At 67.2% G+C, this 225,352-nt stretch carries 206 protein-coding genes and 7 tRNA genes (2 of these 213 running past the window's edge); 61 read left to right on the top strand and 152 right to left on the bottom strand.

Annotation, left to right across the window (positions count from 1 at the left end; genetic code table 11):
* The 7 genes from oxlT (AMK58_RS06945) to AMK58_RS06915 all read right to left on the bottom strand — a co-directional run.
* Positions 1-435, bottom strand: partial view of an oxalate/formate MFS antiporter gene (gene oxlT / locus AMK58_RS06945; RefSeq protein ID WP_082413732.1) — the 5' portion only. 828 nt of this gene lie to the left of the window's left edge; only the first 435 of its 1,263 coding nucleotides appear in the window; it begins with the start codon at positions 433-435; its stop codon lies beyond the left edge, outside the window.
* 453 nt (positions 436-888) lie between these two features.
* The gene (locus AMK58_RS06940; RefSeq protein WP_059398762.1) at positions 889-2,091 is read right to left on the bottom strand and encodes an MFS transporter; all 1,203 of its coding nucleotides are present in this window, start codon (positions 2,089-2,091) and stop codon (positions 889-891) included.
* Positions 2,092-2,477: 386 nt separating this feature from the next.
* A complete protein-coding gene (gene sucD / locus AMK58_RS06935) occupies positions 2,478-3,353 on the bottom strand; it encodes a succinate--CoA ligase subunit alpha (protein WP_014241630.1) in 876 nt (291 codons plus the stop codon).
* Between the two features lies 1 nt (position 3,354).
* Positions 3,355-4,551, bottom strand: a complete 1,197-nt coding sequence (gene sucC / locus AMK58_RS06930; protein ID WP_059398761.1) for an ADP-forming succinate--CoA ligase subunit beta — start codon at positions 4,549-4,551, stop codon at positions 3,355-3,357.
* Between the two features lie 234 nt (positions 4,552-4,785).
* On the bottom strand, positions 4,786-6,063 hold the full coding sequence (gene frc, locus AMK58_RS06925; RefSeq protein ID WP_038528124.1) for a formyl-CoA transferase: 1,278 nt from the start codon (positions 6,061-6,063) through the stop codon (positions 4,786-4,788).
* A gap of 112 nt (positions 6,064-6,175) precedes the next feature.
* On the bottom strand, positions 6,176-7,933 hold the full coding sequence (oxc, locus tag AMK58_RS06920; RefSeq protein WP_059398760.1) for an oxalyl-CoA decarboxylase: 1,758 nt from the start codon (positions 7,931-7,933) through the stop codon (positions 6,176-6,178).
* Positions 7,934-7,974: 41 nt separating this feature from the next.
* A complete protein-coding gene (locus tag AMK58_RS06915) occupies positions 7,975-8,664 on the bottom strand; it encodes a GntR family transcriptional regulator (protein WP_035673347.1) in 690 nt (229 codons plus the stop codon).
* 523 nt (positions 8,665-9,187) lie between these two features.
* Between AMK58_RS06915 and AMK58_RS06910 the strand changes: the two genes are divergently transcribed.
* On the top strand, positions 9,188-9,889 hold the full coding sequence (locus AMK58_RS06910; protein ID WP_059398759.1) for a CBS domain-containing protein: 702 nt from the start codon (positions 9,188-9,190) through the stop codon (positions 9,887-9,889).
* A 75-nt stretch (positions 9,890-9,964) separates the two neighbouring features.
* Here the strand turns inward: AMK58_RS06910 and AMK58_RS06905 are convergent, their stop codons facing one another.
* From AMK58_RS06905 to AMK58_RS06875, 7 genes are all read right to left on the bottom strand, one after another.
* Complete coding sequence (locus AMK58_RS06905) at positions 9,965-11,359, bottom strand: NAD(P)(+) transhydrogenase (Re/Si-specific) subunit beta (protein ID WP_059398758.1); 1,395 nt, start codon at positions 11,357-11,359, stop codon at positions 9,965-9,967.
* 2 nt (positions 11,360-11,361) lie between these two features.
* On the bottom strand, positions 11,362-11,796 hold the full coding sequence (locus tag AMK58_RS06900; RefSeq protein WP_014240278.1) for an NAD(P) transhydrogenase subunit alpha part 2: 435 nt from the start codon (positions 11,794-11,796) through the stop codon (positions 11,362-11,364).
* A gap of 13 nt (positions 11,797-11,809) precedes the next feature.
* Entirely contained in the window at positions 11,810-13,000 is a 1,191-nt protein-coding gene (locus AMK58_RS06895) for a Re/Si-specific NAD(P)(+) transhydrogenase subunit alpha (RefSeq protein ID WP_059398757.1), read from the bottom strand.
* Between the two features lie 261 nt (positions 13,001-13,261).
* On the bottom strand, positions 13,262-13,717 hold the full coding sequence (locus tag AMK58_RS06890) for a CBS domain-containing protein (protein WP_059398756.1): 456 nt from the start codon (positions 13,715-13,717) through the stop codon (positions 13,262-13,264).
* Positions 13,718-13,816: 99 nt separating this feature from the next.
* Complete coding sequence (locus tag AMK58_RS06885; protein ID WP_035673330.1) at positions 13,817-14,842, bottom strand: 2-dehydropantoate 2-reductase; 1,026 nt, start codon at positions 14,840-14,842, stop codon at positions 13,817-13,819.
* A 260-nt stretch (positions 14,843-15,102) separates the two neighbouring features.
* A complete protein-coding gene (locus AMK58_RS06880; protein ID WP_051140210.1) occupies positions 15,103-15,585 on the bottom strand; it encodes a GNAT family N-acetyltransferase in 483 nt (160 codons plus the stop codon).
* Between the two features lie 155 nt (positions 15,586-15,740).
* Complete coding sequence (locus tag AMK58_RS06875; protein ID WP_035673327.1) at positions 15,741-16,670, bottom strand: histone deacetylase family protein; 930 nt, start codon at positions 16,668-16,670, stop codon at positions 15,741-15,743.
* A 503-nt stretch (positions 16,671-17,173) separates the two neighbouring features.
* Here AMK58_RS06875 and oxlT (AMK58_RS06870) point away from each other — a divergent pair.
* The gene (gene oxlT / locus AMK58_RS06870; RefSeq protein ID WP_035673325.1) at positions 17,174-18,475 is read left to right on the top strand and encodes an oxalate/formate MFS antiporter; all 1,302 of its coding nucleotides are present in this window, start codon (positions 17,174-17,176) and stop codon (positions 18,473-18,475) included.
* Between the two features lie 91 nt (positions 18,476-18,566).
* Here the strand turns inward: oxlT (AMK58_RS06870) and AMK58_RS06865 are convergent, their stop codons facing one another.
* The 3 genes from AMK58_RS06865 to AMK58_RS30340 form a co-directional block, all read right to left on the bottom strand.
* On the bottom strand, positions 18,567-18,773 hold the full coding sequence (locus tag AMK58_RS06865; RefSeq protein WP_035673323.1) for a hypothetical protein: 207 nt from the start codon (positions 18,771-18,773) through the stop codon (positions 18,567-18,569).
* Between the two features lie 121 nt (positions 18,774-18,894).
* A complete protein-coding gene (locus tag AMK58_RS06860; protein ID WP_035673321.1) occupies positions 18,895-19,734 on the bottom strand; it encodes an aldo/keto reductase in 840 nt (279 codons plus the stop codon).
* Positions 19,735-19,968: 234 nt separating this feature from the next.
* A tRNA-Glu gene (locus AMK58_RS30340) sits at positions 19,969-20,076 on the bottom strand.
* Between the two features lie 76 nt (positions 20,077-20,152).
* On the opposite strand from AMK58_RS30340, the gene AMK58_RS06855 reads away from it, so the two are divergent.
* The 9 genes from AMK58_RS06855 to AMK58_RS30325 all read left to right on the top strand — a co-directional run bounded on the left by AMK58_RS06855 (position 20,153) and on the right by AMK58_RS30325 (position 30,993).
* Entirely contained in the window at positions 20,153-21,388 is a 1,236-nt protein-coding gene (locus AMK58_RS06855) for a tyrosine-type recombinase/integrase (protein ID WP_051140209.1), read from the top strand.
* 243 nt (positions 21,389-21,631) lie between these two features.
* Positions 21,632-22,837 carry an ABC-three component system protein gene (locus tag AMK58_RS30335; RefSeq protein ID WP_137165093.1) on the top strand — a complete coding sequence of 402 codons (1,206 nt, stop codon included), beginning with the start codon at positions 21,632-21,634 and terminating at the stop codon, positions 22,835-22,837.
* Positions 22,821-23,318, top strand: a complete 498-nt coding sequence (locus AMK58_RS30330; RefSeq protein WP_137165092.1) for a three component ABC system middle component — start codon at positions 22,821-22,823, stop codon at positions 23,316-23,318. The genes AMK58_RS30335 and AMK58_RS30330 overlap by 17 nt, the downstream gene beginning before the upstream one ends.
* A gap of 74 nt (positions 23,319-23,392) precedes the next feature.
* On the top strand, positions 23,393-25,243 hold the full coding sequence (locus AMK58_RS06845) for a DUF3732 domain-containing protein (protein WP_137165091.1): 1,851 nt from the start codon (positions 23,393-23,395) through the stop codon (positions 25,241-25,243).
* 154 nt (positions 25,244-25,397) lie between these two features.
* Positions 25,398-25,886, top strand: a complete 489-nt coding sequence (locus AMK58_RS06840) for a hypothetical protein (protein WP_035673316.1) — start codon at positions 25,398-25,400, stop codon at positions 25,884-25,886.
* A 1,977-nt stretch (positions 25,887-27,863) separates the two neighbouring features.
* Positions 27,864-28,355, top strand: coding sequence for a hypothetical protein (locus AMK58_RS06835; protein ID WP_035673315.1), 492 nt, complete (start codon positions 27,864-27,866; stop codon positions 28,353-28,355).
* Positions 28,348-28,578 (top strand): hypothetical protein, encoded by a 231-nt coding sequence (locus tag AMK58_RS06830; protein WP_035673313.1) that lies wholly within the window; start codon positions 28,348-28,350, stop codon positions 28,576-28,578. The genes AMK58_RS06835 and AMK58_RS06830 overlap by 8 nt, the downstream gene beginning before the upstream one ends.
* Positions 28,579-28,730: 152 nt before the next feature.
* Positions 28,731-29,462 carry a hypothetical protein gene (locus tag AMK58_RS06825; protein ID WP_035673310.1) on the top strand — a complete coding sequence of 244 codons (732 nt, stop codon included), beginning with the start codon at positions 28,731-28,733 and terminating at the stop codon, positions 29,460-29,462.
* A gap of 580 nt (positions 29,463-30,042) precedes the next feature.
* Positions 30,043-30,993 carry a hypothetical protein gene (locus AMK58_RS30325; RefSeq protein WP_137165089.1) on the top strand — a complete coding sequence of 317 codons (951 nt, stop codon included), beginning with the start codon at positions 30,043-30,045 and terminating at the stop codon, positions 30,991-30,993.
* Positions 30,994-31,191: 198 nt separating this feature from the next.
* Here the strand turns inward: AMK58_RS30325 and AMK58_RS06820 are convergent, their stop codons facing one another.
* The 6 genes from AMK58_RS06820 to recJ all read right to left on the bottom strand — a co-directional run bounded on the left by AMK58_RS06820 (position 31,192) and on the right by recJ (position 40,312).
* Positions 31,192-32,151, bottom strand: a complete 960-nt coding sequence (locus tag AMK58_RS06820; protein ID WP_035673307.1) for a hypothetical protein — start codon at positions 32,149-32,151, stop codon at positions 31,192-31,194.
* A gap of 125 nt (positions 32,152-32,276) precedes the next feature.
* On the bottom strand, positions 32,277-34,004 hold the full coding sequence (locus tag AMK58_RS29425) for a restriction endonuclease subunit S (RefSeq protein ID WP_035673304.1): 1,728 nt from the start codon (positions 34,002-34,004) through the stop codon (positions 32,277-32,279).
* Positions 34,001-35,458, bottom strand: a complete 1,458-nt coding sequence (locus AMK58_RS06810; protein ID WP_035673303.1) for a type I restriction-modification system subunit M — start codon at positions 35,456-35,458, stop codon at positions 34,001-34,003. The genes AMK58_RS29425 and AMK58_RS06810 overlap by 4 nt, the downstream gene beginning before the upstream one ends.
* A gap of 3 nt (positions 35,459-35,461) precedes the next feature.
* Complete coding sequence (gene hsdR, locus AMK58_RS06805; RefSeq protein ID WP_035673420.1) at positions 35,462-37,909, bottom strand: EcoAI/FtnUII family type I restriction enzme subunit R; 2,448 nt, start codon at positions 37,907-37,909, stop codon at positions 35,462-35,464.
* A 404-nt stretch (positions 37,910-38,313) separates the two neighbouring features.
* A tRNA-Glu gene (locus tag AMK58_RS06800) sits at positions 38,314-38,389 on the bottom strand.
* Between the two features lie 123 nt (positions 38,390-38,512).
* Positions 38,513-40,312, bottom strand: a complete 1,800-nt coding sequence (gene recJ / locus AMK58_RS06795) for a single-stranded-DNA-specific exonuclease RecJ (RefSeq protein ID WP_035673418.1) — start codon at positions 40,310-40,312, stop codon at positions 38,513-38,515.
* 224 nt (positions 40,313-40,536) lie between these two features.
* Between recJ and AMK58_RS06790 the strand changes: the two genes are divergently transcribed.
* Positions 40,537-41,628, top strand: coding sequence for a glycerol dehydrogenase (locus AMK58_RS06790; RefSeq protein WP_035673302.1), 1,092 nt, complete (start codon positions 40,537-40,539; stop codon positions 41,626-41,628).
* Positions 41,629-41,774: 146 nt separating this feature from the next.
* Here AMK58_RS06790 and glpX read toward each other — a convergent pair whose 3' ends face one another.
* Genes glpX through AMK58_RS06775 form a run of 3 tightly spaced genes read right to left on the bottom strand, consistent with a single transcriptional unit; the run spans position 41,775 to position 45,392 of the window.
* Positions 41,775-42,767, bottom strand: coding sequence for a class II fructose-bisphosphatase (gene glpX, locus AMK58_RS06785; protein ID WP_174437339.1), 993 nt, complete (start codon positions 42,765-42,767; stop codon positions 41,775-41,777).
* A 43-nt stretch (positions 42,768-42,810) separates the two neighbouring features.
* Positions 42,811-44,118, bottom strand: coding sequence for a homoserine dehydrogenase (locus tag AMK58_RS06780; RefSeq protein ID WP_059398752.1), 1,308 nt, complete (start codon positions 44,116-44,118; stop codon positions 42,811-42,813).
* Positions 44,118-45,392, bottom strand: a complete 1,275-nt coding sequence (locus tag AMK58_RS06775) for an LL-diaminopimelate aminotransferase (protein WP_035673297.1) — start codon at positions 45,390-45,392, stop codon at positions 44,118-44,120. Before AMK58_RS06775 ends, AMK58_RS06780 begins: the two co-directional genes overlap by 1 nt.
* A gap of 344 nt (positions 45,393-45,736) precedes the next feature.
* Here AMK58_RS06775 and AMK58_RS06770 point away from each other — a divergent pair, with 344 nt between their 5' ends.
* On the top strand, positions 45,737-46,366 hold the full coding sequence (locus AMK58_RS06770) for a hypothetical protein (RefSeq protein WP_143265640.1): 630 nt from the start codon (positions 45,737-45,739) through the stop codon (positions 46,364-46,366).
* Here AMK58_RS06770 and AMK58_RS06765 read toward each other — a convergent pair.
* The 3 genes from AMK58_RS06765 to AMK58_RS06755 all read right to left on the bottom strand — a co-directional run bounded on the left by AMK58_RS06765 (position 46,342) and on the right by AMK58_RS06755 (position 48,956).
* Positions 46,342-47,736, bottom strand: coding sequence for a multidrug effflux MFS transporter (locus AMK58_RS06765; protein WP_051140206.1), 1,395 nt, complete (start codon positions 47,734-47,736; stop codon positions 46,342-46,344). The two genes, AMK58_RS06770 and AMK58_RS06765, sit on opposite strands and share 25 nt — an antisense overlap.
* Entirely contained in the window at positions 47,733-48,185 is a 453-nt protein-coding gene (locus tag AMK58_RS06760) for a MarR family winged helix-turn-helix transcriptional regulator (protein ID WP_035673293.1), read from the bottom strand. The genes AMK58_RS06765 and AMK58_RS06760 overlap by 4 nt, the downstream gene beginning before the upstream one ends.
* 375 nt (positions 48,186-48,560) lie before the next feature.
* Positions 48,561-48,956, bottom strand: a complete 396-nt coding sequence (locus AMK58_RS06755) for a hypothetical protein (RefSeq protein WP_035673287.1) — start codon at positions 48,954-48,956, stop codon at positions 48,561-48,563.
* Positions 48,957-49,189: 233 nt separating this feature from the next.
* Between AMK58_RS06755 and AMK58_RS06750 the strand changes: the two genes are divergently transcribed.
* Positions 49,190-50,989 (top strand): PHA/PHB synthase family protein, encoded by a 1,800-nt coding sequence (locus tag AMK58_RS06750; RefSeq protein ID WP_035673285.1) that lies wholly within the window; start codon positions 49,190-49,192, stop codon positions 50,987-50,989.
* A gap of 182 nt (positions 50,990-51,171) precedes the next feature.
* On the opposite strand, the gene AMK58_RS06745 is transcribed toward AMK58_RS06750, so the two are convergent.
* From AMK58_RS06745 to AMK58_RS06720, 6 genes are all read right to left on the bottom strand, one after another.
* Positions 51,172-51,759, bottom strand: coding sequence for an OmpA family protein (locus AMK58_RS06745; protein WP_035673278.1), 588 nt, complete (start codon positions 51,757-51,759; stop codon positions 51,172-51,174).
* Positions 51,760-51,972: 213 nt separating this feature from the next.
* Positions 51,973-52,491, bottom strand: coding sequence for a gamma carbonic anhydrase family protein (locus AMK58_RS06740; protein WP_051140204.1), 519 nt, complete (start codon positions 52,489-52,491; stop codon positions 51,973-51,975).
* 35 nt (positions 52,492-52,526) lie between these two features.
* The gene (gene argC / locus AMK58_RS06735) at positions 52,527-53,579 is read right to left on the bottom strand and encodes an N-acetyl-gamma-glutamyl-phosphate reductase (protein ID WP_035673268.1); all 1,053 of its coding nucleotides are present in this window, start codon (positions 53,577-53,579) and stop codon (positions 52,527-52,529) included.
* A gap of 130 nt (positions 53,580-53,709) precedes the next feature.
* The gene (rpsI, locus tag AMK58_RS06730) at positions 53,710-54,192 is read right to left on the bottom strand and encodes a 30S ribosomal protein S9 (RefSeq protein WP_051140203.1); all 483 of its coding nucleotides are present in this window, start codon (positions 54,190-54,192) and stop codon (positions 53,710-53,712) included.
* Positions 54,193-54,196: 4 nt separating this feature from the next.
* Positions 54,197-54,661, bottom strand: a complete 465-nt coding sequence (gene rplM / locus AMK58_RS06725) for a 50S ribosomal protein L13 (protein ID WP_014240247.1) — start codon at positions 54,659-54,661, stop codon at positions 54,197-54,199.
* Positions 54,662-54,857: 196 nt separating this feature from the next.
* Positions 54,858-55,328, bottom strand: coding sequence for a PaaI family thioesterase (locus tag AMK58_RS06720; RefSeq protein WP_035673266.1), 471 nt, complete (start codon positions 55,326-55,328; stop codon positions 54,858-54,860).
* 259 nt (positions 55,329-55,587) lie between these two features.
* On the opposite strand from AMK58_RS06720, the gene AMK58_RS06715 reads away from it, so the two are divergent.
* From AMK58_RS06715 to AMK58_RS06700, 4 genes are all read left to right on the top strand, one after another.
* Positions 55,588-56,394 carry an enoyl-CoA hydratase gene (locus AMK58_RS06715; protein ID WP_035673260.1) on the top strand — a complete coding sequence of 269 codons (807 nt, stop codon included), beginning with the start codon at positions 55,588-55,590 and terminating at the stop codon, positions 56,392-56,394.
* Positions 56,391-56,909: a CoA-binding protein gene (locus AMK58_RS31285; protein ID WP_035673258.1), complete on the top strand. Its 519-nt coding sequence runs from the start codon at positions 56,391-56,393 to the stop codon at positions 56,907-56,909. The genes AMK58_RS06715 and AMK58_RS31285 overlap by 4 nt, the downstream gene beginning before the upstream one ends.
* A gap of 18 nt (positions 56,910-56,927) precedes the next feature.
* On the top strand, positions 56,928-58,217 hold the full coding sequence (locus tag AMK58_RS06705; RefSeq protein WP_035673256.1) for an O-acetylhomoserine aminocarboxypropyltransferase: 1,290 nt from the start codon (positions 56,928-56,930) through the stop codon (positions 58,215-58,217).
* Between the two features lie 172 nt (positions 58,218-58,389).
* On the top strand, positions 58,390-59,052 hold the full coding sequence (locus AMK58_RS06700; RefSeq protein WP_107685980.1) for an SPOR domain-containing protein: 663 nt from the start codon (positions 58,390-58,392) through the stop codon (positions 59,050-59,052).
* A gap of 4 nt (positions 59,053-59,056) precedes the next feature.
* Here AMK58_RS06700 and AMK58_RS06695 read toward each other — a convergent pair whose 3' ends face one another.
* Together AMK58_RS06695 and cutA are read right to left on the bottom strand one after the other, a co-directional pair.
* The gene (locus AMK58_RS06695; RefSeq protein WP_079285007.1) at positions 59,057-60,271 is read right to left on the bottom strand and encodes an MFS transporter; all 1,215 of its coding nucleotides are present in this window, start codon (positions 60,269-60,271) and stop codon (positions 59,057-59,059) included.
* 121 nt (positions 60,272-60,392) lie between these two features.
* Positions 60,393-60,707, bottom strand: coding sequence for a divalent-cation tolerance protein CutA (gene cutA, locus AMK58_RS06690; RefSeq protein ID WP_035673250.1), 315 nt, complete (start codon positions 60,705-60,707; stop codon positions 60,393-60,395).
* A gap of 92 nt (positions 60,708-60,799) precedes the next feature.
* On the opposite strand from cutA, the gene AMK58_RS06685 reads away from it, so the two are divergent.
* Complete coding sequence (locus AMK58_RS06685) at positions 60,800-61,084, top strand: hypothetical protein (protein WP_035673248.1); 285 nt, start codon at positions 60,800-60,802, stop codon at positions 61,082-61,084.
* A 120-nt stretch (positions 61,085-61,204) separates the two neighbouring features.
* Positions 61,205-61,732, top strand: coding sequence for an isopentenyl transferase family protein (locus AMK58_RS06680; protein WP_035673246.1), 528 nt, complete (start codon positions 61,205-61,207; stop codon positions 61,730-61,732).
* Between the two features lie 15 nt (positions 61,733-61,747).
* Here the strand turns inward: AMK58_RS06680 and AMK58_RS29420 are convergent, their stop codons facing one another.
* Together AMK58_RS29420 and AMK58_RS06670 are read right to left on the bottom strand one after the other, a co-directional pair.
* A complete protein-coding gene (locus AMK58_RS29420; protein WP_079292108.1) occupies positions 61,748-65,083 on the bottom strand; it encodes a PAS domain-containing protein in 3,336 nt (1,111 codons plus the stop codon).
* 58 nt (positions 65,084-65,141) lie between these two features.
* Entirely contained in the window at positions 65,142-65,471 is a 330-nt protein-coding gene (locus tag AMK58_RS06670) for a hypothetical protein (RefSeq protein ID WP_035673243.1), read from the bottom strand.
* 220 nt (positions 65,472-65,691) lie between these two features.
* Between AMK58_RS06670 and AMK58_RS06665 the strand changes: the two genes are divergently transcribed.
* Complete coding sequence (locus tag AMK58_RS06665) at positions 65,692-67,143, top strand: FAD/NAD(P)-binding protein (protein ID WP_059398749.1); 1,452 nt, start codon at positions 65,692-65,694, stop codon at positions 67,141-67,143.
* 33 nt (positions 67,144-67,176) lie between these two features.
* Here the strand turns inward: AMK58_RS06665 and AMK58_RS06660 are convergent, their stop codons facing one another.
* A complete protein-coding gene (locus AMK58_RS06660) occupies positions 67,177-67,671 on the bottom strand; it encodes a cupin domain-containing protein (RefSeq protein ID WP_236778193.1) in 495 nt (164 codons plus the stop codon).
* Positions 67,672-67,825: 154 nt separating this feature from the next.
* Between AMK58_RS06660 and AMK58_RS06655 the strand changes: the two genes are divergently transcribed.
* Positions 67,826-68,470 carry a dienelactone hydrolase family protein gene (locus AMK58_RS06655; RefSeq protein ID WP_035673238.1) on the top strand — a complete coding sequence of 215 codons (645 nt, stop codon included), beginning with the start codon at positions 67,826-67,828 and terminating at the stop codon, positions 68,468-68,470.
* A 77-nt stretch (positions 68,471-68,547) separates the two neighbouring features.
* The gene (locus AMK58_RS06650; protein ID WP_035673234.1) at positions 68,548-69,396 is read left to right on the top strand and encodes an alpha/beta hydrolase; all 849 of its coding nucleotides are present in this window, start codon (positions 68,548-68,550) and stop codon (positions 69,394-69,396) included.
* 25 nt (positions 69,397-69,421) lie between these two features.
* Here AMK58_RS06650 and AMK58_RS06645 read toward each other — a convergent pair whose 3' ends face one another.
* The 10 genes from AMK58_RS06645 to AMK58_RS06600 form a co-directional block, all read right to left on the bottom strand.
* Complete coding sequence (locus AMK58_RS06645) at positions 69,422-71,107, bottom strand: methyl-accepting chemotaxis protein (protein ID WP_059398748.1); 1,686 nt, start codon at positions 71,105-71,107, stop codon at positions 69,422-69,424.
* 232 nt (positions 71,108-71,339) lie between these two features.
* A complete protein-coding gene (locus tag AMK58_RS06640) occupies positions 71,340-73,229 on the bottom strand; it encodes a response regulator (protein WP_051140202.1) in 1,890 nt (629 codons plus the stop codon).
* Positions 73,230-73,243: 14 nt separating this feature from the next.
* Entirely contained in the window at positions 73,244-75,859 is a 2,616-nt protein-coding gene (locus AMK58_RS06635) for a hybrid sensor histidine kinase/response regulator (RefSeq protein ID WP_236778192.1), read from the bottom strand.
* 145 nt (positions 75,860-76,004) lie between these two features.
* The gene (locus AMK58_RS06630) at positions 76,005-77,957 is read right to left on the bottom strand and encodes a response regulator (protein WP_051140200.1); all 1,953 of its coding nucleotides are present in this window, start codon (positions 77,955-77,957) and stop codon (positions 76,005-76,007) included.
* A 13-nt stretch (positions 77,958-77,970) separates the two neighbouring features.
* Positions 77,971-80,052 carry a hybrid sensor histidine kinase/response regulator gene (locus AMK58_RS06625; protein ID WP_051140199.1) on the bottom strand — a complete coding sequence of 694 codons (2,082 nt, stop codon included), beginning with the start codon at positions 80,050-80,052 and terminating at the stop codon, positions 77,971-77,973.
* Between the two features lie 51 nt (positions 80,053-80,103).
* Positions 80,104-80,535, bottom strand: a complete 432-nt coding sequence (locus AMK58_RS06620; protein ID WP_035673230.1) for an ArsC/Spx/MgsR family protein — start codon at positions 80,533-80,535, stop codon at positions 80,104-80,106.
* Between the two features lie 121 nt (positions 80,536-80,656).
* Complete coding sequence (locus tag AMK58_RS06615; protein ID WP_014240226.1) at positions 80,657-81,676, bottom strand: ABC transporter substrate-binding protein; 1,020 nt, start codon at positions 81,674-81,676, stop codon at positions 80,657-80,659.
* 35 nt (positions 81,677-81,711) lie between these two features.
* The gene (locus AMK58_RS06610; RefSeq protein WP_014240225.1) at positions 81,712-82,521 is read right to left on the bottom strand and encodes an ABC transporter permease; all 810 of its coding nucleotides are present in this window, start codon (positions 82,519-82,521) and stop codon (positions 81,712-81,714) included.
* Between the two features lie 24 nt (positions 82,522-82,545).
* On the bottom strand, positions 82,546-83,400 hold the full coding sequence (locus AMK58_RS06605; protein WP_051140198.1) for an ABC transporter ATP-binding protein: 855 nt from the start codon (positions 83,398-83,400) through the stop codon (positions 82,546-82,548).
* A 102-nt stretch (positions 83,401-83,502) separates the two neighbouring features.
* A complete protein-coding gene (locus AMK58_RS06600; RefSeq protein WP_143265643.1) occupies positions 83,503-84,228 on the bottom strand; it encodes a CE1 family esterase in 726 nt (241 codons plus the stop codon).
* A gap of 281 nt (positions 84,229-84,509) precedes the next feature.
* Between AMK58_RS06600 and AMK58_RS06595 the strand changes: the two genes are divergently transcribed.
* Positions 84,510-85,175: an ATP-dependent Clp protease proteolytic subunit gene (locus AMK58_RS06595; protein ID WP_035673226.1), complete on the top strand. Its 666-nt coding sequence runs from the start codon at positions 84,510-84,512 to the stop codon at positions 85,173-85,175.
* Positions 85,176-85,184: 9 nt separating this feature from the next.
* Here AMK58_RS06595 and AMK58_RS06590 read toward each other — a convergent pair whose 3' ends face one another.
* Both AMK58_RS06590 and AMK58_RS06585 read right to left on the bottom strand, forming a co-directional pair.
* Complete coding sequence (locus AMK58_RS06590) at positions 85,185-86,366, bottom strand: aminotransferase (RefSeq protein WP_035673223.1); 1,182 nt, start codon at positions 86,364-86,366, stop codon at positions 85,185-85,187.
* 102 nt (positions 86,367-86,468) lie between these two features.
* On the bottom strand, positions 86,469-87,701 hold the full coding sequence (locus tag AMK58_RS06585; protein WP_059398746.1) for a diaminopropionate ammonia-lyase: 1,233 nt from the start codon (positions 87,699-87,701) through the stop codon (positions 86,469-86,471).
* A gap of 186 nt (positions 87,702-87,887) precedes the next feature.
* Between AMK58_RS06585 and AMK58_RS06580 the strand changes: the two genes are divergently transcribed.
* Positions 87,888-88,169 carry a DUF2312 domain-containing protein gene (locus AMK58_RS06580; RefSeq protein ID WP_035673213.1) on the top strand — a complete coding sequence of 94 codons (282 nt, stop codon included), beginning with the start codon at positions 87,888-87,890 and terminating at the stop codon, positions 88,167-88,169.
* A gap of 107 nt (positions 88,170-88,276) precedes the next feature.
* On the opposite strand, the gene fliN is transcribed toward AMK58_RS06580, so the two are convergent.
* Positions 88,277-88,579 carry a flagellar motor switch protein FliN gene (gene fliN, locus AMK58_RS06575; protein WP_014240218.1) on the bottom strand — a complete coding sequence of 101 codons (303 nt, stop codon included), beginning with the start codon at positions 88,577-88,579 and terminating at the stop codon, positions 88,277-88,279.
* Between the two features lie 196 nt (positions 88,580-88,775).
* Here fliN and AMK58_RS06570 point away from each other — a divergent pair, with 196 nt between their 5' ends.
* Complete coding sequence (locus AMK58_RS06570) at positions 88,776-89,618, top strand: sulfurtransferase (protein ID WP_035673210.1); 843 nt, start codon at positions 88,776-88,778, stop codon at positions 89,616-89,618.
* Between the two features lie 3 nt (positions 89,619-89,621).
* Here AMK58_RS06570 and murJ read toward each other — a convergent pair whose 3' ends face one another.
* Complete coding sequence (murJ, locus tag AMK58_RS06565; RefSeq protein WP_059398745.1) at positions 89,622-91,172, bottom strand: murein biosynthesis integral membrane protein MurJ; 1,551 nt, start codon at positions 91,170-91,172, stop codon at positions 89,622-89,624.
* A 172-nt stretch (positions 91,173-91,344) separates the two neighbouring features.
* Between murJ and AMK58_RS06560 the strand changes: the two genes are divergently transcribed.
* Positions 91,345-92,124: an alpha/beta fold hydrolase gene (locus AMK58_RS06560; protein ID WP_035682641.1), complete on the top strand. Its 780-nt coding sequence runs from the start codon at positions 91,345-91,347 to the stop codon at positions 92,122-92,124.
* Between the two features lie 117 nt (positions 92,125-92,241).
* Here AMK58_RS06560 and AMK58_RS06555 read toward each other — a convergent pair whose 3' ends face one another.
* Positions 92,242-93,654, bottom strand: coding sequence for a hypothetical protein (locus tag AMK58_RS06555; protein WP_035682638.1), 1,413 nt, complete (start codon positions 93,652-93,654; stop codon positions 92,242-92,244).
* Positions 93,655-93,864: 210 nt separating this feature from the next.
* Here AMK58_RS06555 and AMK58_RS06550 point away from each other — a divergent pair, with 210 nt between their 5' ends.
* Both AMK58_RS06550 and AMK58_RS06545 read left to right on the top strand, forming a co-directional pair.
* Positions 93,865-94,593, top strand: a complete 729-nt coding sequence (locus AMK58_RS06550; RefSeq protein WP_137165087.1) for a hypothetical protein — start codon at positions 93,865-93,867, stop codon at positions 94,591-94,593.
* Between the two features lie 171 nt (positions 94,594-94,764).
* Positions 94,765-95,289: a response regulator gene (locus AMK58_RS06545; protein WP_051140098.1), complete on the top strand. Its 525-nt coding sequence runs from the start codon at positions 94,765-94,767 to the stop codon at positions 95,287-95,289.
* Between the two features lie 105 nt (positions 95,290-95,394).
* On the opposite strand, the gene AMK58_RS06540 is transcribed toward AMK58_RS06545, so the two are convergent.
* Both AMK58_RS06540 and AMK58_RS06535 read right to left on the bottom strand, forming a co-directional pair.
* Positions 95,395-96,756 (bottom strand): HlyD family type I secretion periplasmic adaptor subunit, encoded by a 1,362-nt coding sequence (locus tag AMK58_RS06540; RefSeq protein WP_035671530.1) that lies wholly within the window; start codon positions 96,754-96,756, stop codon positions 95,395-95,397.
* Between the two features lie 55 nt (positions 96,757-96,811).
* Positions 96,812-98,503, bottom strand: coding sequence for a type I secretion system permease/ATPase (locus AMK58_RS06535; RefSeq protein WP_035671533.1), 1,692 nt, complete (start codon positions 98,501-98,503; stop codon positions 96,812-96,814).
* 258 nt (positions 98,504-98,761) lie between these two features.
* Between AMK58_RS06535 and hutH the strand changes: the two genes are divergently transcribed.
* Positions 98,762-100,288: a histidine ammonia-lyase gene (gene hutH, locus AMK58_RS06530; RefSeq protein WP_059398743.1), complete on the top strand. Its 1,527-nt coding sequence runs from the start codon at positions 98,762-98,764 to the stop codon at positions 100,286-100,288.
* 120 nt (positions 100,289-100,408) lie between these two features.
* The gene (locus tag AMK58_RS06525) at positions 100,409-100,939 is read left to right on the top strand and encodes a peroxiredoxin (RefSeq protein WP_035673199.1); all 531 of its coding nucleotides are present in this window, start codon (positions 100,409-100,411) and stop codon (positions 100,937-100,939) included.
* A 57-nt stretch (positions 100,940-100,996) separates the two neighbouring features.
* On the opposite strand, the gene AMK58_RS06520 is transcribed toward AMK58_RS06525, so the two are convergent.
* From AMK58_RS06520 to eno, 6 genes are all read right to left on the bottom strand, one after another.
* Complete coding sequence (locus AMK58_RS06520; RefSeq protein ID WP_035673196.1) at positions 100,997-101,221, bottom strand: DUF2061 domain-containing protein; 225 nt, start codon at positions 101,219-101,221, stop codon at positions 100,997-100,999.
* Between the two features lie 107 nt (positions 101,222-101,328).
* Positions 101,329-102,120 (bottom strand): rhomboid family intramembrane serine protease, encoded by a 792-nt coding sequence (locus AMK58_RS06515; RefSeq protein ID WP_236778190.1) that lies wholly within the window; start codon positions 102,118-102,120, stop codon positions 101,329-101,331.
* 187 nt (positions 102,121-102,307) lie between these two features.
* A complete protein-coding gene (gene ftsH / locus AMK58_RS06510) occupies positions 102,308-104,245 on the bottom strand; it encodes an ATP-dependent zinc metalloprotease FtsH (protein WP_035673193.1) in 1,938 nt (645 codons plus the stop codon).
* Positions 104,246-104,329: 84 nt separating this feature from the next.
* Positions 104,330-105,676, bottom strand: coding sequence for a tRNA lysidine(34) synthetase TilS (gene tilS, locus AMK58_RS06505; RefSeq protein WP_236778189.1), 1,347 nt, complete (start codon positions 105,674-105,676; stop codon positions 104,330-104,332).
* 8 nt (positions 105,677-105,684) lie between these two features.
* Positions 105,685-106,590, bottom strand: a complete 906-nt coding sequence (ybgF, locus tag AMK58_RS06500) for a tol-pal system protein YbgF (RefSeq protein ID WP_059398741.1) — start codon at positions 106,588-106,590, stop codon at positions 105,685-105,687.
* 223 nt (positions 106,591-106,813) lie between these two features.
* On the bottom strand, positions 106,814-108,091 hold the full coding sequence (gene eno, locus AMK58_RS06495; RefSeq protein ID WP_059398740.1) for a phosphopyruvate hydratase: 1,278 nt from the start codon (positions 108,089-108,091) through the stop codon (positions 106,814-106,816).
* A 312-nt stretch (positions 108,092-108,403) separates the two neighbouring features.
* Here eno and pqqA point away from each other — a divergent pair, with 312 nt between their 5' ends.
* From pqqA to pqqE, 5 genes are all read left to right on the top strand, one after another.
* Positions 108,404-108,484, top strand: a complete 81-nt coding sequence (pqqA, locus tag AMK58_RS31920) for a pyrroloquinoline quinone precursor peptide PqqA (protein ID WP_014240199.1) — start codon at positions 108,404-108,406, stop codon at positions 108,482-108,484.
* 68 nt (positions 108,485-108,552) lie between these two features.
* Positions 108,553-109,482, top strand: a complete 930-nt coding sequence (gene pqqB, locus AMK58_RS06485) for a pyrroloquinoline quinone biosynthesis protein PqqB (RefSeq protein ID WP_059398739.1) — start codon at positions 108,553-108,555, stop codon at positions 109,480-109,482.
* Complete coding sequence (gene pqqC, locus AMK58_RS06480) at positions 109,479-110,255, top strand: pyrroloquinoline-quinone synthase PqqC (RefSeq protein ID WP_035673171.1); 777 nt, start codon at positions 109,479-109,481, stop codon at positions 110,253-110,255. Before pqqB ends, pqqC begins: the two co-directional genes overlap by 4 nt.
* Positions 110,252-110,539 (top strand): pyrroloquinoline quinone biosynthesis peptide chaperone PqqD, encoded by a 288-nt coding sequence (gene pqqD, locus AMK58_RS06475; RefSeq protein WP_059398738.1) that lies wholly within the window; start codon positions 110,252-110,254, stop codon positions 110,537-110,539. Before pqqC ends, pqqD begins: the two co-directional genes overlap by 4 nt.
* A complete protein-coding gene (pqqE, locus tag AMK58_RS06470) occupies positions 110,536-111,642 on the top strand; it encodes a pyrroloquinoline quinone biosynthesis protein PqqE (protein ID WP_059398737.1) in 1,107 nt (368 codons plus the stop codon). The genes pqqD and pqqE overlap by 4 nt, the downstream gene beginning before the upstream one ends.
* Before the next feature lie 145 nt (positions 111,643-111,787).
* Here the strand turns inward: pqqE and AMK58_RS06465 are convergent, their stop codons facing one another.
* From AMK58_RS06465 to tpiA, 6 genes are all read right to left on the bottom strand, one after another.
* Positions 111,788-112,225 carry a ComEA family DNA-binding protein gene (locus AMK58_RS06465; RefSeq protein ID WP_051140194.1) on the bottom strand — a complete coding sequence of 146 codons (438 nt, stop codon included), beginning with the start codon at positions 112,223-112,225 and terminating at the stop codon, positions 111,788-111,790.
* Between the two features lie 106 nt (positions 112,226-112,331).
* A complete protein-coding gene (gene kdsA / locus AMK58_RS06460; protein WP_035673168.1) occupies positions 112,332-113,159 on the bottom strand; it encodes a 3-deoxy-8-phosphooctulonate synthase in 828 nt (275 codons plus the stop codon).
* A gap of 103 nt (positions 113,160-113,262) precedes the next feature.
* Positions 113,263-113,961 (bottom strand): dienelactone hydrolase family protein, encoded by a 699-nt coding sequence (locus AMK58_RS06455; protein WP_035673166.1) that lies wholly within the window; start codon positions 113,959-113,961, stop codon positions 113,263-113,265.
* 142 nt (positions 113,962-114,103) lie between these two features.
* Positions 114,104-115,732 (bottom strand): CTP synthase, encoded by a 1,629-nt coding sequence (locus AMK58_RS06450; RefSeq protein ID WP_035673163.1) that lies wholly within the window; start codon positions 115,730-115,732, stop codon positions 114,104-114,106.
* 160 nt (positions 115,733-115,892) lie between these two features.
* Positions 115,893-116,225 (bottom strand): preprotein translocase subunit SecG, encoded by a 333-nt coding sequence (gene secG, locus AMK58_RS06445; RefSeq protein WP_059398736.1) that lies wholly within the window; start codon positions 116,223-116,225, stop codon positions 115,893-115,895.
* Between the two features lie 128 nt (positions 116,226-116,353).
* Positions 116,354-117,109: a triose-phosphate isomerase gene (gene tpiA / locus AMK58_RS06440; RefSeq protein ID WP_035673175.1), complete on the bottom strand. Its 756-nt coding sequence runs from the start codon at positions 117,107-117,109 to the stop codon at positions 116,354-116,356.
* 228 nt (positions 117,110-117,337) lie between these two features.
* On the opposite strand from tpiA, the gene AMK58_RS06435 reads away from it, so the two are divergent.
* From AMK58_RS06435 to AMK58_RS06425, 3 genes are read left to right on the top strand one after another with little or no spacing between them, the layout of a single operon-like run.
* Positions 117,338-119,224 carry a SurA N-terminal domain-containing protein gene (locus AMK58_RS06435; protein ID WP_059398735.1) on the top strand — a complete coding sequence of 629 codons (1,887 nt, stop codon included), beginning with the start codon at positions 117,338-117,340 and terminating at the stop codon, positions 119,222-119,224.
* A 37-nt stretch (positions 119,225-119,261) separates the two neighbouring features.
* The gene (trpE, locus tag AMK58_RS06430; RefSeq protein WP_035673159.1) at positions 119,262-120,773 is read left to right on the top strand and encodes an anthranilate synthase component I; all 1,512 of its coding nucleotides are present in this window, start codon (positions 119,262-119,264) and stop codon (positions 120,771-120,773) included.
* Positions 120,774-120,780: 7 nt separating this feature from the next.
* Positions 120,781-121,578, top strand: coding sequence for a hypothetical protein (locus AMK58_RS06425; RefSeq protein WP_035673156.1), 798 nt, complete (start codon positions 120,781-120,783; stop codon positions 121,576-121,578).
* A gap of 7 nt (positions 121,579-121,585) precedes the next feature.
* Here AMK58_RS06425 and AMK58_RS06420 read toward each other — a convergent pair whose 3' ends face one another.
* Together AMK58_RS06420 and AMK58_RS06415 are read right to left on the bottom strand one after the other, a co-directional pair.
* Entirely contained in the window at positions 121,586-121,792 is a 207-nt protein-coding gene (locus AMK58_RS06420; RefSeq protein ID WP_059398734.1) for a heavy-metal-associated domain-containing protein, read from the bottom strand.
* Between the two features lie 27 nt (positions 121,793-121,819).
* Complete coding sequence (locus tag AMK58_RS06415) at positions 121,820-123,010, bottom strand: divergent polysaccharide deacetylase family protein (protein WP_059398733.1); 1,191 nt, start codon at positions 123,008-123,010, stop codon at positions 121,820-121,822.
* Between the two features lie 119 nt (positions 123,011-123,129).
* Between AMK58_RS06415 and AMK58_RS06410 the strand changes: the two genes are divergently transcribed.
* The 8 genes from AMK58_RS06410 to lexA all read left to right on the top strand — a co-directional run bounded on the left by AMK58_RS06410 (position 123,130) and on the right by lexA (position 129,257).
* Positions 123,130-123,582: an STY0301 family protein gene (locus tag AMK58_RS06410; RefSeq protein WP_059398732.1), complete on the top strand. Its 453-nt coding sequence runs from the start codon at positions 123,130-123,132 to the stop codon at positions 123,580-123,582.
* A gap of 169 nt (positions 123,583-123,751) precedes the next feature.
* Positions 123,752-124,342: an anthranilate synthase component II gene (locus AMK58_RS06405; RefSeq protein WP_035673146.1), complete on the top strand. Its 591-nt coding sequence runs from the start codon at positions 123,752-123,754 to the stop codon at positions 124,340-124,342.
* The gene (gene trpD / locus AMK58_RS06400) at positions 124,339-125,412 is read left to right on the top strand and encodes an anthranilate phosphoribosyltransferase (protein WP_035673144.1); all 1,074 of its coding nucleotides are present in this window, start codon (positions 124,339-124,341) and stop codon (positions 125,410-125,412) included. The genes AMK58_RS06405 and trpD overlap by 4 nt, the downstream gene beginning before the upstream one ends.
* Positions 125,409-126,197 carry an indole-3-glycerol phosphate synthase TrpC gene (gene trpC / locus AMK58_RS06395; RefSeq protein ID WP_035673142.1) on the top strand — a complete coding sequence of 263 codons (789 nt, stop codon included), beginning with the start codon at positions 125,409-125,411 and terminating at the stop codon, positions 126,195-126,197. Before trpD ends, trpC begins: the two co-directional genes overlap by 4 nt.
* Before the next feature lie 35 nt (positions 126,198-126,232).
* Positions 126,233-126,694 carry a GNAT family N-acetyltransferase gene (locus AMK58_RS06390; RefSeq protein WP_079285013.1) on the top strand — a complete coding sequence of 154 codons (462 nt, stop codon included), beginning with the start codon at positions 126,233-126,235 and terminating at the stop codon, positions 126,692-126,694.
* On the top strand, positions 126,691-127,185 hold the full coding sequence (gene moaC, locus AMK58_RS06385; RefSeq protein ID WP_035673139.1) for a cyclic pyranopterin monophosphate synthase MoaC: 495 nt from the start codon (positions 126,691-126,693) through the stop codon (positions 127,183-127,185). Before AMK58_RS06390 ends, moaC begins: the two co-directional genes overlap by 4 nt.
* Positions 127,185-128,402 (top strand): molybdopterin molybdotransferase MoeA, encoded by a 1,218-nt coding sequence (locus AMK58_RS06380; protein WP_059399042.1) that lies wholly within the window; start codon positions 127,185-127,187, stop codon positions 128,400-128,402. Before moaC ends, AMK58_RS06380 begins: the two co-directional genes overlap by 1 nt.
* A gap of 156 nt (positions 128,403-128,558) precedes the next feature.
* On the top strand, positions 128,559-129,257 hold the full coding sequence (gene lexA / locus AMK58_RS06375) for a transcriptional repressor LexA (protein WP_035680784.1): 699 nt from the start codon (positions 128,559-128,561) through the stop codon (positions 129,255-129,257).
* Between the two features lie 25 nt (positions 129,258-129,282).
* Here the strand turns inward: lexA and AMK58_RS06370 are convergent, their stop codons facing one another.
* Positions 129,283-131,475, bottom strand: coding sequence for a ComEC/Rec2 family competence protein (locus AMK58_RS06370; protein WP_079285014.1), 2,193 nt, complete (start codon positions 131,473-131,475; stop codon positions 129,283-129,285).
* A 164-nt stretch (positions 131,476-131,639) separates the two neighbouring features.
* Between AMK58_RS06370 and gltX the strand changes: the two genes are divergently transcribed.
* The 3 genes from gltX (at position 131,640) to AMK58_RS06355 (ending at position 134,659) form a co-directional block, all read left to right on the top strand.
* Positions 131,640-133,052, top strand: coding sequence for a glutamate--tRNA ligase (gene gltX / locus AMK58_RS06365; protein ID WP_035680787.1), 1,413 nt, complete (start codon positions 131,640-131,642; stop codon positions 133,050-133,052).
* A gap of 94 nt (positions 133,053-133,146) precedes the next feature.
* Entirely contained in the window at positions 133,147-134,460 is a 1,314-nt protein-coding gene (gene gltA, locus AMK58_RS06360; RefSeq protein ID WP_059398731.1) for a citrate synthase, read from the top strand.
* Complete coding sequence (locus AMK58_RS06355; protein ID WP_014240168.1) at positions 134,453-134,659, top strand: hypothetical protein; 207 nt, start codon at positions 134,453-134,455, stop codon at positions 134,657-134,659. The genes gltA and AMK58_RS06355 overlap by 8 nt, the downstream gene beginning before the upstream one ends.
* 4 nt (positions 134,660-134,663) lie before the next feature.
* Here the strand turns inward: AMK58_RS06355 and AMK58_RS06350 are convergent, their stop codons facing one another.
* Positions 134,664-135,272, bottom strand: coding sequence for a glutathione S-transferase family protein (locus AMK58_RS06350; protein ID WP_035680793.1), 609 nt, complete (start codon positions 135,270-135,272; stop codon positions 134,664-134,666).
* A gap of 56 nt (positions 135,273-135,328) precedes the next feature.
* A complete protein-coding gene (locus AMK58_RS06345) occupies positions 135,329-136,249 on the bottom strand; it encodes a LysR substrate-binding domain-containing protein (protein ID WP_059398730.1) in 921 nt (306 codons plus the stop codon).
* A gap of 121 nt (positions 136,250-136,370) precedes the next feature.
* Between AMK58_RS06345 and AMK58_RS06340 the strand changes: the two genes are divergently transcribed.
* On the top strand, positions 136,371-136,898 hold the full coding sequence (locus AMK58_RS06340) for a GNAT family N-acetyltransferase (protein ID WP_035673130.1): 528 nt from the start codon (positions 136,371-136,373) through the stop codon (positions 136,896-136,898).
* A gap of 6 nt (positions 136,899-136,904) precedes the next feature.
* Here the strand turns inward: AMK58_RS06340 and gloA are convergent, their stop codons facing one another.
* The 16 genes from gloA to dnaE all read right to left on the bottom strand — a co-directional run bounded on the left by gloA (position 136,905) and on the right by dnaE (position 154,703).
* Positions 136,905-137,300, bottom strand: a complete 396-nt coding sequence (gene gloA, locus AMK58_RS06335; RefSeq protein WP_014240164.1) for a lactoylglutathione lyase — start codon at positions 137,298-137,300, stop codon at positions 136,905-136,907.
* The gene (gene lpxB / locus AMK58_RS06330; protein WP_059398729.1) at positions 137,297-138,517 is read right to left on the bottom strand and encodes a lipid-A-disaccharide synthase; all 1,221 of its coding nucleotides are present in this window, start codon (positions 138,515-138,517) and stop codon (positions 137,297-137,299) included. Before lpxB ends, gloA begins: the two co-directional genes overlap by 4 nt.
* Complete coding sequence (locus AMK58_RS06325; protein WP_059398728.1) at positions 138,514-139,356, bottom strand: LpxI family protein; 843 nt, start codon at positions 139,354-139,356, stop codon at positions 138,514-138,516. Before AMK58_RS06325 ends, lpxB begins: the two co-directional genes overlap by 4 nt.
* 52 nt (positions 139,357-139,408) lie before the next feature.
* On the bottom strand, positions 139,409-140,197 hold the full coding sequence (gene lpxA / locus AMK58_RS06320; RefSeq protein ID WP_035673114.1) for an acyl-ACP--UDP-N-acetylglucosamine O-acyltransferase: 789 nt from the start codon (positions 140,195-140,197) through the stop codon (positions 139,409-139,411).
* Entirely contained in the window at positions 140,194-140,664 is a 471-nt protein-coding gene (fabZ, locus tag AMK58_RS06315; RefSeq protein ID WP_035673111.1) for a 3-hydroxyacyl-ACP dehydratase FabZ, read from the bottom strand. Before fabZ ends, lpxA begins: the two co-directional genes overlap by 4 nt.
* A 214-nt stretch (positions 140,665-140,878) precedes the next feature.
* A complete protein-coding gene (locus AMK58_RS06310) occupies positions 140,879-141,457 on the bottom strand; it encodes an OmpH/Skp family outer membrane protein (protein WP_035673109.1) in 579 nt (192 codons plus the stop codon).
* Between the two features lies 1 nt (position 141,458).
* The gene (bamA, locus tag AMK58_RS06305; RefSeq protein WP_051140192.1) at positions 141,459-143,825 is read right to left on the bottom strand and encodes an outer membrane protein assembly factor BamA; all 2,367 of its coding nucleotides are present in this window, start codon (positions 143,823-143,825) and stop codon (positions 141,459-141,461) included.
* Between the two features lie 29 nt (positions 143,826-143,854).
* Complete coding sequence (rseP, locus tag AMK58_RS06300; RefSeq protein ID WP_035673108.1) at positions 143,855-144,988, bottom strand: RIP metalloprotease RseP; 1,134 nt, start codon at positions 144,986-144,988, stop codon at positions 143,855-143,857.
* A 54-nt stretch (positions 144,989-145,042) separates the two neighbouring features.
* Positions 145,043-146,233 carry a 1-deoxy-D-xylulose-5-phosphate reductoisomerase gene (locus AMK58_RS06295; RefSeq protein WP_035673106.1) on the bottom strand — a complete coding sequence of 397 codons (1,191 nt, stop codon included), beginning with the start codon at positions 146,231-146,233 and terminating at the stop codon, positions 145,043-145,045.
* A gap of 7 nt (positions 146,234-146,240) precedes the next feature.
* Positions 146,241-147,089: a phosphatidate cytidylyltransferase gene (locus AMK58_RS06290; protein ID WP_035673104.1), complete on the bottom strand. Its 849-nt coding sequence runs from the start codon at positions 147,087-147,089 to the stop codon at positions 146,241-146,243.
* Positions 147,034-147,771 (bottom strand): isoprenyl transferase, encoded by a 738-nt coding sequence (locus tag AMK58_RS06285; RefSeq protein WP_059398727.1) that lies wholly within the window; start codon positions 147,769-147,771, stop codon positions 147,034-147,036. Before AMK58_RS06285 ends, AMK58_RS06290 begins: the two co-directional genes overlap by 56 nt.
* A gap of 4 nt (positions 147,772-147,775) precedes the next feature.
* Positions 147,776-148,345 (bottom strand): ribosome recycling factor, encoded by a 570-nt coding sequence (gene frr / locus AMK58_RS06280; protein WP_035673102.1) that lies wholly within the window; start codon positions 148,343-148,345, stop codon positions 147,776-147,778.
* 3 nt (positions 148,346-148,348) lie between these two features.
* Complete coding sequence (gene pyrH, locus AMK58_RS06275) at positions 148,349-149,104, bottom strand: UMP kinase (protein ID WP_035673100.1); 756 nt, start codon at positions 149,102-149,104, stop codon at positions 148,349-148,351.
* 54 nt (positions 149,105-149,158) lie between these two features.
* Positions 149,159-150,088: a translation elongation factor Ts gene (gene tsf / locus AMK58_RS06270; RefSeq protein ID WP_035673097.1), complete on the bottom strand. Its 930-nt coding sequence runs from the start codon at positions 150,086-150,088 to the stop codon at positions 149,159-149,161.
* 115 nt (positions 150,089-150,203) lie between these two features.
* Positions 150,204-150,998, bottom strand: coding sequence for a 30S ribosomal protein S2 (gene rpsB, locus AMK58_RS06265; protein ID WP_035673095.1), 795 nt, complete (start codon positions 150,996-150,998; stop codon positions 150,204-150,206).
* Between the two features lie 222 nt (positions 150,999-151,220).
* Complete coding sequence (gene dnaE / locus AMK58_RS06260) at positions 151,221-154,703, bottom strand: DNA polymerase III subunit alpha (protein ID WP_035673092.1); 3,483 nt, start codon at positions 154,701-154,703, stop codon at positions 151,221-151,223.
* Between the two features lie 192 nt (positions 154,704-154,895).
* On the opposite strand from dnaE, the gene AMK58_RS06255 reads away from it, so the two are divergent.
* On the top strand, positions 154,896-155,498 hold the full coding sequence (locus AMK58_RS06255) for a hypothetical protein (RefSeq protein ID WP_059398726.1): 603 nt from the start codon (positions 154,896-154,898) through the stop codon (positions 155,496-155,498).
* 81 nt (positions 155,499-155,579) lie between these two features.
* Positions 155,580-156,467: an EamA family transporter gene (locus AMK58_RS06250; protein ID WP_035673086.1), complete on the top strand. Its 888-nt coding sequence runs from the start codon at positions 155,580-155,582 to the stop codon at positions 156,465-156,467.
* Positions 156,468-156,482: 15 nt separating this feature from the next.
* Here AMK58_RS06250 and AMK58_RS06245 read toward each other — a convergent pair whose 3' ends face one another.
* The 38 genes from AMK58_RS06245 to AMK58_RS06060 form a co-directional block, all read right to left on the bottom strand.
* Positions 156,483-157,340, bottom strand: a complete 858-nt coding sequence (locus AMK58_RS06245) for a dienelactone hydrolase family protein (protein WP_035673084.1) — start codon at positions 157,338-157,340, stop codon at positions 156,483-156,485.
* 126 nt (positions 157,341-157,466) lie between these two features.
* Positions 157,467-158,156, bottom strand: coding sequence for an ABC transporter ATP-binding protein (locus AMK58_RS06240; protein ID WP_059398725.1), 690 nt, complete (start codon positions 158,154-158,156; stop codon positions 157,467-157,469).
* Positions 158,149-159,396 (bottom strand): lipoprotein-releasing ABC transporter permease subunit, encoded by a 1,248-nt coding sequence (locus AMK58_RS06235; protein ID WP_035673069.1) that lies wholly within the window; start codon positions 159,394-159,396, stop codon positions 158,149-158,151. Before AMK58_RS06235 ends, AMK58_RS06240 begins: the two co-directional genes overlap by 8 nt.
* A 333-nt stretch (positions 159,397-159,729) precedes the next feature.
* On the bottom strand, positions 159,730-161,043 hold the full coding sequence (gene proS / locus AMK58_RS06230) for a proline--tRNA ligase (RefSeq protein WP_035673040.1): 1,314 nt from the start codon (positions 161,041-161,043) through the stop codon (positions 159,730-159,732).
* A gap of 124 nt (positions 161,044-161,167) precedes the next feature.
* Positions 161,168-161,566 carry a hypothetical protein gene (locus AMK58_RS06225; protein WP_035673037.1) on the bottom strand — a complete coding sequence of 133 codons (399 nt, stop codon included), beginning with the start codon at positions 161,564-161,566 and terminating at the stop codon, positions 161,168-161,170.
* Between the two features lie 8 nt (positions 161,567-161,574).
* Entirely contained in the window at positions 161,575-162,459 is an 885-nt protein-coding gene (locus tag AMK58_RS06220; RefSeq protein WP_035673066.1) for a hypothetical protein, read from the bottom strand.
* Positions 162,460-162,873: 414 nt separating this feature from the next.
* Complete coding sequence (locus AMK58_RS06215) at positions 162,874-163,473, bottom strand: DNA-3-methyladenine glycosylase I (RefSeq protein ID WP_035673034.1); 600 nt, start codon at positions 163,471-163,473, stop codon at positions 162,874-162,876.
* Positions 163,474-163,498: 25 nt separating this feature from the next.
* On the bottom strand, positions 163,499-163,747 hold the full coding sequence (locus tag AMK58_RS06210) for a DUF1467 family protein (RefSeq protein ID WP_014240138.1): 249 nt from the start codon (positions 163,745-163,747) through the stop codon (positions 163,499-163,501).
* Between the two features lie 17 nt (positions 163,748-163,764).
* Entirely contained in the window at positions 163,765-164,169 is a 405-nt protein-coding gene (gene mce / locus AMK58_RS06205) for a methylmalonyl-CoA epimerase (protein WP_035673031.1), read from the bottom strand.
* Positions 164,170-164,202: 33 nt separating this feature from the next.
* Positions 164,203-165,921 carry a ribonuclease J gene (locus tag AMK58_RS06200; protein WP_175424460.1) on the bottom strand — a complete coding sequence of 573 codons (1,719 nt, stop codon included), beginning with the start codon at positions 165,919-165,921 and terminating at the stop codon, positions 164,203-164,205.
* Positions 165,918-166,691 carry a type III pantothenate kinase gene (locus tag AMK58_RS06195; protein ID WP_035673029.1) on the bottom strand — a complete coding sequence of 258 codons (774 nt, stop codon included), beginning with the start codon at positions 166,689-166,691 and terminating at the stop codon, positions 165,918-165,920. Before AMK58_RS06195 ends, AMK58_RS06200 begins: the two co-directional genes overlap by 4 nt.
* Positions 166,692-166,694: 3 nt before the next feature.
* Positions 166,695-167,489, bottom strand: coding sequence for a biotin--[acetyl-CoA-carboxylase] ligase (locus tag AMK58_RS06190; RefSeq protein WP_035673027.1), 795 nt, complete (start codon positions 167,487-167,489; stop codon positions 166,695-166,697).
* Entirely contained in the window at positions 167,486-168,934 is a 1,449-nt protein-coding gene (nuoN, locus tag AMK58_RS06185; RefSeq protein WP_035673025.1) for an NADH-quinone oxidoreductase subunit NuoN, read from the bottom strand. The genes AMK58_RS06190 and nuoN overlap by 4 nt, the downstream gene beginning before the upstream one ends.
* A gap of 10 nt (positions 168,935-168,944) precedes the next feature.
* The gene (locus tag AMK58_RS06180) at positions 168,945-170,471 is read right to left on the bottom strand and encodes an NADH-quinone oxidoreductase subunit M (RefSeq protein ID WP_014240132.1); all 1,527 of its coding nucleotides are present in this window, start codon (positions 170,469-170,471) and stop codon (positions 168,945-168,947) included.
* A 24-nt stretch (positions 170,472-170,495) separates the two neighbouring features.
* Entirely contained in the window at positions 170,496-172,583 is a 2,088-nt protein-coding gene (nuoL, locus tag AMK58_RS06175) for an NADH-quinone oxidoreductase subunit L (protein WP_035673022.1), read from the bottom strand.
* Positions 172,584-172,592: 9 nt separating this feature from the next.
* The gene (nuoK, locus tag AMK58_RS06170; protein ID WP_014240130.1) at positions 172,593-172,901 is read right to left on the bottom strand and encodes an NADH-quinone oxidoreductase subunit NuoK; all 309 of its coding nucleotides are present in this window, start codon (positions 172,899-172,901) and stop codon (positions 172,593-172,595) included.
* 2 nt (positions 172,902-172,903) lie between these two features.
* Positions 172,904-173,518 carry an NADH-quinone oxidoreductase subunit J gene (locus AMK58_RS06165; protein ID WP_035673018.1) on the bottom strand — a complete coding sequence of 205 codons (615 nt, stop codon included), beginning with the start codon at positions 173,516-173,518 and terminating at the stop codon, positions 172,904-172,906.
* 36 nt (positions 173,519-173,554) lie between these two features.
* Entirely contained in the window at positions 173,555-174,043 is a 489-nt protein-coding gene (nuoI, locus tag AMK58_RS06160; RefSeq protein ID WP_014240128.1) for an NADH-quinone oxidoreductase subunit NuoI, read from the bottom strand.
* Positions 174,044-174,137: 94 nt separating this feature from the next.
* Positions 174,138-175,148: an NADH-quinone oxidoreductase subunit NuoH gene (gene nuoH, locus AMK58_RS06155; protein WP_014240127.1), complete on the bottom strand. Its 1,011-nt coding sequence runs from the start codon at positions 175,146-175,148 to the stop codon at positions 174,138-174,140.
* Positions 175,141-177,225 carry an NADH-quinone oxidoreductase subunit NuoG gene (gene nuoG / locus AMK58_RS06150; RefSeq protein WP_035673015.1) on the bottom strand — a complete coding sequence of 695 codons (2,085 nt, stop codon included), beginning with the start codon at positions 177,223-177,225 and terminating at the stop codon, positions 175,141-175,143. Before nuoG ends, nuoH begins: the two co-directional genes overlap by 8 nt.
* A gap of 15 nt (positions 177,226-177,240) precedes the next feature.
* The gene (gene nuoF / locus AMK58_RS06145) at positions 177,241-178,533 is read right to left on the bottom strand and encodes an NADH-quinone oxidoreductase subunit NuoF (RefSeq protein WP_014240125.1); all 1,293 of its coding nucleotides are present in this window, start codon (positions 178,531-178,533) and stop codon (positions 177,241-177,243) included.
* A 10-nt stretch (positions 178,534-178,543) separates the two neighbouring features.
* Positions 178,544-179,161 (bottom strand): NADH-quinone oxidoreductase subunit NuoE, encoded by a 618-nt coding sequence (gene nuoE / locus AMK58_RS06140; RefSeq protein WP_035673012.1) that lies wholly within the window; start codon positions 179,159-179,161, stop codon positions 178,544-178,546.
* The gene (locus AMK58_RS06135) at positions 179,158-180,306 is read right to left on the bottom strand and encodes an NADH-quinone oxidoreductase subunit D (protein WP_035673062.1); all 1,149 of its coding nucleotides are present in this window, start codon (positions 180,304-180,306) and stop codon (positions 179,158-179,160) included. The genes nuoE and AMK58_RS06135 overlap by 4 nt, the downstream gene beginning before the upstream one ends.
* Positions 180,307-180,374: 68 nt before the next feature.
* A complete protein-coding gene (locus tag AMK58_RS06130; protein ID WP_014240122.1) occupies positions 180,375-181,004 on the bottom strand; it encodes an NADH-quinone oxidoreductase subunit C in 630 nt (209 codons plus the stop codon).
* 24 nt (positions 181,005-181,028) lie between these two features.
* Positions 181,029-181,571, bottom strand: a complete 543-nt coding sequence (locus AMK58_RS06125; RefSeq protein WP_014240121.1) for a NuoB/complex I 20 kDa subunit family protein — start codon at positions 181,569-181,571, stop codon at positions 181,029-181,031.
* Complete coding sequence (locus tag AMK58_RS06120) at positions 181,562-181,930, bottom strand: NADH-quinone oxidoreductase subunit A (RefSeq protein WP_035673004.1); 369 nt, start codon at positions 181,928-181,930, stop codon at positions 181,562-181,564. Before AMK58_RS06120 ends, AMK58_RS06125 begins: the two co-directional genes overlap by 10 nt.
* 344 nt (positions 181,931-182,274) lie before the next feature.
* A tRNA-Asp gene (locus tag AMK58_RS06115) sits at positions 182,275-182,351 on the bottom strand.
* Between the two features lie 165 nt (positions 182,352-182,516).
* Positions 182,517-182,591: transfer RNA gene (locus AMK58_RS06110), tRNA-Val, on the bottom strand.
* 106 nt (positions 182,592-182,697) lie between these two features.
* Positions 182,698-182,970: an HU family DNA-binding protein gene (locus AMK58_RS06105; RefSeq protein WP_035673001.1), complete on the bottom strand. Its 273-nt coding sequence runs from the start codon at positions 182,968-182,970 to the stop codon at positions 182,698-182,700.
* A gap of 164 nt (positions 182,971-183,134) precedes the next feature.
* Entirely contained in the window at positions 183,135-185,549 is a 2,415-nt protein-coding gene (lon, locus tag AMK58_RS06100; RefSeq protein ID WP_035672998.1) for an endopeptidase La, read from the bottom strand.
* Positions 185,550-185,834: 285 nt separating this feature from the next.
* On the bottom strand, positions 185,835-187,103 hold the full coding sequence (gene clpX, locus AMK58_RS06095; protein ID WP_035672995.1) for an ATP-dependent Clp protease ATP-binding subunit ClpX: 1,269 nt from the start codon (positions 187,101-187,103) through the stop codon (positions 185,835-185,837).
* A 212-nt stretch (positions 187,104-187,315) separates the two neighbouring features.
* Entirely contained in the window at positions 187,316-187,948 is a 633-nt protein-coding gene (clpP, locus tag AMK58_RS06090; RefSeq protein WP_035672992.1) for an ATP-dependent Clp endopeptidase proteolytic subunit ClpP, read from the bottom strand.
* A 101-nt stretch (positions 187,949-188,049) separates the two neighbouring features.
* A complete protein-coding gene (gene tig, locus AMK58_RS06085; protein WP_035672989.1) occupies positions 188,050-189,384 on the bottom strand; it encodes a trigger factor in 1,335 nt (444 codons plus the stop codon).
* A 91-nt stretch (positions 189,385-189,475) separates the two neighbouring features.
* A tRNA-Leu gene (locus tag AMK58_RS06080) sits at positions 189,476-189,560 on the bottom strand.
* A 173-nt stretch (positions 189,561-189,733) separates the two neighbouring features.
* Positions 189,734-191,284: a malonyl-CoA decarboxylase gene (locus tag AMK58_RS06075; RefSeq protein ID WP_035673059.1), complete on the bottom strand. Its 1,551-nt coding sequence runs from the start codon at positions 191,282-191,284 to the stop codon at positions 189,734-189,736.
* Positions 191,285-191,390: 106 nt separating this feature from the next.
* Complete coding sequence (locus tag AMK58_RS06070; protein WP_059398724.1) at positions 191,391-192,857, bottom strand: bifunctional ADP-dependent NAD(P)H-hydrate dehydratase/NAD(P)H-hydrate epimerase; 1,467 nt, start codon at positions 192,855-192,857, stop codon at positions 191,391-191,393.
* Positions 192,858-192,986: 129 nt separating this feature from the next.
* A tRNA-His gene (locus AMK58_RS06065) sits at positions 192,987-193,062 on the bottom strand.
* A gap of 108 nt (positions 193,063-193,170) precedes the next feature.
* Positions 193,171-193,246, bottom strand: a tRNA-His gene (locus AMK58_RS06060).
* A gap of 338 nt (positions 193,247-193,584) precedes the next feature.
* Between AMK58_RS06060 and AMK58_RS06055 the strand changes: the two genes are divergently transcribed.
* Positions 193,585-193,923 carry a P-II family nitrogen regulator gene (locus AMK58_RS06055; RefSeq protein WP_014240107.1) on the top strand — a complete coding sequence of 113 codons (339 nt, stop codon included), beginning with the start codon at positions 193,585-193,587 and terminating at the stop codon, positions 193,921-193,923.
* Positions 193,924-194,195: 272 nt separating this feature from the next.
* Positions 194,196-195,605 (top strand): type I glutamate--ammonia ligase, encoded by a 1,410-nt coding sequence (gene glnA / locus AMK58_RS06050; protein WP_014240105.1) that lies wholly within the window; start codon positions 194,196-194,198, stop codon positions 195,603-195,605.
* Between the two features lie 156 nt (positions 195,606-195,761).
* Here glnA and AMK58_RS06045 read toward each other — a convergent pair whose 3' ends face one another.
* The 7 genes from AMK58_RS06045 to AMK58_RS06015 all read right to left on the bottom strand — a co-directional run bounded on the left by AMK58_RS06045 (position 195,762) and on the right by AMK58_RS06015 (position 201,492).
* The gene (locus AMK58_RS06045) at positions 195,762-197,042 is read right to left on the bottom strand and encodes an Hsp70 family protein (protein ID WP_035672987.1); all 1,281 of its coding nucleotides are present in this window, start codon (positions 197,040-197,042) and stop codon (positions 195,762-195,764) included.
* Between the two features lie 90 nt (positions 197,043-197,132).
* The gene (locus AMK58_RS06040; protein ID WP_035672984.1) at positions 197,133-197,588 is read right to left on the bottom strand and encodes a MaoC family dehydratase; all 456 of its coding nucleotides are present in this window, start codon (positions 197,586-197,588) and stop codon (positions 197,133-197,135) included.
* A gap of 42 nt (positions 197,589-197,630) precedes the next feature.
* A complete protein-coding gene (locus tag AMK58_RS06035) occupies positions 197,631-198,425 on the bottom strand; it encodes a PhzF family phenazine biosynthesis protein (RefSeq protein WP_035672982.1) in 795 nt (264 codons plus the stop codon).
* Between the two features lie 9 nt (positions 198,426-198,434).
* Positions 198,435-198,851 (bottom strand): GNAT family N-acetyltransferase, encoded by a 417-nt coding sequence (locus AMK58_RS06030; protein WP_035672980.1) that lies wholly within the window; start codon positions 198,849-198,851, stop codon positions 198,435-198,437.
* Positions 198,852-198,855: 4 nt separating this feature from the next.
* Positions 198,856-199,104 (bottom strand): DUF1127 domain-containing protein, encoded by a 249-nt coding sequence (locus tag AMK58_RS06025; RefSeq protein ID WP_035672978.1) that lies wholly within the window; start codon positions 199,102-199,104, stop codon positions 198,856-198,858.
* Positions 199,105-199,282: 178 nt separating this feature from the next.
* The gene (locus AMK58_RS06020; RefSeq protein WP_035672975.1) at positions 199,283-200,575 is read right to left on the bottom strand and encodes a DUF2254 domain-containing protein; all 1,293 of its coding nucleotides are present in this window, start codon (positions 200,573-200,575) and stop codon (positions 199,283-199,285) included.
* A 191-nt stretch (positions 200,576-200,766) separates the two neighbouring features.
* Entirely contained in the window at positions 200,767-201,492 is a 726-nt protein-coding gene (locus AMK58_RS06015) for a Bax inhibitor-1/YccA family protein (protein WP_059398723.1), read from the bottom strand.
* 416 nt (positions 201,493-201,908) lie between these two features.
* On the opposite strand from AMK58_RS06015, the gene AMK58_RS06010 reads away from it, so the two are divergent.
* Complete coding sequence (locus AMK58_RS06010; RefSeq protein ID WP_035673054.1) at positions 201,909-202,232, top strand: hypothetical protein; 324 nt, start codon at positions 201,909-201,911, stop codon at positions 202,230-202,232.
* A gap of 30 nt (positions 202,233-202,262) precedes the next feature.
* Here AMK58_RS06010 and AMK58_RS06005 read toward each other — a convergent pair whose 3' ends face one another.
* Positions 202,263-202,589: a YgaP family membrane protein gene (locus tag AMK58_RS06005; RefSeq protein WP_035672967.1), complete on the bottom strand. Its 327-nt coding sequence runs from the start codon at positions 202,587-202,589 to the stop codon at positions 202,263-202,265.
* A gap of 180 nt (positions 202,590-202,769) precedes the next feature.
* On the opposite strand from AMK58_RS06005, the gene ehuR reads away from it, so the two are divergent.
* Positions 202,770-204,164, top strand: coding sequence for a MocR-like ectoine utilization transcription factor EhuR (ehuR, locus tag AMK58_RS06000; RefSeq protein ID WP_035672964.1), 1,395 nt, complete (start codon positions 202,770-202,772; stop codon positions 204,162-204,164).
* 21 nt (positions 204,165-204,185) lie between these two features.
* Here ehuR and thiD read toward each other — a convergent pair whose 3' ends face one another.
* From thiD to egtB, 6 genes are all read right to left on the bottom strand, one after another.
* Complete coding sequence (gene thiD, locus AMK58_RS05995; RefSeq protein WP_174444478.1) at positions 204,186-205,001, bottom strand: bifunctional hydroxymethylpyrimidine kinase/phosphomethylpyrimidine kinase; 816 nt, start codon at positions 204,999-205,001, stop codon at positions 204,186-204,188.
* Between the two features lie 41 nt (positions 205,002-205,042).
* Complete coding sequence (glmM, locus tag AMK58_RS05990; protein ID WP_035672961.1) at positions 205,043-206,410, bottom strand: phosphoglucosamine mutase; 1,368 nt, start codon at positions 206,408-206,410, stop codon at positions 205,043-205,045.
* 129 nt (positions 206,411-206,539) lie between these two features.
* Positions 206,540-207,700 (bottom strand): dihydropteroate synthase, encoded by a 1,161-nt coding sequence (gene folP, locus AMK58_RS05985; RefSeq protein ID WP_035672958.1) that lies wholly within the window; start codon positions 207,698-207,700, stop codon positions 206,540-206,542.
* Positions 207,701-207,808: 108 nt separating this feature from the next.
* Complete coding sequence (locus AMK58_RS05980; RefSeq protein WP_014240091.1) at positions 207,809-208,267, bottom strand: hemerythrin domain-containing protein; 459 nt, start codon at positions 208,265-208,267, stop codon at positions 207,809-207,811.
* Positions 208,268-208,345: 78 nt separating this feature from the next.
* Positions 208,346-209,320, bottom strand: coding sequence for an L-histidine N(alpha)-methyltransferase (gene egtD / locus AMK58_RS05975; RefSeq protein WP_051140187.1), 975 nt, complete (start codon positions 209,318-209,320; stop codon positions 208,346-208,348).
* Complete coding sequence (gene egtB / locus AMK58_RS05970) at positions 209,320-210,585, bottom strand: ergothioneine biosynthesis protein EgtB (RefSeq protein ID WP_035672955.1); 1,266 nt, start codon at positions 210,583-210,585, stop codon at positions 209,320-209,322. The genes egtD and egtB overlap by 1 nt, the downstream gene beginning before the upstream one ends.
* A gap of 181 nt (positions 210,586-210,766) precedes the next feature.
* Here egtB and AMK58_RS05965 point away from each other — a divergent pair, with 181 nt between their 5' ends.
* Positions 210,767-211,936, top strand: coding sequence for an SDR family oxidoreductase (locus AMK58_RS05965; RefSeq protein WP_035672953.1), 1,170 nt, complete (start codon positions 210,767-210,769; stop codon positions 211,934-211,936).
* A gap of 6 nt (positions 211,937-211,942) precedes the next feature.
* Here the strand turns inward: AMK58_RS05965 and AMK58_RS05960 are convergent, their stop codons facing one another.
* The 4 genes from AMK58_RS05960 to AMK58_RS05945 all read right to left on the bottom strand — a co-directional run bounded on the left by AMK58_RS05960 (position 211,943) and on the right by AMK58_RS05945 (position 218,082).
* On the bottom strand, positions 211,943-214,642 hold the full coding sequence (locus tag AMK58_RS05960; RefSeq protein ID WP_236778187.1) for a bifunctional diguanylate cyclase/phosphodiesterase: 2,700 nt from the start codon (positions 214,640-214,642) through the stop codon (positions 211,943-211,945).
* Positions 214,643-214,910: 268 nt separating this feature from the next.
* A complete protein-coding gene (locus AMK58_RS05955) occupies positions 214,911-215,417 on the bottom strand; it encodes a hypothetical protein (RefSeq protein WP_014240086.1) in 507 nt (168 codons plus the stop codon).
* 86 nt (positions 215,418-215,503) lie between these two features.
* Positions 215,504-217,111, bottom strand: coding sequence for an MBL fold metallo-hydrolase (locus tag AMK58_RS05950; protein WP_035672947.1), 1,608 nt, complete (start codon positions 217,109-217,111; stop codon positions 215,504-215,506).
* 77 nt (positions 217,112-217,188) lie between these two features.
* The gene (locus AMK58_RS05945) at positions 217,189-218,082 is read right to left on the bottom strand and encodes a ribose-phosphate diphosphokinase (protein WP_035672944.1); all 894 of its coding nucleotides are present in this window, start codon (positions 218,080-218,082) and stop codon (positions 217,189-217,191) included.
* Between the two features lie 204 nt (positions 218,083-218,286).
* Between AMK58_RS05945 and AMK58_RS05940 the strand changes: the two genes are divergently transcribed.
* Positions 218,287-219,171, top strand: a complete 885-nt coding sequence (locus tag AMK58_RS05940; RefSeq protein ID WP_035672942.1) for a GGDEF domain-containing protein — start codon at positions 218,287-218,289, stop codon at positions 219,169-219,171.
* A 69-nt stretch (positions 219,172-219,240) separates the two neighbouring features.
* Entirely contained in the window at positions 219,241-219,792 is a 552-nt protein-coding gene (locus AMK58_RS05935) for an NUDIX domain-containing protein (RefSeq protein ID WP_035672940.1), read from the top strand.
* A gap of 16 nt (positions 219,793-219,808) precedes the next feature.
* On the opposite strand, the gene AMK58_RS05930 is transcribed toward AMK58_RS05935, so the two are convergent.
* Complete coding sequence (locus AMK58_RS05930) at positions 219,809-220,405, bottom strand: hypothetical protein (RefSeq protein ID WP_035672937.1); 597 nt, start codon at positions 220,403-220,405, stop codon at positions 219,809-219,811.
* A gap of 69 nt (positions 220,406-220,474) precedes the next feature.
* On the bottom strand, positions 220,475-220,954 hold the full coding sequence (locus AMK58_RS05925; RefSeq protein ID WP_104675404.1) for a hypothetical protein: 480 nt from the start codon (positions 220,952-220,954) through the stop codon (positions 220,475-220,477).
* A gap of 279 nt (positions 220,955-221,233) precedes the next feature.
* Between AMK58_RS05925 and AMK58_RS05920 the strand changes: the two genes are divergently transcribed.
* Entirely contained in the window at positions 221,234-221,644 is a 411-nt protein-coding gene (locus tag AMK58_RS05920) for a hypothetical protein (protein WP_035672931.1), read from the top strand.
* An 80-nt stretch (positions 221,645-221,724) separates the two neighbouring features.
* On the opposite strand, the gene AMK58_RS05915 is transcribed toward AMK58_RS05920, so the two are convergent.
* From AMK58_RS05915 to AMK58_RS05900, 4 genes are all read right to left on the bottom strand, one after another.
* Positions 221,725-222,801 carry a BMP family ABC transporter substrate-binding protein gene (locus AMK58_RS05915; protein WP_059398722.1) on the bottom strand — a complete coding sequence of 359 codons (1,077 nt, stop codon included), beginning with the start codon at positions 222,799-222,801 and terminating at the stop codon, positions 221,725-221,727.
* Between the two features lie 94 nt (positions 222,802-222,895).
* Positions 222,896-223,828: an ABC transporter permease gene (locus tag AMK58_RS05910; protein WP_059398721.1), complete on the bottom strand. Its 933-nt coding sequence runs from the start codon at positions 223,826-223,828 to the stop codon at positions 222,896-222,898.
* Complete coding sequence (locus AMK58_RS05905; protein WP_059398720.1) at positions 223,825-224,916, bottom strand: ABC transporter permease; 1,092 nt, start codon at positions 224,914-224,916, stop codon at positions 223,825-223,827. The genes AMK58_RS05910 and AMK58_RS05905 overlap by 4 nt, the downstream gene beginning before the upstream one ends.
* A gap of 129 nt (positions 224,917-225,045) precedes the next feature.
* Positions 225,046-225,352 carry the 3' end of an ABC transporter ATP-binding protein gene (locus AMK58_RS05900; RefSeq protein ID WP_079285334.1) on the bottom strand. Its footprint extends 1,241 nt past the window's final position, so only the last 307 of its 1,548 coding nucleotides appear in the window; the start codon falls outside the window, past its right edge; it ends in the stop codon at positions 225,046-225,048.

The raw sequence follows: 225,352 nt of genomic DNA, 5'->3' as shown, positions 1-225,352 counted from the left end.
GGCGATCGGCAGGATGGTCACGGCCGAACCGGCGCCGTAGCCGCCCGCGGTCAGGCCGACGGCGAGGCCGCGCTTGTCCGGGAACCACTTCAGGGCGCTGTTGACGCAGGTGGCGTAGACGCAGCCGACGCCGATGCCACCGATGGCCGAACCGACATAGAGCATGCCGAGCGAGCCGGCGTAGCTGTCGACGATCCAGGAGAGGCCGGTCATCACGCCGCCGAAGGCGACGATGGCCCGGGGGCCGTAACGGTCGATGAAGTAGCCTTCGATGGGGGTCAGCCAGGTCTGGACGACGACGAAGACGGTGAAGGCGGTCTGGATCGAGGCGCGGGTCCAGCCATGGGTGGCCTGGATTTCCGGCACGAACAGCGTCCAGGCATACTGGATGTTGGCCGCGGCGACCATGCAGACGATGCCGACGACGATCTGCATCCAACGCGCGCCGTCGGAGATGGGCGCCTGCGAGCCGCCGGAACTGTTAAAAGCTGGCCTCTGGGATTCTGTCGATCCAACCATCATTCCCTCCCGTGGGATTGCGACGCTTTGATACCGGGCATGAGGGTCCCCTTGAGCCGGCGAGGCGGTGTCCGAACGAGCGTCCGCATCGCCGCGTCATGGGCGGCCTTGTTCCGTGCCGATGTGAGTCATGGTTCAATGATGAGCTGGAGAGCCGGTCTCGCCGTCCCTGCGTTCGTGGCGCTCCAGATACGGCATATGGTATGCCAGAGCCATGATTGTTGGCAACACGAACTTTTGGCGTGTTGCACTTTTCATCCGGAAATTTTTGGGGCTTTCGAAATCTGCGCAGCCGGGAGGCTCAGCCCTGCCCTACGGCCGGGACTCCCTACTCTTCTCGCGATTGGATGAGCGAGGCGCCGACTGGCGTCAGACGGTCGCGGAGGCGGCGCGGGAGGAAGCCGAGACGGCGAGCGCCGCGATGGCCGCCGCCAGTGGCACGAAGGACACCCACAGCACCGAATCCCAGCCGAAGGCGGCCAACAGCCCGCCCGACGCGAAGGACCCCACCGCCATCGTGCCGAACACGATGAAGTCGTTGAGCGACTGCACCTGGGTCTTCTCCTCCGGTCGATGGCACTCCAGGACAAGCGCGGAGGCTCCGAGAAAGCCGAAGTTCCAACCGACTCCCAACAGGATCAGGCTGACCCAGAAATGCGCCACATCGACGCCCCCCAGCCCCACCGCGGCGGAGGCGGCGATCAGTCCCAGGCCGGCGAACACGATGCGGGGCGCGCCGAAGCGCTCGACCAGCCGCCCGGTGACGAAGCTCGGGGCGTACATGGCGATCACATGCCATTGCAGGCCGAGGTTGGACGCCTCCTGCGACAGGCCGCACAGGCGCATCGCCAACGGGGCCGCCGTCATGATGAAGTTCATCAGAAGATAGGAGACGACCCCGCACAGCACGGCGGTGACGAATCGCGGCTGGCGCGCGATGACGCCGAGCGGCCGGCCGCCGGCGGACTCCGCCGCGGTCGGCATCGGCAGCCGCACCCCGACCAGCACCAGGGCGGAAACCGCGGCCACGGCGGCCTGGGCCAGGAAGGTCGCCAGGAACAGGTGCGGCGGCCAGACGTCCATCGTAAGGGTGACGAGCTGCGGCCCGATGACCCCGGCGAACACCCCGCCCGCCATCACCGCGGACATGGCCCGCGGCCGCCGCTCCGGTTCGACGCAATCGGTCGCCGCGAAGCGGAAGGACAGAACCACGGCGGCGTAGGCGCCGCCGGGGATCATCGCCGCGCAGAACAGCCAGAAGGACCCCAGAAGCACCGCCAGGGCGGAGAGCAGACCGACCAGCACGCCGCAGCCGGTCCCCGCCAGGAAGGCGGCGCGCCGCCCGTGCCGCCGTGCGATGGCCCCGGCGGGAATGGTGCAGACCGCCATCCCCACCACGAAGATGGAGAGTGGCAGCGTGGCAAGTGCCGGGCTCGGCGCCAGCGTGTTCCCGACGATGGCCCCCGTCGCGTAGACGACCACCGCGTTGGCGCCGGCCAGCGCCTGCGCGGTCGCCAGCCGCAGAACGTTCGCCGTCCCGTGAGCGTAAGGGGTGGTGTCGGCGGCAGGCATGGACATCCTTGGGCATGGCGGGGTGACGGTCGCGGCACCACGCTTACCGAGTGTCGATCAGGAACGGAAACGATATGTTTTCGCCGCAGTGTGCCCGGCCGGCCGGCGCGGAGCGGCGGAACAAAAAAATGGCCGTGCTGTTTCCAGCACGGCCAGTGATTTCGAGAGGCTCGCATAAATGCAGAGCAACAACCCGCCCGATACAAAGGGTGAAGCACCCTGTGCAAGACCAAGATGACTGGTCAGACCACTCACCGCAACGCTTCTCTAACGGCTTTCCACATTGCGGAAACGGCCCCTTCCCTTCTGAATACACAACAAAGAAGACCGCGCCGTTGCCGGCGCGGTCAGTCACTTCGGGGAAACACCACTGCGACGAAAACGGATCAGCCCTTGAAGACCTTCAGCATGGTGGAACCCAGGCTGGCGGGGCTGTCGGCGACGGCGATGCCGACGGACTTCATGAATTCGATCTTGAAGTCCGCGGTGTCGTTGCCGCCGGAGATCACCGCGCCGGCGTGGCCCATGCGGCGGCCCGGAGGCGCGGTGCGCCCGGCGATGAAGCCGACGACCGGCTTCTTGGTCCCGGAGTCGCGGATGAACTCCGCGCCCTTGACCTCGGCGTCGCCGCCGATCTCGCCGATCATGATGATGCCCTCGGTCTCCGGGTCCTTCAGGAACAGCTCAAGGCTGTCCACGAAGTTCGTCCCGTTGACCGGGTCGCCGCCGATGCCGATGCAGGTCGTCTGGCCCAGCCCCGCCGCGGTGGTCTGCGCCACCGCCTCGTAGGTCAGCGTGCCCGAGCGCGAGACGATGCCGATCTTGCCGCGCTTGTGGATGTGGCCGGGCATGATGCCGATCTTGCACTCGTCGGGCGTGATGATGCCCGGGCAGTTCGGTCCGATCAGACGGGTCTTGGAGTTGCCCAGGGCGCGCTTGACGCGCACCATGTCGAGCACCGGGATGCCCTCGGTGATGCAGACCACCAGCGGGATCTCGGCGTCGATCGCCTCCAGGATCGCGTCGGCGGCAAACGGCGGCGGCACGTAGATGACGCTGGCGTTGGCGCCGGTCTTCTCGACCGCGTCGGCCACCGTGTCGAAGACCGGCAGGTCGAGGTGCTTGGTGCCGCCCTTGCCCGGGGTGACGCCGCCGACCATCTTGGTGCCGTAGGCGATCGCCTGCTCGGAATGGAAGGTGCCCTGGGCTCCGGTGAAGCCCTGGCAGATCACCTTCGTGTTCTTATCGACGAGAACAGCCATCTTACGCGGCCTCCTTCACGGCCTTGACCACCTTGTCGGCGGCGTCGGCGAGGTTGTCGGCCGACAGGATCGGCAGACCGGACTCGCTGAGGATCTTCTTGCCCAACTCGACGTTCGTGCCTTCCAGACGCACGACCAGAGGCACGTGCAGCTTCACGTCGCGGGCCGCCGTGACGACGCCTTCGGCGATCACGTCGCAGCGCATGATGCCGCCGAAGATGTTGACCAGGATGCCGCTCACATTGGGATCGGAGAGGATCAGCTTGAAGGCCGCGGTGACGCGCTCCTTCGTGGCGCCGCCGCCGACATCGAGGAAGTTGGCCGGCTCGCCGCCGTACAGCTTGATGATGTCCATTGTGCCCATCGCCAGGCCGGCGCCGTTGACCATGCAGCCGATGTTGCCGTCCAGCTTGACGTAGTTCAGGTCGTGCTTGGCGGCCTCGACCTCGGCCGGATCCTCTTCCGCAACGTCGCGCAGCTCGGCCACATTCTTGTGGCGGAACAGGGCGTTGTCGTCGAAGGCCATCTTGGCGTCGAGCGCCAGGATCTCGCCCGAGCCGGTGACGATCAGCGGGTTGATCTCGACGATCGCGCAGTCCAGCTCGGTGAAGGCACGGTACATGGCGGTCAGGAACTTCGCCGCCGCCCCGACCTGCTTGCCTTCGAGGCCGAGGGCGAAGGCGACCTTGCGGGTGTGGTAGCCCTGGATGCCGGTGGCCGGGTCGACGGCGACCTTGACGATCTTCTCCGGCGTGTTGTGGGCGACCTCCTCGATCTCCATGCCGCCCTCGGTGGACGCCATGATGGTGACGCGGCCGGTGGCGCGGTCGACCAGCATGCCGAGATACAGCTCGCGCTTGATGTCGGCGCCTTCCTCGACGTACAGGCGCTTGACCTCGCGGCCGTCCGCACCGGTCTGCTTGGTGACCAGCACATGGTTCAGCATTTCGGCGGCGTTCTTGCCGACCTCCTCGACGGATTTGACGACGCGGACGCCGCCTTTGCCCTCGGGGTTGTCCTTGAAGCGCCCGGCGCCGCGGCCACCCGCGTGGATCTGCGACTTCACGACCCACACCGGGCCGCCCAGCTCGCGGGCGACGGTCTCGGCCTCCTCGGGAGAGAACGCGACGCCGCCGCGGGGCACCGCGACGCCGTACGTCTTCAGCAGGCCCTTGGCCTGATACTCATGGATGTTCATGGCTGTCTTCGGGTGTTTAAAATGGAAGGGTGCGGGGCGCAGGCCGGCATCGGCGCTGACGCTTTCCGCGCCGGCACCCTGCGTCCTGTGCTGAATCCGTGGAAGAATAACGGTGTGAGCCTGCGGCTCACCGGATGTGTGCGTCGACGCCCCCGCTCTTCGGGACTGCGTGCGCCTGTTATCCGTGCTGCATGGAGCGGGCGTCCCGTCGGGACGCCCCTGCCACGGCTGTCTTTACTCGGCGGCCATGCGGGGAACGACCAGCCCCAGCGCGCCGCTGTCGCGAACCTCGCCGATGCGGCGTTCGTCGAAGCCGAGCACTTCGCGCAGGATCTCGTCGGTGTGTTCGCCCAGCAGCGGGGAGCGGGTGACCTCGGTCGGGCTGTCCGACAGCTTGATCGGGTTGCCGACCGTCAGGTACTTGCCGCGCGTCGGGTGATCGACCTCAACGATGGTGCCGGTCTCGCGCAGCGACTGATCCTCCGCCAGCTCCTTCATCGACAGGATGGGGCCGCAGGGGATGTCGTACTTGTTCAGGATCTCCATGACCTCGAACTTCGTCTTGGTCATGGTCCACTCTTCGACGGTCGCGAAGATGTCCTTCAGGCGCGGCAGGCGCGCGGCGGGCGTCGCGTAGTCCGGATCGGTGACCCATTCCGGCTTGCCGATGACGTCGCAGATCTTCGCCCAGACCGGCGCCTGGGTGATGAAGTAGATGTAGGCGTTGGGGTCGGTCTCCCAACCCTTGCACTTCAGGATCCAGCCCGGCTGGCCGCCGCCCGAGGCGTTGCCGGCGCGCGGCACGGTGTCGCCGAACTCGCCGTTCGGGTACTGCGGGTATTCCTTGAGCGGGCCGCGCTCCAGCCGCTGCTGGTCGCGCAGCTTGACACGGCAGAGGTTGAGCACGGCGTCCTGCATGGCCGCCAGCACCTTCTGGCCGCGCCCGGTCTGGGTGCGCTGGTAGAGCGCCGTCACGATGCCCAGCGCCAGATGCAGGCCGGTGCCGCTGTCGCCGATCTGGGCGCCGGTGACCATCGGCGGGCCGTCGTCGAAGCCGGTCGTCGAGGCCGAGCCGCCGGCGCACTGCGCGACGTTCTCATAGACCTTGCAGTCCTCGTAGGGACCGGGGCCGAAGCCCTTGACCGAAGCGACGATGATGCGGGGGTTCAGCTCCTGGATGCGCTCCCAGGTCAGGCCCATGCGGTCGAGAACGCCGGGGGCGAAATTCTCGACCATCACGTCGCAGATGCGCACCAGATCCTCCAGGACGCGCTTGCCGTCCGGGTTCTTGGTGTCCAGCGTGATGGACCGCTTGTTGTGGTTCAGCATGGTGAAGTAGAGGCTGTCGGCCTCGGGCACGTCGCGCAGCTGGCCGCGCGTGATGTCGCCCTCGCCCGGACGCTCGACCTTGATGACGTCGGCGCCGAACCACGCCAGAAGCTGGGTGCAGGTCGGACCCGACTGAACGTGGGTAAAGTCCAGAACCCGCACGCCTTCAAGAGCTTTTCCCATCGTCGTTCCTCCCGGTGGTGCTCTGTGTCTGAAAAGGGCGGCCCCACCCCTCGCTGGCAGGGCCGCCCGGCCTGGAACCGGAGAACCGGCGTCCTTGGTTACCGCTCGATCGTCAGGTCTTTGGACCCTTGCGGACGGCGCTGGTGGGGTTGAGGCTGCCGATGTTGCCGCTCTCCGACCCGGCGTTGGGGTCGATCACCGCGTTGATCAGCGTCGGCCGGCCGCTGTCCATCGCCGCGCTGACCGCGCGGTACAGCTCGTCCGGCGTCGTCACGTTGACGCCCGCGCCGCCGAAGGCTTCCATCATCTTGTCGTAGCGCGAGTCCGGAACGAAGACCATCGGCGACGGGTCCGACCCGCCCGTCGGGTTCACGTCCGTCCCCTTGTAGATGCCGTTGTTGTTGAACACCACGATGCACACCGGCAGGTTGTAGCGGCAGATCGTCTCCACCTCCATGCCCGAGAAGCCGAAGGCGCTGTCGCCCTCAACCGCCAGCACCGGCTTGCCCGACTCCACAGCCGCCGCCACCGCGAAGCCCATGCCGATGCCCATCACGCCCCAGGTCCCGACGTCCAGGCGCTTGCGCGGCTGGTGCATGTCGATGATCCCGCGCGCCAGGTCCAGCGTGTTGGCCCCCTCGTTGACCAGCAGCGCGTCCGGCCGCTCCTGCACCACCCGGCGCAGCGCGCCCAGCGCGCCGTGGAAGTTCATCGGCGAGGCGTTGCTCATCAGCTTGGGCGCCATCTTGGCGATGTTCGCCTCCTTGCGCGCCGACACCGCTCCCGTCCATTCCGCCGGCGGCGGCGTCCAGCCCTTGGCCATGCCGGCGGTCAGCGCCGAGACGCAGGACCCGATGTCGCCGACCAGCGGCGCCACGATCGCCACGTTGCTGTCCATCTCGCGCGGCTCGATGTCGATCTGGATGAAGGTCTTCGACCCCGGCTCGCCCCAGGTCTTGCCCTTGCCGTGCGACAACAGCCAGTTCAGCCGCGCGCCGACCAGGACCACCACGTCGGCGTCCTTCAGAACCATCGAGCGCGCCGCCCCCGCCGACTGCGGGTGGGTGTCGGGCAGCAGGCCCTTGGCCATGCTCATCGGCAGGAACGGGATGCCGCTCTTCTCGACCAGCTCGCGCACCGCCTCGTCGGCCTGGGCGTAGGCGGCGCCCTTGCCGAGGATGATCAGCGGCCGCTTGGCGCCCTTCAGCACCTCCAGCGCGCGCGCCACCGAGTCCGGCGAGGGCAGCTGCGCCGGGGCGGCGTCGACCACCTTGACCAGCGAGCGGGCACCCTCGGCGGCGTCCATCACCTGCGAGAACAGCTTGGCCGGCAGGTCGAGGTAGACGCCGCCCGGACGGCCCGACACCGCGGCGCGGATCGCGCGGGCCACGGCGATGCCGATGTCCTGGGCGTGCAGCACGCGGAAGGCCGCCTTGCACAGCGGCTTGGCGATGGCCAGCTGGTCCATCTCCTCGTAGTCGCCCTGCTGGAGGTCGACGATCTCGCGCTCCGACGAGCCGGAGATCAGGATCATCGGGAAGCAGTTGGTGGTGGCGTTGGCCAGCGCGGTCAGGCCGTTGAGGAAGCCCGGCGCCGAGACGGTCATGCACACGCCCGGCTTCTTGGTCAGGAAGCCGGCGATCGCCGCGGCGTTGCCGGCGTTCTGCTCGTGGCGGAAGGAGATGACCCGCAGCCCCTCGCCCTGGGCCATGCGCAGCAGGTCGGAAATCGGGATGCCCGGCACGACGTAGAGGTTCTCGATGCCGTTGAGCTTGAGGGCATCGATGACGAGCTGGAAACCATCCGTCAGCGCCGGTTCCGCATCGGTGGCGGCCGTGGCTTGGTTGTTGAGGACTGTGACGGCTGACATAAGGGTTACTCCTCCCCGACTCTTATTCGGTTCACGATCGGTCAATCGAGAAAATCGCAGTGCTGTTCGACATGGCGGGCCAGCCCCAGCGTGTGCTCGCGCACCCGCCGCTCGGCCAGGTCGGCGTCGCGCCGGGTCAGGGCGTCGATGATGTCGCGGTGCTCGACGATGGACGTCTCGGCCCGGCCGCCGCGGCGCATGGTGACGCGGCGGATGGCCCGCATGTGGATGAAGAAGCGGTCGGTCAGGTCGGCGATGAGCGTGCAGCCCGAGGCCTGGATGATCGACTGGTGAAAGGCGACGTTGGCGTCGGAATACTCCAGCACGTGGTCGGCCAGCTCGCCTTCGGCGAAGCGGTCGAAGGTCTCGTGCAGGTCGGCCATGCCGCGCTCGTCGGCGCGTTCGACGAAGAGGCGGGCGGCCATGCCTTCGAGCGCGGCGCAGACGGTGATCATCTCGATGATCTCCGCCTTGGTCTTGCGCACGACGAAGATGCCGCGCCGGGGCATGGAGCGGATGAAGCCCTCCTGCTCAAGCAGCGCCATGGCCTCGCGCACCGGGGTGCGGCTGACGCCCAGCGCCTCGCAGAGCTGGCGCTCGTCGAGGCGGATCTCGCTCGGCCCGCCGTAGATGTCCATCTGGGTGATGGCCTGGCGCAGCGACTGGTAGGCCTTGGCCTTGAAGCTCATCCCCTGGTCCAGCGGGGCGACCGAGAAACTCATCGTCTGCATTGGCGTTCCCGTCCCTCTCTCTCCGCCCCCGGAATGATCCGGGGCTTCCCCGGTTGACGGGGTTTGGGCCGCACTTTCATTGCCCCGGAGAGGGAAGCGGCTTGGATTGGAGATACGGTATACCAGATGCCAGTTCATGACAAGCGGATATGTTCGGATCGCGGACTGTTTCTTCGATGAACGACGGGGCACCAATTTCCGCGCCCCAGCCCGGCAATACTGCGCTCTCAGAGCTCTTTTGGCATACTGTATACGGTATCCACATGCCGCATGACTGGTATACCGAATCCACTGTGGTTGAGGCGGATCGCTGGGTGTACAAACGTCCTTGGAACTACACGCATTCCTCCCTGTAGATTCCCCCACCTGACGGCTCCGCGGCTTCCTGCCAGCGGAGCCTTCTTTTTTCCGCCCGCCACATCGGCCTGCGGCAAATTGGTATACCGTACACCAGACAGTTTCACCGCACTTCCCGTGTGTGTATGTTGGCTTGGTCAACGAATCAGGCAAACGGAGGAAAGCCATGAAAGCTGCGGACATCATGACCCGTCAGGTGGTCACCATCGGTCCCGACGCCACGGTGACCGAAGCCGCGAAGCGCATGCTGGAGAACCGGATCAGCGGCCTGCCCGTCTGCGATTCGAATGGGCGCCTGCTCGGCGTCATCAGCGAGGGCGACCTGCTGCGCCGGACGGAAACCGGCACGGTGCGGCGGGCGTCCTGGTGGCTCGCCATGTTCGCGGGCGCGCCGAATCAGGCCGCCGACTACACCAAGTCCCATGGCCGCCACGTCCGCGACGCGATGACGGAGTCGCTGATCTCCGTCACCGAGGAGACCCCGCTCGACGAGGTGGTCCGCCTGATGGAGGGCAACCGGATCAAGCGCGTTCCGGTGCTGAACAACGGCACGCTGGTCGGCATCGTCAGCCGCGCCAACCTGCTGCACGTCCTGGCCAGCATCGCGCCGGACGTCTCCCCCGCCGCCGCGGACGACCGCGTCGTGCGCGACCGGCTTCTGGAAACCCTGCGGGCGCAGCCCTGGGCGCCCGAGATCAGCGAAAACATCGTGGTGCGCAACGGCGTCGTGCATCTTTGGGGCAGCGTCCGCACCGAGGCGCAGCTTGACGCCATTCGCGTCGCCGCGGAGAACACCCCCGGCGTCACCCGCGTGGAAAATCACCTGATCATCGTGGATCATGTCGCCGAAGGCGCTGTCGGCTTCTGATCCTTTCGCCGATACGGCAACAAAAAAGCCCCTTCCCGGTTCGTCCGGGAAGGGGCTTTTCCTTTCGGCAGGCTTTTACTCGGTGGCCTTCACGACCTCTTCGGTGACCTTCTTGGCGTCACCGAACAGCATCATGGTGTTGGGGCGGAAGAACAGCTCGTTCTCGACGCCGGCGTAGCCGGCGGCCATGCCGCGCTTGATGAAGAACACCGTCTTGGCCTTCTCCACGTCGAGGATCGGCATGCCGTAGATCGGCGACTGCGGGTCGGTCTTGGCCGCCGGGTTGGTCACGTCGTTGGCGCCGATCACGAAGGCCACGTCCGCCGTGCCGAAGTCGCGGTTGATGTCCTCCAGCTCGAACACCTCGTCGTAGGGCACGTTGGCCTCGGCCAGCAGCACGTTCATGTGCCCGGGCATGCGCCCCGCCACCGGGTGGATGGCGTACTTGACCTCGACGCCTTCCTTCTTCAGCAGGTCGGCCATCTCGCGCAGCGCGTGCTGGGCCTGGGCCACCGCCATGCCGTAGCCGGGGACGATGATCACCGACTGGGCGTTCTTCATGATGTAGGCCGCGTCCTCCGGCGAGCCGGCCTTGACCGTGCCGCGCTCACCGCCGCCGGCCGCCGCCGACGACGCCCCGCTGTCGCCGCCGAAGCCGCCCAGGATGACGTTGAAGATCGAGCGGTTCATGCCCTTGCACATGATGTAGGACAGGATGGCGCCCGACGAGCCGACCAGCGCGCCTGTGACGATCAGCAGGTTGTTCTGCAGCGTGAAGCCGATGCCCGCCGCCGCCCAGCCGGAGTAGCTGTTCAGCATCGAGATCACCACCGGCATGTCGGCGCCGCCGATCGGCAGGATCAGCAGCAGGCCGAGCGCCAGCGACACGGCGACGATCAGCCACATCGGAGCGTCGGCGTTGCTCTGCACCAGCCAGACGATGAGGAGGATGGTGAGGATGCCGAGGCCGGCGTTGAGATGGTGCTGGAAGGGGAAGACCAGCGGCTTGCCGGTGACCAGGCCCTGCAGCTTGGCGAAGGCGACGATCGAGCCGGTGAAGGTGATCGCGCCGATGGCGGTGCCCAGCGCCATCTCGACCAGCGAGCCCTTGGCGATGGCGCCGGGCACGCCGATGCCGTAGGCCTCGGGCGAGTAGAAGGCCGACAGCGCCACGAACACCGCGGCCAGACCGACCAGCGAGTGGAAGGCGGCGACGAGCTGCGGCAGGGCGGTCATCTCGATCTTCTTGGCGATGACGTAGCCGATGCCGCCGCCGATGGCGATGCCGAGCACGATCATCCAGTAGGACTGGACGATGGGCAGGGCCAGCGTGGTCAGCACGGCGATGGTCATGCCGGCCATGCCGAAGAAGTTGCCCTGGCGGGAGGTCTCCGGGCTGGACAGGCCGCGCAGGGCCATGATGAAGCAGACCGAGGCGACCAGATAGAGAAGGGCGGACAGGGTTTCCATGGTTACTTGCCCTTCTTCTTGAACATCGACAGCATGCGCTGGGTGACCAGGAAGCCGCCGAAGATGTTGACGCTGGCCAGGATGACGGCGAGGAAGCCCATGATCTTGGAGAAGCCGAACCCCGCGGGGCCGGCGGCGATCAGGGCGCCGACGATGATCACCGAGGACACCGCGTTGGTCACCGCCATCAGCGGCGAGTGCAGCGCCGGCGTCACCCGCCACACCACGTAGTAGCCGACGAAGCAGGCCAGCACGAACACCGTCAGGCCGGTGATGAAGAAGTTGCCGTGGCTCGCCGCGTCCAGGACGGGCGCCGGGATCGGCATCGCGTGGGTCATCTGGGCAACCTGGACCTGAAGCTCCGCCGTCTGGTTGGTCAGTGTGAGGAGCGAGTGGCGGAAGGCCTCAATCTGGCTCGCGGGATCGGGATGTTCCATGGAAGCCGCCTCCTCAGACGGTCTGGACTTCGCGGACCGCGTCCGCGAAGGCGGGATGGACGACCTGCCCATCGCGGGTGAGCGCGATGGCCTTCACGATCTCGTCGTCCCAGTTGAGCGTGACGCGACCCATTTTGCTGTCCTCGGGGTCCTTGTCGTGCAGCGACTGCAGCAGCGCGAGCAGGTTCTTGGCGTAGAGCAGCGAGGCGCTCTCGGCGATGCGGCTGGGGTAGTTGGCGTGGCCGACGATCTTCACCCCGTTGTCGGTGACGACCACCTTGCCCAGTTCCGAGCCCTCGACGTTGCCGCCCTGCTCCACCGCCAGATCGATCAGCACCGAGCCCGGCTTCATCGACGCCACATGCTCGCGCGTCACCAGGATCGGCGCCTTGCGGCCCGGGATCAGCGCGGTGGTGATGACGATGTCCTGCTTCTTGATGTGCTCGGCCACCAGCGCCGCCTGCTGGCGCTTGTAGTCGTCCGACATCTCCTTGGCGTAGCCGCCCGCCGTCTCGGCCTGTTTGAACTCGTCGTTCTCGACCGCGACGAAGCTGCCGCCCAGCGACTGCACCTGCTCCTTGACCGCCGGACGCACGTCGGTCGCCGAGACGATGGCGCCCAGCCGCTTGGCCGTGGCGATGGCCTGCAGACCGGCGACGCCGACGCCCATGATGAAGGCGCGCGCCGGCGGCACCGTGCCCGCCGCGGTCATCATCATCGGGTAGGCGCGGCCGTACTCGCTGGCGGCGTCGACCACCGCCTTGTAGCCGGCGAGGTTGGCCTGCGAGGACAGCACGTCCATGACCTGGGCGCGGGTGATGCGCGGCATGAACTCCATGGCGAAGGCGTTCACCCCGGCCGCCGCGTAGGCCGCCACGTGGTCACGGCTGTTGTAGGGGTTGAGGATGGCGAACAGCAGCGCGCCGCGCTTGATCAGCGCCAGCTCGTCGAGGTCCCCCTCCCCGGCCAGCAGCGGGCGCTGCACCTTCAGCACGATGTCGGCGTCGGCCAGCGCCGACGCGGCGTCCGGCGCGATCTCCGCGCCGGCGTCCTGGTAGACCCGGTCCGGCAGGTTCGAGCCCAGACCGGCGCCGGTCTCGACCACGACGTCGAGGCCGAGAGCCTTGATCTTCTTGACGGTTTCCGGAGACGCCGCGACGCGATTCTCGCCCGCGCGCCGTTCCCTGGGTATGGCGATTTTCATGGTTGTTGATTGCCTCCCAAAGCAATCGGCAGGACGAGGCGTCAGCGCTCCGGCCTCGACGGCGGGCGGCCTCGGCGGGCGGCCCGCCGGTCAAATTCTCGAATGATGTCGGTGCCGGCCCGCGACGGGGCGTGGTCCGGCGTCAGTCCCGCAGGGCGGCGGAGCGGTCACCCGGGATGGATGCGAGTCACCGCCTCCGGACCGCCGCCGCCGTCATGGGAAGGTTGCCCCAGGCACGACAGCCCGGGGCACCGTCGTCCGTCACTGGGCCGCGGCGACGGGATAGCTGACGACCTCGGCCGTCTCGGCGTCTGGCGGGGCGGCGTCGAGCTGCGCCTTGATGAGATCGCGCACGCTGACCACGCCGACCAGCGAGGCGCCGTCCAGAACGGGAATGTGGCGGATGGTGTGCTCGTCCATCAGCTGGAGCACGTGACGGACGGAATCGCCCGGCGTGCAGCAGACGGGATGATGGCTCATCACCGCCGTGACCGGCAGGGACAGGATGCCCGGCCCGCGGTCGGTCAGGCTGCGCACGATGTCACGTTCGGAAATCACCCCGACGACCGTGTTGCCCTCGGTCCGGCAGACGTCCTTGACCACCAGCGCGCCGGTGTTTTCGGCCTTCAGAAGACGCAACGCCGTTTCCACGGTTTCGTTGATGCGCACCGTGCCGATGCGCGTCCCCTTTCGGCGGAGAATGTCTTCAACCCTCATGACGCTCCTCCTGTGAAGCGATTGTCCGGCCCCTCGGCGTTGCTTCGCTGCGTCGTTGGGGGCGTTGGTTTCTGTGTGCGGGGCCGGACGGTGTCCGCCCTACTGGGCGGCGACCGCGGGTGCGGCCTCGGACGATGCCCGCTGCGGGCGGGTGTAGCAGTCGGCGATCTCGCCGCGCTGGCGGACGAGCGCCAGGACCACATCGATGGTCGGGGTCGCCACGCCGACCATGCGGCCCATCTCCTGGACCACCGACAGCAGGGCGTCGATCTCCATCGGGCGGCCGCGCTCCAGATCCTGGAGCATGGAGGTCTTGTGCGCACCGACCGCGCCGGCGCCGTTGATGCGGCGCTCCACATCCACCCGGAAATGCACGCCCAGACGGTCGCCGATCTCCTTGGCCTCCAGCATCATCGCCTTGGCGACGGCGCGGGTCTCCGGATCGGAGCAGATGACGTCCAGAGTGGCGTGGGTGAGCGCGCTGATCGGGTTGAAGCAGAGGTTTCCCCACAGCTTCAGCCAGATCTCGTCGCGGATGCGGTCGAGCACCGGGGCGCGCAGGCCGCCGGCCTCCATCGCCGCGCTGAGCTTCTTCACGCGGTCGGACTGGCTGCCGTCCGGCTCGCCGAGCGAGAACTTGTCGCCGTAGATGTGCTGAATGACGCCGGGTTCGACGACTTCGGTCGCGGGGTAGACGACGCAGCCGATGGCGCGCTCCGGGCTCAGGCCGTTCCACTGGATGCCGCCCGGATCGACGGTGTCGAGCACGCGGCCTTCGAACTCGCCGCCGTTCTTGTAGAAGTACCAGTAGGGGATGCCGTTGACCGCGGTGACCACAGCGGTGTCCTTGCCGAGCAGCGGCTGGATGGCGTCGACGACGCTGGGAACGGAGTGGGCCTTCAGACCGATGATGACGTAGTCCTGCGGGCCGAGTTCCGCCGCGTTGTCGGTGCAGCGGGGGTGGACGACCGTTTCTTCCTCACCGACGATCAGCTTCACGCCGTTCTCACGCATGGCCGTGAGATGGGCGCCGCGCGCCACGAGGCTGACATCCGCGCCGGCCTGATGGAGACGCACACCCAGATACCCGCCGATGGCCCCGGACCCAAAGATGCAGATCTTCATAACCCGTTTCCTCTCCCCCAATTATCGGCCACGCGCCGCGCAGCCTTTGCAGTAACCCCAATCAATCAGCACACCGAACAAATACGGAGTTTGGTATACCAGATACCAGATGTCAACTGGCAAAATAGACCCTGTCGAGGGAGGGGCATGATCCGGAATCGGGCGAGAATCCTGGGTTTTCCGACGAAAATTCGCGCATGGAAAACCGGACGCCCGGCCCGTCCGGACGCCCGGTTCGCGGGTCCATCCGGTGCGCTGGATCAGGTGAGCGGCAGGACGAGCTGGAACGCCTTAACCGTCATGCGCTTGCGGTGATAGAAGCGGTGGGCGTCGCCGCGCTGGACGCCGGAGATGATCTCCATCTGGGCGCAGCCCTTTTCGCGGGCCTGACCGGCCAGCCAATCGAACAGCTTGTCGCCCAGACCGAAGGAACGGTGCTTCGGCGAGGTGACGAGATCCTCAACATACATATAGCGGCCGCGCGACAGCGTCTCGTGAACGCGGAAGCCGCCGCAGCCGGCCACCTCGCCGTCAATGCGCAGGAGGGCCATGTTGTAGCCGTCCTCCATCTGGCGACGGATCTGGGCGGCGTAGGCGTCGGCGTCGGTCATGTGGGTGCGTAACTCCTTCACCACCGCGTAGCTGTCGGCGATGTCGGCGTCGGTCTTCGCCAGGGTGATCTCGATGGTGTGCTGGTCGGCAGCCTTCTGAGCGGCGTTCTGTTCGGCGATCCGCTGGTCCATCGTGCGTAACTCCCGTTTTTTTGTGTGTTCGAGGGACTCCGTTCGTCTCTCTGGTATTTGGTATACCAGATAATCCGTGCAGGAAGCAACCGACCTTATGGTGCAGCTGCCCAAAGTCCCTCGAAATCACCCGGGATTCGCCGTTCGGGGCCCGGTCAGGCGCGCATCAGGGCCTGGAGATGGGCGGCGCAGCCCTCGGCGAGCCCCACCATGTCGTAGCCGCCCTCCAGCACCGTCACGACGCGGCCACCGCACAGACGGTCCGCCGCCTCGACCAGCTTGCGCGTCGCCCATTCGAAATCCGGGCCGGTGAAGTTGAGCGACGCCAGCGGGTCGCGGGCGTGGGCGTCGAATCCGGCGGAGATCAGGATCAGTTCCGGCCGGAACTCCTCCAACGCGGGGAGGATGCGGCGCTCCATGGCTTGGCGGAACTCCACCGTCCCGGAGTGGGGCGGCAGCGGCGCGTTGACGATGTTGTCGGCGACTCCAGTCTCGCTCATCGAACCGGTGCCGGGATAAAGCGGCGACTGGTGGGTCGAGGCGAAGAACAGGTCGGCGTCGTCCCAGAACATCGCCTGGGTGCCATTGCCGTGGTGCACGTCGTAATCGACCACGGCCACACGGGTGAGGCCGCGCCGCTTGCGGGCGTGCTCGGCGCCGACCGCCACATTGTTGAAGACGCAAAAGCCCATGGCGCGGGCCGGCTCGGCGTGGTGGCCACAGGGGCGGACGGCGCAGAAGGCGTTCTTCGCCGTTCCGTCCAGCACGGCGTCCACCGCGGCGCACACCGCTCCGGCGGCGCGCAGGATCGCCGAGCGCGAGGTCGGTGACAGCACGGTGTCGGAGTCGAGCCGGACGTGGCCGCTGTCCGGGACCGCGTTTAGAACGGCGTCCACATAGGCCGGGTCATGCACCCAGCGCAGTTGCTCGACCTCCGCCTCCGGGGCCTCGAAGCGGGGCAGATCGCGGAACTCGTCGCGATCCAGAACCTCCCAGACCACGGCGATTCGCTCGGGACGCTCCGGGTGCCCCGGGCCGGTGTCGTGCGCCAGGAAGTCCTGGTGGGTGAAAATGGCGGTGGTCATCGAGTCGTCTCCTCCCCTGGGCCAATGATTCAAAACCGGGCGACTGCGCGACGGCGCCGGAGCGACCCGCGCAGCGGCCGGCATGCCCAGCAGGCCGGCGCGTGCCCTTGCTCTATATGTATACCAGATACCAAGATGGGCCAAATCGCTTTGCCGACGAACCGTCAGCGATACCCACCGCCGTCTGTCCGGAATCCCCAATTGTGCAAGGGTTATCGACACTTCCGGAGGTGGTAGACGGACGCTCCCGCCCGGGTCTGTTTGTTACGCTGACAAACAGCTTGCGCCGGAAACTGTATCTGGCATACCATATCTCTAATGCCAAAAACGCTCACCCCGCGAGCTTAAACCGCCCACACCAAGCGGTCGGTTCGACGGTCAAGCCAAGGCGATGGAGACGACCCGGCACACCACGGGGACGCCTCCGGTCAAAGAACAAAAACAACCCGACTCAAAAAAGCAAAAGACCGCTTCGCAAAGAGATCGCTTCTAGGAGGAGAGAAATGCACCAAGCCCTCACGGAGGCCCCGAAGGGGCCCCTCGGTGGCCGCTGGTTCCAGCTCGTCATCGGCGTCATCTGCATGTCGATGATCGCGAACCTGCAGTATGGCTGGACTCTGTTCGTCGAGCCCATCGACCAGAAGCATGGCTGGGGCCGTGCGGCCATCCAGGTGGCCTTCACCATCTTCGTCGTCATGGAAACCTGGCTGGTTCCCGTCGAAGGCTGGTTCGTCGACAAGTTCGGCCCGCGCATCGTCGTCCTGATCGGCGGCGTGTTCTGCGCCGCGGCCTGGGCGGTTAACTCGGTGGCCGACTCGCTCGCCATGCTCTATCTCGGCGCGGCGCTGGGCGGCATCGGTGCCGGCGGCGTCTATGGCACCTGCGTCGGCAACGCGCTGAAGTGGTTCCCCGACCGCCGCGGTCTCGCCGCCGGCCTGACCGCCGCCGGTTTCGGCGCCGGCTCGGCCCTCACGGTCGTTCCCATCGCCAACATGATCCACTCCTCGGGCTATGAAGCCACCTTCATGACCTTCGGCATCGGCCAGGGCGCGGTGATCCTCGCGCTGGCGTGGTTCCTGGCGGCGCCCAAGAAGGGGCAGGTCCCGGAGGTCTCCCGCTCGTCGGTCTCGCAGACCCGCGAGAGCTACACTCCGGTCCAGATGCTGAAGACCCCGGTCTTCTGGGTCATGTACGCCATGTTCGTGATGGTGGCGGCGGGCGGCCTGATGGCGACCGCGCAGCTCGGCCCGATCGCCAAGGATTTCCACCTGGACGGCGTGCCGGTCAGCATCATGGGCCTGACCCTGCCGGCGCTGACCTTCGCCCTGTCGATCGACCGCGTGCTGAACGGCGTTACCCGTCCCTTCTTCGGCTGGGTGTCGGATCACATCGGCCGCGAGAACACGATGTTCATCGCATTCTCCCTGGAGTGCGTCGGCATCCTGGCGCTGAACCAGTGGGGCCACAACCCCGTCGCGTTCGTGATCCTGACGGGTCTGGTGTTCTTTGCCTGGGGTGAGATCTACAGCCTGTTCCCGGCGCTGTGCGGCGACTCCTTCGGCTCGAAGTTCGCCACCACCAACGCCGGCCTGCTGTACACCGCCAAGGGCACCGCGTCGCTGGTCGTTCCCTTCGCCAACGTGGCGGTCGCCTCGACAGGCAGCTGGCAGGCGGTGTTCTTCTTCGCCGCCGCGGTCAACGGCATCGCCGCCCTGCTGGCCATCTTCGTCCTGAAGCCGATGCGCGCCCGCCAGATCAACGAGAGCCTGCCGGCCGCGAAGCTGGCGGCGGAGCCGGCCCAGTAAGGCACCGGACGCACCATCAGCACCCGAACGCAATCGGGCCGGGAGATTTCCCGGCCCGATTTGCTTTTGGGGAAAAGGTTTGGAAAAAAAGTCAAAGCCCGCGCGGGAACGACGCCCAGGACGGGCCGCCCTCAATCTCCTCCTGCGCCTTGCGCGCCTTCTTCACCCGGCGGAGATGCCGGGACGACCAGGGATCGCGGACCGGCATGCCGGCGGTGGCGATCTCGGCGGTCAGAATCCGCGCCACGACGATGGCGAAGCCCGACAGCAGCATGGACAGAAGAACGATGGCGAGCATACTTCGATTCCCGGATGAGCCACACGCGGACCCAGGCATGCCTGATTCCGCAATGCAGCATACATAGGCCGTTCGGCCAGGGAAATCGAGTCCGCCACCGCAAGCGCGGCGCTTCGCCGCGCTACAGCATCTCCAGCGGGCGCGGCCCACGGGGCGGTGGGAAGGCCCGGTCGAGGTCCGCGAGATCCTGCTCGTCGAGCCGCAGGTCGGCGGCGGACCGGTTGTCGCGGACATGGGCGGGGTCCGACGCCTTGGGGATGGCGATCACCCCATCCTGGCGCAGCAGCCACGCCAGCCCCACCTGGGCCGGCGTCGCGCCATGCCGGTCAGCGACGCGGCGAAGGTCCGGATGACGCAGCATCCGCCCCTGCTCGATCGGCGAATAGGCCATGATCGGGATGCCCCGCCCACGGCACCAGGGCTGCAGGTCGTACTCGATGCCGCGCCGCGTCAGGTTGTAGAGGAGCTGGTTGGTCTGCACCCCCTCCCCGCCCGGCGTGCCGACCAACTCCTCCATGTCCTGGAGATCCAGGTTGCTGACGCCCCACTGGCCGATCTTGCCGTCGCGCATCAGCGTGTCGAAGGCCGCGATCGTTTCGGAGAAATCGTGGCTGCCGCGCCAATGCAGCAGATAGAGGTCGATGCGGTCGGTGCGCAGACGCTTCAGGCTGCGTTCGCAGGCTGCGATGGTGCCGCGTCGGCTGGCGTTCATGGGCAACACCTTGCTGACCAGGAACACCTCGTCGCGGCGCCCGGCGATGGCCTCGCCGACCACCTCCTCCGCCCCGCCGTCGGCGTACATCTCCGCCGTGTCGATCAACGTCATGCCGAGGTCGAGGCCGAGCCGCAGCGCCGCCGCCTCCCGCGCGCGGTCGCGGCTGTCCTCGCCCATGTACCAAGTGCCCTGGCCGAGCACCGGAACGGCGGTTCCCGAAGGAAGGCGTGTCGTCGGAATGGTCATGGATGTCTCCCGTACCCGTAGCCTCTTTGAAGGGCGTGAGGAACGTTAGTCCACGGAGGTCCCCCTGGAAACCGCCCCTTGGCGCTATTTCGGCGGGCGGGAGAAACCGGCGCACGCGGCGCGGCAAACAGGTCGCTTGCCAGACCGGCAAAGGCGCCGGACAGATGACGCCTGAAATGACAAAAGCTCAGCCAAGGGCTGAGCTTTCGAAACCGGTGCCAACCTGTGAGAAGGTGGCGTCCCCAAGGGGATTCGAACCCCTGTCGCCGCCGTGAAAGGGCGCAACATCGGTCACGTTGGAACGCCTATGAACACAGTAGACGTCTGATTCGACTGGGTTATTTCCACAAATGCGTCCTTGCGCGTTCCACCGCGTTCACCCACATTTTTGTAGGAAAGCTGTGGGAAGGATGCATCGATGGCCCGCACGGTTCGAAACGCGAAGCTCGACACCCGGTCGGCACGGAGCAAGTTGGCAGTCAGCAAGACCCCCCACTGGGTCGCCATCGACCGTGGACGAGCCATCGGCTACCGGAAAGGCTCAAAGGGAGGTGTCTGGCTGGCCAAGCTGGTTCGCCCTGGACTCCGAAAGGAGACAAAACTCGGCAGCTCTGACGACGTTCTCGATCCCGATGGCGACACCATCCTCAGCTACAGTCAAGCCCAGGAAAAGGCTCGCGCGTGGTTCCAGCAAACCGAAGCCGCTGCCAACGGCGTCTCCCTCCCCCATTTGCCCGTCATCACCGTTGCTGAGGCGTGTCGCCGCTACATCGCGTACCTGAAGGCCGAAGCGAAAACGGCGAAGGATGCCGAGCAGCGCCTGAACAAGCATGTCGTCCCGAGTCTTGGCGTCCGTCCGGTTGCCGAACTGACGCTCACCGAGTTGGAGACGTGGCGCAACAGCCTCGTCCGCCTCGACGACGACGATCCCGACTGCGAGCGGCGGAGCAAAGACACCGCCAACCGGCTGCTGAACTATTTGAAGGCCGCGCTGAACCGGCTGATGCTGGATCAGAAGAATGGCATCGCCGACGACCGGGCTTGGCGGTTTCTGAAGCCCTTCGACGCAGTCGGTCAGGCTCGGCAGGTGCATCTCGACCAGGAACAGATCACGCGCATTCTCAACGCCACCAGCGGCGGGTTCCGCAACCTTGTGATCGGCGCGTTGCTGACGGGGTGCCGAGCCGGAGAGTTGAAGGCCATGCGCGTTTCCGATTTCCACAACGTTAGCGGCACGCTGCACGTTCCTGGCGGCAAGACCGGCGAACGTGACGTCGTGTTGACGAGCGAAGGCATTGCGTTTCTCCAGACGCTAACCGCAGGCCGCCCAACTGACGCCCGTCTGTTCGTCCGCGACGATGGCTCCATTTGGAACAAGGATGATCATCAGCGCCCAATGAGTTCCGCCGTCAGGGCCGCCAAATTGCCGACCGATACCGTTTTCTATTCGCTGCGCCACACTTACGCGTCGCAAGCCTTGATGGCTGGCATGAATGTGCAGCTGTTAGCAGAAAACCTCGGCACCAGCGTCGGCATGATTGAAAAGCACTACGGCAAATTTACCAAGCTCGCCCGACGCCAGCAGATTGAGGCGGCAGCACCTAAACTTGGCCTGACCGCCACGTCCAACGTGCTCCTCCTAAAAAAGCGATGACCGTCGCAGCCATCTCGTCCCAGTTCGCTCATCCATGGTGACTGAAGCCCATAATGCTCACTTCAGGCTCCTATCTCCAGTGTCATCAGAGGCGGGTGCAGCGCACGGCCTAGGCTTATGCTTCCCTAAGGCACATCTTCACCACTCAAAAATCGTACCGCGCGATTTTTTTCCAGTCTTGCAATTTCGGCGGAATTACCGCAACGTTCCGCCGTCATATCAATAGAAAATGGCACGTTCGGCATGGTGGCTCATACGGCAGCTGATTCCGCTAGCGGCTATCTGTATCAATGCCGCTACGCCCTCTTTGCAGCCCTTGAGAGGTCAGCCCGTGAGCCGGGCCTCATGGTTCGGGTGGAAGTGTTCGACGACGTCTCGTTTGATGTGGACGGAACACCGCGCGAGCTCATCCAGACAAAACACTCCCGTAAAGCCTCGCCAATGACCGACCTGTCACCACAGGTTTGGAATACGATTGGCATTTGGACAAAGCGGGTCATCGATCATCCCGAGGAGCTTGGCCGAACCGCGTTGACCCTGGTGTCCACAGCCAGTGTTCCGAACGAGTCTGGTCTCGCCTTCCTGCGCCCCCCAGGCATGGGCCGTGACGCTGACAAAGCCCACGGTTTTCTGCTGCAAGCCGCAGCCACATCGAAAAACAAAGACGTTGCATGGGCGACCACGTTGTTCCTGGATCAGGGTCCAGAGGTGCAATTACAAATCCTCGAAATGATTACTGTTCTTGACGCGTCGCCGAACATCGTGGATGTGGCTGACCGCATCCGGGAGCGCCTCCGGTACACTACTCGCGATAACTTGGGTGCACTGATTGAACGCCTGGAAGGGTGGTGGTTCAACCGCCTAGCGGGTTCATTGAAGACAGGAAAAGGAGCTACCGTAGCGGTCACTGACATTGATGCCAAAGTCCATTCTCTTCAGGAGTCCTTCCAACCCACGCGGCTGCCAATCGACCATGCTACCGAGCTTCCCATGGGAGAGGTTACTGCCAAGTTGGAGAGACGCCCATTCGTTGAGCAACTGAGATTGATTGCAATCGGACCCACGGGAATTGAAGCAGCGGTGATCGACTACTTCCGCGCCGGAAGACAACGTTCACGTTGGATGCGGGAGCACCTGCTCGACAGAGAAGAACTCTCAAACTTTAGAGATAAGCTGCTAGAGAGGTGGCGGCGAAAATGGGGGATTGTCGAGTCCAAGCTGGTTCGCAAACCGTCAGAAGACGAGATGATCGGTCTGGGGCAAGACCTTTATGAAAAGATTTGCGATGAATGCGTTCCGATCCGTGAGGTCTCAGAACCATTTCTGACGCAAGGCTCCTATCACATTCTCGCCGATAGCGGTAAGATTGGGTGGCACCCGACATACAAGAAAAAGATGCAAGAGGCTCGCCGCACAGCAAAGGACGATACCGATGCTGCCCTGGGGTGACCGTCCATTAGAAGAGGCAAGCCTTTTCAACCCGGTGTTTTGCGCACTTCTTCTCCGAGCAACTGTGAAGGAACACAGGGCTGCCGCTAAGACCCCTTTGTCCTTTCCTTTAGCCTTTCTTGTGCTGCCGTTTGCCCTCCACGAAAAGACACGCCTGGCCTTACCTGCCTCTGCTCGCACAATGATGACAAGTTGGTTGGTTGATCACCCGGAACTTGTTGCCGGGTTTGGCGAGCGAGCGCGGCGCATGGCGGACACTACACGGGAGGCCATCCAGTTTGGCTGCCACTACAGCCTTTTGCGGATAGAAGGCGCTGGCCTCGACGTCGGCAAGCGCACGGTAAAGCCTGAACCTGCGAATTTAGCGGAAAATACCGAGGAAGCGCGTGCCTGTTATGCCGCGGCCCGCCTCCTTGGAAAGTGGCTTGCGTCCGGGGGCACAGTGCCCACCGTCATGTCTTTGTGGGGAGTTTCACCTTGAGCTTGCGGATCAGTGAAGTCGTCATATACGCACATGATGGCAGAAAAAGGACCGTGCGCTTCAAGGAGCAGGGCTTGAGCATCGTCACCGGCGCTTCGAAAACGGGAAAGTCGTCTCTCATTGACATCATCGACTTCTGCATGGGCGGAAGCGAATGCCACGTCGCGGACGGGGTGATACGCCGCTTTGTTTCATGGTACGGCGTTTTGTTTGACCGTGGGGACACCGGTATTTTTGTGGCGCGACGAAACCCACCACCGGGCCAATCCCGCAGCCCAGACATCTACCTTGAAACAGGGGACAAGTTGGCGTCTCCGGACTTCGACAAGCTGACCAAAAACATTACCGTTGACGCACTTGAAGCTTTCCTGACGTCGGCCTTGGGGATCTCCGAAAACCTGCATTCCGTGCCGGAGGGGCAGACCCGCCAGCCGCTGTCGGCAAATGTACGGCATGCCCTACTTTTTTCGTTGCAAGACCAGGACGAAATAGACAGCCGCCGCGTTCTCTTTCATCGGCAGAGCGAGCCGTTCATGCCGCAGGCTATCAAGGACGTGCTGCCTTACTTCCTGGGAGCAATCGACGAAGAGAGGCTCAGGAGGCAGTCTGAACTCGACAACGCGAGGCGCGAACTCCGAAAACTGGAAAAGCGCGAGGCACAGCGCGACGCGGTGGAGAGCCTTTCTCTTTCCCGGACGAATGACATTTACCGCGAGGCTCAAGCCGCAGGGTTGGTGGGATCGGGTCCGGTTCCGCCAATCGAGCAGGCCCTGGCCGTTCTACGCGCAGTTGGTCCCGCGGTTGATGAGGGCATCTCCGAGCCCGATGTTCAGCAACCCCTTGGGCAGTTGCGTGCTGAACGGCGCCGAATCAGGGCGCAGCTTGCCCAGGTGAGGGAGGAGATTCGGCAAGCACGAGAGATAGAAGAAGCTGCCGGTGGCTTTATGGATGAGGTCCATGAGCAAGCTGCGCGACTGCTACCAATCGGCCTTCTTCCCAACAGCCCTAGCGAACCCCATTCCTGTGCACTGTGCGGATCTGAACTTCACGAATCCATCCCGAGTGCCGAGGAGATCAGATCAACTCTTGAAGAAGTCGGGGGTCAACTTGAGAAAGTAAGGCGAGAAGTTCCACGTTTACAGAACCTTCAAGTTGACTTGATCCAGAGACAGGCGGCAATTGAGGCGGCGCTACGCGAGAACCAACGTCAAATTGACGACCTCGTTGCTAAGGAGGGGCAGTTCCGCTCTGAGCAGGATGCCCGCCTGCGGCGCGCTCGTACCGCTGGTCGCATCGCATATTTCCTTGAAACGCTGCCCGCCAATGAGGACGACACGAACCGCGACGGTGCGTTGGACGCGTTGCGGAAGAAGATCGGGGCGCTTGCCGAACTCCTCGACCCTGACGAGGTTCGTGACAGGCTCGCATCCATCGTGAACGTGATTGGCGCATACATGAGTGAGTATTCCGACCGCCTTGACCTTGAGCACAGCGGAAGCAACTTGCGGCTGGATATCCGTACGCTGGCAGTGGTGGCAGACACCATCGACGGCCCAGTACCACTGAATCGGATGGGAAGCGGCGAAAATTGGGTTGGCTACCATGTGCTCGCCCATCTCTCACTGCACAAGTGGTTTCGACAAAAGCGGCGCCCGGTTCCCGCATTCCTCATTTTCGACCAGCCGTCTCAGGCGCACTACCCACCAGAACGGGATTCCAATGGCGACGTGAGCATACTCCAGGATGCGGATCGCGAAGCGGTGTACAAGCTTTTCAAGCTCATTGCCGATGTGGCAGCCGAACTGTCCCCCGGCTTTCAGATCATTGTGATTGACCACGCTGATCTCAAGGACCCGTGGTTCTCAGGCGCTGTGGTGGAGAGATGGCGTGGAGAGGCGCTGGTTCCGCCTGCTTGGATCAGCTAATGGAGCGCACCAGACGGATCTTCGCATGTGTAAAACAACTCGACCTGTCAGGTTCAACTCACGAGAGCGTGCAGGAGCCCTTCCCGCCACTTTTGGCGTGCATCTGAGGCAAATGCTATCATTGCAAGGCGTTGGGGAAAGTAGGAGGTAACGAATGCCACGTGATCATGACAACGAATTGGCAACTTTCCTCCGGGGTGGCGAGCGACACCTCGCCGACTTCCTAATGCTCGGCTTTGTGAGGTGTGGCACGGTCACCAGCGAAGATGGCCGCCAGATCAAAATGGAAATCGCTGAAGCGTATGCAGCTAGGACCCGCACAGTATACGGCGTGTTCTTTGATGAAAGGGTGGCTCGGATCGGCGCGAGAAAGCACGACCTGCGCGGCCGATTTATCAGCTTTCAGAGCAGTGTGAATGACCGGTTGATAAATGAGACTGGGTGTGCCGACACGCCGACATGGGAAGCAAAAGCATGGATGACGCTGCTCGATACGTACGGCATGGGAGTTATCTGCTTTTGGGAACCGGACTTGGTGAAGGTCGGTGGCGGTGGAGGCTTGTTGGTCAGCCCTTACTTGACCATTGAAAACGCTCTGCTGGAACGGCATCACCCGATCCTGAACCGACAGTGGTTCCGATGATGGAAAGCTCTCTTACCTAAAACGATGCCGCCCGTATCGACATTTGGTTGACCACTATGGCTGCTAGTGGCGTGCTCCAGACGGAGCTTTATGTATGTAGAACAAAATGATCCGTCTGGTTCGGGCCACTAGGGCCAAAAGGTGATGCGCCAATCACAGGGATGGGATACCCGCAGATGACTTCCCTCCGTACGCACTTTCTTAACTCCGGAAACATTACTGCCATTATCGCAGCCTTCGACGAGACGGCGGAGTGCTTTCCGCGTCGATGTTTCCTCGCCAAGTGTGCAAGCATTGACGATGATGTCATGCTCCCCCTGCCGCCAATACGACCCTAGCCGACGTTCAAAGTCGTGCCGCACCACCTGATGATTCCACATGGATCGGAACACCGCATTCCGGTAACATTTTGGCTTTACTCCGAGGGAGCACGGGAATCGCACAGCGTTCATTAAAATGAGTGCATACCTCTGCTTAAATTGAAGCAGATTCCGCCCAATCAGCACGCCGACGAGGTGATCTCTTATGTTCTCCCCCGTCTTGCCATTGGCGGGGCGCGGCCTGCCTGCCTCCGCATACTCGTCCTTGTGCGGTGACTCTAGAATTAGAATAACCCGACGGCGCGTCGTTTCAGCTCCTTCTTGTCGAAGGAATTTTTCTACATTCTTGCGTCGAGGGAAGCAGGCATCACCCGAAGCGTCCCGCTGACCCGGCAGGAAACCAGTTTGTCCCTCGTAAACACCTATGTCGCCGACATATTGGTCTGGGCACCGCTTGACCGATCCGAGCAGTATTGGCGCACCGCAGCCTTCTTCGGCGGAGGGGTGCGCATCTTGAGCTCTGCTAATTTCTTGGAAAAGGTACCCGCATCTAATGCTGGTGCTGGCTAACGTTCCCGCCATCGTGTTGCTCTGCGCCCCTACGTCCGAACCTCCAGCGTACGTGGTGTCGCTCCAAGATGGTAGAAGCACAATGCCGCTAGCATCGTCGGTCACCCCGCCTTTTCCGAAGGCGGGTGGTATTCCTGGACTCCCCGGGACCCCGGAGGCGAGCATGTCCGACGCAGCAGGTCCATTCTCCGTCCACGTCGGTGACAAGCGCATCCCCGTGTTCGTCTTCGATGCCCAGAAGGTCTTCGCCGCCGCGACGGTCCACCTGCGCAACGCGGCGGGGTCGGGATGGGGACCGGCGAAAGCCCTTTTGGACGGCATCCACCAGCGCGGGGCGATCTCACTTCCGCGACAGCGTATTCGTTTTCCCCAAGGCCCGAGGGGCGGCTATCGACGTGACGGTGTTCGGCGCCGAGGTGATCCAGGTCCTCGCGCACCGCAAGCTCGGGCGCGCGGCCAGCGATGCCGAGTGCTAGTGGCCCGAACCAGACGGATCATCTCGTTTGTACGTTTGCAGATTCAGAGCATTCTGCGGCCCACATGAAGCTACATACATAATGGTCCGTCTGAATAGCACCACCAGAGTGACCCAGGGGTGCCAGTTCGTGGGTCGAACCAGACAGATTGTATCGTTTGTAGCTCGGTAAAAGCGCGGCGCCCTGCCGTCCGAACTGAGCGACATACGTGATGATCCGTCCCACGAGCATCGTTAGCGGCGCCCACACACGCCATCCGTTGGGTGCGCCGCGTGCGGTGATTCCAAATCGGTGAAACAGCTGAGGTGGCCGTAGGGCGAGAGTCCGCGGGAGTACGGCTCTGGACGAATGCTGGCTATCGGTGTCGGGGCGGGCCGCAGGGCGAACATTCCATCCTCAATCTCAAGCCCTTTGTTGATCTTGGCATCAGTGGGCATGGGGCTGTGAGAAAGCTGAACCGCTCGAAGGTCGAAGGCACGGCAAGCCAAGCCCGTGCCTTTTGGAGTACTTCTTATGCTACGCCCCCGCGACCGGTGACAGCACGCAAGCCGATCCTAGATGTTCCATTGGAACCACTTCGGTTCCAATGGAACGTCACAAGGAATTTTGCCATGCCCCCCGCCGCCCCCCACCGCCGAAACGAAGCCGTCGTCGAATTGCCGAACGTCGCTCGTCGCGACCTCTTGCTCACCGTCAACCGCATGGCTATTGAGCGGGTCCAGAAGTTGATTGGCACGAGCGCCAGCACCCCGACGTACATTCTGTGCAGCACCTCCCTGGCACCGGCGGAATTGCTGCCGACGTGCGTCAAGATCAGCTGTGACCGCGCGAGGAAGAAGTGGTCGAACGTCCGGGCGCTCGCTCGCTTGCACGGCGTGCCGTTCATCTTCACCATTGATGGCGAGGACGCTGCCGTCTTTTATCGGCATCCCGATTATCGAGACGACATGGTGCGGTCCTGGCTGGAGGAGTACCACAAAAAGGTGCGCATGGCGCAAATCGAACGCGAGCAGCACACCACCACGGACTCGACGATGGTCCAGCGCGTTGCCGAACTTGAACGTCGTGTCATTGCGTTGGAGGAGGGGCGCCACAATGGCTGAGACAAAAACCTCCATCAAGCGCGCGCCCAAGCGCCCCATGAGGAAGACGTTCCGGCTGGCTTACAGCGTCGAAGAACTCGCCATGGCGACCAGCATGAGCCGCACCAAAATTTTCGACGCGTTGCGCACGGGTGCTTTGAAGGGAAAGAAGCTGAAAACGCGGACCATCATCCTGCGCCGGGATGCCCTTTCCTGGTTGAAGGGCCTCCCCGACTGGGCCTGATGCACGGCGCACAAACCCCGTCACCGGCTTCATCCAAGCCGACAGCGACTCATCCGCGTGTTACCGGTCATTCATTCCACCTACGGCGGAGACCGTCCCCCCGGAGCGAACTCCGCCGCCGTTCTCATCCCGTTCATTGAAGGATGTTTCTCATGTCGTACGGACACGATCCAGCGGTGGTCGTCGCCGCTGAAAAGGCAGGCGCCGCCGTTGATGCTGCCACCATCCATACGCCGGTGTTCCAAACTGGCTCGTTTCCCGCTTCCGAAGCGATGCTGCGCGAGGAAATGTTCCACCGGCATCGCTGTGACGGTGGATTCGAGGAGGCGGTGAGGCTTTGGGACAACGCGGTGGAACGCCGCTGCAGCTCGGACACCCAGGTGTATTGCGCGACGTACCAGTTGTTCCTCGACATGCCGGGTGATCCGGAGACTGCTCGGGAGGAAATTCGTCGGCGTTGTGAACATCACGACCCGAAGATCCCCTACCGGTGTGACAGCGATGACATGATTTTGCTGGTCAAACTCAGCATCGACCAAAACCCGAAGCGGGCGAGCAAGATTGCGTGTGCCTTGCGCTACGCATTGCGTATGAGAACCGCACCGCACGACCTTGAAGCGTTTTTGAAGGAACATGGGGGCATCAAGGGGTGCGCGACAAAGTATGCGCAGATGGCTGGTGTACCGGAAAAGGGGCAAGCTGAGGCGGGTCAGAAGATCGGCAGCGTGAAGTCGATGCATTCCATCGTGTGTAATGCGGACAAGATCGAAACCATCAAGTCGCATGTCGATCAAGCGACGAAGCAGGTCCGCTTCATGACCACGTATGAAGAAGCGGCGGACGGCCGACTAATCATTGCGAACGTCGAGTTTCTGCACGACTGACCGGGATTGAGCATTCTTATGCGGACTTTTCCCGCGTAATCAGTACAAACGATATCGCCGGGTGACGAAATCTCATGAAAAAATCAACGCAGCCGATCAGCACACTAGAAACATTATAATTTTCAGGCATATCGTATGCAATGAACATTGAAATTCCTCCAGACATTTCTTCAGTCTATATCGTTACGATGAATTGCAGCATTTACCAGAGCGGAACTCGTGACAGCGCACAGAACCTTATTTTAAAAAGTACGCGGAAAATACCTATATTTTAACTATCCTTTTTTACAACGACACCGTGTAAACAGTTGTTGCCAACATGAGTGACAGTGCTATAGCCCTCTCTATATGAGTACGATGTATTACACTACACCATAAGAATGATACCTGTGCTCATAGAGCCCACCTGACCTTACATAAGACTACACAGCCCCCTATGAGGTTACACAGCCCCCTATGAGGTTACACAGCCCCTTAGGCTTACATAGCCCCAGACGCTTTTAAAGGGGGGCGCTCCGAGGCCCCTAGAAAAAGCCGAAATTTTTAACCGTTTCCGCATTCCCCGCAGAGCACACACCCCATGCACACCAACCTTGCCGAAGCCTACCCAGGTTTCATCGGACCAGACGCTGCCGAGAGGGAAACGCGCACTCGTTCTCGGAACCTTCTTACCGACACCGCTCCACATCTGCAGTCCAAGCGCGGCCGGAAACGCGAAAGGAGAAGGGCGGCCGAGAAGCTGAATGCCTGCCTTGACGGCAGCACCTCCTGCAAATCACCCTCCTGTCTCAAGTGCACACGCCAACTCCAAGTGACAGCGTACGACCGCCTTTCTGCTCAGTTCGCGGACCATCCGCCACTTCATCATGTGACCCTCGTCCACGACAGGTACATGGTCGAGGCTGGCGAGCTCGACGGGGCGAGGCCGCAACGGGTGATCAACACCGTTCGACAGCAGTTCAAGCGAGCGGCCTTGCTACACGGAAAGGCTGTTGGATCATATGAAGTCGAGTTCCGCACCGACTTGAGATGTTGGGTACCGCATACCCACCTCATCGTCGCCGGTCTCAACAGGAAGGAAATCGAACGGCTGCGGCGCTGGTATGCTGGTCAGACAACGTCTGGCAGCCATCGGATGGTCGTTCAGGAAATCGAGAACACCCCCGAGGATTTCGCAAAGGCGTTCACCTATCCGTTCAAATGGCGCACCTATGGCCGGGATGTCGTTTTGCTGCCTGACGGGTCGAAAACTCGTGGGCGAGCCTACCGGCTCCCCAAACCCATTGAGGACGAACTTCTCCTCTTCCTGAACGCGCACAAATTCGAGAACCTGATCTACACCATCAATTTCGGATCACGCGGAGCGTTTTGGAAAGCCAGCGAACATTCTCAAATGAGCGGAAAGGCCGAAGTTCCACCATCCACCGGCTGGTCCACCTACACACCAGTTGGCGTTGGCACGGCAGCGGAAGATCAACCACAGGCCCCCGAAGTTTGGACTGCCGAAACCGAAACGCATCTCAAGATTTGATCAAAGCCTCTAGGCAGCTCCGAATACAGAGATTTGCTTACTTCGCGACGGAGCATGACTGCTCCAAAGATTTGCAACGGATGACACACGAATTGGCACTGTTACGCCCTGTCTGGGTCGGGCTCTTAGCAACCAAAACCAATTTGCTGGGGCGCTGTACAGCCAAACTGATGCCCGCTGTTCCGGACCGTTGCGCCTTTATTCATCGCTCACCCTGAAGCGTTTTATTGCATCCAGAACGAACGGGCTGAGAATCGTCACCACAACACCAATTACCGCAGTGATGAGTCCGAACAAATAACCTTCAACCCGCGTGATCGAAGCGCGAACCTCGGAGGTGATGACTTCTTGACGGGAGCGGAATTCGGTGATGTCCTTGTCTATACTCTTAATGGAATCGGAAAGCCTCACGACACGCAGTGTTTCCTCCGGTTCGCGATCACCAAGGATCTCGCGGAGACGTTCGATATCGCCTTTCGTCTTCTCAGTGGCGCTCTTTAGCTCAGCAATTTGAAGGGACATGGTCGCATCTGGAAGCGACTTGATGACCTCGATATCGGAGAGCAATTTTGCAACACGGTCGCCACTTTCGTTGGCCTTTCTGACGGCTTCTTGAACATCCATTTCAAGTCGTGCAATACGTTGAGTTGCCAAGTCAGCAAAAGCCACTTCGGGATCACTCTTGGAACTTAGAGAATCCAAGGTAATGTTAAGTGTCAATGCGGCAATGATTGACGCGAATCCGCCGATTGCGAGCGGCAAAAACTTTTCGGCGAACGCCTTTTTCGTTTTTCGGAAAAATTCTTCTCGCTGCTCCTTGCGGATTATGAACTCTTGTTCCTCTAGCTCCGGTTCTCCTCTGTAGAGGTGCTGCACAGCTTGTTGTAGCTGCTCTTCAGGAGAAAGGTTATGATCAATCTTGTAGACCTTGTACACCGACCGCATTAAAGAAGTAATTTCAGCGACAACTCTCAATAGGTGATCGAAGTTCCTTCTCTTTACCGGTTCACCATTAGCAAGCTTCGTGATTATGCTGAGACTAAGCGTGTTCCATCCCGCTGCGCTATTGTGCTTATTGATGAAATACCGCAGTTGGTCCTTTTGGTACTCGGTCAAAAATTTGCCGCTCTCAACCACAATCATTTCATCGGCAGCCATAGCGTCCAGAGCCTTCTATGTATCACGAGAGGACGGGCGACCTGACCCGGCGCTCCCAACCATTATCGGAGGTGGTGAAGGTACATCGGCTGATGTGCGCGTGAACACTCGCGTGGTCGCCGAGATCATTCCGCGGCCTGCATCTCCCGACCCTTCACAGGCGCCAGCGCCTCGACGAGCAGCGCGTCGAGAAGACGGCGACGGGTGTCGTCACCCTTGGCAAGGCTTTCCTCCAGCTGATCGCACAGCATCATCAAGTCATTCACCCTGGCAAAAATCCGATGTTGCTCATCCAAGGGGGGGATCGGAAGCGGTAGCGAAACCAAGGTCGTCTGGTTGATCTTGGGCATGGTCGCCTGCGCCCCTGACGCATTCTCTGACAGAAACGCGCGAGCCGGAGGTGAGATTGCTGCCAGATGAACGTACCTGAGATTCACATGCTCAGAGAGCCGCACCCTCATCATCAAATCAGGGAACAGGAATGTTGTTGGTGGCCCTTCGTAGATCGCGGCGATGCCTACATATTCACGTGTATTGCCCCGTTGGAAAAGAAGGTCACCTTGTTGAAGCCAAAGATCCGAGCTGCTTGGGATCGTTGCCTCAACTCGCTTGAAATGATTCGGGTTAAAGACGCCAGATGTTGTTGCCGTTAAGGTTATTGCCCTCGGCGCATCAGTGCGGGTCGTCGGCTTTGGCGAGATACCATTCTGCGGCCCGCTTGTGATTAACTCGTCGAGGGCAGCCCATTTCCATGAAATGGGAATGGGAAATGGTATGGCGTCACTTCCAACCATCACAGTCGAACCGCGTGAGCGCCTCTTCTCGGCAGAAATCCGCTTAAGCAACTCCGACGCCGGTTCATCGTTAGGGTCCTGCGGCACGAGCTTGCCCCGCACTGCGAGGTTCAGGATCGTCTGGCGGAGTTTCTTAATCTGGTCGGGACGCGTGGTAAGCGCAGTCAGGGCGCCCAGCGCGAACTTCGCATCTTCGTGAAACGTTTCCGGATCGGGATCATTCAGGCGAGCAAGAGTTGCTGCGACAAATTGGTCGCGCGTAGCTTCGCGTAGCTCTCTCGCCTTCTCCAACTGGTCGCATAGCGCCATCAACTCATCGACCTTGGCAACGATGCGGCGCTGTTCTTCTGCTGGAGGAACGGGAGTAGGCATTTTATTCAAAATAGAATGGTTCAAGTTCGTCATGGTTGTGCCAACCGACTGATTGGCTAGGTATAGACGAACCTGTTGAGAGCGCAGGAGGATCATAATGAACTCGCGACACACGTCGTCGCTGAACCTTACACGAAAGCTTCCAGTACCGCAGATGTAGCCGTTAGCTTCATCTCTCACTAGAGCAGCCCGCCCCACCTCACCTCTTCTTGCCATTACAACATCGCCAGCCTGGAGGCGATACGATGACAATTCTTGAGCTTTTCGGGAAGATACAGCGACGCGTTGGTCAGCGACAATCTCGCCGTTAACCATGTGCGATGGATTAATGACCGGAGTTCCGCCAACAACATATTCATGTTGATGAAGCATTGAGCCAAAAGGACCAGTCGCTACTTCCAAGGCTAAATCTCCATAGCGCGACCATTCCCACCCCTTGGGGGTTTCAAATGCCTCTTCTTTCTGCACGCCCATTGGCTTGTCAGCTGCAATCTTCCCAGCAGCAGCCAGTCGCGACTTCTCGATCAAGATGCGCTTCAGCAGCTCCGACGCAGGCTCATCATTCGGGTTCTGCGGCACGAGCTTGCCGCGAACTGCCAGATCAAGGATGAAGCGACGCAGACGTGAAACCGCATCGGGCGCGTCGGCGGTGCGCTCGTACAGGGCAAGGAGACGCTCAGCGTTCATCGGGCCACCGCTTCCGCGAGGATGGCCCTCAGCTGGTCGCGCAAGCTGGACGCCCGCGCCTCGGCTGCGTTCAGATCAGCCAACAACGTTTCCGGGTTGCCGTGATCGTCGGCCACCGTGTGCGGATTCTTGATGTCGAGATTGTACCCGCGCGCCTTCACGTCATCGGCCGAGACCTTCCAGGCTCGCGTTGTCTCCTGGCGTCCCTGGCGTTCCGCCCCCCCCCACCAGTCGATGCATTCCTTGAGATGCTCGAACCGGATCGGCTTGGTCATCGAGTAGGCTTTCTGGCCCTCCGGAACACGATGTTCCCAGAACCAGACGTCCTTGGTCGGCTCCCCCTTCTCAAAGAACAGCAGGTTGGTGCCAATCGAGGCGTACGGCTTGAACACGGAGTTGGGCAAGCGGACGATGGTGTGGAGGTTGCACTCCTCCATCAGATGCTCCTTCAGGCGCGTCTTCACGCCCTCGCCGAACAGGGTGCCGTCAGGCAGCACCACGGCGGCACGCCCACCGGGTTTCAGCAGACGGATGATGAGGGCGAGGAACAGGTCGGCCGTCTCGCGCGTGCGAAAGTGCTGCGGAAAGTTGGACTCGATGCCGTCCTCTTCACGCCCGCCGAACGGCGGGTTGGTCAGCACGATCTCGACCCGCTCCTTCTGCTCCCAGCTGATGTAGGGACGCGCCAGCGTGTTGTCGTGGCGAACGAAGCTGGCGTCCTCGATGCCGTGCAGGAGCATGTTGGTGACGCAGAGCATGTGCGGCAGCTGCTTCTTCTCGACTGCCCGCAACGCGCCTTGCATGGTCTGCTCGTCCTCGGGCCGCTTCACGTAGCGGTCCCGCATGTGGCGGATCGCGCAGGTCAGAAAGCCGCCAGTACCACACGCCGGATCGAACAGCGTCTCGCCGGGTCTCGGATCGATCCGGTCCACCATGAACGCGGTGACAGCGCGCGGCGTGTAGTATTCACCCGCGTTTCCGGCGGATTGAAGGTCGTTGAGGATCTGTTCATAGATGTCGCCGAAGTGCTGGCGGTCGGCGAGGTTGTTGAAATCAACGCCACTGATCTTGTTGATGACCTGACGGATCAACTGACCGGACTTCATGTAGTTGTAGGCATCTTCGAACACGTCGCTGACGATGCGACGACGATCCTTCGTCCCGCCGATGGGAATCAGGTTCTTCAGGGACGGGAACAGCTCGTCGTTGACGAACGCCAACAGCTCATCCCCCGTCATGCCCTCCGGGTCTGCCGCCCAGTTCCGCCACTGGAACCGTGGGGGGATCGGTGACTGGTACTTCGCGTCGAGAAGCTCCAACTCCTGATCCTGGTCGTCGATGATCTTGAGGAAGAACATCCAGCACAGCTGGCTGATACGCTGGGCATCACCATCCACGCCGGTGTCCTTGCGCATGATATCCTGGATCGACTTGACGAGAGAACGGACAGACATGGTCTAGGCGGTTTCCTGATAAAGAGCCGCTTGCAGTTCGTGCACGGCCTGTTCAAAGCCGTTCTTACCACCGAACGCCTTCAGAAGCTGCACCGTCGTGCCGAGCCCTGTGAACGGTGGAATACGCAGCACGTTAGCGTCGTCGAGGTTGAGCACGCCTTCATCAGCGTACTTGGCGAGCAGCGCATCGAGCACGGCACGCGCTTGCGGGCCGTACTTCGTGAACACGTCGCGCTTTTTGACGTTCTCTGCCCGTTCCCGACGGGTCAGCGGCTTGCGGTCGAAAGCGATATGACAGATCAGGTCGAAGGGATCGAGGTCGGCACCAAGTTCCTCCGCGACAACAGAAAGCGACAGCCCCTCGGCTTCCAGCTCATCGAGGATCGCCTGCTTGCGATCCGCCTTGTTCCAGCGGTTCAGGAAGCCGTCGAGGCTGGCGAAGCTCTTCCGCAGCGCCTTTTTCGTGAAGTCGCGCAGTGACTCGGTGACAAGCTTGCCGTGCTCGTCAAGGTATTCGATCCGCTCGCCCAGGATGCTGACGGCAACGCCATCCACGTACACCTTGCGCCGCCTGCCTCCTGGTGGCGGATCGGCGTCGGGCAGGCCGTCAACAATGATCTCGTCCTCACCCGGCGTTTCCGGCAGCGACTCGCCTTCCTCATCATTCGGGGGCACGTCATCAGGCGGCACCACTGGGTCATCGTCATGGGGCTCGTAAATCTGCACCGGCTCGCCATCGAACTGCGGATCGGCGAAGTGGTTGGTAGCCCCACGGAAGTCCATCAGCGTGAAATAGAACTTGCGGGTGTCCTCATGCACGCGGGTGCCGCGCCCGACGATCTGCTTGAACTCCGTCATCGAACCGACCTCGCGGTCGAGCACGATCAGGCGGCAGGTCTGCGCATCGACTCCTGTTGACAGGAGGCGCGAGGTCGTCACCAGGACGGGGTACTTTGACTCGGGGTCGATGAAGTTGCCGAGCTGGGCTTGCCCCTCGGCGTCGCCCCCCGTGATCCGCAATACATAGCGGTGGTTCTCAGCGCATAGGTCGGCGTTCTCGTTCACCAGAGCCTGCCGCATGCGCGCCGCGTGCTCCTGATCGACGCAGAAGACGATGGTCTTCTGGAAGCGGTCGCCGCTCTCCTTCAGGAAACGCGTGACCCGCTTGGCAACCAACTTGGTGCGGTCGTCGAGCACCAGGGTGCGGTCGAAATCCTTCACGTTGTAAATGCGGTCCTCAACCTCGTCACCGTCGCGGTCGCGCTGTCCCTTTTCTGGCCGGTAGCCTTGCACATCCCGGTCAATGTGGATTTTCACGACTTTGTAAGGCGCGAGGAAGCCGTCGCGGATGCCCTGCTTGAGCGAGTAGGAGTAAACCGGATCACCGAAGTAGGCGATGTTGGAGACGTACTCGGTCTCCTTCGGGGTTGCGGTGAGGCCGATCTGCGTGGCGGAGCTGAAATACTCCAGGATTTCCCGCCACGCCGAATCCTCGGCGGCGCTGCCACGGTGGCACTCGTCGATGACGATCAAATCGAAGAAGCCGGGTGAGAACTCGCGGAAGAGTTTCTGACGCTCGTCCGGTCCGGTGATCGCTTGGTAAAGCCCGAGGTAGACCTCGTACGCGGTGTCGATGCGGCGCTTTTTGTCGATGGCCGTGGGAAGCGTCAGGTCCGAGCCGTCGTCGCGTTCGATGGTCTTGGAATTCGTCGAGAGTTTTGCCATGGACGCGCCGAACGGCCTGAAGTCGTTCACCATCGTCTGGTCAACGAGGACATTCCGGTCAGCCAGGAACAGGATACGCTTCTTCCGGCCCGCCTTCCAGAGCCGCCAGATGATCTGGAAGGCGGTGTAGGTCTTGCCGGTGCCGGTCGCCATGACGAGCAGGACTCGCTGCTGGCCCTTGGCGATGGCTTCGACCGCCGCATTGATCGCGTTGACTTGATAATAGCGCGGAGCCTTGCCGCTGCCGTCGTCGTAATAGTCCTGGAGGACGGTCTGTTCGGCCTCAGGCGTCAGCCCTTTCCAGGCCCGGAAACGCGCCCACAGGTCGTCTGGTGACGGGAAGGCATCGAGCGACAGCGTGGTCTCGGTCGCGCCCCCAGCCCTGGTGCGGTCGTGGAATACGAAGCCGTCACCGTTCGAGGAAAACACGAACAGGATGTTCAGCGTGGCGGCGTACTCAAGCCCCTGCTGCATCCCGTCGCCGATGCTGTGCGAATTGTCCTTGGCCTCGATCAGGGCCAATGGGATGTTCGGTTTGTAGTAGAGGACGTAGTCGGCGCGCTTGCCCTGACCACGGCTAACCAGCTTGCCGCGCACGATGATGCGGCCTTTGGTGAAGCTGACCTCGCGACGAATCTGGAGGGCTTCGTCCCACCCTGCACGCACGACAGCCGGTGTGATGAATTTTGCGCAGATGTCGCTTTCGCTGAGACCCGTCTTGTCCATGGCGTTCAAACGACTCCTGCGGGGTGGACGCCGATCCTGCGCTGAGAAAACGGGTTTTTCTTTCCCATCGACGCCCCAGTGCCTGTGCGGTCTACGGAATATCGCGCACTTCACACCGCCCGCACAACCGCAATCAACTTCTAGGGGCATCCGCGCGGATGCAGCCTCCGCAAGCAACCGACTTACAGAAGCGAGTCGGAAGAAAATGAAGGTTCCGGACGAAGGTCGTTCGTAGCAAGACGGCGTTGACGCCGCCAAACTCGTCCATCGCTTGCGTGACGGGGAAAACGTTAGAGGCGGCATCACGTGGTCGCCACGGTTGACCACCCGCACACACCGCGCACAGCTTCGTGGGAAATTTGTGGGAAGCCGCCACCTTCCTCTTGCCAACCCATTGAAAAGGTTGGCGTCCCCAAGGGGATTCGAACCCCTGTCGCCGCCGTGAAAGGGCGGTGTCCTAGGCCTCTAGACGATGGGGACGTCGTTGGCGTGGCGGGATTACTAATGGGATGACGGGCCGAGCGCAAGCGTTTTTTCCAACTCCTTTCTACCCCGTTCGCGTATGCCCCCCATGCACTCTCTCCGCGCCGAATTTGTTTGCATTCACATGGTTTGCGCGGGTGCCGCGTCGTCGATCAGAAGCTGGACTCCCTCCGCCCCGTTCCAACGGTCAATGCGCAGGACACCGGCGAGATGGAAGGGCGATCCGCGGCCCATCAGCAGGGCTTTTCCCATCTCACTGTCCAACGCACGGAAGGCGATGGCCTTCAACCGGGCGCCGTCGCCGCCCTGGAGAATGCAGCGGACGTGATTCGCCCCGACCACATCGGCCCGCACCACGCGGGCGTCGGTGACGGCGAAGCGCGGCTCCGCGTTGCCGGTGCCGAACGGGCCGAGCTGGTTCAACCGGTCCACCAAGGCGGCGTTCGCGGCCCCAACCGACAACGCGCCGTCCAATTCCAGAGTCGGCACCAGCGGCGCCGCGGACACCTGTTCGGCAACGCGGCCGGTCAGGAAGGCCTGCAGGTCGGCCAGCTTGTTCCCGGCCACGGTGAAGCCGGCCGCCATGCGGTGCCCGCCGCCGGCCATCAGCAGCCCTTCCTGCCGCGCCGCGATCACCGCCGCCCCAAGATCGACCCCGCGCACCGAACGGCCCGAGGCCTTGCCGATCACCGTGCCGTCCGCCCCCTGCTCCAGCGCGATGACGCAGGCGGGGCGGCTGTAGCGCTCCTTCAGGCGGCTGGCGACGATGCCGATCACACCCGGATGCCAGCCCTCCCCCGCCACGAAGACCAGCTCGGCCAACTCCTCGGCGTGCTCTTCCAGCCGGGCCATGGCGTCGGCGAGCACGCCCTGCTCCACCGCGCGGCGTTCGGCGTTGTGGGCCTCCAGCTTCTGGGCCAGCTCCATCGCCTCCATGGGGTCGTCGGTGGAGAGCAGCCGCGCCCCGAGGTCCGAGGCGCCGACGCGCCCACCAGCGTTGACCCGCGGACCGAGCACGAAGCCGGCGTGGTAGGCGTCCGGCTTCTCCTTGACCCCGGCGACGTCGGACAGGGCGGACAGGCCGGGGTTGGCGCGCCGCGCCATGACTTTCAGCCCCTGCGCCACCAGCGCCCGGTTCAGCCCGGTCAGCGGCACCACGTCGCACACCGTGCCCAGCGCCACAAGGTCCAGCCACTCCATCAGATTCGGCTCGTTGCGGCCCGCGTAGAATCCGGCGCCGCGCAGCGCCCGATTCACCGCCACCACGGCCAGGAAGGTGACCCCGGCCGCGCACAGCGTGCGGTAGGCGCCGTCCTCGTCCAGCCGGTTCGGGTTGACCAGGGCGACGGCCGGCGGCAGGCGCGGTTCGGCCGCGTGATGGTCGAGGACCACCACATCCAGCCCAGCCTCCGCCGCCGCTTCCAGCGCCGCGAAGGCGGAGATTCCGCAATCCACCGTCACCACCAGCCGCACGCCCTCGGCCTTCAGCCGCAGCAACGCCGGGCCGTTGGGGCCGTAGCCCTCCTTCATGCGGTCGGGCACGTAGATCCGCAGGTCGGCCCCCACCGCCCGGAAGAAGCGCCGCAGAAGCGCGGAGGAGGTGGCGCCGTCCACGTCGTAGTCGCCGAAGACGGCCACCGGCTCGCCGTCCATGATCGCGCGGGCGATGCGCTCCGCCGCGACGTCCATGTCCTTGAAGCGGGAGGGGTCGGGAAGCAGCGCCTTCAGCGTCGGGTTCAGGAAGCCGTCGCAGGCCTCCTCGGTCACCCCGCGGGCGGCGAGCACCCGCCCGACGATCTCCGGCAGCCCCCGCCCCTGGGCCAGCCCCCAGGCCAGCCGCTCGTCGTAGGGCCGCGCCTGCCAGCGCTTGCCGGACAGGGAATGGGCGACGTTCAGGAAGGGGGGAACGGTGTCGGTCATGCTGCCCAGGATGCCACGGATCGGAAAGGCCGAAGCCATAGCAGATGGGGGACATGCGGGCCAGCGGATGGGGCTCTCCCGGTGGATTCCCAGCGGGTCTGGCGCCGCCGCGCCTGTACGCAAAGGTGGCAGGCGGCCTTGCCGCACCGCAACTTGAGGCAGGTCATTGCGGATGGAGAGGCGTCCTGCTCCACTGCGGTCAACACCACGCGGAGGAGGGAACCATGATCACCACGGCGATCTTTCCGGCCCGCTACGTCCAGGGCAACGGCGCCCTCGACAGCCTGGGCGAGGACTTGGCCCGGCTGGGCAAGTCGGTTCTGGCCGTCACCGACAGCTTCGTCCTGAAGACGCTGAAGGGCCGGCTGGTCGACGCCGCCGCCGGGCGCGTCGAGCTGAACATCCAGGAATTCCGAGGCGAATGCTCCGACGAGGAGATCGAGCGGCTGACCGCCCTCGCCCGCGCCATGGGCGCTGACACCGTAGTCGGCATCGGCGGCGGCAAGGCACTCGACACCGCCAAGGCGGTCGCCCACGCGCTGGACGCGCGCACCGCCATCGTCCCGACGCTCGCCTCCACCGACGCGCCGTGCAGCGCGCTGTCGGTGATCTACACGCCGGAGGGGGCGTTCAAGCGCTACCTCGTCCTGCCGCGCAACCCGGATCTCGTGCTGGTCGACACCGGCGTGGTGGCAAACGCGCCGGTGCGCTTCCTCGTCTCGGGAATGGGCGACGCCCTGTCCACCTGGTTCGAGGCGGAGGATTGCCGCATCAAGCGCGGCGGCAACATGACCGGGCGCGTCGGCCCGATGACCGCCTTCGCGCTGGCCCGGCTGTGCTACGACACGCTGCTGGAGTATGGCGTGCTCGCCAAGTCGGCCTGCGAGCAAGGCGTGGTCACCCCGGCGCTGGAGCGCATCGTGGAGGCCAACACGCTGCTGAGCGGGCTGGGCTTCGAGAGCGGCGGGCTGGCGGCGGCGCACGCCGTCCACAACGGCCTGACCGCGCTGGAGGAAACGCACCATTACTGGCACGGCGAGAAGGTCGCCTTCGGCACGCTGACGCTGCTGATCCTGACCGACCGGCCGCCGGCGGTGCTGGACGAGGTCTACGGCTTCTGCAAGGCGGTGGGGCTGCCGACGACGCTGGCCGAGATCGGCCTTGCCGGCGTGTCGGACGAGCGGCTGCTGCTGGCGGCGGATCGGGCCTGCGCGGAGGGCGAGACCATCCACAACGAGCCGTACGAGATCACCCCGCAGCGCGTGCTGGCCGCCATGAAGGCCGCCGACGCCGAGGGACGGCGGCGGAAGGGTTAAAAGCCCTCGCCCCCCTGGGGAGAGGGTTGGGTGAGGGGGCGCCCGAAGGGCGTTTACGCACGACGATGAGCCTGCGTTTCCGGCCTTCGGCCGCCCCCTCATCCTGACCTTCTCCCCGGAGGGGAGAAGGAACAGGGGTAGCAGCCTTACGCCATGGCCGGCTTGCGCTGCAGGTTGTGGTGCGCCTCGACGTAGCGCACGGTGCCCGACTTGGAGCGCATGATCACCGAGTGGGTGGTCGCGCCGCCGGGGAAGCGGCGGACGCCGCGCAGCATGGCGCCGTCGGTCACGCCGGTCGCGGCGAACATGACGTTGCCGCTGGCCAGCTCGGTCAGGCTGTACTTCTTGTTCAGGTCCTTGACGCCCCAGCGGGCGGCGCGGGCCTTCTCGTCGTCGTTGCGGAACAGCAGACGGCCCTGGAACTGGCCGCCGATGCAGCGCAGCGCCGCCGCGGCCAGAACGCCTTCCGGGGCGCCGCCGGAGCCGACATACATGTCGACGCCGGTGCCGGCCTGGCTGGTGGCGATCACGCCCGAGACGTCGCCGTCGTTGATCAGCATGATGCGCGCGCCGGCCTCGCGGACGCGGGCGATCAGTTCGGCGTGGCGCGGACGGTTCAGGATGCAGACCAGCAGTTCCTGCACCTCGGTGCCCTTGGCCTTGGCCAGCGCCTTGAGGTTGTTGGCCGGCGTCTCATCGAGATCGACCACGCCTTCCGGCAGGCCGGAGCCGACGGCGATCTTGTCCATGTAGACGTCGGGCGCGTTCAGGAAGCCGCCCTCGTCCGCCATGGCGATGACGGCCAGCGAGTTCGGGCCGCCGGTGGCGCAGATGGTGGTGCCTTCCAGCGGGTCGAGCGCGATGTCGACCTTCGGCCCACGGCCGATGCCGGCGCCGACCTTCTCGCCGATGTAAAGCATGGGCGCCTCGTCGCGCTCGCCCTCGCCGATCACGACGGTGCCGTCGATGTAGAGGGTGTTGAGCGCCTGGCGCATGGCGTCGACCGCGGCCTGGTCGGCAAGCTTCTCGTCACCGCGGCCCATCAGCAGCGACGCGGACAGCGCGGCGGCCTCGGTGACGCGGACGGCTTCCAGAGCCAGGTTCCGGTCCATACCGGACAGGTCGACATGAACGGACATGGTGTTCTCCCCCGAATCGATGCTCGGTTCTTCTATGGTTCGGTCAAAACTGTTCGATGCGGATCATGCGCGGCGGCTCGACCACCGACTCCTTGGCGGCGATGGTGGCAAGCGCGCGCTGCATGGCCGCCTCTTCGGTGTCATGGGTGGTCAGGACCACCGGCACCGCTTCGCCGGGGGCGCGCCCGCGCTGCAGGAACTGCTCCATGGAGACGTTCTGGTCGCGCATCGCCGCCGCAACATCCGCTATCACGCCGGGACGGTCCACGACCATCAGGCGTACGTAGTACGACCCCCGGCGGGCCTCCATCGGGGACGGCTGCGCCTCGGAAAGCTGGGCCGCCGGCACGCCGAAGGTGGGAGTGGAGCGCCCGCGGGCGATGTCGATCAGGTCGGCGACCACGGCCGAGGCCGTCGGCCCCTCGCCGGCGCCGCGGCCGACGAACAGCACCCGGTCCACGAAGTCGCCCTGGGCGATCACGGCGTTGAACACGCCGTCCACCGCCGCGATGGGCGCCGCCTTCGGCACCATGCAGGGGTGCACGCGCTGCTCGATCCCGTGATCGGTGCGCCGGGCGATGCCCAGCAGCTTGATCCGGTAGCCGAGCGCGTCGGCGTAGTCGAAGTCCACCGCCGCGACGTGGCGGATGCCCTCGACATGGACGCTCTTGAAGTCCACCGGCGTGCCAAAGGCCACCGAGGTCAGGATCGCCAGCTTGTGCGCCGCGTCCACGCCGTCGATGTCGAAGCTCGGGTCGGCTTCCGCGTAGCCCAGCTTCTGCGCGTCGGCCAGCACGTCCGCGAAATCGCGGCCGGTGGTGCGCATCTCCGTGAGGATGTAGTTGCAGGTGCCGTTGAGGATGCCGTGCACCTCCGACACCCGGTTGCCCGCCAGCCCTTCGCGCAGCCCCTTGATGATCGGGATGCCGCCGGCCACCGCCGCCTCGAAGCCGATGGCGAGGCCGGCGGCCTCCGCCTTGGCCGCGAGCGCGGTGCCGTGATGGGCGAGCAGCGCCTTGTTGGCGGTGACGACGTGGCGTCCCCGCTCCAGCGCCAGCTCGACGGTCTCCTTCGCCGGCCCCTCGGACCCGCCGATCAGCTCGACCACCACATCCACGCCGGGATGGGCGGCGAGCGCCACCGGGTCGTCGTACCATTCGGCCGTCGACAGGTCGACGCCGCGGTCCTTGCCGCGCGAGCGGGCGCTGACCGCCACCACCTCGATGCGGCGGCCGCAGCGCTGCTCGATCAGGGCGGCCTGCCGCTCCAGTAGCTTCAGAACGCCCGCGCCGACCGTGCCCAGGCCCGCGACGGCGATTTTCAGGGGGCCTGTTTTGTGGGAGTCGGACATCAGACTTTCGCTTTCTCCGGGTCGAGGAGGGCGGCGCGCGCCGCCGGATCCTTGCTCGCCGCCGCACCGGCGGCGTTGGAGCGGAAGAACTCCTTGATGTTGCGGGTCGCCTGACGGATGCGGTGGACGTTCTCCACCAGCGCCAGACGGACATGGCCGTCGCCGTACTCGCCGAAGCCGATGCCCGGCGCCACGGCCACCTTGGCCTCCTGCAGCAGCAGCTTGGAGAATTCCAGCGAGCCGAGATGGGCGAAGGGCTCCGGGATGGGCGCCCAGGCGAACATCGAGGCCGATGGGCTCGGCACCGTCCAACCGGCCGAGGCCAGACCCTCGATCATCACGTCGCGGCGCTGGCGGTACATGGTGCGCACCTGCTCCACGCACTCCTGCGGGCCGTTCAGCGCGGCGGTCGCGGCGACCTGGATCGGCGTGAAGGCGCCGTAGTCCAGGTACGACTTGATGCGGGCCAGCGCGGTGATGAGCTTCTTGTTGCCGGTGGCGAAGCCGATGCGCCAGCCGGCCATCGAATAGGTCTTCGACATCGAGGTGAACTCGACGGCCACCTCGCGCGCCTCCGGGATCTCAAGGATCGAGGGCGGCGGGTCACCGTCGAAGAAGACCTCGGCGTAGGCCAGATCCGACAGGATGTAGATGCCGTGCTTGCGGCAGAACTCGACAATCGGGCGGTAGAAGTCGAGCCCCACCACCTCCGCCGTCGGGTTGGACGGGTAGTTCAGCACCAGCGCCAGCGGCTTCGGCACGCTGTGGCGCACGGCGCGCTCCAGCATGTTCATGAAGCTGTCGATGTCGGTGGAGGTGCCGTTGGCCTGCCCCACCGGCAGATGGCGCACCGAGGCGCCGGCCAGGATGAAGCCGAAGGGATGGATCGGGTAGCTGGGGTTCGGCACCAGGATGATGTCGCCGGGGCTGGTGATCGCCTGGGCAAGGTTGGCCAAGCCTTCCTTCGAGCCGATGGTGACGATGCACTCCGACTCCGGATCGACGTCCACGTTGAAGCGGCGCTTGTAATAGGCCGCGTGCGCCTTGCGCAGGCCGGGGATGCCGCGGGAGTTCGAGTAGCGGTGCGTCTTGGGATCGCGCACGGCCTCGATCAGCTTATCGACGATGTGCTGGGGCGTCGGCTGGTCCGGGTTGCCCATGCCGAGGTCGATGATGTCCTCGCCGGCAGCTCGGGCTCGCGCCTTCATGGCGTTCACTTCGGCGAAGACGTAGGGCGGAAGCCGCTTGATCCGGTGGAATTCTGAATCGCTCATGGACGCTCCGAAGCCTGTCCGGCCGCGCCACGAACCCATATTTGCGGACCGGGACCACTTATCTACCGCCCCGCATCTTCAGAAGCGAGGTAAAATTCGCGTCGCCTGATGATTGCCGGATAGGCGCGCGCGCCGCGATCCCCGATCCCTCCCGAATGACCGTGCGCATCGCAGGCGTGCGCGGCATTGCGGAAAAGCCTTGGTTTTTCGATGGGAATGCTCCCAGGATGGAGCGTTCGAAATAACTTCCACCCCTGATAATCGTTACGCGACCATACGCGCCCCTTGCGTGGGATCGACGAGAGGATTTCGCCATGTTTAGGAGAGTTCTTCAGGCTTCTGTATTGGCCAGCGTGTTGGCCCTGAGCCTTGCCGGCTGCAACGAAAGACGGCCAACGACAACCATTGACGAGCCTGCCGCGGTGGCGCCGGCAAAAATCAACTTTGCGGAGATCAAGGTCAAGGGACCGTTCAATCCCGAAGAGGTCGTGCTGTTTGACAACGGGCAGCAGCGGTCCATGCGTTACCTGACGCCTCAGATGCGTACCGCCGTTCGCGCCCTGGGGTTTGGCGGGGTAGGACAGTACGCCGTCCTGCGCGGCACGCGCGCCACGCTGCGGGTCGCCGGAGGGCAGCCGGTGTTTCTGTTCGCCGTCCCCAGCAACGCCCAACCCGAAAGCTATTTCACGCTCGCGAACTTTGCCACGCGAGACAATGGAACGCGCGAGGTCATCGTTGGCGGGGGCTACATGAGCTATTCGACGGGTGTGAACAAGGACCGCGTTGTTCCGACCACCGTCGCCATGTTGCCCGATCAGTCGAAGGCACCGAAGAACTACACGCTCTACGCCGCAACCGTGAATGCACCCCTCAAGGCGGGAGAATATGCCATAATTTTCTACAGCTCCCAGGTCCGCGGAGCGGCCTTTGCGCAAGTCAACGGCGACAGTTACTTCGACTTCGGGATCGATTGACCGTCTCGGGTAAGCGGGCTGGGCTTAAGCCCGGCCCGCGGCCGCTTTGCACGCTGGTGCAGCGCTTCCTCGATCTCCTCGCCGCCGGCACCAACCAGAGCGACCGGGTCCACGGCGACCTCCAGATCCTCCGGGCGGGCAGGCTTGGCCGGGTGGCCGCGCCGGGACGCCGGCACGCGCAGCAGCGCGTAGGACAGCAGCGACAGCGCGGCGAAGCCCGGCATGATGGCCGTCGTCGCGGTGTAGGGATCGGCGAACAGCGCTGCCACAGCCGTGCCGGCCAGCCCGCCGCCGATCTGCATGAAGCCGATCAGCGCCGAGGCCGCCCCGGCCATGCGGGGGAATCCGGCCAGGGCGTCGCTGGTCGCCCCGGGCATGACCAGGGCGATGCCGAAGGCCCAAACGGCGGTCGGCCCCATCACGCTGGCCACGGTCGGCTCGCCGGTCAGGGGCGCCAGCGCGAAGCCGAGCCCGCCCACCGCCACGCAGGCCAGCCCGTAGGGGATCAGCCGCATCGCGTCCACCCGGCGCAGCAGCCGCCCGGCCAGGGTCGCCCCCAGCGTGTAGGAGCCGGTCTGCAGCAGCATGGCGAAGCCGAAGACGGTCGGGCTCAGCCCCACCCGCTCGATCATCACGAAGGGCAGCAGCGCCGCCATGGTGTAGAGACCGCCCAGCGTCGTGCCGAGCACCAGCCCCGCCCGCATGAAGCGCCGGTCGGTCAGCAGCGTCCGGTAGTTGCGGATCACCGGGCCGGGCCGCGCCGCCGAGCGGTCGCGCGTCCGGTTGGTCTCCGCCGTGCCCATCGCAAAGACCGTCAGCACGGCGAGGCCGTAGAGCGTCATCACCACAAAGATGGCGTGCCAGCCCACCGTGCCGAGGATTACCCCGCCCAGCGTCGGCGCCACCGCCGGCACGATGGCCAGCATCAGCCCGATCAGGTTCAGGATGCGCGCCGACCGCTGGCCGGTGAACTGGTCGCGCACGATGGCGCGGGAAATGGCGATGCCCGCCGCCGCCCCGATGCCCTGCAGGGCCCGGCCGACCAGAAGCCATTCGATGCTGCCCGACAGCGCCGCTACGACACTGCCCAGGACATAGGTGACAAAGAAGCCCAGGGCGACCGGCCGCCGCCCGTAGGCGTCGGACAGCGGCCCGCAGGCGAGCTGGGAAAAGGCAAAGCCGAAGAAATAGACGGAAAGCGTCAGCTTCAGCGCCGCCGGGGTGGTCTGAAACGCCTCCACCAGCATCGGCAGGGCCGGCGTGTAGAGCGCGAGGCTGAGCGGCCCCAGCGTGACGATCAGCGTTCCGATGACGGCCGTCCGCGTCTCCGTCATGACGGGCGCGTCGGTCTGCACGGGTGGACGGCTCATTGGCCGGCCCCGCCGCGGTCGTCGGCGATCATGCGGTTGCGCAGGCGGCCCAGCATGTCCTTGAGCAGGACGATCTCCTCCGCCGAAAGGTCGGCCATGGCCGACTCGCGCTCATTGCGGAAGGCCTCCAGAACCTGGAGCGCCAGCGGCTCGGCCTGCGGGGTCGGCTGGACGATCTTGGCGCGGCGGTCCGCCGGGTCCGGCTCGCGGACCACCAGCCCGCGCGCCTCCAGCCGGTCGAGGAAGCCGACCAGGGTCATCGGTTCCACCCACATGTGGGTCGCCAACACCGACTGGCGCGAGCCGGGGTGACGGCAGACATAGACCAGCGCCCGCGCCTCCCCCGCCGTGAGGCCGAGCCGCGCGTCGTCCAGGGCACGGTCGAACCGCGCGCGCAGAAGCCGCGCGCAGTCGATCAGGATCATTCCGAAGGGGGATTCATCAAGCATCCCTTATTGTAAGGGCGCCTTATAATTTCCAGCAACCACGGGCGGCGCAGGGCGGTCATGCCGCGGCGCCATGGCCGCCCGATATCGATCCGCCCGACGTGAAACTCCCCCGAGCTGAAGCGAAGCCGACGCGCCAAATAGTCGCAGCATGAAAATCTATTGCGGACCCGCCGCCGCAAGACGTAGTTTTTCCACCTTGGCAGCAGCAATGGGTGCTCCGTGGTCCGCGCCACCGCCATCGGAACTGCGCATCGACCGGATGAAGACCGGCGCGTCCTCCTCCTTCAAAGGAACGCCATCAGAGACCGCAGGACGCTCCGCATAGGTATACTTACGGATTACTGGCAGCATCCGCCTTTTGCTACACCCCTGCCCTCAATTGGGCTTTCCGGGGGCGGGCTTCCCGGCGCTTGGCTGTCCAGGCGTGATGTCCGGCGGCGGGGGAGCGTCCATGGGGGTCGGCAACAATGTCTTGGCGGCCTCGCGGTCCTGGGCCAGACGGTCCAGATCCTGCTGGCGCTGTGCTTCCGTCCGCAAATCGGTGGGGCGCGGCGGAACGGTGCCGAGATTGGGGTATTCGCGGTTCTGGCCGGACATGCCGCGCACCGGCGACTCCTGGCTGGGCACGTCGCGGCCGGTCACGGCGCCGACCAGCCCGGTGTCGAGCACGCGGTCGCTGCAGGCCGGCAGAGCGAGAACAACCAGGACGGACAGCGCCGGACCCAGCCGGCCCGTCTTCGCAACCACGCCGCGTCGGATACCCGTTTCCATTCTGCGAACCTCACATCCAAACCCATCCGGCCGCTTGAACGGTGGTGGGCGAAATGAAATCTTCATACGAGAGGTGTATGACGGACCCCGGCTCGAACGGACATGGCATAAGCTGTCCGGGATGCCAGGACCGGAACGCACTCCGACCGAACAGACTTCCGGCAGGCACTGTATAAACCGCACAACGTCCCTCCTGAAGCCTAAAACTCGCCTAAAGAAGAAGGACCGCACCAATGGCCGAAAACCAGGCCCCTGACGTCAAGCTTCCCGACCCGGTGGAGATGTCGCGGGCGATGACCCGCATCGCCGAGCAGAGCCAGCGGCTGGTCACCGAATTCCTGTCCCGTCAGGCCTCGGACGGCGTCGGCGCGAAGAACCCCGACCCGATGGGCGTCGGCCATGCGTTCCTGGAGATGACCACGCGCATGATGGCCGATCCGGCCAAGCTGATGAAGGCGCAGATGACGCTGTGGCAGGATTACCTGACCCTGTGGCAGCGCACGACCCAGCGCTTCTTCGGCCAGGACGCCCAGCCGGTGATCGCCCCGGCGAAGGACGACCGCCGCTTCAAGGATTCGGCCTGGGACGAGAACACCCTGTTCGACTTCATCAAGCAGTCCTACCTGCTGTCGGCCCGGTGGATGCAGTCCACGGTCAACGAGGTGGACGGGCTGGACGACCACACGGCCAAGAAGGTCGACTTCTACACCCGCCAGTTCGTCGACGCGATGGCGCCCTCCAACTTCGTCATGACGAACCCGGAGGTGCTGCGCACGACCATCGAGACGGGCGGCGAGAACCTCGTCAAGGGCCTGGAGCACCTGCTGAAGGACCTGGAGCGCGGCAAGGGCGAGCTGCGCATCTCCATGACCGACTACGACGCCTTCCAGGTCGGCAAGAACATCGCCGTCACCCCGGGCAAGGTCGTCTTCCAAACCGATCTGATGCAGCTCATCCAGTACACCCCGACCACGCCGGAGGTGAACAAGCGGCCGCTGATGATCGTGCCGCCCTGGATCAACAAGTATTACATCCTGGATCTGCGCGAGAAGAACAGCTTCATCAAGTGGGCGGTGGACCAGGGCCACAGCGTCTTCGTCCTGTCCTGGGTGAACCCGGACGAGAAGCTGGCCCAGAAGGGCTTCGAAGACTACATGTTCGAAGGCGTGCTGGCCGCGCTGGACGCCATCGAGAAGGTGACCGGCGAGAAGGACGTGAACGCCATCGGCTACTGCCTGGGCGGCACGCTGCTGGCCTCCACCCTGTCCTACATGGCCGCCAAGAAGGACGACCGCATCAAGTCGGCCACCTTCTTCACCACCATGCTCGACTTCACCGAAGCCGGCGAGCTGTCAGTCTTCATCGACGAGGAGCAGCTCACCATGATCGAGAGCCAGATGGCCCAACAGGGCTACCTGGACGGCTCGAAGATGGCGACCACCTTCAACATGCTGCGCGCCAACGATCTCATCTGGTCGTTCGTCGTGAACAACTACCTGCTCGGCAAGGATCCGTTCCCGTTCGACCTGCTCTACTGGAACAGCGATTCGACCCGCATGCCGGCGGCGATGCACAGCTTCTACCTGCGCAACATGTACCAGAAGAACCTTCTGGCGCAGCCGGGTGCGGTGACGCTGGGCGGCGTGCCGATCGACCTGCGCAAGGTGAAGACCCCGTCCTTCTTCCTGTCGGCCCGCGAGGACCACATCGCGCCGTGGAAGTCCACCTACATGGGCGCCCACCTGTTCTCCGGCCCGGTGAAGTTCGTGCTGGCGGCCTCCGGCCACATCGCCGGCGTGGTGAACCCGCCCGCCGCCGGCAAGTACTGCTACTGGACCAACGCCAAGCTGCCGAAGGCTTCGGACGATTGGCTGGCCTCGTCGGAGCAGACCCCCGGCTCCTGGTGGCCGGAGTGGAACAACTGGGTCTCCACCTTCTCCGAAGGCAAGGTCCCGGCGCGCAATCCGGAAAAGGGCGGCCTGCCCGTTCTGGAAGACGCCCCCGGCTCCTACGCCAAGGTGCGCATCGTCTGATGTCCGAAATCCGGAGGGCGGTCCGCCGCCCTCCGGAGGCCCGGAGCCATTGGCATGCCGGACCGAATGAGACGGCCCGAACAAGAAAAAGGCCCCGGATCGAAATCCGGGGCCTTTTTCTTTGTCGGCGAAAACCCCGGACCGAGGTCCGGGGTTCCGTGTCCCGAAAGGGAACCTGCGCCTTACGACGACGGGGCGTTCGCACCGCGCGGCAGGATCTGCGCACGACGGTTGGACGGCTCGCGGACGTTCGGGCCGGTCTGCACCAGGAGCTGGCTCTCGCCCTTGCCCTCGGTGGTGATGGCGCCGGCGGCGATGCCCTTGGAGACGAGGGCCTGCTTCACCGCCTCGGCGCGACGCACCGACAGACGCTGGTTGTAGGCCGGCGAACCCGAGGTGTCGGTGTGGCCGACGACATGGACGCGGGCGTTGGCGCCCTTGCCGATGGCGGCAGCCGCATCACCGATCACGCGATCGGCGGCCGGGGTGACGTTGGCCTTATCCCAGTCGAAGAACACGAGGTATTCGGTCTGGGCGCGGGCGGCCGGGGCCGGGGCAACCGCCGGAGCGGCGGCCGGCGGGCACTTGTAGCTGCCCTGGTGGGTGGCGTAGCCGCCATCCGCCGTGCGGACCGGGGTATCGTTCCAGCCGATGACCGGGTTGCACCACTCGGCGGTGTCGGCGCTCTGGGCCTGAGCCCCGGCGGTCAGGCCGAAAGCGACGACGGCGGCCGGCACGACGGCCATGGTAGCGCGGAAGAAGCTGTTCATTTCTCCACTCCCTTAGAGACACACTCCCTACCGCTTGGTTCGCGGAGGACGAATCGCACAAACGATAGGACATATCGCGTGCATGTAACGTGACAAAACGCGAAACATGTGGGGTTTGTCCACGTACAAACATACCCTCCGGAAGTCCTACACGTTTCGTGCCGGTGTCACTGTTGCTAGTATGCCACAGTGCTGCGACGCACTAAAGAGGTATTAGCCCTGTCTGTAGATTTGAGCAAGCCGCACGTAGTTCCGGATGTTTACCGGGAAGAAAGATGTGTCCTTTTCCGTAAGTGCACGCACGGGTCTTGCTGGACTTCCGGCCCAAAGTTGCCCGGCGGCAACACGCTTCCCGGGGGTCACCAGGGCTCCGGCGGCCACCATGGCCCCCGACTCGACATAGGCACCGTCCATGACGCAGGCCTGCATGCCGATGAAGCAGCCGCTCTCCAGCGTGCAGGCGTGCAACAGGGCCATGTGGCCGATCGACACGTCGTCGCCGATGTAGGTCCCCTGCCCCGCCGAGGCGACGTGAATCACGGTACCGTCCTGGATGTTGGTGCGCGCACCGATTCGGATCTCGTTCACGTCGCCGCGGATGGTGCAGCCGAACCAGACACTGCTGCCCGGCCCGATCTCCACGTCGCCGATGACCGAGGCCGTCGGCGCCACATAGACGCTCGGGTCGATCTTCGGGTGCGTGCCCTGGAAGGGCAATATCAGGCCGGACATCGCAGGCAATTTTTCCTCGGGCTGTTTCTCTTCGGTCACGGGAACAGCGGGGCCTGTTCCAGGCCGGTCGTCTCGCCCAGCCCGAACATGACGTTCATGTTCTGGATGGCCTGGCCGGAGGCGCCCTTCACCAGATTGTCGATGACCGAGACGATGATGGCGCCACGCGGGGTGCGGTCGGGAAAGACGCCGATCAGCGCCTGGTTGGAGGCGCGGACGTGGCGGGTCGCCGGGGCGATGCCCGCCGCCGTGACGTTCACGAAGGGCTCCGATTCGTAGCGCGCGGTCAGCGTGGCGCGCAGGTCGTCGGCGGTGACCCCGTCGGCCATGCGGACATAGATCGTCGCCATCATGCCGCGGTTCATCGGGACGAGGTGCGGGGTGAAGCTGACCGTCACCGGACGCCCGGCGGCCAGCCGCAGCTCCTGCTCGATTTCCGGCATGTGGCGGTGGTGGCCGACGCCATAGGCGTTGAAGCCCTCCGACACCTCGGTGAAGAGGTTCTGCTGCTTGGCGTCGCGCCCGGCGCCGGAGACGCCCGACTTGGCGTCGATCACGATGCCGCCCGGCTCGATCATCTCCTCCATCAGCAGCGGCAGCAGGGCCAGCAGCGAGCAGGTCGGGTAGCAGCCGGGGTTGGCGACCACGCGCGCCTTGCGCACGCCCTGCCGGTTGAACTCGGTCAGCCCGTAGGCGACCTCCTTCTGCAGCTCCACGGCGCGGTGCTCATGCCCGTACCAGGTGGCGTATTCGGCGGGATCGGACAGGCGGAAGTCGGCGGACAGGTCCACCACCTTGATGTGGCGCGGCAGGCCGGCGATGACCTCCTGCGTGGTGCCGTGCGGCAGAGCGCAGAAGACGGCGTCCAGCTTGTCCCAGGCGACCTCCTCGATCTTCACGAGGCCGGGCAGGTTGAACTGGCCCAGATGCGGGAACACCTCTGCCATGGGCTTCCCCGCCTGTCGCTCGGCCGTCAGCGCGCAGATCTCCACGCCGGGATGGCGGAGAAGCATGCGCACCAGCTCGGCGCCGGTGTAACCGGACGCACCGAGAATGCCGACGCGGATGGGGGAAGTGCTGTTGGCCATGGACGCTGTTCCTTTTGACGCACGGGGATGGGCACGGAACGGTGACGACGAGTGAAACAGAAACAAGAAAGGGGCGCCCCGTCGGGACGCCCCTCGCTTGTACAGCAGTAACGCGGGTCCGCGGTAGGCTTTAGCGCTTCGAGAACTGGAAGCTGCGGCGGGCCTTGGCCTTGCCGTACTTCTTACGCTCGACGACGCGGGCGTCGCGGGTCAGGAAGCCGGCGGCCTTCAGCGGCGGACGGAGCGCCGGCTCGAAGTAGGTCAGCGCCTTGGAGATGCCGTGACGGACCGCGCCGGCCTGACCGGACAGACCACCGCCGGCCACCGTGACCATGACGTCGAACTGGTCGGCGCGGTCGGTGATGCCGAAGGGCTGGGCGATCATCATGCGCAGCACCGGGCGGGCGAAGTAGACTTCCTGGTCGCGGCCGTTGACGACGATCTTGCCGGAGCCCGGCTTGATCCACACGCGGGCGACGGCGTCCTTGCGCTTGCCGGTGGCGTAGGCGCGGCCCTGGGCGTCCAGCTTCGGGGCGACCACTTCGGCGGAGGCGGCGGCCGGAGCGGCAGCGATGTCCTTCAGGCCGGAAAGGGTGGTGGTAACCTGAGCCATTGGATTACGCGCTCCGCTTATTCTTCGGGTTCATGGCCGCAACGTCGAGAGCGACCGGCTGCTGCGCCTCGTGCGGGTGGGCGGCGCCCTTGTAGACCTTCAGGTGGGTCATCACCTTGCGGCCGAGCGGGCCGCGCGGAACCATGCGCTCCACGGCCTTCTCGATCACGCGCTCCGGGTACTTGCCGTCCAGGATCTGGCCCTTGGAACGGCCCTTGATGCCGCCCGGATAACCGGTGTGCCAGTAGAAGATGTCGTCCTGGCGCTTGTTGCCGGTCAGCTTGACCTTCTCCGCGTTGATCACGACGACGTGGTCGCCGCAATCCATGTGCGGGGTGAAGGTCGGCTTGTTCTTGCCGCGCAGGATGTTCGCCAGGATGCTGGCAAGCCGGCCGAGAACGAGGCCGTCGGCATCGACGACGTACCACTTCTTCTCGATGTCGGTCGGCTTCAGATTGAAGGTCTTCATCGCCACACTCGTTGACTAAACGTGGATCGGCGGGCCACCGAAACTGGACGTTCAATCCCCGGGGCGCCGAAGCGGCCGGTGTTGTACGCAGCGCACGGGGGGCCTGTCAACGGAAAAATATCCGTTTCATATCAACACTCTACACGCACGGTATCATTTTACCGCGAGAGCAAAGCCATTGATATCATTGGATTTTTCAGGACATCTCCGGATCGTGGTATCCTGATACCGCGAGCGTCACCGGGTCGTGCGGCGGAATCGAATAGGTGCCGGTGGCGTGGGCGACGGGCTCCGGATCGCCCTCGGAGAACAGCAGAACCTCGCCGTAGGCCAGCCGCTTGCCCATCTTCAGGATCCGGCAATCGGCGGTGATGGCGACCGGCGCCGGGCGGCGCAGGAAGTTGATGGTCATGCTGGTGGTCACCGCCAGCTCCACCCGCCCGATCAGGCTGAGCACGGCGGCGTAGAGCGCCACGTCGGCCAGCCCGAACATCGCCGGCCCCGTCACCGTGCCTCCGGGACGGACGAAGCTGTCGTTGTAGGGCAGCTTCATGCGCACGGTCCCGGCGCCAAGCTGCTCGATGGTGATCCCGTAATTGCCGACCAGCGGCACGCCCTCACGAATCAGGGCTTCCAGTTCCTCGGCGGACACGACCGGCGCGCTCATTCCCTCACCCATGGCTTTTCTTATGGAGACCCGATCATGGCGAACATCGCCCGGCCCGCCAAGCGCATCGCGTCGAAACCCATTTCACACATTCTTTTGCTATCGTCTGTCAATAAATCTACAAATTCAATCAACAAATATGTTGAGTTGTCCGCCACGGCATCGTTAGATGATCGGACCACACGCCCGGTTCCGTGGCGGGAGCGGTCGGGGTACTGTTCCCGCCAACGATCAAAACATCCGGGAGGATTGGACAGCGATGAACGACACCCCGCCCCTCATCAGCGATGACGCGCCGCTGGTTCTCCGCAAGGACCGCGACGGCGTTGCCACCCTGACGCTGAACCGCCCGCAGGCGCGCAACGCCCTGTCCGTCGGGCTGATGGGCGCGCTGCAGGCGGAACTGGAGGCCATCCACCAGGACTCCACGGTCCGCGCCGTGGTGCTGTCCGGGGCCGGGCCGGCCTTCTGCGCCGGGCACGACCTCAAAGAGATGCGCGCCAATCCGGACCGCACCGCCTATGAGTCGCTGTTCGTCCAGTGCTCCAAACTGATGCTGACGGTCAGCCGCATCCGCCAGCCGGTGATCGCCAAGGTCCACGGCATCGCCACGGCGGCGGGTTGCCAGCTCGTCGCCACCTGCGACCTCGCCTATTGCGCCGACACGGCGCGATTCGCCACGCCGGGCGTGAACATTGGCCTGTTCTGCTCCACCCCCATGGTGGCGCTGAGCCGCGCCGTGGGGCGCAAGGCGGCCATGGAGATGCTGCTGCTCGGCGACCTGATCGGCGCCGAGGAGGCTGAGCGCATCGGCCTCGTCAACCGCGCGGTGCCGGCCGACCGGCTCGACGCCGTGGTGGCGGAGGCCGCCGGCAAGATCGCCGCGAAGTCGCCGCTGACCCTCGCCATCGGCAAGGAGGCCTTTTACCGCCAGATCGAACTGGACGTGGAGGAGGCCTACGCCTACGCCGCCCGCGTGATGACCGAGAACATGCTGGCCCGCGACGCCGAGGAGGGCATCGACGCCTTCCTGCAGAAGCGCGCCCCGGTGTGGTGCGGCCAATGAGCGGCCCCGCCCCCTCGCACGACGGCTACAGCGACGAGTTCATCCGCCAAGTCCTGGACCGGGTGAAGACCATCGCCCTGGTCGGCGCGTCGAACGACCCGGTGAAGGCCAGCTTCATCGTGCTGAAGTACCTGCGCGACAAGGGCTACCGCGTCATCCCCGTCAACCCGAAGCTGGCCGGCCAGACCATCCTCGGCGAGCGGGTCTACGCCAGCCTGTCGGAGCTGCCGGAGCCGCCGGACATGGTGGACGTCTTCCGCAACGCCGCCGCCGCCGGAGGCGTGACCGACGAGGCCATCGCCGCCGGCGCCAAGGTGGTGTGGATGCAGCTCGGCGTGCGCAACGACGAGGCGGCGGCGCGGGCCGAGGCGGCGGGGCTGACCGTGGTCATGAACCGCTGTCCCAAGATCGAACTTCAGCGCCTGTTCCACGAGATCGGGCGCATCGGCGTCAACTCCAACATCCTGACGTCCAAGAAGGCCGCACCGGCCAAATCCTTCAAAAAACTGATGTAAAAAGCAGAGGAAGCCATCATGAGCGAGCAGAAGTCCTTCGGTTTCGAAACCCGCGCCATCCACGCCGGCGCCGCCCCCGACCCCGCCACCGGGGCGCGCCAGACGCCGATCTACCAGACCACCAGCTTCGTCTTCGACGACGTGGACGACGCGGCCTCGCTGTTCAACCTCCAGAAGGTCGGCTTCATCTACTCCCGCCTGACCAACCCGACCGTGTCGGTGCTGGAGGAGCGGCTCGCCAACCTGGAAGGCGGCGCCGGGGCCACGGCCACCTCCTCCGGCCACGCGGCCCAGCTGCTCGCCCTGTTCCCGCTGATGGAGCCGGGCGACGAGATCGTCGCCTCGCGCAAGCTCTACGGCGGCACGCTCAACCAGCTCGGCACCAGCTTCCCGCGCGCCTTTGGCTGGAAGTCCGTCTTCGTGGACACCGACCAGCCGGAGAACGTCCGCGCCGCCATCACCGCGAAGACCAAGGCCATCTTCGTGGAAAGCCTCGCCAACCCCGGCGGCGTGGTCACCGATCTGGAGGCCATCGCCAAGATCGCCGACGAGGCCGGCATTCCGCTGATCGTCGACAACACTCTGGCGACGCCGTACCTGATAAACCCGATCCAGTGGGGCGCCACGCTGGTCGTGCATTCGACCACGAAGTTCCTGTCGGGCAACGGCACCTCGGTCGGCGGCGTGGTCATCGACAGCGGCACCTTCGACTGGGGCAAGTCCGGCAAGTTCCCCGCCCTGTCGGAGCCGGACGCCGGCTATCACGGGCTGAAGTTCCAGGAGACCTTCGGCCATCTGGCCTTCACCATCCACGGCCACGCCGTCGGCCTGCGCGACCTCGGGCCGAGCCAGGCGCCGCTGAACGCCTTCCTGACGCTGAACGGCATCGAGACGCTGCCGCTGCGCATGCAGCGCCACAGCGACAGCGCCCTGAAAGTCGCGCAGTTCCTGGAGAGCCATCCGGCGGTGGGCTGGGTCAGCTACGCCGGGCTGGAATCGTCCAAGTACCACGCGCTGGCCAAGAAGTACCTGCCCAAGGGGGCCGGCGCCGTGCTGACCTTCGGCGTCAAGGGCGGCTTCGACGTCGGCGTGAAGGTGGTGGAGAACGTCCAGCTCCTCAGCCACCTCGCCAACATCGGCGACAGCCGGTCGCTGATCATCCACCCCTCCTCGACCACGCACCGCCAGTTGTCGCCGGAAGGTCAGGCCCAGGCGGGCGCCGGTCCGGACGTGCTGCGCCTGTCGATCGGGCTGGAGAGCGTCGAGGACATCATCGCCGACCTCGACCGTGCCCTATCGGCCGCCTGATTGGCCGCCGCCTGATGCCGGTTCCCCTCCGTCCGCCGCGGCGTCCGGCCCGGCGGGCGGGGGATACCCCGCAAGAGGTAGGCATGACGCGAAGGGCTAAGCGCTGGCCGTTCCATTGACCTCCGCAGGTCATAGCACCGACCCTAAGGCGAACAGGGCGGGGAAGCGGGGCATGAGCGGACGGCTCAGGCGGGGAGTGACGGCGGTCGCGTTGCTGGGGCTGGGCGGTTGCGCGGGCGCACCGGTGGCGATGACCGCCGCGTCCTTCGCCGTGGACGGGATGCTGTATGTCGGCACCAGCAAGAGCAGCACCGATCACATGCTGTCGGCGATGCTGCAGCAGGACTGCGCGACCTTCCGCGTCATCAGCCAAGGCTATGTCTGCAAGCCGGTGATCGTGCCGGTGGTCCGCAGCGCCGAGGGCGCGCCGGTCCCCCTTCCGGAAACGGAACCCTCACCCGCCCCTGTTCCGCCCCCGCCCGCGCCGCTTCCCGTGACGGCGGAGGTGGAGATCGCCGCGCTGCCGCCGATGCCGCGCCCTGCAGAACGGCGCTTCCTCGTGGTGGCGGGCAGCTTTTCCAAGCGTGGGCAGGCCGAAGCCCAGCGCGCGCGGCTGGGCCATCCGGAGGCCGGCATCGTGGCCGCCGACGTGCGGGGCCGCCGCATCCACCGCCTCGTCCTGCCGCCGGAGGACCGACCGACCGCCTTGCGCCGCTTGGCCGAGATCCGCGCCGCCGGGGTCGGCGACGCGTGGCTCCTGACCTGGACCGGACGGACAGTGGTGGCCGATCTGCCCGGCGACGCGCCCTACCCCAGCCTGCCGGACAAGCTGTGACCCGTTACTCCGCCGCCGCCATCGGGGCTGCGGCGGGCTTGGCCGGAGCGTCGCGGTCGCGCGGCAGCAGCAGCGCCGCCGCGAAGGCGACCAGCGCCAGCACCGACAGCGTGGCGTAGAGCATGACGAACTCGCCCGTCCGCTCATAGACCAGGGCGACAAGCTGCACGGCCAGCGGACCGGCGCCGAAGGACAGGATGAACTTGGCGCCATAGGCCAGCCCGCGGTGCCTCTCCGGCGTGTAGCGGGCGAGCAGGAGGTTCTCCGCCGGAATCTGCACCTGGGAGGCGACGACGACCAGCGCCGCAGCACCGACCAGCGGCAGGTCGGCCAGGACCGCCACCGCCGCCATCATCGGCACCTGGACCAGCAGGCACAGGGTGTAGATGCGCTTCAGCGGGTACTTGTCGGCCAGATGCCCGCCGATGAGCTGCGGCAGGGCGGCGAACAGATAGACCGCCGTCACCACGCCGCCGACGCCCAGCGTGCTGCCGCCCAGCAGGTCGCTCAGCCGCGCTTCGAACAGCTTGGGCAGCACAACCTGCATGGCGTTGAACATCAGGCCGGCGCAGACCATCGTCACCGACAGAACGACGAAGGCGCGGATCACGTCGCCGCGCGACGCCTTGGGGATCGGCTTCACGTCGCCCTGGCGGTCCTCGACCTTGCCCAGCGCGATCAGCAGGGCCAGCGCCACGCCCAGCCCCAGGCAGATTGCGCCCGGAATCAGGAAGGCCGAGCGCCAGCCCAGCCATTCCGTCAGGCCGCCGGCCACCACCGCCGCCGAGGCGATGCCGACGGTGCCGAAAATGCCCTGGTAGCCGAGCGCCTTGCCGCGGTTGGTGGCGTTCTTGACCATCCAGGCCATGCCCACCGGGTGGTAGATCGAGGCGCCGAGCCCGAGCACCGCCAGCGCCCAGAGCAGCGCCTCCGGACCGTCGGTCAGGCCGCAGGCGATGGTCCCCGCCCCGGTCAGCAGGAAGAAGACCGCCATCATCCGGCATTCGCTCCAGCGGTCGCCCAGCCAGCCGGCCAGCGGCGCGCCGACGCCGATCATCAGCGCGCCCAGCGTCCACAGCCGGATCAGTTCGTCGTAGGGCAGCTTCCATTCCCGTTCCAACACCAGGACGACCGTCAGGAACAGCGCCGTCACGATGTGCATCAGCGCGTGGCCGACCCAGGAAAAGCCGATCGACAGCCGCGCCGATGTGTCAGTCATGGAAATTCTCCGCATCCGGATGATTTGCGCTTGAAAGCAACCTTCGCGAAGGTGGCACGCGGGTCGGAGGCGGTCCAATGCGCCACCGTCATGGCCGGCATGCGGCGGCCGGCATCGGGGCTCAGGCGGTTTCGTTGCGCAGCCAGTCCAGATAGGCCGGGTTGCCGCGCCCCACCCTCAGCTCGACCACGCAGGGCACCTCGTAGCTGTGCAACTCCCGCACCCGCGCGGCCAGCCGGTCGAACAGCTCCGCCCGCGTCTTGGCGATCAGCACCGTTTCCGTGGCTTCCTCGATGGCGTCCTGCCAGCGGTAGATGGAGGTCATGCCGTCGAAGATGTTGGCGCAGGCGGCCAGCCGCTCCTCGACCAGCATACGGCCGATGCGCCGGGCCTCGTCCCGCGATCCGGCGGTGATGTAGGCGAAGACGAATTCCATGGCCGAACCCTTTCGATGTAGAGTGCCCGAATCTTGCCACAGGCCGCCAGAGCGCGACAGCCGGGCCGCAACATCTTCCGAGGCGACGAACCATGGCCGCACCCCGACGCACCACGTCCCGACGCCGCCCCACCGAGGCACAGGCGGCGTGGCTGCGCAACGGCCTGGACCAGCCCGGCGGCAAGCTGCCCCTGTTCGACACCGACGGCCAGCGCGTCAAGCGCCAGACCATCGAAAGCTGCCTGAAGTCCGGCTGGGCGGAGCGCTGGTTCCACAATCCGCTGAAGCCCGATTGGCTGGTCTGCCGCCTGACCGACAACGGCCGCGCCGCCCTCGCCCCCCGCCCCGCCGCGAAGGAACTTGCCCAGGCGGAGTGACCACCGGACGACACCGACGGCGTACCGCATGGGTGGGGTGTCGCGGCGCGCCGACGCCCGCTAGGATCGCCGCGATTTTTGCGGCCCGACCGGGCTTTGTTTCGTAACGGTATCAACCTCATGCAGCTTTCCGACCTCGGGCAACGCATTTGCATCCTCGGGCCGTCCAACAGCGGGAAATCCACGCTTGCCGAAGCGATCGCGCGACAGCGCGGCTTTCCGGTCGTCCACCTCGACCGGCTGTACCACGCCCCCAACACGGATTGGCAGCCACGGCCGACCGAGGAGTTCATTGCCTTGCACGACGCGGCCATCGCCGGCGCGTGCTGGATCATGGAGGGAAACTACTCACGCTGCATTCCGCAGCGCTTCCAGCGGGCGACGGGACTGATCTACCTGGACGTGCCCATGCCGCTCAGCCTGCTGCGCTACTTTCGCCGGACGCTGTTCGAGCGGGAACGGCGGGGCGCGCTGGAGGGCCGCCGGGACAGCATCAAATGGGAGATGATCCGCCACATCGCCGTCGCCACCCCGAGAAACCGGGCAAGAAACCTGCGCACCTTCGATCAGGCCGACCTGCCGAAGCTCCGGATCGATTCCGCGCGCGACCTGAACGCTTGGTACCGGCGCTGGGGCCTCACGCGCTAACGGCCGGACGCCGGTTCACGCCGGCACGGCCTTCAATTGCTGGTCCACTGCCGCCGCCAATTCACGGGGGGTGACCGGTTTGTGGATCACGGTCAGCCCATGGGCGGTGGCGTCCAGAAGACAGTCCGGCCCCGTCTCGCCGGTCAGGATCACCCCCGGCACTCCGGCCCCGTAGCGCTCGCGCACGCGCAGGATCACCTCGGTCCCGATCCGCCCCTCGCGCAGCCGGTAATCGGCGATCACGATGTCGGGAACGCGGGTCTGGGCGGACAGCCGCTCCATCGCCTGATCGGCGCTTCCCGCCGCCAGCACGGTGTAGCCCCATTCCGTCAGGATCAGTTGAAGCCCCATCAGCACGATGGCGTCGTCATCCACCAGCACGGCAAGACGGCCCTGCCCCATCCCCGGCCCCTCACTTCCCGCAACCGCCGCGGCGGCCATCACCGGTTCACCCGTCGGCACCAGCACCCGGAAGGCCGAGCCCTTGCCCACCGCGGAACGCACCTGCACCGGGTGTTCGAGCAGCCGCGACAGGCGCCGCACGATGGCGAGGCCGAGGCCGAGACCCTGGTTGCGGTCCCGCTCCGGGTTGCCGACCTGATGGAACTCCTCGAAGATCCGCTCCAGATGGTCGTCGGGAATGCCCATGCCGGTGTCCTGGACGACAATGGACAGGAAGCGCCCGTCCGGCCGGCACTGCACCCGCACAAGCCCGCTGTCGGTGTAGCGGATGGCGTTCTCGACCAGATTGCGCAGCAGCCGGCCAAGCAGCGTGCGGTCGCTGCGCACCCGCCCGGCGGCGACCTCCACCTGCCAGCCGATGCCCTTGCCCGCGGCGACCGGCGCGTAGGCGGCCCGGATCGGGTCCAGCACCTCCGCCACGTCGAATTCCTCGAACACCGGCGTCACCACCCCGGCGTCGAGCCGCGACACGTCGAGCAGGCTGTCCAGCAGCCCCTTCAGCGCGTCCAGCCCCTGCTCCAGATGGGTCAGGATCTTGGCGCCCGCGGCAGACCCGACATGGGCCGACAGGGCGGCGGCGAAGAAGAACAGCGATTGGAGCGGCTGACGCAGGTCGTGGCTGGCCGCCGCCAGGAACTTCGACTTGGCGAGGTTGGCGCGCTCCGCCTCGTCGCGGGCGGATCGCAACTCGGCCTCCATCGCCTTGCGCTCGGTGATGTCCTCGGCCACGGTGATGCGGTAGGCTGGCTCCGTACCGGTGATCCGGGCGAGCGACGAGGTCACCCGCACCCACACCGCCCCGCCGTCCTTGCGGCGGTAGCGCTTCTCCAGGGCGTAGCTGGACAGTTCGCCGGACAGCAGCCGCTCGATCAACCCCTCCTCGGCCGGCAGATCGGCCGGGTCGGTGATGTCGCGGTAGGTCCGCTTCAGCAACTCCTCGCGCGGGTAGCCGACGATGTCGCAGATCTTGGCGTTGACGTCGAGGAGGCGGCCGTCCAAGCCCACCCGTTCGATTCCCACCGCCGCCAGTTCGAAGACCGAGCGGAAGCGTTCATCGCTCTGGCGGCGCGCCGTCTCCGCCCGGCGCAGGTCGGTGACCTCCATCACGACGGCACCGACCGCCGCGACCTCCATCCCTTCATGCACGGGGAACAGGGCGATCAGCCAATGGCGCGTCACGCCCGGCTCCCTGGGCGTCTCGCCCATCACCTCCCGGTAGGGGATCGGCTCGCCGGTGTCGAACACCCGGTCGATCAGCGGCTCGACACTGGCGCCCACGACGGGAATCAGGTCCGCCAGAGTGCGGCCCATGTGGGCCTCCGCCAGGATGCCGTTGCAATCGGCCAACTGCTCGTTGATGCGGATGTAACGGCGCTCGCGGTCGAAGAAGGCGAAGCCGACCGGCGCGTTCTGCAGCAGGCTGTTCAACTGGGCGAGCAGCGCGTTCTTTTCCCGGTTGGCGGAAACCAGGGCCGCCTCCCCCCACTTGCGGGCGGTGGTGTCCTGGAAGAAGACGGCCAGCCCGTCCGGCGACGGGAAGGCCCGCACGGCGAACCAGGATTCGAAGGCCGTACAATAGTCCTCGAACTCGACGGGCGCCTGGTCCCGCATGGCGCGGCGGTAATTCTCCCCGAACGCGCTGGCGGAGACCTCCGGGAAAACGTCCCACAGATCCTGGCCGATCAGGTCGCGTCCCGCGGCGATCAGCGTCCGGGCGCGCTCGTTGATGAAGGTGATGCGCCAATTGCGATCCACCTCGAACACGCCGTCGGTGGTGCTGCCCAAAACAGCGGCCATCTTGTGGACCCGCGCGTTGGCTTGCTCCCGGGTTTTCTGCTGATGGGCCAACTCTTCGGCCATGCTGTCGAAGGCGCGGGCCAGAGTGCCAAGTTCGGACGACTGGTCCGCCACACCGCTGCGCGCCGTCAGGTCGCCGCGTTTCCACTGCTCTGCCGTCGCGACCAGCGCCGCCACGGGCCGCCGCAGGAACCGGCTGCCCCCCCACCAGACGGCGAGCAGCGTCAGCAGCAGCACGGTGGCAATGCCCGTCATCGCCTGAAGCATTGCGCCGCGGATCGGTCCCAGCGCCTCGCCCTTGTCCAGGCTGACCAGAACGCCGATGCCGTCCAGACTCCGCCCGGTCGGCTGGTAGGCGACGATGCGTGGCCGTCCGTCCGATCCGGACACCTCGGTGACACCGGGGACGTCACGGGACAGCAGCGCGATGACGGATGGTGGCAGCGCGCCATTGCCATCCGCTTGGTTCGGCGGGAGCGGCACCTGGGCGACCACCCGGTCGCGGCGATCCACCAACGTGACCCGCACGTTGTCGGACAGCGGCCGCATGGACAGGAAATCGGCGATCCAGGACATATCGATCATCGCCGTCACCACGCCGGCGGCACGGCCCTCCGCGTCATTGAAGGCCAGCGCGACGGGCATGGCGGAGCGCCCGTCCGTCCGGCGGAAGACATGCTCGCCCGGCGTCATGCGACCGTTGTCCAGCGCGTCGCGGAAATAGTCGCGGTCGGCAATGGACATCCCCAGCGAGACGCGATCGGTCCCGCAACGGACCACCCCGTCCAGCCCGGCGATCACGATGCCGAGATGGCCGGGATACGACGCGCGCAGTTCGTCCATCAGCGCCTGACAGGCCGGAGAGCCGGGCGCGCGTGCCGGATCGGCCTTCACCAGCGTGCTCAGAACCTGCCGAAGCCCGTCGATCATGCGGTGCTGCTCCGCCTCGAACAACGCGGCGAGGTGCAGGGCGTCCCGCCCCGCCTCCGCCTCGCGCGCGGCGCGCAGAGCCAGCTCGCTCTTCACCTCGATGGCGGCCGCCGGAATCATCGCCACGAGGACGAGCAGCAACAGGCGGTGAAGAAGGCTCATGCAGGACGGCTTTCGGAAAATGATGCCGTGAGACCGTGCGGGATACGGGATGCCCCCGTCAACGGGCGCGGGTGGGAGTGCGGTTGGCCTTCCACACGCCGGAGCGTTCGGCACCGGCGGCGATCCGGCGGTCGGCGATCTCCGACTCCTCCACCTCGGCGATTCCGGCGTGCTTCAGGGCGCGCAGAAGGACGCTGCGGACGGTCGTCCCCTCCTCTTCCGCACGGCGGCGCACGGCGCGCTTGACGCTCTGCGGCACCATGGCGGCCAACTGCACGTCGGGTTCGCGCGCGGCGGACGAAGCATGGTCGGCTTCGCACGGCGCGGCGTTGGGCGAAATGGGATTGGGCGAAATGGCATGGGCGGGTCGGAAAGGGTGGTCGCGCATCGGTCCTGCCGTACATGGTTCGAACGTACGAAACCCTCCCCGTTTATAGTTAATTTCTTGTTAACCATGACTTCACCGACGGTGCCAGGAGGGAGATGATACACCGGAATAGCGGTTGACCTGTACAATCCTGCACCGAACAGTGGCCGGCCGGGCCTCCCGGCGCCACGGCGCCGGATCACCGCCCCCTCCGTACGGCCAGAGCAGAGGAGCGACGACGTTGTCAGCACGCCCTTCGAAACGCCGCATCGCCATCATCGGGGCCGGCTTTACCGGCAGCGTCCTCGCCGCACACCTGATGCGCCACGCCGATGAGCCGACCAGCCTGCACTTGATCGAACGCACGCCCAGCGTCGGCGCCGGGCTTGCTTATTCCACGCCCAACGCCGCCCATCTGTTGAACGTGCGCGCTTACAACATGAGCGCCTATCCGGATGACCCGCGGCATTTCCTGCGCTGGCTGTGGGCGCAGGATGACGGGGCCGGAGCGGTGCCGCCCAGCGGCCATGCCTTCGTCTCGCGCGCCCGCTACGGCGCCTACATCCAGGACGTCCTGCGGGAGGCCGTGACAGCCGCCCCATCCCACGTCTCGCTCACCGTGTCGCAGGCGGAGGCGGTGGACATCGCGTCGGACGCGCGGGGCACCCGGCTGCGGCTGGGCAACGGGACCAGCCTGTCGGTGGACACCGCGGTTCTCTGCGTCGGCAACTTCGCCCCCTCGCCGCCACCGGTTTCGGCGCCGGAAGTCTACGCCTCAAGCCGCTACGTGGCTTCACCTTGGGACTGGCCGGCACTGGCCACGATCGCCCCCGACGCGCCCGTGCTGATCCTGGGAACCGGGCTGACCATGGTGGACACTGTCCTATCCCTGGAGGACCAGGGGCATCGTGGCCCGATTGTCGCCCTGTCGCGCCGTGGCCTGCTGCCCCAGACGCACGAGGAGACGCGGCCCTTCAAGAGTTTCATCCACCCTCAGGTGATGCCGCGCACCGTGCTGGACGTGATGATCGCCCTGAAGGCCGACGTCCGCCGCGCGCGGGAAGCGGGGTTCGACTGGCGGTCGGCCTTCGACGCGCTGCGTCCCTACCATCACCTGATCTGGAGCCGCCTGCCGACGGAGGAGCGGCGGCGCTTCCTGCGCCATGTCCGCCCTTATTGGGAGATCCATCGCCATCGCATCGCGCCCGAGGTGGCGGCCCGCATCGCCGCCCTCTGCGCCAATGGGCGGCTGGCCATCCGCGCCGGCCGCCTGCAGACGCTGAGCCTCGCTCCGAACGGGGTGGAGGCGACCGTCCGTGCCCGTGGGGCGGAGGGAACCGTCTGGACCCGGACGGTGGGGGCCATCGTCAACGCCACCGGCACCGAGTGCGATTTCAGCCGGATCGGCCACCCGCTGGTCAAGGCGCTGCTGACGCGCGGTCTGGCGCGGCCCGACCCGTTGCGGCTGGGATTGGACGTCACCGTGGACGGTGCCCTGATCGGTGAGGACGGTCGGGCATCGGACCGGCTGTTCGCGCTCGGCCCGATCAGTCGCCCGCCCTTCTGGGAGATGACCGCGGTTCCCGAGTTGCGCACCCAGTGCGCCCAGGCCGCCCGGCACATCGCGGAGCTGCGGCGGTCCGTCTATCCTCCGGGAGAGCCGGCGCTGCTGCGCGCGCGGGCGGTGCCTTGACGGAGGGGATACCGGACCGCATCCCCGCTCCGCTCACCAAGGGGTACCGTCGCGGTGCGTGAAGAGATCCGTCGCGCTGTCGTAGCGCAGGTCCTCGTCCGGGTAATGCGCCTCGTCCCCGGCGGTGCGGTCGCCGACCTCCAGGTAGGCCGCCGGCTCGTCGGAGCGGTTGACGAGCTGGTGCCCGTCGGGCTTTCCGGCCGGGAAGCCGGCACACATGCCGGGGCGCAGGATCGTCTCGCCGGCGTCGGTGACCAGGGTCAGCTCGCCGTCCAGCACATAGACGAACTCGTCCTGGCGGGTGTGCCAGTGCCGTAGGGCGGAGGCGGCGCCCGGCTCCAGCCGGGTCAGGTTCACGCCGAAGTTGGTGATCCCCAGCGGGTTGCCCAGCCGCTTGCGCAGGCGCCCGGCGACCGCGGCACGGAACGGCTCCGGGTAGCCGGTGGCGCCGAGCTTCGCCCCGACGGCGGCGGGGTCGAGCACCGGAGGCATTGGGGGAATGACGGGGGCGGTGGGGTTGTCTGACAAAGGTGGGTCTCCCTTCACCGGGGATCGATACCGATCTCTGGAATTGATCCGGGAACGTCACTGTAGGCCATCGGGCACGGACGGACCATCCGGCCTGTTAAGCCACCGGCCGGAAACCTCGTCGAGGCAAGGCCCAACGGAAGGGGGAAAGCGCATGGAGACGACGCTGTACATTCCACCGCTCGGCCTTGCGGGACAATTCGGAGCACCCGCCGGCTTCGCGGCTGCGGTGATCTTCGCCCACGGCACCTCCAGCGGACGGACGAGCCCGCGCAACGTCCGCGTCGCCGCGCGTTTGCGGGACGCGGGATTTGCGACGCTGCTGATGGATCTGCAGACGGAGGAGGAGAAGGCCGACCCGGCCAACCAGTTCGACGTCCACCGCCAGTCCGAGCGCCTGCTGCTGGCCGTCCGCCACCTGCGCGCGACCACCGCGGTGGAGCGCAAGCCCATCGGCTTCTTCGGCGCCGGGTCCGGGGCGGCGTCGGCGCTGATCGCGGCAGGGCGCGCCGCGGAGCATGACGGCATCGGCGCCGTGGTCTGCCGCGGCGGGCGCCCCGATCTCGCGGGGGAGTGGCTGAACGCCGTCGCCGCCCCCACCCTGTTGATGGTCGGCGGCAAGGACGCGCCGGCGCTGGACCTCAACAACGACGCGCTTGCCCGGCTTCACTGCGTCAAGGCGCTGGAGATCGTGCCGGGGGCCGGCCGTCTGTTCGAAGAAACCGGAAAACTGGATCAGGTGGCCGATTCCGCGCGCTCCTGGTTCACCACCCATCTGCTCAAGGCTGCCAACGGCTGAGCGCGGGTCGACAGCGGGAGCGATGCGGGCTACCTCTGGTTTCCCTGCCGCATCGCGGCACCCGGATCGGACCGCCCATGCCCCAGCTCGAAATTCTCAGCCACCGCCCCGCCGGACCGGCCAAGCCGGTGCCCCTGCTGTTCGTCCATGGCGCCTTCTGCGGCGCCTGGATCTGGGACGAGCATTTCCTGCCCTGGTTCGCCGAACAGGGGTGGGAGGCGCACGCCGTTTCCCTGCGCGGCCACGGCGCCAGCGAGGGGCGGGAGCGATTGAACAGTTTCGGCATCGCCGATTACATCGAGGATGTTCTGACCGCCGCGGACGCCTGCTCCGCCCCGCCGGTGCTGATCGGCCACTCCATGGGCGGCATGGTGGTCCAGCGGGCCCTGATCCGCCGCCGCTTCCCGGGCGCGGTCCTGATGGCCTCCGCCCCGCCGCACGGCCTGCTGGAATCGACGATGCGGCTGGCGTGGAGCGATCCCTACGTGTTCCAACAGATGGGCATGCTGATGACCTTCTCCAACGGCATCGAAGCGGAGGCAGTGCGCCGCGCCATGTTCTCCGACCAGGTGCCGCTGGAGATGGCCAAGCGCTACGAACCGCTGATGCAGGAGGAGTCGCAGCGCGTGCTTCTCGACATCGGCGGCTGGATTCCCTTCCCGCTCCTGCCAGCCCGCGGTGTTGCAGTGGCGGTGCTGGGCGCGGAGAAGGACCGGCTGATTCCCAAGGATCAGGTCGAGGCCACCGCCCGCGCGTTTCGGACGGAGCCGGTCTTCTTCCCCGCGATGGGGCACAGCATGATGCTCGAACCCGGTTGGGAATCGGTTGCCGGCCACATCGCGGACTGGGTGGAGACGGCAGTGCTGAAGAAACCGGCGCCGCAGAGAAGGACTCCGGATACGGGCGTCCGCGCCGCCGCCGACTGACCGGCGCGGCGCGGCGCGTCACCGCTCACTGCGTACGCAGGGTCCGCAGGAAGCCGCCGATCTCGCCGTTCAGGGTTTCCGACTGCTGGGCCAGTTGCCGGGACGCCTCCAGCACGGCGTAGGCCATTTTCCCGCACTGCCCGGCGGCGGCGGTCACGCCGGAGATGTCGCGCGCCACCTCGCGCGTGACTTCGGCGGCCTGCTGGACGTTGCGGCTGATCGCCTGGGTCGCCGCACCCTGCTGCTCCACCGCTGAGGCGATGATCGTGGCGATCCCGTTCACCTGCTCGATTACCCGCGCCACCCCGCCGATCTCCGCCACGGCTTCGCCGGTCGCAGACTGGACGCCGGACACCTGGGCAGCGATCTCCTCGGTAGCGCGGGCGGTCTGGCTTGCGAGACTCTTCACCTCGCCGGCGACCACCGCGAAGCCCTTGCCGGCCTCGCCCGCGCGGGCCGCTTCGATGGTGGCGTTGAGCGCCAGCAGGTTGGTCTGCGCCGCAATGTCGTTGATCAGGCTGACCACGGTGCCGATCCGTCCGACCGCCTCGGCCAACCCGGTCACCTTGCCGGTGGCGCGCTCAGACGCGGTGGCGGCCTCCCGCGCGATGCGCGAGGCATCGGCGACCCGGCGGCTGATCTCGCCCACCGACCCGGACAACTGCTCCGTCGCCACGGCGACCGTCTGCACGTTGACCGAAGTCTGTTCCGTCGCCGCCGTCACAGCGCCTGCCAGCCGGTCGGTCTGCCCGGCGGCCCGTGTCATTTCCTGGGCTTCGCGCTCCATCTCCTCGGTTTCAAGCGACACCGACTTCATCACCTCGCCGACGCTCCGCTCGAACCGCTCGGCGAGACCGGCGAGGGTGCGGCGCTTGTCGTCCTCCGAGCGGCGGAGAGCGGCGGCCTGATCGGCCTCCAGGCGCTTCTTTTCTTCGGCGTTGCCCAGGAACACACGGGCGGCGCTGGCCATGGCGCCAATCTCGTCGCGTCGGCTCGCCTCGGGAAAGGCGACGGCGAGGTCACCCTCCGCCAGGGCGTGCATGCGGGTGCTGAGGCTGCGGATCGTGGCGCTGAGCCGCACCCCGACCAGCGCAATCAGGCAGACCGCCGGCACCGCCAGAAGGCCCGCCACCGCCAGAACCGTCCACAGCGTGTTTAGGAAGGCGCCGCGGATGTCATCGATGAAGACCCCCGTCCCAATGTAGATGCCCCAGGGCTGGAAGAGCTTGATGTAGGACAGCTTCGCTGCCGTCTCGTTGCTGTTCGGGGCGACGTTCCAGAAATAGCCGTAGGTTCCCTCCCCCGTCGTCTTGGCGATCCGCGCCATGTCCATCAGGATCGGCGCACCTTTGGTGTCCTTCACGCCGGACACGTCCTGTCCCATCAGCTTCGGGCTGGGGTGGGCGAAGCCGAAGCCATCCAGCGTGATCGCGAACAGATACTCCTGCCCGCCGTAGCGCATGCCGAGAAGCGACCGCTTGAAGCGCGCCTGCGCCTCCTCCCGCGTGATCTGGCCGGCGGTGGCCTCCGCCTCGTAAGCGGCGGCCATGCTGTGGGCGGCCTCCACCATGAAGCGCAGGGATTGAACGCGGTCCGCGTGCATGCGCTGGTAATTCAGCCAGAGGCCGGCACCGACGATGGCGGCCGACGCGATGCTCGCCAGAGCCACCAATCCCCATAACTTCGAACGGATGGACAAATTATCGAACATGACAACCCTTCCGACAAATGCGCGCCAATGACCGATTGCGCGCCGGCCGTTCATTTGCCGGAATGCTATAAGAGAAATTATGACTCATTCATTAATGGTTTTACTTCGTTAGGCTCAACGCGCAACCAATCAACATAGAACTTCCGTTACGAATTTTTTATTTGATCTGTCGAAAAATTGATAACTCTCGCTTGGTTTGAAAGTTACCAAGTCTGGATCTGTTCTGTCCCGTTCAGGCGCCTGGGGCTGATTTTTGCGTCAGGACAAGGAAGACCTTCTCCTCGAGCTGCTCCGGGGTGAAGGGTTTGGCGATGTAGGCGCTGACATTGTGGGCCAGCGCCCGCTCCACCGCCTTCAGGGTGGCGAGCGCCGTCACCATCAGGAAGGGCAGATCGCGCCGCACCTCGCGCACCCGGCGCAGAACGTCCAGGCCGCTGGCCTTCGGCATCATCCAATCGCAGACGATCAGGTCGTACGCCCCGTCCCCGGCCAGCCGGAGCAGCGCCTCCTGGCCGTCCGCCGCCGTCTCGATGTGGCCGATGCCGAGGTCGCGCAGCACCGATTCGACGAAGTGCCGCGGCCCGTCCTCGTCGTCGACGACCAGAACACGGATGGCGCCGAGGTCGATGAAAGGCACACCGATCACCCCCAGCGCCCCGCGCATCCAGGAGGCCCGGGCCGAGCGCTCCTTGCCTCCCGTGGCGCCCAGCAGGAAGGAGCGCACGAAGCGCGGCCGGTGCACCTGCCGGTACAGCGCCTTGGCGACCGCCGCCCGGCTCTTGCCGCGGCAGAAGGCACCGTCACCGGCCAGCCGCACCATCTCCAGCACGGTATCGGGGTTCGGCTCGTCCTTGCCCTGAAGGGGGCTCAGCAGGCGCTGGGTGCGGATGAAGGCGTTCTGGATCTCGTCGATCTGCCCGGCCATATGCTCACGGGCATCCTCCGCGAAGGCGCTGTCGAGCACGAGCTTCTGGACCTCCGACAGCCCCTTCAGCTTCTCGGTCCTCTCCTTCCAGCAATCGAGCAGGCGCCCAGCGAAATCCCGCCCGTCGAAGAACTGGGTCAGGTAGCCGTTCACCGCCCGCTCGGCGCTCGGCGACAGGGGCATCTTCTGCAGGACGAACAAGATGCGGAGCTTCTGCATCAGCGTCCGCCCCTTGGTGATCTCGGGCAGCGTGTCCTCGTTGACCAGAAGCGCGCTGCGCCGCTGGAGCGCCGCCTCCGTCCGGGCGCCACCGAAATAGCCCTCCCCCGTGCGCAGCCGCTGGGACACCTGACTCAGCGCCATGATTTCCCGCTGGACCGCCTCGACGCCGAACAGATCGCCGGCGCTGGTGATGGTGAAGCGGTCGGGCTTCGACAACTCCCGGCGCAGCGCGACGATCAGGCTGTCGCTCAGCACCGGCATGGCCGTGCGGCGCACCAGCGTCTCCAGCCCCCTGAAGACCGGTGGCGCCTCGTCGGACAGCGGCTTGTCCCCGGCGATCAGCGACACGATCATGTCCACCCGGTCCACGAAGGGCGTGTCCAGGGAGCAGGAGGCGGTGCCGGTGTCGCTGCGCAGGATCTCGCCGAGCAGCCGGTCGAGCGGCGCCAGCGCGTCGGCGTCCTCCAGCCCGTCCGCCAGCTCCAGCAGGAGCCGCGCCTTCTCGGCGAAGCTGCGGCCCTGGTACAGGTGCGTGGTCAGCGCCGCATCGACCATGAAGCGCCCGGTGAAGGCGTCGCGGGCGGCGATCAGCCGTTCCGCCGTGGCGGCGTAGGTGGCCGGCGTCAGGTCCGGCGGCTGGGCGTCCTTCAGCCGCTCGCGGGTCAGCCGGGCGACCTCGTTGACCAGAGCGGTCAGCGCGCCCTTGCGGTCCATCGCCCGTTCCGCCTGCTGCAGGATGGCGACGAAGGTCGGGATGTTCGACAGGCTCTGCTGGTGGCGGGGGGAATGCAGAAGCTCGGTCGGCGTCAGCGCGTTCTCGTCGAAATAGCGCTGGCAGTGCCGGCCGATGCTGTCGCGGCCCTGCGGAGTGTAGAAATCGTCTGGGATCCGGCAGACGGCGGTGTCGCTCCCGCCATCCGTGTCCAGGTCACGACCGCTGTCCCGGCCGTCCGCGATGCTCTGGTCCGATGCCATGCCCTAACCCCGTCTCATTCGGCCAGCAGCCCGCGCACCGCCTCGATCAGGCGGTCCGGGGCCACTGGCTTCATGACGATCCGGCGGCCCGGCTGTGCCGTCATGTCCGCCGCCGTTTCATGGGACGCGTAGCCGGTCAGGAAGAGGATGCGCAGGTCGGGGTTGCGCTCCGCCAGGGCGCGGCTCAATTCCAGCCCGTTCATGCGGGGCATCGACATGTCGGACACCACGGCGTCGAACAGCCCGCCGCATTCGTCCCAGCGCTCCAGCGCGTCCAGCCCGTCCACCGCCTCCGTCACCGTGCAGCCGGCCTCCTCCAGCGCCAAACGGACGTAGGTGCGCACGGAGTCTTCGTCGTCCACCAGCAGGATGGCGGCCCCCTCGTCCTCGCCCAGCCCCAGCCCGTCCGCCAGCGAACCGGCCTGAACGGGAGCGGGAACGGCGGGCAGATGAATGGAGAAGACGCTGCCGCGCCCGTCCGGCCCGGCCTCCATCTCCACCGCGCCGCCGGCCTGCTGGGCAGTGCCGTAGACCATCCACAGGCCGAGGCCGGTGCCCTTGCCCGGCTCCTTGGTGGTGAAGAAGGGCTCCCAGATGCGGTCGCGCACCGCCTCCGGCACGCCGCAGCCCTCGTCGATGACGCGGATCACGGCGTAGCGGCCGTGCGCCAGCGCGCCGTGCCGCCCGAAGAAGCCGGCATCCGGCAGGGCGCTGTCCAGCGCGATGGTCAGGCGCCCGCCGTCCGGCATGGCGTCGCGCGCGTTGAGGGCGAGGTTCAGGATGGCCTGGTTCAGCATCACCGGGTTGGCGACGGCGTGCGCCTCCCCGTCGCCGATACGGATGTCCAGGTCGATGCCGGCGCTCATCAGCGGCTTCAGGAAGACCTTGAGATCGCGCACCAGCGGCGCCAGCGCCACCACCTCCGTCTCGTCCGACGGACGGCGGCGCGAGAAGTCGAGAAGCTGCGCGGTCAGCGCGGCGGCCCGGTCGGACGCCTTGGCGATCTCCCGCACGCAGGTGGTGACGCGCCCCGGATCGTCCGGCGCCCGCTCGGCCAGCCGGGCGAATCCGCCGATGGCGGTCAGCATGTTGTTGAACTCGTGGGCGATGCCGCCGGCCATGCGGCCCACCGCCTCCATCTTCTGCGACTTCTGGAGCTCCGCCTCGGCGCGGCGGCGTTCGGTCACGTCGTTCAGAACCAGGAGAACCGCCGGCTCCCGCTGATAGACCGCTGGGAAGGCGCCGATCTCCACATGGCGCTGCTCGCCAGACGGGCGGGCGATCGCGCATTCCACGCGCTGGTGTTCGCCTTCCGCGCCCAGCCCCAGCCGCGTCGTCACGGTCTCCGCCTCGACGATAAAGCGGTTGAGGTCCACCCCCTCCAACCTGCCGCTGCCGCCCACGCCCAGGATGGACGCCGCCGCGGCGTTGCCGAAGCGGATGGCCCGGCGGTCCCAGATGACGATGCCGTAGGGGGCCAGCTCGACCAGCTGGCGGTAGCGCTTCTCGCTCTCGCTGAGCGCGCTGACGGTGGCCTCCAGCCGCTCCGTCTGGCCGGCGAGCTGCTCCTCGCGCCGCTTCAGCTCGGTGATGTCCATCAGGATCTTCACGATGCCGCCGGAGCCGGTGGCGTGCTCGCTGATGCGGTACCAGCGCCCGTCGGACAGGCGGCCGTCCACCGGATCGGTGTGCAGCAGATGGCGCTTCATCCGCTCGGCGATCCAGTCGGCCATCTCGCGGTCGTCGCCCTCGTACCCGCCGCGCTCGGCGGCGGCGCGCAGGATGTCCTTGAAGGCGGTGCCGGGCACCAGCACGTCGGCAAGATTCGGATAGGCGCTGCGGTAACGCTCGTTGCAGAATATCAGCCGGTCGTCCGGGCTGAACAGCACGAATCCCTCGGAGATGCTGGACAGCGCATCGTGCACCACCGACTGCATGAAGCGGGCCTCGACCAGGGCCAGCGTCTCCGCGGTCGTCTCGATGCCGGTGCCGCGGTAGCCGGCGAACCGCCCGTCTGCGTCGGTGAAGGGCTGGGCGCTGATGCGGAAGACGCGGGTGTCGCCCGCCCCGTCGCGCAGCGTCACCTCCAGGTCGCGGAAGGCCCGCCCTGCCTCGATGTCGGCCAGATGGTCCAGCCAGGTGTCGGTGTCCTCGACCAGCGCGCCGAGGTCGAGCAGGGAATCGCCGAACACCGGCGCCGGATCGCCGCCGAGAATCTCCGACAGCCGTTCGGACACGTAGGTGTAGCGGTGGTCGGGAGCGCTTTCCCAGAACCAGTCGGACGCGGCCTCGGCGAAGTCCCGGAATCGCTGGCGGCTGGCGGCCAGCTCCTCGTTGGCGGCGCGCAGCAGGCGGGCGGAGCGGTCCAGGGCGGCCGCCGCGGCGCGGGCGCGGCGCACCGACAGCACGGCCAGCGCCGCCATCGCCAGCGTCATCACGCCGAGCGGCAGCATCAACCGGTCGCGCCCCTCTTCCGGCATCATCACGGCCAGCAGGCCGGCGGCGCCGAGCATGAGGAACAGCAGGTCGGTCAGCCCGCCCAGCCCGCGGCGTGGCGCCGGTTCCCCGCTCGGCCGGGCGGCACGGTCGGTGTCGGTGAGGGGCAGTCCGCCCCGGCCGGAAAGATCCACGGAGCCCCGCTCCATCGTCATGGGTGTACCGCCGCGCAAGGCGCGATCTGCATAGACCCGTAATAGGAGGGGAGCCGTTAACAGCCCGTTTCGCTGTTCGCCTTCGTACGGTCGGATTCTACCGTGAGCATACGATTTCCACCGCTCAGCGCCGGTTCACCAGAACCAGAATCTTCTCTTCGAGCTGTTCGGGAGAAAAGGGTTTGGCGATGTAGGCGGTGACGTCGTGGGCCATGGCCTCCTCGACCGCGATGATGGTGGCGAGCGCGGTGACCATCAGGAAGGGCATGTCGGGACGCACCGCGCGGACCAGCTTCAGGAACTCCAGCCCCGACAGGCGCGGCATCTTCCAGTCGCAGACGATGAGGTCGAAGGCGCCCTGCCGCTCCTCGAATCGGGTCAGCGCCTCGCGCCCGTCCTGGGCGATGGTCAGGTCGGTGATGCCGAGGTCGCGCAGGATCATCTCGACATAGCCGCGCGCGGCCGGCTCGTCGTCGGCCAGCAGGACGCGCAGCGTGTTCATGGCGCGCATCGGCAGGCCGGCGCCGGCCAGCGTGGCGAAGAACTGGGCGAAGCGGTCGGCCCGCTGCTCCGTCGCGTCCTTGCAGCGGGCGAGGTAGCCGCGCAGGAAGGCGGTGGAGCGGACATGGTGCCCGACCAGCTCGCGCGCCGCCGCCACGCATTTCCCCTCGGTGAAGGCGCCCTCGGCGAGCAGGCTGGCGAACTCCATGACCTCGTCGACGTGGGGCGGCCGGTCCTTGGCGATCCGGGCGAAGACCTTGTTGGTGCGCAGGAAGGTGTTCTGGATCTCGTCAAGCATGCGGACGTAGCGCTCGCGCAGGCCGTCCGGCAGGGTGGAACGCGCCACGCGCCGCTGCAGGTCGGCCAGCGCCTTGATGCGGGCGCGCGGCGTGCGGGCCGTCTCGAACAGGCGCTGGGTGAAGTCGCGGGCCTCGAGATGGCGGCGCAGGTGGGCGACGATCATGCGCCGGCTGCGCTCCCCCGACACCGCCCCCTCGAAGGCCAGCAGATCGACGATGCGGGCGTAGTGGCTCTTGGCGTGCAGCACCGCCTCCAGCCGCGCGCCGGACAGCAGCAGCGCCACCCGCCGGTCGATCAGCCGTGTCGTGCGCTCCCCGCCGATCACCCCGCCCTTCACGGTCAGGCGCGAGGCGAGAAGGCTGATCGCCGACAGCTCGTCCAGCACCGCCGCCACGCTGTTCGGCTCCGCCTTGGTGCCGGACAGCGGCGCGTCGCCGAGCAGGGCGTGGTGAACCCCGGCCTCCAGCCCCAGCCGGGCGGCGCGCGCCTGATGGCGGGCGACGAAGGCGGACAGCCGGTGCAGGACCGCCGGGGCGTCGGGGTGCGACGGCGCCTCGCCCCGCCAGACCATCGCCATGGCGTCGAGCACGCCGCGCAGCCCGTCCGCCCAGCCGAACAGCGCCTCGACCACCAGCCCGTTGGCCAGCATCTCGCCGACGATCTGGTCGAGGATGGCGATGCCCTCGCCGGACAGCCCGTCCCCGTCGAGCGAGAGGATTCGCACCAGCCGAAGCTCGTGGTTGCGCCCTTCCCCCAGCCAGGCGGACAGCCAGCAATCGATGGTATGGCGTCCGGGGAATCCCGGTGTCCGCGCCATGGTCTGGGCCACGGTGGCGGCGAACTGCTTGGCGTCGATGGACAGGGAGGTGCCGCTGTGGGCGCGCCGGGCGGTGACGGCCAGCACTTCCTGCTCCAGCCGCTTCAGCTCCTCCAGCCGCATGGCGGGGGAGCGGCGTCCGGGGCGGGCCTGCCGCTGCGCCACCCGCTCCAGCACCAGGGCGCGGCGCGGCCAGTCGAGGAAGGAGCGCTGCGGCTCCACCTTGTGCAGGAATTCGGTGGGGGTGATGCCGCGCGCCTCCAGGAACTCCGCCAGCTCCTCCGCGATCAGGAATCGCGCGGCAGGGGCGAAGACCTCCTCGACCCGGACGCAGACGGCGGATTCCGGCGACTCCTCCGGCGCGTCGCCGCTCAGCTCGCCGAGGAGCGCGTCGACGTCGTAGGCGCCGATGGGAATGCCGTCGGTTGGGAGAGAGGAAGGCGGCGGCACGGCGCTCATCGATGCCCAGCCATCAGATCAGCAGCGCGTGGATCGTGTCGGCCAACTCGTCCGGGTTGATCGGCTTGCGCAGGAAGACGATGCGGCGCCCGCCTGATTTCGGGTCGGCCAGCAGGTCGTCCAGGCTTTCCGTTTCCGGCGGGTAGCCGGACATCAGGACGGCCGGCAGGTCCGGATTCTCCCGGCGCAGGGCACGGGCCACCGACGCCCCGCCGACCTGCGGCATCACCAGGTCGGTCACCAGCAGGTCGAAGGCCCCGCCATGGTCGGCGTAGGCGCGCAGGGCCTCGGTGCCGTCGGCGGCGCAGACCACCCGCATGCCCATGTCCTCCAGCGTCAGGCGGATGAAGTCGCGCACCTGCGCCTCGTCCTCGGCCAGCAGGACGGTGGCGGCCATCGACAGACCCTCCATTTCGTCGTCCTCCGCGTCGAGGAAGAACGCGTCGTCCAAGCCCGGGACGTCCGTGTCCTCCGGCTCCGCGACGTCCTCCACCGGGAAGCGGAGCGTAAAGACGGTGCCGCGCCCCAGCTCCGTGTCCACCTCCACCGCGCCGCCCGCCCGCGCGACCGTGGAATAGACCAGCGCCAACCCCAGACCGGTTCCGGCCCCCGGCTCCTTGGTGGTGAAGAAGGGTTCGAAGATGCGGTCGATCACCGCCGGGTCGATGCCGCAACCGGTGTCGCCAACGGTGATGGTGACTCCCAGATCGTCCGTCCGCTCCACCGCGATGGTGATCGGCCCGCCGTCGGGCATGGCATCGCGGGCGTTGAGCACGAGGTTGAGCAGTGACTGGTGCAGCAGGGCGGGGTCGATGGTCACCACCGCCCCTCCCCCGGCACCCTTGATCCGCAGCGGGTGGCGCTCGCCCAGCGTGGGGCCGAGGAAGCGGCGCAGATCGTCGATCACCGCGCCGACGCGCACGGGCCGCGCCGCGTCCGTCTGGCCGGGCCGCCCGAAGCTGAGAAGCTGGGCGGTCAGGCCGGAGGCGCGGTCGGTCGCCTTGACGATCTCGGTCAGGCACTGCTCGACCCGCGGGCGGTCCTGCGGAGCGCGGCGGGCCATCTGGGCGAAGCCGCCGATGGCCGTCAGCATGTTGTTGAACTCGTGGGCAATGCCGCCGGCCAGCTGGCCGATGGCCTGCATCTTCTGCGCCTGCTGGATGGCCCGCTCCGCCTGCTTGCGTCCGGTGATGTCAATGAGCACGAGGAACCACGCCGCCTCGCCCTCGACCGCGAAGGGATGGATGCCGACCTCCAGCTCGCGCAGGGCGCCCTGGGCGGTGACGAAGCGGGCCTCGACCGGCGGCGGGGCTTCCAGGCCGCTGCCGGGCGGGGGCAGCCAGTCGAACAGGCGCTGCACCCCTTCGAACTCCGTCGCCTCGACCAGCGGGATGCGCAGCATGGCCTCGGGATCACCGCTGCCCAAAATCAGCGCGGCGGAGCGGTTGGCGAAGCGCAGCCGCAGCCCGTCCCAGATCAGGATGCCGTAGGGCGCCATCTCGACCAGCCGGCGGTAGCGCGCCTCGCTGTCGGCCAGCGCCTCCTCGTGGCGTTTCAGCTCGGTGATGTCGGTGAGGATCTTGACCACACCGCCGAAGCGCGTGGCGTGCTCGCTGATGCGGTACCAGCGCCCGTCGCCGAGCTGGTGGTCGGTCGGCGGCCCGCTGCGGGTGTGGCGGTTCAGCCGCTCGGCGATCCAGTCGGACGGGTCGCCGAGATCGTCGCCGGCCGCCCCCCGCTCCACCGCGACCCGCAGCAGGTCGGCAAAACGGACGCCGGGAGCCAGATGGTCGGACAGCAGCGGATAGGCGGCGCGGTAGCGGTCGTTGCACAGCACCAGCCGCCCGTCGGCGCCGAACAGCACGAAGCCTTCGGACACGCAGCCGATGGCGTCGGACAGCAGGGCACGGAAATGCGCCTCGCCCACGCCTTCGCCCAGATGAGGGTTCACCGGGGCCTCTACGACGGCGTCGAGCTGATTCCGCAGCGCCCGTAACGGCTCCCGCAGATGAGCCAGCGCGCCGGGCGGCGCGGCGGACAGCCGCGCGCCCAGGGTGTCGAGGAGTTCCGCAAGCTCTTGGTCAGGCCGGTCCATAGCCCGGCATTCAACCATTCCCCCCGGTCCCCCCGCCAGTTGATTCCGCGCTCAGCCCTGCTTCGGGAAATGGTGATGGCCGTGGTCGCAGACGCCGCGCGAATGCTTGTCGTCGCAGCTTTCGCCGGACGCGGTCAGGCCGATCCAGGCGTGCAGCGTGTTGGGGTCGAATCCGGCCTTGCGGTCCGCCCCGACCTGGAGCAGCGGGCGGCGGATCAGGTCGCGGTCGGCCAGCAGGGCGGCCAGCGCCGACTCCTCGTCCAGTTCGTCGGGCTTCACGGCGCCGGTCTTCACGGCGGCGGCGCGGCGGTTGAACCAGTCCTCGACCGGACGGTCCTCGAAGAAGGGGCGCAGGGTTTCAGCGGTGAGGGGCTCGGCGGCCAGATCGCGCTCCACCAGCGTGTGGCCGGCGGCCTGGAGTTGAAGCTTCTGCTTGGCGTTCGCCGTGCAGCCCGACAGACCGTAAAAGATGACTTCCGTCATGGGGTTGGTGCTCCGCATCGAAACAGGACGAATTAGGTCCAGTCTACCGGCGCGGGAACCGGGGGTGCCGGTGACGGAATGTCGCACCCCCGGATTGTCGAGCGGATCGGCTGTTCGCCAATCACTTGATGCGCTTCAGCGAGTCCTCGACGTAGGCGTTGGTGTAAGTCTTGGACAGGTCGATGTCCGTCGCGGCAACGGCCTTGTCGAAAGCCTTCAGCACCTTGTAGGCGGCCTCCGCCCCTTCCTGGGAGAAGCGGCCGTCGGGCGAGTAGGTCGGCTTCGAATGCTCGAAGGCCTGGGCGTAGAGCGTCTGGTTGCCGAGGAAGTATTCCGGCGGCAGGACCTTCAGCACATCCTCGGTCTTGGCCTGATCCAGCCACTTCAGCGTCCGCACGAAGACGTCGACCAGCGCCTGGGTGGTCTTCGGATTCTCCTTGATGAAGGCCGGCGTGGTGTAGAGCACCGCCGCCGGGTACGGCCCGCCGTAGGTGTCCAGCGTGCCCTTCTCCGTCCGGGTGTCGGCGATGGTGGTGACGTCGCCGTCGGCCTCCAACTGGCTGATCACCGGGTCGAGGTTGGCGATGGCGTCGATCTCGCCGCGCTTCACCGCGGCCACCGCGCTGGGGCCGCCGCCGACGCCGATGAAGGACACATCCTCCGGCGTCATGCCGTGCTGGGTCAGCAGATAGTTGACCATGAAGTTGGTCGAGGAGCCGGGGGCGGTCACGCCGATCTTCTTGCCCTTCAGCTCCTTAATCGACGTGATCGTGCCGGCCTTGTTCACCGCGGCCAGAACGATGCCCGGATAGCGGCCCAGCAGGGCGACGGCGGTGATCGGCTGGCCCTTGGCCTGCATCTGCACCGTATGGTCGAAGGCGCCCGTCACAATGTCCGCCGAGCCGCCGACCAGCGCCTGGAGGCTCTTGGCGCCGCCGCCGAAGTCGTTGATCTCGACGTTCAGCCCGGCCTCCTTGAAGTAGCCGAGCCGCTCGGCCACCGTCAGCGGCAGGTAATAGAGCAGCGGCTTGCCGCCGACCGCCAGTTTCAGGTCCTTCTTCTCGACCTGCTGGGCGTTCGCCCCGCCGATGCCGAAGGCCAGGACCACCGCCGCGGCGGCGATCACGCTTTTCATACGCATGGCTTCCCTCCCAAGTTTCTTTCTATATGGCGCGGTCATCCCTGCGCGTTGGTCGTCTGCGCCTCCTGCGGGCGCCAGTGCAGAAGGCGTTTCTCGATGACGGTCACCACGGCGTCGATCACCACGACGAAGATCGTCAGCACCAGCATGCCGGAGAAGACGCCGACCGTGTCGAACACCCCCTCCGCCTGATGGATGCGGTAGCCGAGGCCGGCGGCGGAGCCGAGATACTCGCCCACCACCGCGCCGACCATGGCGAAGCCGACCGCGGTGTGCAGGCTGGAGAAGACCCAGGACAGGGCGGACGGCAGATAGACGTGCCGGAACAGGTGCCGGTTGCTCGCCCCCAGCATCTTCGCGTTGGCCAGCACGACCGGGCTGACCTCCTTCACGCCCTGGTAGACGTTGAAGAAGACGATGAAGAAGACCAGTGTCACCCCCAGCGCCACCTTCGACCAGATGCCGAGGCCCAGCCACAGCGCGAAGATCGGCGCCAGCACCACGCGGGGCAGCGCGTTGACCGCCTTGATGTAGGGGTCGAAGACGATGGAGACCAAAGGCGCGCGGGCGAACCAGAAACCGAAGGCGATGCCCGCCACCGTGCCGATGACGAAGGCCAGCGCCGTCTCCAGAAGGGTGATGCCCAGGTGGTACCAGATCACCCCGGACGCGAAGTCGCTCCAGGTGCGCTCCAGCACCGCCAGCGGCGTGCCGAAGAAGAAGGGACTCAGGATCTTCGTCGCGGTCAGGACGTGCCAGATCAGGAAGAAGCCGATCAGCACGGCGACCTGCAGCAGCAGGATCACCGGGCGGCTCGGCAGGCGTTTCACACGGGCCACGGCCATGGGGTCCTCACGTCGGCTTGGACGTCATTTCAGTTTGGTTTGGGCATAGCCCTTCAGCACTTCCTCGCGCAGCTGCCCCCAGATCTCCCGGTGCAGGTCGAGGAAGCGCGGCGTCATGCGGATCTCCGCCACGTCGCGTGGGCGCTCCAGATCCACCCGGTACTCGCCGATCAGCCGGGCGCCGGGGCCGGCGGACAGAACCAGCACCCGGTCGGACATGGAGATGGCCTCCTCCAGGTCGTGGGTGATGAAGACCACCGACTTGCGGTCCGCCGACCACAGGTCGAGCAGCTCGTTCTCCATCAGCTGCCGCGTCTGGATGTCGAGTGCCGAGAAGGGCTCGTCCATCAGCACGATCTTGGGATCGACGATCAGCGTCTGGGCCAGCGCCACCCGCTTGCGCATGCCGCCGGAGAGCTGGTGGGGGTAGCGGTCGCCGAAACGGTCCAGCCCGACGCGGGCCAGCCAAGGGCGCGCCCGCTCCTCCGCCTCGCGCCGCGGCACGCCGCGGAACTCCAGCCCGGCGGCGACATTCTCAAGCGCCGACTTCCAGGGCATCAGCGCGTCCGCCTGGAACATGTAGCCGGCGTGCGGATTGATCCCATCGACCGGCTCCCCAAAGGTCTGGGCGCGCCCGGCGCTGGGGGCGAGAAGCCCCGCCGCCACGTTCAGGATCGTCGATTTGCCGCTGCCGGTCGGCCCGACGATGGACACGAACTCCCCCGCGGCCACCGACAGGGTCACGCCCTGAACCGCCGTGTAGGTCTGCCCGCGTCCGTCGGGCGATGGAAAGGTGCAGGTCACGCCGTCCAGGCGGAGCGCGGCCTTGTCCGCCCCCTCCGTCCGCAGGGCGGCCGCCACGGCGGCGCTGTCTGACATCAATACGTTCCGTCCCTGATGGTCGTTTTCACGGCATCTTGGCGGAATGAGGCGGTTGCGGCAATGGGTGGCGCAAACAATTGTTTCCGATGACGATGGGAGTCACTCCAGTCTGGCGAAGAACCCCATGATCGCCGCACCCACCCCTTGTGGCCATTGGTGCGGGTAAAAGCGCCCGTTGCGCGTCCGGTCGTCGGCCAGCGGGCACCACAGAACCAAGTTCGTCTCGCCCTCGGCGCCGTAACGGCGGCAATTGAAACGGCGCGGTTCGTCCGGTTCGCTTCCCGTCGGCAACCCGTCCTGGGCCAGCAACGCACGGCGCAGGCGCAGGGCTTCGGACAACGGCACCTGCTCGTCGCGCGGGTTGTGCAGGACCATGGCAGCGACCGGCCCGCCGCAGTCCTTGGGCCTTGCCGACCCGCCGCCGAGGCTGGCCAGCCCGCGGATCACCCCGCCTCGCGCGCAGGCGAGACTGTTTGCGAAGGACCCGCCCAGCGAATGGCCGACCACGAACACCCGGCCCAGGTCCAGGCAGTAGGCCGCCGCCATGCTCTCCAGGACGGCGTCGAACAGCCGGAAATCGCGCAGCCGGTCCGGCGGGTCGCCGGGATCGGACCAGACGTTCAGCCCGCGGGCGTCCTTCAGGCTGGCGGGATAGACGATGATCGCCGGTTCCTCCCCTGCCCCTTCCAGGCCGAAGTAGCGCCGCACCTCGGCGTTGCTGTTGGTCCGTCCGTGGAAGGCGACGACGAGGCTGTGCGGACGGTCGGGGCGATAAGCTTCCGGAACGGCCACGATCATGCCGCGCGCCGCACCGTCCAGTGACACATGGTCGGGCACTGTTGCCGGGGCTGGCGCTTCACAGCCGCGCGATAATTGCTGCGGCGCCACATTATTAACCAATTCCGCCGATAAGCCCTGGAAGGCCCACAGAATCAGCATGGTCGCGGCGCAAAATGCGCAAAATTGTTTCACCATTCACAGCCCGATTGACCGACTTCCTCCATAAACAGCCTGTGGCAAAGGACGTTGCACGTTCGGACAGGCTCCGCGTTAACCAACACGCAAGCATTTCCCGGCACCCTCCTTCCCAGAGCAAGGAGGTTTCGATGCCGGTTCGCGCGACTGCACGCATGATGGTTCTGGGGCTGCTGCTGGCCGTCGGCTCGTCGGGCGCCGCGACCGCCGACAGCCTGTCGGTGAACCGTCCAAACCCGGCGCCGGCGCCCGTCGCCTCCGACTTCCCCGACGCCACCTTGGTCCGTGTCGATCAGATGGACTCCACGACGCTGCGGCTCGACGGCATCATCACGCCGGCCGTGGAGCAGCGCTTCTCCGACGCGCTGCGCAGCGTGCCGGTCGGCCAGCCGGTGGTGGTCGAACTGTCGAGCCCCGGCGGTTTCACCACCGCGGGCTACCGCATGATCGACCTGATGCTGGCGGAACGGCAGGCGGGGCGTGCCGTCGCCACCCGCGTGGCCGGCGGCCAGTCCTGCGAGAGCATGTGCGTCGGCCTCTATCTGGCCGGTTACCCGCGCTACGCCGCGCCGACCGCGGAGTTCATGGTGCACGCCCCGCGTCTGGCCGAGAACGGCCGCATGACGCTGCGCTCCACCGACCAGATGGTGAAGCGTCTGGTCGCGCTGGGCGCCGCCCCGGCCTGGATCGAGCGGGTGCGGGCCGCCGGCGGCTTCTCCGGCAGCCTCGACTACCGCGACAACGCCGACCATCTGGCGGCGGTGGGCGCCAACATCGTCACCCACCTGATCCGCTGACCGGCTGTTTTACCGTTCACTCTCGACGAGACGCCGGGCGATCTCCGGCATGACCGCCGCGTCGACGTTGGCGAAGGCGAAGCGCAGGTAATCGTCCTGGCCGGGACCGAACATGGAACCGGGCAGGCACAGGATGTTGTGATCGCGGGCCAGTCCCTCGGCCACGTCGTGGGCGCGTTTGCCGGCGAAGGGATGCCGGACATAGGCGAAATAGGCGCCGATGCTGGCGATGCGGTACCCGGTGCCGCTGGCCTCCATCGCCGATTGGAAGGCGTGGACGCGGGCCAGGATGTCGCCGCGCTTCTCCGCCACCCAGCCGTCGAGATTCTCCAGCCCGTACAGCGCCGCCTTCTGCCCGACATGCGGGGCGCAGATGGCGAGGCAATCCATCACCTTGCGCGCCTGGGACAGCAGGCCGGCGTCGGCGATGACCGCGCCGACCCGGTAGCCGGCGAGGCTGTAGACCTTGGAAAAGCTGTAGAGCTGGACCAGGGTCCGCTGCCAGCCCGGTCGCTGGAACAGCCCGTGCGGCGCCCGCCCCTCCCAATCCGGAAAGTCGCGGTAGGTCTCGTCGAGCAGCAGCTTCACACCGCGCCGCTCGCACAGCTCGTAAAGCGCCGCGATGGCGTCGGGCGGGGCGATGGCGCCGGTCGGGTTGTTGGGGGAGATCAGCACCAGCGCGCGGGTGCCGGCGTCGATCAGCCGCTCGGCCTCCGCCGGGTCGGGGATCAGCCCGTTCTCCTCGCGCAGCGCCAGCGGCCGGGCCTCGATGCCCAGCATGTCCAGCGTCATCTTGTGATTGAAGTACCAGGGGGCGGGCAGGATGACGTTGTCGCCGGCCCGCGCCAGCCCCATCACCGCCACCGCGAAGGCCTGGTTGCAGCCGGCGGTGATGAGCACCTCGCCCGCCGTCACCTCGCCGCCATAAAGCGATCCGGTACGCCGGGCCAGCGCGGCGGTCAGAGGCGGGATGCCGTCGATGGCGGTGTAGCGCGCCGTGTCCGGCGCCCGCACCTGCTCGGCCAGATGGGCGGTCAGCGCGTCGGCCGGCGGATAGCCGGGCACCGCCTGACAGAGGTCGATCAGCGGCTTGTCCGCCGGAAAGCTGCGGCCCTCGACCCAGCGCCACGCCTCGGCGATGGGCGGGGCCTCGGTGGCGGCGACGAGCGGGTTGACGTCTCTGCGGTCCATTCCCTGATGTCCAGTCTGCGGGGTCCGATTTTTATGGGGCGCATGGTGGACCGCCCCGCCGGGCTCGCGCAAGGGACCAGAACAGGAGAACGCGCAAGACGGTCAGGCGCTGCCCAGCACCGCGTCCGGCTTGCGGCCCACCAGGGACTCATAGACCTCGGGGTCGGTGGCCCCTTCCGATCCGAAGACCAGCACGCGGGCGTCCGGGGCGAGGCCCAGGCTGGCGCGGGTCGCCGGGTCCGCCGCGGCGCAGAGCAGGCCGGCCAGACCCGCCACGCCGGACTCCCCGCCCACGATGGGCCGCCCGCCGTGCCGCCCCTCGGCCAGCAGACGCATGGTCGCCACCGCCGCGTCGTCGGGGATGGTCAGGAAATCGTCGGCCCCGCGCTCCAGGATCGCCCAGGCCAGCAGGGACACCTCCCCGCAGGCCAGCCCGGCCATCAGCGTCTCCAGGTCGCCCTTGGACGGCGTCGGACGGCCGTTGACGGCGCTCTGGTACAGGCAGTCGGCGGCGTGCGGCTCCACCACCACGAAGCGCGGGCGCTGGCGGCCCCAGCTTTCCCACAGATGGCCGCAGACGGCGGCGGGCAAGGCCCCCACCCCGCCCTGCACGAAGACGTGGGTCGGGCGCTCGCTGGCCGGAAGCTGGCCGATCGCCTCCTCCACCATCACGGTGTAGCCCTGCATGACGTCGCGCGGGATGTCCATGTAGCCGGTGTAGGAGGTGTCGGAGACGACGTGCCGGCCATGCTCCCGCGCGTCCGCCGCGGCCTGCCGCACCGCGTCGTCGTAGTTGCCGGCGACGCGGACGACGCGGGCGTCGAAGGTTTCGATTGCCTGCTGCCGCCCTTGCGAGCAGTTGCCGGGAATGTAGATGACGCAGCCGCAGCCGAACACCTGCGCGCCCCAGGCGACGGAGCGGCCGTGGTTGCCATCGGTTGCCGTGGTCACCGTGATGCCGCGGGTCACCTTGGCGTAGCGCCCGACCACCAGATCGAGCGCGGTCACCGGCACGCCGGGCACGCGGGCCTGCACCTCGCGCACCAGAAGACGCAGCACGGCGTAGGCGCCGCCCAGCGCCTTGAAGCTGTGCAGGTTGAAGCGGCTGCTCTCGTCCTTGTACCAGATGCGGTCGATGCCGGCGGCGCGAGCCAGCCCGCTCAGCGAGCGCAGCGGGGTCGGGGCGTAGCCCGGCCAAGCGCCGATCTCGCTCATCGCGTCCTGGAAGGCGGCGCGGCTCAGGATCGCCCGTTCCGCGGGCCCGTAGGGCCGGTCCGTGTCGGCGCGCGGATTCGAGAAGAGACGCGGGGCGCCAAGCGGCGGCAGGTCGGACATTGTGTTCGCTCTCCAGCGCCGCAAGGACGGCCGCCGCCACGAAAGCATTGCCGGCCACGCCGCGTCAAGCCACGCGCGTTGTCCCCGGACAAAGCGCCGCGAGCTGTGCTAACAGCGCCTCCCCCGCGGTCCGGTCAGGAAGCCGAAGGCGGCGGGGTCCCCGTTCCTCAAGGAGATGGTTCCGTCGTGACGACCGGTTTCAACATCACCGCCGCCGACCAATTGAAGCAGTTCGCCGACCGCATGGAGCGGTTGATGGACGAGATCGACGGCCTGAAGGCCGACCTGAAGGACCTGCGCAGCGAGGTCAAATCCGCCGGCTTCAACATCAAGGCGCTCGACAAGCTGGTCGCCATCCGCCGCAAGGACGCCGGCGAGCAGGAAGCCGAACTGCTGAACGACCTGATGCTCTACGCCCACGCCACCGGCACACCGCTGGACATCGTGGTTCCCGAGCCGGCCGAGTGACGCCGTAAGGATCGTTGCGAAGCCGCATCATGAATGTTCCGGGAGCGCAACATGTCGTTTCGCTTCCGGAACATGTCATTGCGCAAGCGCATCGAAGCGCTGAAACCTTAGCGCTTCCACTCGCGGCTGGATTTCACGAAGTCGGTCAGGGTGACACCGATCTTGTCGTCCACGATGACCACCTCGCCGCGGGCGACGAGGACGCCCTCCACATAGACGTCGGTCGGGTCCTTCAGGTGCCGGTCCAATTCCACGACGGCGCCGCGGCCGAGCTTCAGAAGGTCGCGGACGCGCAGCATGGCCGTGCCGATGACCACCTTGATCTCGACCGGCGCGTCGCCGATGGCGAAGGCGTCGCTGCTCATGTCGTCGGACGAGCCGGCGCCCAGCAGATCGTCGATGTTGGCCATGCCGCACTCCTTCACCCCGGGTCACCGGACCCTTCCAACCGACTAGAGTTACCGCACCAGGCGCGCCGGGGCAACGGCGACCGTCGCGACACCCTGCGACAAGGATGGGAAACAACAGCGCAGATTTGGTTTTCCCGCGCCGCTATGTGTTGATACCCTGCCTGCCAAACGTGAAACCAGCCGCGAAGGCAGAGCCATGACGACCGATTCCCAACGCCCGCTGGTGGACAGCGCCTGGCTGAAGGGCGCCCTCGACCGCCCCGACCTCGTGGTTCTGGACGTGCGCACGCCGCCGTCGGGCGGCTTCATCCCCGGCTCGATCCATTCCGACTACGCCAAGGCCGGCTGGCGGGCGACGGTGGACGGGGTGCCGGGCCTGCTGCCCGAGACCGCCGTTCTGGAAGGTCTGATCGGTAGGCTGGGAATCGGCAACGGGGACCACGTCGTTCTGGTCGCCAGTGGTCTCAGCGCCGCCGACATGGGAAACGCGACGCGCGTCTATTGGACCTTCAAGACGCTGGGCCATGACCGCGTGTCGGTGCTGGACGGCGGCTTCGTCGCCTGGAGCGACGCCGGCCATCCCGTCGTCACGGCTGCCGCGACCCGCCCCGCCACCACTTTCACCGCAGCCCCCCGCGAGGACTTGCGCGCGCCCCTGCCCGTGGTCGTGGCGGCGGTGACCGGCGGCTCCGTCCCGCTTCTGGATTCTCGCTCCGCCGAGCAGTTCGAGGGCAAGGCCAAGAGCCCGCAAGCCCGCGTTCCGGGCACGCTGCCGGGGGCGGTGCTGATCGAGAACGGCGCCTTCTACTCCGCCGCCGAGAAGCGCTTCCTCCCCGCCGACGCGGTGAAGGCGCTGGCGGATCAGGCCGGGACGGGCGACGCGACGATCACCTTCTGCAACACCGGCCACCTCGCCTCGGTGTCCTGGTTCGCGCTGAGCGAGGTGGCGGGGATCGATGGGGTCCGCCTCTATGACGGGTCGATGTCGGAATGGACCGCCGACCCGGCCCGCCCGGTCAAGAACGGGCCGGCGGCTTAAGCGTTAAACGCTCTTGCGGCGCCGGCGGAACCGCCCGAGGTCCGACCGGCGCAGCAGGCCCAGCGCGACCGCCAGCACCGCGTAGACCAGCAGGCCGGCAAGGCCCAGCAACACCAGCCCGCCCAGACGCTCGAACAGCCCATGGGCGGTCAGCCAGGGCGAGAGCTGGGTTTGCACCAGCCACAGCGTGCCGCCCATGGCGAGCGCCGCGATGGCCATGCGCGGCAGGTTGCGCAGCAGCCGGGCATCGGCCTTGAACAGCCCGCGGCGGGTCAGCAGCCACGCCAGCAGCCCGGCGTTGACCCAGGCGGCGACGGAGGTCGCCACCGCCAGCCCGACCTGGGCCAGCGGTCCCATCAGGGCCAGCTTCAGCGCCACGTTGACCGCCGTCGCGGCCAGCGCCACCCGCACCGGGGTCGCCGTGTCGTGCCGGGCGTAGAAGCCGTTGACGAGGCTGCGGATCACCACGAAGGCCGGCAGCCCCAGCGCGTAGGCCTGCAGCGTGGCGGCGGACTGCGCCGCGTCGGTCGGGCCGAAGGCGCCGTGCTGGAACAGCACCGACACGATGGGCAGGCCGGCGACCAGGAAGGCGGCGGCGGCCGGCAGGGTCAGCACCAGCGACAGTTCCACCGCCCGGTTCTGGCTCTCCACCGCGCCCGGCTCGTCGCCGCCCTTGATGCGCCGTGCCATTTCCGGAAGCAGAACGGTCCCGACCGCGATCCCGATGACGCCCAGCGGCAGTTGGTTCAGCCGGTCCGCGTAGTAGAGGTAGGACACCGCCCCGGTCGGCAGCAGCGAGGCGATCAGCGTGTCGACGAACAGGTTGATCTGCGTCAGGCCGGATCCCAGCGCCGCCGGGCCCAGCACGGTCAGGAACCGCTTCACGTCCGGCGTCAGGCGCGGCAGTGGCAGCCGCAGCCCCATCCCGGCCCGGCTCGCCTCCCAATACAGGTACAGGAACTGCGCCAGCCCGGCGGCGAAGACGCCCCAGGACAGGGCGTGGCCGACCGTGGGCATCAGCGGCGCGGCCAGCACCATCGCCGCGATCAGGCACAGGTTCAGCAGGATCGGCGCCGCCGCCGCCGCCCCGAACCGCCCCATGCTGTTGAGCACGCCGGCGAGCAGCGATTCCAGCGAGATGAACAGCAGGTACGGGAAGGTGATGCTGGTGAACAGGACGGCCAGCCGGAACTTCTCCGGCTCGTCCGAGAAGCCCGGCGCGAAGACCGTCATGAACTGCGGCATGATCGCCAGGATGCCGGCCAGGAACAGCAGCTGCACCGCCAGCAGCAGGCTCATCACCTCCTCGGCGAAGCGCTTGGCGGCGGTCTGCCCGTCCTGCACCAGCTTGGCGGAGAACAGCGGCACGAAGGCCGAGTTGAAGGCCCCCTCGGCGAACAAGGCGCGGAAATGGTTGGGCAGGCGGAACGCCACGAAGAAGGCGTCGGCCACCGGCCCGGCGCCGAGCAGCGCGGCGGTCAGAACGTCGCGCAGGAAGCCAAGGACGCGGCTGACCAGCGTCAGCCCGCCGACGGACAGGATGTTGCGGAGCACGGTGGTACGGGTCCTCTGATGGGCGGCGCCATCCTAGCGTTTTCCCCGCCGGCGTCACGCCTTTCGGCATGCCAGACCGTGTGGAATTTGAAGGCGGCGGGCGGAAACGGTCTGCTAGGATCGCCGCCCACCCATTGTCCTCTCCACCCACCTTCAGACAAGCGGAACGTCCATGGCCCAGGGTCTTCCCCTCACCTATCTGGAAGCCGGCGAAGCGAACGGCGGCACCCCCCTGCTGGTCCTGCACGGCCTGTTCGGGTCGGCGCGCAACTGGCAGACCCTGGCGAAACGCTTCGCGGAGCGGCACCGGGTCTACGCGCTGGACCTGCGCAACCACGGCGGCGCCCCCTGGTCGGACGAGATGACCTACCCGGCGATGGCCGCGGACGTGCTGCGCTTCCTCGACGACCGCGGCTTCGCACGGGCGTCGGTGGTCGGCCACTCCATGGGCGGCAAGGTGGCGATGACGCTGGCGCTGACCCATCCCGACCGGGTGGAGCGTCTCGCCGTGGCCGACATCGCGCCGGTCGCCTATACCCACACCCACGCCCCCTTCGTGGCGGCGATGAAGCAGGCCAAGCTGGACGGCTGCACCCGCCGCTCCGAGGTCGAGGCGCAGCTTGTGGACGCGGTGCCGGAAGCCCCCCTGCGTTCCTTCCTGCTGCAGAATCTCGTTCTGGAGCAAGGGTCGTTTCACTGGCGGATCAACCTCGACGCCATCGGCGCCCGCATGAGCGACCTGATCGGCTTCCCGGATCTCGGCGACGCCCGGTACGACGGCCCCACCCTGTTCATCGGCGGAACCCGGTCCGACTACATCGTGCCGGAGAACCACGCCGCCATTCGCCGCCACTTCCCCAAGGCCGCGATCGAGATGATCGAGGGCGCCGGCCACTGGCTGCACGCCGAACGCCCGCAGGAGTTCGCCGCGCTGGTCGAAGCCTTCGCGTAACGTCTTCGTTAGGCAAAAAGAAACGGGGGGCAAAAAGAAACGGGGGCCGCGAAGGCCCCCGTTTCCGCATGCTGGCGATGCGCGGTCCGCTCAGAGTGCGCCCTGACGGCGATTTTCTCAGAGCGCGCCCTGACGGGCGCCGGTCTTGGCGGCCGGCCCGGAGGACTGGTTGAAGGCGTCGCGCAAGTAGGGCGACAGCGCCTGCCGCATCGTGCGCAGCCACTCGTGGATGATGATCAGCGAGCGCGAGGCGACCGGCGGGGTCATGCCCAGCTTCACAAGATCCTCGCGGGTCATCTGCGCCACCTCGTCGATGCGGTGGCCGGTCAGGCGCGCCCAGGCCGGGGCCGTGCAGGGGGCCATGGAGATGACCTCCACGCCCTCGCGCTCCACCATCTCCGCCTTGCGGCGGGCGTACTGGCTGTCGTCGAGCTGCGAGAAGGGACCGGAAAAGCCGTTCTCGACCAGGACGCGCTTGGCCTTCGGAGCGATGGTGGCGATGCGCTCCAGCGTGTTCATGCCGGTGGACAGCGAGGCCAGATCGACGGTGACCGGCACCATGAAGGTCAGCCGCTCGCCCTCGCCGACATAGTAGTCGAAGCCCGACACCTCGGCCCAGTTGAAGAACCACTGGGAGATGTTGCCGCCGAAGTCGTAGAGGCGGCCGCCGCGCTGCAGCTCCGGACCGATCTGGTCCCAGAACTCGTAGAAGCCATCGCCCGAACCCATCATGTTCATGAAGTCCTGGGTGATGCGGCGGTGCTCCACCACCTCCGGACCGAACAGGCGGTTCAGGCGCTCGTTCACCTCATATTCGACGACCTTGAGCTGAAGGCCTTCGAGCATGGCGGTCGCCATCAGGTGGTGAGACAGCAGCGTCTTGCCGACGCCACCGCGGTCGTTGAGAACGAAGATGGTGCCCAGCATGCGATCGCCTTTCCAGGGTGTGTTCGTTGTCGAATCTTGAGGTGTTGAAACGCGAAGGATCGGTTCCTGGGGAATTGGAGCCGGCTCGTCCAGAGATTTGGCGGGCTCCGCGAGGGGCGTCACCGGCAGCGCCGGAGCGGGAGCGGGGTCCGGCGAAACTTCTTCGGGAGCCGGTTCCGGATCGGCATCCGGTTCAGGCTCCAAAGCGGGGACGAGTTCCGCTTCCGGATCAGCGGCCGCATCCTCGGTGTCGTCCGGCTCGACGGCATCAGGCTGTCCGGCGGCAAGAGCGGCGCGGTGCACCGCGTCCAGAGTCTCGCGCGGGGTCGTCTCACGCTCCTCCTCCCCGTCCGCGCCGCCGTCGCGCCCTTCGTTCCCCACGAGGAAGAAGGCGGAGCGCAGGGTAACGGGCGAGATCGGCTGGTTGTCGCGGGCGGTGACGCCCAGCTTCGCCAGCACGTCGGAAATCTCGGCCCAGGACAGGCCGCGCTCGCGCATCAGGCCGATGTCGGCGTAGCTTTCGCGGACGGCCTGCATGGCCGAGCGGTTTCCAGTCGGACGATCGGCAAGAAGCCGTTCCAGTTCCGCGCGATCAATCGACACCGTGAGTACCCGGCATGCGTGGTTCTGGGGAGGGGTGGGTAGGATTTGTGATACCGCAGGATTCCGTTCCCCCCGGTGCGGAAAAAATAGTACAAGCGATTGGGGTGCGCAAACGGTTTCCAACCATGTTCAACCGCATTAAACCTGTGACACGGCAACCTTCCTTGGTCTCCATCAGGATTGCAGGATAGGGCCCGGCGTTTGGCGAAGATGCCCTATGATTTCCGATCGCAGGATCAGCGGACCGCCGACTCCGGGCGGACGCCGGGGACTCCCATCGGCTTCCACGAGTTGCGCCAAGCCTGCGAGATTTCGGCCCTTCGGGAGGATCTGGAGCGCGTCCTCCAGGACACCAGCGCCCTGCGCGACAGCATCGAGGACGCGGTGGAGCAGGTGCGCCAGCGCTTCTCCGCCCTGACGGCGGAGGAGTTGGCGAACTCCGAGACGATGGCGCCGCTGCTCCAGTTCGCGGTGTCCACTCTGCTGTCCATCCGCGACGAAGCCCGGCGCATCAACACCCAGACCGGCCCGGTGGACGATGACGACCGCCCCACGCGGGCCGTCGCCGAACCCCGCGCCCAGACGTCCGCCCAGCCATCCGCCGCAGCTCCGGCGGTGCCGCCCCCCGCACCGCAGACGGCCCCGCAGACCTACGCGCCGCCCCCATCCGACGAGCCGGCCCCTTTCTTTGCCGAGCCGCCGCGCGACGATCCGCCCGCGCCCTCAACGCCTCCGTCACCGGCGCCCGTTCTGTCGCCCTTCGTCCCGCGCGCACCCGCCCCGGCGGCGCCGCGCCCGGCGGCGCCGGACTCCGTCCCCGATGCGGCTCCGGCTCCCTCGTGGCTTTCGCCCTTGTCCGGACGCAAAGGCGGTTCGGGGGTCGATGGCGCCGCTCCCCGCAGCGGGAATGTGGACTGGCTGAGCCGCCCCAAGCGCTGACCTGCGCACCCCTGATTTTATTGAGCCACATTGTTGCGGGAAGGTCGCACCTCGTCCGAACGCACCCGCGTCACACCGATTTTCCTTGAACTCCGAAAGGGGTGTGGCTACCACTTTATTTGGTAAATGAATCCTTACCAATAACACCTGCGGCGACGCATGGGGGTGGTCATGGCACGGGATGATGTGGACACGCTGGCACGACCGGCGTCCGGGGCACGACCGTCGTCCCGCCTGGAATGGCGGCACCGCTGCGGTCCGGCCGTCCAGGCTGACCGGAACGACTCAACCCGGCGTGATGCCCCGGCGGCGATCCGTCCGCTGCGGTTGCTGATCGTGGAGGACGAGTCCCTGGCCGCCGAGGCGGTGGGGATGGCCGCCATGGACCTCGGCCATATCGTCTGCGGCACCGCCCGCACCGAAGAGGAGGCGGTGGCCATCGCCGGCCGCGAGCGTCCCGACGTGGCGCTGATGGATGTGCGGCTGGCCGGCGGCGACGGGATCGAGGCGGCGCGGCGCCTGCGCGCCAATTACGGCATCCGCTCGATCTTCCTGTCCGGCTACGCCAACCACGCGATCATGGCCCGCATCACCGAGACCTACCCGCTGGGCGTGGTCAACAAACCCTATTCGCTCGCCCAGCTGAAGCTGGCGCTGGACCTCGCGGCACGGCGCCTGCACGGCCCGCGCGGCTGATACCATCCCGCTTCACCAAACAAGGAAGGGCGGCCTCCCCTGTGGGAAGCCGCCCTTTCCTTTTCCGAACCATCGCGGAGCGTGACGCCCCTTACGCTTGGCCCCTTACTCCTGAATGAACGCCTTCACGTAGGAGTGCGACAGCGGCTGCACCAGATAGTCGAGCGGGGTGCGGGCAGACAGCAGGATGCGCGCCTCCACCGGCATGCCCGGCTTGATGGTCAGGTTGTGGACCTGATGGGAGTCGCTGTCCTTCAGCTTGATCCGCGCGATGTAGGATTCCTGCCGGGTGATCGGGTCCATCACGCGGTCGGCCGAGACGTAGGTCACCGTGCCGTCCAGCGAGCCGACGACGCGGCTGTCATAGGCGGTCAACTGCACCTTCACCGGCAGATCGACGGTCAGCGACTTGATGTCCTTCGGCTGGACCTTCACCTCGGCCAGCAGGGCGCGGTCGTCCGGGATGATGTCCAGGATCGGCTCGTTGGCGGTGATCGTGCCGCCGGCGGCCCAATGGCTGTGCATCACGACAGTCCCGGCGTCCGGAGCCTTGATCGCGCGGGTTTCCAGCCGGTTGGCGGCGTCGCGGATCTGCTCGGCGAGACGGATGACGTCGCCGCGGGACTTCTCCAGGTCGACCAGCACCTTTTCGCGGAAGTCGTTGCGGCGGCGCAGAAGGTCGCCCTCGGCGTCCACGGCAGCCTGGTTGGCCTGGGCGATGCGGGCCTCAAGCTCGCGGTCGCGGCCCTTGAGCTGCGCCTCTTCCTTCTGCTGCTCGACCAGCTTGGTGCGGGTGGCGTTGCCGCGCGACAGCAGACCCTGGGTGATGCGCAGATCGTCCTCGATGAGCTGGATCTCACGGGCCAGGAACTTGCGCTGCTCCTGAAGGCTCTTGCCTTCCTCGCGCAGCGTGGCGACGCGCTCCTTGGTCAGCTTGGCCTCGGTGTCGAGCTGGTTGCGGCGGACCTGGAACAGGGTTTCCTGGTTGCCCATCAGCTTTTCCACCGTGCGGTCGCTGCCGCGGCGACGGATCAGCTCCTCCGGCCACTCGATGGCCGGCTGCTCGAACAGCTCGGCGGTCAGCCGCGCCTCCAGCGCCTGGGTTTCCAGCCAGGAGGTGCTCAGCACCTGGAGCCGGGTCGCCGCCTCCGTGCTGTCCAGCCGCATCAGGACCTGACCGGCCTTCACCGTGTCGCCTTCCTTGACGAGGATCTCCTCGATCTGGGCGGTCTCGGTGTGCTTCACGATCTTGCGGCCGGTCTCCGGGGCGAGCGCGCCGGAGGCCATGACGGCGCTGTGAAGCGGGGCGAGCGCGGCCCAGGCGGTCATCCCGCCGAAGCCCACCGCCAGCACCATGAAGCCGCCGGCCAGAAGCCCGCTGACCCGGGTGTCGGGAACCAGCGCGCGCAGCGCGCCGATCGACGTCATGGTCTTCGTCTTGTAGGTGTTCATGGTGGTGTCGGTCATAACAATCGGTCCTTGATCGCCGGAAATGCTGGGTGCTGGTCTGGAGGTTCCGGCGTCAGCCGGCGGCGCTCTGCACCGGCGCCGGGCCGATGTTGCGCAGGCGGCTCCAGTTCGGCCCCTGCTGCTCCTGCTGGCGTTGCGGCAGCTCGACCGCCATGCCGTTCTTCAGAACGAAGGTCTTGTCGGAAATGTCGACGAAGGCCGGGGAATGGGTCAGCACGATGGTGGTGACGCCGCTGGTCTTGGCCTCGACGATGAACTCGCGCACCGCCTTGTGGCCGATCTCGTCCATGCCGGCCGAGGGCTCGTCGAGAACCATCAGCGACGGACGGCCGTAGCCGGCGCGGGCCAGGGCGATCAGGCGGGCCGAGGCGCCGGTGATCGGGAACAGCGGGTCGGTCACCTCGGTCTCATAGCCGCCGGGCAGGCTCTCGACCCAGGCGTGGATGCCGGCGCGCTTGGCGGCGTCCTCGACCTTCTCCCGCGTCGTCTCGGTGAAGCGGGCGATGTTCTCGGCGATGGTGCCGGGCAGCAGGTCGGCGCCCTGGGCCATGTAGCCGATGCCCTGCTCCGGGGTTTCCGGGTTCAGCGAGGCGACGGCCAGACCGCCCAGCCGCACGGTGCCCGCCGACGGCATCGCCACGCCGGCCAGCAGACGGGCCAGCACCGACTTGCCGGAGCGGTTGGGACCGGCGATGCACACCGTCTGGCCCGGCTCCACCGCCAGCGTGACGCTGCGCAGGATCGGCTTCTGATCGCGGGGGGAGACGAACAGCAGGTTCTCGACGGTCAGGCGCTCGCGCTCCACCGGGATGATCGGACGCTCCGGCTCCAGGGACAGGCGCTTCAGCAGCGGGAACAGGCGGCGGAAGGCCTGATAGGACTTCTGGATCTGCGCCCAGGCGCCAGCGCTCTGCTCCACCGGGGCGAGGGCGCGGCCGACCAGCATGGAGGTGGCGATCATGCCGCCGAAGGACAGGTGCTGCTCGATCACCAGCAGGGCGCCGACACCGGTCACCGCGATCTGGATGACCATACGGACCCACTTGGTGAAGGCGCCGATGGCGGCGGCGCGCTCGGTCGAGCGGCCCTGCAGGGCAGAGGTGGTCATGGCGTCGCGGGCCACGGTGTCCAGGGCGCTCGGCCCCATGCGCAGGCCCCGCACCGTCTCCGACCGCGACAGCAGGGAGTCGAACAGGCGCTGCGAACGGCTGGCCGGGGCCTTGCTGTCCTCGGCGAAGTGGCGGACCGCCCAGTTGCTCAGATAGCCCAGCGCCGTCATGATGACCATCGCGGCGACCAGGATCACGGCGAGCAGCGGGTGGATCAGGTAGATGCCGATGACGTACAGGGGCACCCAGGGCAGGTCCATCAGGGCCGGCAGCGACGGGCGGCTCATCGCGCCCTTGACCTCCATGAGGTCGCTGACCGGGGCGGTGTCCGGACGGCCGCGGCCCGAGGCGTCCAGCACGTCGGCGGTCAGCCGGCGGCGCCAGGTGACCTCCAGCGCGTTGCCCGCGCGGGCCAGGATGCGCGCCCGCACCGTTTCCATGGCGGCGCTGAGCGTCAGGGCCATGACGACGATGACGGTCAGCATGACCAGCGTATCGATGTTGCCGGACGGAATGGCCCGGCTAAAGACCTGAAGGGAATAAAGTGGCATCGCCAACATCAGGAGATTGATGGTGGCGCTGAAGACAAATGCACCAACGAGTACCCGGGTGAAGTAACGTCCCCCGTGAGCCATATCTTTATTGGTCTTTTCAGACCCGCGAGAAAACAGGCGAGGCATTTACAGCCCTCCAATTGTCACCGTTTGCGGCAGTGCCCACTGGATGCAGGCGAGGTCAGTTGGCGCGTTTTTGGTAAATGAAATCTGAAGATTGAGGGACATCACAGGAATGCCACTGAAAACCACCCCCTTTGCGCAAACGACAACGGCGCCTCATGTGAAGGACTGCTCTGTTCGCCCCGTTTCACGCCGGCCCGCTTGAAGGAACGCCGCATGACCGACACGCTGACCATCGCCCCCGGCCATCTCGCCCTGCCCGACCTGCGCCGCATCCTGCGCGACCCGCCCGTCCTGGCCCTGGCGCCCGGCTGCCGCGCCGCCATCGACGCCTCGGCCCGCACGGTGGCGGATGCGGCGGGTGGGGAGCGCGCGGTCTACGGCGTCAACACCGGCTTCGGCCTGCTGGCGAAGAAGCGCATCCCCCCGGATCAGGTGCGCGAGTTGCAACGGCGGCTGGTCCTGTCGCACAGCGCCGGCACCGGGCCGGACCTGCCGCCGGGCGTGGTGCGGCTGATCCTGGCGCTGAAGGTCAACGCGCTGGCGCGCGGCCATTCCGGCGTGCGCATGGTGGTGATCGAGGCGCTGCTGGCGCTCTACAACCGCGGCGTCCTGCCGGTGGTGCCGGCCAAGGGCTCGGTGGGAGCCTCCGGCGATCTGGCGCCGCTGGCCCACCTGACCGGCGTGCTGATCGGCGAGGGCGAGGCCGACGTGGACGGCGAGCGGTTGCCCGCCGCCGAGGCGCTGGCCCGCGCCGGGCTGGCGCCGCTGGCGCTGGAGGCCAAGGAAGGCCTGGCCCTGCTGAACGGCACGCAGGTGTCCACCGCGCTCGGTCTGGCCGGGCTGGTCGCGGCCGAAGACGGCTTCGCGGCCGCTCTGGTCGCCGGCGCGCTCAGCGTCGATGCCGCGCTGGGCAGCGACGGCCCGTTCGACGCGCGCATCCACGACCTGCGCGGCCAGCCCGGCCAGCGCGACGTCGCCGCCGTCTACCGCATCCTCCTCCAGGGCAGCGGCATCCGCGACTCCCACCGCGAGGGGCACGAGACGGTGCAGGACCCCTACAGCCTGCGCTGCCAGCCGCAGGTGATGGGCGCGGTGCTCGACCATCTGCGCTTCGCCGCCGGCGTTCTGGAACGCGAGGCCAACGCGGTGTCCGACAACCCGCTGGTCTTCCCGGACAGCGGCGACATCCTGTCGGGCGGCAACTTCCACGCCGAGCCGGTGGCGATGGCCGCCGACGTGCTGGCCCTGTCCATCGCGGAGACGGGAGCGCTGTCGGAACGGCGGATCGCGCTGCTGATGGACACCCACCTGTCGGGTCTGCCGCCCTTCCTGGTGGCCGACGGCGGTCTGAACAGCGGCTTCATGATCGCCCAGGTCACCGCGGCGGCGCTGGCCAGCGAGAACAAGCAGATGGCCCACCCGGCCAGCGTGGACAGCCTGCCCACCTCCGCCAACCAGGAGGATCATGTGAGCATGGCGACCCACGCCGCCCGCCGCCTGACGGACATGGCCGACAATCTGGCGGGGATCGTCGCGGTGGAGCTGCTGGCGGCCGCCCAGGGCATCGACCTGCGGGCGCCGCTGGCCTCCTCCCCCGCGCTGGAGCGCGCGCGGGGACTGCTGCGCGCCCGGGTGGCGGTGTGGACGGAGGATCGGGCGATGGCCCCGGACATCGCGGCGGCGAAGCGGTTGGTGACCGAAGGTGCCTTCCGCCCCTTCGCGGAGAGCCTCCTGCCCTGATCCGACGACCGGCTGAGACAAGACCGCGCAGGCGGCTCCGGCCGGTTTTCGTCAATCCGTTGAAGGGCTAAGGTTCGGATCATCCCGCGTCAACCGCTTCACTTCGATCCGGAGACCATCATGGAAGGACGCAAAGTCCCCTCGGTCGTGTTCAAGACCCGCGTGCGCGACGAAAGCGTCGGCGGCCCCAACCCGTTCCGCTGGCAGGACGTCAGCAGCGACGATCTGTTCGCCGGCAAGCGCGTCGTCGTCTTTTCCCTGCCCGGCGCCTTCACCCCGACCTGCTCCAACCAGCAGGTGCCGACCTATGACGCGCTCTATCCGGAGTTCCGCGATCTGGGCGTCGACGAGGTCTATTGTCTCAGCGTCAACGACGCCTTCGTGATGTTCCAGTGGGGCAAGCATCTGGGCGTGAAGAACGTCAAGCTGATCCCGGACGGCTCGGGCCACTTCACCCGCCGCATGGGCATGCTCATCAACAAGGACCATGTCGGCTTCGGCATGCGCAGCTGGCGCTACGCCATGGTGGTGACCGACGGCGTGATCGAGAAGCTTTTCGAGGAGCCGGGCATCAACGATGCCGGTGAGGGTGGCGACCCCTACGGCGAATCCGCTCCGGAAGCGGTGCTGGCCTACCTGCGGTCGCGCTGAGCCGCTCCCGTTGGCCCTCTCCTGTCATCCTGCAGGAGAGGGTTTTTACTGCTCCCTTCAGGCCGGAACGGCGGTCCCCTCCGCCGGCTCCGCCTTGGCAGCCTGCGCCTTGCGGCGTTCATGGGCCACCCAGGCCCTCTCGTGCAGGTGATAGGCCACCGTGTTGCACAGCGGTTCCACCAGCGCCAACGCGCCGCCCACCGCGATGCTGCCGGTCATCAGATAGCCGACGGTGAAGGCCACCGTGAAGTGGATGCAGGCAAAGCTGAAGGTCTTGGTCATCGCCGAACTCCCGAACACCGCCGTTCCTGTTCAGCTTCAGCATGCGCGTCGGGCGACGACAGGTCCAATCGAATGATCCAACCAGACCAATAGGTAATATCTATCATTCATCGAAAGGGACGGCGGCGATCGCCCGCCTCCGGCACACTGCCACGGCGCAACCGAGTGCCCGGCGGAACGACTTCGAAGGGGCGGCTGTGCGCCGGCTCCAGCAACCGCACCTCAGGCCGCTTGAAGAACGGGATCAGCGCGGCGCCCATGAGAAACCCGCCGACATGCGCCCAGAAGGCCACCCCGCCGCTGTCGTCGGAGGTCGGGGTGGTGACCCCGCTCAGGATCTGCCCGACGAACCAGAAGCCCAGCACCAGCACCGCCGGAACGCTGATGACGCGCACGATGATGATGAACCAGAAGAAGACGCCGACATTCGCCCGTGGGTGCAGAACCAGATAAGCGCCGAGCACCCCGCCGATGGCCCCGCTCGCCCCCACCATCGGGACTTCGGACGTTGGGGCGGCGAAGCTCTGGGCCAGTGCCGCCGCCGTTCCGCACAGCAGGTAGAAGACCACGAAGCGGCCCCGCCCCATGCTGTCCTCGACGTTGTTGCCGAAGATCCAGAGGTACAGCATGTTGCCGGCAAGGTGCAGGAAGCCGCCATGCATGAACATGGAGGTGATGATGGACATCCAGGGCGGAACGACCCGCAACGGCTCCGGCAGCTCGGCGTGGCCGAACAGCACCGCCGGAACGAGGCCGAAGGAATAGACGGCGAGATTCCCGGCCCTCGCGCCCAGTGAGAGCTGCCACAGGAACACCATCACGCACAGCGCGATCAGCGCCATGGTGACGACCGGCGTCCGCCGCGTCGGGTTGTCGTCGTAGATGGGCAGGAACAGCATCGGCGGCGCTTTCGGTAGAGGCGACCCTGTTCAGTACGATGGTCCCGCCCCTTGGTTCCGCCAAGACGTACGGGAGACGCGTACAGCTGGAGGGCACCAGGAAAATGGTCGGCAAAGAAAAACCGGCGCCCCTTGCGGAGCGCCGGTTTCGCTGACTTAAGCTGCGGTGTGGATCAGGTGCAAACCATCAGGTGCCCTGAGGCTCCGGGTCCATTCCGCCGCTTTCCTTGGTGGTCGGCACCGACGGGCGACGGCCCGAGGTCGGGGTCGGCTGCTTCGGCGGGGCCGGGGAGAAGCCTTCACGCTCGTCGTTGCGGATCAGTGGCTCGCCGCGCAGCAGGCGGGCGATGTCCTCACCGCTCAGGGTCTCGTACTCCAGCAGGCCCTTGGCGATGGTGTGCAGCTGGTCGATGTTCTCCGTCAGGATGCGGCGGGCCTCGCCGTACGCCTCGTCGACGATCCGCCGGATTTCCTCGTCCACCGTGCGGGCCGTGGCGTCGGACATGTTCTTGTGCTGGGTGACGGAGTGGCCGAGGAAGACCTCCTGCGTCGGCTCGCCGTAGAGCAGCGGGCCCAGCTTGTCGCTCATGCCCCATTCAGTGACCATGCGGCGCGACATGTCGGTCGCCATCTTGATGTCGCCCGACGCGCCGGTGGTCACGCGGTCCTTGCCGAAGATCAGCTCTTCCGCGATGCGGCCGCCCATGGCGACGCGCAGGTCGGCGTGCAGCTTGGCCTGGGACAGCGAGATGCGGTCGCCTTCCGGCAGGCGCATCACCATGCCGAGCGCGCGGCCGCGCGGGATGATGGTGGCCTTGTGCACCGGATCGCTGTCCGGCTGGTGGATGGCGACGATGGCGTGACCGGCCTCGTGATAGGCGGTCAGCTTCTTCTCATCCTCGGTCATGACCATGGAGCGGCGTTCCGCGCCCATCATGACCTTGTCCTTGGCGGCCTCGAACTCGGCCATGCCGACGACGCGCTTGCCGATGCGGGCGGCGAGCAGCGCGGCCTCGTTGACGAGGTTGGCGAGGTCGGCGCCCGAGAAGCCCGGGGTGCCGCGCGCGATGACCTTGGCGTCAACGTCCGGGGACAGCGGCACCTTGCGCATGTGGACCTTGAGGATCTTCTCGCGGCCCAGCACGTCGGGGTTCGGAACGACGACCTGACGGTCGAAGCGGCCCGGTCGCAGCAGCGCGGGGTCGAGCACGTCCGGACGGTTGGTCGCGGCGATGAGGATGACGCCCTCGTTCGCCTCGAAACCGTCCATCTCGACCAGCAGCTGGTTCAGGGTCTGCTCGCGTTCGTCGTTGCCGCCACCCAGGCCGGCGCCACGATGACGGCCCACGGCGTCGATTTCGTCGATGAAGATGATGCAGGGGGCGTTCTTCTTGCCCTGCTCGAACATGTCGCGGACGCGGCTGGCGCCGACACCCACGAACATCTCGACGAAGTCGGAGCCGGAGATGGTGAAGAAGGGCACGTTGGCTTCACCCGCCACGGCGCGCGCGGTCAGGGTCTTACCGGTGCCCGGCGGGCCGACGAGCAGCACGCCCTTCGGGATCTTGCCGCCCAGACGCTGGAACTTCTGCGGGTCCTTCAGGAACTCGACGATTTCGGCCAGCTCCTGCTTGGCCTCGTCGATGCCGGCGACGTCGTCGAAGGTGACCCGGCCGACCTTCTCCGTCAGCAGGCGCGCGCGGGACTTGCCAAAGCCCATGGCCTTGCCGCCGCCCGACTGCATCTGACGCATGAAGAAGATCCAGACGCCGATCAGCAGCAGCATCGGGAACCAGGACAGCAGGACGGAGAACAGCGACGGCACGTTGCTGTCGTCCGGAACGGCGCTGATGCGCACGTTCTTCTGCGTCAGCCGCTCGACCAGCCCGGCTTCGGGCGGGACGAAGGTGCTGAAGGACCGGCCATCGGTGAAATGGCCGGACACCTGGCTACCTTTGATGGTGACGTCGGCCACTTGGCCGCGGTCCACTTCGGCGAGAAGCTCGCTGAACGGAACCGTCGTCTGCGGGCTGCGCGTGGAAGAGCTCTGGAACAGATTGAACAGGGCCACCAGCAGCAGCCCGATGATGATCCAGAGCGCGAGATTCTTGCCGAAATTGTTCACGTCGAAAGCCTTTCTGCGAACCCTGCGCGGAAAGGTAGGCCGATGCGGAGCCACCCCTCCCGGGCTTACGGGCACGTTCCCAGATTAAATAATGCCGACACGGTCCGAAACAACCTGAAAAGCTGGACCGGCCAACACCACCCCGGGTGCGTGCAGAGCGACCGCCGAAAGGGGGAATCCGGGCCGCGAAAAGCCCAGATGCGGCACCGCCGCCAGCCCGTTTCCGTCCCACAGCGCCGGCAGCGTCTCACGGACCGGTTCAGGCAGGCCGATGCGGCCCGAATCCGGGCCTGCGGACCGCACCATTTGCCACCCTTCCCGCCCCAATGTTGCCACGCTCACCGCCCCGCCAGCTCCCGCCGCCAGCCGAACGGCGAATCGGCGATCCCACCAGACCTCTCCGCCGGGGGTAAGGCTCAGCCGTTCGGTGACCCCAACCGGCTCCCGCGCGATCACCAAATGCCCCTTCCGCGGCAGGATGCGGCAGCCGCCCAGCGTGCGTCCCCGGAAGCGTTCCCCCGCGATCTCGGCGAACAGGCGCTCCACCGCCTCGTCCTTCGGCGGGTAGGCGGCGCCCCCCGTCGCGGCGATGCAGCGGGCCAGCGCGCGCAGGCCAAGTTCCTCTGGCGCCTCCAGCAACGGCTTCGGGTCCAGCCGCAGCCAGCCCTCCGGATGGACTTCCACGGCCTCGGCCAGCAGGGAGGCGGTTCCTGCTTCCAGCGCGTTGCGGGCGCGGGCGGCCCGGCGGGCGAGGTCGGCCAGACGCGGCGCGTCCAAGCCCTCGGCGGCCAGTGCTTCCTCCGCCGCGCGCAGGCGGGCGCGGGCGAAGCGCGGGTTGCGGTTGGAGGGGTCCTCGATCCACTCCTGGCCGAAGGCGCGGCAGGTCACCACCAGCCGGCCATGCGGGAGGTCCAGCAGCGGCCGGATCACCCTCACGGCGCCGCCCGCGCGCACCGGCGCCATGGCGGCCAGCCCGTCGACGCCGGAACCGCGGGCGAAGCGCAGCAGCACCGTCTCAGCCTGATCGTCGCGGTGGTGGGCGAGCGCCAGATGGAGGATGCCCTCCTCCCGGCAGCGCTCAGCCAGCAGGCGGTGGCGCGCCGCGCGGGCCGCCTCCTGGATGCCGGTTGGCGGTTTCTCGCCGTCCCAGCGCAGAACGGCGTGGGCAATGCCGCGGGCCTGGAGCCAACCGCCCACCCGGGCGGCCTCCGCCGCCGACTCCGCGCGCAGGCCATGGTCCACGACCAGGGCGAGGACATCCCCGGCCCGCTCCGCCGCCCAGCGCTGGACGAGCAAGGCCAGCCCGAGGCTGTCCGCCCCACCGGACACACCGACAGCCACGCGCGGTTTCGCCTCGAAGCCGCCCAGCCGGTCCATGCGGGCGGCGAACTCATCCGCGGAAATCGGCCCCGCCGGGTCGGATACGTTCACCGCACCCGTCAGGCGCAGTTCAGACGACGGCGCTCGGTGTCGGCGCGGCGCTTCACGCTGGCCGACGCCTCCGGGAACTTGGTGATCAGCTGGTTGAAGGCGGTGCAGGCGTCCTTCTTCTGGTTGAGCTGCTGCAGCGACATGCCGAGCTTCAGCAGATTGTCCGCCGCCTTGTTGTTCTTCGGGTACTTCTGCACGCCCTCGGCGAAGGCAACGGCGGCGTCCTGGAACTTGTTGCGGACATAATAGGTCTCGCCCAGCCAGTACTGGGCGTTGCCGGCGAGCTGGTGGGACTTGTTCTTCGCCAGAAAGTCGCTGAAGGCCTTTTCGGCCTTGTCATAGTCCGACTGGCGCAGCAGCTCGAAGGCGTGTTCGTACTGCTTCTCCGGGGTCGAGTTGGCGGGCAGCGGCGCCACGGCGGCGGTCTGCTTCTCCGCCGGCTTGTCCGCCACCTTCTCGGTGGCCTTGGCGCCGCCGGGGGCCGCGGCCGGAGCCGCCGCGCTGGGCTTGGCCGGGCCGCCGAACGGGTCGCTGGCCGCCCCGCCGCCCTTGCTCTCCAGCTCCTTCAGGCGGAAGTCGATGTCGCTGTTGACCCGCTCCAGCCGGTCCTTCATCTGCGAGATCTGATAGGTCGCCTCTTCATAGCGCCCGGTCAGTTCCGATAGGGCGCGCTCCAGCTTCTGCAGCCGCACCTCGAAATCCGCGGCCAGCGAGGGCTGGATCTCGGCCGTCTGCCCCCGCGTGTAGGCGTTGCCCGGATAGGCCTGCGCCACCTCGACGCGCCCGCCCAGTGCCTCCACCCCCGACTCCAGCCGGTCCAGACGGTCCTGCATCGAAACCGTCTGCGCGAAGACGGAACCGCTGCACAGCAGGCCGCCAAGCAGCAGGGCGGCGAAAGAAGTGGTCTTGGTCATGCGTCGAGGGTCCTGTCCGGGCGGGGAATGCCGTCGTGGGAGGGTGGCGGCCCAAGCGGGCGAAACTATGGCGGCTGTTTACCAGAAGCGCGTACGCCTTGCACGGTGGTGATTTGGGAATCTCCCGCGCGACGGGCGCAACCCCGAAAGAGACCACAGAAAAAAGCCCCTTCCCGGTGTCCCGGAAAGGGGCCTTTTCCCTCAGGAGGTCCTTAAGAGCGTCTTACGCCTTGAGGATGCCGCGCCCGGCGAAGCGGGCGGCGGTGCCGAGCATCTCCTCGATGCGGATCAGCTGGTTGTACTTGGCCAGACGGTCGGAGCGCGACAGCGAGCCGGTCTTGATCTGGCCGCAGTTGGTGGCGACCGCCAGGTCGGCGATGGTGCTGTCCTCGGTCTCGCCCGAGCGGTGCGAGAGGACCGCCGTGTAGCCGGCCTTGTGCGCCATGTCGACGGCCTCCAGCGTCTCCGACAGCGTGCCGATCTGGTTGACCTTGACCAGGATCGAGTTGCCCACGCCCTTCTTGATGCCGTCCGCCAGACGCGCCGGGTTGGTCACGAACAGGTCGTCGCCGACCAGCTGCACCTTGTTGCCGATGGCGTCGGTCAGCGCCTTCCAGCCCTCCCAGTCGTCCTCGGCCATGCCGTCCTCGATCGAGATGATCGGGTAGCGGCCGACCAGATCGGTCCAGTAGGAGACCATCTGCTCCGGCGCCAGCGACTTGCCCTCGCCGGCCAGCTCGTACTTGCCGTTCTTGAAGAACTCGGTCGAGGCGGCGTCGATGGCCAGCATGACGTCGTCGCCCGGCTTGTAGCCGGCGGCCTCGATGGCCTTCATCACGAAGCCCAGCGCGTCCTCGGTCGAAGCGAGGTTGGGGGCGAAGCCGCCCTCGTCGCCGACGTTGGTGTTGTGGCCGGCGTCCTTGAGCTTCTTCTTCAGCGCCTGGAAGATCTCCGAGCCCATGCGGATGGCCTCGGCGCCGCTCTCGGCGCCGACCGGCATGACCATGAACTCCTGGATGTCGATCGGGTTGTCGGCGTGGGCGCCGCCGTTGATGATGTTCATCATCGGCACCGGCAGCAGATTGGCAAAGGCGCCGCCGACGTAGCGGAACAGCGGCAGCGCGGCCTCTTCCGCCGCGGCCTTGGCGACGGCGAGCGAGACGCCGAGGATGGCGTTGGCGCCGAGGCGGCCCTTGTTGGGGGTGCCGTCCAGCTCGATCATGGCGAGGTCGAGGGCACGCTGGTTGGAGCCGTCAAGGCCGGCGATGGCGTCGAAGATCTCGCCGTTGACCGATTCCACGGCCTTCAGCACGCCCTTGCCGCCGTAGCGGCCCTTGTCGCCGTCGCGCAGCTCCACCGCCTCGTGCGCGCCGGTCGAGGCGCCCGACGGAACGGCGGCGCGGCCAAACGCGCCGGATTCGAGCAGGACGTCCACCTCGACGGTCGGGTTCCCACGGCTGTCGAGGATCTCGCGGGCGTGGATTTCGGTAATGGCGCTCATGTTTGTCCTTCCTCCGCGTTGCGCGCGTCCACTGGATGATCTTTCCAGGTGGATGATCTTTCCAGGCGAAAAAGAAGCGCGCGGGCTTGATAGCCCTGCGTGCGGGGGGATGCAAGGCCGCTGGGGCGCAAAGGCTCGCGGAAGGACGCCCGGACGGTGGAGCACCCCTATCCGGTTGTGCAGCGCACCTGCTTCCAAAGTCGCATAGACCATCTTGTCCCGCACCCGTAGCGTTCTAACGTTCGCTAGTGGGGACCGCCCGCGGCGGGCGGAACACACCCCAAAACCAATCCAAGCGCGGAGGACCCATCCATGAAGACCTGGCGCAAGCCCCAGATCGTCGAAATCGCCGTCGGCACCGAAATCAACGCCTACGCCTGCGCTCGCCTCTGAGCGCTGGGCGGTTCCCATGCGTGACGACCGCCGCCTGATTCGGGCCGCCTGACTAGGAAAGGCACCCCATGCTGACGATCCTCGTCCTTGGCTCCGCCGCGGGCGGCGGTTTTCCCCAGTGGAACTGCAACTGCGCGGGCTGCCGCCGCGCCCGCTCCGGCGACCCGGCGGCCCGCCCGCGCACCCAATCGTCGCTCGCCGTCAGCGGCGGCGACGGGCGCTGGCTGCTGCTGAACGCCTCGCCGGACATCGGCCGGCAGATCCTCGCCAACCCGGCGCTGCATCCGCAGACCGCCGTGCGCCACAGCCCCATCGCCGCGGCGGTGCTGACCAACGCCGACATCGACCATGTGGCGGGCCTGCTGACGCTGCGCGAATCCCAGCCGCTGGCCGTCTACGCCACCGACCGGGTGCACCGCGTGCTGGACGCGAACGCCGTCTTCCGCGTGGTCAACCCGGAGCTGGCGCCGCGCCGCCCCATGGCGCTGGACCGGCCCTGGGTTCCCGCCGACGCCGCCGGAAACCCCTTCCCCTTCGAGATCGAAGCCTTCGCCGTGCCCGGCAAGGTCGCGCTCTATCTGGAGGACCCGTCCGCCGCCGGCTTCGGCTCGGTGGCGGAGGACACGGTGGCTCTACGCATCCGCGACCGCAACGGCGACGGGGAGTTCTTCTACATCCCCGGCTGCTCGGCCATGCCGGGCTGGCTGGCCGACCGGCTGCGCGGGGCGCCGCTGGTGCTGTTCGACGGCACCACCTGGACCGACGACGAGATGATCCGCGCCGGCACCGGCAGCAAGACCGGCCAGCGCATGGGCCACATGGCGATGTCCGGCCCGGACGGCTCCATCGCCGCCTTCGCGGGGCTGGGCGTGCGGCGCAAGGTCTTTGTCCACATCAACAACACCAACCCGGCCCTGCTGGACGACTCGCCCGAACGGGCCGCCGCCGCCGCCGAAGGTTGGGAAATCGCCCACGACGGGATGGAGTTCACGCTATGACGTCAGCGCTGTCGCGCGAGGAGTTGGAACGCGAGTTGCGCGCCATCGGCGAGCGCCAGTACCACGACCTCCACCCCTTCCACAAACTGCTGCACGGCGGGAAGCTGAAGCGCGGGCAGGTCCAGGCCTGGGCGCTGAACCGCTTCTATTATCAGGTCTGCATCCCCAAGAAGGATCTGGCACTGATGGCGCGGATGGACGATCCGGCGCTGCGCCGCATCTGGATTCAGCGCGTGCTCGACCATGACGGCTTCGGCGAAAGCCGGGAGCGCGAGGAGGGCAAGGTCGGCGGGATCGAGCGCTGGCTGCGTCTGACCGACGGGCTGGGGCTGGACCGTGACTATGTCACCTCCCTGCGGGGCATCCTGCCGGCGACCCGCTACGCCGTCGATTCCTACGTCAATTTCGTGTCGAGCAAGTCGACGCTGGAGGCCGTCGCCTCGTCCCTGACCGAGCTGTTCGCCCCGGCCATCCACCGCGAGCGCATCGCCGGGTTCGAGGCCTATTACGCCTTCGCCAACGACGCCACCCTGTCCTATTTCCGCAAGAGGCTGGACGAGGCGCCGCGCGACGTCGAGTTCGGGCTCGACTACGTGCTCGACAACGCCCGGACGCCGGAGCAGCAGCAGCAGGTGATCGCCGCGCTGCGCCACAAGGCGGAGCTGCTGTGGGCGCAGTTGGACGCGCTGCACCACGCCTATGTGTCGCCCGGCCTGATTCCGCCCGGCGCCTTCGTGCCGGAGGACATGGAACCGACGGTCTACCGGCGATGACGGACGGCGTACGCGAGGAGGACCGGGTCCGGCTGGCTCCCGGCGTCATGCTCCGCCAGGACCGGGTGCGCGGCCACTGGCAGCTTCTGGGGCCGGAGCGCGTGCTGATCCTGGACGAGGTGGCGCTGGAGGTGGTGCGGGCCGTCACCGCGCAGCCTCCGGCAACGGTGGGTACGGCCATCACCGCGCTGGCCGCGCAATTCGACGCGCCGCGGGACGAGATCGCCGCGGATGTGTTGGAGCTATTGGGCGACATGATTGCGAAGGGGTTTCTGACCCGATGACCTTCTGTGGCGCCACGACCGGACTCGAACCACCGTTGGCCCTGCTGGCGGAACTGACGCACCGCTGCCCGCTGCGCTGCGCCTACTGCTCCAATCCGCTGGCGCTCGAGCCGGCCAGCCGGGAGCTGGACACCGCCGCCTGGTGCCGCGTGCTCGACGAGGCCGCGGACCTCGGCATCATCCAGGTGCATTTCTCCGGCGGCGAGCCGACGGCGCGCAAGGACTTGGAGACATTGATCGCCCACGCCACCGCGGCGGGGCTCTACGCCAACCTCATCACCTCGGCGGTGCTGCTCGACCGGGCGCGGCTGGAGCGGCTGCACGACGCCGGGCTCCAGCATGTGCAGATCGGCTTCCAGGACACACAGCCCGCCAAAGCCGAGCTGATCAGCGGCTTCCCCGGCGGCCAGCCGAAGAAGCTGGAGGTGGCGCGCGCGGTCACCGAAGCCGGCATGGCGCTGACCGTCAACGCCATCGTGCAGCGCCACAACATCGACCGGGTGGACGATTTCATCGACATGGCTCTGGAGTTGAAGGCCGGCCGCATCGAGATCGCCAACGTCCAGTATTACGGCTGGGCGCTGAAGAACCGCGCCGCCCTGATGCCGACCCGCGAGCAGCTGGTCCGCATGGACGAGCGGGTGCGCACCCGCCTGCCGGAGCTGAAAGGCCGGCTGGTCGTCGATTACGTGGTGCCCGACTATTACGCCAAGCGCCCCAAGGCCTGCATGGGCGGCTGGGGCCGCAAGTTCCTGAACGTGACGCCCAGCGGCTCGGTCCTGCCCTGCCACGCCGCCGAGACGATTCCCGGCATGACGTTCGACCGGGTGACGGAGCGCCCGCTGGCCGACATCTGGGCCAACTCCGCCGCATTCCAGCGCTACCGCGGCACCGACTGGATGCCGCAGCCCTGCCGGAGCTGCGACCAGAAGGAGATCGACTGGGGCGGCTGCCGCTGCCAAGCGCTGGCGCTGACCGGAAGCGCCGACAACACCGACCCGGTGTGCGAACTGTCGGAGCATCATGGTCTGCTCGCCGAGATAGCCGCAGAGGACGGTGGCACGGCCGAGGCGCCGATCACCTACCGAAGCTTCAGCTTGTAGGGGCGGCCCCCAAAGCCATAACCCTCTCCCCTCCGGGGAGAGGGTTGCCCGGAGGGCCGGTGAGGGGGTTGCGCTTTTGCCGAACGTCCTGCCACGCGCATCCCCCTCACCCTGACCCTCTCCCCGGAGGGGAGAGGGGATTGGCTCATTTCTTTGGGGCGGTTGCCGCCGAGGCGCTGGTTTTCGAACCGCCGACCGCGGCGATGCGGCCCTTGATGTCGTCGTAGACGTTCTGCGGCACGATCTTCTTGCTGACCAGCTCGTCCTTGGACCGGTAGGGGCGGTTCTTCACGATGGCCTCGGACCGCGCCTCGCCGATTCCCGGCAAGGTCTGAAGCTCCTCTTTGCCGGCGGTGTTGAGGTCGATGACCTTGGCCTTCGCCGTCGTCGACGACGACCCGCTGCCCATCGGCGGCGCGGTGGTGGTGCCGCTGTGGCCCGGCGGCATGGCCGGCTTGGCCTGCGGCATCGGCGTGGTGGAAGGCGTTGCGGACGGCGCGGTCGATTGCGCGAGGGCGGGAACGGCGATCATCGCGCCAACACTGGCGATGGCGGCGATGGCGCACAGGCGGATCGGCTTCATGGCGTTGCTCCATGGCTCATTCCGCGGGCGCTCCACCATAAGCGCGGCGCCCGCGGTGCCAAGGCAACGCCGGGACCGGCACGCCGTTCCCGAACCTGTCCTTTCGTCAGCCTTTTGCGAGCCGATCGAAGGCCTGGAGCCGCGCCAGCAGGACCGGCATCTCCTTCAGCGGGACCATGTTCGGACCGTCGCTGGGGGCGCAGTCCGGATTCTCATGGGTCTCCATGAAAACGGCGGCGACGCCCACGGCGATGGCGGCGCGCGCCAGCACCGGAACGAACTCGCGCTGCCCGCCGGAGGTGGTGCCCTGCCCGCCCGGCTGCTGAACGGAATGGGTGGCGTCGAAGACCACCGGGAAGCCGGTCTCCGCCATGATCGGCAGGGAGCGCATGTCCGACACCAGCGTGTTGTAGCCGAAGCTGGCACCGCGCTCGCACAGCAGCACCTTGTCGTTGCCCGACGCCACCAGCTTCGCCGCAACGTTCTTCATGTCCCAGGGGGCGAGGAACTGGCCCTTCTTGACGTTGACCGCCCGGCCCGTCTTCGCCGCGGCGATCAACAGGTCGGTCTGGCGGCACAGGAAGGCGGGAATCTGGAGGACGTCCATCACCTCGGCCACGACGGCGCACTGGTCGGCCTCGTGCACGTCGGTGATCACCGGGCAGCCGAACCGCTCCTTGATCTCGGCGAAGATCGGCAGCGCCTTGTCCATGCCGAGGCCGCGCGCCGTGCTGATGGAGGTGCGGTTGGCCTTGTCGAAGGACGACTTGTAGATCAGCCCGATGCCCAGCGCGCCGGTCATCTCCACCAGCGCCGCCGCCGTCTCCAGCGCGTGGTCGCGGCTCTCCATCTGGCACGGTCCGGCGATCAAAGTGAACGGCCGGTCGTTGGCGATGGTCAGGGTGCCGATCTGGACGGTCTTGGCGGTGGTCATCCCGTGCTCTCCAAAAAGCAATGCGAGGGGACGCATGCCGAAGGCCCCCTCGCGCTGCTCCTTCCTTCCCAGATATCGGCGATCCCGGTCAACCGGAATGGCGTCAACCCAGATGCTGCTTGAAGAAGGCTGCCGTGCGCCCGTTGGCCAGCTCCGCCGCCTCGGCGTCGAAATGGGCGCCGCCAGCGCGGGCGAAGGCATGGTCCACACCCGGATAGACGTGGGCGGTGACGTTCGGGTTGCCCTTCACCGCGGCCAGCACCTTTTCCCGCGCCTCCGCCGGGACGAACTGGTCCTTCTCGGCGATGTGCATCAGCAGCGGCTTGGTGATGCTCGCCGCCTCGCCGACCAGACCGTCCAGACCGACGCCGTAATAGCTGACGTTGGCGTCGGAATCGGAGCGCGCCGCCATCATGAAGGCCAGCCGGCCGCCCAAGCAGTAGCCGACCGACCCCGCTTTGCCGGTGCAATCCGGATTCTGGCGCAACCACGCCAGGGTGGCCTTGAGGTCGTCCACCGCCTTGTCCTGGTCCATGCCGTTCATCAGGGCGAAGGCGCGGTTCCATTCCTCCTGGGTCTTGTCGGTGATCTGCACGCCCGGCTCCTGCCGCCAGAACAGGTCCGGGCAGACAGCGAGCCAGCCCTGGGCGGCGAAGCCGTCGCACAGGTCGCGCATGACCTGATTGACCCCGAAGATTTCCTGGATGACGACGAGTCCCGGCGCCGGCCCGCCGCCCGCCGGCTTGGCCACATAGGCGGAAAAGCTGCCGCCGTCGCCGGCGGGGATGCTGATGTCGGTCATGGTGTCTCCAGCCTCTTGGTTGTTTCCCTGGCCCGTAACGCAAAAGCGGCGGCCGTTGGCTCGGCCGCCGCTTCCACTATACCCACCGAAACCTCGGAACCGGAACACGCGGGGGAGGAATGCCCTCCCCCGATTGGTCACATCAGACCAGCCGGCTCTGCTCGATCGCCGCCTTGATGAAGGAGGTGAAGAGCGGGTGCGGGTCGAAAGGCTTGGACTTCAGCTCCGGGTGGAACTGCACGCCGATAAACCAGGGATGGTCCGGGATCTCGACGATCTCGGGCAGTTCGCCGTCCGGCGACAGGCCGGAGAACAGCAGGCCGACCTTCTCCAGACGGTCCTTGTAATAGACGTTCACCTCGTAGCGGTGGCGGTGCCGCTCGGTGATGTCGGTGGTCCCGTAGACCTCCGCGACCTTGCTGCCGGGGACCAGCTTCGCCGGATAGGTGCCGAGACGCATGGTGCCGCCGAGATCGGTGCCCTCCGTGCGCTTCTCCAGGCTGTTGCCGCGCATCCACTCGGTCATCAGGCCGACCACCGGGTTGCCGGGCTTGCCAAGCTCGGTCGAGCCGGCGTCGACGATTCCGGCCATGTTGCGGGCCGATTCGATCACCGCCATCTGCATGCCGAAGCAGATGCCGAAATACGGCACCTTGCGCTCACGGGCGAACTGGGCGGCGCGGATCTTGCCTTCCGTGCCGCGCGAGCCGAAGCCGCCGGGCACCAGGATGCCGTGGACGTTCTCCAGCCGCTGAACCGCGCTGTCGTCCTCGAAGATCTCCGAGTCGATCCAGTCGAGCTTGACCTTCACGTTGTTGGCGATGCCGCCGTGGGTCAGCGCCTCGGCCAGCGACTTGTAGCTGTCGAGCAGGCTGGTGTACTTGCCGACGACGGCGATGGTCACCTCGCCCTGCGGCTTGCGCACGCGCTCGACAATGCTGGTCCAGCGCGACAGGTCCGGCTTGCCCTCGGTCGGCAGGCCGAAATAGGCCAGCACCTGGGTGTCGAAGCCTTCCTCGTGGTAGCTGACCGGCACCTGATAGATCGAATCGACGTCCAGGGCGGCGATGACGCGCTCCGGCCGGATGTTGCAGAACAGCGCGATCTTCTTGCGCTCGTTCTCCGGAATCGGGCGGTCGGCGCGGCAGAGCAGGATGTTGGCCTGGATGCCCATGCCCAGCAGCTCCTTCACGGAATGCTGCGTCGGCTTGGTCTTCAGCTCGCCCGCCGTCGGAATGTAGGGCAGCAGGGTCAGGTGGATGAACAGGGCGTTCTCCGGACCGACCTCGTTGCCGAACTGGCGGATGGCTTCCAGGAAGGGGGTCGACTCGATGTCGCCCACCGTGCCGCCGATCTCGCAGAGGATGAAGTCCTCGTCGGTCGTCTCAGCGCCGATGAAGTCCTTGATCTGGTCGGTGACGTGCGGAATCACCTGCACGGTGGCGCCCAGATAGTCGCCGCGGCGCTCCTTGGCGATCACGTTCGAATAGATGCGGCCCGTGGTGATGTTGTCGCCACGGCGCGCGGCCACGCCGGTGAAGCGCTCGTAATGGCCGAGGTCGAGGTCGGTCTCAGCGCCGTCGTCGGTCACATAGACCTCGCCGTGCTGGTACGGGCTCATCGTGCCGGGGTCCACGTTCAGGTACGGGTCCAGCTTGCGAAGCCGCACCTTGTAGCCGCGCGCCTGGAGAAGCGCCCCAAGCGCCGCCGACGCCAGACCTTTGCCCAGCGAGGAAACGACGCCACCGGTGATGAAGATGTAGCGAGTCATGTCCGTCCGAAGACCTTCAGAGCCTGATCCGTTCCCCGAATTCGGACCGTCCCCCGGGCGCTGCCCAGATCGACGATCCTCAAAAGAAAGAGGCGGCTTCGGGGGAGGCCGCCTCACGTCAGACCCGGCCGGAGCCGCGTCGCGTTTTGCCGGGCCGCTGTTACTGGGCGACCGGCGGAGCGGGCTGCGCCGGCGTCGCCGGCTGGGCGGGAGCCGCCGGAGCGACGGGCTGGGCCGGCATCGTGTCGATGATCGAGGTCGGCGCCCTGTGCGCGCCCGCCAGGACCGCCAGGACCAGGCTGGTCGCCATGAAGCAGCCCGCCAGGATGCCGGTGGTCCGCGTCAGCAGATTGGCGGTGCCGCGGGTGGACATCATGCCCCCCATGTTGCCGCCGCCGATGCCAAGACCGCCGCCTTCCGACCGCTGGATCAGGATGACCCCGACCAGCGCCAGGGCGATCAGCAGGTGAATGACCAGAAGCACCGATTCCATGCAGCCCGTTCCCTTGATCCCTTCCCGGAGCGATCCGCAGGGACCGCCCAAACCAACAGCGCGCCACGGACCTTGGCAAGGGCCCGTGGCGCGCGCCCACTGTTTTTAACGCGGTCCTGCGCGATATGCTAGCGGCAACTGGTGGCGATCGCCCAGAAATCGTCCGCCTTCAGCGCGGCGCCGCCGACCAGCGCGCCGTCCACATTCTCCACCGCCATAAGTTCCGCCGCGTTGCCCGGCTTCACCGAGCCGCCGTAGAGGACCCGCACCGCGTCGGGATCGGCGGTCTTGCCGGCCAGCTCCGCCCGGATGTGGGCGTGCATCGCCTTGACGTCGTCGGGCGTGGCGGTCTTGCCGGTGCCGATGGCCCAGACCGGCTCGTAGGCGATGACGGTGTTCGCCGCGGTGGCGCCCTCCGGAATCGACCCCTTGAGCTGGCTGGCGACCACGTTGTTCGCCTGCCCGGCGTCGCGCTGGGCCTCCGTCTCGCCGACGCAGATGATGGCGATCAGGCCCGCCTTGTGGGCGGCGGCGGCCTTGGCGGCGACCTGGGCGTCGGATTCGGCGTGGTCGGCGCGGCGCTCCGAATGGCCGAGGATGACGTAGCGGCAGCCGGCGTCGGTCAGCATGGCCGGGCTGACGTCGCCGGTGTGCGCGCCGGAGGTCTTGGCGTGGCAGTCCTGCGCGCCGAGCGCCAGCGGGCTGCCGGAAATGGCATCGCCCACCGGGAACAGCAGCGGGAAGGGCGGGCACACCAGCATGTCGAAGGCGACCGTCCCGGCCCCCGTCAGGCGCCCGGCGAGGTCCGAGGCCAGATCGAGTCCGTCGGCCTTCAGCCCGTTCATCTTCCAGTTCCCGGCAATCAGTTTGCGGCGTGCGGCCATGGCGTTTTCGTCCTCCGGCTCTCGTTTGTTGATGTGGGCGTTGTCGCGGGTGTTCGTTTTCAAAGTGCGCCCCCTGTCTAGCAAGGAGTGCCGGGCATTTCCACCCGCCCAACGGGTTCTTTCCGATGGGGAATCGCGGGGGAAATGGGGTGTTGCCGGGCTTTCGCGGGGTGCCTATGATGCCGCCCCGGCCGCAGGGCCGCCCTTTGCGCACTCACTTCGGGTCCCATGCTTCAGTTCATCCGCACTTACGCCGGTTCGTGGGTCGTCAAGATCCTGTTCGTGCTCCTCATCGTCAGCTTCGCGGCCTGGGGCATCGGCGACATGATTCGCACAGGCGGGATTTCCAGCACCGTCGCCTCCGTCGGGAAGGTGGAGATCGATCGGGCGGAGCTGGACCAGGAGTTCCGTCGCCAGATGGAGCGGCTGCGCCCGATGGTGGGCGGCAACCTGACGACGGAGCAGGCGCGCCAGTTCGGTCTGCTCGACCAGTCGCTGTCGGCGCTGGTGCAGCGCGCGCTCTACGATCAGGCGGCGCGCGACGCCGGGATCTCGGTCGGGCCGGACGTGGTGCGCCAGCGCATCGCCGAGGAACCGGCCTTCCGCAACGCGCAGAACCAGTTCGACGCGAACCAGTTCCGCAGCGTGCTGCGCAACAACCAGCTGACCGAGGACGGCTACGTTGCCCTGCTGCGCCGCGAGACCGCGCGCGAGCTGGTGGCCGGGGCGGTCGGCGCCGGGGTGACCCCGCCGAAGCCGCTGGTCCAGGACCTCTACCGTTTCCGCGGGGAGCGCCGCGTGGCCGAGGTGGTCACCCTGCCCAACGCCGCCATCGGCGACGTCGGTGTGCCCGACGAGGCGGAGCTGACCCGCTATTATGAGGACCATCAGGTCCGCTTCACCGCGCCGGAATACCGCGCGCTGAGCATCGCCCAGCTCTCCGCCGACGAAATCGCCAAAGACATCCAGATCCCCGACAACGAGCTGCGCGCCGCTTACGACGAGCGCGCCGACGAGCTCGGCACGCCGGAGCGCCGGACGGTGGAGATGGTCCTGGCCGACGACGAGGCGAAGGCGAAGCAGATCGCCGAGGCCGCCAAGACCAAGGGCCTGACCGCCGCCGCCAAGGACGCCGGGACCGACGTCATCACGCTCGACAACGTCACCCGCAACGAGCTGCCGGAGATCGGCGACGCCGCCTTCGCCCTGGCCCAGGGTGCGGTCAGCGACGCGGTGCGCAGCGGGCTGGGCTGGCACGTGCTGACGGTCACCGCCATCCAGCCGGGCGCCACCAAGACCTTCGAGGAGGCCCGCGACCAGCTCCTGGCCGAGCTTCGCAAGGAGAAGGCGATGGATTCGCTCTACTCCATCGCCAACCGGGTCGAGGACCAGCTCGCCAGCGGCGCCCCGCTGGAGGAGGTCGCCCAGGCCCAGTCTCTGCCCATCGCCAAGATCGCCGCGGTGGACAGCAGCGGCAAGGCGCCGGACGGCAAGGACGCCGCCCCGGGCCGCCCGAACTTCGCCGCCATGGTGCAGACCGCCTTCCAGCTCGCCTCCGGTGCCACCTCGAACCTGACCGAGGCGCCCAACAACGTCTTCTACGCCGTGCGCGTCGACGGCGTGACGCCGGCCGCGCCCAAGCCGCTGGCCGAGGTGCGCGATCAGGCCGTGGCCGGCTGGCAGGACGACAAGCGCGCCACGCTGGCCGCCGAGAAGGCCCAGGACATCGCCGCCAAGCTGAAGCAGGGCTCGGAGGCCGCGGCGCAGGACGTCGCCAGCCAGTCCGGCGCCAGCTTCGCCATGACCACGCCCTTCACCCGCGACGCCCGTTCGGTCGAGGGGCTGCCGGGCGAGCTGGTGCGCAAGCTGTTCGAGGGGAAGCCCGGCGAGACGGTGACCGGCGCCACCGCCGACAGCCAGGTCGTCGCCCGCCTGAAGGAGATCATCCCGGCGGACCCGGCGGCCTCCGACGCCACGCTGGCGACCGTGGAAAGCACCGTCGCCCAGGGGCTGGAAAGCGACATCATGGCCCAATTCGGCAACGCGCTGCGCAACAGCTACCCGGTCGAGGTTCACCGCAACCGCATCGACCAATTCTTCGCCAGCGGCAATTAACCCCACTCAATCGCCCCACTCAGCCGAGGCCCGTCCCGTGAAGGTTCAGCCGGAATTCGCCGCCTTCCACACCGCTTATGAGGCCGGCAAGCCGCAGGTGGTGTGGACCACGCTGGTCAGCGATCTGGAGACCCCCGTCTCCGCCTACATGAAGCTGGCCGACGGGCGGCCCTTCGGCTTCCTCTTCGAGTCGGCGGAGCGCGGGGCGGGGTCGCGGCGCGACCGCTATTCGGTGATCGGCTTCAAGCCCGATCTGGTGTGGCGCTGCCGCCGCGACCGGGCGGAGGTGAACCGCAACGCCCTGCACGACCGCGACGCCTACGAGCCGATCGACGCGGCCCCGCTGGAGTCGCTGCGCGCCCTCATCAACGAGAGCCGGATCGACCTGCCGGACGCCCTGCCGCCGATGGCCGCCGGCCTGTTCGGCTACCTGACCTACGACATGGTCCGGCTGATGGAACGGCTGCCGGACGACAACCCGGACGAGCTGGGAATCCCCGACGCCATCCTGTCGCGGCCGAGCATCGTCGCCATCTTCGACAGCCACACCGATTCGGTGACTCTGGTCACCCCGGTCTGGCCCAAGCCGGGGGTCGACGGCAACGCCGCCTACGGCGACGCCCGCGAGCGTCTGATGGACGCGGTGGCCGACCTGGAGCGCCCCCTGCCCTACCGGCGGGAGCCGCGGACCAAGGACGGGCTGCCGCTCGCCTGGACCTCCAACACGACGCGCGAGGAGTATCACGCGATCGTCGAGCGGGCGAAGGAGTACATCCGGGCCGGCGACATCTTCCAGGTCGTGCCGTCCCAGCGCATCCGCTTCCCCTTCAAGCCGTCGCCGCTGGCGCTGTACCGCACGCTGCGCCGCCTGAACCCGTCGCCCTTCCTGTTCCACTGCGACTTCGGCGAGCTGTCGGTCGTCGGCTCCAGCCCGGAGATCCTGGTGCGCGTGCGCGACGGCAAGGTGACCGTCCGCCCCATCGCCGGCACCCGCAAACGCGGCGCCACGGCGGCGGAGGATCAGGCGCTGGCCGAGGACCTGCTGAGCGATCCGAAGGAGCTGGCCGAGCATCTGATGCTGCTCGACCTCGGCCGCAACGACGTGGGCCGCGTGGCGCGCACCGGCACCGTCAAGGTGACGCAGAAGATGATCGTGGAGCTGTACAGCCACGTCATGCACATCGTCTCCAACGTCGAGGGCGACCTCGACCCCAAGCACGACGCGCTGGATGCGCTGATCGCCGGCTTCCCGGCCGGCACCGTGTCGGGCGCGCCGAAGGTCCGCGCCATGCAGATCATCGACGAGCTGGAGAAGGCCCGCCGCGGCGTCTACGCTGGCTGCGTCGGCTACTTCGGCGCGTCGGGCGCCATGGACACCTGCATCGCGCTGCGCACCGCCGTGCTGAAGGACGGCATGATGTATGTGCAGGCCGGCGGCGGCGTGGTCGCCGACAGCGATCCGGAGGCCGAGTACCAGGAGACCGTCAACAAGTCGATGGCCCTGATCCGCGCCGCGGAGGAAACCGTCCGCGAGACCTCCGCCCGGTAAGGACCGCATGCCCCTCGATGCGCTGCTGCTGCCGCTGATCGTCAAGATCGTGGCGGCGGCCCTGGTCGTCGTCGCCGCCTCGCTGGCGGCGGAGAAGGCCGGCCCCTTCTATGGCGGCATGATCACCGCCCTGCCCGTCTCGACCGGCCCGGCCTTCGTGATGCTCGCGATGGAGCATGGCGACGGCTTCGTCGCCGACGCCGCCCTGTCGGGAATGGTCGGGAACGCGACGATCGTCCTCTATCTGGCGCTTCTGGTGCGGATCGCGCCGCGCTGGGGCATGCCCGCGACGGTCATCGCCAGTTCTCTCTTCTGGATCGCCACGGCGGCCACCCTGCGCTCGGTCGTCGCGTGGACGCTGCCGCTGGCGCTGCTGCTGACGCTGGCCTGCTATGGGATCGCCGCCTGGGTGGTCTCCGCCCCAATTCCGGCGGACACGGTGGTCCGGACCGCGCGGTCACGCTGGTACGACATCCCGGCCCGCGCTGGTCTCGTCGGCCTGCTGGTCGCCACCGTGACGACGCTCAGCCACAGCATCGGCCCGGCGGCCACCGGCATCGCCGCCGTGTTCCCCATCGCGCTGACCAGCCTGACGGTGATCCTCCACGGCCGCCTGGGCGGCGGCGTGGTCGCCGCGGCGATGCGCAGCGCGCTGCTGACCAACCCCGGCCTCGCTTTGGCGCTGACCACCGCCCATCTGCTGGCCGAACCCGCCGGGCGGTTCGTGGCGCTCGGCGCCGCGCTGGCGGTGTCGCTGTCCTGGGCCGGCGGACTGCTGGTGTGGCGGCTGCGCCAGCCCGCCTGACCGGACCTCAGGCTGCCTGACCGCCGAAATCGAAGCCGGCGCCTTCCACGGCCTTCTTCACCGTCTCCGCGGCGACTCCGCCCTCCACGGCCACGGTGCCGGCTTCAAGGTCCACCGTTACGGCGGCGCCCGGCGCCAGCTTGCCGATGGCGTTGGTGACGGAGCGGGCACAGCCGCCACAGGTCATGCCGCCGACCTTGTAGGTGTCAGCCATGGAATTCTCCTCAAGCGGGACCGGCGGTCACCCGCCGGTGTGATGGGCGCGCACGACGGCGCTGACCGGAACCAGGACGAAGCCGCGTTTCTGCACCTCCGGCATCCAGGAGGCCAGTGCGTCGATTGTCGCATCGTGCGGGTGGCCGATGGCGATGGCGTAGCCCTGCTTGCGCGCCACCTGCTCCGTCTTGGCAAGCTGGCCGCGCACCGCCGGCACGGTCATCTCGTTGTCCAGGAAGATGTCGCGCCCGGCGAAGGGCATCTGAAGCTCCCGCGCGAGGGTCAGGCCGGCGCTCTTCGCCGTGGTCCGGCTGTCCAGCCACAACAGGCCGCGCCGCGCGATCTCCCCGAGCACGGGCGCCATGGCCGCGGAGTCGGCGGTGAAGCGGCTGCCCATGTGGTTGTTCACCCCGACATAGCCGTCGAAGCTGTCCAGCGCCGCCTTGGTCCGGCGCAGGATCTCCCCCTTGTCGAGCGACACGCGCAGCGCCTGGGGCCCCGGATCGGCAGCGCCGCTGGGTTCCATGGGAAGATGCAGCATCAGCTCGTGCCCGGCGGCGCGGGCGGCGCGGGCCTGGGCCGGCAGCTCGTGGGCGTAGGGCAGCCACGCCAGCGTCAGCGGCGCCGGCAGCGACACCGCGCGGTTCGAACGCTTGCGGTCCACGCCCATGTCGTCGATGACGATGGCGATGGCCGGCTTGCCCGGCGGGGCGCGGAAGGGCAGCGCGTTCTTCTTCCACAGCGGCGATCCCGGCGCCACCTTCGGCGGTTCCAGCGGGGCGACGGGAGGCGGCAGCATCGCCACCACCGGCTTCGGCGTCATGGCCGGCGGCGGGGGCGGTGCGGGAACCGGAACGGGGGCCGGAGCCTCGGTCACTTGGTGAGGCGGTGCCGGAACGGGCGCCGGAGCCGGTTCGGCCTCGCGAACCGGCGGAGGCGGAGGCGGGGGCGGCGCATCTGCGACCTTGGGCGGCGGCGTCTTGATCGGCGCGGCCGGGGCGATGACCGGCGCCTCCCGCTCCACGACGGTCTCCGTCTCCGGCGCGTCGCGCCCGATGATGAATCGCGCGCCGAGCGCCACCGCGAAGACCGCGATCACACCGGCCAGCGCCAGCAGGACCGGCGAGACGGCGCGCCCCGATGCGGCGGCGGGCGTTTTCGGCGATGGCTTCCGTGCCGCGGCTTTCTGGGGCTTGCGCGGCGTTTTCTTGGCCATGGGAAGGAATCTCGAACCCTGGTTTCCGGTTTGCGCGCAAGGTGGCACCCCCGCACCGTCCCTGCAACAGCGGAGCGGGGTGGAGGCGCCTGCCGGCTGGGACTATGCTGTGACCCGCCATGCTCCGCACCCTGATCCTCCTGACGCTCCTCATCACCGCCACCGCCGGCCCCGCCCTCGCGAACGAGGTCCGCTGCCCGGCCAGCCTGACCGTGCAGGCCCAGCCGGAGGCGCCCGGCGGCTGGTCGCCCTACCCGGCGAAGGACCAGCACGCCTTCGCCGGCGTCACCCTGGTGGAGGGCGACCGGGCGGCGCAGATGGCCGCCCCGGCCCCGGCGGCGCTGGAGCCGGACCGCAGCCTGCGGCGGGGCCGCTCGGAGATCCGGCAATGGGACTTCCCCGCCGCGCGGCGCGACAACGTCTTCCTGATCTGCCGCTACGCCGGAACGCAGGCCACGCTGGCCATCGACCTGCCGCGCACGGTGCGGCGCTGCCAGATCACCGAGGAGACCGACGCGCGCGGCATGGTGCTGGACAAGCCGGCGACGGCGCCGCAGTTCCTCTGCCGCTGATTCTCCGCCGAGTCGAGGTTCGGACGGGCTGGAAATCCACCGCTCCAGCCGCTAGGGTACCCGCCTTGGAACAAGGCCGGAACGCTATTCCGGGACGATCGGGCCGGGAACAATGGACCCGAGACCGACGGACCGGAAACGACAGGCCGGAAGGATGCCGGGGCGCCCCATGCTGCTGCTCATCGATAATTACGACAGCTTCACCTACAACCTCGTCCATTACCTGGGCGAACTGGGCGCCGAACTGGACGTCCGCCGCAACGACAGCCTGACGGTGGAGGAGGCCATGGCGCTCCGCCCCGAAGGGATCGTGCTGTCGCCCGGCCCCTGCGACCCGGACAAGGCGGGCATCTGCCTGCCGCTGATCGACGCCGCCGCCAAGGCCGGCGTTCCGCTGATGGGCGTGTGCCTGGGCCATCAGGCCATCGGGCAGGCCTTCGGCGGCACGGTGCTGCGCGCGCCGGTGCCGATGCACGGCAAGGTCGACCGCATGTTCCACCAGGGGCGCGGCGTCCTGAAGGACCTGCCCTCGCCCTTCCGGGCCACCCGCTACCACTCGCTGATCGTCGAGCGCGCCACCCTGCCCGCCTGCCTGGAGGTGACCGGCGAGACGGAGGACGGGCTGATCATGGCGCTGTCCCACCGCGAGCTGCCGATCCACGGCGTGCAGTTCCACCCGGAAAGCATCGAGAGCGAGCACGGGCACAAGATCCTGGAAAACTTCCTGAACACGACCCGCCGGCTGGAGACCGCCGCATGAGCACGCCGTCCGCGCCGCACGGCGACCTGACCGACATGAAGGCGATCCTCGCCAAGGTCGCCGCCGGCAACGCCCTGAACGAAGCGGAGGCCTCGCTGGCCTTCGACATCATCATGTCGGGCAACGCCACCCCGTCGCAGATGGGCGGCTTCCTGATGGCGCTGCGCGTGCGCGGCGAGACGGTGGACGAGATCACCGGGGCCGCCCGCGTCATGCGCGCCAAGGCGATCCCGGTGGAGGCGCCGGACGGCACCATCGACACCTGCGGCACCGGCGGCGACGGCTCGGGCACCTACAACATCTCCACCGCCGCGGCCGTGGTCATCGCGGCCTGCGGCGTGCCGGTGGCCAAGCACGGCAACCGCGCCATGTCGTCCAAGTCGGGCGCCGCCGACGTGCTGGGCGCGCTGGGCGTCAACCTGGACTGCGACCTGGGTCTGGTGCGCAAGGCCCTGTGGGACGCCCGCATCGGCTTCCTGATGGCGCCGCGCCACCATCTCGCCATGCGCAACGTCGGCCCGACCCGCGTGGAGCTGGGCACCCGCACCATCTTCAACCTGCTGGGGCCGCTGTCCAACCCGGCCAGCGCCAAGCGCCAACTTCTCGGCGTCTACGCCAAGCAGTGGGTGGAGCCGCTGGCCCATGTGCTGAAGCGGCTGGGGTCGGAGGCCGCCTGGATCGTCCATGGCTCCGACGGGCTGGACGAGATCACCACCACCGGCCCGACCACCGTTGCGCAGTTGAAGGACGGCGAGGTCACGGTGTTCGAGATCGAACCGGAGCAGGCCGGCATCTTCCGCGCCCGACCGGAGCTTCTGAAGGGCGGCGACGCCCATGTGAACGCCGAGGCCATCCGCGCGCTGTTCGACGGGGCGCAGGGCGCCTATCGCGACATCGTCCTGCTGAACGCCGCCGCCGCGCTGCATGTGGCGGGCAAGGCCGGCGACCTGAAGGAAGGCGTCGAGCGGGCCCGCCACGCCATCGACAGCGGCGCTGCCCGCGCCGTGCTCCAGCACCTCGTGTCCATCACCAATTCGTCCATCACCAACGAACCGGTTGCCGCGCCATGAGCGACGTCCTGACCCGCATCTGCGACGACAAGCGCGCGCTGGTCCAAGCCCGCAAATCCGCCCGCCCGCTGTCCGCTGTGGAGGACGATGCCCGCAGCGCCGACCCGGCGCGCGGCTTCATCCGCGCGCTGCGCCGCACGGTGGACGGGGGCCGCTACGGCCTGATCGCCGAGATCAAGAAGGCCAGCCCGTCCAAGGGCCTGATCCGCCCGGACTTCGACCCGCCGTCGCTGGCGCGCGCCTACCGCGGGGGCGGCGCCACCTGCCTGTCCGTACTGACCGACGAGCCCTATTTCCAGGGCTGCGACGACTACCTGCTGTCCGCCCGCGCCGCGGTGGACCTGCCGGTGCTGCGCAAGGACTTCATGGTCGATCCCTACCAGATCGCCGAATCCCGCGCGCTGGGCGCCGACTGCATCCTGATCATCATGGCCGCGCTGAGCGACGCGCAGGCCGTGGAGATCGAGGACGCCGCCATCGCCTGGGGCCTGGACGTGCTGGTCGAGGTGCACAACCGCGAGGAGCTTGACCGCGCCCTGGCGCTGAAGACTCCGCTGCTCGGCGTGAACAACCGGAACCTGAAGACCCTGGCGGTGGACATCGCCACGACGGAGGAACTGGCGGCCCACGTGCCCGCCGACCGCATGCTGGTCGCCGAAAGCGGTCTCTACAGCCCGGCGGACCTGTCGCGCATGGCGGCGGTCGGCGCGCGCTGTTTCCTGGTCGGTGAATCGCTGATGCGGCAGGAGGATGTGAGCGCGGCCACCCGCGCCCTGCTCGCCTGAGACAAAACAATAAAGCAATGGGGAGGAGCGACGCCGTGCCGAACGTGACCATTGCCCGTGAAAGCCCGCTCCAGGACGCGGTGGTTCAGCTCATCGAGGAGTTGGACCGTTACCTGGGCGACCTCTACCCGGCCGAGAGCAACCACCTGCTCGACCTGCAAACGCTGGCGAAACCGGACATCCGCTTCCTGGTCGCCCGGCGGTCGGGAACCGTGGTCGGTTGCGGCGCCATGCGCATCGACACCGAAGGCGGCTATGGCGAGGTCAAGCGGATGTTCGTCCAGCCGACCGCGCGCGGCGGCCAGATCGGGCGCCGCCTTCTGGAGCGCATCGAGGACGAGGCCCGCGCCGCCGGCCTATCGGCGTTGTTGTTGGAAACCGGCGTCTATCAGGACGAGGCCATCGCGCTCTACCGCAAGCAGGGCTTCGCCGACCGCGGCCCGTTCGGCCCCTACGGTCCGGACCCGCTGAGCCTGTTCATGGAGAAACCCCTATGACCGACCAGCCCGCTGGCGGCTTCACCCATTTCGACGCCGAAGGCCGCGCGGTCATGGTGGACGTGTCCGGCAAGGCCGACACGGAGCGCTCGGCGACCGCCCGCGGCTCCGTTCTGATGCAGCCGGAAACGTTGGCGCTCATCCTCCAGGGCGGCGTCAAGAAGGGCGATGTCCTGTCGGTGGCCCGCTTGGCCGGCATCATGGGGGCCAAGCGCACGCCGGACCTGATCCCGCTCTGCCACCCGCTGATGCTGACCTCGGTCAAGGTCGACCTGACCTGCGACCCCGAACGCAACGCCGTGGACATCACCGCCACCTGCAAGCTGAGGGGCCAGACCGGCGTGGAGATGGAGGCGCTGACCGCCGTGTCGGTCGCGGCACTCACCGTCTATGACATGTGCAAGGCGGTGGACCGCGGCATGACCATCACCGAGGTGAAACTGCTGCACAAGGCCGGCGGCAAGAGCGGCGAATGGGGGAGCGCGGTCTGATGTTGCAGGTTGGTGAAGCCCGCGCCCGCATCCTCGCTGCCTTCACCGCCCTGCCGGCGGAGACGGTGCCGCTGCCCGACGCGCTGGGGCGCGTCCTGGCGGAGCCCGCCGTCGCCCGCCTGACCCAGCCGCCTTTCGCCGCCGCCGCCATGGACGGCTGGGCCGTCCGCGCCACCGACATCGTCCCGGCGTCGGGGGATGCGCCGGTCACCCTGCGCCGCATCGGCGAGTCCGCGGCCGGCCACGCCTTCGCCGGATCGGTCGGCGCCGGCGAGGCCGTGCGCATCTTCACCGGCGCCCCTCTGCCCACCGGCGCCGACGCCGTGGTGATGCAGGAGGATTGCGAGGACGCCGGGGATCGCGTGCGCGTCGGGCGCGCCGTGCCCGCGGGGCGCTTCATCCGTCCCGCCGGTCTGGACTTCGCCGCGGGAGAGGAGTTGCTTCCCAAGGGACGGTTGCTGACCGCCCGCGACGTCGCCCTGGCCGCCGCCGCCAACCTGCCCTGGCTGCGCGTCCACCGCCGCCCGCGGGTCGCCGTGCTCGCCACCGGTGACGAGATCGCCCTGCCCGGCGATCCGCTGGGGCCGAGCCAGATCGTCAGCTCCAACGCGCTCGGCCTGTGCGCGCTGGTCGCCAGCCAGGGCGGGCTCGCCCACAATCTCGGCGTGGCCAAGGACGATCCGGAGCATCTCGCCGCCATGGCCGCCGGGGCGGCCGGCTGCGACCTGCTGGTGACCACGGGCGGCGCCTCGCAAGGCGAGCACGACCATGTGCGCGACGTGCTGGGCGGGCTGTCGCTGGACTTCTACCGCGTCGCCATGAAGCCCGGCAAACCGTTGATTTTCGGGACGGCGAACGGAGTGCCGCTGCTCGGCCTGCCCGGCAACCCGGTGTCCACCGGCGTGGCCGCCCTGCTGTTCCTGGTGCCCGTCCTCCGCCGTCTCCAGGGGTTGCCCGCCGAGAGCGCCACGCTCACGGCCCGGCTCGGCGCGCCGCTGAAGGCCAACGACGACCGTACGGATTTCCTGCGCGCCACGCTGTCCACCGGAGCGGACGGCGAGCCCGTCGCCACCCCCTTCCCGCGCCAGGACAGCGCGATGATGTCCCGGCTGGCCCGGGCCGATGCCCTGATCGTCCGCGAGCCGCAGGCAACCGCCGCCGCTGTGGGCGACCGCGTGACGGTAATCCCGCTGAGCGGCGGTGTCCTGTCGCTTTAATCCGTTCCGCACCGGAAATCCATTTGGAAGTCCTGTCCGTCGATTTGCGATTGATTTCATTCGTAGGGCTTGACGGGGGTTAAGAACCAAACTAGAACAAGAAGGAACGTTTTGCTTTTGTTCCATATCTAGTGCGGAACCGGCCGGGAGGCACAAATGCTCACGCGCAAGCAGCATGAATTGCTGCTTTTCATCAACGAGCGGCTCGGGCAGGGCGGTGTGTCCCCTTCCTTCGACGAAATGAAGGACGCTCTCAACCTGAAGTCCAAGTCGGGCATCCACCGCCTCATCACGGGGCTGGAGGAGCGCGGCTTCATCCGCCGCCTGCCCCACCGCGCCCGCGCGCTGGAGGTGCTGCGCCTGCCGGAGGGGCTGGAGACCGCCCGCACCCGGCCGCCGCGCGCCAAGTTCCAGCCCAACGTCATCAAGGGCGACTTCAGCTTCGCGGGGCGGGAGGCGAATCCGGCATCGGAATCGGTGCAGCTTCCGCTCTACGGCCGGATCGCCGCGGGTACGCCCATCGAGGCGCTGCGCGACGGTTCCGCCTTCGTGGACGTTCCCGCGGCCATGCTCGGCATGGGCGACCACTACGCGCTGGAAGTCGCCGGCGATTCGATGGTCGAGGCCGGCATCCTCGACCATGACACGGTGGTCATCCAGCGCTGCGACAGCGCGGACAACGGCTCGATCGTCGTCGCCCTGGTCGACGACGCCGAGGTCACGCTGAAGCGCCTGCGCCGCAAGGGCAACACCGTGGCGCTCGAACCCGCCAACGCCGCCTACGAGACGCGCATCTTCGGCGCCGACCGCGTCCGGGTGCAGGGCCGCCTCGTCGGTCTGGTGCGGAAGTACTGACAGCAGGACGCGCCGGGGCGGCGGTTCAGCGCGCCCCGGTCCTTCCATCGGTCAGCGTCCCGCCCATCGTCCTTCCTCCCATCGTCCACGGGCGGTCCCCGCGCCGACCGCGCACGCTTTCCACCCGGATGCCCTGGTCCGACAGATAAAGCGCCTGCGCACCCTCCCGCCGCAGGCGCCAGCGGTCGATGACCAGCGGCGCCCGGCACCCGCGCGATGGAGTCGCGGTCACCACCGCATCGGCCACTGCGCAATCCTCCGGCAAGGCATCGGGCTGGCGCAGCAGCGCCACCGTCTTCCCCTGCGCTCGGTAAAGGCATCCCAGAGCATCGCAGCGCAGCCCCCCGTCCAGGCTGACCCCGGCGAGCGGCCAGACATCCTGACCGGCCTTCCCCTCCGGCTTCTCCATGCCGTCGCGCCGCCTCCACGTGTTGGCGACCCGCCCGTCGCTGGCGGTGGAGAGGCTGAGAATCCCCTCCGCGCCGCGCACGGCCATAAGCTTGCCGTCCTCCGACACCAGAATGTCGGGCCGCGGCGCGACGGCCGGGGCGACCAGTCCGCCGGCCAAGGCCACCAGCCCCAACCAGCGCCAGCGTCCTGTCCAGATGGCCAGCCACAACCCGCCCAGCGTGACCGCCGCGATGGCGGCGTCCGGCATGGCCGGCAGGAACGCCGTCGCTCCAGGCAGCGCCGCGGTCCGCTCCGCCGTTTCGATGACCAGCCGGACGCCCCAGCTCATCGCCGTGACCGCCGGCCCCTCCAGCCCGAAGGGCAGCAGCAAGTATGACAGCAAACTGAAAGGCATGATCCACACCGTCGTGATGGGGATCGCCACCATGTTGGACAGCACGCCGTAAAAGGCGACCTGCTGGAAATGATAGAGCCCGTAGGGCGTCGTCGCGACCGTCGCCACCACGCTGGAAAAGACAATTCCGCCCAGCGCCATGACACCCTTGCCGAGCCAGCCCATCTCGCGCCGCCGCCGCACCGCCCAGGGCGTGAAGCGTTCGAAGGCGGCGATCAGGGCGACGACCGCCGCGAAGGACATCTGGAAGCTCGGCCCCAGCATCCCCTCCGGGTCATAGAGGACGGTGACGATGCCGGCGAAGGCGACCAGCCGCATGCTGATCGGCGACCGGTCGGCGATCACCGCGCCCATGACGAGGCCGGTCATCAGCACCGACCGCAGCGTCGGCAGGGGAGCCCCCACCAGTAGCGTGTAGAGGATGGCCGACAGGATGCCGGCCAGCGCCGCGATCTTCTTGATCGGCCAGCGCAGCGCGATCCAGGGAACCAGCGCCAGCAGCGCCCGCACCACCCAAAAGACGATTCCCGCGGCGATGCCCACATGCAGGCCGGAAATGGACAGGAGATGCGCGAGGCCGCTGTCACGGAAGGCGTCCATCATCGGTCCTGGAATCGCCGCCGCGTCGCCGTTCAGCAAGGCGGCGGTGACACTGGCCTCCGCGGAATCGCTCACGACGGCACGAACCCGCTCGGCGATGGCGGCGCGCGCCCGCTCGAAGGCCACCGTCACCCGGCGCCAGCCGCCGGGCGGTGGCGCATCCTGGGCAACGGGGGCACCCATGACGAAGCCGACCGCGCCGAAGCCTTCGAAATAGGCGCGCCGCTGCAGGTCGAACGCTCCCGGCTCTGCCGGGGCGGCCGGCGGGTGGAGCATGGCGCGCAGCCGGACCACCGTCCCGGCCTCCGGCGGTGTCACCTTGGCCGGCAGATGCAGGCGGACCCGCGCCGGCGTCGCTTCCGGGGGCAACCGCTCCACCGCCAGTTCACCGATCATCAACCGCGTGCCGGTGGGCTGCCGTTCGATCGCCAGCACCCGCCCGGTGACCTGCACCGGTCCAAGCTCGCGCGTCAGCATCGGTGCCATCGCCGCCACGCTGTGCAGTTGCACCGCGGCGAAGCCCAGAGCGACGCTCAACAGCCCCAGCAGCAGAACGACCGGCGCCAGACGCCGCCGCGCCAGCCACAGCAGAGGCAGACAGCCGACCGCGGCGCCCGGCCCCAGCCAGAGCGGCGGCTCGGCGGGCAGGCCGAAATACAGCGCCACACCCGCCCCGGTCCCCACCGGCAGCCACAGCGCCCAGCGCTCCCGCTCCGCGGCGAGACACTCCAACGCCCCTGCGGCAAGGCGCGCGGCAATGCCGCGACGGACAGGACCGGCATCGCCCTCCTCCGCCGCCAAACCCTCGGCCATGCCCTCTTCAACCCCGTGGGCCATACTGTCGCCTATGCGCGCAAGGCAAATGCCTCCGGCGCCGTTAATGTGTTACACCACCGCACCACCGCAGTCGCACCGCAGCAGCAGCCGCGCGGCCGCCGCAGCACTGTAGCAGCGCCGAACCTGGAATTGAGCCTCCCATGACCGTCGTCACCCGTTTCGCCCCGTCGCCCACCGGCTTTCTCCACATCGGCGGTGCCCGCACCGCGCTGTTCAACTGGCTGTACGCCCGCCGCAACGGCGGCACGTACCTGCTGCGCATCGAGGACACCGACCGCCAGCGCTCGACGGACGCCGCGGTGGACGCCATCCTCGACGGCCTGTCCTGGCTCGGCCTCGACTGGGACGGCGACGCGGTCAGCCAGTTCGCCCGCAAGGACCGCCACGCCGAGGTGGCGCAGCAGATGCTGGCCGCCGGCCGCGCCTATTACTGCTACGCGAGCCCCGAGGAGCTGGAGGACATGCGCGCCGCCCAGAAGGCCGCGGGCCAGCCGGTGCGCTACGACGGGCGCTGGCGCGACCGCGACCCGTCCGAGGCTCCGGCCGGCGTGAAGCCGGTGATCCGCCTGAAAGCGCCGCAGGAGGGCGAGACGGTCCTGAAGGACCGCGTCCAGGGCGAGGTGACGGTGCAGAACGCCCAGCTCGACGACCTGATCCTGCTGCGCGCCGACGGCACCCCGACCTATCTGCTGGCGGTGGTGGTCGACGACCACGACATGGGCGTGACCCACGTCATCCGCGGCGACGACCATCTGACCAACACCTTCCGCCAGATCCAGATCTTCAACGCCATGGGCTGGGACCTGCCGGAGTTCGGCCATATCCCGCTGATCCACGGTCCGGACGGCGCCAAGCTGTCGAAGCGCCACGGCGCGCTGGGCGTCGACGCCTACCGCGACATGGGCTACCTGCCGGAGGCGATCCGCAACTACCTGCTGCGGCTCGGCTGGGGGCACGGCGACGACGAGATCATCTCGACCGAACAGGCCGTGGAGTGGTTCAACCTTGAGGGCATCGGGCGCTCCCCCTCGCGCTTCGACTTCGCCAAGCTGGAGAACCTGAACGCCCATTACATGCGGCAGGCCGACGACGCCCGCCTCGTGGGTCTGGCTGCCCCACGGCTGGAGGCCGAGCTTGGCCGCGCGCTGACCGAGTCGGAGCGCGATCTGCTGACCCGCGCCATGAACGGGCTGAAGCAACGCGCCCGCACCGTGGTCGATCTCACCCAGAGCGCCCGCTTCTACCTCGCCGCCCGTCCGCTGGCGATGGACGAGAAGGCCGCCGCGCTGTTGGACGAGAAGGGCCGCGGCGTCCTGACCGACCTCGCCGCCCGCTTCGAGGCCGAGGCGGACTTCACCGCCGCCGCCCTCGAAGGACTGGTGCGTGCCTTCGCCGAGGAGCGTGGCGAGAAGCTGGGCAAGATCGCCCAGCCGCTGCGCGCCGCGCTCACCGGTTCCACCGTGTCGCCGCCCATCTTCGAGGTGGCCGAGATCCTGGGGCGCGCGGAAACGCTGGCCCGGATGAAGGATGCCGCAACTGCAGCACGGGGATAACTTCCGTGCGTTGATATCCGCCCGGCATAGAACTATGCTGCGCGCATTCGAAAAGGGCGTTAAGCCCCAACCCTAAAGATAAGGACGTGCCGAGATGACCCAAACCGCGGACAAGGCCGATACCTTCACCCTGATCGACAACCGGACTGGCAAGCAGGTCAGCCTGCCCGTGATGAAGGGAAGCACGGGTCCGGACGTGATCGACATCCGCAAGCTCTACGCCGAGACCGGTTGTTTCACCTACGATCCGGGTTTCACTTCGACGGGCAGCTGCGAGTCCAAGATCACCTACATCGATGGTGACGAGGGTATCCTGCTGCACCGCGGTTACGCCATCGACGACCTTGCCGAGCACGCGACCTTCCCGGAGGTCTGCTTCCTCCTCCTCAACAACCACCTGCCGAACGCCGCCGAGAAGGAAGAGTTCGAGGGCATCCTGCGCGGCCACTCGATGGTGCACGAGCAGCTGACCCGCTTCTACAGCGGCTTCCGCCGCGACGCTCACCCGATGGCGGTTCTCTGCGGCGTCGTCGGCGCGCTGTCGGCCTTCTACCACGACTCGACGGACATCGAGGACCCGGTGCAGCGCAAGATCGCCGCGCACCGCCTGATCGCCAAGATCCCGGCGATCGCCGCGATGGCCTACAAGTACTCGGTCGGCCAGCCGTTCATGTACCCGCGCAACGACCTGTCGTATGCCGAGAACTTCCTCTACATGACCTTCGGCACGCCCTGCGAGCCGTACAAGGTCAACCCGGTCCTGTCCAAGGCGATGGACAAGATCTTCATCCTGCACGCCGACCACGAGCAGAACGCCTCGACCTCGACCGTCCGTCTGGCCGGCTCGTCGGGCGCCAACCCGTTCGCCTGCATCGCCGCCGGCATCGCCTCGCTGTGGGGTCCGGCCCACGGCGGCGCCAACGAGGCCGTGCTGAAGATGCTGGAGGAGATCGGCTCCGTCGATCGCATCCCGGAGATCGTCCGCCGCGCCAAGGACAAGAACGACAACTTCCGCCTGATGGGCTTCGGTCACCGGGTCTACAAGAACTACGACCCGCGCGCCCAGGTCATGCGCAAGACCTGCCATGAGGTTCTGGCCGAGCTGGGCATCAAGGACGAGCCGCTCCTCGACATCGCCATGGAGTTGGAGAAGATCGCCCTCGAAGACCCGTACTTCGTCGAGAAGAAGCTGTACCCGAACGTCGATTTCTACTCGGGCATCATCCTGAAGGCGATGGGCTTCCCGACCAGCATGTTCACCGTGCTGTTCGCCGTGGCGCGCACCGTCGGCTGGATCTCGCAGTGGAAGGAGATGATCGAGGACCCGGTCCAGAAGATCGGCCGTCCGCGTCAGCTCTACACCGGCGCGACCAAGCGGGACTTCATCCCGCTGGCCGAGCGTGGCTAACCGGCCGACAGCACACATCGGGACGGGCGGCTCCGACGGAGCCGCCCGCAGCCCGGCTGCGTTCATCGTTCCGGCGCGGCGGGTCCGTCAGGGCCAGCCGGCCGCGAACGACAACAAGCCGCCGCTCTCGCGGCGGCTTCGCCGCATCGTCTTCTATGCGGTGATTGTGGCGATGATCGCCGCGGTGGTGCTGATCTGACCGTTTAGCCCTGGGTGATCGGGATGTGCGGCCCTTCCGCCGCCACACGCTCCATCCATGCGCGCACCGCCGGATAGCCGGACAGGTCGAACTCACCCTCCTCCGCCACATGCGTGTAGGCGTAGAGCGCGATGTCGGCGATGCTGAAACGATCGCCCACGAAGAAGCGGCGCTCCGCCAGATGCCCTTCCATGACGCCCAGAGCGTCGTAGCCGAGCCGACGCTTGGTCACCACCCCCAGCTTGCGCTCCTCCGTCATCTCCACGTGGTGCGTGATCCAGAAGCGCACCGTCGCGACGTTCGGTTCGTGGCTGTACTGCTCGAAGAACATCCATTGCAGGACCCGCGCGCGTCCCTCGCGGTCGTCGGGCAGATAGGGTGTGCCTTCCGCCAGATACCACAGGATCGCGTTGGATTCCGGCAGATGGCTGCCGTCTTCCAATTGCAGCGTCGGAATGCGGCCGTTCGGATTGCGGGCCAGGAATTCCGGTGTGCGGGTCTCCGCCCGATCGATGTCCAGCTCGATCCGTTCATAGGCAATGCCCAGCTTGTGCAGCAGAAGCCGGCACTTGTAGCCATTCCCCGAAGACAGGTTGTCGTAAAGGCGCAGCATGGCGGCGTGTCTCCGCTCCAAATACATCCGATGGCGGATATAAACACGAAACGAAATCAGGCGCCAGCACGGCCCTGCGGAAACGGTACGCCGAGACGCTCCAACCGCGCCCGATCCGTTGCGGCTTCTGCCAGCAGCCAGTGCCGGAAGGCGCGGAGCACGCCGCGCCCGCGCCCCTCGGCCGGGGCGGTCAGCACGTAGCGGTCGCCGCAGGGCACCGCCGGCCCGAAGGGGACGACGAGCCGTCCGGCCTCCAGCGCCTCCAGCACCAGCGACGGGCGCCCCAGCGCAATCCCCTGCCCGGCCATGGCCGCCTGGATCACCATCACCGATTCCGAAAAGCTCAGACTGCGCGCGCCGTCCAGACTTACCCCGCTGCCGGCACGCCACAGACTCCAGTCCGGCGACGCCTGATAATGCAGCAGCGTTTGGCGGGACAGGTCGGCCGGGCCGGACAGCTGCTCGGCCAGCGACGGCGCGCAGACCGGGACCAGCGACTCCTCCGACAGAAGCGTTCCCTCCGGGCCCGGATCGCCACCGCGTATGTAGCGGATGACGGCCCAGCCGGCCTCGGCTTCCGACGCACGGTCGGTGTTGCCCCCCTCAATGTCCAGCCGCAGGTCCGGCCGGCCGTCCAGGAAACGCCCCAGCCGCGGCACCAGCCACAAGGCCGCCCAAGTCCGCGGCGCGGCGATGCGCAGCCGTTCCGGTCCTTGTCCGGCGATGCGGTCCCAGCTTTCCTGAACCCGCCCCAGCCCGGCGGTGCAGGCCTGCGCGAGATCGCGCCCGGCGTCGGTCAGGTGAAGCCCCTGCGGGGTGCGGTCGAACAGGCGGACCTTCAGCCGCTTCTCCAGATCGCCCACCTGACGGCTGACCGCCCCATGGGTCAGGCCAAGCTCGTCGGCGGCGCGGGTCATGCTGCCGTGCCGGGACGCCGCCTCGAAGGCGGCCAGGGCGGTGAAGGGAAGACGCGGCATCGGTGAGACTGCTGGGTTTCGTTGTGAGGATTCCTCACACCCTTGCCCTGCGAAGTCAATTGTGGACCGATGACGCGGCGGGCAGGCTTGGGGCACGAACAGAACCATCCCTACGCTTCCCATGACGACCCACTTGGCCATCACCGACGTTCCCGCCCTCGACGACCACCACCTGCGGGTGGAACTTGAAACCCTTCTGGAAGACGCCGTGAACAGCGGCGCCTCGGTCGGCTACCACGCCCCGCTGGAACCGCATTGGAGACGGGCCTTCTGGGACAGGGTGGCCGCCCAGCTTTCCGGTGGCGCGCACCGTCTGCTGATCGCCCGCGGGACGGAGGGAGAGTTGCTGGGAAGCGTTCAGTTGGCGCTCTGCACCAAGCCGAATGGCGCGCACCGCGCCGAAGTGCAGAAGCTGCTCGTCTTCACCCGCCATCGACGGAACGGAGTCGCGCGGCGGCTGATGGCGGCGGTGGAGGACACGGCCCGCTCATTGGGGCGCTCCCTGCTGGTGCTCGACACGCTGAAAGGCGACCGCGGCGAGCCCTTCTACGAGGCGACGGGCTGGCGTCGCGCCGGGGTGATTCCCGGCTACACGGTGGAAGCGGACGGCGCCTTCCACGACACCGTCCTCTTCTACAAAACGCTGTGAGACCGGTTACTTCGTCTCGATCAGCTCGACCTTGTAGCCGTCCGGATCCTCGATGAAGGCGATCACGGTGGTGCCGTGCTTCATCGGGCCGGGCGGGCGCGGAATTTTGACGCCTTCCTTGGCGAGTTGCTCGCAGGTGGCATAGATGTCGGGAACGCCCAGCGCGATGTGGCCATAGGCGGTGCCAATGGCGTAGGGCTCGGCCTGGTCCCAGTTGTGGGTCAGTTCCAGGACGGCGGTGTCCTTCTCGTCGCCGTAGCCGACGAAGGCCAGCGTGAAGCGCCCGCCCTCGTAATCGTTGCGGCGTAGCAGCTTCATGCCGAGCAGGCGGGTGTAGAAGTCCAGCGACTTCTCCAGATCATAGACCCGGAGCATCGTGTGCAGCAGGCGGAATTGGCTCATGGTCTCGTCTCCCAAGCGGGTTCTTGCGCTCTCGTCTTATCCGGCCTCGTCTTATGCAAACGGCCGGCGGCAACCTCCAGCACGACCTGGGCGGCGCGTTCGCTGGGTGGCGTTCCGCCCTGCCCCAGCCAGCGCGCCACCTCGACCACCCCATCGATCTGTGCCGCGCGGGCGGCGGGATCGTCGAGCAGGCGGCCCAGCTCTGCGGCCAGCCGGTCAGCCCGGCAATCCTCCTGAAGCAGCTCCGGCACCAGCATGCGGTCGAGCATCAGATTGACCAGATTGACGTATTTGACCCGGATCAGCCGCCGGTACAAGGCCACCGTCACCGGGTTGAGACGGTAGGCGATCACCGTCGGCAGGCGGGCCAGCGCCAGCTCCAGCGCCACCGTTCCGGACGCCGCCAGCGCGGCCTCCGCCGCCGCAAAGGCGTCGTATTTCGGGCCGTCGCCCTCGACGAGGATGGTGGGCATCGGCCAGCCCGCCACCTCCGCCGCCACGCGGTCGCGCACCGTCGCCACGGTCGGCACCACGGCGACCAGCTCCGGATGAGACGGCAGCAAGCGCTCAAGCGTGGCGCGGAAGTCAGGGAGGAGGCGGGACACCTCGCCCTTCCGGCTTCCCGGCAGGACGGCGACGACCCGCGCATCCGGTGCCAGCCCATGGGCCTCGCGGAAGCGCTGCGCGTCGCCATGCCCGGCGCCGCTCTCCACCACCGAATGGCCGACGAAGGTGCAGGGAAGCCCTTCCTTCTCGAAATAGGGCGGCTCGAAGGGCAGGATGGCCAGCAGATGATCGTAGATCGCCGCGTACTTGGCGGCGCGCTTCGGCTTCCAGGCCCAGACGGTCGGCGCCACATAATGGATCAGCGGGATGTCCGGCGCCTGCGCCTTGACCCGCTTGGACACCCGCACCGTGAAGCCCGGCGAATCGATGCCCACCACCGCGTCGGGCCGCAGCCGCAGAATCTCGGCAACCGTCTGGTCGATGCGGCGCAACAGGTTGGGGAGATGGGGCAGCAGTTCGAACACGCCGAACAGCGTCAGCTCGCCCATCGGAAACAGGCTGTCCAGCCCCTCCGCGACCATCTTCTCGCCGCCGATGCCGGCAAAGCGCACCCGCCCGCCGGTCAGCCGCTTGCAGGCGGCCATCAGCCGCGCGCCCAGCGCGTCGCCGGAGGGCTCCCCGGCGATCAGGAAAATCAGCGGATCGCTCACGACCGGGTCTCCGACGCAACGGTGATGCCGACGACGAAGAGACCCAGCCGGTCGGCGGTCTCGGCCACCGCGGCGCGGTCCACCAGCAGGCTGCCGCCCGCCTCGACCGCAATGCCGCGCAGACCGGCACGTGCGGCGTTCTCCACGGTCGTCACCCCCATGGTTGGCAGATCCAAGCGGCGGTCCTGTTGCGGCTTCTTCACCTTGACCAGAACGCCGCCCGCCCCGGGCCGCGCCAGCCCGGCGCAGCGGGCCAGCATGGCGTCGGTGCCCTCGATGGCCTCGACGGCGAGCACGATCCCCTGCTGCACCACGGCGCCCTGCCCGACGTCGAGCGCGCCGAGCGCGCGGGCGACCTCGACGGCGCGGGCGATGTCGCGCTCCGCCTCGGCGTCCGGCCGCAGCCGGCCCACCGGCCCGGACGGGGTTAGAATCTCGCCGAGCAGGTCGTGCAGACCGACGACCCGGAACCCCTCCCCTTCGAGTTCGCGCGCGACGGAGCGCAGCAGTCCATCGTCACCGAGCGCGCGGGTGCCGACCTTGGCGAGGAACTTGGTGGTGTACCAGTCGGGAAGAAGCTCGGTGAATGACGGCCGGCGCACCGGTCCGGCGAAGACCAGCTCCGTCACCTTTTCCTTCTTCAACCGGTCGATGATGCTGCCGGCGGCGCCGAAGCGGCTCCACAAATGGGGAAGGCCCGCGACGGTGGCGGGATCGGTGTGGCCGTCGAAGGCTACGACGAAGACCTCACGCCCCTGGCCGCGCACCGCGGCGGCGATGCGGGCCGGCAAGGTGCCGCCGCCCGCCAAAATGCCGAGCTTGGGAAGAGGCTGCGACATGGCCGGGACTCTCCCAGAAATCAGAACATAAAAAGAGGAGCGTGAAGGCTCCTCAGCCCTCGCGCGGCTGGCAGAGCGACCGCGAGGCGCGCGCGAAGGTCAGCACGTCGGCAACCAGCGTCTGCTGCCCCATGTCGCGCCCGACCTCCTCCATGCGCTCGGCAAAGGTGCCCTCGTTGCCGAACAGCAGACGGTAGGCGGCACGCAGGGCGTGGATCTCGTCCTTCTGGAAACCGCGACGCTCCAGCCCGACGAGATTCAGGCCGGCCAGACGGGCGCGGTCGCCCATGACGAGGCCGTAGGGAATAACGTCCTTTTCTACGCCGGACATACCGCCGATCATGGCGTGCGACCCGATGCGGACGAACTGGCGAACCGCCGACAGCCCGCCGATGGTCACGAAATCGCCCAGCTCCACATGGCCGGCCAACGTGGCGTTGTTCGCCAAAACCGCGTTGTTGCCGACGACGCAGTCGTGGGCAACGTGGACGCCGACCATGAACAGGCCGTTGTCGCCGATTCGCGTGACCATGCCACCGCCCTCAGTGCCGGGGCTCATGGTGACATGTTCGCGGATCTGGTTGTTGCGCCCGATGATCAGTTCGGACGGCTCACCCTTGAACTTGAGGTCCTGCGGACGGTGGCCGATGGATGCGAAGGGGTAGATGACCGAGTCGCTGCCTATATGCGTGCGGCCCTCGACCACCACATGGGAGGTCAGCCGCACGCGGTCGCCCAGTTGAACAGCCGGCCCGACCACACAAAAGGGACCGATGGAAACGTCTTCGCCCAGCTTGGCGGCCGGATCGACGACCGCCGTCGGGTGAATGGAAACGCTCATTTCTCGTCCAGGATCATGGCGGAATAGACGGCTTCGGCGACCAGGACACCGTTGACCTTGGCCTCACCCTTGAACTTCCACACGTTGGCGCGCTGGCGCTGCTTGGTCACATGGATGTGGATGGTGTCGCCGGGCGTGACCGGGCGGCGGAAGCGCGCCTCGTCCACGGTCATGAAGTAGACCAGCTTGCCCTCGGATTCCTTGCCCAACGTGGCGACCACCAGAACGGCGGAGGTCTGGGCCATCGCCTCGATGATCATCACGCCCGGCATCACCGGTCGCGACGGGAAGTGCCCCTGAAAGAACGGCTCGTTGATGGTGACGTTCTTCACGCCGGTGGCGCTTTCGCCCAGCGTGATGTCAATCACCCGGTCGATCATCAGAATCGGATAGCGATGCGGGATCATTTCCATGATCCGCATGATGTCGAGGTCGGCTATCTTCTTGTTGTCCGCCGTCACATCCATGGTCCGGCCGCCCGCCTTTCAAAATCCACGAAACGCCCCGCGCCGCGCCTGTGGCGGCACGGGGCGAAGCCCCTTGTGCCCCATTTCCAGGGATTTGGCAATCCCGACGCCGCCGGGTTTCCGAGGGCCCGTACGTCAAGCGCCTATGAAAAAGCCGCCACGCTCCCCTGCGGGAACGTGGCGGCCGATCCATCTGTGCCCTACTGCCCGCGCCTTACTGCTTGGGAACGGTCAGCGCGACCTGGGGCAGCTTCTTGTTCACCCGCTCCAGCACCACGTCGGTGACGTCGAGCTGGGTGTCAACCAGGACGAACTGCTGGCGGGCGAGGACCAGGTTGGCGCCGCGCTCGCGCGCGACGTCGGCCACGATCTCGACCATGTTCTTGTGGACGACGGCCATCGCCTCGTTCAGCGCGTTTTCCAGGGCGCGCTTGCGGCTCTGCACCGTCTTCTGGACCTCGCCAACCTGCTTCTCGAAGTCGCGGCGCTTGTTGGCCAGCGCGTCCGGAGCCAGCACGGTCTGCTGCTTGCGCAGTTCCTCCTCGGACTTGCGCAGCTTGTCCTCCAGCGAGGCGATTTCCTTCTGGTAGGTCTCGCGCAGCGATTCGAAGGACTTCGAGACGCCCTTGGAGGCGTTCGACTCCTGCATGATCTTCTGGACGTCGACGACCGCGATGACCGGCGCCTTGAGGTTGTCGGTCGGCTTGTCTTCGGCGAAGGACGGCGTCGCCATCGCGACGCCCGCCAACACCGCACCGGCGGCGACCAGCGCCCTGAGCTTGCTGAACTGCATGTTAGAACCTGGTTCCAAAGCTGAAGCGGAAGATCTCTTTCTTGTCGTAATCTTCCTTGAGAATCGGGACCGCGAAGTCAAGGCGGATCGGCCCGAAGGGCGAGCGCCAGGACAAGCCGGTGCCGACCGACAGGCGGACCGATTCGTCGTCGGGGACGAGCGGATCGTTGATGTCGACCTTGCCCAGCGTGCCGACGTCGGAGAAAGCATGTCCCTTCAGCCCGAACTCCTCGGGCAGGCCGACCGGGAAGCTCATCTCGACCGACCCGCGGTAATAGCGGGTGCCGCCCAGAGCGTCACCGGTGCGCAGGTCGCGCGGGCCGATGCCGGCGGTGTTGAAGCCGCGCAGCGTGTCGCCGCCCAGGAAGAAGCGGTCGGACAGGAACACGTCCTTGCCGATGCCGACGATGTAGCCGACTTCACCCGTGGTGCTGAGCACCCAGCTTTCGTCGAACAGCGGCAGGTAATAGCCGGCGCCGAGGCGGTTGCGCAGGAAGCGGGCGTTGCCGCCCACGCCGGCGAAATCGTTCGTCAGGCGGACGTAATAGCCTTCCGTCGGGTTCAGGCGGCTGTTGCGGCGGTCGTAGGTCAGTTCCTGCCCGATCAGCGACGTCGTGCGCGCGCCCTTCTGGTCCTGGATGTACTGCGACGCGCTGCTGGGAACGCTGGTGATGTCGGTGTTCTGGAGCTGGTAATAGACGCGCTGGCGCAGGTTCTCCGTCAGCGGGTAGCCCATGCGCAGGGCCATGCCGGTGCTCTTCTCGTCGAAGGAGCTTTCGTCCTGATAGTCGCGGGTGATGCGGAACAGGTCGAAACCGGCGGACAGGTCGCGGTCGAGGAAGTACGGCTCGGTGAAGGAGACGTCGTACTCCTGGCGGCTGCCCGACACGGTGGCGCCGAAGCGCAGATCCTGGCCGCGGCCCAGCAGGTTGCGCTCGCGGATCGAGAAGTCGGCCAGCGGACCGTCCGAGGTCGAGTAGCCGGCGCCGATGGAGATTTCACCGGTGGACTGCTCGGTCACCTCGACGTTCATCACGGTGCGATCGGGCGCCGAGCCTTCCGCGGTGGTGATGTTGACGCGCTCGAAATAGCCCAGGTCCTTGATGCGCTGCTCGGAGCGGCGCAGCTTGGTCGTGCTGAACGGGTCGCCTTCGGACAGCAGCATCTCGCGCCGGACCACCTTGTCCAGCGTGCGGACGTTGCCGGTCACGTCGATGCGCTCCACAAAGACGCGCGGCCCCTCGACAATGTCGTAGACGATGTCGATGGTCTGGTTGTCACGGTTGCGCGAAATCCGCGGGCGGACGTCCACGAAGGCGTATTGCAGGTCGCCGACGGCGTTGGACAGCTTGGTGATGGTGTTTTCCACCTCCTGCGCGTTGTACCAGTCGCCCTCGCGCGTGGTCAGCACGCTGCGCAGTTGCTCCGGGTCCAACGCCTTCAGAGAGGTGCTGATGTCCATCTTGCCGAACTTGTAGCGCTCGCCCTCGTCCACCGTGAAGGTGATGACGAAGTCCTCGCGGTCCGGCGTCAGCTCCGCCACGGCGGAGACAACGCGGAAGTCGGCGTAGCCTTCCTTGAGGTAATAGCGGCGCAGCAGGTCGCGGTCGTAGTTCAGGCGGTCCGGATCGTAGTTGTCGTCCGACGTCATGAAGCGCCACCAGGCGCTTTCCCGCGTCTGGATCGCCTCGCGCAGCGTCCCGTCGGAGAACTTCTCGTTGCCGATGAAGGTGATGCTGCGCACGCCGGTGCGCACACCTTCGTTGATCTCGAACACCAGATCGACACGGTTCTGGTCGAGCTGGATGATCTTCGGCTCGACGGTCGCGGCGAAGCGCCCCTGGCGGCGGTAGATGTCCAGGATGCGCTGCACGTCGCTCTGGACGCGGGTGCGGGTGTAGACGACGCGGGGACGGAGCTGGATTTCCTTTTCCAGATTCTCCTTCTCGATGCGCCGGTTCCCCTCGAAGGCGATGCGGTTGATGATCGGGTTTTCCGCCACCTGCACCACCAGCGCATCGCCGTCGCGCTTCAGCACGACGTCGGCGAACAGGCCCGTGTTGAACAGGGCCTTCAGCGACTGGTCGATGCGGTCGGGATCGAAGGGATCGCCGGGCGCCACCGCGAGGTAGGAGCGGACCGTCGTCGGCTCGATGCGCTGGACGCCCTCCACCCGGATGTCCCGGATGGTGCCGCCCGAGAACATCTGCGCCACCAGCGTCCCGTCGCCGAAGGCGGCGGATTTCGCCGCCCCCGGATTGGGCGCGCCCGCCTGGGCCCAGGCTGCGTGGGAAAGGGCAAGAGAAACCGTCGTCATGGCGCAACCGGCCATCAGGCCGAACGCCAGAACCCTGCTCGACACCCGCAAAGCTCGCTCCCTGGCTTTGGGGGCATCCCTCAGGATATCAGCCCCCTAAAGAAATCCACCACGCGAAGCTGAACGAGATCGTTCCACGTGGCGAAAACCATGAGCGTTAATACCAAAGCAAGCCCGATGCGGAAACCGTATTCTTGTGCTTTAGGTCCGAGAGGACGCCCACGGAGTCCTTCAAGGGCGTAGAACATCAGATGGCCGCCGTCAAGCAGCGGAACCGGAAACAGATTGATCATGCCGAGGTTCACGGACAGGAAGGTCATGAACCAGATCAGCGGGTACCAGCCGGATTGCGCGACCTCGCCGGACATCTGGGCGATGCGCAGCGGCCCGCCCAGTTCCTCGGTGCCACGCGAGCCCTCGATCATCTGGCCGAGCGCCACGAAGGTGCCGGACACCATGCCGACGACCTCCCGTCCCGCCTGCCACAGGGCGGTGAACGGGTCGTGGCGTTTCGTTTCCGCCCCACCGCGCATGATGCCGAGCTGGCCGATGCGGTGCGTGTTGCCGAGTCGGTCGGTGACCTCGCGCACGTCCGGAGTCGCCGTCAGATTGACCGAACGCCCGTCGCGCTGCACCACCATCTCCAGCGGCGCCCCTGGCTGCATCGAGACGATCTGCCGGATCTCCTCGAATCGCTGGATGCCGCTGCCGTTGATCGACACGATCAGGTCGCCCGGCTGCAGGCCGGCGCGCTCCGCCGCACTGCCCGGCTGCACGCCACCGACGTCCGGCGGGGTGAAGGACTGGCCGGCGGTGGCGAAGAGGACGGCCAGCACGACGATGGAAAACAGGAAATTCGCGATGGGGCCCGCCGCCACGATGGCCGCCCGCTGGCCGAGCCGCTTGTGGTGGAAGGACACCGCCTGCTCTTCGGCGCTCATGCTCTGGGTGTGGGCGCCGGGCGTGCTTGCCGGGTCGGCGTCGCCGAACATCTTCACATAGCCGCCGAGCGGGATCGCGCTGAACTTCCAGCGCGTCCCGGAACGGTCGGTCCAACCGAACAGCTCAGGTCCGAAGCCGATGGAGAAGACCTCGATGCGCACGCCGTTGCGGCGCGCCACGAGGTAGTGACCGAGTTCGTGCACAAACACGAGCACGGTGAGGACCAGCAGAAAAGACAGAAGCGTGGTCCCGAAGCCGCCCATGACGTCCATCACATCCTTTGCATCCCGGAGCGGCTCCTTCGCGGTCCGCGCCCGGAAAAAGACTCAGCGTGCCAGCGCCTCGACCCGCTCGGCCGCCACGCGGCGCGCCTCGGCATCGGTGTCGCGCACCGCGCCCAGGTCGCGGAGCGGCCGGTGCGGCAGCGTGCCCAACACCCCCTCGACGATCCGTTCGATGTCGAGAAAGCCGATCCGGCGGTCGAGAAACGCCTGCACGGCCACCTCGTTGGCGGCACTGAGAATAGTAGGAGCGCCCCCACCGCTTTGCAAGGCGGCCCGGGCGAGCCTCAGGGCCGGGAATCGCTCGGGGTCCGGCGCCTCGAAGGTCAAGGTTGCGGCCTTGACGAGGTCAAGCCGTTCGGCGGGCGTCGGGATGCGCGCCGGCCAGCCGAGCGCGTAGGCGATCGGCGTGCGCATGTCCGGCGTGCCGAGCTGCGCCAGGACCGAGCCGTCCACATATTCGACCAGCGAATGCACGACCGACTGCGGGTGAACCAGCACGTCGATCTTCTCTTCGGAGACGCCGAAGAGGAAATGCGCCTCGATGATCTCCAGCCCCTTGTTCATCATGGTGGCGCTGTCGATAGAGATCTTGGCGCCCATCTCCCAGGTCGGGTGGGCAACCGCCTGCTCGCGCGTCGCCGCGGCCATGAAGGCGCGGTCCCTGGTCCGGAAGGGGCCGCCGGACGCCGTCAGGATCAGGCGCTGAACGCTGTCCAGCCGGTCGAAGTCGAAGACCTGGTAGATTGCCGAATGCTCGCTGTCGACCGGCAGCAGGGTGGCGCCGTGGCGGCGCACCTCCTCCATCATCAGGGCGCCGGCGCAAACCAGCACCTCCTTGTTGGCGAAGGCGACGCAGGCGCCGCGGCGCACGGCGGCCAGCGTGGGCTCCAGCCCGGCGGCGCCGACGATGGCCGCCATCACCCAGTCAGCGGGACGCTCCGCGGCCTCGGCCACAGCCTGCGGCCCGGCGGCGGCCTCCACGCCGGTACCGGCCAGCGCCTCCTTGAGGTCGGCGTAGGCGGCGGGGTCGGCGACCACGGCCAGCTTCGGGCGGAGTTGCCGCGCCTGTTCGGCGAGAAGGGCGACGTTGCGGTTGGCGGTCAGCGCCTCCACCGCGAAGCGCTCCGGATCGCGGGCGACCAAATCCACCGTCTGCGTGCCGACCGACCCGGTCGAACCGAAGATCGTCACACGGCGCGGCGCATCCCCCGCCCCTTCAGCCTTCACAACCATGACCCAGTCACCACCATGCGATTGCCGTGCCGATGGTCGCGTGGAACAGGGCCAGCACCGGGGCGGCAGACAGCAGCCCGTCGATGCGGTCCAGGATTCCCCCGTGACCAGGAATGAGATGGCCGCTGTCCTTCACGTTGTAACGGCGCTTGACCGCGGATTCGAAGAGGTCGCCCGCCTGCGCCACCACGGCCAGGACGGCGCCCACCGCAAGAGCCAGCAGCGGTCGCTGCGCGCCCGCCGCCAGAGCTACCCCCCACCCCACCAGGGCAGAGGAGGCCATACCGCCGATCAGGCCGGCCCAGGTCTTCTTCGGGCTGATGCGCGGGGCCAGCTTCGGCCCGCCGATGCTGCGGCCGGCGGCGTAGGCGCCGATGTCGGTCGCCCAGACGCCCAGCATGGTGAAGAGGAACAGCGCGAGGCCGGACTCCGGATCGTCGCGCAGCCACATCAGCCCGGCCAGACCGGCCACGATGTAGAGAACACCGCCACCGGACAAGCCACGGTCCGGCCCGCCCGAGGCAATCGCCACGCCGGCCGTGGCCAGGAGGGCGACGACGACGGCCGCCCAGGGCCCGGCGGCGATCTGCGCGGCGAGAGCCAGCAGGACGCCGGCCACCGATAACGCGATGGCGGCACCCTTGCGGCGGCAGGGAACGAGGTTGCCCCACTCCACAGCGGAGGCCACGGCACCAAGCGCGATCAGGGCGTGGAAAATCCAGCCGCCGGCCCAGACCGCGGCCAGGACGAGCGGAGCCAGGACGAGCGCCGAGATGGCGCGCGTCTTCAGGTCGCCGGATTTAGCGGGTGCCGGTGGTTGCGCCGAAGCGACGTTCCCGTCGGTGGAACTCTTCAATCGCCGCCTCCAGGTCACGCTTGGAAAAGTCAGGCCAGAGCGTGTCCACGAAGACCAGCTCGGCATACGCCGCCTGCCAGAGCAGGAAGTTGCTGATGCGCTTCTCGCCGCTGGTGCGGACGATCAGGTCGGGGTCCGGAATGTCGGCGGTGAACAGGCGTTCGGACAGCCGGTCCTCGGTGATGTCCGCGGGGTCGAGCGTCCCCGCCTTCACCTCTTCGGCCAGACGCCGCGCCGCCAGCGTGATCTCCTGGCGGGAGCCGTAGCTCAACGCCACCACCAGGGTCAGCTTGCGGTTGTCGCGAGTCAGAGTCTCGGCGTTGTCGATCAGGCCGACGATGTCCTTGGACAGGCGGGCCCGGTCGCCGATGACGCGCAGGCGCACGCCGTTCCGGTGGAGGTCGGCAATCTCGCTGCGCAGGTAGAAGCGCAGGAGCTGCATGAGGTCGGACACCTCCTCCTCCGGCCGACGCCAGTTCTCGGACGAGAAGCTGAAGATCGTCAGGTAGCCGATCCCCAGGTCGCCCGCAGCTTCGACCGTCCGGCGGACGGCGTCCACGCCCTTTTTATGGCCGGCGGTGCGGGGCAGCCCTCTGGACTTCGCCCAACGCCCGTTGCCGTCCATGATCACGGCCACGTGCGCGGGCGGGCGCAGGGGGCGGCTGTCTTCCGCGTCGCGCATGCCGTCAGACCTGCATGATGTCCTTTTCTTTCGCCGCAAGCGCATCGTCGACCAGCTTGATGTACTGGTCGGTCAGCGCCTGGACCTTCTCGCCGAGCCCCTTGTGCTCGTCCTGCGAGATGTCGCCGGCCTTCTCGGCCTTCTTCAGGCCGTCCATGCCGTCGCGGCGCACGTTGCGCACGGCCACGCGGGCCTGCTCGGCGTACTTGTGGGCGACCTTGGCGAGTTCCTTGCGGCGCTCTTGCGTCAGGTCGGGAAGCGGCACGCGGATCGACTGGCCTTCCGTCTGCGGGTTCAGGCCGAGGCCCGAATCGCGGATGCCCTTCTCGACGGCCTTGACCATGCCGCGGTCCCACACCTGCACAACGATCAGGCGCGGCTCCGGCACGCTGACGGTGCCGACCTCCTTGAGGTGCATGCGGGCGCCGTAGGCCTCGACGGTCACGGGCTCAAGCAGGCTGGCGGAGGCGCGGCCGGTGCGCAGGCCGCTCAACTCCTTGCGAAACGCCTCAAGCGCTCCTTCCATGCGGCGCTTGAGATCCGACTGGAGGTCCGATGTATCAGGCGCAGCCACGGCTCACTCCGTTTCTTCGTTGATGATCGTAAACTTGCCCCGGCCCTGCATCACCTCGGCGAAGGCGCCGGGGGTGTGGATCGAGAACACAAGTATGGGGATGTGGCTCTCACGCGCCAAGGAGATCGCGGAAGCGTCCATCACCTGCAGATCGTTCGCCAGGACTTCCAGATAGCCCAGGCGCTCGTAACGCTCGGCGTCCTTCACCTTCTTCGGATCGGCGGTGTAGACGCCGTCCACCTGCGTGCCCTTCAGCAGAGCGTCGCAGCCCATCTCCGACGCGCGCAGAGCGGCGGCGGTGTCGGTGGTGAAGAAGGGGTTGCCGGTGCCGGCCGCGAAGATCACCACGCGGCCCTTCTCCATGTGCCGGATGGCGCGGCGCCGGATGTAGGGCTCGCACACCGACGACATGGGAATGGCCGACTGCACGCGGGTCGCAACGCCCATCCGCTCCAGAGCGCTCTGCATCGACAGGGCGTTCATGACGGTGGCGAGCATCCCGATGTAATCGGCCGAGGCGCGCTCCATGCCGCTCGCCGCACCCTTCACGCCTCGGAAGATGTTGCCCCCGCCGATGACCAGGCTGACCTGGACGCCCAGCTGGATTACCGCCTTCACCTCGTTGGCGACGCGGTTGACCACCTCCGGGTCGAGGCCGTAGTCGCGCTGACCCATCAACGCCTCGCCCGACACCTTCAGCAGGACTCGTTTGAAGCGGATGCCGTCAGCCGGCTCGGTGGTCCCGGTGGTCTGGGCCATGGGGGGCTTTCTCCCGGTTGGTGTGAAGAGTGCGTGCGGCGGAACGCCGGGTCCTTACTTCTGGCCTGCGGCGGCGGCGACTTCGGCGGCGAAATCGCTCTCCGCCTTCTCGATGCCCTCGCCCAGCGCGAAGCGGACGAAGCCCGTCACCTTGACCGGGGCGCCGACGTCCTTGGCGGCGTTCTCCACCACCTTGCGGACCTTGGTCTCGCCGTCGATCACGTAGGTCTGCTCCAGCAGCACCACTTCCTCGTAGTACTTGCGGATGCGGCCTTCGAGCATCTTCTCGACGATGTTCTCCGGCTTGCCCGAGGCGCGGGCCTGCTCGGCGAGCACGTTGCGCTCACGCTCCAGGGCGGAGGTGTCGACGTCGGCGATGTCCAGGGCGTCCGGACGGGCGGCGGCGATGTGCATCGCGACCTGCTTGCCCAGCTCGTTCAGCTTGGCGACATCGCCGGTCGACTCCAGGGCGACCAGAACGCCGATCTTGCCGAGGCCCGGCGCGATGGCCGAGTGGACGTAGGACACGACGACGCCCGCCGGAACCGACAGCTTGGCCGAGCGGCGGATGTTCATGTTCTCGCCGATGGTGGCGATCAGGTTGGTCAGCTCTTCCTGAACCGTGCGGCCGGCGTCCGGATAGGCGGTGCCCTTCAGACCCTCGACGTCGCCCGAACCGGACAGGACCAGCTCGGCGGCCTTCAGGGAGAAGGCCTGGAACTTATCGTTGCGCGCGACGAAGTCGGTCTCGGCGTTCACCTCGACGACGGCGCCCGCGGTGCCGGCGGTGGCGACGGCGACCAGACCCTCGGCGGCGACGCGGCCGGACTTCTTGGCGGCGGCGGCGAGGCCCTTCTTGCGCAGCCAGTCAACGGCGCCCTCGAGGTCGCCCTGGGTCTCGGCCAGCGCCTTCTTGCAGTCCATCATGCCCGCGCCGGTCTTCTCGCGCAGTTCCTTGACGAGCGCGGCGGTAATTTCGGCCATGGTTTCGCCCTCTTCCTTCCGAACGGATCCAAGCGGATCGGGTTGATCCTAACAACTCATAAAAAAGGCAGCCGGGCCATAGGTCATAAGGCCCGGCTGCCCCGTATCACCGGGATCAGGCCTGGGCTTGCTCAGCCGGCGCGGCCTCTTCCGCTTCGGCTTCCGGCAGCTGCTCGGCCGGAGCCTCCTCGCTGGAGCCGACGTCGATGCCGGCGGCGCTCATCTCGGCCTGCAGACCGTCAAGCACGGCGCCGTTCACCAGCTCGCAGTACAGGTCGATGGCGCGCAGAGCGTCGTCGTTGCCCGGGATCGGGAAGGCCACGCCGTCCGGATCGGAGTTGCTGTCGATCACCGCGATGACCGGGATGCCGAGCTTGTTGGCTTCCTTGACGGCGATCGACTCCTTGTTGGTGTCGATGATGAAGAGGACGTCCGGCAGGCCGCCCATCTCCTTGATGCCGCCCAGCGCGCGCTCCAGCTTGTCGCGCTCGCGGGTCAGCTCGAGGATTTCGCGCTTGGTCAGGCCCGAGGTGTCGCCGCCCAGACGCTCTTCCATCTCGCGCAGGCGCTTGATCGACTGGGAGATGGTCTTCCAGTTGGTCAGCATGCCGCCGAGCCAGCGGTGGTTGACGTAGTACTGGCCGCACTTCGACGCGGCCTCGGCCACCTTCTCCTGGGCCTGGCGCTTGGTGCCGACGAACAGGACGCGGCCGCCGCCGGCGACGACGTCACGGACGGCCTGCAGGGCGCGGTGCAGAGCCGGGACGGTCTGCTCCAGGTCGATGATGTGCACGCCGTTGCGCACGCCGAAGATGTACGGACCCATCTTCGGGTTCCAGCGACGGGTGTGGTGACCGAAGTGGACGCCGGCTTCGAGCAGCTGGCGCATGGTGAAAGACGGAATAGCCATTTGGAAAAGTCCTTTTCCGGTTGCTCCGCCGCGGGCACTGTCCGTTTGACAGGACACCGGATCGGGCCATCGGGGTAAAGCCGAGGGACCGCCAGCCCGCGTGAGGTTTTGACGACGGCGCTTACATAGCCCGCCGCAACCGCTTTGGCAACACCGGTTTGCCAATTGGTTGGCGCCGAATGCGGTGCATCGCGCACCGCTTCGTCATGGAAAGCGCATTCTCTACAGCTCCACCACCTCGACCACCCCCGGCACCGCCTTCAGCGCGGCACGGCTCTGGTTGGTGATGTTGAAGGAGCCGGGAAGCTGGATCTCCACCTCCTTCAGCGGGTCGATCTCGACCAGCAGGTGGATCTTACCCTTGCCGCGGGCCAGCCGCTCCAGCATGCCGCGGATGCTCTCCACCGGCCCACCGTCGCGCACCACCACCTTCAACCCGTCCGAGACCTGGGCCACGGCGTCCTCCAGCGGTTTCACCTCCTGGCAGGTCAGGCGGATGTCCTCGCCGTTCATCTGGACGTCCACGGTCATCAGCACCGGGCGCCCGGCCTCCAGCAGGTCGCGGTTGGTCGCCAGCACCTCGGAGAAGACCGTCACCTCGTAGCCGCCGCTGGAGTCGGACAGCTCCACGAAGGCGAAGCGGTTGCCCGACTTCGCGGTCTTCTCCTTGCGGCTGACCACGATGCCGGCGACGCTGCGCCGGGTCGAGCCGCCGCCGGTCACCGCCGTGGCAAGGTCCGCCGACCGCACCACCCTCATGCGGCCCAGCGGCCCGGCGAAGGCGTCCAGCGGGTGGGCGGACAGGTAGAAGCCGATGGAGCCGAACTCGTGCTTCAGCTTCTCCAGCGGCTCCCACTCCTTGACCTTGGGCAGGTCCGGCTCCTTCAGCCCGCCTCCGGCGCCGCCGAACAGGTTGCCGATGCCACTGTCGCGCTCCGCCGCCTCGGCCTGGGCGTAGCGGATCAGCGTCTCCAGCGCCGCGTGCACCTGCGCGCGGTTCGGGTTGATGCCGTCGAAAGCGCCGGCACAGGTCAGGTTTTCGAGCTGGCGCTTGTTGATGGTCTTCAGGTCGAGGCGGCGGGCGAAGTCGAACAGGCTCTTGTAGGGGCCGTTCTTGCGCCGCTCCTCCACCACCGCCTTCATGGCCGGCAGGCCGACGCCCTTCACCGCGGCCAGCGCGTAGCGCACCGCCTTGGTGCCGTCGGGCAGCGCCTCCACCCCGAAGATGCTGTCGGACTTGTTGATGTCCGGAGTCAGCAGCTTGATCTTCAGCCGCACCAGCTCCTGCCGGAAGACGTTCAGCTTGTCGGTGTTGCCGAGGTCGAGCGTCATCGACGCCGCCATGAACTCCACCGGGTGGTTCGCCTTCAGATAGGCGGTGTGGTAGGCGACAAGGGCGTAGGCGGCGGCGTGGCTCTTGTTGAAGCCGTAGCCGGCGAACTTGGCCACCTGATCGAAGATCATGCTGGCCTGATCGGGATCCACGCCCTTGTCCTTGGCGCCGACGACGAACTTGTCGCGCTCCTTGTCCATCTCCTCCTTGATCTTCTTGCCCATGGCGCGGCGCAGAAGATCGGCGCCGCCCAGCGAATAGCCGGACAGCACCTGGGCGATCTGCATGACCTGCTCCTGGTAGATCATGATCCCAAAGGTCTCCTTCAGGATCGGCTCCAGAGCCGGATTCATGTAGTCGGGCAACTCCTCCCCGTTCTTCACCTTGATGTATTTGGGGATGTTGTCCATCGGGCCGGGGCGGTAGAGCGACACCAGCGCGATGATGTCCTCCAGCCGGTTCGGCTTCAGCCGGCGCAGCACGTCGCGCATGCCCGAGCTTTCCAGCTGGAACACCCCGGTCGATTCGGCGCGCCCCAGAATCTCGTAGCTTCGGGGGTCATCCAGCGTGACGGTGGTCAGGTCCGGCTTCTCCGGGATCAGGTCCACCGCCGTCTTCAGCACGGTCAGCGTCTTCAGGCCGAGGAAGTCGAACTTCACCAGCCCGGCCTGCTCGACGAACTTCATGTTGAACTGGGTGACCGGCATGTCGGAGCGCGGGTCGCGGTACAGCGGCACCAGATCGTGCAGCGGCCGGTCGCCGATCACCACGCCCGCCGCGTGGGTCGAGGCGTGGCGGTAAAGACCCTCCAGCTTCAGGGCGATGTTGACGAGGCGCGCCACCGTCTCGTCGCCGTCGCGGGCCTGGCGCAGCATCTCCTCGCTGTCGAGCGCCTGCTGGAGCGTCACCGGGTTGGCCGGGTTGTTCGGCACCAGCTTGCAGATCTTGTCCACCTGCCCGTAGGGCATCTGCAGCACGCGCCCGACGTCGCGCAGCACGGCGCGGGCCTGCAGCTTACCAAAGGTGATGATCTGGGCGACGCGGTCGTAGCCGTACTTGTCCTGGACATAGCGGATCACCTCTTCGCGGCGGTCCTGGCAGAAGTCCACGTCGAAGTCAGGCATCGACACGCGTTCGGGATTCAGGAAGCGTTCGAACAGCAGGCCGAAGCGCAGCGGGTCCAGGTCAGTGATGGTCAGCGCCCAGGCGACGACCGAGCCGGCGCCCGACCCGCGGCCCGGCCCAACCGGGATGTCGTGCGACTTGGCCCACTTGATGAAGTCCGACACGATCAGGAAGTAGCCGGGGAACTTCATCGACACGATGACGTCCAGCTCGAACTCCAGCCGCTCGAAATAGGTCTTGCGGGTCTCTTCGCGCTGCTCCGGCGTCATGTCCGGGGTGTAGACGACGCTGTTCAGCCGCATCTCCAGCCCCTCGCGGGACTGGGCGCGCAGTTCCTCCCCCTCGTCGCGGCCGCCCTCGCAGGGGAAGGGCGGCAGGATGGGCTTAATCGGCCTCAGCAGGAAGGAGCAGCGCCTGGCGATGGCGACCGTGTTGTCCACCGCCTCCGGCAGGTCCTTGAACAGGTCCCGCATCTCCTCGGCCGACTTGAAGCGGTGGTCGGGGGTGAGGCGGCGGCGCTCGGTCTGGCTGATGTAGGCACCCTCGGCGATGCAGAGCAGCGCGTCGTGCGCCTCGTACATGTCCTCGGTTGCGAAATAGCAGTCGTTGGTGGCGACCAGCGGCAGGTCGTGGGCGTAGGCGAGTTCGATCAGCGCCGGCTCGATGGCGTCTTCGATCACCGCGAAATGGTCGCGGTGGCGCTGAAGCTCGACGTAGAGCCGGCCGGGGAACAGCCGCTTCAGCCGCTCCAGCACGTCGAGCGCCAGATCCTTCTGCCCCTCGCCCAGCAGCCGTCCGACCGAGCCGGCGGGACCGCCGGTCAGCGCGATCAGCCCGGCGGAATGGCCCTCCAGCGCGTCCAGCGGAATCTGCGGCCCGGCCATCGGGTCCGATTCCAGGAAGGCCTTGGAGACCAGCTTCATCAGGTTCCGGTAGCCTTCGTCGCTCTGGCAGAGCAGGACGAGCTGGTCGGGGACTGACGCCGCCTTGCCCGGCAGGCCCGGCTTGCCGTTGGCGGGGCCGACTCGGGTGATGCCAAGGACCGTACCGATGATCGGCTGCACGCCCGAATCCGCGGCGGCCAGCGCGAACTCCAGCGCGCCGAACAGGTTGCCGGTGTCGGTTACGGCGACCGCCGGCATCTCCTTCTTCTGGCAGAGCTTGACCAGCTCCTTCACCTTGATGGCGCCCTCGGACAGGGAATAGGCGGAGTGGACGCGCAGGTGGATGAAGTCGGCGTGGGGCATGGCGGAGATGGGCACCGGTTCCAGCGAAAGGGGGGACGTCTCCCCCTAGTCGTCGCGCATCCCGTCCCGCACTGCAAGGGACCAAGCGCGGGCCCGGCCATGCGGCGATGCGCCAACCCTGTCGAAGGTAAGGGAAGATTCCCCGATCATGCGTGTTCGTGCTATCGAAAGAGGCAGAGCCACGATCCGAGAATGACCCGTTCCATGCGCTGCATCCGCTCCAGCGCCGTTCTGGCGGTGCTGGCGGCCACGCTCCTCACGGCTTGCCAGACCACCGGCGCCCCCGCACCGTCCGCGGAGCAGACCCACCGGCCGCCGCCGACCGTTACGCCCGCCTCCCCACTGTCCGACGCACCGGGGCGCATCGTCGCGCAGAACAAGGGCTGGGTCGTGCGGGCGCATCCGGCGACCAAGACCGGTTCGGCCTATTGCTACGCCACGCGGACCGACGACTCCTCCCCCCTCTCCTTCCGGGCGACGGCGAAGGGGGCGGCGATGCTGGTCAACGCCGACCAGCACGCCCAGGCCGACAAGGACACGGAAAGCCGCCTGACCGCCATCTTCCCCGACGGGGAAACCATGGCGCTGGAGGCCAGCCCCCTGCCCGACGGCGGCGTGGTCGTCCCGGTCGAGCTGCCCAAGTACGAGGACCTGTTCGAACCCTTCATGCGGTCGCGCGCGGTGACGCTGCAACGGGACGGCGACGGGACGGAGATCGGCGACGTCAATCTCGGCGGCTCCTCCTGGGCGCTGGCCGCGCTGGACGAGTGCCGCATCCTTCACACGGATAAGTAAAGTAAGAGGAGCGGTCACACCCTCCTTGCGTGCTGTTGCGCCGCATTGACCGCCGCGCCCTGCGGGTCTAGCCTCGGCCCTATGCGCACCGCCCACATCGCTCTGGCCCTTGCCGTCGCGGCAATCTGGGGCTTCAACTTCGTCGCCATCAAGGTCGGCCTCGAGGATTTCCCGCCGATCCTGTTCTGCGCCCTGCGCTTCGCGCTGGCGGCGCTGCCGCTTGTCGTTCTGGGCGTCCGCGGCGGTCCGCCGGTGCCCTGGCGCTTCATCCTCAGCATCGGGATGGTGCTGGGGGTGGTGAAATTCTCGCTGCTGTTCGTCGGGATGGACATCGGCATGCCGGCGGGGCTGTCGTCGCTGGTGCTGCAGTCGCAGGCCTTCTTCACCGCCCTGTTCGCCGCGGCGGTGCTCGGCGAACGGCCCGGGCCGAAGCAGGTCCTGGGCATGGCGGTGGCCTTCGCCGGGATCGGCCTGATCGCTCTTGAGATGCCGGCCGGCGAATCGCTGCTCGGGCTGGGGCTGGTCATCGCCGCCGCGGCCACCTGGGGCGTGGCGAACCTGCTGATGAAGCAGGCCAGGGCGCCGGACCTGTTCCGCATGATGCTGTGGGTCAGCGTGGTGCCGCCGATCCCGTTGCTGCTGCTGTCGCTGGGGATGGAGGGGCCGGACCGGGCTTGGCAAGCCCTGACCCATCTGACACCGCTGGGCGTCGGGGCGGTGGCCTACATCGCCTTCGGGGCGACGCTGTTCGGCTTCGCCGCCTGGGGCTTCCTGCTGCGCCATTACCCGGCGAGCCTGGTGGCGCCCTTCTCGTTGCTGGTGCCGGTCTTCGGCATGAGCTCCAGCGCGCTGTTCCTGGGGGAGAGCTTCACGCCGCTGAAGATGGCCGGCGCGCTTCTGGTGCTGGCCGGGCTGGCGGTGGCCGTGCTGAAGCTGCCCTCCGCACGGCCCGCCACCCACCGGCCCTGACTCGGTGCTGACCGGTCAGGTCAGGTTCTTCTTCAGGAACTCCACGGACCGGCCCCAGGCGAGGTCCGCCGCTTCCTTGTTGTAGCGCTCCGCCGACGTGTCGTTGTGGAAGGCGTGGTTCACGTTCTCGTACATGAAGAGTTCGTAGGACTTGCCGCCCTTCTTCAGGGCCTCCTCGTAGGCCGGAATCTTGGCGTTCACGTTCTTATCCAGCCCGGCGTAGTGGAGCTGGAGCGGCGACTTGATCGTGGTGACCAACGCCGGGTCGGGCGCTGGGCCGTAGAAGACGACGCCGGCTTTGAGGTCCGGCGCCTTGATGGCCAGCCGGTTTGTCATGCCGCCGCCCCAGCAAAAGCCGATGGCCCCCACCTTGGCGTTGGAGTAGCGATAGGCCATCAGGTCGCTCATCGACGCGATCAGGTTGTTCACCGTCTTGTCGGGGTCAAGCTGGCCGATCATCTCGCGGGCACGGTCGGGATCCTGCGGGGTGCCGCCGAGCGGGGACAGCAGATCCGGGGCCATGGCGACAAAGCCGGCCACCGCCAACCGCCGCGTCACGTCCTCGATGTAAGGGTTCAAGCCGCGGTTCTCGTGGATCACCACCACCGACGGCGCCTGCTCGGCCAGCTTCGGGCGGGCCCGGTAGGCCTGGACGTCGCCGGTGGCGCCCTGGAAGCTGACGCGTTCCGTGGCGATTCGGCTGTCGTCCTCCGGGACCTCGGCGGCCAAGGCGTAGTTCGGCTCGATCTGCGAGAGGATCGCCGGAATGGCCGCCGCGCTGCCCGCCAGCACCGCCAGCCGCTCCAGGAAAACGCGGCGCGGCAGCGGCCGGTGGGTATACTCGTCGTACAGATCGATGATCTTCTGATCCATGGACTCCGGTCCCTCCTTGTTGGGTTGCGCGAAGTCTGCCCCAGGACGCACCGATCACCAATCCGCCGAACGGCGATGCCACTCTTACGCGGTTTGGCCGATTCCCCGCCTACGCCGCGCCACCGGTCAAACCCTGGCGTGCTCCACGAGAAGGCCGTCGCTCATCTCGAACACCCGGTCCATGCGGTTCGCCAGTTCCAGATTGTGGGTGGCGATCAGCGCGCCGACACGGGCCTGCCGGACGATGGAGGTCAGCATGGCGAAGACCCCCTCCGCCGTGTGCGGGTCGAGGTTGCCCGTCGGCTCGTCGGCGATCAGCAGGCCCGGCCCGTTGGCCAGCGCGCGGGCGATGGCGACCCGCTGCTGCTCGCCGCCGGACAGGCGGGCCGGGCGGTGGCCGGCGCGCGGCTCCAGCCCGACCATGCGCAGCAGCTCCAGAGCCCGCTCGCGGGCGGTGCGCTTCGGCACGCCGTTGATCATCTGCGGCAACACGATGTTCTCCAGCGCGGAGAATTCCGGCAGCAGGTGGTGGAACTGGTAGACGAAGCCAACCGAGCGGCGGCGCACCTCCGTTCGCTTCCCGTCGTCCAGGGCGGAGACGTCGGTGCCGGCGATGCGCACGGTGCCGGCGGTCGGCCGCTCGAGCAGGCCGGCGATGTGCAGCAGGGTCGATTTGCCGGCGCCCGACGGGCCGACCAGGGCGACCAACTCACCCGCATGGACGGTCAGCTCCGCTCCGCGCAGCACCTGAAGCTCCGTCCCCGCCTGCTCGAAGGTGCGGACGATCCCCGACAGTTCCAGCATCGGCTCACTCATAGCGCAGGGCCTCCACCGGATCGAGACGCGCCGCCCGCCAGGACGGGTAGACGGTCGCAGCGAAGGACAGGCCCAGCGCCATCAACGTGACCTGGACCACCTCCGACCAGTCGATCTTCGCCGGCAGTTGCGACAGGAAATAGATCTCGGCGTTGAACAGGTTGGTGCCGGTCAGCGCCTGGATGCCCTGGCGGATCGTCTCGATGTTCAGCGCGAAGGAGACACCCAGGGCCACGCCCAGCAGCGTCCCCGCCACCCCCACCGAGGCGCCGGACAGGAAGAAGATGCGCATGATCATGCCGCGGGTAGCGCCCATGGTGCGCAGGATGGCGATGTCCCGTCCCTTGTCCTTCACCAGCATGATCAGGCTGGAGATGATGTTGAAGGCGGCCACCGTGATGATCAGCGACAGGATCAGGAACATCACGTTGCGCTCGACCTGGAGCGCCGTGAAGAAGCTGGCGTTCGACTGCTGCCAGTCGACCACGCGCCCCACCCCGGCCACCGCCGACTGGATGGCGTCGCGCGCCTCCCGTATCCGGGTCGGGTCGCTGACGAAGACCTCCAGCGAGGTCACCGCCTCACCGGTGCGGAAGAAGGTCTGGGCCTCCGGCAAGGGCAGGAAGATGAAGCTGTTGTCGTATTCGAACATGCCGACGTCGAACACCGCGCCGATGGTGAAGCTGCGCATCCGCGGCACCGTGCCGAAGGCGGTGACGTTGCCTTGCGGCGCGATCAGAGTGAGCTGGTCGCCGACCGCCAGTCCCAGCCGCTGCGCCATGCGGATGCCGATGGCGATGTTGTCGTCGCCAAAGGCGTCAGCGGTGCCGCGCACGATGTTGCGGGACAGGGTCGGCCGCACCCGGAAATCCTCCGGCCGCACGCCGCGCACCACCGCACCGGACGCGACGCCGCGCACCGACACCAGCGCCTGCCCCTCGACCGTCGGCGTCACCCCGATCACGCCCGGCACGCCCTGGAGGCGCTGCACCAGCGGGTCGTAGTCGGGCAGCGGCCCGCCGCGGCTGCTGTAGACGTTGAGATGGCCGTTCAGGCCGAGCACGCGGCCCAAAAGCTCCGCCCGAAAGCCGTTCATCACCGACATCACGATGATCAGCGTCGCCACGCCGAGCGCGATGCCCAGCAGCGAGAATCCCGCGATGACCGAAATGAACCCTTCCTGGCGGCGCGCCCGCAGATAGCGCATCGCGACCATGCGTTCGAAGGCGGAGAAGATCATGCGGCTCCCGATGAGCGAAAGGCCGGCGACGGAGGTCCGGCAAAAGCAAAGGCGGCGGACCGCAACCAGTCCGCCGCCCCGCAACATAAGTGCTTAACCGTGGCAGGAAAAGGGCGACCTTCCAGCGACCTTCCAAGGCGCCCGCTCCCCTTCCTAAATTCCCTCTCCCCCCTGGGGAGAGGGTTAGGGTGAGGGGGTTGCGCTTTTGCCGAACGTACCGCGACGCGCAACCCCCTCACCGGCCCTCCGGGCCACCCTCTCCCCAGAGGGGAGAGGGCTAAATGGCAAAGCGCGGAACTTTGATTACAGCGCCCGCTCCCCCGCCCCACGGTGTTACGCCGAGAGCTTCTCCAGCGCGCTCTCCACCGACAGCTCCTGCTTCTCGCCGGTGGCCCGGCGCTTCAGCTCGACCACGCCGTTCTTCAGGCCGCGCGGCCCGACGACGAGCTGCCACGGCAGGCCGATCAGGTCCATGTCGGCGAACTTCACGCCCGGACGCTCGTCGCGGTCGTCATACAGCACGTCCATCCCGTTGGCGCGGAGCTTGTAGTACAGTTCCTGGCAGACGCGGTCGGTCTCGGCGTCGCCGACCTTGAGGTTGACGAGGCCGACGTTGAAGGGCGCCACGGCGTCCGGCCAGATGATGCCGTTGTCGTCGTGGCTGGCCTCGATGATCGCGCCCATCAGGCGCGACACGCCGATGCCGTAGGAGCCCATCTCCACCGGAACCGGATCGCCGCCCGGACCGGCGACGACGGCGTTCATCGGCTTCGAGTATTTGGTGCCGAAATTGAAGATGTGGCCGACCTCGATGCCGCGGGCCGACACCAGGTCCGACTCCGCGACCGGGCAGTTGCCGGGCTCGTGCTTCTCGTCGGTAGCCGCATAGATCGAGGTGTAGGTGTCGAAGAAGGGCTGCAAGTCCTCGTCGAATCCCGGGGCGTTCTGCAGCACGTCCAGGGTCAGCCAATCCTTGTGGCAGAAGACGCCGCTCTCGCCGGTCTCGGCCAGGATGATGAACTCGTGGCTGAGGTCGCCGCCGATCGGGCCGGTGTCGGCGCGCATCGGGATCGCCTTCAGCCCCATGCGGGCGAAGGTGCGCAGATAGGCCAGGAACATCTTCTGGTAGGAGCGGCGGGCGCTGGCCGCGTCGATGTCGAAGCTGTAGGCGTCCTTCATCAGGAACTCGCGCCCGCGCATCACGCCGAAGCGGGGGCGGATCTCGTCCCGGAACTTCCACTGGATGTGGTAGAGGTTCAGCGGAAGCTGGCGGTAGCTCTTCACGAAGGCGCGGAAGATGTCGGTGATCATCTCCTCGTTCGTGGGACCGAACAGCATCTCACGGTCGTGGCGGTCGGTGATGCGCAGCATCTCCTTGCCGTAATCGTCGTAGCGGCCGCTTTCCTTCCACAGCTCCGCCGACTGGATGGTCGGCATCAGCAGTTCCTGGGCGCCGGCGGCGTCCTGCTCCTCGCGGACGATCTGCTCGATCTTCTTCAGGACCCGGTGGCCCAGCGGCAGCCAGGCGTAGATGCCGGCGCTGGTCTGGCGGATCATCCCGGCCCGCAGCATCAGGCGGTGCGAGACGATCTGCGCCTCGGTCGGAGTCTCCTTGAGGGTCGGCAGGAAGAAGGTGGACAGCCGCATGGCTCTGCTCTCGGTTTCGAGGGGATTCGTCCGGCGGTGCGCCGGTCCGCAACAGGGAGAGCGACTTTAGGAAGCCACCGCGCGCTTGTCCATCGTCACGGCGTGCGGCGAGGGACGGAACGGCCTATCGGGCGGTGCGGCAATAGGCGTAAACCTCGGCCTCGCTCGGCGCGCCGATGGGCTGGCCGTTGAAGTAGAGCCGGTTGGCGTACCAGGTCAGATAGCCGACCTCGACACCCGGCGGCGCCGCGCCCCGCGGCACCGGAAAGCCCATGCGGCGGGCGAAATCCACGGTCACCGGGATGTCGAAGCGCTCCAGCGGCGGCGCGGTCCCGGCCGAGCCCGGCAGGTCGGCGGGGGCCACCGCCTTGCCCGTCACGTCCACGCCCGGCGTGTAGTCCACCCCGGCTGCCGGGCGATGCGCCGTCAGGAACTGGCAGGCGGACAGGTCGATCGGCTGCGCCGCTGCCCCAGTGGAAAGCGCCAGAAACGAGACGAGAAGGGGAGCGGAGCGGTGGATCATCGACGACCTCAGCCTTGGGCGGCGGCGGATTGCTTCATGGATTTCCAGTAGGTGGCGAGATAGGGCATGCCCTTCTCGGCCTCCTCCTGGGTGCGGGCCGACTGCCGGATGTACTTGCCGAGGAAGGGCTTGTTCACGAATTCCATGTCGACGGCCGCCTTCAGCACCAGGAATTCGCCGATCCGGTCCGGCAGGTTGTAATGCCACTTCTGCAAGCAGTCGGAGGTCACCCCCGGCTTGGCCTGATCCTGGCCCGACAGGTAGAATTCCTGGTGGTGGTACTGGTTGATTTCCTTCCAGGCCTGGAAGATGCGCGCCGGTTTGACGCGGATCAGCCCTTTCAACACCTTGATGTCGTCGTGGAACAGCGGCAGGTAGCCACGGCGCTCCGCCTGCTCATTCAGCATGGTGTAAAGACCGGCCATGACATCGCCCTCCGCCCCCTGCTCGCTGCTTTTCCTTTCCGGTTTGTCCGCCTTGCGCCCGAACAGCGAGGCGAAGAAGCCCTTCTTCTTGGCCGGCGCCGACCCGCCGCTGTCCGACCCCACTTTCCGCTCATCCCACAGCGCGTCCCAGGCGTAGTCCCAGGCGGTGAAGACGGCGTTGGAGCGGTCGTCGAGCACTGTCAACAGATAGTCGCGCCCGTCCCTCGGCCAGTCCACGTCGCCGACGATGGCCCGCACCGGACGGCGGCTGAGCAGCACCGGAAAGATCCCGACGCGCACCAGCTCGGCGTAGATTTCCTGAAAGGATGGGGTCAAGGCAAAGGGGAGCTTGGCCGCCGGCTGCTCTTCGGGGGTCAGCAGTTCAAGACTTTTGCGGGTGCGGTCGAGCAGTTCGGTGGTCAGAATGGCCGCGAACTGCTCGAATTTCTCGTTATCACCCGCGGTCATCGGCGCCTCGGCATCGTTCTCCCCGCTGACGGCCGCAAATTCCGGCTGCGAACGCCGCCGCACTTGATTCCAAAGCCGGAACGGAAGCTTGCCCGCTTCCTGCACAGTGGATCAGCTATAGCCGATAAAGGGTTAATTCATTCTGTACCGAAGCACAACGGTCCGCCTGTCTACGGACGAACGCCAACACGGACGCCGTGACCGGGCCGGGACGAAAAAAGGACCGCGCGGCGATCGCGGCGCGGCCCGAGGTTTAGGGAGGAATCGCCACCAGGCGTCGGAAAAGAGGGAAGAACCCCTCTCGTCACACAAAGTACATTGAACCCGACCCCACCCGATGACAAGACGGAATTTGGACTACACCAAGTCGTCGGCGAATAATTCGCAAGTTTCGCCCAAGACATAGGCGGTTGATTACGTCATAGGCTGCGTTATGCCCGTTTTGTAGGCGTCGTATCCTATGAACCCCTGGCGAACGGCGGTCATCCAGGGCGGATCGAGCGTGGCGATGCGGGACCAGACCGGGCAGTCGGCCTGATGCGCGCCCGGCAGATAGCCGAGGCTCATCAGGAACTCGCCGGTGATCTCGCCGCCGGTGAAGCGGAAGGTCCGCTTGAACAGCCGCACCCAGTCGGCCTTGCCCAGGGGGTGATGGGCGCGCAGCCAGCCGTCGAACGATCCGTGCGTTTCGCGCAGGACCACGATCCGCCGGGCGTTCTCGATGACGGCGTCGACCTTCAGACGGTTGCGGATGATCCCCGGATCGGCGAGCAGCCGCTCCCGCTCCGTCTCGCCATAGGCGGCGACGCGGTCGATGTCGAAGCCGTCGAACGCGGCGCGGAAGGCCTCGCGCTTCTTCAGAATGGTCAGCCAGGACAGGCCGGCCTGGTTGATCTCCAGCACCAGCCGCTCGAACAGCGCCCGGTCGTCGGCACTGGGGAACCCGTACTCGGTGTCGTGGTAGGGGCCGTGATGCGCGTGGCCCGGCGCCGCGTCGCAGTAGGTCAGGCTCACGCGGAGGCTCCTTCCGGGAGGGGGATCAGTGCGGCTTGGCCATCTCGCGGAAGGAAATCAGGTCCGACTGCACGATGCCGAAGATGACCAGCCACACCACCGCCGCGACCAGCGTCGTGGCGGCGAATTTCAGGAGGATGCGCGGGCGTTCCGGCGCGCTGCTCGCCATGCCCGGCTCGGGCTGGGCCGGGGTGCGCACGCCCCAGGGCAGCACAGCGAACAGCACCACCCACCAGACGACCACATAGACGCTGATGCCCGTCACCCAGCCCATTGCAGCCTCCCTTCGCCTCAGGCCTGCTCCAACTCGACCAGGGTCCCGCAGAAGTCCTTGGGGTGCAGGAACAGGACCGGCTTGTCGTGGGCGCCGATCTTCGGCTCGCCGTCGCCCAGAACGCGGGCGCCCTGCGCCTTCAGCCGGTCGCGGGCGGCCAGGATGTCGTCCACCTCGTAGCAGATGTGGTGGATGCCTCCGGACGGATTCTTCTCCAGGAAGCCGGCGATCGGCGATGTCTCGCCGAAGGGATGCAGCAGTTCGATCTTCGTGTTGGGCAACTCGACGAAGACGACGGTGACGCCGTGCGGCGGCAGGTCCACCGGTTGGGACACCGCAGCGCCCAACGTGTCGCGGTAGAGCGCGGTCGCCGCCGTCAGATCCGGCACGACGATGGCGACGTGATTCAGCTTCCCGATCATGGGTCCTCCCGAAAGGCGTAAAGTCGGAAACGCTTATACACGGACCAGATGCACGTCCGTCATCGGCTTCTTGCCGTGCGTCGCGTTGAAGCAGCGGCGGACGGCGATTCGGGCGGCGGTTCGCACCTGCTCGTCGTCGGAACGGGCAGACTTCGGCATCTCGGCAACGGCCTCGCGCACCGCGTCCACCACGTCGAGCAGCATGTCTCGGTCCGCCGAGTCGTCGAGCAGCCCCATCACCGCGATCTGCGGCGCGGTCACCAGTTCGCCCTTCCCGTTCATCACCAGCGTGACCACGGCGGCGCCGTTGTGGACCATGCGGTGGCGCGCCCGCATCAGCCCGGTGTCGAGCGGAATCAGCCGCTTGCCGTCCAGCGCCATGCGGCCGGAGCGGACCTGCGCCACCACCCGCGGCGGCGCGTCGGGTGCCAGCCGGATTAGGTCGCCGTTGCCGGGGACCAAGGTCTCCGGCACTTGGCAGGCGCGGGCCAGCTTGGCGTGCTCCAGCTGGTGGCGCTGCTCGCCGTGGACCGGCATGGCGATGCGCGGGCGTACCCACTGGTACATGCGGACCAGTTCGTCCTGAGCCGGGTGGCCGGACACATGGACCGGTGCCTCGTCGGCGGTGACGATGCGGATGCCCTGACTGACCAGCAGGTTCTGCATGCGGCCGATGGCGCGCTCGTTGCCCGGAATTTCGCGGGAGGAAAAGACCACCACGTCGCCGCGCTGCAGCGACACCTGGGGATGGTCGTCCGACGCGATGCGGGCGAGCGCGGAGCGCGGCTCCCCCTGGCTGCCGGTGCAGACCAGCACCAGCTTGTCGCGCGGCACGTAATTGGCGTCATGCTCGGTCAGGAAGGCCGGCAGATCGGCAAGGTAGCCGTTGGAGCGCGCGGCCTCGTTGATCCGCCACATCGACCGCCCGACCAGAGCGACGTGGCGCCCGTGCGCCGCCGCGGCGTGGGCGATGCTCTCCAGCCGTGCGACGTTGGTGGCGAAGCAGCTCACCGCAACGCGCACGTCGGGGAATTGCCCGATCAACTCGGTCAGCGTCTTGCGCACGCTGCCTTCCGACCCGGAGCTGCCGGGCACCAGGGCGTTGGTGCTGTCGCCGATCAGCGCCAGCACGCCCTCGTCGCCGATGGCTCGCAGCCGCTCCTCGTCGGCCGCCTCTCCCACCAGCGGCTCTGGGTCGAGCTTCCAGTCGCCGGTGTGCAGCACCGTGCCGGCGGCGGTGCGGATCGCCAGGGCGTTCGGCTCGGGGATGGAGTGGGTGACCGTCACATACTCTACGGAGAAGGGGCCGACCTCGATGGTGCTGCCCAGCGCCACCTCGTGGACCGGCACCACCCCGGCCAGCCCGCGCTCGTGCAGCTTGGCGCGCAGCACGGCGGCGGTGAAGGGCGTGCAGTAGACCGGCACGCGGAGCTGCGGCCACAGATACTGGATGGCCCCCAGGTGATCCTCGTGCGCGTGCGTCACCACAATGCCGACAAGGTCGTGCCGGCGCTCCGCGATGAAGGCGGGGTCGGGCATGATGACGTCCAGCCCCGGCATCGTGTCGTCCGCGAAGGAGATGCCGAGATCCACCATCAACCACTTGCCGCGATGGCCGTAGAGGTTGAGGTTCATGCCGATCTCGCCCGAACCGCCCAACGGCAGGAAGTAGAGCGCGTCGTCCTCGGGAGCGAACAGGTCGCCGTCTCCCTCGACCGGGTGGACGGAGGGAGCGGAGTCGGGATGGGTCATTGGGCCGTGTTGCGCTTGTGGATCAGGAGGAGGCCGCGCAGCGTGAGTTCGCCGTCGGTGTGTTCGATTACATGGGTTGCCTTGGCGAAAAGCACACCCAGCCCTCCGGTCGCGACGACCGTCATCGGCTCGCCGTACTCCGCCCGGATGCGGTTGACCAGCCCTTCGATCAGGCCGACGTAACCCCAGAAGACCCCGGACTGCATGCACTCGACGGTGTTGGTGCCGATGACGTGGCCCGGCTGCTGGATCTCGACGCGGGGCAGCTTGCTCGCCGCCATCTGCAGCGCCTCCAGCGACAGGTTCAGACCGGGCGCGATGACGCCGCCGCGGTAATTGCCGTCGCGGTCGACCACGTCGAAGGTCGTCGCCGTGCCGAAGTCGATGACGATCAGCGGTGTCTTGTAGGTGGCCGCCGCCGCCACCGTGTTGACCAGCCGGTCGGCGCCGACCTCGTCGGGGCGGTCGACCAGCGCGCGGGTGCCGAGATCAACCTCCGGCTGGCCGACCACCAGCGGCTCGCAGCCGAAATGGTCCTTGCACAGCCGCTTCAGATTGAAGGTAGCCCCGGGCACCACGCTGGCGATGATGGCGCTGTCGATGTCCGCCGGACCCAGGCCCTTCAGCGACATCAGGTGGGTCACCCACACCATGTATTCGTCGGCGGTGCGCTTCTTGTCGGTCGCCGTGCGCCACAAACCGCGCTGTTGGTCGCCCTCATAGATCGCGAACACCACGTTGGTGTTTCCGGCGTCGATGGCGAGCAGCATCTCTCAGGTCTCCACCGCGGGTGGGAAAAACACGTCTCCGGCGGCGATGCGCTGGCGCCCCGCCCCGTCATCCCGATCAAGCAACAGAACGCCGTCGCTGTCCAGATCGGCGAAGGTACCAGTCAGCGTGCGGTCCGGCAGACGGACGACAATGGGCTCTCCCAAACCCCGTGCCCGCTTAATCCAGGCGTCGCGCACGGGGCCGAAGCCGTGCTCCGCCCAGACGCCGTACCAGCGCGCCAATTGCTCCGCGTAGATTTCCAACAGCGCCGCGGGCTGGAGCGCCGGAGCGCCCTCCGCCGCCAGCGAGGTGGCCGCGTAGTCGGTGCCCTCGGGAAAATGCCGCAGGTTGATGCCGACGCCGAGCACCAGCCAGGAGATCCCTCCCCCGGCCGTGGCCTCCGACTCGAGCAGGATGCCGGACAGCTTGCGTCCGTGCACCAGCACGTCGTTCGGCCACTTGCAGCGCACGCCGTCGGGATCGGGGAGGACGGCGGCGGCGGTGTCGGCGATGGCGAGCGCCGCCACGAACGAAATCTGCGCCGCCTCGGCCGGCGGGCGCGAGGGACGCAGAATGGTCGAACTGTAGAGATTGCCTTCCGGCGAGGTCCAGGCCCGCCCACGGCGGCCGCGGCCCGACTCCTGCCGCTTGGCCCAGACGATGGTGCCTTCGGCAGCGCCCGAACGCGCGAAGGCCTTCGCTTCGTCGTTCGTGCTGCCGACGGAGTCGAAGGCCATCACCCGGAAGCCCGGAGGCAGGCGCAGGCGCGCCGCCTCCGCTTCGTTGCCTGCCGTCATCCGGCGAACAGCGAGGCCGCCGCCGCCGCCGCGTAGTTCAGGATCGGGGCCGGAACCACGAAGAACAGCAGCGTGAACAGGCCGGTGGCGATCAGGATGCCGGTCATCCCGTCGTCGCCGATCTTGTCGAACGCCTCCACTGGCTCATCGAAATACATGATCTTGATGATGCGCAGATAGTAGAAGGCGCCCACGACGCTGGTCAGCACGCCGATGACCGCCAGCGTGTAGAGCTGCGCCTCGATGGCGGCGAGGAAGACGTAGAGCTTGCTGAAGAAGCCGGCCATCGGCGGGATGCCCGCCATGGAGAACATGAACACCGCCATCGCGCCCGCCAGCAGCGGGTTGGTGCGCGACAGGCCGGCGAGGTCCTTGATCTCCTCGACCATGCGGCCCTGCTGCTTCATGCACAGGATGACCGCGAAGGTGCCGATGTTCATGACGATGTAGACCGCCATGTAGATCAGCACGCCGCGCACGCCTTCCTGGGTGCCGGAGGCGAGGCCGACCAGGGCGTAGCCGACGTGGCCGATGGAGCTGTAGGCCATCAGCCGCTTGATGTTGCTCTGGGTGATCGCCGCGAAGGCGCCGAGCGACATCGAGAGGATCGAGCTGACGATGATGATCTGCTGCCACTGGTGGGCCAGATGACCGAACGGCTCGATCAGCAGGCGGGTGAACAGCGCGATGGCGGCGACCTTCGGGGCGGCGGCGAAGAAGGCCGTGACCGGGGTCGGGGCGCCCTCGTAGACGTCCGGCGTCCACATGTGGAACGGAACGGCGGAGATCTTGAAGGCCAGTCCGGCGGCGACGAAGACCAGACCGATGATGACGCCCACCGACGGGTGCGCGCCACCGGCGAACAGGGCGGCGATCTTGTCGAAAGAGGTCGTGCCGGCGAAGCCGTAGACCATCGAGGCGCCGTACAGCAGCATGCCCGAGGAGAGCGAGCCGAGCACGAAGTACTTCAGGCCCGCTTCCGACGACTTGGCGCTGTCGCGGCGGAAGGCGGCGATGACGTAGAGCGCCAAGCTCTGCGTCTCCAGCCCGACATAGAGCGAGATGAGGTCGTTGGCCGACACCATCATCAGCATGCCGAGCGTGGCAAAGAGCATCAGCACCGGGAACTCGAACCGGGCCATCTTCTCACGCTCGTTGAAGCCGAGCGCAAGGAGGACCGACAGCGAGGCGGCGACGAGGATCAGCACCTTCATGAAGACGCCGAAGGCGTCCATCACGAAGAGGCCGTTGAAGGTGACGACCCGGCCGGTGCCGTAGCCCATGGTCAATATGGCGGCCAGCAGCAGCGCCACCATCGTCATGTAGCCGATGGGACGCGTGAAGCCGTCGCCGCGGAACACGCCGATCAGCAGCAGGGCCATGCCGGCGCAGGCGAGGAAGATTTCCGGCAGGGCCGGCCAGATGTCGGGAAACACAGCGGTCATGTCGGAACCTCTAGCGCGCGGCGACGGAGACGTCGGCCCCGCCCTGAGCGGCGGCCAGCTTGGTCTGGTAGGTCTGGATCAGCTGCCCGACCGACGCCGAAGTGACGTTCAGGAAGCTGTTCGGGTAGACGCCCATCCACAGCACCACGACGATCAGCGGCAGGAAGATGGCAACCTCGCGGGTGTTCAGGTCGAACATCGCGCGGACGTCCGCCTTGACCAGCTTGCCGTACACGACGCGGCGGAACAGCCACAGCGCGTAGGCCGGGCCCAGGATCAGGCCGGTGGCGGCCAGGAAGGCGACCCAGGTGTTGTCGCGGAAGGCGCCGAGCAGGACCAGGAACTCGCCGACGAAGCCGGAGGTGCCCGGCAGGCCGACCGAAGCCATGGTCATGAACAGGAAGACCACCGCGTATTTCGGCATGTTCTTCACCAGACCGCCGTAACGGGCGATCTCGCGGGTGTGCAGCCGGTCATAGACGACGCCGACGCAGAGGAAGAGCGCGCCCGAGACGATGCCGTGCGACAGCATCGTGAAGATCGAGCCCTCGATGCCCTGCTGGTTCAGCGCGAACATGCCGATGGTGACGAAGCCCATGTGGGCGACGGACGAGTAGGCGATCAGCTTCTTCATATCCTCCTGCGCCAGGGCGACGAGGGAGGTGTAGATCACCGCGACGATCGACAGAGCGTAGACCATCGGGGCGAAATACTCGGTCGCCTCGGGCAGCATCGGGATGTTGAAGCGCAGGAAGCCGTAGCCGCCCATCTTCAGCAGGACGCCGGCCAGGATGACCGACCCGGCGGTCGGCGCCTCGACGTGGGCGTCGGGGAGCCAGGTGTGCACCGGCCACATCGGCACCTTCACCGCGAAGGACGCGAAGAAGGCCAGCCACAGCCAGAGCTGCATGTTGCGCGGGAAATGGGTCGCCGTGATCGTCGGGATGTCCGTCGTGCCGGCCGCGAAGTACATGGCCAGGATGGCCAGCAGCATCAGGACCGAGCCGAGCAGCGTGTAGAGGAAGAATTTGAACGCCGCGTAGACGCGCCGCGCACCGCCCCAGACACCGATGATCAGGAACATCGGGATCAGCACGCCCTCGAAGAACATGTAGAAGAGGACGAAATCCAGCGCGCAGAACATCCCCACCATGAGGGTTTCCAGCACGAGGAAGGCGATCATGTATTCCTTCACCCGGGTCTGCACCGCCTCCCAGGAGGAGAGGATGCAGAGCGGCATCAGGAAGGTGGAGAGGATGACGAACAGCATCGAAATGCCGTCCACACCCATGTGGTAGGAGATCCCGAATTCGGGGATCCACGCCGCCTTCTCCACGAGCTGATAGCCCGGGTTGCGCGGGTCGAAGTTGAACCAGATGAACAGCGACAGGACGAAGGTGATGACCGTCGTCCAAAGCGCGACGTAACGGACGTTCCGAACCACATCCGGCGTGTTGCCCCTGCAGAAGAGCAGGATCAGCGCCACACCGGCCAGCGGCAGGAAGGTCGTGAACGACAGGAGCGGCCAGCTAGCCATTGTTCTTGTTCCCCTTCAAACCGCTCAACCGAACACAGACAGCCAGGCGACCAGCAGCACCACGCCGATCACCATCGCGAAGGCGTAGTGATAGACATAGCCGGACTGGAGGCGGCTGGCGCGCGCCGCGACGTCGCGGGTGACGGCGGCGATTCCGTCCGGACCGACACCGTCGATCACGGCGCCGTCGCCGGATTTCCACAGGCCGTAGCCCAGATACTTGGCCGTACGCACGAACAGACGGTCGTACAGCTCGTCGAAGTACCACTTGTTGTACAGGAACTGGTGCACGCCACGGAACGTGGTCGCGACCTTCTCCGGCAGGCCCGGGATCGCCATGTACATGATGTAGGCGAGCGCGATGCCGATCAGGCCGACGACCAGCGGAGCCAGCTTGACCCAGCCCGGAGTGTGGTGGTGGGCCGCCTCGATGCTGTTGTTGTCCGCCAGCACCAGGATGGTCTTGCCCCAGAAATGCTCCATGCTGTGGCCGATGAACAGCTCGTGGAAGCCGAAGCCGGCGAACAGCGCGCCCACCGCCAGGACGGCCAGCGGGATCAGCATGACGATCGGCGATTCATGGGCGTGGTCGAAGACCGATTTCTCCATCCGCGGCTTGCCGTGGAAGGTCATGAACAGCAGACGCCACGAGTAGAAGGCGGTCAGCAGGGCCGCGGCGATGCCGAGCGCGAAGGCGAACTTGCCGACCGGGCTGGCCGAGGCGAAGGCCGCCTCCAGGATCATGTCCTTGGAGTAGTAGCCGGCGAAGAAGGGCAGACCGGCCAGCGCGAGGTTGCCGATCCACATCACCGCGTAGGTGAAGGGGATCTTCCGCCAGACGCCGCCCATGTTGCGCATGTCCTGCTCGTGATGCAGGGCGTGGATCACCGAGCCGGCGCCGAGGAACAGCAGGGCCTTGAAGAAGGCGTGCGTGAACAGGTGGAACATCGCCGCGCCGTAGGCGGAGACGCCCGCGGCGAAGAACATGTAGCCGAGCTGGCTCATGGTCGAATAGGCGATGACGCGCTTGATGTCGAACTGGGTGAACCCGATGGTCGCCGCGACGAAGGCCGTCAGGGCGCCGACCACGGCCACGATCTCCAGCGCCGTCGGGGCGTATTCGAAGACCGGGGACAGGCGGCAGACCATGAACACGCCGGCGGTCACCATGGTGGCCGCGTGGATGAGCGCCGACACCGGGGTCGGGCCCTCCATGGCGTCCGGCAGCCAGGTGTGCAGGCCGAGCTGGGCCGACTTGCCCATGGCGCCGATGAAGAGCAGCAGGCAGGTGACGGTCAGCGCATCGAAGTTCCAGCTGAGGAAATGCAGCGTCTGGCCGGCCAGCTCCGGCGCCTTGGCGAAGATCGCGTCGAACTGGACGGAGCCCGTCAGCACGAAGATCGCGAAGATGCCGAGCACGAAGCCGAAGTCGCCGACGCGGTTGACCAGGAAGGCCTTGATCGCCGCGTTGTTGGCCGAAGGCTTCTCGTACCAGAAGTTGATGAGCAGGTAGGAGGCGAGACCCACGCCTTCCCAGCCGAAGAAGAGCTGCACGAGGTTGTCGGCGGTCACCAGCATCAGCATGGCGAAGGTGAACAGCGACAGGTAGCCCATGAAGCGCGGCTTCTGCGGGTCCTCGGCCATGTAGCCGATGGAATAGAGGTGCACCATCGACGACACGGTGTTGACCACCACCAGCATGACCGCGGTGAGCTGGTCGACGCGCAGCGCCCAGGTCACATCGAGGCCACCGCTGCGCATCCAGCTCATCAGCTCGATCGTGCGGGGATGCCCGCCGACGGCGACGTCGAAGAACAGCACCCAGGACAGGATCGCGGAGAGCAGTACGGCACCGGTGGTGACGAACTGCGCGGCGCGGTCGCCCACGGTGGGCGGGCCGGCGACGACGTGATGGTCGTCGTGGCCGTCTTCGTGATGCTCGTCGTGAGCGTGCGCGTCATGCGCATGGGCGTCGTGGCCATGACCGTGGTCATGCCCGTGATGATCGTGGCCGCCGGCGTGCGCCGGCTCCGCCTTCGGCCCGCCGAACAGGGCGATGGAACCCGCGACGAGGAACGCCAGGAGCGGGAGGAATACGACAAGGACTTCCATGGCGCTGCCTTAGCCCCTCATCAGATTGATGTCTTCGACCCGGATGGAGCCGCGGTTGCGGAAGTACACCACCAGGATGGCGAGACCGATGGCCGCCTCGGCGGCGGCGACGGTCAGGATGATCATGGAGAAGACCTGCCCGACCAGATCGTTCAGGAAGACCGAGAACGACACCAGATTCAGGTTCACGGCGAGCAGCATCATCTCGATCGACATCAGGATGATGATGACGTTCTTCCGGTTGAGGAAGATACCGAGGACGCCGAGCGTGAAGATGATGGCCGAGACCGTCAGATAATGCCCGAGACCGATTTCCATGATCACACGCCCTCCCCGGTCGGCACCTTGCGGATGGCGACCACGTCCTCGCGCCGACGGGCGAGCTGGGAGCCGATGTTCTGCTTCCGGACACCCTCACGCTGACGCAGGGTCAGGACGATGGCGCCGATCATGGCGATCAGCAGCACGATGCCCGACGCCTGGAACAGATAGACGTAGTGGGTGTAGATCAGCTGGCCGAGCTGCTCGGTGTTGGTCGCACCGGCCATCGCCGCGACCGGCGCCGAGGCGGCCTTCTCCGCCGCCGGCGCGATGATCCAGCCGCCGAGCACGGCGGCCAGCTCGGCCAGCAGGATGAGACCGATCAGCCCGCCGATCGGCAGGTACTGGAGCGCGCCCGCCCGCAGCTCGCGGAAGTTGATGTCGAGCATCATCACCACGAACAGGAACAGCACCGCGACCGCGCCCACATAGACGATCACCAGGATCATCGCGATGAACTCGGCCCCGAGCAGCACGCACAGGCCGGCGGCCTGGAAAAAGGCCAGGACCAGATAAAGGACCGAATGAACCGGATTCCGCGCCGAGATGACCATCACACCGGAGGCCACCAGCAGCGCGGCAAAGACGTAGAAGGCGATGCCTTGAACAATCATCGTTATCCCCGTTTCCGCTTACCGCACTGCAACGACTTACCGGTACGGCGCCTCGGCCGCGAGGTTCTGGGCGATTTCCGCTTCCCAGCGGTCGCCGTTCGCCAGCAGCTTCTGCTTGTTGTAGAAAAGCTCTTCACGGTTCTCGGTGGAGAACTCGAAGTTCGGACCCATCACGATGGCGTCCACCGGGCAAGCCTCCTGGCAATAGCCGCAGTAGATACACTTCGTCATGTCGATGTCGTAGCGCGTGGTGCGGCGGCTGCCGTCCTCACGCGGTTCGGCCTCGATGGTGATGGCCAGGGCCGGACACACCGCCTCGCACAGCTTGCAGGCGATGCAGCGCTCCTCGCCGCCGGGATACCGGCGCAGGACGTGCTCGCCGCGGAAGCGGGGGCTGATGGGGCCCTTTTCGAACGGGTAGTTCAGGGTCACCTTGGGCTTGAACATGTAGCGCAGGGTGAGCCCGAGGCCGCCCAACAGTTCGGTCAGGAACAGGCTGCGCGCCGCACGATCGAGGAACGCCATGGCCTCTTCGTCTCCTTCCTAGCGGGCGCCCCGTTCCGGGTGACGCCCGCGCTTTCTCTTTGAAACTCGATCCGATGGTCCGTTCAGGCGCCGGTCACTTCGGCAGCCAGCCGAACGTCACCAGCACGCCGGCCGTCAGCACGACCCACAGCAGCGAGAACGGCAGGAACACCTTCCATCCCAGACGCATCAGCTGGTCGTAGCGGTAGCGCGGCATGGTCGCGCGAACCCACACATAGACGAACAGGCAGAAGGCGATCTTCAGGGCGAACCAGATCGGGCCGGGGATCCAGGTGAAGGGCGCGAACGGCAGCGGCGGCAGCCAGCCTCCCAGGAACAGGATGCTGGTCATCGCGCTCATCAGGATCATGTTGGCGTATTCGCCAAGGAAGAAGAGCGCGAAGGGGGCCGAGCTGTATTCCACCATGAAGCCGGCCACCAGCTCCGACTCGCCTTCCGGCAGGTCGAAGGGCGAACGGTTGGTTTCCGCCAGCGCCGAGATGAAGAAGATGACGAACATCGGCAGCAGCGGGATGGCGAACCAGATCGTCTCCTGCGCCTCGACGATCTTCGTCAGGTTCAGCGAGCCGACGCAGAGCAGGACGGAGATGATGACGAGGCCCATCGAGACCTCGTAGGACACCATCTGTGCCGCCGAGCGCAGCGCGCCGAGGAAGGCGTAGCGCGAGTTCGACGCCCAGCCAGCCATCACGATGCCGTACACGCCCAGCGATGAGATCGCGAACAGGTACAGAATGCCGACGTTGATATCGGCCAGCACCATGCCGTAGTCGAAGGGAATGACCGCCCAGGCGACCAGCGCCAGGAAGAAGGTCAGCATCGGCGCCAGATAGAACACGAAGCGGTTCGCGCCGACCGGCAGGATCTGCTCCTTCGCGAACAGCTTCAAGCCGTCCGCGAAAGGCTGCAGAAGCCCGAACGGGCCGACGATGTTCGGACCCTGGCGGAGCTGCATGGCGCCCATGATCTTACGCTCGGCGTAGGTCATGAAAGCCACGGCCACCAGGAGCGGCACGACGATCGCCAGGATCTTGAGGACGATGATGATCAGCGGCAGCAGGAAGCCGCTCCAGAACTCAGCCATGGGTACCGGTCCTCTCCTGAGCGCTCTCGGCGGGCTTCACGGCGGGCTTCACGAACGTCTCGGCGCAACGAGCCATGGTCACCGAGGCGCGGCTGATCGGGTCGGTCATGTAGTAGTTCGCGACCGACGAGAAGAAGGGCGAGTCGTCGACCAATCCTTCCACGCCGAACGGCGCCCAGGGGGCCGGCGTGACCGTGCCGACCGCCGCGAAGACCGGGTTGACCTCGGCCAGACGGCGACGGATCTGCGTCAGGCTGTCGTAGGGCAGCTTGTGGCCGAGCTGTTCCGACAAGGCGCGCAGGATCTTCCAGTCCTCCCGCGCCTCGCCGGGCGGGAAGGTGGCGAGACGCGCCTGCTGCGGACGGCCCTCGGTGTTGACGTAGAGGGCGTTCTTCTCGGTGTAGGCGGCACCCGGCAGGATGACGTCGGCGCGGTGGGCGCCCTTGTCGCCGTGGTGGCCCTGGTAGACCACGAAGGCGTTGCCGAGCGCGGCGGTGTCGATCTCGTCGGCGCCCAGCAGGTACACAACGTCGATCTCGCCCTTCCCTGCCCCCTCGACGATGCCGGCGGTGCCGCGACCGCCCTCGCCCGGCAGGAAGCCGATGTCGAGACCGCCGACGCGGGACGCCGCCGTGTGCAGCACGTTGAAGCCGTTCCAGCCGTCCTGAACCACGTTGAAGGTCTCGGCCAGCTTGCGCACCGCGGCCTGGACGGCAGCGCCGTCCTTGCGGCGGAAGGCGCCGGCGCCGAGGATGACCATCGGGTTCTTGGCGCCGCGCAGCACGTCCGCGAAGGCGTGCGTGCCGTCGACGAGCTGCTGCAGCGCGCCGGCACCCGTGCCGAGATGGCTGTACGGGTAGGTCAGCTCGCGGGCCTCGCCGACCACCGCCACCTTCAGGCCACCCATCAGGTAGCGCTTGCGGATGCGGGCGTTGACGATGGTGGCTTCCCAGCGCGGGTTGGTGCCGACGAGCAGGATGACGTCCGCCCGCTCGATCCCGGCGATGCCGCTGTTGAACAGGTAGCCAGCGCGGGCCGACGTGTCGAACAGGGCGCCATCCTGGCGGCAGTCGATGTTGGCCGAGCCGAGGCCGGCCATCAGCTCCTTGAGCGCCAGCATGGACTCGGTGTCGGCCAGATCGCCCGCGATGGCGGCGATGCGGTTGCCCGGGACGCCCTTGACCTTGGCGGCGATGGCCTGGAAGGCCTCGGCCCAGGTCGCCGGCTGGAGCTTGCCGTCCTTGCGGACGTAGGGACGGTCGAGACGCTGGCGCTTCAGCCCGTCATAGGCGAAGCGGGTCTTGTCGGCGATCCACTCCTCGTTGACGTCCTCGTTGACGCGCGGCAGGACGCGCATCACCTCGGGGCCGCGGGTGTCGACCCGGATGTTCGAGCCGACCGCGTCCAGCACGTCGACCGTCTCGGTCTTGCGCAACTCCCACGGACGGGCCGTGAAGGCGTAGGGCTTGGACAGCAGGGCGCCCACCGGACAGACGTCGGCGAGGTTGCCCGACAGCTCCGACCCGATAGCCTTCTCGACGAAGGTGGTGATCTCCATGTGCTCGCCGCGGTTCACCGCGCCGAGGTCGGGAACGCCGGCGATCTCGTTCACGAAGCGGATGCAGCGCGTGCAGTGGATGCAGCGCGTCATCTCGGTCCGGATCAGCGGCCCCATGTACTTGTCCTGGACGGCGCGCTTGTTCTCGCCGTAGCGGCCACGGTCGAAGCCGTAGGCCATCGCCTGGTCCTGGAGATCGCACTCGCCGCCCTGGTCGCAGATCGGACAGTCCAGCGGGTGGTTGATCAGCAGGAATTCCATGACGCCCTTGCGGGCCTTGTGCACGAGCTCGGTGTTGGTCTTGACGACCATCCCGTCGCCGCAGGGCATGGCGCAGGCGGCCACCGGCTTCGGCGCGCGCTCCATCTCCACGAGGCACATGCGGCAGTTCGCCGGCACGCTCAGACGCTCGTGGTAGCAGAAGCGCGGGATCTCGATGCCCAGCTGTTCGCAGGCCTGCAGGATCGAGGTGCCCGGCTCGACTTCGATCTCGATCCCGTCGATGGTGAGTTTCGGCATGGGAAACCGGGCTCCTTACTCGGCCGCCAAGGACTTGGCGGCGTTGCGGTAGTCGAGGATGCGGCGCTCGACCTCCGGCCGGAAATGCCGGAACAGGCCCTGGATCGGCCAGGCCGCGGCATCGCCGAGCGCGCAGATGGTGTGCCCCTCGATCTGCTTGGTGACCTCCAGCAGCATGTCGATTTCCTCGACGCGCGCGTTGCCGGTCACCATGCGCTGCATGATGCGGTTCATCCAGCCGGTGCCCTCGCGGCACGGCGTGCATTGGCCGCAGCTCTCATGGGCGTAGAACTGGGACAGGCGGGCGATGGCCTTCACCACGTCGGTGGACTTGTCCATCACGATCACCGCCGCGGTGCCCAGGCCCGAGCGCACGTCGCGCAGGCTGTCGAAGTCCATCAGGACCGTGTCGCAGATCGACTTCGGCAGCAGCGGCACCGACGAACCGCCGGGGATGATCGCCAGCAGGTTGTCCCACCCGCCGCGCACGCCGCCGGCGTGCTTCTCAATCAGTTCCTTCAGCGGGATGCCCATCTCCTCTTCCACGTTGCACGGCTTGTTGACGTGCCCGGAGATGCAGAAGAGCTTGGTGCCGGTGTTCTTCGGACGGCCGAGGCCGGCGAACCACGCCGCGCCGCGGCGCAGGATGGTCGGAACCACCGCGATGGATTCGACGTTGTTCACCGTGGTCGGGCAGGAATAGAGACCGGCCTGGGCGGGGAACGGCGGCTTGTTGCGCGGCTGGCCCTTCTTGCCCTCGATGGACTCGATGAGCGCCGTCTCCTCGCCGCAGATGTAGGCACCCGCGCCGCGGTGGATGTAGATGTCGTAGTCGTAGCCGGTGCCGCAGGCGTTCTTGCCGATCAGCCCCGCCTCGTACGCCTCGTCGATGGCGCGCTGGACGTTGGAGCCCTCGTTGTAGAACTCGCCGCGGATGTAGATGTAGCAGGCCGACGCGCCGATGGCGAAACCGGCGATCAGGCAGCCCTCGATCAGCTTGTGCGGATCGTGGCGCAGGATGTCGCGGTCCTTGCAGGTGCCCGGCTCGCCCTCGTCGGCGTTGATGACGAGGTAGACCGGCTTGTCCGTGACGTTCTTCGGCATGAAGGACCACTTCATGCCGGTGGAGAAGCCGGCGCCGCCGCGCCCGCGCAGGCCGGATTCCTTGACCTGCTCGATGATCCACTCTTTGCCCTGGGCGATCAGGGCCTTGGTGTTGTCCCAGTCACCACGCTTCCGGGCGGCGTCCAGGCCGAAGCTCTGGTAGCCGTACAGGTTGGTGAAAATGCGGTCCTCGTCGCGAAGCATCGCATCCCCCTCAATCGGCCGTGGTGGTGAAGGCCTTCAGAGTCGTCGGGCCGCCCACCGGTTCGGAGGACTGCCGGCCGATCTGCGAGCCGTGCTTGGGGATCTCGCCGCCCTTGAGGGCGTCGATGATCTTTTCCATGTGTTCCGGGCTGACGTCTTCATAGTAGTCGTCGCCGATCTGGACCACCGGCGCGTTGACGCAGGCACCAGAACACTCGACCTCGCGCAGCGTAAACTGGCCGTCCGCGGTGGTCTCGCCGACCCCGATGCCCAGCTTGCGCTCGCAGGTGTGCACGATGTCGTCGGACCCGCGCAGCCAGCACGGCGTGGTCGTGCAGACCTGGATGACGTGCTTACCGACCGGGGTCTTGTTGTACATCGTGTAGAAGGTCGCCACCTCGTACACGCGGATGCGCGGCATGCCGAGCAGGTCGGCCACGGCGTCCATAGCGACGCGCGGCAGCCAGCCCTCGCTCTGGCGCTGGGCCAGATCGAGCAGCGGCATGCAGGCGCTGGCCTGCTTGCCCGCCGGGTACTTCGCGATGATGGCCTTCGCCCGTTCCAGATTTTCCGGAGTGAAGGCGAAGGAGGCCGGCTCCTTGGCCGGGTCGTGAGCCGGGGCGCTCATCGGTCAATTTCTCCGAACACGATGTCCATGGACGCGATGTTGGCCACCGCGTCGGCCAGCATGTGGCCCTTCGACATGAAGTCGAGGCCCTGCAGGTGGGCGAAGCCCGGCGCGCGGATCTTGCAGCGGTACGGCTTGTTCGTGCCGTCCGACACCAGATACACGCCGAACTCGCCCTTCGGCGCCTCGATGGCGGTGTAGGTTTCGCCCGCCGGGACGTGGAAGCCCTCGGTGAAGAGCTTGAAGTGATGGATCAGCGCTTCCATCGACCGCTTCATCTCGCCGCGCGGCGGCGGGGAGACCTTGCGCTCCTCCGCGCGCACCGGGCCTTCGGGAAGCTCCTTCAGGCACTGGCGGATCATGCGGTTGGACTGGCGCATCTCCTCCATGCGGACGAGGTAACGCGCCCAGCAGTCGCCGGTCAGGCCGACCGGCACGTCGAAATCCATGCGGTCGTAGACTTCGTAGGGCTGCGACTTGCGCAGGTCCCAGGCGACGCCCGAGCCGCGCAGCATCGGGCCGGTGAAGCCCCAGTTGAACGCCTCTTCCTTGGTGACGACGCCGATGTCGACGGTCCGCTGCTTGAAAATGCGATTGTTCGTCAGCAGATTGTCAATGTCGTCAACAAACTTCGGGAAGCGCTCCGTGAACTCCCAGATGTCGTCGGTCAGGCCGGCGGGCAGATCCCAGGCGACGCCGCCGGGACGGAAGTAGTTCGCATGCAGGCGCGCACCGCACACACGCTCGTAGAACTCCATGAGGATCTCGCGTTCCTCGAAGCCCCACAGCGCCGGCGTGATCGCGCCGACGTCGAGCGCGCCGGTGGTGATCGACAGGATGTGGTTCAGGATGCGCGTGATCTCGGAGAAGAGGACGCGGATGTACTGGGCGCGCAGCGGCGCCTTGATCTGCAGCAGGTTCTCGATGCCGAGCACATAGGCGTGCTCCATGCACATCGGGCTGACGTAGTCGAGGCGGTCGAAATACGGAACGGCCTGCAGGTAGGTCTTGTACTCGATCAGCTTCTCGGTGCCGCGATGCAGCAGGCCGATGTGCGGGTCGCAGCGCTCGACGACTTCGCCGTTCAGCTCCATCACCAGACGCAACACGCCGTGGGCCGCAGGGTGCTGCGGCCCGAAGTTCATGGTGTAGGGCTTGATCTGGGTCTTGCCGCCGGACTGGCCGGTGGCGGGGTGTGCGGACGTGGCGATGGTCACGGCTTGCTCCCGGTGTCAGGGGCCTGGGCCTTCTCGTCGCCGGGCAGCATCACGTTCGTCATGCCTTCCCAGGGCGACAGGAAGTCGAAGCTGCGGAAATCCTGCGTCAGGCGGACGGGTTCGTAGACGACGCGCTTCTGGTCTTCGTCGTAGCGGCACTCGACATAGCCCGTCATCGGGAAGTCTTTGCGCAACGGATGACCTTCGAAACCATAGTCGGTCAGGATGCGGCGCAGATCCGGATGGTCGGAGAAGAAGATCCCGAACATGTCCCAGGTTTCACGCTCGAACCAGCCGGCCGCGTTGTACACCGGCACGGCCGAGGCCACGGGGGTGTCCTCGTCGGTCGTGACCTTCACGCGGAGGCGCCGATTGTGCTTGTAGCTCAAAAGGATGTAGACGACCTCGAAGCGTTCCTCCCGCTCCGGCCAATCCACAGCGGTGACGTCGAGCAGCTGCTCGAACGAGCAGGTCGGATCGTCACGCAGGAAGGTGAGCGACTTGATGAGCGAGGGCCGGCGGACGGTCACCATCAGCTCGCCAAGCTTCAGCTCGACCTTCAGGACGTCATCGCCGAGCGTCGCGGCGATATGGTCCCCAAGTTCCTTCAACGCCTGTTCGGACATGGCCAGGACCTGCCTTTTTCTTATTCAGCGAGCGATGCGGTTGCCGCGCCGGATCTTCTTCTGGAGTTGCAGAATGCCGTAGACCAGCGCTTCCGCGGTCGGAGGACAGCCCGGCACGTAAATATCGACCGGAACGATCCGGTCGCAGCCGCGCACCACCGAGTAGGAATAGTGATAGTAGCCGCCGCCGTTGGCGCAGGAGCCCATCGAGATCACCCAGCGCGGTTCCGGCATCTGGTCATAGACCTTGCGCAGCGCGGGGGCCATCTTGTTGGTCAGCGTGCCGGCCACGATCATGCAGTCGGACTGGCGCGGGCTGGGGCGCGGAATGACGCCGAAACGGTCCAGGTCGTACCGGCTCATGTAGGCGTGGATCATCTCCACCGCGCAGCAGGCCAGACCGAAGGTCATCGGCCACAGGGAACCGGTGCGGGCCCAGGCGAGCACGTCCTCGTACTTCGCCGTGATGAAGCCCTTTTCCTGGATCTCCTCGGTAACCGCGCGGAGATAGGCGTCCTGTTCCGGTCCGGGCGGAATCGGCGCCAGCTTGGCAGCCTCTACTCCCATTCCAGAGCTCCTTTCTTCCACTCATAGATGAAGCCGATGGTCAGAATCCCAAGGAACACGATCATCGACCAGAAGCCGAAGAGGCCGATGTCCCCGAGCGCCACGGCCCACGGGAACAGGAAGGCGACCTCGAGGTCGAAGATGATGAACAGGATGGAGACCAGGTAAAACCGCACGTCGAACTTCGTGCGGGCATCCTCGAACGGCTCGAAGCCGCACTCGTAGGGGGAGAGCTTCTCCGAATCCGGATTCTTCGGGCTGATGATGTAAGACGCGCCAACCATCACCACGGCCAGCGCGATACCGATCAGCAGGAACACCAGGATCGGAAGGTACTCAATGATCAGCGGGTTGGTCACCGCGGTCCTCCCATAAGCCCACGCCACGATCGCCGGTACGGCCGGTAATCGGCCGACGCGCGGTGTCGTGGCTGGAATGCCTTGGATTAGCCCATCAGACGGGCCGGAATATATGACGAGAGCGTGATCAAGGAAAGCGCTTTGAATCGCTTTCGGCCAACGAATCCACTCTGCGGAAATGAGCGGATGTCCTTGGTATTACCAAACTTTTTAAATGACCCTTCTCTCTATCCGGCTTATCGGATATGCGGGTCGAGCTAATCGGATATGGGGATCGCGTGCCTGCCGGTAAAGCCATGAAGGCTTCATTTTCATTGCAAAAAGGAGAATGGTGAGGGAGAGAATGGCGCGAGTGACGGGACTTGAACCCGCGGCCTCCGGCGTGACAGGCCGGCGCTCTAACCAACTGAGCTACACCCGCGCGACACGGCGATGTGAAATGCGCAAAAACAGGCGTCCGTGTCATAGGATCGCAGCGCAGTTTCCGGGGCCACGCCCCGTCGCCGATGGGCGGTTTCTAGCCGCCCGACGCATGGCCTGTCAATCACGAATTTGAAAAGTGCCGGCCGGAATGGCCAGGGCGCGATGGTGGGCGATGAGGGTTTCGAACCCCCGACCCTCTCGGTGTAAACGAGATGCTCTACCGCTGAGCTAATCGCCCGCGCCGCGTCGTTGACCGGATTGACGTTCCAGACAACGCAAAGCCGGCCAGCCCGTGCTGACCGGCGCGCACTATGCCCGGAATGCCCTATCCGTTCAAGACGTCATCACTTCAACCCGTCCTTCAAGGTCTTGCCCGGCTTGAACTTCGGCTGTTTCGACGCGGGTATGGCGATCTTTTCGCCGGTGCGCGGGTTGCGTCCCTCGCTGGCCGCGCGTTCGGAAACCGCGAATGTGCCGAATCCGACCAGACGGACCTCCTCCCCGTTCTTGAGCGAGTCGGCGATGCCGTCGAAAATTGCGTCGACCGCCTTGGTCGCGTCGGTTTTGGACAAACCCACGGCGTCGGCGACGTGCGCCACCAGATCGTTCTTGTTCACTTACTTCCCCCCTTCTCAGTCCGGCAAAGAAAATGGAAGAAAAGGCACTCAATGACATCACGCATTCAAACGATAAACGCGACATCGCCCGCCCGTCAATTGCAGACGGGCGGGCGATGCGAAGCATGGTAGCGCTTTAAGGGTGCTTTAAACGCCAAGCTGGATCAGTGACGAAGCACCTCGCCTCCGCCGTCAGTCTGCGGCTTGGCGACCGCCGGCTCGACCGCTTCCGGCTCCTTCCACTCGATGGGCTCGACTTCCCGAACCAGGGCGTGCTTCAGGACGTCGTCGACGGTGCTGACTGGGATGATCTCCAGCCCGCGCTTCACGTTGTCCGGGATCTCGGCGAGATCCTTCTCGTTGTCCTTCGGGATCAGCACATGCTTGAGGCCGCCGCGCAGAGCAGCCAGCAGCTTCTCCTTCAGACCGCCGATCGGAAGCACCCGGCCGCGCAGGGTGATCTCACCGGTCATCGCCACGTCCTTGCGGACCGCGATACCGGTCAGGACCGAAACGATCGAGGTGATCATCGCCACGCCCGCCGAGGGGCCGTCCTTCGGAGTGGCGCCTTCGGGCACGTGGACGTGGATGTCCCGCTTCTCGAAGAGCGTCGGCTTGATGCCGAAGGCGGTGGCCCGCGACTTGACGTAGCTCTCCGCCGCCTGGACCGACTCCTTCATGACGTCGCCCAGCTTGCCGGTGGTGGTCACCCGCCCCTTGCCGGGCAGGCTGACCGCCTCGATCGACAGCAGCTCGCCTCCGACTTCCGTCCAGGCCAGCCCGGTGGTGACGCCCACCAGATCCTCCAGCTCCGCCTCGCCGAAGTGGAAGCGGCGGACGCCAGCGTACTTGTCCAGGTTCCGGCGCGTGACCGAAACCTTGGCGCCGGCGGAGCCCTTCATCAGGATCTCCTTCACGGCTTTGCGGCAGAGGTTGGCGATCTCGCGCTCCAGGCTGCGGACGCCGGCTTCCCGCGTGTAATAGCGGATCAGGTCGCGCAGCGCGTCGTCGGAAATGGCGAACTCGCCCTTCTTCAAGCCGTTGGCTTCCACCTGCTTTTCGATCAGGTGGCGCTTGGAAATCTCGACCTTTTCATCCTCGGTATAGCCGGCGACGCGGATGATCTCCATGCGGTCCAGCAGCGGCTGCGGCATGCGCATCGTGTTGGCCGTGCAGACGAACATCACGTCCGACAGGTCGTAATCGACCTCCAGATAATGGTCGTTGAAAGTGCCGTTCTGCTCGGGATCGAGAACCTCAAGCAGGGCCGACGACGGGTCGCCGCGCCAGTCGGCGCCGAGCTTGTCGATCTCATCCAGCAGGAACAGCGGGTTGGACGACTTCGCCTTCTTCATGCCCTGGATGACCTTGCCGGGCATCGAGCCGATGTAGGTGCGTCGGTGGCCGCGGACCTCAGCCTCGTCCCGCACGCCGCCGAGCGACATGCGCACGAAATTGCGGCCGGTGGACTTGGCGATCGACTTGCCGAGCGAGGTCTTGCCAACGCCGGGCGGCCCGACGAGGCACAGGATCGGCCCCTTGACCTTGTTCATGCGGTTCTGGACCGCAAGATACTCGAGGATGCGTTCCTTGACCTTCTCCAGGCCGTAGTGGTCGGCGTCGAGGATCTTCTGCGCGAGCTTCAGGTCCTTCTTCACCTTGGTGCGCTTCTTCCACGGAATGGACAGCATCCAGTCCAGATAGTTGCGCACCACCGTCGCCTCGGCCGACATCGGGCTCATGGAGCGCAGCTTCTTCAGCTCGGCCAGGGCCTTGTCGCGGGCTTCCTTGGAGAAGCGGGTCTTGTTGATCTTCTCTTCCAGCTCGGCCGACTCGTCACGGCCGTCCTCGGTCTCGCCGAGTTCCTTCTGGATCGCCTTGAGCTGTTCGTTGAGGTAGTACTCGCGCTGGGTCTTCTCCATCTGCCGCTTGACGCGGTTGCGGATGCGCTTTTCCACTTGGAGGACACCGATTTCGCCTTCCATGAAGGCGTAGACCCGCTCCAACCGCTCCGAAACCGTGGCGCATTCCAGAAGCTGCTGCTTTTCCGGAATCTTCAGCGCGAGGTGGGAGGCGACGGTGTCCGCCAGCTTTCCCGGCTCTTCGATCTGGTTGATCGAGACCAGGACCTCCGGCGGGATCTTCTTGTTCAGCTTGATGTACTGCTCGAATTGCGAGACGACCGCGCGTCCCAGCGCCTCAAGTTCCTGGCTTTCCCCGACCTTCTCCTCGACGAGGTCGGCGTGGGCCTGGAAGAAATCCTCGTTCTCGGCGAACTTGGTGATGGACGCGCGTTGGCCGCCCTCCACGAGCACCTTCACCGTTCCGTCGGGCAGCTTCAGCAGCTGCAACACGGTCCCAACGGTGCCGACGCTGTAGATATCGGCCGGCGTCGGATCGTCCTGCGCGGCGTTCTTCTGGGTGACGAGAAGGATCTGCTTATCGTCCTTCATCACGTCTTCCAGGGCGCGCACGGATTTCTCACGGCCGACGAAAAGAGGCACGATCATGTGGGGGAAAACCACGATGTCGCGGAGCGGCAGGACCGGATAGAGGGCACCACGAGGGATTTCGAACATTGATTGGGCCTCTTTCATTGGGACGCCGTCAGCCCGGGATGGGCCTGGGAAGACCCCCGCCTCGGGGGATGAGCACAGGGATCGAAAACCGGCACTTTTTCTAACGTGGCACAGCCATAGCCCCCCTTCAAGGGCCAGAACCCCAATTCCGTATGGCGGTGCGACATGCCGATCCGACCGCCCCGCGGCCCGGCTGGCGCCCTCGATGTCTGCAAAAGCCGGAAACGACAAAGGGCGCCCAAAGGCGCCCTTCCTCGTACCCGATGCTGATCGGCCGTGACGAACTCAGGCACCCGGTGCCTGCTGCTCCCCGCGGCGTTCGGCGTGGACGTAAAGCGGCTTGGCGCGCCCCTCGACCACCTCCTTGTTGACCAGGATGCTTTCCACCCCCGACAGGCCGGGCAGATCGAACATCGGGTCGAGCAGGATCGACTCCATGATCGACCGCAGGCCGCGTGCGCCGGTCTTCCGCTGGATGGCCTTGTGGGAGATGGTGCGCAGGGCGTCGTCGGAGAATTCCAGACGGACGTCCTCCATCTCGAACAGGCGCTGGTACTGCTTGACCAGGGCATTCTTCGGCTTGGTGAGGATCTCGACCAGAGCCGTTTCGTCGAGGTCGGACAGGGTGGCGACCACCGGCAGACGACCGATGAACTCGGGGATCAGGCCGAATTTCAGCAGATCCTCGGGCTCGACCTCACGCAGGATGTCGCCGGTCGAACGCTCGTCCGGGCCGCGCACATCAGCGCCGAAGCCGATCGACGTGCCCTTGCCGCGCTGCGCGATGATCTTGTCCAGCCCGGCGAAGGCGCCGCCGCAGATGAACAGGATGTTGCTCGTGTCGACCTGCAGGAACTCCTGCTGCGGGTGCTTGCGGCCACCCTGCGGAGGCACGGAGGCGACGGTGCCCTCCATGATCTTCAGCAGGGCCTGCTGCACGCCCTCGCCCGACACGTCGCGCGTGATCGACGGGTTGTCGGACTTGCGGCTGATCTTGTCGACCTCGTCGATGTAGACGATGCCGCGCTGCGCCCGCTCGACGTTGTAGTCGGCGGCCTGGAGCAGCTTGAGGATGATGTTCTCGACGTCCTCGCCGACATAGCCCGCCTCGGTCAGGGTCGTGGCGTCGGCCATCGTGAAGGGAACGTCGATGATCCGGGCGAGCGTCTGGGCGAGCAGCGTCTTGCCGCAGCCCGTGGGGCCGACCAGCAGGATGTTGGACTTCGCCAGTTCGACGTCGTTGTGCTTCGTGCCGTGCGCCAACCGCTTGTAGTGGTTGTGCACCGCAACAGAAAGGACCCGTTTCGCGTGATGCTGGCCGATCACGTAATCGTCCAGTACCGCATGGATGTCGCGCGGGGTCGGCACGCCGTCGCGGGACTTCACGAGGGTCGTCTTGTTCTCCTCGCGAATGATGTCCATGCACAGCTCGACGCATTCATCGCAGATGAACACCGTCGGACCGGCAATCAGCTTGCGGACCTCGTGCTGGCTCTTGCCGCAAAAGGAGCAGTAGAGCGTGTTCTTCGAATCGCCGCTGCTGGACTTGCTCATCGGTACTCCGTCATCTCGCGGGGGACTGATCCGTATAACCTGTCAACCGCCTGCGGCGTCCCCCGACGCCGGTCCTTTCAAAGGTTGTCCCGGGCATGGCCCGTGACAAGGTTAACGCATCCGCTCATCCTTCGAACCCGATCCATCGGACCGGTTCCCCATCATTCAACAACAGGGAACCGGCGCAATCAATCATTAGTTCGCGCGCCCCCTCAGGCGGCGCCGTCGCCGATCGAACCGGGGCGCTTCTCCACCACCTCGTCGATCAGCCCGAAGGCCTTGGCCTCCTCCGGCGACATGAACTTGTCACGCTCCATGGCCGCTTCGATCGTGTCGAGCGACTGGCCGGTGTGCTTGACGTAGATGTCGTTGAGGCGCGAACGCAGCTTCAGGATCTCCTGAGCCTGGATCTCGATGTCCGAGGCCTGACCCTGGGCGCCGCCCGACGGCTGGTGGATCATGATCCGGCTGTTCGGCAGCGAGAAGCGCTTGCCCGGAGCACCGGCGGCGAGCAGCAGCGAGCCCATCGAGGCCGCCTGCCCCATGCACACCGTCGACACCTGCGGACGGATGTACTGCATGGTGTCGTAGATGGCGAGGCCGGCCGAGACGTATCCGCCCGGCGAATTGATGTAGAGCGCGATGTCCTTGCTCGGGTTTTCCGATTCCAGGAACAGCAGCTGCGAGCAGATCAGGCTGGCGACGGCGTCGTTCACGCCACCGATCAAGAAGATGATCCGTTCCTTCAGCAGGCGCGAGTAAATATCGTACGCTCGTTCGCCCCGGTTGGTCTGCTCGATGACCATCGGGACCAGAGCATTCATCTTCGGTTCGAAGTCGTACATGGTGGTCTTCCCTGCTCCCGCAGCTCGGTTAGTCGTCTGAGCAGTCTACATATAGGAATGGAAAGGGGCGACCGGTAGGCCGCCCCTCAACCTTTCTGACGTCAGGCCGCCTCGGCCTCCTCGTCGGGGTCCTTCATCAGCTCTTCGGCGGACACCGGCTTCTCGCTCACCTTGGCTTGGTCCAGGATGTAGTCGACGACCTTGTCCTCGAAGATCGGGGCGCGGAGGTTTTCCAGCGCTTCCCGGTTCTGCTTGAAGAACTCGAACACCTGACGCTCCTGGCCGGGGAAGCGGCGGGCTTCCGCGATCAGGGCGCGGTTGATCTCGTCCTGGGTCACCTGGATGTCGTTGCGGCGGCCGATCTCCGACAGCAGCAGGCCCAGGCGCACGCGGCGCTCGGCGATGCCGCGGTACTCGGTCTTCAGCTCCTCTTCCGGCTTGCCGGCGTCCTCACCGGCGGTGCCGTTCTGGAGCTCCTGCTGAAGGCGCTGCCAGATGCCCTCGAACTCGACGTCCACCATGCCCGGCGGGACTTCGAAGGAGTGCGCCTCGGCCAGCTTATCGAGGAGCTGGCGCTTGACGCGCAGGCGCGACACGTTGGCGTATTCGCCCTTGATGCGGTCGCCGACGGCCTCGCGCAGCTTCTCCAGGCTCTCCATGCCGAACTCCTTGGCAAGGTCGTCGTTGACCTCAGCCGGGACGTTCTTGCGGAGTTCCTTGACGTCCACCTCGAACACGGTGTCCGCGCCCTTCAGGCGGTCGTGCGGGTAGTCGGCCGGGAAGGTGACCTTCACCGTGCGGTGCTCGCCGGCCTTGGCGCCGACCAGCTGGTCCTCGAAGCCCGGAACGAACTGGTTGGCGCCCAGCTCCAGCGGGTAGTCCTTGCCGTCCATGCCCGGCAGGGCCTCGCCATCGACCGAACCGGCGAAGTCGATCACGGCGATGTCGCCCTTCTCGGCCGCGCGGTCCTCGGTGACCGGGGCCTGCACCGAATGGGCGGAGGCCAGACGGGTCAGCGCCTCGTCGACGGCCGAGTCCTCGACCGTGGCGACCGGCTTCTCAAGCTCCAGGCCGCTGAGATCGCCCGGCTCGATGTCCGGCAGAAGCTCGACGCCCATGGTGTAGGACAGGTCGCCGCCGTCCTCGTACTTCTCGACGTTGATCTTCGGCTGCATGGCGATGCGCAGGCCGCGCTCGTTCAGCGCCTGGCGCGAGCTGTCGGCGATCGCATCCTCCAGAGCCTCGGCCAGCACGCTGCCGCCGTAGCGCTGCTTGATCACGGCAACCGGCACCTTGCCCGGACGGAAGCCGGGGAGCTGCACCGTCCGGCGCAGCTCTTCGAGCCGGCCCTGCACCTTCTGTTCGATATCCTGGGCGGAAATGACGACCTTGTACTCGCGCTTCAGGCCGTCGGCGCTGGTCTCGGTGATGTTCATCGGAACGAAAGCCTATCTCGTTGTCCGGCCCGGCGGCGCCCGTCCGGGCGGCCCGAAACCGTGTGTTCCCATGCGGTCCAAGCTGTTGCCATGGTGCGGGCGAAGGGACTCGAACCCCCACGACCGAAGTCACCGGAACCTAAATCCGGCGCGTCTACCAGTTCCGCCACGCCCGCAATGGCATAGACAGCCCGCGACGGGTGCGGAACACCCGACGGACTGCCGGCGAAGTCCGCTCTATAGCACAGGGTTCGCGCCGCAAACAGGCAAAATGGGCGCCGCTCCGCACGCCATTGGTGGGGGGCGCCGGACGCGACGACGACGACGCCCCGGCGGGCGGCAAACCGGCTCATCCGCCCCCCTTCCCCAGCGACCGGATGGAGGAGGAGGCGTTGACCTTGCCCTCCCCCCGGTACGCTTCGTGGTTGGCGTCGATTTCCCCCGGCTTGTAGCGGTAGTTGATCATCATCCCGCAGGATTGGCGCACGCCCTTGGCCGAACGGTCACCCAGCCAGTTCAGCCGCTCCATGCGGGCGCCGTTGCTGAGATGGAAGTGCGCGACCGGGTCGAGCGCTCGCGCCGGCGCCGCGCCCGGCCGTTCGCTGCGGCGGTCCGACGCGCGCGCGGTCGTCAAGTAATGCGCGCACAGCCTCATCAACGGGCCGCGAAGCTGCTTCTGAAGCTCCTCATCGGTGTGCCAGTCGGGCAGAGCCAAGGCGCCGGCCAGCACCGGACGTTCCTCCGCGTCGCCTTCCGTCTCCGATTCGCCACCATCGTGCCGGGCGGTCATGGCCTCGGCGATGCGCTCCGCCTCGGGCGGGCTGAGCAGCGAATCGCCGCGGTCCGCCAGCTCCCGGTCCAGCCAGCGGCGGAAGCCGGGAATCGGCGACAGGGTGGCGAAGCATTTGATGTTGGGGAATTCGCCGGTCAGCCCGTCCACCACCCGCTTGATGAGGAAGTTGCCGAAGCTGATTCCCGCCAGCCCGACCTGGGCGTTGGAGATGGAATAGAAGATGGCGCTGTCGGCGCTCTTCGGGTCGCAGACCGGGGCGGAGGGGTCGAGCAGCGCCTGGACGTTGTCCGACATGCCCTGGACCAGAGCGACCTCGACGAAGATGAGCGGCTCGTTCGGCATGCGCGGGTGGAAGAAGGCGAAGCAGCGGCGGTCGGAGTCGAGGCGGTCCTTCAGGTCCCGCCAACCGCTGATCTCGTGCACCGCCTCGTATTTGATGAGCTTTTCCAGGAGCGAGGCCGGGCTGTCCCAGGTGATCCGGCGCATCTCCAGGAAGCCGACGTCGAACCAGTTGCGCAGCAGGCTCTTGAGATCGTCCTCCAGCGCCTGGAGCAGCGGTTCGCCGCGTGCCATCTCCATCAGCTCGGCGCGCAGGTCCACCAGGAATTTCACCCCTTCCGGCAGGCCGTTGAACTGAGTGAGCAGCCGCAGCCGCGGCGGTTCCAAGGCGCGGCGCAGGGCGCGCTCGGCGTGGCCGCGCGACACCGGATCGCCCGCCGTCTGGAAGGTCGCCATCGCCTGGTCGACGGCGGCGCGGTCCACGTCGAAGTCGCGCGCCAGCATCATCAGGAAATTGCGCCGCCCCTGCCCGTCCAGCGCCAGATAGGTGCGGCCGAGCTGCGCTGCCCGTGCCCGCGCCGACACCTCGCCGCCGCGGCCCTCCAGACAGGCTTCGATCTGCTCCTTCAGCCGCTCCGCGTCCTCCTTGGGCAGATTGGCGCGCGGCGCGGCGCCGACCACCCCGCGGGCGGAAGCGGCGATCTCGCGCCAGCCCGCGCGCAGCGTGTCCAGGGTGCGGTCGAGCAGGCCCGGCGGCGCTCCCATCCCCGAGGTTGGGGCCTGGGACGGAACGGGCTCGGCGGATTTGATTTCTGGCGTCTCGCTCATACCCAGAGTCTGGCGTGCGGGGGCGCTCTCGGCAAGCCATAGCTTGAGCCCGGCCTTAAGAGTAAGCCTCCCTGTCCAGGCGTATGTATGCCTTGGGCGAACAGGGTCAGCGCGCCCCCGCCTTGAGCCGCTTCAGCACCCCCGGCAGCGCATCCGGCAAATCCTCGGCGATCAGACCCGGCCCGAACGCGGTTGCCGCCGCGCCATGCAGCCAGACCGCGGCGCAGGCGGCGTCGAACGTGTTCATTCCTTGAGCGATCAGCCCGAGCGCCATGCCCGCCAGCACGTCTCCCGACCCGGCGGTCGCCAGATCCGCCGGAGCGTTGGCGTTGACGACGGCCCGTCCGTCCGGCGCCGCGACCACCGTGTCGGCGCCCTTCAGAAGGACGACCGCGCCGCAGCGCGCCGCCGCGGCGCGGGCGCGCGCCAGTTTGCCAACGTCCTGGACCGCGATGTCCGGGAAGATCCGCGCGAACTCGCCCTCGTGCGGGGTCAGCAGGCAGCGCCCGTTCAGCCGGTCGAGCAGAGCGGATGGCGATTCGGCGAAGCTGGTCAGCGCATCGGCGTCGAGCACGCACGCCTTTCCGGCGCCAAGAGCCGCGACCACATGGCTCCGCGTGTCCGCACCGACGCCGGCGCCCGGCCCCAGCAGCGCCGCGTTCTTGCGTGGGTCCGCCAGCAGCGCCTCGAAGGCGGCGCCGTCCGCCACGTCAGCCACGATCAGGCTGGGCGAGCCGGCGGCGTAGATCGGCACCGAGTCGGGCGGACAGGCCACCGTGACCAGCCCCGCCCCCGCGCGCAGGGCACCGCGCGCCGACAAGCGCGCCGCACCGGTCATCCGCGCCCCGCCGAGCACCACCGCATGCCCCCGCGCGTATTTGTGAGCGTCGAGCCGTGGCCAGGGAAAGCACTGCCGCCACAACTCCGGGCCGTTCACCAGGGTTTGCGGCGCGATGGCGTCCAGCACGGTGTCGGGAATGCCGATGTCGGCGACCACAACCTCGCCGCACAGGGCGCGGCCCGGCAGCAGCAGATGGCCGGGCTTGCGGCGGAAGAAGGTGACGGTCAGCGCCGCCTGCGGGGCCACCCCCATCACTTGACCGCTGTCGCCGTGCAGACCACTGGGCACGTCCACGGCGACGACGGTGCGCCCCGCCATCGCCTCGACGACCTCCTTGGCCATGCCGTCGAGCGGACGGGCCAGCCCGGCCCCGAACAGCGCGTCGATGACCAGGGGGTTGCCCTCCAGCAGCCAGGGGTCGGCGGCCTCCACCGGCCCGGTCCAGTGACCGGCCGCCACCGCCGCGTCGCCGCGCAGGGCGGAGCGGGACCCCAGCAGGGCCAGCCGCACCGGCCAGCCCGCTTCGAGAAGAAGGCGCGCGATGACGAAGCCATCTCCGCCATTGTTGCCCGGACCGCACAGGACGACGGTCGGGTGCGGCGCCCAGCGCTCGCAGACCGCGCGCACCACCGCGGCCCCCGCCGCTTCCATCAGCACAGGCCCCGGCACGCCGCCCGCCATGGTCAGCGCGTCGGCACGGTACATCTCCGCCACGGAAAGCAGTTCGTCCATCGCCTCCACCCGCCGCAATCCCGCATCACCGTCACCCGGCACAATAAGCACCGCGACGGCCGCAGCATAGCCGGGCACAGGGGGAATGAAAGGACTGGCCTGATTGGCACAGGAATTGGAAGAAAGGACTGGGGCGATGGATGGGACTCGAACCCACGACCGCTCGGACCACAACCGAGAGCTCTACCAACTGAGCTACCACCGCCACCGGGGACGAAAAGATTCGTCCGCAAACACCCGACCCGTCGCCCCGACCGATGCAACGCCGGCGTGAACTGCTCACGAAACCGACACATCCGCCGTCAAGGAGGACTGGGGCGATGGATGGGACTCGAACCCACGACCGCTCGGACCACAACCGAGAGCTCTACCAACTGAGCTACCACCGCCACCGGGGTCGCCTATTTGCCCCAAGGGACGGGGCGGGTCAAGCTCTATTTTCCACCTTGTCCATCAATGTGAAAAGCCGGGTGGAAAGCCGGCGCTACCCCATCCGAACGGACAAGGCTGCGCGGATTGCTTGCAGCATGTGCACAAATATTGTTCACTTCGCCCTATCCGTTGGCAGTCGCGTGCCGCCCACGGTGGCATCGGCCCGCTGCGGCCCGGCATCCCACGCAGCCGGATCGCAACCGCTCCGATTGGCACGCAACGTGCTTTACATCGGACCGTCGGCAGAGCCGTGGACGGTGCCTGCCGACGTTGGCACCTCGTACACGAGAGACCCATGAAGAAGATCGAAGCCATCATTAAGCCGTTCAAACTCGACGAAGTGAAGGAAGCCCTTCACGAAGTCGGCATCAAGGGCATCACCGTCACCGAGGCCAAGGGCTTCGGCCGTCAGAAGGGGCACACCGAGCTGTACCGCGGCGCGGAGTATGTGGTCGACTTCCTGCCGAAGGTGAAGATCGAGGTGGTGATGGAGGACTCCCTGGTGGAGCGGGCGATCGAGGCGATCCAGCAGGCCGCCCACACCGGCCGCATCGGCGACGGCAAGATCTTCGTCACCCCCGTGGAAGAAGTTGTCCGCATCCGGACCGGCGAGAAGGGAGGCGACGCGATCTGATCGCGTCCCGAGAACCCGACCACCGGCCACCATGAACCAGCCCCGCCCACAACCGACGCAGAGCCGGCCGACTCCGATCGGGCCGACGCAGACCGTCGCAACCGCGAGCGGAACGATCCGTGCGTGGATGCCCATCCGGGCGCGACTTTTTGTGCTGTCACGTTGTGTGCTTGGGAAAGGCATGACATAACGTCCGCCGCGAGCGCCGTCACCCGCCCCTTGGTCGGTTTGACGCAGCGGGACCCAAACCTCTTAAGCGTGGAAAAAGAGATATGTCCGACATCAGCAAGGTCTTCGACCTGATCAAGGAACACGACGTCAAGTACGTGGACCTCCGCTTCACCGACCCGCGCGGCAAGCTGCACCACACCGCTCAGCACGTCTCGACCATCGACGAGGACGTGTTTGAAGACGGCATCATGTTCGACGGCTCCTCGATCGCCGGTTGGAAGGCGATCAACGAGTCGGACATGATCCTCCAGCTCGACCCGACCACCGCCGTCATGGACCCGTTCTCGGCCCAGCCGACGCTGAACATCCTCTGCGACGTGTACGAGCCGTCGACCGGCCAGCCCTACGCCCGCTGCCCGCGCGGTATCGCGAAGGCCGCCGAGAAGTACATGGCGTCGGCCGGCATCGGCGACACCGCCTACTTCGGCCCGGAAGCCGAGTTCTTCGTCTTCGACGACGTCAAGTTCAAGGTCGAGATGAACAAGGTGTCCTACGAGTTCGACTCGGAGGAAGGCCCGTACACCTCGGACAAGGACTATGAGGACGGCAACCTGGGCCACCGCCCGGGCGTCAAGGGCGGCTACTTCCCGGTCGCTCCGGTCGACAGCGGCTCGGACCTGCGCGCCGAGATGCTGAGCGTGCTCGCCGAGATGGGCGTGCCGGTCGAGAAGCACCACCACGAGGTGGCCGCTTCGCAGCATGAGCTGGGCATCAAGTTCGACACGCTGGTCCGCACCGGCGACAACATGCAGTACTACAAGTACGTCGTGCACAATGTCGCCCACGCCTACGGCAAGACCGCGACCTTCATGCCGAAGCCCGTCTTCGGCGACAACGGCTCGGGCATGCACATGCACCAGTCGATCTGGAAGGAAGGCCAGCCGCTGTTCGCCGGCAACCAGTACGCCGACCTGTCGGAACTGGCGCTGTACTACATCGGCGGCATCATCAAGCACGCCAAGGCGCTGAACGCCTTCACCAACCCGACGACCAACTCGTACAAGCGTCTGGTCCCGGGCTACGAGGCTCCGGTTCTGCTGGCCTACTCGGCCCGCAACCGTTCGGCCTCCTGCCGCATCCCGTACGTCGCCTCGCCGAAGGGCAAGCGCGTCGAGGTCCGCTTCCCGGACCCGTCGGCCAACCCGTACCTGGCCTTCGCCGCCCTGCTGATGGCCGGTCTGGACGGCATCCAGAACAAGATCCATCCGGGCGAGGCGATGGACAAGAACCTGTACGACCTGCCGGCCGAAGAGCTGGCCAAGGTTCCGACGGTTTGCGGCTCGCTGCGCGAGGCCCTGGACAGCCTGAAGGCCGACAGCGCCTTCCTGCAGAAGGGCGACGTGTTCACCAAGGACATGATCGAGTCCTACATCGACCTGCGCACCGAGGAGCTGCTGGCCTTCGAGACCATGCCGCACCCGATCGAGTACAAGATGTACTACTCGGTCTGATCCATCGGACTTCGGTCCACCGGATTCCGGTGTCCGCCCCGCCCTCGCGGCGCGGCGGGCACCACCGGAGGGCCGGACCGCGGAGCAGAGCACAAAAAAAGCCCACCGGCGACACCGTCGGTGGGCTTTTTTGTGTCCAGGACGTGAAGAGATGCCTCAGGCGGTGCCGCCGAAGCGCCGCGCTGCCTCGATGGTCAGGCCGGTGCCGACCGAGCCGAAGATGTTGCCCTCCACCACACGGGCGCCGGGCAGCTCGGCCAGGATGGCCGCCCGCACCTGCGGCAGCAGCGTGGAGCCGCCGGTCAGGAACACCGCGTCGATCTCCGCCGGCAGCGTGCCGGCCTCGGCCAGACAGGCGCGCACCCGCCCGCCGATGCGGCCGGCCAGGATCGCCGTCGCCTCGTTCAACTCGCCCACCGATACCGGGCGCGTCATGCCGCCACCGCCCCAATCCAGCAGCAGGCCGGCCTCCGGCCCGTCGGACAGGGCGATCTTGGTGCGCTCCACCGCCATGGCCAGGGCATGGCCCAGCCGGTGCTCGACCACGCCGATCAGCCGCTCAATGCGGTCCGGAGTCGCGGAATCGCGCTTCAGGCGCTCAAGGTCGGCCATCGCCTTGGCGGTGTAGAGGAAGTTGATCTTCGACCAGGTCGCCAGATCGAAGAACAGATGCTTGGGGGCCAGCAGACCGGGGCGCTTCATGGCGCTGCCGTGGCCCAGCAGCGGCATGGCCGTCGCCAGCGACAGGTCACGGTCGAAATCGGTGCCGCCGACCCGGATGCCGTCATTGGCCAGGATGTCGGCGCTGCGGTCGGCCCGCCCGCGCCGCTCCGGCCCGATGCGGACGATGGAGAAGTCCGACGTACCGCCGCCGATATCGGCGATCAGCGCCAGCTCCTCGCGCTCCACCTGCTGCTCGTAGTCGAGCGCGGCGGCGATCGGCTCATATTGGAAGGAGATGTGGCGGAATCCGACCGAGCGGGCGATCTCGCCCAGCACTTCCTCCGCCGCGGCGTCGCCCGCCGGGTCGCCGTCGACGAAATGCACCGGGCGCCCGAGCACCACGTCGGTCAGCTCTCCGCCGAGCGCGGTCTCCGCCCGTTCCTTGACCGCCGCCAGAAAGGTGGCGATGACCGCGCGGAAGGTGATGCGTCCCTTGCGCAGCGCGGTGTCGGCGTCGATCAGGTCGGTGCCCAGCATCGACTTGATGGAACGCATCAAACGCCCCTCGACGCCCGACGCATAGGCGTCGATGGCCGCCTGCCCGACCGTCACCGCGTCGGCTTCGAAATCGAAGAAGACGGCGCTGGGCAGGGTCGTCCGTGTGCCGTCGAGGGCAAGCAGGCCGTAAGCCCCCCCTCCCGTGTCGGCGCCCGCCGCCATCCGCACGCCGAGCGTCGTGTTGGACGTGCCGAAATCGAGGCCGCAAGCCGTCATGGGAACCCCCGCCGTGATGGAAGGGGCGAGGCTATACAGGGGCCGGGCCTGCGGATCAAGACGCGCGACGGAACAGGCCGTCGGTGTTTGCTACTCCGCCGGAATGCTGCGGGTCGCCACGATGTGGTTCAAGGTGATGGTCATCACCGCCTCGCCGTGCTGGTTCAGCGTGGTGTAGGCCAGCCGGACCGTGCCGCGGTCGCCGCGGCGGGACGGGATGGCCTCCACCACCTCGACCCGGACGCGCAGCGTGTCGCCGGGCCGCACCGGGCGCAGCCAGCGCAACTCGTCGCCGCCCGAACCGCCCAGGCTGGTGCCGGTGATGGCCCCGGTGTCGCGGAACAGCCGGAAGGTCAGGGACAGGGTGTGGAAGCCGCTGGCGATCAGCCCGCCGAACGGCCCCTCCGCGGCGGCCACCGCGTCCATGTGGAAGGGTTGCGGGTCGAAGCGCTGGGCGAAATCCATGATCTGGCTGTCGGTGACCGTCGCCCCCTCGGTGTCGATCACGTCACCGACGCGGAAATCCTCGAAATAGCGCCCCGCCATGCCCGCTGCCCTCCCGTTCCATTGGTCCTCGTATGGACGGGGCTAAATGTAGACGGCGCCATCCATATAGAGAACCGCTTTCCCGGCGATCTTCACACGGTCGCCCACCAGCTCGCAGGACAGGGAACCGCCGCGGGCCGAGACCTGCCGGGCCTTCAGCCGCTCCTTGCCCAGCCGCCGCGCCCAATAGGGGATCAGCGTGCAATGGGCGGAGCCGGTCACCGGGTCTTCGGGAATCCCCTGGGCCGGCGCGAAGAAGCGGGAGACGAAGTCCACGCCACCGCTGCCCGGCGCCGTCACGATGACCGCGTAGAAATCCTCCAGCCGGGCCAGGGCGCTCATGTCGGGGGTCAAGCCGCGCACCGTCGCCTCGTCGTCATAGACGACCACGAGGTCGCGCGCCTTGAGCAGCGCCGTCGGCGGCGGTCCGCCCAGCGCGTCGAGCAGGCCGGCCGGCGGCCCGGCCAGCGGTTCCGGCGGACGGCTGGGGAAATCCAGCGTGTAAAGGTCGCCGTCGCGGGTGACGCTGAGGGTTCCGGCTTCCCGGGTGGCGAAGTCGATGCGCGGGCAGCCCCACTCCAGCATCGTCGCGATGACGAAGGCCGAGGCCAGCGTGGCGTGACCGCACAGGTCCACCTCGACCGTCGGGGTGAACCAGCGGATCTCGTAACCGTCACCGCGGCGGACGAGGAAGGCGGTTTCCGCCAGGTTGTTTTCCGCCGCGATGGCCTGGAGAGTCGCGTCGGGAAGCCAGTCCTCCAGCGGCACGACCGCCGCCGGGTTGCCCGCGAACACCGCGTCCGCGAAGGCATCGACCTGATACAGGGGAAGGCGCACGGTGCCTCCTTAGGGTTTTTCGGTGAACAGGAACGCCTGGGCGTGCCGCTCCATCCCCGCCGCCTCGTAGAAGGTGATCGCCTTGGGCGCGGACAGGAGAAGGCAGGTCACGCCCTCCCCCACCGCGGCGCGGGTGCGGCGCATCAGCTCCTTGCCGATGCCGCGCCCCTGACAGGCGCGGTCGACGGCGAGGTCGGACAGATAGCAGCAGAAGGCGAAATCGGTGACGGACCGGGCGACTCCGACCAAGGCTCCGTCCGCGTTGCGGGCGGTGACGATCAGGCCGGCGTTGCGCAGCATCGCCTCCACCCGTGGGCGGTCCGCCACGGGACGGCGTTCGGCCAGCCCGGAGCGGTGAAGCACGTCGATGAAGGCGTCGGCGGTCAGGTCGGGCTCGACGGCATAGAGGATCGCATCGGCGCTCATCGCATCAACCCCGCCAGAACGGCTTGCTGACTTCGCTGTCCACATCGGCGCGGGACACGCCGATGTCCTTCAGCAGATGATCGTCCAGCCGCATCAGCGCCTGCCGCTGCCGCCACCGTTCATAGCCGTTCAGGCCGGCCTCCATCACGAACCAGACGGGGCGGATGCCGACGGAGAGGGCGCGCGCGATGACCTTGAAGACGGCCGTGAACGAGGACGATCCGGACGAGCGGGTCGCTTCCGTAGTGCGCATGATGAACCTCCTTCGTCAAAACATTCAGCCCCGAACAATCGAGACAATGGCGATTATGTCGATACAATCGCGCTGGTCAATGTCGTTATTGTCACCATTACATTTCCGATGTCGGATGTATCCCGGCGGCCACACCCGCGCCCGCCGCGCCGAACCGGGTTGCGTGGTCCGACAGGCGTCAGCGCTCCAGCCGCTCGGTCGCCTGCCTCCAACGGGCTCGAAGAATGGCAAGATCGCGGGGAATCGCGATGTTCTGTTCGCCCGCCGCCAGGATCATGTCCAACTGCTCCCGCAGCGGTTCCCGCTGGGCGTCCAAGCGGACGCGCGGGGCCAGCCGAATGATGGCGTCGACAAGCCGGATGAGCACCGCGGCGTTTCCGCTCCCGGCCTGGCGGATCTGATCGAAGGCGGCGCCGACGAAGCCGTCGTATCCGGTCACGTCCCGCAAGACCCGGACCGTTCCGGCGGAGTCGCGCAGAACCGCCAGTTCGATCGCGCGGTCGAAGATGCGGGCCATCGAGGCCGAGAGGTTGTCGATCACCGCCAAGGCGGTGAACACGTCGTTGATTCCCGGCGACAGGGCGCGGGTGGCCATCTCCACCAGTTGGCGGATGCCGAACTCCACATCCTGGGTCGGGGTACGCTCCGAACCGACGATGAAAGCGCCGCGGACCGCCTTCGACAGGTCCGCCGTGCAGGCGCCGGCCGGAAACACGGCCACATGCTCGCCGCCGCCGATGACGTAATGGCCGGGCCGGATATCAAGGCGAATCACCGAATCGGCGTTTTGGGCGGTGGCGACCAGACCGTCCAGGTCGATCGCCTGGACGTAGCCGTCCTGGTCGAGGTCCACCCAGGCGAAATCGCCGCGCAGGTCGGGGGGTATCTCCGGGGGACCGTCGCCGCGCTCGGGAAGCAGGGCTGCGGTCACGTCGCGCAGATCCGCGGCGACCCGCTGCACCACATTGTCGTAGATGATCGAGCGGGCAAGCTTGTGGACATAGACCAGCAGAACGAACAGACACAGGGCGGTCAGTCCGGTTCCGACGCTGACCGCCAGATGGGGGACCCGATCGGCCTGGTTGCCGTCGATGGTTCGGAAGACGACCAGCAGATAGACGATGTCGGCCAGGAAGAGGCCCAGCACCGCCTGGGTCGTCCAATCCTGGATGAAATTGCGGATCAGTCGTGGACCGATCTGGCCGGCGGCCAAGGTCAACACGACCATGGTGATCGACACCACCAGCGACGTCATGGTGATCATGCCGGTCAGCAGCGACGACAGAAGCTGGCGCGCGTTGTCGGCGTCACCGGCGTACAGGAGCCAGTAATCCGTGGCGTTCTCCACGGCGCCACGCCCCCAGGTGAGCAGCGCGACCGCGAGCGTCGCCGCCACGCCGCCCATCAGAGAGGGAACGAACCACAGGCTGGCGCGGAGAAATGCCCAATAATGGCGAATCCGGTCCTTCATTGCCGCTCCCAGCGCCGTGCCGATCGAAACGGGTTTAACAACGTGCGGCTCAGCCAAATGGCTACCCGGCCCGAGCGCGGCCACCCGGACGAACCATCCCGGGAGCTGGCCAGACACAAAAAAAGCCGGCCGCGGAAAGCGGCCGGCCCGGCATGGCGCCCTGAATGGCGCCGGATGCGGTCTTGTTACTGTTACTCGCGGTTGCCCATGAGCTGGAGAAGCATCTGGAAGAGGTTGATGAAGTTGAGATAGAGCGAGAGGGCGCCCATGACGGCGAGCTTGGTGTTGGCCTCGTGGCCGTAGCCCTCGGCGTACTCCTCCTTGATGCGCTGGGTGTCGTAGGCGGTCAGGCCGGTGAAGATGACCACGCCGAGCACCGAGACGGCGAACTGCAGCGCGCTGGAGCCGATGAAGATGTTGACCAGGCTGGCGATGACGATGCCGATCAGGCCCATCATCAGGAACGAGCCCATCTTCGACAGGTCGGCCTTGGTGGTGTAGCCCCACAGGCTCATCGCCGCGAACATCGCCGCGGTGATGAAGAACACCCGCGCCACGCTGGCCCCGGTGAAGACCAGGAAGATCGACGCCATCGACACGCCCATCACCGCGCAGAAGGCCCAGAACAGCCCCTGCAGCGCGCTGGCCGACATCGCGTGGAAGCGGAAGGACAGCACCATGATGAAGGCCAGCGGCGCCAGCATCACCACCCACTTCAGCGGGGTCGTGAAGATCGGAACGTACAGCGCCGGCGTGCTCGCCACGAACAGCGCCACAAGCCCCGTCACGCCCAGACCGAGCATCATGAAATTGTAGACCCGCAGCATGTGCTTGCGCAGGCCCTCGTCGAACGCCGCGCGGTCCACGCCCGCGGCGCCGGCGCCCCACCGACTCTGGTTGGGATACTGGTCGAACATTGCGAAAACTCCCTCGTTCAAGCCTCTAACCGGCAAGCCTCGGACCGGCGGGGGGCACATGACAGCGGATCGGCCGCGCTTGAGCGGCGGCGGGGTGGTATGGCTGCGCTGTCCACCGAAAAGGCCCTCCAGATGCGGTCACGCCCGTCGGCGCAAAAGCAGATGAAGAGGTCCGACATCGCGGCCGACGACTCGGCTGCCAGAGGGGCCCGGACCCTGATTGCCCTAATAGTTGGCCGTGTGGCCGGCGCCTTTCAAGATGTCCGCCCGCTCAGTGGTTCCACACGAACAGGAGCTTGGAACACGCTTGGCTGTTCCCATATGGCGGCTTGGGAGCGACCTGTCCGGGAAGCCGGGCCACCGCTTCACCCATCGACAACCACCAGAGCCGGATCAACAACATGGAGAGTGCCGCGTTGAGCGACCAGCACCACAGACGCCTCGAACGGCGGGTGGATCGCATCCAGGAGAAGCTTCCCGACTCCATGGCGCGGGTGTTGGCTTGGCTCCGCGAGCCGCGGGCGACCTGGGTGCGCGTACCAGCCGGGCTGCTTCTGATTCTCGGCGGGCTGTTCAGCTTCCTGCCCGTGCTGGGCATCTGGATGCTGCCCCTCGGCCTCGTTCTGCTCGCTTACGACGTTCCGTTCCTTCGCCCGCCGATCAACCGCGCGCTGGTGCGCGGCGAACGGCGCTGGAAGGAGTGGAAGCGGCGACGCCGCGCCGCTTCCTCGTCCTCGTGACCATCACGTTTCGTCAGGAATAGGAGCGCGTCAGGAATAGGACCCGGTGCGGGCCGGCGTGCGCTCCAGCGGCCCTTCGCCGGGGCTGTAACGCTCCGCGCTCGGACCGGACAGGCGGTCGTGATCCTCGTCCGCCACCATGGCCTTCAGAGGGCAATGGCCGCTCATGCCGCGGGCCACCAGGGCGGCGCCGGCCAGCCCCATGATGGCGCCCCGCACATCGGCGCCGCGGCGCACGCCGCCCGCCGCCATGACGAGTCCGAGGCCGGTGGACACGGCGCGTTCCAGCGGCCCGAGATTCCGTTCGCCCCCGAAGAAGCGGTCGTAGGTGTGTCGGATGGCGTTTTCGGCGCTCATGCCTGTGTTCTCCCGGCTGTGCCCGGCGCGAAAGGGATGCCGAAGCGGCGCCGGGCGGTCCTGACTGCAACGCCCGCCCAGCCATCCGGGTTCCCGGACGCGCAACGCAACCGGACACGCACAATCGCGACAATGCGGTGACACTTGCCGATGGATCGGTACAATGTCATCATTGTCCCCATGACACAGTGGGTTCCTGATCTGGAGGGGCGGCAAGGCCCCCGTTACCGGGCCATCGCCGACGCCCTGTCCGATGACATCGCCAGCGGACGGCTCCCCCCCGGCACACGGCTTCCCACCCACCGCGACCTCGCCTACCGCCTCGGCGTCACCGTCGGCACCATCACCCGCGCCTATACCGAGGCGGAGAAGCGCGGGTTGATCGGCGGCGAGGTCGGGCGCGGCACTTTCGTGCAGGGGCAGCGGCACATGCCCCCCTCCGACCCCTTCACCTGGACACCCCGACCCGAACCGTCGATCATCAACATGACCGTCGTGACGCCGGAGCACCCGATGTCGGTGTCGATGATGGGTGCCACCCTGGCCGCCATCGGCGCCTCGCCGAACCTGGGAGCGCTGCTGGAATACGCACCGCACGCCGGCCTGCCCGCCCACCGCGCCGCCGGTGCGCAATGGTTGGCGCGCCAGCACCGCGTAACAGCCTCCGCCGACACGATCCTGCTGACCACCGGCGCGCAGAACGCCATGGCGGTCGCGCTGGCCGCAGTGGCCCGCCCTGGCGACGTCGTGCTGACGGAGCGGCTGACCAACTACGGCATCAAGACTCTGAGCGCGGTCGAGGGCTATCACCTGGAGGGCATCGCCATCGACGAGCATGGCGTGGTCCCGGACAGTTTCGACAGCGCCTGCCGCCGTCTGGCGCCCAAGGCGCTGTATCTGGTGCCGACCATGCACAATCCCACCGCCTCCGTCATGCCGCAGGCCCGGCGCGTGGAGATCGCCGCCATCGCCCGCCGCTACGGGGTGATGCTGGTGGAGGACGATGTGTTCGGCTTCCTGGTCCATGATGCGAAGCCCATCCAGGCCATCGCCCCGGACGTCACCGTCTACGTCAACAGCCTGTCCAAGAGCGTGTCGGCCGGCCTGCGCGTCGGCTACGTGGTCGCTCCGCCGGCTCTGGTGCCGCGCGTCGAGGCGGTCATCCGCGCCCTGCAATACTCCTCCCCGCCCCTGCCGCCTGAGGTCGCGACGCGCTGGATCACCGATGGCGGCGCCGACCGCATCGCCGAGGCACAGCGCGGGGAAGCCATGGCGCGCCAGCAAATCGCCCGCTCGATCCTGCCCGCCAGCGCCGTCTGCGGGCATCCGGGGGCACAGCATCTCTGGCTGGTCCTGCCCGAGCCCTGGCGGCGCGACGATTTCATCGCCGAGGCGATGCGCCGCGGCGTGAAGGTGACCGGCGGCGACGTGTTCGCCGTGGGCCGGGCCAGCGCCCCCCACGCCGTGCGGCTGGGCCTCTGCCACCCGCACAGCCGGGACGAATTGGCGCGCGGCCTGCGCACACTGGCGGATCTGCTGGAGAATCCGCAGACGGCGATGCTGTCGATCGTGTGAGGAGGCGGAACGGCCGCGCTCCTACGGGAACGGCCGGACCGTGTGCAGGTGGTTCAACGGGCCGTGGCCGTGGCCGAAACCGGGGGCGGAGCGGATGGCCTCGTCCACATAGGCGCGGGCGCGCGCCACCGAATCGCGCACGCCCAGCCCTTGGGCGATGCCGGCGGCGATGGCGGAGGCCAGGGTGCAGCCGGTGCCGTGGGTGTGAGGGGTGTGGATGCGCCGCCCCTCGAACACCTCCTCGCCGTCCTCGGTGAGCAGCAGGTCGCACAGCCGCTCGTCCTCCAGATGGCCGCCCTTCAGCAGGACGGCCTTCGGCCCGAAGGTGCGGATCATCTCGGCGGCACGGCGCATGTCGTCCAGGTTGCGCACCGGGATGTCGGTCAGCGCCTCGGCCTCCGGCAGGTTGGGAGTGACCAGCTCCGCATGGGGCAGCAGGCGCTTGCGCAGGGTCTGCACGGCGTCCGGCTCCAGCAGGAAATGGCCGCTCTTCGAAACCATCACCGGATCGACGACCAGCGGAACGTTGATCGCCCGCGCCTCATACTCGCCGGCCACCACCTCGATGACGGCGGCGTTGGCGAGCATGCCGATCTTGATGCTGTCGGCCCCGAGGTCCTCCAGCACCACCTTCATCTGAAGGGCGACGAAGGCCGGGTCCACGGGCAGCACGCCATAGACCCCCGTCGTGTTCTGCGCGGTCAGCGCCGCGATGGCGGTCATGGCGAAGGCGTTCAGCGCGCTGACCGCCTTGATGTCCGCCTGGATGCCGGCACCGCCGCCGGAATCGGACCCGGCGACGATGAGAACACGGCCGTTGATCGGGTGGGCCTGCATCGGGAATGCTTCCGTCTGGTCGTCTGGTTGGAGGGTTGGCCTTAGGAGGCGGTCTCCAGCCGGGCGGCGTCCGTGATGGCGCCGGCAATGTCGGCAACCACCGCGTGCACCAGCCCTTCGTCGTCGCCTTCGGCCATGACGCGGATCACCGGCTCGGTCCCCGACTTGCGGATCAGGATGCGCCCCGACCCGTTCAGCCGCGCCTCGCCGTCGCGGATCGCCGCCTGGACGGAGGCGATCTCCAGCGGCTTCGACCCGGCGGCGAAGCGGACGTTGGTCAGCTTCTGCGGCACCGGAGCGAAGACCTGGCAGACCTCGCTGGCCGCCCGGCCGCCGGACTGGATCAGCACCGCCAGGACCTGGAGTGCGGCGATCAGCCCGTCGCCGGTCGTGGAATAGTCGGACAGCACGACGTGCCCCGACTGCTCCCCACCGACGTTGTAGCCGTGCTCGCGCATATGTTCCACCACATAGCGGTCGCCGACCGGCGTGCGGACCAGCGCGATGCCCAGGCCCTGCAGGTGCCGTTCCATGCCCAGGTTGGACATGACCGTGGCGACCACGCCGCCGCCCTTCAGCGTCTGCGCCTGCGCCCAGGAGGAGGCGATCAGCGCCATGACCTGGTCGCCGTCGACGACGCGCCCGGCCTCGTCGACCATGATCAGGCGGTCGGCGTCGCCGTCCAGCGCAATGCCCAGATGGGCGCCGTGGGCCACCACCTGCTCCTGCAGGGTCCGGGTGGCGGTGGCGCCGCAGTCCTTGTTGATGTTCAGGCCGTCCGGGTTGACCCCGACCGGGATCACGTCGGCCCCCAGCTCGTACAGCACCTTCGGGGCGACGCGGTAGGCGGCGCCGTTGGCGCAGTCGACGACGATCTTCAGCCCGTCCAGCCGCAGGCCGCGCGGGAAGGTGTTCTTCACATACTCGATGTAGCGGCCCGTCGAATCCTCAAGGCGGGAGGCGCGGCCGAGATCGGCGGAGCCGGCAAGGTCCGGCGCGAAGGGCTGGCCCATGCGCGTCTCGATGGCGATCTCCACCGCGTCCGACAGCTTGTATCCGTCCGGCCCGAACAGCTTGATGCCGTTGTCCTGGAACGGGTTGTGCGAGGCGGAGATCATCACGCCGAGGTCGGCGCGGAGCGAGCGCGTCAGCATGGCGACGGCGGGTGTCGGCAGCGGGCCGAGCAGCACCACGTCCATGCCCATGGAGATGAAGCCCGCGGTCAGCGCCGGCTCCAGAAGATAGCCCGACAGGCGGGTGTCCTTGCCGATCACCACGCGGTGCCGGTGGTCACCCCGGCGGAACTGCAAAGCGGACGCCATCGCGACCCGCAGGGCGGTTTCCGCCGTCATCGGATCGATGTTGGCGGTGCCTCGGATGCCGTCGGTGCCGAACAGGTGTCGCGTCATGAAAATCCTCGGGAATGGCCCAATCACTGTACCGCAAGTGCGGATGTGTGAAAATGTCATCGCTTGGCACGGGGGGCGGGGTCAAGAACCCTTCCGCGCAGACGCCAAAGGGTTACATGAGCGATGCGGTCACGGCACCCGTGCGGGATGCAGCCCTTCCCAGACGGCGCGCGCCTGGACCGTTTGGGGCACGTCATGGACACGCAGGATCTGCGCGCCCTGGTTCAGCGTTTCCAGCCCCCCGGCCAGCGAGCCGGGCAGACGCTCCTTCGGCGGCTCGCTCCGCGACAGCTTGCCGATCAGGGTCTTGCGCGACAGCCCGATCAGCAGGGCGCAGCCCAGCCCGTGATACAGGGCGGTGTGGCGCAGGATGTCGAGATTGTGCTCCACCGTCTTGCCGAAGCCGATGCCGGGATCGACGGCGATGCGCTCCAGCGGCACCCCGGTGGCGAGGCAGGCCTCCACCCGCTCCTCCAGCCAGTCGAAGACGTCGAGCGCCGCGTCCTCATAGGTCGGGTTCTGCTGCATGGTGCCGGGTTCGCCCCGCATGTGCATGACGACCACGGGCGCCGCCTTCTCCGCCACCAGCGGCAGCGCGCCGGGGTCGCGCAGCCCGGCCACGTCGTTGATCAGCGCCGCCCCGGCGTCGAGCGCCGCGCGCATCACCCGCGCGTGCCGCGTGTCCACCGACACCACGGCACCCTTGGCCGCGAAGTGGCGGACGACCGGCAGGACGCGGGCCTCCTCCTCTTCCGGCGACACGGGGGCGGAACCGGGACGGGTGGATTCGCCGCCGACGTCCAGCAGGTCGGCGCCGGCCTCCAGCATCGCCTCACCATGGGCGATGGCGGTTCCGGCGTCGAAGAAGTCGCCGCCATCGGAAAAGCTGTCCGGCGTCACGTTGACGATGGCCATGATGCGCGGGCGCCCGAGGTCCAGCCCGGCGAACGGCGCCCGTCCGCGGGTCAGCGCACCCAGTCGCTTATCGAGGCTCTGGGCGACGGCGGTCCCGCGCTCCCACCCCCAGGCCATGATCTCGGTCAACGGCGCGAAGGCCCGTTCGATCCGCGCCCCCTGCCGGACGATCAGCTGGGCGGTGGCGAAGGAGAAGCGCCCGCCGGCCAGCGGCACCGCCGCCCCGGCGCTCCAGGCGGCGATGGGCAGCAGCCCGACCGGCCTCAGATAGACGCGGACGCCGCCCTCTCCCGCCCAGGGCGCGAAAGAGGCGAGCGAGCCAGCGGCGGACTTCGGGGCGGGCTTTGCGGTCGAAGTCATGGAGATGGGAGGCATGGCGACGGTTCGTGCAGCGGAACGGAAGACCGCAGCCTGTCACGCCGGGAAGCCCCGGCGCAAGAGACTGCGGTCTTCCATTTCACCGGAACGCCGTCGCGTGCGAGGTTACGCGCTCTTGGGAAGCGGGGCCAGGGCAGCCAGCATCTGCTTCTTGCGCTCCCCGTAGATGCTGCCGAGTTCCTCGGCGCGCTTGTCGTCGAGCGCCTTCTTGGCCTCCTCGAACAGTTCCTCCTCTTCCTCGTCGAGGTGGTGGCGGGTGACCTCGCCGAGCACTTGGAGCTTGGCCTTCCAGGCGGTGCTGTCGGCGGGCATGGCGTTCAGCTCGTCGAGGAAGCCATTGATGATGTGATGCTCGTTCAGTCCCTCGGTGGTCTCCTGCTTGGTGTTCTTGGCCTTGGACAGCGATTGGTAGAAGACGGCCTCCTCGATCTTGCCATGCGCCCACAGCTCGCGCTGCAGGTCCTCATAGGCGGCGCGCCCGTCGCCGTCCGCTTTCTCGGCCGCGTCGAGCAGGCGGCGGATGGTGTCGTGGTCCTGCTTGATCCGGTCGAAGATGCTGGTCATCGGTCCTGTCCCGTTGTTGCGGTGTCTCGACGGGACTCAACCCTGCCCCGGATATGGTGTTCCCGGTGCCAAAGGGGGTCAGCCATGCCGAACCATCCAGTGCAGGCTGAACAGCCGATTCTCGTCGGTCCAGCTCCGCTCCGTGCGCCAGCCCGCGCGGGCGGCGAGGCGGCGGAAGCCGGACACGGAGTATTTGTAGGAATTCTCGGTGTGGATCGTCTCGCCGCGGGCAAAGCGTATGGGATGACCGGCGACATGGGCAGTCTGGTCGTCCAGGCTGCGCAGATGCATCTCGATCCGCCCTCGTGCGGTGTCGTAACGGGCCATGTGGGCGAAGCGGTCCAGGTCGAAGGTGCCGTCCAGTTCCCGGTTGATGCGGGCCAGCAGGTTCATGTTGAAGGCGGCCGTCACCCCGCGGGCGTCGTCGTAGGCGGCCTCCAGCACCGCAGGGTCCTTGCGCAGGTCCACGCCGATCAGCAGCCGCGCCCCGGCCCCGAGCCGCCGCCCGAGCGTGTCCAGGAAGGTCATCGCCTCGGCGGGCCGGAAATTGCCGATGGTGCTGCCGGGAAAGAAGGCCATCGTCCGTTCCGGCGCGGCGCCCCGTGGCAGGGCGAAGCCCCGCACATAATCGGCGGCCACCGGCACCACCGTCACCGCCGGGTAGTCGCCGGCCAGCCGGGCGGCGGCGGCGATCAGGTGGTCGCGGCTGATGTCCACCGGCACATACATGGCCGGCGCGTCCAGCGCATCAAGCAGGATGCGCACCTTGACGCTCGACCCGCTGCCCAGCTCCACCAGGGTGGCGCCGCGCCCGGCCAGACCGGCGATCTCGTCCGCACGGGCTTGCAGCAGGGCGGTCTCGGTCCGCGTCGGGTAATATTCGTCGAGCGTGCAGATGGCGTCGAACAGCGCCGAGCCCTCGGCGTCGTAGAAGTACTTGCAGGGCAGGCTCTTGTCCGGGCGGGACAGACCCTCCAGCACGTCGGACAGGAACACGTCGTCCTGCGCCGGCCCCTGCGCGAGATGGGCGCGGGCGGCGGAAATTGCGGTCATCAAGCGTCCTCCGCGAGGCGCACGCCGCTGAACATCCAGCGTTGGTGCGGGTAGAAGAAATTCCGGTAGGTGGCGCGGGCATGGCCGTCCGGCGTGGCGCAGCATCCGCCGCGCAGCACATACTGGTTGGCCATGAACTTGCCGTTGTATTCGCCGACCGCCCCGACAGCGGGACGAAAGCCCGGGTAGCCGCTGTAGGCGCTGGCCGTCCATTCCCAGACATCGCCGAACATTTGGGCAAACCCCTCGCCCGCCGCCGCCGCCGGACGCAGCAATCCGCTGCCCAGCGTGTTGCCGGTGGCGGGAATGCCAGCGGCAGCGGTCTCCCACTCGGCCTCCGTCGGCAGGCGCTTGCCGGCCCAGCGGGCGAAGGCGTCAGCCTCGTAGAAGCCGACGTGGCAGACCGGAGCGTCCTCGTCCAGCGGATGCTCGCCAAGCAGGGTGAACTCCCGCCAGCCGCCGTCCTCGCCGCGCCGCCAGTAGGCCGGCGCCTCCCACCCCTCGGCGTTGACCGTGGCCCAGCCATCGGACAGCCAGAGCGCCGGGTTGCGGTAGCCGCCGTCTTCGATAAAGGCCCGCCACTCCCCGTTGGTCACCGCGCGGGAGAACAACCGGAAGGGGCGCAGCAGCACCTCGTGCCGCGGCCCCTCGTTGTCGAAGGCGAAGCCCTCCCCGCCCCCCTCATGGCCATGACCCACCGCGACGATACCGCCGTCCACCGCGATCCAACGCCCCTCATGGGCGGGGCCGCGCAAGGCCGGGCGGTAGGGCCGGTAGGCCGGCGCGACCGGGTTGCAGGAGAACAGGTGCAGCAGGTCCATCAGGATCAGTTCCTGATGCTGCTCCTCGTGAGCGAGGCCAAGCGTCACCAGAGGAGCCAGCCGTTCGGCGTCGCCACGCTCCAGCAGGGTCAGCATGGCGGCGTCCACATGGTCGCGGTAGGCCGCCACCTCGGCCATGCCGGGCCGCGTCAACAGGCCGCGCCGGGGCCGCGGATGGCGGGCGCCGACGGCCTCGTAGTAGGAGTTGAAGAGATAGCCGAAGGCCGGATCGAAGGGCCGGTAACCCGTCAGATTCGGGATCAGCAGAAAGGTTTCGAAGAACCACGTCGTGTGGGCCAGATGCCATTTGACCGGGCTGGCGTCCGGCATGGACTGCACCACCTGATCCTCCGGCGACAGCCCGACGGCCAGTTCCGCCGAGGTGGCGCGCACCCGGCGGAAACGGTCGGCGAGTCCGCCGGCTTTGGCGGCTGTTTTGAGCATGGGCGCTGTTTCCCTCCCCCGCCTGACAGGTTCCGGTAAAGCTGTGCCGCTTCGTTGGCCCGCCAACCCTCCTTTCGGAGTGGCCCGGACGCACCGCCCCGCAGCAACGCTCCGCCGGACCGTCTGTTCACAGCGGATGACGCACGCATTGCGACAATCGAACGATGGAGGAACGGCACCCATGCAACCGCGGCTCAAACCCATTGACGAGCAGGTGATCGTCATCACCGGCGCGTCGAGCGGCATCGGGCTGGTCACCGCCCGCATGGCCGCTCGGCAGGGCGCGAAGGTCGTCCTGGCCGCCCGCGACCGCAACGCGCTCGCCCAGGCAGCGGAGGATATCCGCGCCGAAGGCGGGGACGCGATCCACTGCGTCGCCGACGTGGCCGACCCCGACGCCCTGCGGCGGGTGGCCGACACGGCGGTCCGCAGCTATGGCCGGATCGACACATGGGTGAACAACGCCGGCGTGGCGATCATCGGCAAGCTCCTGGACACCGCCCCGGACGACCACCGCCGCCTGTTCGAGACGAACTACTGGGGCGTGGTCAACGGCTCGCAGGCGGCCATCCCCCATCTGAGGCGGAACGGCGGGGCGCTGATCAACATCGGCAGCGTGCTGTCCGACCGCGCCATCCCGCTCCAGGGCGCCTATGTCGCCACCAAGCACGCCGTGAAGGGCTTCACCGACGCGTTGCGCATGGAGTTGGAGGCCGAGGGCTCGCCCATCTCGGTCAGCCTGATCAAGCCGGCGGCGGTCGACAGCCTGTACGAGGACCACGCCCTGAACCTGCTGGACGCGGAGCCGAGCAACCCGCCCCCGGTCTACGCGCCGGAGGTCGTGGCGAAGGCCATCCTGCATTGCGCCCGCCGGCCGATGCGCGACCTCTATGTCGGCGGCGGCGCCAAGCTGTTCGCGCTGGCGGAAACCTTCGCGCCGCGGCTCACCGACCGAATCATGGAACGGACCCTGCCGCGCGTCATCCGCTCCGGCGGGCCGCTCCGCCCGCGCAACGACGCCCTGCATAGCCACGGCGACGACGGGCGGGAACGCGCCGGCCGGCATCGCTACGTGCGTGAAACCAGCCTCTACACGGAGGCGCGGATGCACCCTTGGCTCACCGCCGCGGTGGTCGCCGGTTTCGGGATTTTGGCCGGGACGGCGATGGCCCGCGGCTGGCTGCGGGACGACGGCGGGTTGGGCGACGGCGACGCAGCCGGGCTGAACCGCCACCGCAGGTCGATGCGGCAGCACAGGGACCGGATGGACGAGGAGCAGCGCACCATAGGCCACAACGCGAAGCCGGCTTGGCAGGCCGCGGAAGAGGGGATGGTGACCTTTCCGCGCTAACCGCCGCTACACCGGCTCCCTCGCCATCGGCTCCGCTTTCGAAGCGTGGTGGCCGCGGGCGGCACGCAGCGCCAGGATCGGTTCCAGTTCCTCCGCCAGGACCGGGCGGCTGAACAGATAGCCCTGGAAACTCTCGCATTTGAGGCTGCGCAGGAGCTGGAGCTGCGCCTCCGTCTCCACACCCTCGGCGACCACCGACAGGCCCAGGCTGCGGCCCAGCCCGACGATGGCGCGCGGGATCGAGTCGCCGGCACCGTCCTGCTCCAGATCGTGGATGAAGGACCGATCGATCTTCAGCTTGTCGATCGGGAAACGGTGCAGGTAGTTGAGCGAAGAGTAACCGGTGCCGAAATCATCCAGCGCGATCAGACACCCGCGCTGCTTCAGCGCGCGCAACGTCGCGATGGCCGAGGGAACATCGTCGATCAGCGTGCCCTCGGTCACCTCGATCTCCAGCTCCCAGCCCTGGAGGCCATTGCGGTCGAGCGCCGTGGCCACCTTGGCGGGAAGCTGCCCATCGCGGAACTGCTGGGCGGAGACGTTCACGGCGATCGGCACCGTCAGTCCGATCTGGTCGCGCCAGCGGCGGATCTGGGCGCACACCTCGTCCAGCACCCAGTCGCCAATGGCCTGGATCAGGCCGGTTTCCTCGGCCACGGGCAGGAAGCGGTTGGGCATGATGAGACCGGCTTCCGGGTGGCGCCAGCGCAAAAGGGCCTCCACCCCGACCACGAGATCGTCGGAAATGCGCAGCTGCGGCTGGTAGACCAGGAACAGCTCCCGGTTCTGCAGGGCGCGGCGGAGCGCCGCTTCCAGATCCAGACGTTCGCGGGACCGCGCGCCCATCTCGCGCGTCACGAAGCGGTAGGCGTTCCGTCCGGCGTCCTTGGCGTTGTACATCGCGATGTCCGCGCAGCGGATCAGACCCTCCGCATCCTCCGCGTCGTCGGGAAACAGGCTGATGCCGATGCTGGGCGACACCACGAAATTCCGCCCGCCGATGGCGAAGGGTGCGGCGAGCTGAGCCAGCACCCTCTCCGCCACCGCGGCGGCCTCCTCCGGCTTGCGGATGGCCGGGACGACGATCAGGAATTCGTCGCCGCCCAGCCGGCCTACCGTGTCCGTCGGCCGCATCCCGCCATGCAGACGCCGCGCCACCGACCGCAGCACCTCGTCGCCGAAGGAATGGCCCAGGCTGTCGTTGATGACCTTGAAGCGATCCAGATCGATGAACAGGACGGCGACCTTGCCACCGTCGCGCCGCGTCTCGCGGGCGGCTTGCGCGATGCGGTCGAACAGCAGGACGCGGTTGGGCAGGCCGGTCAAAGGATCGTAATGGGCCAGATAGTGAATGTGCTGTTCGGCCCGCCGCTTGTCGCCGATGTCCTCCACGAAGGCCATGACGAAGGGCGGGTCGCCGGGGGTGGACACCGGCTGGAGGTGAAGCGAGAAATGGCTGTGCCGACCGCCGGCCAGAAGCAGCCGGTCGACCTCCAGCCGCACGCTCTCTCCGGCGATGGCGGAGTCGATGGCGGCGACCACCGCCGGATCCTGGGCGCGCAGCTTCACGTCGATTCCGATCAGCCCGTCGCGCCCCACCCCGACCGCACGGGCGAAGGCCGGGTTGCAATCGGTGATCTTGGCGTCCGGCCCGATCAGGGCGATGCCCAGCGGCGCCTGGTTGAACAGCAGATCCAGTTCCGTCTCGCGACGGCGCAGCGAGGCGGTGATGCGCCCGGCGATCACCAGCGCCCGGTCGCGCGTCGCGGCCAGCGCCCACAGCAGGGTGGACAACAGAACGCTGAGCGACAGCCCCGCCGCCAGGACCAGCATCGGCTTCCAGCTGTCCACCCCATCCTCGAAGCTTGAGCGGCTTTCGTACCGGACCGACCAGACGCGGCTGCCCAGCGTGACGTCCCGGGTCGCCGTCAGCAGAGGCTGCTCCGACGGCTCCGGGCGGCTGCGGTAGAATGGAAACTCCCGCCGCCCTTCGAACACCGTCACGGCGACGTCGTTCATCCGTCCGAACACGGATTCGGCCAGCGGAGCGACGTGGATCGGTGTCATCACCAGCCCGGCGAGAGTCGCCCGCCGCTGCTCCTGCGTGGCGGGGCTCAGCCCGTCGCGATAAACGGCCTGGAACACGATGAAGGCGGGCGGCGAGGAATCACCCTCGTCGAGTTGCAGGGCGACGGCACGGGTCACCGCCGGTTCGCCGCTGTCCCGCGTCTGCTCCGCGGCGGCGCGACGGACCGGTTCCGACAGCAGGTCGTAGCCGAGCGTGCGCAGGGTGCGTTCGTTGACCGGGGCGGCGTAAAGGGTGACGAGCCGGACCGGGCCGGTCGCTTCCGGCCAGATTCGGAAGTTTCGCAGCCCGTCCATCCGGGCTTCCGTCACCAACTCCGGGCTCGTCCATTGGTCGGCGACCCGTGCGAAGGCGACGGTGGTGATGCCTGGGAAGCGCTCCGCAAGGTGCAGCCCGTCCACGAAGCGGTTCCATTCTGCCCTTTTCACTTCCGGATAGGCGGTGAAAAGGGCGGCGGCGGAGCGCGTCACCTGGACATAAACCTGGATCTGGTTCTCGAACCGTCGGTGCAGTTCTTCCACCCGCAGGGCGAAGCGGCTTTCGGCGTCCGCGGCAACGCGCTGCCGGGTGTCGTGCCAAGCCAAGGCGGTCAGGAGAAGGGCGGCCAGCAGGGCCAGCAAGGGAAGACGCTTCGGAAAAGCCACCGAATCCGTGGCGGACCCGCTGGGCGCGAGGTCGATCGGATCGGGGCTTGAAGACCTCTGCATGGCCGTACCGAAGCTGCCTGTCACGCCGCCTGCGGCGCCCGCCCGGGGCGCCCATGCCGCCCATGCCGTCCGCCCGGAACCCGCCGGAGGAGACGACGCGCGCCGGTAGACCTTAACCAGAATGTGGCCGTGCGGAAAGCGTATAAATATTTGCGCAATCGCCCTTCGCGTGCGACGGCGCTCAGAACTCCTGCAGCACCTTGGGGCTGTTCTCCAGAAGCGTCTCGATCATACCCAGGATCTGCTCGATCTTCGTGCGGGTGGCGTCCAACTCGTCGGCGGTCTTGTCGTCGATGCCCGCTTCCATCAGCATCATGTCGAAGGCGTTCAGCGTTTCCGAAAAGGCCTTCTGCTCCGCCTGAAGCACATCGAAGGCGCCGAGCGAACTGGTCAGCGCCAGGGGCGGGTCGCTGACGAAGGCGTAACTGATGTCGGTGAAATGGGCGATGGCGGTCAGCTTCTGCCGGATCACCCATTGCGGAAAGTTGGAGGGCAGTTCGTCCCCCGCCTCCTGCAACCGCTCCTGGATGGAGAAGACCAATCCCTGGATGTCCAGGTACGCGTTCCGGATCTCCCGGAAATGGGGAAAGGTCTTGGGCTTGCCGGCGTTGCGAACACGGCCCAGCCGGGCGTTGTCGTCGGTCAGCTTCCGCGCCATCTGGACCACGATGTTCGCCACCTTCCCCATCGCACCGTCACCCTTTTGTTTCGTAGCCGTCACCAATCCGCCATCACCGATCTATAGCATGCGCCGCCCGACCGTGGGCAGGCCGTTCATCCCGTCGGCGGCCCCTCCGCCTGCGGCAGGCGGTCGCCCACCCTGCGGAGCAGCGCCTCCCGCGCCGCGTCGTCGGATGCCGCGTCCAGCGCCCGGTGCAGGTCCAGCAGGAAGGCGGCATAGCGGTTGTGCCAGTCCCGCCCGGCGGTCACCGCTTCCGGCTCCAGCCGCGGCGGGCCACCCTCGGTCGTTGCCGGCGCCTGTGCCGGGACGGCGGCCGTCAGGTCGGCCACCTCGTCCAACTCGGGCAGGCGGATCAGCGCCGGGTCCCAGCCGCGACGGACCAGCGCGTCGCGCAGACCGGCACGGGCCTCTTCCTCGCCATGCACCAGGAACAGGCCGTGCTTCACCCCCTGCCGTGCCGCCACCCATGCCAGCAGGCTGCTGCGGTCGGCGTGACCGGAATAGACGTCCAGCGACCGGATACGGGCGCGCACCGCGATCTCCTCGCCATGAATGCGGACGTTCGCAACCCCCTGCTGCAACAGGTAGCCCAGCGTGCCCGGCGCCTGGTAGCCGACCAGCAGGATGGTGGCCTCCGGGCGCCACAGATGGTTCTTCAGATGATGACGGATGCGTCCGGCGTCGCACATGCCGCTGGCCGCCATGATGATGGCGCCGCCTTTGATCGCGTTGAGTTTCTGGCTTTCCGCGACGGAGCGCACGCGGTGCAGGTTGGACCGGGCGAAGGGATCGCCCCCGGTGCCGAGATCGCCCAAATGGCGGCGGAAAACTCCCGTGACCGCGTCGGCCAGCGGCGAGTCGAGGAACACGTCGACCAAGGGGATCTCGCCGCGCTCGAACAGCCGGTGCAGGTCGTAGAGAAGCTCCTGCGTGCGCTCCACCGCGAAGGCCGGGATCAGCAGCGGGCCGCCCGCGGCGAGCGCCGCCCGCACCTCGTCACGCAGCAGGGCCTGCCGCTCCGCCTCGCCAACCTCGACCCGCTCGCGGTTGCCGTAGGTGGTTTCCAGCACCATCCAGTCGGGCCGCGGGGGCCCTTCTGCATCGGCGTGGAAGGACTTGCCGCCCGGCCCAAGGTCGCCGGAGAACAGGATGGTTTCAGCCGTCGCGCCGCGCGTCACCTCCAGCTCCACCGACGCCGAGCCGAGAATGTGCCCGGCCTGCCAGAAGCGGGCGCGGATGCCGGGCAGCACCTTCACCCACTCCCCGTAATCGACGGCGTGCAGGCGGCGGATGGCGTCCTGGGCGTCGGCCTGGGTGTAGATCGGCTCCACCGCCGGGCGCCCGCGCTGGCGGTTGCGGCGGTTCAGCCGCTCCACCTCCGTCTCCTGGATGTAGCCGCTGTCGGGCAGCATGTAGGCCAACAGGTCGGCGGTGCCGGCGGTGGTGTGCACCCGCCCCTTGAAGCCCTGGCGGACCAGCTTCGGCAGCAGGCCGGAATGGTCGATGTGTGCGTGGGTCAGCAGCACCGCCTTCACGGCGGACGGCTTGAAGGGGAAGGGCCGGTAATTCAGCTCCTTGACCGTCTTGGTGCCCTGGAACAGGCCGCAGTCGATCAGCAGGTCGCCGTCGCCGGTCCGGATGCGGAAGCAGGAACCGGTGACCGTGCCGACGGCGCCGTGGAAGATGAGGGACAGTGTCATGGCGAAACCCCGCCTTGTTGTGCCCTGTCCCCCTATCCTGCCTGATGAAGGGTTACCGGCCCGTCAACAGGGCATCCTCAACAGGGGGCTGCCAGCGCGTCGGCGATCAGCCGGGCGAGCGGCAGGGCGTTGCTGGGGTGCGGAACCCCGTCGCAGGACAACGGCGTGCCCAGCCCTTCGGACTGGAAACGGGCCGCCACCGCGGCATCGAACAGGGCGTGAACCCCGAACACCCCGATGGACAAGGCCCCGGCGGCCCGCGCCGCCCGCGCGCAGGAGAAGATGGTCTCGCCGGAGCTGATGACGTCGTCGACGATCACCACCGGTCGCCCGGCCAGCGGCGCGTCTTCGGGCAAAGTCACCGTCACGTCGCGGTCGCCGCGCCGCTCCTTCCGCCCGACCAGCGTGGTGAGGCCGAGCGGCCCGGCCACCGCCTCGACCAGCGGGGCGGCCTCCTCGTCCGGGCCGACGATCACAGTGTCGGGCGCGACCCCGTCATGGCGCAGCCGCTCGGCGATGGCCCCGGCACCGCTGAGGCAGACGGAGGGCCGCCCGACAAACACCTCGTCCAGCGTGTGGGTGCGGTGCAGATGCGGCTCCACGCAGATGAAGCGGTCGAACAGCCGGCCCAGCCAATCCCCCACCACCGTCTGGCTCACCGGCTCGCCGGGGCGGAACACCGCGTCCTGGCGCATGTAGGCCATGTAGGGGGCGACGAGGCACAGCTCCGTGGCGCCCTGGCGGCGCAGGACGGAGGCAGCCAACATCAGTTCCACCAACTTGTCGTTCGGACGGTCGAGCGAGCGGTAGACCACCGCCCGCTCCACGGGGTCGGGAAGACGAACGAGGCTTTCGCCGTCCGGAAAGCGGTGCAGTTCGGCGATGTGGCAGGGAACGTTCAGGGCTTCGGCCAGACGCCGCGCGCCGTCGGCCGATTCCGGAAATCCATAGACGCCCGTATAGCGGGCCATGCTGTCCCCTCTGCGTTGCGCGCCCGGATCTGGGCGCCCCGTTCGGCCCGTACTATGCCGCAAGGGCCACGGCGGGGCGACCACGACCTTAGGCGCAACGTTACCGTGAAGGCGATAGGACGGCAGGGACGGACGCCCACAAATGACACTGCGCACGTCCACCGCTCATTGACCGCAGACGAAGGTATGAGGCAATTTCCCGCCATGCGCGTGCTCATCGCCGACGATACGGTTCTGATGCGCACCATGCTTTCGGAGCAGGTGGCGTCTTACGGACATGAGGTGATCCTGGCCAGGGACGGCCGGGAAGCGCTGGATCGTGCCCAGTCCGAACCCTTCGACATTGCCATCATCGATTGGGAGATGCCACGGCTGTCGGGGCTGGAGGTGTGCTGGCTTCTGAAGGCCGATCCACGCACCGCCTACAGCTACCTGATTCTGATGACATCTCATGACGAGCCCTTCTACGAGATGAAGGCGCTGGACGCTGGGGCGGACGACTTCATCCACAAGCCGGTCAACCGCGCCCACCTGAAGGCTCGGCTGAAGGCGGGTGGCCGCATCACCGAAATGCACCGGCTGCTGGTCGCGCAGGCGCAGACCGACCCGCTGACCGGCGTCGCCAACCGGCGCGCCCTTCTGGACCGTGCGGACCAGGAGATCCGGCGGGCGCTGCGCTCGCGGCAGCCCCTGTCCCTGCTGATCGCCGATATCGACCATTTCAAGGGCATCAACGACAGCCGCGGTCACGCCGCCGGGGACGAGGCATTGCAGCGATTCGTCCGGACGCTGGGCGATGCCCTGCGCCCCGGTGACCTGATCGGCCGCTACGGCGGAGAGGAATTCGTGGTTCTGCTCCCCAACACCGCTCTGGCGGATGCGTCGGTCGTGGCGGAGCGCTTGCGCCGGTTCGTCGCCGAGCAGGAAATGGGTCCGAACGGCGATTCATTCCGCATGACCGCCAGCTTCGGCGTCGCGCCTATTGCACTGGACGCTCCAAACGGCCTCGACGTCGCGCTCCGGGTGGCCGACGCCGCGCTGTATCGGGCGAAGGCCGAAGGTCGGAACCGCGTGGTCCCCTCTCCCTAGACCGTTCACGCTCCGCCTCTCCCGCCCGTCTCCGGCAGCGAAGCCAACGGGATGCGGAGGGAACAGGCGATGCGCCATGTCCATGTGGCGTTTCTGGAGGGGACCAAGGTCCTGATCGTCCGGCGGCGCGAAGTCAGCACTTGGTGGGGGCGCGGTCCGGCGGAGCCCCGGATCGTCGACGCCGCAGGCCAATGGGCGGTTCCCGGCGGCGGTTACGAGAGCGTCACCAGCCCCCTCACGGCACTTCAGCGCCTGTTCCACGAACAGACCGGCCTCGCCTTCCCCGATTGCCGGGCGGCGGAACCCTGGCGCCCCACCTCGCGGAGCTTCACGCTGTATTTCGTTCCGGTGACCGGGCTGGAGTCGCTGGCGTCCTCAATCACCCTGCGGGTTGCACAATCCGCCGTCACGCCCGGACGCCCGGCGGGCGGTGCCATCGTGAACTGGGAGCTGTCCTCGGCCCACGTCGTGCCGCTCGCCAAGGTGGTCGCCCATCTGGGGGTGCGCCAGCCGGTCTCGCACGAGAACCAGCTCGCCATCACCCGGCAGGCGATGCGCTCGCCCTCCTCCCAGTCGATCGAGCGCTACGCAACCATGGCCGCGATCATCGCCCTGCAATGAGCCCGTCTCGCTGGCCTCAGCCTTTGTTCTCGCCGGGCGGGGTGCGGACGGCGGTGACTGCGAGATACTGGGCCGCCGTCCGCAGCAGGAACTCCGCCACCGCCATGTCGCCCATGTCGCGGTCCGGGCCGCCAAGCCGGTGGCGGCGATCGGCGTCGATCAGGCCGGTGGCGATCACCTGCGCGGTCAGCCACGCCCGCTGGTCCTCATCCGGCACGCCGGCCATGCGCTCCAGCATCTCGTTGCAGGCGTGGTCGATCGTCCCCAGGCCGGGCCGGTCGGACGACAGGTAGCTGGTCTCGTTCTGCGGCGCCGGCTCCCCGACGTAGGAACGGGCGAGCAGCGCCGTCTCCAGGGTCAGCCGGAAGGCGGTGCGGCGTGGTCGCCCCTTCCGCCGCAGCCGCAACGCCATCATGGTGAAGAGCTGCGCGACCGCCTCCACCCGCTCCGCCGGCACCTCGTCGAGGATGTCGACGATCTCGGCGCTGACGGCGTTGCGCGGCGCCTTCTCGCCGGGCCGCACCACCGCGGTGGCGAAGACGGCGATCAGGGTGCGCAGGGCGTCGGCCTGCTCCACGGGAGAGATGCGGCCGATCTGGGCGGGGTCGAACATGGGGGGCGCTCCGCTCTGGCTGGGAGGGATCAACAACTCCTTCCAGCAATGTTGGAACGCGAGGGGCGGTCAGGAATCCCCCTCCTTCGGGTCGATGGTCTCCGCCCGTCGGCTGATGAGCTGGTAGAGCCCGAGCCCCAGCACCATGAAGACGATGACCATCAGGAGGATGGCCGGGTAGATCATGGCACTCATGTCCGAGGTCCGCGCCTCGAACACCAGCACCAGCCCTTCCAGGCTGGCGGCGATGATGATGGTGGTCAGGAACTTGGTCAGGGTGCGCCGCGCCTCGTCCGCGTGACGCAGTTCGCGGTCGCGGACGATCTCCTCCTCGTACAGATACTTGGCGATTTCGAAGATGGCGATGGCCAGCACGATCATGCCCACCCCGTCGAGCAGCCGGTGCGTCGCCGCCTCGATGTCAAAGGACGCGAGGCTGTGCAGCACTGAATAGGCGGCCACACCGACGAAGACCAGGGCGAACAGGATGAGCACGATGGTGGCCAGAAAATACATGGCCCGCGCCGCCATCTGGAATCCCTTCTCCACGATGCGTTTCCCCTTTTCGACGGCAAAGCGTGTCTTGCGGCAGGCAACTCTTGTGGCTGACAACGCGCCGCCCCGGCGTTCGGACCGCCGCCTTGCGGGTCACCCCGGAAGGGAAGATGGAACCGGCGGCACGGCCCGCGTGTTTGAAGTCAGGCAGCACAGGGGATTGTGCCTCCTCGACAGGCTCCGCCGCGCTCCCTGAAGCGGCGGAGCCTTTCTTTTCCTGCCCCTTGCGTTTATGGCTGCGGTGCCGGACCACGCCGACCACGGAACCGCCCCATGCCCGAAACCCCGTCGCCCTCCGCCGAATCCCTGCACGCCCTGCTCGACCGCTATCTGCGCTGCCCGTCCGAGCCGCTGCGCGGCGAACTGAACGAGGCTTTGGCCGCCTTCCAGACGGCCTGGATACACGCCCGCGCCGGGCAGGACGCCCCGTCAACCAATCGGCCTGCCCCCGCCGCGCCCGGCCGTGCCCCGGCGAAGCCGAAATTCCCCATCGCCGCCGCCGATCTGGCGGTGCTGGAAAGGATGGCCGAGGGCTGGGTGCCCACCGCGGCGGAGGTTCCCCGCTGGGTCTGGTTCGAGAACCGGGAGCTGGTGACGATGGAGCCCAACCCCGCCGGCAGCGGGCCGGAGGTGATGCGCCTCGCACCCGCCGGCTGGGCCGCTCTGGGCCGCCAACCGGGCTGAAGACAAGCCGACAAAGGAGGCGGGCAACAAAAAAGGGAGGCCGCAGCCTCCCTTTTCCTCACTTGGCGACCGGTTCCGGCTTACTTCGGAACCTTGCCCTGCACGCCCTCGACGTACCAGTCCATCTTCAGGATCTGCTCGTCGGTGGCCTGCTTGCCCTCGGCGATCACGACCTTGCCGGACTGGTCCTTCACCGGCCCCTGGAAGGAATGGCGCTTGCCTTCCATGATGTCGGTGCGGGTCTTCTCGGCCGCCGCGACCACGTCCGCCGGGATCGCCGGGTTGTACGGGGCCAGGAACAGCATATGATCCTTGAAGCCGCCCCAGGTGTCCTGCGACTTCCAGGAGCCGTCCAGAGCTGCCTTGACGCGGTTCACGTAATACTCGCGCCAGTCGTCGACGATGGCGGTCAGGTGCGCCTTCGGGCCGAAGCGGGTCATGTCCGACGACTGGCCGAACACCCACAGGCCGCGCTCCTGCGCGACCTGGATGGCCGCCGGGCTGTCGGTGTGCAGCGAGATCACGTCGGCGCCCTGGTCGATCAGGGCCTTGGCGGCCTCGGCTTCCTTGCCGGGGTCGTACCAGCTGTTCACCCAGACGACGCGCACCTCGGCCTTGGGGTTCACCTCGCGCATGGCGATGGTGAAGGCATTGATGCCGCTGATGACCTCGGGGATCGGGAAGGAGCCGATGTAGCCGATGATGTTCGACTTGGTCATCTTGCCGGCGATCTGGCCGATGACCGTGCGGGCCTCGTAGAAGCGCGCGGAGTAGGTGGCGACGTTGGCCGAGCGCTTGTAGCCGGTGGCGTGCTCGAACTTCACGTCGGGGTGGCGCTGCGCGACCTTCAGCGTCGGGTTCATGAAGCCGAAGGAGGTCGTGAAGATCAGCTTGTGGCCGGAGGAGGCCAGCTGCTCGATCACGCGCTCGGCGTCGGCGCCCTCGGGCACGTTCTCGACGAAGGTGGTGGTGACCTTGTCGCCCAGCTCCTTCTCCACGGCCAGACGGCCCTGGTCGTGCTGGTAGCTGTAGCCGTGGTCGCTGATCGGACCGACATAGACGAAGCCGACCTTCATCTTCTCCTGCGCGTCGGCCGCGCCGACGCCCAGCGCCAGCATGGCGGCGCCGGTGGCCAGACCCATCAGGGCCTTGCCCATGGTCCTTCTGTTCACGTGTTTGCTCCCTGATCCAATTGATTGAGCACGAACGTAAGACTTGCAAACATCCCGGAGCCCGTCAGGCATCGGCCCATCAGGCGTCCGGATGGAAAACCTTCCCAAGGCTGGCCGGCGCGTTCAGCCGGATCCGAGCGACATCGCGTGAAATCACCACCAGAACGATGACGGTAGCCAGATAAGGCAGCATCGACAAGAGTTGTGACGGAATGTCGATTCCCAGCCCCTGAACATGGAGCTGCGCGATGGTCACCCCGCCGAACAGCCAGGCGCCGAGCAGCACGCGGCCCGGCTTCCAGGTGGCGAAGACCACCAGCGCCAGCGCGATCCAGCCGCGCCCGGAGGAAATGCCTTCCGCCCACATCGGCGTGTAGTCGAGCGACAGAAAGGCCCCGCCCATGCCGCTCATGGCGCCGCCGAACAGCACGGCGAGGAAGCGGATGCGGATGACCTTGTAGCCGAGCGCGTGGGCCGCCGCGTGGTTCTCGCCGACCGCGCGCAGGATCAGCCCCTTGCGCGTGGCGTAGAGGAACCAGTGCACCGCCGGCACCGCCGCCAGCGCCAGATAGACCAGCGCGTCCTGCCCGAACAGCGCCTTGCCGATCACCGGCAGGTCGGTCAGGCCGGGGATGTAGAGTTCCGGCACGTCGGCAATGGGGATGCCGACGAAACCCTGCCCGATCAGCGCCGACAGGCCGACGCCGAACAGAGTCAGCGCCAGCCCGGTCGCCACCTGGTTGGCGAGCAGGAACAGGGTCAGCACGCCGAACAGCGCCGCCATGCCCGCCCCCGCCGCCGCACCGGCGACGAAGCCCGCGGTGGAACTGCCGGTCTGCACCGCCACGGCGAAGCCGCAGACGGCGCCGACCAGCATCATGCCCTCGACGCCCAGATTCAGGACGCCGGATTTCTCCACCACCAACTCGCCCAGCGCGGCGAAGAGTAGCGGCGTGGCGGCGGCCAGCATGGCCGCCAGGATCGGGCCGATCAGGGCCAGTTCGGCGCTCATGCCGCGGCCCTCCCGACGACAGCTCGCTTCGCGCCGAAGCGCACGCGGTAGCGGATCAGCACGTCGGTCGCCAGCAGGAAGAACAGCAGCATGCCCTGGAACACGCCGGTGATGGCCTTGGGCAGGCCCAGCGCGATCTGCGCCGCCTCGCCGCCGATGAAGGACAGCGCCATCAGGAAGCCGGCCAGCAGGATGCCCACCGGGTGCAGCCGCCCCAGGAAGGCGACGATGATGGCGGTGTAGCCGTAGCCGGGGGAGATGGTCGGGTTCATCTGCCCGATCGGCCCGGCGATTTCGCCCAGCCCGGCCAGACCGGCGAGCGCGCCGGACAGCAGCAGCGTCAGCCAGATGATCTTCTTCTGATTGAAGCCGGCGTAACCCGCCGCCGTCGGGGTCAAGCCGATGACCTTGATCTGGAAGCCGATGAAGGTCCGCGCCATCAGGAACCAGCCCGCCGCCACCGCCAGCAGGGCGAACAGCGACCCCAGATGCACGCGCGTCCCGGCGACAAGCAGCGGCAGCACCGCGTCGGCCTCGAACAGGCGGGATTCCGGGAAGGCGAAGCCGTCCGGGTCACGGTAGGGTCCGTGCATCAGGTAGTTCAGCAGATGCAGCGCCACATAGTTCAGCATCAGGCTGGTCAGGATCTCGCTGGCGTTGAAGCGTACCCGCAGGAAGGCGGGGATCGCCGCCCACAGGGCGCCGCCGGCCATGCCCGCGACGATCATCAGCGGCAACAGCCACCAGCCGCCCTCGCCGTAGAAGGCCAACGCCAGACCGCCGCCGGTGATGGCGCCGAGCGTGAGCTGCCCCTCGGCCCCGATGTTCCAGACATTGGCGCGGAAGCCGATGGCGAGGCCGATGGCGCAGAGCACCAGCGGGGTCGCCTTGACCGCCAACTCACCGAGGCCGCGCAGCGACATCAGCGGCGCGATGAAGAAGGCATGCAACGCCTTCACCGGGTCGAAGCCCATGGCCCAGAACAGCAGAAAGCCGCTGACGAGCGTGAGCGCGACCGCCAGCAGCGGCGTGGCGTAGACCATCGCGCGCGACGCCTCGCCGCGGGGTTCGAGACGGAGGAGGGTCATGCCCCGGCCCCCTCCCCAACCCTCCCCCGCCGTTGGCGGGAGAGGGAGCAGGTGCCGTGGCGGCGAAATCCCCTCTCCCGCGCCAGCGGGGGAGGGTTAGGGAGGGGGCTCGCAAGCGTCATCACATCCTCACACCGCACGGTCCACCTCGTCCTCGTCGGGCGGGTGGTTGAACAGGCCGCCCATCAGTAGGCCGATCTCCTCCACGCTGGTGTGGTGGGTGGGACGGCTTTCCGAGAGATGGCCGTGGAACAGCACGGCGATGCGGTCGCTCAGCACGAACAGCTCGTCCAGGTCCTGGCTGATGACCAGGACGGCGGCGCCTGCACGCGCAAGGTCGATCAGCGCCCGGTGGATCGCCGCCGCGGCACCCGCGTCCACGCCCCAGGTCGGCTGGCCGACCACCAGCAGGCGCGGCTTCTGAAGGATCTCGCGG

Source organism: Azospirillum brasilense (assembly GCF_001315015.1).
Taxonomy (GTDB): domain Bacteria; phylum Pseudomonadota; class Alphaproteobacteria; order Azospirillales; family Azospirillaceae; genus Azospirillum; species Azospirillum brasilense.
The sequence above is the reverse complement of the archived record's forward strand: the minus strand, read 5'-3'. Positions and strand labels throughout refer to the sequence as shown.

What these genes read in the sequence shown, in the direction of transcription:
- AMK58_RS06940 (WP_059398762.1), bottom strand. Translation starts at nt 2,091, where the DNA reads ATGCCTGCCGCCGACACCACCCCTTACGCTCACGGGACGGCGAACGTT.
- sucD (WP_014241630.1), bottom strand. Translation starts at nt 3,353, where the DNA reads ATGGCTGTTCTCGTCGATAAGAACACGAAGGTGATCTGCCAGGGCTTC.
- sucC (WP_059398761.1), bottom strand. Translation starts at nt 4,551, where the DNA reads ATGAACATCCATGAGTATCAGGCCAAGGGCCTGCTGAAGACGTACGGC.
- frc (WP_038528124.1), bottom strand. Translation starts at nt 6,063, where the DNA reads ATGGGAAAAGCTCTTGAAGGCGTGCGGGTTCTGGACTTTACCCACGTT.
- oxc (WP_059398760.1), bottom strand. Translation starts at nt 7,933, where the DNA reads ATGTCAGCCGTCACAGTCCTCAACAACCAAGCCACGGCCGCCACCGAT.
- AMK58_RS06915 (WP_035673347.1), bottom strand. Translation starts at nt 8,664, where the DNA reads ATGCAGACGATGAGTTTCTCGGTCGCCCCGCTGGACCAGGGGATGAGC.
- AMK58_RS06910 (WP_059398759.1), top strand. Translation starts at nt 9,188, where the DNA reads ATGAAAGCTGCGGACATCATGACCCGTCAGGTGGTCACCATCGGTCCC.
- AMK58_RS06905 (WP_059398758.1), bottom strand. Translation starts at nt 11,359, where the DNA reads ATGGAAACCCTGTCCGCCCTTCTCTATCTGGTCGCCTCGGTCTGCTTC.
- AMK58_RS06900 (WP_014240278.1), bottom strand. Translation starts at nt 11,796, where the DNA reads ATGGAACATCCCGATCCCGCGAGCCAGATTGAGGCCTTCCGCCACTCG.
- AMK58_RS06895 (WP_059398757.1), bottom strand. Translation starts at nt 13,000, where the DNA reads ATGAAAATCGCCATACCCAGGGAACGGCGCGCGGGCGAGAATCGCGTC.
- AMK58_RS06890 (WP_059398756.1), bottom strand. Translation starts at nt 13,717, where the DNA reads ATGAGGGTTGAAGACATTCTCCGCCGAAAGGGGACGCGCATCGGCACG.
- AMK58_RS06885 (WP_035673330.1), bottom strand. Translation starts at nt 14,842, where the DNA reads ATGAAGATCTGCATCTTTGGGTCCGGGGCCATCGGCGGGTATCTGGGT.
- AMK58_RS06880 (WP_051140210.1), bottom strand. Translation starts at nt 15,585, where the DNA reads ATGGACCAGCGGATCGCCGAACAGAACGCCGCTCAGAAGGCTGCCGAC.
- AMK58_RS06875 (WP_035673327.1), bottom strand. Translation starts at nt 16,670, where the DNA reads ATGACCACCGCCATTTTCACCCACCAGGACTTCCTGGCGCACGACACC.
- oxlT (WP_035673325.1), top strand. Translation starts at nt 17,174, where the DNA reads ATGCACCAAGCCCTCACGGAGGCCCCGAAGGGGCCCCTCGGTGGCCGC.
- AMK58_RS06865 (WP_035673323.1), bottom strand. Translation starts at nt 18,773, where the DNA reads ATGCTCGCCATCGTTCTTCTGTCCATGCTGCTGTCGGGCTTCGCCATC.
- AMK58_RS06860 (WP_035673321.1), bottom strand. Translation starts at nt 19,734, where the DNA reads ATGACCATTCCGACGACACGCCTTCCTTCGGGAACCGCCGTTCCGGTG.
- AMK58_RS06855 (WP_051140209.1), top strand. Translation starts at nt 20,153, where the DNA reads ATGGCCCGCACGGTTCGAAACGCGAAGCTCGACACCCGGTCGGCACGG.
- AMK58_RS30335 (WP_137165093.1), top strand. Translation starts at nt 21,632, where the DNA reads ATGGTGGCTCATACGGCAGCTGATTCCGCTAGCGGCTATCTGTATCAA.
- AMK58_RS30330 (WP_137165092.1), top strand. Translation starts at nt 22,821, where the DNA reads ATGCTGCCCTGGGGTGACCGTCCATTAGAAGAGGCAAGCCTTTTCAAC.
- AMK58_RS06840 (WP_035673316.1), top strand. Translation starts at nt 25,398, where the DNA reads ATGCCACGTGATCATGACAACGAATTGGCAACTTTCCTCCGGGGTGGC.
- AMK58_RS06835 (WP_035673315.1), top strand. Translation starts at nt 27,864, where the DNA reads ATGCCCCCCGCCGCCCCCCACCGCCGAAACGAAGCCGTCGTCGAATTG.
- AMK58_RS06830 (WP_035673313.1), top strand. Translation starts at nt 28,348, where the DNA reads ATGGCTGAGACAAAAACCTCCATCAAGCGCGCGCCCAAGCGCCCCATG.
- AMK58_RS06825 (WP_035673310.1), top strand. Translation starts at nt 28,731, where the DNA reads ATGTCGTACGGACACGATCCAGCGGTGGTCGTCGCCGCTGAAAAGGCA.
- AMK58_RS30325 (WP_137165089.1), top strand. Translation starts at nt 30,043, where the DNA reads ATGCACACCAACCTTGCCGAAGCCTACCCAGGTTTCATCGGACCAGAC.
- AMK58_RS06820 (WP_035673307.1), bottom strand. Translation starts at nt 32,151, where the DNA reads ATGGCTGCCGATGAAATGATTGTGGTTGAGAGCGGCAAATTTTTGACC.
- AMK58_RS29425 (WP_035673304.1), bottom strand. Translation starts at nt 34,004, where the DNA reads ATGAACGCTGAGCGTCTCCTTGCCCTGTACGAGCGCACCGCCGACGCG.
- AMK58_RS06810 (WP_035673303.1), bottom strand. Translation starts at nt 35,458, where the DNA reads ATGTCTGTCCGTTCTCTCGTCAAGTCGATCCAGGATATCATGCGCAAG.
- hsdR (WP_035673420.1), bottom strand. Translation starts at nt 37,909, where the DNA reads ATGGACAAGACGGGTCTCAGCGAAAGCGACATCTGCGCAAAATTCATC.
- recJ (WP_035673418.1), bottom strand. Translation starts at nt 40,312, where the DNA reads ATGACCGACACCGTTCCCCCCTTCCTGAACGTCGCCCATTCCCTGTCC.
- AMK58_RS06790 (WP_035673302.1), top strand. Translation starts at nt 40,537, where the DNA reads ATGATCACCACGGCGATCTTTCCGGCCCGCTACGTCCAGGGCAACGGC.
- glpX (WP_174437339.1), bottom strand. Translation starts at nt 42,767, where the DNA reads ATGTCCGTTCATGTCGACCTGTCCGGTATGGACCGGAACCTGGCTCTG.
- AMK58_RS06780 (WP_059398752.1), bottom strand. Translation starts at nt 44,118, where the DNA reads ATGTCCGACTCCCACAAAACAGGCCCCCTGAAAATCGCCGTCGCGGGC.
- AMK58_RS06775 (WP_035673297.1), bottom strand. Translation starts at nt 45,392, where the DNA reads ATGAGCGATTCAGAATTCCACCGGATCAAGCGGCTTCCGCCCTACGTC.
- AMK58_RS06765 (WP_051140206.1), bottom strand. Translation starts at nt 47,736, where the DNA reads ATGAGCCGTCCACCCGTGCAGACCGACGCGCCCGTCATGACGGAGACG.
- AMK58_RS06760 (WP_035673293.1), bottom strand. Translation starts at nt 48,185, where the DNA reads ATGCTTGATGAATCCCCCTTCGGAATGATCCTGATCGACTGCGCGCGG.
- AMK58_RS06755 (WP_035673287.1), bottom strand. Translation starts at nt 48,956, where the DNA reads ATGGAAACGGGTATCCGACGCGGCGTGGTTGCGAAGACGGGCCGGCTG.
- AMK58_RS06750 (WP_035673285.1), top strand. Translation starts at nt 49,190, where the DNA reads ATGGCCGAAAACCAGGCCCCTGACGTCAAGCTTCCCGACCCGGTGGAG.
- AMK58_RS06745 (WP_035673278.1), bottom strand. Translation starts at nt 51,759, where the DNA reads ATGAACAGCTTCTTCCGCGCTACCATGGCCGTCGTGCCGGCCGCCGTC.
- AMK58_RS06740 (WP_051140204.1), bottom strand. Translation starts at nt 52,491, where the DNA reads ATGTCCGGCCTGATATTGCCCTTCCAGGGCACGCACCCGAAGATCGAC.
- argC (WP_035673268.1), bottom strand. Translation starts at nt 53,579, where the DNA reads ATGGCCAACAGCACTTCCCCCATCCGCGTCGGCATTCTCGGTGCGTCC.
- rpsI (WP_051140203.1), bottom strand. Translation starts at nt 54,192, where the DNA reads ATGGCTCAGGTTACCACCACCCTTTCCGGCCTGAAGGACATCGCTGCC.
- rplM (WP_014240247.1), bottom strand. Translation starts at nt 54,661, where the DNA reads ATGAAGACCTTCAATCTGAAGCCGACCGACATCGAGAAGAAGTGGTAC.
- AMK58_RS06720 (WP_035673266.1), bottom strand. Translation starts at nt 55,328, where the DNA reads ATGAGCGCGCCGGTCGTGTCCGCCGAGGAACTGGAAGCCCTGATTCGT.
- AMK58_RS06715 (WP_035673260.1), top strand. Translation starts at nt 55,588, where the DNA reads ATGAACGACACCCCGCCCCTCATCAGCGATGACGCGCCGCTGGTTCTC.
- AMK58_RS31285 (WP_035673258.1), top strand. Translation starts at nt 56,391, where the DNA reads ATGAGCGGCCCCGCCCCCTCGCACGACGGCTACAGCGACGAGTTCATC.
- AMK58_RS06705 (WP_035673256.1), top strand. Translation starts at nt 56,928, where the DNA reads ATGAGCGAGCAGAAGTCCTTCGGTTTCGAAACCCGCGCCATCCACGCC.
- AMK58_RS06700 (WP_107685980.1), top strand. Translation starts at nt 58,390, where the DNA reads ATGAGCGGACGGCTCAGGCGGGGAGTGACGGCGGTCGCGTTGCTGGGG.
- AMK58_RS06695 (WP_079285007.1), bottom strand. Translation starts at nt 60,271, where the DNA reads ATGACTGACACATCGGCGCGGCTGTCGATCGGCTTTTCCTGGGTCGGC.
- cutA (WP_035673250.1), bottom strand. Translation starts at nt 60,707, where the DNA reads ATGGAATTCGTCTTCGCCTACATCACCGCCGGATCGCGGGACGAGGCC.
- AMK58_RS06685 (WP_035673248.1), top strand. Translation starts at nt 60,800, where the DNA reads ATGGCCGCACCCCGACGCACCACGTCCCGACGCCGCCCCACCGAGGCA.
- AMK58_RS06680 (WP_035673246.1), top strand. Translation starts at nt 61,205, where the DNA reads ATGCAGCTTTCCGACCTCGGGCAACGCATTTGCATCCTCGGGCCGTCC.
- AMK58_RS29420 (WP_079292108.1), bottom strand. Translation starts at nt 65,083, where the DNA reads ATGAGCCTTCTTCACCGCCTGTTGCTGCTCGTCCTCGTGGCGATGATT.
- AMK58_RS06670 (WP_035673243.1), bottom strand. Translation starts at nt 65,471, where the DNA reads ATGCGCGACCACCCTTTCCGACCCGCCCATGCCATTTCGCCCAATCCC.
- AMK58_RS06655 (WP_035673238.1), top strand. Translation starts at nt 67,826, where the DNA reads ATGGAGACGACGCTGTACATTCCACCGCTCGGCCTTGCGGGACAATTC.
- AMK58_RS06650 (WP_035673234.1), top strand. Translation starts at nt 68,548, where the DNA reads ATGCCCCAGCTCGAAATTCTCAGCCACCGCCCCGCCGGACCGGCCAAG.
- AMK58_RS06645 (WP_059398748.1), bottom strand. Translation starts at nt 71,107, where the DNA reads ATGTTCGATAATTTGTCCATCCGTTCGAAGTTATGGGGATTGGTGGCT.
- AMK58_RS06640 (WP_051140202.1), bottom strand. Translation starts at nt 73,229, where the DNA reads ATGGCATCGGACCAGAGCATCGCGGACGGCCGGGACAGCGGTCGTGAC.
- AMK58_RS06630 (WP_051140200.1), bottom strand. Translation starts at nt 77,957, where the DNA reads ATGAGCGCCGTGCCGCCGCCTTCCTCTCTCCCAACCGACGGCATTCCC.
- AMK58_RS06625 (WP_051140199.1), bottom strand. Translation starts at nt 80,052, where the DNA reads ATGGACCGGCCTGACCAAGAGCTTGCGGAACTCCTCGACACCCTGGGC.
- AMK58_RS06620 (WP_035673230.1), bottom strand. Translation starts at nt 80,535, where the DNA reads ATGACGGAAGTCATCTTTTACGGTCTGTCGGGCTGCACGGCGAACGCC.
- AMK58_RS06615 (WP_014240226.1), bottom strand. Translation starts at nt 81,676, where the DNA reads ATGCGTATGAAAAGCGTGATCGCCGCCGCGGCGGTGGTCCTGGCCTTC.
- AMK58_RS06610 (WP_014240225.1), bottom strand. Translation starts at nt 82,521, where the DNA reads ATGGCCGTGGCCCGTGTGAAACGCCTGCCGAGCCGCCCGGTGATCCTG.
- AMK58_RS06605 (WP_051140198.1), bottom strand. Translation starts at nt 83,400, where the DNA reads ATGTCAGACAGCGCCGCCGTGGCGGCCGCCCTGCGGACGGAGGGGGCG.
- AMK58_RS06595 (WP_035673226.1), top strand. Translation starts at nt 84,510, where the DNA reads ATGCCGGTTCGCGCGACTGCACGCATGATGGTTCTGGGGCTGCTGCTG.
- AMK58_RS06590 (WP_035673223.1), bottom strand. Translation starts at nt 86,366, where the DNA reads ATGGACCGCAGAGACGTCAACCCGCTCGTCGCCGCCACCGAGGCCCCG.
- AMK58_RS06585 (WP_059398746.1), bottom strand. Translation starts at nt 87,701, where the DNA reads ATGTCCGACCTGCCGCCGCTTGGCGCCCCGCGTCTCTTCTCGAATCCG.
- fliN (WP_014240218.1), bottom strand. Translation starts at nt 88,579, where the DNA reads ATGGCCAACATCGACGATCTGCTGGGCGCCGGCTCGTCCGACGACATG.
- AMK58_RS06570 (WP_035673210.1), top strand. Translation starts at nt 88,776, where the DNA reads ATGACGACCGATTCCCAACGCCCGCTGGTGGACAGCGCCTGGCTGAAG.
- AMK58_RS06560 (WP_035682641.1), top strand. Translation starts at nt 91,345, where the DNA reads ATGGCCCAGGGTCTTCCCCTCACCTATCTGGAAGCCGGCGAAGCGAAC.
- AMK58_RS06550 (WP_137165087.1), top strand. Translation starts at nt 93,865, where the DNA reads ATGCCCTATGATTTCCGATCGCAGGATCAGCGGACCGCCGACTCCGGG.
- AMK58_RS06545 (WP_051140098.1), top strand. Translation starts at nt 94,765, where the DNA reads ATGGCACGGGATGATGTGGACACGCTGGCACGACCGGCGTCCGGGGCA.
- AMK58_RS06540 (WP_035671530.1), bottom strand. Translation starts at nt 96,756, where the DNA reads ATGACCGACACCACCATGAACACCTACAAGACGAAGACCATGACGTCG.
- AMK58_RS06535 (WP_035671533.1), bottom strand. Translation starts at nt 98,503, where the DNA reads ATGGCTCACGGGGGACGTTACTTCACCCGGGTACTCGTTGGTGCATTT.
- hutH (WP_059398743.1), top strand. Translation starts at nt 98,762, where the DNA reads ATGACCGACACGCTGACCATCGCCCCCGGCCATCTCGCCCTGCCCGAC.
- AMK58_RS06525 (WP_035673199.1), top strand. Translation starts at nt 100,409, where the DNA reads ATGGAAGGACGCAAAGTCCCCTCGGTCGTGTTCAAGACCCGCGTGCGC.
- AMK58_RS06520 (WP_035673196.1), bottom strand. Translation starts at nt 101,221, where the DNA reads ATGACCAAGACCTTCAGCTTTGCCTGCATCCACTTCACGGTGGCCTTC.
- AMK58_RS06515 (WP_236778190.1), bottom strand. Translation starts at nt 102,120, where the DNA reads ATGCTGTTCCTGCCCATCTACGACGACAACCCGACGCGGCGGACGCCG.
- ybgF (WP_059398741.1), bottom strand. Translation starts at nt 106,590, where the DNA reads ATGACCAAGACCACTTCTTTCGCCGCCCTGCTGCTTGGCGGCCTGCTG.
- eno (WP_059398740.1), bottom strand. Translation starts at nt 108,091, where the DNA reads ATGAGCGCCATTACCGAAATCCACGCCCGCGAGATCCTCGACAGCCGT.
- pqqA (WP_014240199.1), top strand. Translation starts at nt 108,404, where the DNA reads ATGAAGACCTGGCGCAAGCCCCAGATCGTCGAAATCGCCGTCGGCACC.
- pqqB (WP_059398739.1), top strand. Translation starts at nt 108,553, where the DNA reads ATGCTGACGATCCTCGTCCTTGGCTCCGCCGCGGGCGGCGGTTTTCCC.
- pqqC (WP_035673171.1), top strand. Translation starts at nt 109,479, where the DNA reads ATGACGTCAGCGCTGTCGCGCGAGGAGTTGGAACGCGAGTTGCGCGCC.
- pqqD (WP_059398738.1), top strand. Translation starts at nt 110,252, where the DNA reads ATGACGGACGGCGTACGCGAGGAGGACCGGGTCCGGCTGGCTCCCGGC.
- pqqE (WP_059398737.1), top strand. Translation starts at nt 110,536, where the DNA reads ATGACCTTCTGTGGCGCCACGACCGGACTCGAACCACCGTTGGCCCTG.
- AMK58_RS06465 (WP_051140194.1), bottom strand. Translation starts at nt 112,225, where the DNA reads ATGAAGCCGATCCGCCTGTGCGCCATCGCCGCCATCGCCAGTGTTGGC.
- kdsA (WP_035673168.1), bottom strand. Translation starts at nt 113,159, where the DNA reads ATGACCACCGCCAAGACCGTCCAGATCGGCACCCTGACCATCGCCAAC.
- AMK58_RS06455 (WP_035673166.1), bottom strand. Translation starts at nt 113,961, where the DNA reads ATGACCGACATCAGCATCCCCGCCGGCGACGGCGGCAGCTTTTCCGCC.
- AMK58_RS06450 (WP_035673163.1), bottom strand. Translation starts at nt 115,732, where the DNA reads ATGACTCGCTACATCTTCATCACCGGTGGCGTCGTTTCCTCGCTGGGC.
- secG (WP_059398736.1), bottom strand. Translation starts at nt 116,225, where the DNA reads ATGGAATCGGTGCTTCTGGTCATTCACCTGCTGATCGCCCTGGCGCTG.
- tpiA (WP_035673175.1), bottom strand. Translation starts at nt 117,109, where the DNA reads ATGGCCGCACGCCGCAAACTGATTGCCGGGAACTGGAAGATGAACGGG.
- AMK58_RS06435 (WP_059398735.1), top strand. Translation starts at nt 117,338, where the DNA reads ATGCTTCAGTTCATCCGCACTTACGCCGGTTCGTGGGTCGTCAAGATC.
- AMK58_RS06425 (WP_035673156.1), top strand. Translation starts at nt 120,781, where the DNA reads ATGCCCCTCGATGCGCTGCTGCTGCCGCTGATCGTCAAGATCGTGGCG.
- AMK58_RS06420 (WP_059398734.1), bottom strand. Translation starts at nt 121,792, where the DNA reads ATGGCTGACACCTACAAGGTCGGCGGCATGACCTGTGGCGGCTGTGCC.
- AMK58_RS06415 (WP_059398733.1), bottom strand. Translation starts at nt 123,010, where the DNA reads ATGGCCAAGAAAACGCCGCGCAAGCCCCAGAAAGCCGCGGCACGGAAG.
- AMK58_RS06410 (WP_059398732.1), top strand. Translation starts at nt 123,130, where the DNA reads ATGCTCCGCACCCTGATCCTCCTGACGCTCCTCATCACCGCCACCGCC.
- AMK58_RS06405 (WP_035673146.1), top strand. Translation starts at nt 123,752, where the DNA reads ATGCTGCTGCTCATCGATAATTACGACAGCTTCACCTACAACCTCGTC.
- trpD (WP_035673144.1), top strand. Translation starts at nt 124,339, where the DNA reads ATGAGCACGCCGTCCGCGCCGCACGGCGACCTGACCGACATGAAGGCG.
- trpC (WP_035673142.1), top strand. Translation starts at nt 125,409, where the DNA reads ATGAGCGACGTCCTGACCCGCATCTGCGACGACAAGCGCGCGCTGGTC.
- moaC (WP_035673139.1), top strand. Translation starts at nt 126,691, where the DNA reads ATGACCGACCAGCCCGCTGGCGGCTTCACCCATTTCGACGCCGAAGGC.
- AMK58_RS06380 (WP_059399042.1), top strand. Translation starts at nt 127,185, where the DNA reads ATGTTGCAGGTTGGTGAAGCCCGCGCCCGCATCCTCGCTGCCTTCACC.
- lexA (WP_035680784.1), top strand. Translation starts at nt 128,559, where the DNA reads ATGCTCACGCGCAAGCAGCATGAATTGCTGCTTTTCATCAACGAGCGG.
- AMK58_RS06370 (WP_079285014.1), bottom strand. Translation starts at nt 131,475, where the DNA reads ATGGCCGAGGGTTTGGCGGCGGAGGAGGGCGATGCCGGTCCTGTCCGT.
- gltX (WP_035680787.1), top strand. Translation starts at nt 131,640, where the DNA reads ATGACCGTCGTCACCCGTTTCGCCCCGTCGCCCACCGGCTTTCTCCAC.
- gltA (WP_059398731.1), top strand. Translation starts at nt 133,147, where the DNA reads ATGACCCAAACCGCGGACAAGGCCGATACCTTCACCCTGATCGACAAC.
- AMK58_RS06350 (WP_035680793.1), bottom strand. Translation starts at nt 135,272, where the DNA reads ATGCTGCGCCTTTACGACAACCTGTCTTCGGGGAATGGCTACAAGTGC.
- AMK58_RS06345 (WP_059398730.1), bottom strand. Translation starts at nt 136,249, where the DNA reads ATGCCGCGTCTTCCCTTCACCGCCCTGGCCGCCTTCGAGGCGGCGTCC.
- AMK58_RS06340 (WP_035673130.1), top strand. Translation starts at nt 136,371, where the DNA reads ATGACGACCCACTTGGCCATCACCGACGTTCCCGCCCTCGACGACCAC.
- gloA (WP_014240164.1), bottom strand. Translation starts at nt 137,300, where the DNA reads ATGAGCCAATTCCGCCTGCTGCACACGATGCTCCGGGTCTATGATCTG.
- AMK58_RS06325 (WP_059398728.1), bottom strand. Translation starts at nt 139,356, where the DNA reads ATGTCGCAGCCTCTTCCCAAGCTCGGCATTTTGGCGGGCGGCGGCACC.
- lpxA (WP_035673114.1), bottom strand. Translation starts at nt 140,197, where the DNA reads ATGAGCGTTTCCATTCACCCGACGGCGGTCGTCGATCCGGCCGCCAAG.
- fabZ (WP_035673111.1), bottom strand. Translation starts at nt 140,664, where the DNA reads ATGGATGTGACGGCGGACAACAAGAAGATAGCCGACCTCGACATCATG.
- AMK58_RS06310 (WP_035673109.1), bottom strand. Translation starts at nt 141,457, where the DNA reads ATGCAGTTCAGCAAGCTCAGGGCGCTGGTCGCCGCCGGTGCGGTGTTG.
- rseP (WP_035673108.1), bottom strand. Translation starts at nt 144,988, where the DNA reads ATGGACGTCATGGGCGGCTTCGGGACCACGCTTCTGTCTTTTCTGCTG.
- AMK58_RS06295 (WP_035673106.1), bottom strand. Translation starts at nt 146,233, where the DNA reads ATGGTTGTGAAGGCTGAAGGGGCGGGGGATGCGCCGCGCCGTGTGACG.
- AMK58_RS06285 (WP_059398727.1), bottom strand. Translation starts at nt 147,771, where the DNA reads ATGCGCGACGCGGAAGACAGCCGCCCCCTGCGCCCGCCCGCGCACGTG.
- pyrH (WP_035673100.1), bottom strand. Translation starts at nt 149,104, where the DNA reads ATGGCCCAGACCACCGGGACCACCGAGCCGGCTGACGGCATCCGCTTC.
- tsf (WP_035673097.1), bottom strand. Translation starts at nt 150,088, where the DNA reads ATGGCCGAAATTACCGCCGCGCTCGTCAAGGAACTGCGCGAGAAGACC.
- rpsB (WP_035673095.1), bottom strand. Translation starts at nt 150,998, where the DNA reads ATGGCTATTCCGTCTTTCACCATGCGCCAGCTGCTCGAAGCCGGCGTC.
- dnaE (WP_035673092.1), bottom strand. Translation starts at nt 154,703, where the DNA reads ATGCCCCACGCCGACTTCATCCACCTGCGCGTCCACTCCGCCTATTCC.
- AMK58_RS06255 (WP_059398726.1), top strand. Translation starts at nt 154,896, where the DNA reads ATGACCCGTTCCATGCGCTGCATCCGCTCCAGCGCCGTTCTGGCGGTG.
- AMK58_RS06250 (WP_035673086.1), top strand. Translation starts at nt 155,580, where the DNA reads ATGCGCACCGCCCACATCGCTCTGGCCCTTGCCGTCGCGGCAATCTGG.
- AMK58_RS06245 (WP_035673084.1), bottom strand. Translation starts at nt 157,340, where the DNA reads ATGGATCAGAAGATCATCGATCTGTACGACGAGTATACCCACCGGCCG.
- AMK58_RS06240 (WP_059398725.1), bottom strand. Translation starts at nt 158,156, where the DNA reads ATGAGTGAGCCGATGCTGGAACTGTCGGGGATCGTCCGCACCTTCGAG.
- AMK58_RS06235 (WP_035673069.1), bottom strand. Translation starts at nt 159,396, where the DNA reads ATGATCTTCTCCGCCTTCGAACGCATGGTCGCGATGCGCTATCTGCGG.
- proS (WP_035673040.1), bottom strand. Translation starts at nt 161,043, where the DNA reads ATGCGGCTGTCCACCTTCTTCCTGCCGACCCTCAAGGAGACTCCGACC.
- AMK58_RS06225 (WP_035673037.1), bottom strand. Translation starts at nt 161,566, where the DNA reads ATGATCCACCGCTCCGCTCCCCTTCTCGTCTCGTTTCTGGCGCTTTCC.
- AMK58_RS06220 (WP_035673066.1), bottom strand. Translation starts at nt 162,459, where the DNA reads ATGACCGCGGGTGATAACGAGAAATTCGAGCAGTTCGCGGCCATTCTG.
- AMK58_RS06210 (WP_014240138.1), bottom strand. Translation starts at nt 163,747, where the DNA reads ATGGGCTGGGTGACGGGCATCAGCGTCTATGTGGTCGTCTGGTGGGTG.
- mce (WP_035673031.1), bottom strand. Translation starts at nt 164,169, where the DNA reads ATGATCGGGAAGCTGAATCACGTCGCCATCGTCGTGCCGGATCTGACG.
- AMK58_RS06200 (WP_175424460.1), bottom strand. Translation starts at nt 165,921, where the DNA reads ATGACCCATCCCGACTCCGCTCCCTCCGTCCACCCGGTCGAGGGAGAC.
- AMK58_RS06195 (WP_035673029.1), bottom strand. Translation starts at nt 166,691, where the DNA reads ATGCTGCTCGCCATCGACGCCGGAAACACCAACGTGGTGTTCGCGATC.
- AMK58_RS06190 (WP_035673027.1), bottom strand. Translation starts at nt 167,489, where the DNA reads ATGACGGCAGGCAACGAAGCGGAGGCGGCGCGCCTGCGCCTGCCTCCG.
- nuoN (WP_035673025.1), bottom strand. Translation starts at nt 168,934, where the DNA reads ATGACCGCTGTGTTTCCCGACATCTGGCCGGCCCTGCCGGAAATCTTC.
- AMK58_RS06180 (WP_014240132.1), bottom strand. Translation starts at nt 170,471, where the DNA reads ATGGCTAGCTGGCCGCTCCTGTCGTTCACGACCTTCCTGCCGCTGGCC.
- nuoL (WP_035673022.1), bottom strand. Translation starts at nt 172,583, where the DNA reads ATGGAAGTCCTTGTCGTATTCCTCCCGCTCCTGGCGTTCCTCGTCGCG.
- nuoK (WP_014240130.1), bottom strand. Translation starts at nt 172,901, where the DNA reads ATGGAAATCGGTCTCGGGCATTATCTGACGGTCTCGGCCATCATCTTC.
- AMK58_RS06165 (WP_035673018.1), bottom strand. Translation starts at nt 173,518, where the DNA reads ATGATTGTTCAAGGCATCGCCTTCTACGTCTTTGCCGCGCTGCTGGTG.
- nuoI (WP_014240128.1), bottom strand. Translation starts at nt 174,043, where the DNA reads ATGGCGTTCCTCGATCGTGCGGCGCGCAGCCTGTTCCTGACCGAACTG.
- nuoH (WP_014240127.1), bottom strand. Translation starts at nt 175,148, where the DNA reads ATGGCTGAGTTCTGGAGCGGCTTCCTGCTGCCGCTGATCATCATCGTC.
- nuoG (WP_035673015.1), bottom strand. Translation starts at nt 177,225, where the DNA reads ATGCCGAAACTCACCATCGACGGGATCGAGATCGAAGTCGAGCCGGGC.
- nuoF (WP_014240125.1), bottom strand. Translation starts at nt 178,533, where the DNA reads ATGCTTCGCGACGAGGACCGCATTTTCACCAACCTGTACGGCTACCAG.
- nuoE (WP_035673012.1), bottom strand. Translation starts at nt 179,161, where the DNA reads ATGAGCGCCCCGGCTCACGACCCGGCCAAGGAGCCGGCCTCCTTCGCC.
- AMK58_RS06135 (WP_035673062.1), bottom strand. Translation starts at nt 180,306, where the DNA reads ATGAACTTCGGGCCGCAGCACCCTGCGGCCCACGGCGTGTTGCGTCTG.
- AMK58_RS06130 (WP_014240122.1), bottom strand. Translation starts at nt 181,004, where the DNA reads ATGTCCGAACAGGCGTTGAAGGAACTTGGGGACCATATCGCCGCGACG.
- AMK58_RS06125 (WP_014240121.1), bottom strand. Translation starts at nt 181,571, where the DNA reads ATGGGAGTAGAGGCTGCCAAGCTGGCGCCGATTCCGCCCGGACCGGAA.
- lon (WP_035672998.1), bottom strand. Translation starts at nt 185,549, where the DNA reads ATGTTCGAAATCCCTCGTGGTGCCCTCTATCCGGTCCTGCCGCTCCGC.
- clpX (WP_035672995.1), bottom strand. Translation starts at nt 187,103, where the DNA reads ATGAGCAAGTCCAGCAGCGGCGATTCGAAGAACACGCTCTACTGCTCC.
- clpP (WP_035672992.1), bottom strand. Translation starts at nt 187,948, where the DNA reads ATGTACGACTTCGAACCGAAGATGAATGCTCTGGTCCCGATGGTCATC.
- tig (WP_035672989.1), bottom strand. Translation starts at nt 189,384, where the DNA reads ATGAACATCACCGAGACCAGCGCCGACGGCCTGAAGCGCGAGTACAAG.
- AMK58_RS06075 (WP_035673059.1), bottom strand. Translation starts at nt 191,284, where the DNA reads ATGAGCGAGACGCCAGAAATCAAATCCGCCGAGCCCGTTCCGTCCCAG.
- AMK58_RS06070 (WP_059398724.1), bottom strand. Translation starts at nt 192,857, where the DNA reads ATGGACGAACTGCTTTCCGTGGCGGAGATGTACCGTGCCGACGCGCTG.
- AMK58_RS06055 (WP_014240107.1), top strand. Translation starts at nt 193,585, where the DNA reads ATGAAGAAGATCGAAGCCATCATTAAGCCGTTCAAACTCGACGAAGTG.
- glnA (WP_014240105.1), top strand. Translation starts at nt 194,196, where the DNA reads ATGTCCGACATCAGCAAGGTCTTCGACCTGATCAAGGAACACGACGTC.
- AMK58_RS06045 (WP_035672987.1), bottom strand. Translation starts at nt 197,042, where the DNA reads ATGACGGCTTGCGGCCTCGATTTCGGCACGTCCAACACGACGCTCGGC.
- AMK58_RS06040 (WP_035672984.1), bottom strand. Translation starts at nt 197,588, where the DNA reads ATGGCGGGGCGCTATTTCGAGGATTTCCGCGTCGGTGACGTGATCGAC.
- AMK58_RS06030 (WP_035672980.1), bottom strand. Translation starts at nt 198,851, where the DNA reads ATGAGCGCCGATGCGATCCTCTATGCCGTCGAGCCCGACCTGACCGCC.
- AMK58_RS06025 (WP_035672978.1), bottom strand. Translation starts at nt 199,104, where the DNA reads ATGCGCACTACGGAAGCGACCCGCTCGTCCGGATCGTCCTCGTTCACG.
- AMK58_RS06020 (WP_035672975.1), bottom strand. Translation starts at nt 200,575, where the DNA reads ATGAAGGACCGGATTCGCCATTATTGGGCATTTCTCCGCGCCAGCCTG.
- AMK58_RS06015 (WP_059398723.1), bottom strand. Translation starts at nt 201,492, where the DNA reads ATGTTCGACCAGTATCCCAACCAGAGTCGGTGGGGCGCCGGCGCCGCG.
- AMK58_RS06005 (WP_035672967.1), bottom strand. Translation starts at nt 202,589, where the DNA reads ATGAGCGCCGAAAACGCCATCCGACACACCTACGACCGCTTCTTCGGG.
- ehuR (WP_035672964.1), top strand. Translation starts at nt 202,770, where the DNA reads ATGACACAGTGGGTTCCTGATCTGGAGGGGCGGCAAGGCCCCCGTTAC.
- thiD (WP_174444478.1), bottom strand. Translation starts at nt 205,001, where the DNA reads ATGCAGGCCCACCCGATCAACGGCCGTGTTCTCATCGTCGCCGGGTCC.
- glmM (WP_035672961.1), bottom strand. Translation starts at nt 206,410, where the DNA reads ATGACGCGACACCTGTTCGGCACCGACGGCATCCGAGGCACCGCCAAC.
- folP (WP_035672958.1), bottom strand. Translation starts at nt 207,700, where the DNA reads ATGCCTCCCATCTCCATGACTTCGACCGCAAAGCCCGCCCCGAAGTCC.
- AMK58_RS05980 (WP_014240091.1), bottom strand. Translation starts at nt 208,267, where the DNA reads ATGACCAGCATCTTCGACCGGATCAAGCAGGACCACGACACCATCCGC.
- egtD (WP_051140187.1), bottom strand. Translation starts at nt 209,320, where the DNA reads ATGACCGCAATTTCCGCCGCCCGCGCCCATCTCGCGCAGGGGCCGGCG.
- egtB (WP_035672955.1), bottom strand. Translation starts at nt 210,585, where the DNA reads ATGCTCAAAACAGCCGCCAAAGCCGGCGGACTCGCCGACCGTTTCCGC.
- AMK58_RS05965 (WP_035672953.1), top strand. Translation starts at nt 210,767, where the DNA reads ATGCAACCGCGGCTCAAACCCATTGACGAGCAGGTGATCGTCATCACC.
- AMK58_RS05955 (WP_014240086.1), bottom strand. Translation starts at nt 215,417, where the DNA reads ATGGGGAAGGTGGCGAACATCGTGGTCCAGATGGCGCGGAAGCTGACC.
- AMK58_RS05950 (WP_035672947.1), bottom strand. Translation starts at nt 217,111, where the DNA reads ATGACACTGTCCCTCATCTTCCACGGCGCCGTCGGCACGGTCACCGGT.
- AMK58_RS05945 (WP_035672944.1), bottom strand. Translation starts at nt 218,082, where the DNA reads ATGGCCCGCTATACGGGCGTCTATGGATTTCCGGAATCGGCCGACGGC.
- AMK58_RS05940 (WP_035672942.1), top strand. Translation starts at nt 218,287, where the DNA reads ATGCGCGTGCTCATCGCCGACGATACGGTTCTGATGCGCACCATGCTT.
- AMK58_RS05935 (WP_035672940.1), top strand. Translation starts at nt 219,241, where the DNA reads ATGCGCCATGTCCATGTGGCGTTTCTGGAGGGGACCAAGGTCCTGATC.
- AMK58_RS05930 (WP_035672937.1), bottom strand. Translation starts at nt 220,405, where the DNA reads ATGTTCGACCCCGCCCAGATCGGCCGCATCTCTCCCGTGGAGCAGGCC.
- AMK58_RS05920 (WP_035672931.1), top strand. Translation starts at nt 221,234, where the DNA reads ATGCCCGAAACCCCGTCGCCCTCCGCCGAATCCCTGCACGCCCTGCTC.
- AMK58_RS05915 (WP_059398722.1), bottom strand. Translation starts at nt 222,801, where the DNA reads ATGGGCAAGGCCCTGATGGGTCTGGCCACCGGCGCCGCCATGCTGGCG.
- AMK58_RS05910 (WP_059398721.1), bottom strand. Translation starts at nt 223,828, where the DNA reads ATGAGCGCCGAACTGGCCCTGATCGGCCCGATCCTGGCGGCCATGCTG.
- AMK58_RS05905 (WP_059398720.1), bottom strand. Translation starts at nt 224,916, where the DNA reads ATGACCCTCCTCCGTCTCGAACCCCGCGGCGAGGCGTCGCGCGCGATG.